Origin of the sequence: Bacillus sp. T33-2, assembly GCF_002860205.1 — a bacterium.
Classification (GTDB): domain Bacteria; phylum Bacillota; class Bacilli; order Bacillales; family Cytobacillaceae; genus T33-2.
In genome coordinates, this window is sequence record NZ_PGVB01000005.1 from 1 (window position 1) to 211,235 (window position 211,235).

General features: G+C 44.5%; 223 protein-coding genes, 1 tRNA gene, 1 rRNA gene, 1 pseudogene, 1 riboswitch and 2 other annotated features. Of the genes and pseudogenes, 69 read left to right on the top strand and 157 right to left on the bottom strand.

Going from position 1 to position 211,235, the window contains the following annotated elements; all coding sequences use genetic code 11:
- The 5 genes from CVD19_RS03555 to CVD19_RS03575 all read right to left on the bottom strand — a co-directional run.
- Window positions 1–61: ribosomal RNA gene (locus CVD19_RS03555) — 16S ribosomal RNA — on the bottom strand; the annotation flags it as partial.
- 573 nt (window positions 62–634) lie between these two features.
- Window positions 635–3,301: a pyruvate, phosphate dikinase gene (gene ppdK / locus CVD19_RS03560; RefSeq protein WP_101580506.1), complete on the bottom strand. Its 2,667-nt coding sequence runs from the start codon at window positions 3,299–3,301 to the stop codon at window positions 635–637.
- Window positions 3,302–4,120, bottom strand: a complete 819-nt coding sequence (locus CVD19_RS03565) for a pyruvate, water dikinase regulatory protein (protein WP_101580507.1) — start codon at window positions 4,118–4,120, stop codon at window positions 3,302–3,304. It abuts the gene before it with no gap.
- Between the two features lie 374 nt (window positions 4,121–4,494).
- Window positions 4,495–5,313, bottom strand: a complete 819-nt coding sequence (nadE, locus tag CVD19_RS03570) for an ammonia-dependent NAD(+) synthetase (RefSeq protein WP_101580508.1) — start codon at window positions 5,311–5,313, stop codon at window positions 4,495–4,497.
- A gap of 94 nt (window positions 5,314–5,407) precedes the next feature.
- A complete protein-coding gene (locus CVD19_RS03575) occupies window positions 5,408–6,307 on the bottom strand; it encodes a DNA polymerase domain-containing protein (RefSeq protein ID WP_101580509.1) in 900 nt (299 codons plus the stop codon).
- 77 nt (window positions 6,308–6,384) lie between these two features.
- On the opposite strand from CVD19_RS03575, the gene ligD reads away from it, so the two are divergent.
- The 5 genes from ligD to CVD19_RS25695 all read left to right on the top strand — a co-directional run bounded on the left by ligD (window position 6,385) and on the right by CVD19_RS25695 (window position 11,230).
- Window positions 6,385–7,329 carry a non-homologous end-joining DNA ligase gene (gene ligD, locus CVD19_RS03580; RefSeq protein ID WP_101580510.1) on the top strand — a complete coding sequence of 315 codons (945 nt, stop codon included), beginning with the start codon at window positions 6,385–6,387 and terminating at the stop codon, window positions 7,327–7,329.
- 62 nt (window positions 7,330–7,391) lie between these two features.
- On the top strand, window positions 7,392–7,865 hold the full coding sequence (locus CVD19_RS03585; protein ID WP_101580511.1) for a hypothetical protein: 474 nt from the start codon (window positions 7,392–7,394) through the stop codon (window positions 7,863–7,865).
- Window positions 7,862–8,116 (top strand): hypothetical protein, encoded by a 255-nt coding sequence (locus CVD19_RS25305; RefSeq protein ID WP_257985014.1) that lies wholly within the window; start codon window positions 7,862–7,864, stop codon window positions 8,114–8,116. The genes CVD19_RS03585 and CVD19_RS25305 overlap by 4 nt, the downstream gene beginning before the upstream one ends.
- Window positions 8,117–8,527: 411 nt before the next feature.
- Complete coding sequence (locus CVD19_RS03595; RefSeq protein ID WP_101580512.1) at window positions 8,528–9,754, top strand: TerD family protein; 1,227 nt, start codon at window positions 8,528–8,530, stop codon at window positions 9,752–9,754.
- Between the two features lie 75 nt (window positions 9,755–9,829).
- A complete protein-coding gene (locus tag CVD19_RS25695) occupies window positions 9,830–11,230 on the top strand; it encodes a TerD family protein (RefSeq protein WP_101580513.1) in 1,401 nt (466 codons plus the stop codon).
- Window positions 11,231–11,333: 103 nt separating this feature from the next.
- On the opposite strand, the gene CVD19_RS03605 is transcribed toward CVD19_RS25695, so the two are convergent.
- The 5 genes from CVD19_RS03605 to CVD19_RS03620 all read right to left on the bottom strand — a co-directional run bounded on the left by CVD19_RS03605 (window position 11,334) and on the right by CVD19_RS03620 (window position 16,674).
- Entirely contained in the window at window positions 11,334–12,167 is an 834-nt protein-coding gene (locus CVD19_RS03605; protein ID WP_101580514.1) for an HAD family hydrolase, read from the bottom strand.
- A gap of 3 nt (window positions 12,168–12,170) precedes the next feature.
- On the bottom strand, window positions 12,171–13,286 hold the full coding sequence (locus CVD19_RS25130) for a cysteine protease StiP family protein (RefSeq protein ID WP_219620079.1): 1,116 nt from the start codon (window positions 13,284–13,286) through the stop codon (window positions 12,171–12,173).
- Between the two features lie 72 nt (window positions 13,287–13,358).
- The gene (locus tag CVD19_RS25135) at window positions 13,359–14,753 is read right to left on the bottom strand and encodes a phosphoribosyltransferase family protein (protein ID WP_219620080.1); all 1,395 of its coding nucleotides are present in this window, start codon (window positions 14,751–14,753) and stop codon (window positions 13,359–13,361) included.
- Window positions 14,698–15,891, bottom strand: a complete 1,194-nt coding sequence (locus CVD19_RS03615) for an HpcH/HpaI aldolase/citrate lyase family protein (protein WP_101580515.1) — start codon at window positions 15,889–15,891, stop codon at window positions 14,698–14,700. The genes CVD19_RS25135 and CVD19_RS03615 overlap by 56 nt, the downstream gene beginning before the upstream one ends.
- A gap of 201 nt (window positions 15,892–16,092) precedes the next feature.
- Window positions 16,093–16,674, bottom strand: coding sequence for a TerD family protein (locus CVD19_RS03620; protein ID WP_101580516.1), 582 nt, complete (start codon window positions 16,672–16,674; stop codon window positions 16,093–16,095).
- Between the two features lie 270 nt (window positions 16,675–16,944).
- On the opposite strand from CVD19_RS03620, the gene CVD19_RS03625 reads away from it, so the two are divergent.
- The 5 genes from CVD19_RS03625 (at window position 16,945) to metH (ending at window position 26,203) form a co-directional block, all read left to right on the top strand.
- Window positions 16,945–18,336 carry a VWA domain-containing protein gene (locus CVD19_RS03625; RefSeq protein ID WP_101580517.1) on the top strand — a complete coding sequence of 464 codons (1,392 nt, stop codon included), beginning with the start codon at window positions 16,945–16,947 and terminating at the stop codon, window positions 18,334–18,336.
- A gap of 57 nt (window positions 18,337–18,393) precedes the next feature.
- Window positions 18,394–18,506: riboswitch (SAM riboswitch) on the top strand.
- Between the two features lie 102 nt (window positions 18,507–18,608).
- Window positions 18,609–19,721, top strand: a complete 1,113-nt coding sequence (locus tag CVD19_RS03630) for a methionine biosynthesis PLP-dependent protein (protein ID WP_101580518.1) — start codon at window positions 18,609–18,611, stop codon at window positions 19,719–19,721.
- A complete protein-coding gene (gene metC, locus CVD19_RS03635) occupies window positions 19,718–20,908 on the top strand; it encodes a cystathionine beta-lyase (RefSeq protein WP_101580519.1) in 1,191 nt (396 codons plus the stop codon). Before CVD19_RS03630 ends, metC begins: the two co-directional genes overlap by 4 nt.
- Entirely contained in the window at window positions 20,905–22,773 is a 1,869-nt protein-coding gene (locus tag CVD19_RS03640; protein ID WP_101580520.1) for a bifunctional homocysteine S-methyltransferase/methylenetetrahydrofolate reductase, read from the top strand. The genes metC and CVD19_RS03640 overlap by 4 nt, the downstream gene beginning before the upstream one ends.
- Window positions 22,751–26,203, top strand: coding sequence for a methionine synthase (gene metH, locus CVD19_RS03645; protein ID WP_101580521.1), 3,453 nt, complete (start codon window positions 22,751–22,753; stop codon window positions 26,201–26,203). Before CVD19_RS03640 ends, metH begins: the two co-directional genes overlap by 23 nt.
- Window positions 26,204–26,484: 281 nt before the next feature.
- Here metH and CVD19_RS03650 read toward each other — a convergent pair whose 3' ends face one another.
- The 4 genes from CVD19_RS03650 to CVD19_RS03665 all read right to left on the bottom strand — a co-directional run bounded on the left by CVD19_RS03650 (window position 26,485) and on the right by CVD19_RS03665 (window position 29,028).
- On the bottom strand, window positions 26,485–26,898 hold the full coding sequence (locus CVD19_RS03650) for a peptidylprolyl isomerase (RefSeq protein ID WP_257985026.1): 414 nt from the start codon (window positions 26,896–26,898) through the stop codon (window positions 26,485–26,487).
- Window positions 26,899–27,273: 375 nt separating this feature from the next.
- A complete protein-coding gene (locus CVD19_RS03655) occupies window positions 27,274–28,425 on the bottom strand; it encodes a zinc-dependent alcohol dehydrogenase (RefSeq protein WP_101580523.1) in 1,152 nt (383 codons plus the stop codon).
- A gap of 17 nt (window positions 28,426–28,442) precedes the next feature.
- Window positions 28,443–28,805 carry a spore coat protein gene (locus CVD19_RS03660; protein ID WP_101580524.1) on the bottom strand — a complete coding sequence of 121 codons (363 nt, stop codon included), beginning with the start codon at window positions 28,803–28,805 and terminating at the stop codon, window positions 28,443–28,445.
- A 16-nt stretch (window positions 28,806–28,821) separates the two neighbouring features.
- Complete coding sequence (locus tag CVD19_RS03665; protein ID WP_101580525.1) at window positions 28,822–29,028, bottom strand: spore coat protein; 207 nt, start codon at window positions 29,026–29,028, stop codon at window positions 28,822–28,824.
- 223 nt (window positions 29,029–29,251) lie between these two features.
- Here CVD19_RS03665 and CVD19_RS03670 point away from each other — a divergent pair, with 223 nt between their 5' ends.
- On the top strand, window positions 29,252–29,458 hold the full coding sequence (locus tag CVD19_RS03670; protein WP_101580526.1) for a hypothetical protein: 207 nt from the start codon (window positions 29,252–29,254) through the stop codon (window positions 29,456–29,458).
- On the top strand, window positions 29,455–29,760 hold the full coding sequence (locus CVD19_RS03675; protein ID WP_101580527.1) for a spore coat protein: 306 nt from the start codon (window positions 29,455–29,457) through the stop codon (window positions 29,758–29,760). The genes CVD19_RS03670 and CVD19_RS03675 overlap by 4 nt, the downstream gene beginning before the upstream one ends.
- Window positions 29,761–29,847: 87 nt before the next feature.
- Here CVD19_RS03675 and CVD19_RS03680 read toward each other — a convergent pair.
- Both CVD19_RS03680 and CVD19_RS03685 read right to left on the bottom strand, forming a co-directional pair.
- A pseudogene (locus CVD19_RS03680) lies at window positions 29,848–30,040 on the bottom strand (YbxH family protein).
- Window positions 30,041–30,079: 39 nt separating this feature from the next.
- On the bottom strand, window positions 30,080–31,546 hold the full coding sequence (locus tag CVD19_RS03685) for an alkaline phosphatase family protein (RefSeq protein ID WP_101580528.1): 1,467 nt from the start codon (window positions 31,544–31,546) through the stop codon (window positions 30,080–30,082).
- Window positions 31,547–31,708: 162 nt separating this feature from the next.
- Between CVD19_RS03685 and CVD19_RS03690 the strand changes: the two genes are divergently transcribed.
- The 3 genes from CVD19_RS03690 to CVD19_RS03700 all read left to right on the top strand — a co-directional run bounded on the left by CVD19_RS03690 (window position 31,709) and on the right by CVD19_RS03700 (window position 34,100).
- Window positions 31,709–32,431, top strand: a complete 723-nt coding sequence (locus CVD19_RS03690; RefSeq protein ID WP_101580529.1) for an endonuclease/exonuclease/phosphatase family protein — start codon at window positions 31,709–31,711, stop codon at window positions 32,429–32,431.
- Between the two features lie 16 nt (window positions 32,432–32,447).
- Window positions 32,448–33,086, top strand: a complete 639-nt coding sequence (locus CVD19_RS03695; protein WP_101580530.1) for a TVP38/TMEM64 family protein — start codon at window positions 32,448–32,450, stop codon at window positions 33,084–33,086.
- 81 nt (window positions 33,087–33,167) lie between these two features.
- Window positions 33,168–34,100, top strand: coding sequence for a 3'-5' exonuclease (locus tag CVD19_RS03700; protein WP_101580531.1), 933 nt, complete (start codon window positions 33,168–33,170; stop codon window positions 34,098–34,100).
- Between the two features lie 99 nt (window positions 34,101–34,199).
- Here the strand turns inward: CVD19_RS03700 and CVD19_RS03705 are convergent, their stop codons facing one another.
- The 3 genes from CVD19_RS03705 to CVD19_RS03715 all read right to left on the bottom strand — a co-directional run bounded on the left by CVD19_RS03705 (window position 34,200) and on the right by CVD19_RS03715 (window position 36,151).
- On the bottom strand, window positions 34,200–34,913 hold the full coding sequence (locus CVD19_RS03705) for a hypothetical protein (RefSeq protein ID WP_101580532.1): 714 nt from the start codon (window positions 34,911–34,913) through the stop codon (window positions 34,200–34,202).
- Window positions 34,914–34,976: 63 nt separating this feature from the next.
- Entirely contained in the window at window positions 34,977–35,501 is a 525-nt protein-coding gene (locus CVD19_RS03710) for a mismatch-specific DNA-glycosylase (protein WP_101580533.1), read from the bottom strand.
- 161 nt (window positions 35,502–35,662) lie between these two features.
- Window positions 35,663–36,151, bottom strand: coding sequence for a DinB family protein (locus CVD19_RS03715; protein WP_101580534.1), 489 nt, complete (start codon window positions 36,149–36,151; stop codon window positions 35,663–35,665).
- Window positions 36,152–36,314: 163 nt separating this feature from the next.
- Here CVD19_RS03715 and CVD19_RS24505 point away from each other — a divergent pair, with 163 nt between their 5' ends.
- The gene (locus CVD19_RS24505; RefSeq protein WP_180953493.1) at window positions 36,315–36,488 is read left to right on the top strand and encodes a hypothetical protein; all 174 of its coding nucleotides are present in this window, start codon (window positions 36,315–36,317) and stop codon (window positions 36,486–36,488) included.
- A gap of 88 nt (window positions 36,489–36,576) precedes the next feature.
- Here the strand turns inward: CVD19_RS24505 and CVD19_RS03720 are convergent, their stop codons facing one another.
- From CVD19_RS03720 to CVD19_RS03730, 3 genes are all read right to left on the bottom strand, one after another.
- A complete protein-coding gene (locus CVD19_RS03720) occupies window positions 36,577–37,185 on the bottom strand; it encodes an alpha/beta hydrolase (RefSeq protein ID WP_101580535.1) in 609 nt (202 codons plus the stop codon).
- 24 nt (window positions 37,186–37,209) lie between these two features.
- Entirely contained in the window at window positions 37,210–38,190 is a 981-nt protein-coding gene (locus CVD19_RS03725; protein WP_101580694.1) for a ring-cleaving dioxygenase, read from the bottom strand.
- 88 nt (window positions 38,191–38,278) lie between these two features.
- A complete protein-coding gene (locus CVD19_RS03730; RefSeq protein WP_101580536.1) occupies window positions 38,279–38,467 on the bottom strand; it encodes a hypothetical protein in 189 nt (62 codons plus the stop codon).
- A 509-nt stretch (window positions 38,468–38,976) separates the two neighbouring features.
- On the opposite strand from CVD19_RS03730, the gene CVD19_RS03735 reads away from it, so the two are divergent.
- Entirely contained in the window at window positions 38,977–39,174 is a 198-nt protein-coding gene (locus CVD19_RS03735) for a cold-shock protein (protein WP_101580537.1), read from the top strand.
- Window positions 39,175–39,292: 118 nt separating this feature from the next.
- Here the strand turns inward: CVD19_RS03735 and CVD19_RS03740 are convergent, their stop codons facing one another.
- A complete protein-coding gene (locus tag CVD19_RS03740) occupies window positions 39,293–40,414 on the bottom strand; it encodes a zinc-dependent alcohol dehydrogenase (RefSeq protein ID WP_101580538.1) in 1,122 nt (373 codons plus the stop codon).
- A 175-nt stretch (window positions 40,415–40,589) separates the two neighbouring features.
- On the opposite strand from CVD19_RS03740, the gene CVD19_RS03745 reads away from it, so the two are divergent.
- The 3 genes from CVD19_RS03745 to CVD19_RS03755 all read left to right on the top strand — a co-directional run bounded on the left by CVD19_RS03745 (window position 40,590) and on the right by CVD19_RS03755 (window position 43,422).
- Window positions 40,590–40,793: a hypothetical protein gene (locus CVD19_RS03745; RefSeq protein ID WP_101580539.1), complete on the top strand. Its 204-nt coding sequence runs from the start codon at window positions 40,590–40,592 to the stop codon at window positions 40,791–40,793.
- Window positions 40,794–40,798: 5 nt separating this feature from the next.
- Window positions 40,799–41,050, top strand: coding sequence for a sigma-G-dependent sporulation-specific acid-soluble spore protein CsgA (locus CVD19_RS03750; RefSeq protein WP_101580540.1), 252 nt, complete (start codon window positions 40,799–40,801; stop codon window positions 41,048–41,050).
- Window positions 41,051–41,259: 209 nt separating this feature from the next.
- Window positions 41,260–43,422, top strand: coding sequence for an MMPL family transporter (locus CVD19_RS03755; protein WP_101580541.1), 2,163 nt, complete (start codon window positions 41,260–41,262; stop codon window positions 43,420–43,422).
- A gap of 45 nt (window positions 43,423–43,467) precedes the next feature.
- On the opposite strand, the gene CVD19_RS03760 is transcribed toward CVD19_RS03755, so the two are convergent.
- The 6 genes from CVD19_RS03760 to CVD19_RS03785 all read right to left on the bottom strand — a co-directional run bounded on the left by CVD19_RS03760 (window position 43,468) and on the right by CVD19_RS03785 (window position 52,573).
- On the bottom strand, window positions 43,468–44,319 hold the full coding sequence (locus CVD19_RS03760; RefSeq protein WP_101580542.1) for a YihY/virulence factor BrkB family protein: 852 nt from the start codon (window positions 44,317–44,319) through the stop codon (window positions 43,468–43,470).
- A gap of 193 nt (window positions 44,320–44,512) precedes the next feature.
- Window positions 44,513–44,665 (bottom strand): hypothetical protein, encoded by a 153-nt coding sequence (locus CVD19_RS24510; RefSeq protein WP_180953494.1) that lies wholly within the window; start codon window positions 44,663–44,665, stop codon window positions 44,513–44,515.
- Window positions 44,666–44,947: 282 nt separating this feature from the next.
- On the bottom strand, window positions 44,948–45,715 hold the full coding sequence (locus CVD19_RS03765; protein WP_101580543.1) for a 3D domain-containing protein: 768 nt from the start codon (window positions 45,713–45,715) through the stop codon (window positions 44,948–44,950).
- 270 nt (window positions 45,716–45,985) lie between these two features.
- Window positions 45,986–47,791 (bottom strand): CocE/NonD family hydrolase, encoded by a 1,806-nt coding sequence (locus CVD19_RS03770; protein ID WP_101580544.1) that lies wholly within the window; start codon window positions 47,789–47,791, stop codon window positions 45,986–45,988.
- Between the two features lie 190 nt (window positions 47,792–47,981).
- Window positions 47,982–50,108, bottom strand: a complete 2,127-nt coding sequence (fdhF, locus tag CVD19_RS03775) for a formate dehydrogenase subunit alpha (protein ID WP_308314850.1) — start codon at window positions 50,106–50,108, stop codon at window positions 47,982–47,984.
- 302 nt (window positions 50,109–50,410) lie between these two features.
- The gene (locus CVD19_RS03785) at window positions 50,411–52,573 is read right to left on the bottom strand and encodes a PAS domain-containing protein (RefSeq protein ID WP_101580547.1); all 2,163 of its coding nucleotides are present in this window, start codon (window positions 52,571–52,573) and stop codon (window positions 50,411–50,413) included.
- Between the two features lie 255 nt (window positions 52,574–52,828).
- Between CVD19_RS03785 and yhfH the strand changes: the two genes are divergently transcribed.
- The gene (yhfH, locus tag CVD19_RS03790; protein ID WP_101580548.1) at window positions 52,829–52,963 is read left to right on the top strand and encodes a protein YhfH; all 135 of its coding nucleotides are present in this window, start codon (window positions 52,829–52,831) and stop codon (window positions 52,961–52,963) included.
- 108 nt (window positions 52,964–53,071) lie between these two features.
- Here the strand turns inward: yhfH and CVD19_RS03795 are convergent, their stop codons facing one another.
- Window positions 53,072–54,343: an erythromycin esterase family protein gene (locus CVD19_RS03795; RefSeq protein ID WP_180953496.1), complete on the bottom strand. Its 1,272-nt coding sequence runs from the start codon at window positions 54,341–54,343 to the stop codon at window positions 53,072–53,074.
- Between the two features lie 145 nt (window positions 54,344–54,488).
- On the opposite strand from CVD19_RS03795, the gene CVD19_RS03800 reads away from it, so the two are divergent.
- Window positions 54,489–54,674: a hypothetical protein gene (locus tag CVD19_RS03800; RefSeq protein ID WP_101580550.1), complete on the top strand. Its 186-nt coding sequence runs from the start codon at window positions 54,489–54,491 to the stop codon at window positions 54,672–54,674.
- A 14-nt stretch (window positions 54,675–54,688) separates the two neighbouring features.
- Window positions 54,689–54,841 carry a hypothetical protein gene (locus CVD19_RS24515; protein ID WP_180953497.1) on the top strand — a complete coding sequence of 51 codons (153 nt, stop codon included), beginning with the start codon at window positions 54,689–54,691 and terminating at the stop codon, window positions 54,839–54,841.
- A 34-nt stretch (window positions 54,842–54,875) separates the two neighbouring features.
- Here the strand turns inward: CVD19_RS24515 and CVD19_RS03805 are convergent, their stop codons facing one another.
- Window positions 54,876–55,691 (bottom strand): metallophosphoesterase, encoded by an 816-nt coding sequence (locus CVD19_RS03805; protein WP_101580551.1) that lies wholly within the window; start codon window positions 55,689–55,691, stop codon window positions 54,876–54,878.
- Between the two features lie 50 nt (window positions 55,692–55,741).
- Window positions 55,742–56,332 carry a YkoP family protein gene (locus CVD19_RS03810; RefSeq protein ID WP_101580552.1) on the bottom strand — a complete coding sequence of 197 codons (591 nt, stop codon included), beginning with the start codon at window positions 56,330–56,332 and terminating at the stop codon, window positions 55,742–55,744.
- Between the two features lie 137 nt (window positions 56,333–56,469).
- Here CVD19_RS03810 and CVD19_RS03815 point away from each other — a divergent pair, with 137 nt between their 5' ends.
- Together CVD19_RS03815 and CVD19_RS03820 are read left to right on the top strand one after the other, a co-directional pair.
- Window positions 56,470–57,579 carry an MGDG synthase family glycosyltransferase gene (locus CVD19_RS03815; protein ID WP_180953498.1) on the top strand — a complete coding sequence of 370 codons (1,110 nt, stop codon included), beginning with the start codon at window positions 56,470–56,472 and terminating at the stop codon, window positions 57,577–57,579.
- Between the two features lie 461 nt (window positions 57,580–58,040).
- Entirely contained in the window at window positions 58,041–59,270 is a 1,230-nt protein-coding gene (locus tag CVD19_RS03820; protein ID WP_101580554.1) for an MFS transporter, read from the top strand.
- Window positions 59,271–59,308: 38 nt separating this feature from the next.
- On the opposite strand, the gene CVD19_RS24520 is transcribed toward CVD19_RS03820, so the two are convergent.
- On the bottom strand, window positions 59,309–59,467 hold the full coding sequence (locus tag CVD19_RS24520; RefSeq protein ID WP_180953499.1) for a hypothetical protein: 159 nt from the start codon (window positions 59,465–59,467) through the stop codon (window positions 59,309–59,311).
- 125 nt (window positions 59,468–59,592) lie between these two features.
- Complete coding sequence (locus CVD19_RS03825) at window positions 59,593–60,774, bottom strand: MFS transporter (protein WP_101580555.1); 1,182 nt, start codon at window positions 60,772–60,774, stop codon at window positions 59,593–59,595.
- Window positions 60,775–61,089: 315 nt separating this feature from the next.
- Between CVD19_RS03825 and CVD19_RS03830 the strand changes: the two genes are divergently transcribed.
- Window positions 61,090–61,257: a XapX domain-containing protein gene (locus CVD19_RS03830; protein ID WP_101580556.1), complete on the top strand. Its 168-nt coding sequence runs from the start codon at window positions 61,090–61,092 to the stop codon at window positions 61,255–61,257.
- A 76-nt stretch (window positions 61,258–61,333) separates the two neighbouring features.
- Here CVD19_RS03830 and CVD19_RS03835 read toward each other — a convergent pair whose 3' ends face one another.
- Complete coding sequence (locus CVD19_RS03835) at window positions 61,334–63,265, bottom strand: endonuclease MutS2 (protein WP_101580557.1); 1,932 nt, start codon at window positions 63,263–63,265, stop codon at window positions 61,334–61,336.
- A gap of 724 nt (window positions 63,266–63,989) precedes the next feature.
- Here CVD19_RS03835 and CVD19_RS03840 point away from each other — a divergent pair.
- The gene (locus CVD19_RS03840) at window positions 63,990–64,691 is read left to right on the top strand and encodes a Crp/Fnr family transcriptional regulator (protein WP_101580558.1); all 702 of its coding nucleotides are present in this window, start codon (window positions 63,990–63,992) and stop codon (window positions 64,689–64,691) included.
- A 178-nt stretch (window positions 64,692–64,869) separates the two neighbouring features.
- The gene (locus CVD19_RS03845) at window positions 64,870–65,469 is read left to right on the top strand and encodes an SCO family protein (RefSeq protein ID WP_101580559.1); all 600 of its coding nucleotides are present in this window, start codon (window positions 64,870–64,872) and stop codon (window positions 65,467–65,469) included.
- Between the two features lie 53 nt (window positions 65,470–65,522).
- Here the strand turns inward: CVD19_RS03845 and CVD19_RS24525 are convergent, their stop codons facing one another.
- Window positions 65,523–65,660, bottom strand: coding sequence for a hypothetical protein (locus CVD19_RS24525; protein ID WP_180953500.1), 138 nt, complete (start codon window positions 65,658–65,660; stop codon window positions 65,523–65,525).
- Window positions 65,661–66,137: 477 nt separating this feature from the next.
- Here CVD19_RS24525 and CVD19_RS03850 point away from each other — a divergent pair, with 477 nt between their 5' ends.
- A complete protein-coding gene (locus CVD19_RS03850) occupies window positions 66,138–67,730 on the top strand; it encodes an ABC-F family ATP-binding cassette domain-containing protein (protein WP_101580560.1) in 1,593 nt (530 codons plus the stop codon).
- Window positions 67,731–67,779: 49 nt separating this feature from the next.
- Here CVD19_RS03850 and CVD19_RS03855 read toward each other — a convergent pair whose 3' ends face one another.
- Window positions 67,780–67,911 (bottom strand): YuzL family protein, encoded by a 132-nt coding sequence (locus tag CVD19_RS03855; RefSeq protein ID WP_101580561.1) that lies wholly within the window; start codon window positions 67,909–67,911, stop codon window positions 67,780–67,782.
- A gap of 112 nt (window positions 67,912–68,023) precedes the next feature.
- Here CVD19_RS03855 and CVD19_RS03860 point away from each other — a divergent pair, with 112 nt between their 5' ends.
- From CVD19_RS03860 to modB, 3 genes are all read left to right on the top strand, one after another.
- Window positions 68,024–68,275, top strand: a complete 252-nt coding sequence (locus CVD19_RS03860) for a YkuS family protein (RefSeq protein ID WP_101580562.1) — start codon at window positions 68,024–68,026, stop codon at window positions 68,273–68,275.
- Between the two features lie 146 nt (window positions 68,276–68,421).
- Complete coding sequence (modA, locus tag CVD19_RS03865; RefSeq protein WP_257985016.1) at window positions 68,422–69,219, top strand: molybdate ABC transporter substrate-binding protein; 798 nt, start codon at window positions 68,422–68,424, stop codon at window positions 69,217–69,219.
- A 5-nt stretch (window positions 69,220–69,224) separates the two neighbouring features.
- Window positions 69,225–69,878: a molybdate ABC transporter permease subunit gene (modB, locus tag CVD19_RS03870; RefSeq protein ID WP_101580563.1), complete on the top strand. Its 654-nt coding sequence runs from the start codon at window positions 69,225–69,227 to the stop codon at window positions 69,876–69,878.
- Between the two features lie 122 nt (window positions 69,879–70,000).
- Here modB and CVD19_RS03875 read toward each other — a convergent pair whose 3' ends face one another.
- Window positions 70,001–71,164: a D-alanyl-D-alanine carboxypeptidase family protein gene (locus CVD19_RS03875; RefSeq protein WP_101580564.1), complete on the bottom strand. Its 1,164-nt coding sequence runs from the start codon at window positions 71,162–71,164 to the stop codon at window positions 70,001–70,003.
- 155 nt (window positions 71,165–71,319) lie between these two features.
- Window positions 71,320–72,531 carry a DHH family phosphoesterase gene (locus CVD19_RS03880; protein WP_101580565.1) on the bottom strand — a complete coding sequence of 404 codons (1,212 nt, stop codon included), beginning with the start codon at window positions 72,529–72,531 and terminating at the stop codon, window positions 71,320–71,322.
- Window positions 72,532–72,702: 171 nt separating this feature from the next.
- On the opposite strand from CVD19_RS03880, the gene CVD19_RS03885 reads away from it, so the two are divergent.
- On the top strand, window positions 72,703–73,152 hold the full coding sequence (locus CVD19_RS03885) for a hypothetical protein (protein ID WP_101580566.1): 450 nt from the start codon (window positions 72,703–72,705) through the stop codon (window positions 73,150–73,152).
- Between the two features lie 135 nt (window positions 73,153–73,287).
- Here the strand turns inward: CVD19_RS03885 and CVD19_RS03890 are convergent, their stop codons facing one another.
- Window positions 73,288–73,473, bottom strand: coding sequence for a hypothetical protein (locus CVD19_RS03890; protein ID WP_219620082.1), 186 nt, complete (start codon window positions 73,471–73,473; stop codon window positions 73,288–73,290).
- A gap of 438 nt (window positions 73,474–73,911) precedes the next feature.
- Here CVD19_RS03890 and pflB point away from each other — a divergent pair, with 438 nt between their 5' ends.
- Window positions 73,912–76,137, top strand: coding sequence for a formate C-acetyltransferase (gene pflB, locus CVD19_RS03895; RefSeq protein WP_101580567.1), 2,226 nt, complete (start codon window positions 73,912–73,914; stop codon window positions 76,135–76,137).
- A gap of 163 nt (window positions 76,138–76,300) precedes the next feature.
- The gene (gene pflA, locus CVD19_RS03900) at window positions 76,301–77,041 is read left to right on the top strand and encodes a pyruvate formate-lyase-activating protein (RefSeq protein ID WP_101580568.1); all 741 of its coding nucleotides are present in this window, start codon (window positions 76,301–76,303) and stop codon (window positions 77,039–77,041) included.
- A 63-nt stretch (window positions 77,042–77,104) separates the two neighbouring features.
- Here the strand turns inward: pflA and CVD19_RS03905 are convergent, their stop codons facing one another.
- Window positions 77,105–77,671, bottom strand: coding sequence for an RrF2 family transcriptional regulator (locus tag CVD19_RS03905; protein WP_308314851.1), 567 nt, complete (start codon window positions 77,669–77,671; stop codon window positions 77,105–77,107).
- Window positions 77,672–77,737: 66 nt separating this feature from the next.
- Between CVD19_RS03905 and CVD19_RS03910 the strand changes: the two genes are divergently transcribed.
- From CVD19_RS03910 to CVD19_RS03920, 3 genes are all read left to right on the top strand, one after another.
- On the top strand, window positions 77,738–78,634 hold the full coding sequence (locus CVD19_RS03910) for a sulfite exporter TauE/SafE family protein (RefSeq protein ID WP_101580569.1): 897 nt from the start codon (window positions 77,738–77,740) through the stop codon (window positions 78,632–78,634).
- A 111-nt stretch (window positions 78,635–78,745) separates the two neighbouring features.
- Window positions 78,746–79,819 carry a hypothetical protein gene (locus CVD19_RS03915; protein WP_180953501.1) on the top strand — a complete coding sequence of 358 codons (1,074 nt, stop codon included), beginning with the start codon at window positions 78,746–78,748 and terminating at the stop codon, window positions 79,817–79,819.
- 131 nt (window positions 79,820–79,950) lie between these two features.
- Complete coding sequence (locus CVD19_RS03920) at window positions 79,951–80,499, top strand: biotin transporter BioY (protein WP_374702866.1); 549 nt, start codon at window positions 79,951–79,953, stop codon at window positions 80,497–80,499.
- An 82-nt stretch (window positions 80,500–80,581) separates the two neighbouring features.
- On the opposite strand, the gene CVD19_RS03925 is transcribed toward CVD19_RS03920, so the two are convergent.
- Window positions 80,582–80,899 carry a hypothetical protein gene (locus CVD19_RS03925; RefSeq protein WP_101580571.1) on the bottom strand — a complete coding sequence of 106 codons (318 nt, stop codon included), beginning with the start codon at window positions 80,897–80,899 and terminating at the stop codon, window positions 80,582–80,584.
- Window positions 80,853–81,026 carry a hypothetical protein gene (locus CVD19_RS24530; protein WP_180953502.1) on the bottom strand — a complete coding sequence of 58 codons (174 nt, stop codon included), beginning with the start codon at window positions 81,024–81,026 and terminating at the stop codon, window positions 80,853–80,855. The genes CVD19_RS03925 and CVD19_RS24530 overlap by 47 nt, the downstream gene beginning before the upstream one ends.
- 121 nt (window positions 81,027–81,147) lie before the next feature.
- Between CVD19_RS24530 and CVD19_RS03930 the strand changes: the two genes are divergently transcribed.
- The 4 genes from CVD19_RS03930 to abc-f all read left to right on the top strand — a co-directional run bounded on the left by CVD19_RS03930 (window position 81,148) and on the right by abc-f (window position 84,368).
- Window positions 81,148–81,435 carry a hypothetical protein gene (locus tag CVD19_RS03930; RefSeq protein ID WP_101580572.1) on the top strand — a complete coding sequence of 96 codons (288 nt, stop codon included), beginning with the start codon at window positions 81,148–81,150 and terminating at the stop codon, window positions 81,433–81,435.
- A gap of 18 nt (window positions 81,436–81,453) precedes the next feature.
- Window positions 81,454–81,687 carry a hypothetical protein gene (locus tag CVD19_RS25810; RefSeq protein WP_374702863.1) on the top strand — a complete coding sequence of 78 codons (234 nt, stop codon included), beginning with the start codon at window positions 81,454–81,456 and terminating at the stop codon, window positions 81,685–81,687.
- A gap of 18 nt (window positions 81,688–81,705) precedes the next feature.
- Window positions 81,706–82,233, top strand: a complete 528-nt coding sequence (gene yidC, locus CVD19_RS03935; protein WP_374702864.1) for a membrane protein insertase YidC — start codon at window positions 81,706–81,708, stop codon at window positions 82,231–82,233.
- A 410-nt stretch (window positions 82,234–82,643) separates the two neighbouring features.
- On the top strand, window positions 82,644–84,368 hold the full coding sequence (gene abc-f / locus CVD19_RS03940; protein ID WP_101580573.1) for a ribosomal protection-like ABC-F family protein: 1,725 nt from the start codon (window positions 82,644–82,646) through the stop codon (window positions 84,366–84,368).
- 57 nt (window positions 84,369–84,425) lie between these two features.
- On the opposite strand, the gene CVD19_RS03945 is transcribed toward abc-f, so the two are convergent.
- The 8 genes from CVD19_RS03945 to CVD19_RS03975 form a co-directional block, all read right to left on the bottom strand.
- Window positions 84,426–84,788 (bottom strand): fluoride efflux transporter FluC, encoded by a 363-nt coding sequence (locus CVD19_RS03945; protein ID WP_101580574.1) that lies wholly within the window; start codon window positions 84,786–84,788, stop codon window positions 84,426–84,428.
- A complete protein-coding gene (gene crcB, locus CVD19_RS03950; protein WP_257985027.1) occupies window positions 84,782–85,180 on the bottom strand; it encodes a fluoride efflux transporter CrcB in 399 nt (132 codons plus the stop codon). Before crcB ends, CVD19_RS03945 begins: the two co-directional genes overlap by 7 nt.
- Window positions 85,181–85,268: 88 nt before the next feature.
- A complete protein-coding gene (locus CVD19_RS03955; protein ID WP_101580576.1) occupies window positions 85,269–85,472 on the bottom strand; it encodes a DUF6501 family protein in 204 nt (67 codons plus the stop codon).
- Between the two features lie 74 nt (window positions 85,473–85,546).
- The gene (locus tag CVD19_RS03960; RefSeq protein ID WP_101580577.1) at window positions 85,547–85,747 is read right to left on the bottom strand and encodes a hypothetical protein; all 201 of its coding nucleotides are present in this window, start codon (window positions 85,745–85,747) and stop codon (window positions 85,547–85,549) included.
- A 117-nt stretch (window positions 85,748–85,864) separates the two neighbouring features.
- Complete coding sequence (locus CVD19_RS03965; protein ID WP_101580578.1) at window positions 85,865–86,533, bottom strand: SOS response-associated peptidase; 669 nt, start codon at window positions 86,531–86,533, stop codon at window positions 85,865–85,867.
- Between the two features lie 314 nt (window positions 86,534–86,847).
- Window positions 86,848–86,976 carry a hypothetical protein gene (locus CVD19_RS25320; RefSeq protein WP_257985017.1) on the bottom strand — a complete coding sequence of 43 codons (129 nt, stop codon included), beginning with the start codon at window positions 86,974–86,976 and terminating at the stop codon, window positions 86,848–86,850.
- Between the two features lie 144 nt (window positions 86,977–87,120).
- The gene (locus CVD19_RS03970; RefSeq protein ID WP_101580697.1) at window positions 87,121–88,716 is read right to left on the bottom strand and encodes an AMP-binding protein; all 1,596 of its coding nucleotides are present in this window, start codon (window positions 88,714–88,716) and stop codon (window positions 87,121–87,123) included.
- Between the two features lie 191 nt (window positions 88,717–88,907).
- A complete protein-coding gene (locus CVD19_RS03975) occupies window positions 88,908–89,648 on the bottom strand; it encodes a class I SAM-dependent DNA methyltransferase (RefSeq protein WP_101580579.1) in 741 nt (246 codons plus the stop codon).
- A gap of 264 nt (window positions 89,649–89,912) precedes the next feature.
- Here CVD19_RS03975 and sda point away from each other — a divergent pair, with 264 nt between their 5' ends.
- A complete protein-coding gene (gene sda, locus CVD19_RS03980; RefSeq protein ID WP_101580580.1) occupies window positions 89,913–90,047 on the top strand; it encodes a sporulation histidine kinase inhibitor Sda in 135 nt (44 codons plus the stop codon).
- 131 nt (window positions 90,048–90,178) lie between these two features.
- Here sda and odhB read toward each other — a convergent pair whose 3' ends face one another.
- From odhB to CVD19_RS04010, 6 genes are all read right to left on the bottom strand, one after another.
- Window positions 90,179–91,489 (bottom strand): 2-oxoglutarate dehydrogenase complex dihydrolipoyllysine-residue succinyltransferase, encoded by a 1,311-nt coding sequence (odhB, locus tag CVD19_RS03985; protein WP_101580581.1) that lies wholly within the window; start codon window positions 91,487–91,489, stop codon window positions 90,179–90,181.
- 1 nt (window position 91,490) lies between these two features.
- A complete protein-coding gene (sucA, locus tag CVD19_RS03990; RefSeq protein WP_101580582.1) occupies window positions 91,491–94,349 on the bottom strand; it encodes a 2-oxoglutarate dehydrogenase E1 component in 2,859 nt (952 codons plus the stop codon).
- A gap of 326 nt (window positions 94,350–94,675) precedes the next feature.
- Window positions 94,676–94,912: a hypothetical protein gene (locus CVD19_RS03995; RefSeq protein WP_101580583.1), complete on the bottom strand. Its 237-nt coding sequence runs from the start codon at window positions 94,910–94,912 to the stop codon at window positions 94,676–94,678.
- Window positions 94,913–95,053: 141 nt separating this feature from the next.
- A complete protein-coding gene (gene mnmH / locus CVD19_RS04000) occupies window positions 95,054–96,118 on the bottom strand; it encodes a tRNA 2-selenouridine(34) synthase MnmH (RefSeq protein ID WP_101580584.1) in 1,065 nt (354 codons plus the stop codon).
- Window positions 96,119–96,634: 516 nt separating this feature from the next.
- On the bottom strand, window positions 96,635–96,982 hold the full coding sequence (locus CVD19_RS04005) for a hypothetical protein (RefSeq protein ID WP_142383500.1): 348 nt from the start codon (window positions 96,980–96,982) through the stop codon (window positions 96,635–96,637).
- Between the two features lie 342 nt (window positions 96,983–97,324).
- Entirely contained in the window at window positions 97,325–97,903 is a 579-nt protein-coding gene (locus CVD19_RS04010; protein ID WP_257985018.1) for a DNA integrity scanning protein DisA nucleotide-binding domain protein, read from the bottom strand.
- Between the two features lie 212 nt (window positions 97,904–98,115).
- On the opposite strand from CVD19_RS04010, the gene CVD19_RS04015 reads away from it, so the two are divergent.
- Complete coding sequence (locus CVD19_RS04015; protein ID WP_101580586.1) at window positions 98,116–98,724, top strand: class I SAM-dependent methyltransferase; 609 nt, start codon at window positions 98,116–98,118, stop codon at window positions 98,722–98,724.
- Between the two features lie 41 nt (window positions 98,725–98,765).
- Here the strand turns inward: CVD19_RS04015 and trpA are convergent, their stop codons facing one another.
- From trpA to trpE, 7 genes are read right to left on the bottom strand one after another with little or no spacing between them, the layout of a single operon-like run.
- A complete protein-coding gene (gene trpA / locus CVD19_RS04020) occupies window positions 98,766–99,542 on the bottom strand; it encodes a tryptophan synthase subunit alpha (RefSeq protein ID WP_180953503.1) in 777 nt (258 codons plus the stop codon).
- Window positions 99,529–100,740: a tryptophan synthase subunit beta gene (trpB, locus tag CVD19_RS04025; protein ID WP_101580588.1), complete on the bottom strand. Its 1,212-nt coding sequence runs from the start codon at window positions 100,738–100,740 to the stop codon at window positions 99,529–99,531. Before trpB ends, trpA begins: the two co-directional genes overlap by 14 nt.
- Window positions 100,737–101,360: a phosphoribosylanthranilate isomerase gene (locus tag CVD19_RS04030; RefSeq protein ID WP_101580589.1), complete on the bottom strand. Its 624-nt coding sequence runs from the start codon at window positions 101,358–101,360 to the stop codon at window positions 100,737–100,739. Before CVD19_RS04030 ends, trpB begins: the two co-directional genes overlap by 4 nt.
- The gene (gene trpC / locus CVD19_RS04035) at window positions 101,357–102,151 is read right to left on the bottom strand and encodes an indole-3-glycerol phosphate synthase TrpC (RefSeq protein ID WP_101580590.1); all 795 of its coding nucleotides are present in this window, start codon (window positions 102,149–102,151) and stop codon (window positions 101,357–101,359) included. Before trpC ends, CVD19_RS04030 begins: the two co-directional genes overlap by 4 nt.
- Entirely contained in the window at window positions 102,152–103,177 is a 1,026-nt protein-coding gene (trpD, locus tag CVD19_RS04040) for an anthranilate phosphoribosyltransferase (protein ID WP_101580591.1), read from the bottom strand.
- Window positions 103,161–103,763 (bottom strand): anthranilate synthase component II, encoded by a 603-nt coding sequence (locus tag CVD19_RS04045; RefSeq protein ID WP_101580592.1) that lies wholly within the window; start codon window positions 103,761–103,763, stop codon window positions 103,161–103,163. The genes trpD and CVD19_RS04045 overlap by 17 nt, the downstream gene beginning before the upstream one ends.
- Complete coding sequence (trpE, locus tag CVD19_RS04050) at window positions 103,744–105,147, bottom strand: anthranilate synthase component I (RefSeq protein ID WP_101580593.1); 1,404 nt, start codon at window positions 105,145–105,147, stop codon at window positions 103,744–103,746. Before trpE ends, CVD19_RS04045 begins: the two co-directional genes overlap by 20 nt.
- 58 nt (window positions 105,148–105,205) lie before the next feature.
- Window positions 105,206–105,425 (bottom strand) — a binding site (T-box leader).
- A gap of 35 nt (window positions 105,426–105,460) precedes the next feature.
- Window positions 105,461–105,711: a binding site (T-box leader), on the bottom strand.
- A gap of 215 nt (window positions 105,712–105,926) precedes the next feature.
- On the opposite strand from trpE, the gene CVD19_RS04055 reads away from it, so the two are divergent.
- The gene (locus CVD19_RS04055; RefSeq protein ID WP_101580594.1) at window positions 105,927–107,195 is read left to right on the top strand and encodes an MFS transporter; all 1,269 of its coding nucleotides are present in this window, start codon (window positions 105,927–105,929) and stop codon (window positions 107,193–107,195) included.
- 204 nt (window positions 107,196–107,399) lie between these two features.
- On the opposite strand, the gene CVD19_RS25815 is transcribed toward CVD19_RS04055, so the two are convergent.
- The 7 genes from CVD19_RS25815 to CVD19_RS04085 all read right to left on the bottom strand — a co-directional run bounded on the left by CVD19_RS25815 (window position 107,400) and on the right by CVD19_RS04085 (window position 113,604).
- On the bottom strand, window positions 107,400–107,492 hold the full coding sequence (locus CVD19_RS25815; protein ID WP_180953504.1) for a putative holin-like toxin: 93 nt from the start codon (window positions 107,490–107,492) through the stop codon (window positions 107,400–107,402).
- A 199-nt stretch (window positions 107,493–107,691) separates the two neighbouring features.
- On the bottom strand, window positions 107,692–108,486 hold the full coding sequence (locus CVD19_RS04060; protein WP_101580698.1) for a DUF2935 domain-containing protein: 795 nt from the start codon (window positions 108,484–108,486) through the stop codon (window positions 107,692–107,694).
- A gap of 119 nt (window positions 108,487–108,605) precedes the next feature.
- The gene (locus CVD19_RS04065) at window positions 108,606–110,468 is read right to left on the bottom strand and encodes a PTS fructose transporter subunit IIABC (RefSeq protein WP_101580595.1); all 1,863 of its coding nucleotides are present in this window, start codon (window positions 110,466–110,468) and stop codon (window positions 108,606–108,608) included.
- 11 nt (window positions 110,469–110,479) lie between these two features.
- Window positions 110,480–111,394: a 1-phosphofructokinase gene (pfkB, locus tag CVD19_RS04070; protein WP_101580596.1), complete on the bottom strand. Its 915-nt coding sequence runs from the start codon at window positions 111,392–111,394 to the stop codon at window positions 110,480–110,482.
- Window positions 111,391–112,143, bottom strand: a complete 753-nt coding sequence (locus CVD19_RS04075) for a DeoR/GlpR family DNA-binding transcription regulator (protein ID WP_101580597.1) — start codon at window positions 112,141–112,143, stop codon at window positions 111,391–111,393. The genes pfkB and CVD19_RS04075 overlap by 4 nt, the downstream gene beginning before the upstream one ends.
- A gap of 269 nt (window positions 112,144–112,412) precedes the next feature.
- Window positions 112,413–112,844 carry a general stress protein gene (locus tag CVD19_RS04080; protein WP_257985020.1) on the bottom strand — a complete coding sequence of 144 codons (432 nt, stop codon included), beginning with the start codon at window positions 112,842–112,844 and terminating at the stop codon, window positions 112,413–112,415.
- A gap of 208 nt (window positions 112,845–113,052) precedes the next feature.
- On the bottom strand, window positions 113,053–113,604 hold the full coding sequence (locus CVD19_RS04085; protein WP_101580599.1) for an NADPH-dependent FMN reductase: 552 nt from the start codon (window positions 113,602–113,604) through the stop codon (window positions 113,053–113,055).
- A 286-nt stretch (window positions 113,605–113,890) separates the two neighbouring features.
- Between CVD19_RS04085 and CVD19_RS04090 the strand changes: the two genes are divergently transcribed.
- The 3 genes from CVD19_RS04090 to CVD19_RS04095 all read left to right on the top strand — a co-directional run bounded on the left by CVD19_RS04090 (window position 113,891) and on the right by CVD19_RS04095 (window position 115,205).
- Window positions 113,891–114,673, top strand: a complete 783-nt coding sequence (locus CVD19_RS04090) for a CotY/CotZ family spore coat protein (RefSeq protein WP_101580600.1) — start codon at window positions 113,891–113,893, stop codon at window positions 114,671–114,673.
- A 179-nt stretch (window positions 114,674–114,852) separates the two neighbouring features.
- Entirely contained in the window at window positions 114,853–115,017 is a 165-nt protein-coding gene (locus CVD19_RS24540; protein ID WP_180953505.1) for a hypothetical protein, read from the top strand.
- Window positions 115,018–115,121: 104 nt separating this feature from the next.
- A tRNA-Leu gene (locus tag CVD19_RS04095) sits at window positions 115,122–115,205 on the top strand.
- Window positions 115,206–115,379: 174 nt separating this feature from the next.
- On the opposite strand, the gene CVD19_RS04100 is transcribed toward CVD19_RS04095, so the two are convergent.
- The 5 genes from CVD19_RS04100 to CVD19_RS04120 form a co-directional block, all read right to left on the bottom strand.
- A complete protein-coding gene (locus CVD19_RS04100; protein ID WP_101580601.1) occupies window positions 115,380–116,453 on the bottom strand; it encodes a GerAB/ArcD/ProY family transporter in 1,074 nt (357 codons plus the stop codon).
- 12 nt (window positions 116,454–116,465) lie between these two features.
- Window positions 116,466–116,684: a hypothetical protein gene (locus CVD19_RS04105; protein WP_101580602.1), complete on the bottom strand. Its 219-nt coding sequence runs from the start codon at window positions 116,682–116,684 to the stop codon at window positions 116,466–116,468.
- Window positions 116,677–117,855, bottom strand: a complete 1,179-nt coding sequence (locus CVD19_RS04110; protein WP_101580603.1) for a Ger(x)C family spore germination protein — start codon at window positions 117,853–117,855, stop codon at window positions 116,677–116,679. The genes CVD19_RS04105 and CVD19_RS04110 overlap by 8 nt, the downstream gene beginning before the upstream one ends.
- A gap of 6 nt (window positions 117,856–117,861) precedes the next feature.
- Window positions 117,862–119,445, bottom strand: a complete 1,584-nt coding sequence (locus tag CVD19_RS04115) for a spore germination protein (RefSeq protein WP_257985021.1) — start codon at window positions 119,443–119,445, stop codon at window positions 117,862–117,864.
- Between the two features lie 234 nt (window positions 119,446–119,679).
- The gene (locus tag CVD19_RS04120) at window positions 119,680–119,883 is read right to left on the bottom strand and encodes a cold-shock protein (protein ID WP_101580604.1); all 204 of its coding nucleotides are present in this window, start codon (window positions 119,881–119,883) and stop codon (window positions 119,680–119,682) included.
- 303 nt (window positions 119,884–120,186) lie between these two features.
- On the opposite strand from CVD19_RS04120, the gene CVD19_RS04125 reads away from it, so the two are divergent.
- Window positions 120,187–120,813, top strand: a complete 627-nt coding sequence (locus tag CVD19_RS04125) for a LysE family transporter (protein ID WP_101580605.1) — start codon at window positions 120,187–120,189, stop codon at window positions 120,811–120,813.
- 53 nt (window positions 120,814–120,866) lie between these two features.
- Here CVD19_RS04125 and CVD19_RS04130 read toward each other — a convergent pair whose 3' ends face one another.
- The 5 genes from CVD19_RS04130 to CVD19_RS04150 all read right to left on the bottom strand — a co-directional run bounded on the left by CVD19_RS04130 (window position 120,867) and on the right by CVD19_RS04150 (window position 127,264).
- The gene (locus CVD19_RS04130; protein WP_101580606.1) at window positions 120,867–122,231 is read right to left on the bottom strand and encodes an amino acid permease; all 1,365 of its coding nucleotides are present in this window, start codon (window positions 122,229–122,231) and stop codon (window positions 120,867–120,869) included.
- 318 nt (window positions 122,232–122,549) lie between these two features.
- Window positions 122,550–123,122 (bottom strand): DMSO/selenate family reductase complex B subunit, encoded by a 573-nt coding sequence (locus CVD19_RS04135; protein WP_101580607.1) that lies wholly within the window; start codon window positions 123,120–123,122, stop codon window positions 122,550–122,552.
- Between the two features lie 24 nt (window positions 123,123–123,146).
- The gene (locus tag CVD19_RS04140) at window positions 123,147–125,537 is read right to left on the bottom strand and encodes a DMSO/selenate family reductase complex A subunit (protein WP_101580608.1); all 2,391 of its coding nucleotides are present in this window, start codon (window positions 125,535–125,537) and stop codon (window positions 123,147–123,149) included.
- The gene (locus CVD19_RS04145) at window positions 125,530–126,195 is read right to left on the bottom strand and encodes a TorD/DmsD family molecular chaperone (protein WP_101580609.1); all 666 of its coding nucleotides are present in this window, start codon (window positions 126,193–126,195) and stop codon (window positions 125,530–125,532) included. Before CVD19_RS04145 ends, CVD19_RS04140 begins: the two co-directional genes overlap by 8 nt.
- A gap of 622 nt (window positions 126,196–126,817) precedes the next feature.
- A complete protein-coding gene (locus CVD19_RS04150; protein ID WP_180953506.1) occupies window positions 126,818–127,264 on the bottom strand; it encodes an NUDIX hydrolase in 447 nt (148 codons plus the stop codon).
- Between the two features lie 198 nt (window positions 127,265–127,462).
- Between CVD19_RS04150 and CVD19_RS04155 the strand changes: the two genes are divergently transcribed.
- Complete coding sequence (locus CVD19_RS04155) at window positions 127,463–127,768, top strand: DUF6509 family protein (protein WP_101580611.1); 306 nt, start codon at window positions 127,463–127,465, stop codon at window positions 127,766–127,768.
- A gap of 14 nt (window positions 127,769–127,782) precedes the next feature.
- Here the strand turns inward: CVD19_RS04155 and CVD19_RS04160 are convergent, their stop codons facing one another.
- The 3 genes from CVD19_RS04160 to CVD19_RS04170 form a co-directional block, all read right to left on the bottom strand.
- Window positions 127,783–128,130: a cytosolic protein gene (locus CVD19_RS04160; RefSeq protein ID WP_180953512.1), complete on the bottom strand. Its 348-nt coding sequence runs from the start codon at window positions 128,128–128,130 to the stop codon at window positions 127,783–127,785.
- Window positions 128,131–128,235: 105 nt separating this feature from the next.
- A complete protein-coding gene (locus tag CVD19_RS04165; protein ID WP_101580613.1) occupies window positions 128,236–128,733 on the bottom strand; it encodes a metallophosphoesterase family protein in 498 nt (165 codons plus the stop codon).
- A 116-nt stretch (window positions 128,734–128,849) separates the two neighbouring features.
- Complete coding sequence (locus CVD19_RS04170) at window positions 128,850–129,389, bottom strand: hypothetical protein (protein WP_101580614.1); 540 nt, start codon at window positions 129,387–129,389, stop codon at window positions 128,850–128,852.
- 205 nt (window positions 129,390–129,594) lie between these two features.
- On the opposite strand from CVD19_RS04170, the gene CVD19_RS04175 reads away from it, so the two are divergent.
- A complete protein-coding gene (locus CVD19_RS04175; RefSeq protein WP_101580615.1) occupies window positions 129,595–130,656 on the top strand; it encodes a sulfite oxidase in 1,062 nt (353 codons plus the stop codon).
- A gap of 215 nt (window positions 130,657–130,871) precedes the next feature.
- Here the strand turns inward: CVD19_RS04175 and CVD19_RS04180 are convergent, their stop codons facing one another.
- Together CVD19_RS04180 and ku are read right to left on the bottom strand one after the other, a co-directional pair.
- Window positions 130,872–131,558 carry a phosphatase PAP2 family protein gene (locus CVD19_RS04180; protein ID WP_101580616.1) on the bottom strand — a complete coding sequence of 229 codons (687 nt, stop codon included), beginning with the start codon at window positions 131,556–131,558 and terminating at the stop codon, window positions 130,872–130,874.
- Window positions 131,559–131,650: 92 nt separating this feature from the next.
- Entirely contained in the window at window positions 131,651–132,478 is an 828-nt protein-coding gene (ku, locus tag CVD19_RS04185) for a non-homologous end joining protein Ku (protein WP_101580617.1), read from the bottom strand.
- A gap of 166 nt (window positions 132,479–132,644) precedes the next feature.
- Here ku and CVD19_RS04190 point away from each other — a divergent pair, with 166 nt between their 5' ends.
- Window positions 132,645–134,486 (top strand): DNA ligase D, encoded by a 1,842-nt coding sequence (locus CVD19_RS04190; RefSeq protein WP_101580618.1) that lies wholly within the window; start codon window positions 132,645–132,647, stop codon window positions 134,484–134,486.
- Window positions 134,487–134,525: 39 nt separating this feature from the next.
- Here CVD19_RS04190 and dapF read toward each other — a convergent pair whose 3' ends face one another.
- Window positions 134,526–135,515 carry a diaminopimelate epimerase gene (gene dapF, locus CVD19_RS04195; protein ID WP_101580619.1) on the bottom strand — a complete coding sequence of 330 codons (990 nt, stop codon included), beginning with the start codon at window positions 135,513–135,515 and terminating at the stop codon, window positions 134,526–134,528.
- Between the two features lie 102 nt (window positions 135,516–135,617).
- On the opposite strand from dapF, the gene CVD19_RS04200 reads away from it, so the two are divergent.
- Window positions 135,618–135,887, top strand: coding sequence for a hypothetical protein (locus tag CVD19_RS04200; RefSeq protein WP_101580620.1), 270 nt, complete (start codon window positions 135,618–135,620; stop codon window positions 135,885–135,887).
- Window positions 135,888–135,930: 43 nt separating this feature from the next.
- Here the strand turns inward: CVD19_RS04200 and CVD19_RS04205 are convergent, their stop codons facing one another.
- The 6 genes from CVD19_RS04205 to CVD19_RS04230 form a co-directional block, all read right to left on the bottom strand.
- A complete protein-coding gene (locus CVD19_RS04205; protein WP_101580621.1) occupies window positions 135,931–136,722 on the bottom strand; it encodes a hypothetical protein in 792 nt (263 codons plus the stop codon).
- A 223-nt stretch (window positions 136,723–136,945) separates the two neighbouring features.
- Window positions 136,946–137,791: a patatin-like phospholipase family protein gene (locus tag CVD19_RS04210; RefSeq protein ID WP_101580622.1), complete on the bottom strand. Its 846-nt coding sequence runs from the start codon at window positions 137,789–137,791 to the stop codon at window positions 136,946–136,948.
- A 122-nt stretch (window positions 137,792–137,913) separates the two neighbouring features.
- Entirely contained in the window at window positions 137,914–138,693 is a 780-nt protein-coding gene (locus tag CVD19_RS04215; RefSeq protein ID WP_101580623.1) for an ABC transporter permease, read from the bottom strand.
- A complete protein-coding gene (locus CVD19_RS04220) occupies window positions 138,690–139,598 on the bottom strand; it encodes an ABC transporter ATP-binding protein (RefSeq protein ID WP_101580624.1) in 909 nt (302 codons plus the stop codon). Before CVD19_RS04220 ends, CVD19_RS04215 begins: the two co-directional genes overlap by 4 nt.
- Entirely contained in the window at window positions 139,598–139,798 is a 201-nt protein-coding gene (locus tag CVD19_RS04225; protein ID WP_101580625.1) for a PLDc N-terminal domain-containing protein, read from the bottom strand. The genes CVD19_RS04220 and CVD19_RS04225 overlap by 1 nt, the downstream gene beginning before the upstream one ends.
- 115 nt (window positions 139,799–139,913) lie before the next feature.
- Window positions 139,914–140,234 (bottom strand): DUF4870 domain-containing protein, encoded by a 321-nt coding sequence (locus CVD19_RS04230; RefSeq protein WP_101580626.1) that lies wholly within the window; start codon window positions 140,232–140,234, stop codon window positions 139,914–139,916.
- A 168-nt stretch (window positions 140,235–140,402) separates the two neighbouring features.
- Here CVD19_RS04230 and CVD19_RS04235 point away from each other — a divergent pair, with 168 nt between their 5' ends.
- Together CVD19_RS04235 and CVD19_RS04240 are read left to right on the top strand one after the other, a co-directional pair.
- Window positions 140,403–141,530: an amidohydrolase gene (locus CVD19_RS04235; RefSeq protein ID WP_101580627.1), complete on the top strand. Its 1,128-nt coding sequence runs from the start codon at window positions 140,403–140,405 to the stop codon at window positions 141,528–141,530.
- A 281-nt stretch (window positions 141,531–141,811) separates the two neighbouring features.
- The gene (locus tag CVD19_RS04240; RefSeq protein ID WP_101580628.1) at window positions 141,812–142,372 is read left to right on the top strand and encodes a GNAT family N-acetyltransferase; all 561 of its coding nucleotides are present in this window, start codon (window positions 141,812–141,814) and stop codon (window positions 142,370–142,372) included.
- 98 nt (window positions 142,373–142,470) lie between these two features.
- Here CVD19_RS04240 and CVD19_RS24545 read toward each other — a convergent pair whose 3' ends face one another.
- Window positions 142,471–142,638, bottom strand: a complete 168-nt coding sequence (locus CVD19_RS24545; RefSeq protein WP_180953507.1) for a hypothetical protein — start codon at window positions 142,636–142,638, stop codon at window positions 142,471–142,473.
- 227 nt (window positions 142,639–142,865) lie between these two features.
- The gene (locus CVD19_RS04245; RefSeq protein ID WP_180953513.1) at window positions 142,866–143,045 is read right to left on the bottom strand and encodes a DUF2639 domain-containing protein; all 180 of its coding nucleotides are present in this window, start codon (window positions 143,043–143,045) and stop codon (window positions 142,866–142,868) included.
- A gap of 176 nt (window positions 143,046–143,221) precedes the next feature.
- Here CVD19_RS04245 and CVD19_RS04250 point away from each other — a divergent pair, with 176 nt between their 5' ends.
- Complete coding sequence (locus tag CVD19_RS04250) at window positions 143,222–144,586, top strand: MATE family efflux transporter (protein ID WP_101580629.1); 1,365 nt, start codon at window positions 143,222–143,224, stop codon at window positions 144,584–144,586.
- Window positions 144,587–144,717: 131 nt separating this feature from the next.
- On the opposite strand, the gene CVD19_RS04255 is transcribed toward CVD19_RS04250, so the two are convergent.
- A complete protein-coding gene (locus CVD19_RS04255; RefSeq protein WP_101580630.1) occupies window positions 144,718–145,497 on the bottom strand; it encodes an SDR family oxidoreductase in 780 nt (259 codons plus the stop codon).
- Between the two features lie 267 nt (window positions 145,498–145,764).
- Between CVD19_RS04255 and CVD19_RS04260 the strand changes: the two genes are divergently transcribed.
- Window positions 145,765–146,250: an Hsp20/alpha crystallin family protein gene (locus CVD19_RS04260; protein ID WP_101580631.1), complete on the top strand. Its 486-nt coding sequence runs from the start codon at window positions 145,765–145,767 to the stop codon at window positions 146,248–146,250.
- Window positions 146,251–146,309: 59 nt separating this feature from the next.
- On the opposite strand, the gene CVD19_RS04265 is transcribed toward CVD19_RS04260, so the two are convergent.
- From CVD19_RS04265 to CVD19_RS04275, 3 genes are all read right to left on the bottom strand, one after another.
- Entirely contained in the window at window positions 146,310–147,023 is a 714-nt protein-coding gene (locus CVD19_RS04265; protein WP_101580632.1) for a CAP domain-containing protein, read from the bottom strand.
- Between the two features lie 424 nt (window positions 147,024–147,447).
- Window positions 147,448–147,738, bottom strand: a complete 291-nt coding sequence (locus tag CVD19_RS04270; RefSeq protein ID WP_101580633.1) for a hypothetical protein — start codon at window positions 147,736–147,738, stop codon at window positions 147,448–147,450.
- A 161-nt stretch (window positions 147,739–147,899) separates the two neighbouring features.
- Window positions 147,900–148,211, bottom strand: a complete 312-nt coding sequence (locus tag CVD19_RS04275; protein ID WP_257985022.1) for a hypothetical protein — start codon at window positions 148,209–148,211, stop codon at window positions 147,900–147,902.
- 82 nt (window positions 148,212–148,293) lie between these two features.
- On the opposite strand from CVD19_RS04275, the gene CVD19_RS04280 reads away from it, so the two are divergent.
- Window positions 148,294–148,530 (top strand): DNA alkylation repair protein, encoded by a 237-nt coding sequence (locus tag CVD19_RS04280; RefSeq protein WP_101580635.1) that lies wholly within the window; start codon window positions 148,294–148,296, stop codon window positions 148,528–148,530.
- Between the two features lie 76 nt (window positions 148,531–148,606).
- On the opposite strand, the gene CVD19_RS04285 is transcribed toward CVD19_RS04280, so the two are convergent.
- The 7 genes from CVD19_RS04285 to deoD form a co-directional block, all read right to left on the bottom strand.
- Window positions 148,607–149,443 carry a hypothetical protein gene (locus tag CVD19_RS04285; RefSeq protein ID WP_101580636.1) on the bottom strand — a complete coding sequence of 279 codons (837 nt, stop codon included), beginning with the start codon at window positions 149,441–149,443 and terminating at the stop codon, window positions 148,607–148,609.
- Window positions 149,444–149,539: 96 nt separating this feature from the next.
- Complete coding sequence (locus CVD19_RS04290) at window positions 149,540–149,719, bottom strand: hypothetical protein (RefSeq protein WP_101580637.1); 180 nt, start codon at window positions 149,717–149,719, stop codon at window positions 149,540–149,542.
- A gap of 156 nt (window positions 149,720–149,875) precedes the next feature.
- Window positions 149,876–150,268: a hypothetical protein gene (locus tag CVD19_RS04295; protein WP_101580638.1), complete on the bottom strand. Its 393-nt coding sequence runs from the start codon at window positions 150,266–150,268 to the stop codon at window positions 149,876–149,878.
- Between the two features lie 161 nt (window positions 150,269–150,429).
- Entirely contained in the window at window positions 150,430–151,878 is a 1,449-nt protein-coding gene (locus CVD19_RS04300) for a S41 family peptidase (protein ID WP_441296224.1), read from the bottom strand.
- Between the two features lie 245 nt (window positions 151,879–152,123).
- Window positions 152,124–152,633: a GNAT family N-acetyltransferase gene (locus tag CVD19_RS04305; protein WP_180953508.1), complete on the bottom strand. Its 510-nt coding sequence runs from the start codon at window positions 152,631–152,633 to the stop codon at window positions 152,124–152,126.
- 861 nt (window positions 152,634–153,494) lie between these two features.
- A complete protein-coding gene (locus tag CVD19_RS04310) occupies window positions 153,495–154,361 on the bottom strand; it encodes a M15 family metallopeptidase (protein WP_101580702.1) in 867 nt (288 codons plus the stop codon).
- Window positions 154,362–154,526: 165 nt separating this feature from the next.
- Complete coding sequence (gene deoD / locus CVD19_RS04315; protein WP_101580640.1) at window positions 154,527–155,231, bottom strand: purine-nucleoside phosphorylase; 705 nt, start codon at window positions 155,229–155,231, stop codon at window positions 154,527–154,529.
- A 171-nt stretch (window positions 155,232–155,402) separates the two neighbouring features.
- On the opposite strand from deoD, the gene CVD19_RS25820 reads away from it, so the two are divergent.
- Entirely contained in the window at window positions 155,403–155,546 is a 144-nt protein-coding gene (locus CVD19_RS25820) for a hypothetical protein (RefSeq protein ID WP_374702867.1), read from the top strand.
- A gap of 35 nt (window positions 155,547–155,581) precedes the next feature.
- On the opposite strand, the gene CVD19_RS04320 is transcribed toward CVD19_RS25820, so the two are convergent.
- Entirely contained in the window at window positions 155,582–156,352 is a 771-nt protein-coding gene (locus CVD19_RS04320; protein WP_101580641.1) for a sporulation protein, read from the bottom strand.
- A 192-nt stretch (window positions 156,353–156,544) separates the two neighbouring features.
- Window positions 156,545–156,718: a YozD family protein gene (locus tag CVD19_RS04325; protein ID WP_101580642.1), complete on the bottom strand. Its 174-nt coding sequence runs from the start codon at window positions 156,716–156,718 to the stop codon at window positions 156,545–156,547.
- Window positions 156,719–156,886: 168 nt separating this feature from the next.
- Between CVD19_RS04325 and CVD19_RS24550 the strand changes: the two genes are divergently transcribed.
- Window positions 156,887–157,051: a hypothetical protein gene (locus tag CVD19_RS24550; RefSeq protein WP_180953509.1), complete on the top strand. Its 165-nt coding sequence runs from the start codon at window positions 156,887–156,889 to the stop codon at window positions 157,049–157,051.
- Window position 157,052: 1 nt separating this feature from the next.
- Here the strand turns inward: CVD19_RS24550 and CVD19_RS04330 are convergent, their stop codons facing one another.
- The 15 genes from CVD19_RS04330 to CVD19_RS25325 all read right to left on the bottom strand — a co-directional run bounded on the left by CVD19_RS04330 (window position 157,053) and on the right by CVD19_RS25325 (window position 172,458).
- Window positions 157,053–157,754, bottom strand: coding sequence for a hypothetical protein (locus CVD19_RS04330; RefSeq protein WP_101580643.1), 702 nt, complete (start codon window positions 157,752–157,754; stop codon window positions 157,053–157,055).
- 205 nt (window positions 157,755–157,959) lie between these two features.
- Window positions 157,960–158,181, bottom strand: coding sequence for a YozE family protein (locus CVD19_RS04335; protein WP_101580703.1), 222 nt, complete (start codon window positions 158,179–158,181; stop codon window positions 157,960–157,962).
- A gap of 128 nt (window positions 158,182–158,309) precedes the next feature.
- The gene (locus CVD19_RS04340) at window positions 158,310–158,594 is read right to left on the bottom strand and encodes a YokU family protein (RefSeq protein ID WP_101580644.1); all 285 of its coding nucleotides are present in this window, start codon (window positions 158,592–158,594) and stop codon (window positions 158,310–158,312) included.
- 11 nt (window positions 158,595–158,605) lie between these two features.
- Entirely contained in the window at window positions 158,606–160,024 is a 1,419-nt protein-coding gene (gene ablA, locus CVD19_RS04345; RefSeq protein ID WP_101580645.1) for a lysine 2,3-aminomutase, read from the bottom strand.
- Between the two features lie 130 nt (window positions 160,025–160,154).
- A complete protein-coding gene (locus tag CVD19_RS04350) occupies window positions 160,155–161,540 on the bottom strand; it encodes a sigma-54 interaction domain-containing protein (RefSeq protein WP_101580646.1) in 1,386 nt (461 codons plus the stop codon).
- A gap of 99 nt (window positions 161,541–161,639) precedes the next feature.
- Window positions 161,640–162,503 (bottom strand): putative beta-lysine N-acetyltransferase, encoded by an 864-nt coding sequence (ablB, locus tag CVD19_RS04355; RefSeq protein WP_101580647.1) that lies wholly within the window; start codon window positions 162,501–162,503, stop codon window positions 161,640–161,642.
- Between the two features lie 99 nt (window positions 162,504–162,602).
- Window positions 162,603–164,024, bottom strand: a complete 1,422-nt coding sequence (locus CVD19_RS04360) for an aldehyde dehydrogenase family protein (RefSeq protein WP_257985023.1) — start codon at window positions 164,022–164,024, stop codon at window positions 162,603–162,605.
- 11 nt (window positions 164,025–164,035) lie between these two features.
- A complete protein-coding gene (gene gabT, locus CVD19_RS04365) occupies window positions 164,036–165,376 on the bottom strand; it encodes a 4-aminobutyrate--2-oxoglutarate transaminase (protein WP_101580648.1) in 1,341 nt (446 codons plus the stop codon).
- Between the two features lie 19 nt (window positions 165,377–165,395).
- Window positions 165,396–166,664 carry a peptidase gene (locus tag CVD19_RS04370; protein WP_101580649.1) on the bottom strand — a complete coding sequence of 423 codons (1,269 nt, stop codon included), beginning with the start codon at window positions 166,662–166,664 and terminating at the stop codon, window positions 165,396–165,398.
- A gap of 24 nt (window positions 166,665–166,688) precedes the next feature.
- Entirely contained in the window at window positions 166,689–167,354 is a 666-nt protein-coding gene (locus CVD19_RS04375) for a 3-oxoacid CoA-transferase subunit B (protein WP_101580650.1), read from the bottom strand.
- On the bottom strand, window positions 167,333–168,031 hold the full coding sequence (locus CVD19_RS04380; RefSeq protein ID WP_101580651.1) for a CoA transferase subunit A: 699 nt from the start codon (window positions 168,029–168,031) through the stop codon (window positions 167,333–167,335). The genes CVD19_RS04375 and CVD19_RS04380 overlap by 22 nt, the downstream gene beginning before the upstream one ends.
- Window position 168,032: 1 nt before the next feature.
- Window positions 168,033–169,391, bottom strand: coding sequence for an aspartate aminotransferase family protein (locus tag CVD19_RS04385; protein ID WP_101580652.1), 1,359 nt, complete (start codon window positions 169,389–169,391; stop codon window positions 168,033–168,035).
- Between the two features lie 146 nt (window positions 169,392–169,537).
- A complete protein-coding gene (locus CVD19_RS04390; protein WP_101580653.1) occupies window positions 169,538–170,518 on the bottom strand; it encodes a S66 family peptidase in 981 nt (326 codons plus the stop codon).
- 150 nt (window positions 170,519–170,668) lie between these two features.
- Complete coding sequence (locus CVD19_RS04395) at window positions 170,669–172,135, bottom strand: NAD(P)/FAD-dependent oxidoreductase (protein ID WP_101580654.1); 1,467 nt, start codon at window positions 172,133–172,135, stop codon at window positions 170,669–170,671.
- Between the two features lie 185 nt (window positions 172,136–172,320).
- Entirely contained in the window at window positions 172,321–172,458 is a 138-nt protein-coding gene (locus CVD19_RS25325; protein WP_374702868.1) for a YjcZ family sporulation protein, read from the bottom strand.
- Window positions 172,459–172,705: 247 nt separating this feature from the next.
- Here CVD19_RS25325 and CVD19_RS04405 point away from each other — a divergent pair, with 247 nt between their 5' ends.
- Both CVD19_RS04405 and CVD19_RS04410 read left to right on the top strand, forming a co-directional pair.
- Complete coding sequence (locus tag CVD19_RS04405; protein ID WP_101580656.1) at window positions 172,706–173,788, top strand: SGNH/GDSL hydrolase family protein; 1,083 nt, start codon at window positions 172,706–172,708, stop codon at window positions 173,786–173,788.
- 97 nt (window positions 173,789–173,885) lie between these two features.
- Window positions 173,886–174,464 (top strand): DUF502 domain-containing protein, encoded by a 579-nt coding sequence (locus CVD19_RS04410; protein ID WP_101580657.1) that lies wholly within the window; start codon window positions 173,886–173,888, stop codon window positions 174,462–174,464.
- A 45-nt stretch (window positions 174,465–174,509) separates the two neighbouring features.
- On the opposite strand, the gene CVD19_RS04415 is transcribed toward CVD19_RS04410, so the two are convergent.
- From CVD19_RS04415 to rsgA, 4 genes are all read right to left on the bottom strand, one after another.
- Window positions 174,510–175,007 (bottom strand): PTS sugar transporter subunit IIA, encoded by a 498-nt coding sequence (locus CVD19_RS04415; RefSeq protein ID WP_101580658.1) that lies wholly within the window; start codon window positions 175,005–175,007, stop codon window positions 174,510–174,512.
- 5 nt (window positions 175,008–175,012) lie between these two features.
- Entirely contained in the window at window positions 175,013–175,420 is a 408-nt protein-coding gene (gene msrB / locus CVD19_RS04420; protein ID WP_101580705.1) for a peptide-methionine (R)-S-oxide reductase MsrB, read from the bottom strand.
- 34 nt (window positions 175,421–175,454) lie between these two features.
- Window positions 175,455–176,000 (bottom strand): peptide-methionine (S)-S-oxide reductase MsrA, encoded by a 546-nt coding sequence (gene msrA, locus CVD19_RS04425; RefSeq protein WP_101580659.1) that lies wholly within the window; start codon window positions 175,998–176,000, stop codon window positions 175,455–175,457.
- A gap of 132 nt (window positions 176,001–176,132) precedes the next feature.
- The gene (gene rsgA, locus CVD19_RS04430; RefSeq protein ID WP_101580706.1) at window positions 176,133–177,146 is read right to left on the bottom strand and encodes a ribosome small subunit-dependent GTPase A; all 1,014 of its coding nucleotides are present in this window, start codon (window positions 177,144–177,146) and stop codon (window positions 176,133–176,135) included.
- A gap of 390 nt (window positions 177,147–177,536) precedes the next feature.
- On the opposite strand from rsgA, the gene CVD19_RS04435 reads away from it, so the two are divergent.
- Window positions 177,537–178,301, top strand: coding sequence for a DUF4397 domain-containing protein (locus tag CVD19_RS04435; RefSeq protein ID WP_101580660.1), 765 nt, complete (start codon window positions 177,537–177,539; stop codon window positions 178,299–178,301).
- Window positions 178,302–178,414: 113 nt separating this feature from the next.
- Entirely contained in the window at window positions 178,415–179,785 is a 1,371-nt protein-coding gene (locus CVD19_RS04440; protein ID WP_101580661.1) for an RsmF rRNA methyltransferase first C-terminal domain-containing protein, read from the top strand.
- Window positions 179,786–179,823: 38 nt separating this feature from the next.
- On the opposite strand, the gene CVD19_RS04445 is transcribed toward CVD19_RS04440, so the two are convergent.
- The 6 genes from CVD19_RS04445 to CVD19_RS04470 all read right to left on the bottom strand — a co-directional run bounded on the left by CVD19_RS04445 (window position 179,824) and on the right by CVD19_RS04470 (window position 185,120).
- Window positions 179,824–180,402 (bottom strand): YpmS family protein, encoded by a 579-nt coding sequence (locus CVD19_RS04445; protein ID WP_101580662.1) that lies wholly within the window; start codon window positions 180,400–180,402, stop codon window positions 179,824–179,826.
- Window positions 180,399–181,241: an SGNH/GDSL hydrolase family protein gene (locus tag CVD19_RS04450; protein ID WP_101580663.1), complete on the bottom strand. Its 843-nt coding sequence runs from the start codon at window positions 181,239–181,241 to the stop codon at window positions 180,399–180,401. Before CVD19_RS04450 ends, CVD19_RS04445 begins: the two co-directional genes overlap by 4 nt.
- 110 nt (window positions 181,242–181,351) lie before the next feature.
- Complete coding sequence (locus CVD19_RS04455) at window positions 181,352–181,921, bottom strand: SCO family protein (protein ID WP_101580664.1); 570 nt, start codon at window positions 181,919–181,921, stop codon at window positions 181,352–181,354.
- Window positions 181,922–182,025: 104 nt separating this feature from the next.
- A complete protein-coding gene (locus CVD19_RS04460; protein WP_101580665.1) occupies window positions 182,026–183,642 on the bottom strand; it encodes an ATP-binding protein in 1,617 nt (538 codons plus the stop codon).
- A 234-nt stretch (window positions 183,643–183,876) separates the two neighbouring features.
- Window positions 183,877–184,719 (bottom strand): DegV family protein, encoded by an 843-nt coding sequence (locus CVD19_RS04465; RefSeq protein WP_101580666.1) that lies wholly within the window; start codon window positions 184,717–184,719, stop codon window positions 183,877–183,879.
- 149 nt (window positions 184,720–184,868) lie between these two features.
- Complete coding sequence (locus CVD19_RS04470) at window positions 184,869–185,120, bottom strand: DUF2535 family protein (RefSeq protein ID WP_101580667.1); 252 nt, start codon at window positions 185,118–185,120, stop codon at window positions 184,869–184,871.
- Between the two features lie 120 nt (window positions 185,121–185,240).
- Here CVD19_RS04470 and CVD19_RS04475 point away from each other — a divergent pair, with 120 nt between their 5' ends.
- Window positions 185,241–185,423, top strand: coding sequence for a hypothetical protein (locus CVD19_RS04475; protein WP_101580668.1), 183 nt, complete (start codon window positions 185,241–185,243; stop codon window positions 185,421–185,423).
- 67 nt (window positions 185,424–185,490) lie between these two features.
- Here CVD19_RS04475 and tatC read toward each other — a convergent pair whose 3' ends face one another.
- The 3 genes from tatC to ilvA form a co-directional block, all read right to left on the bottom strand.
- Window positions 185,491–186,252: a twin-arginine translocase subunit TatC gene (gene tatC, locus CVD19_RS04480; protein ID WP_101580669.1), complete on the bottom strand. Its 762-nt coding sequence runs from the start codon at window positions 186,250–186,252 to the stop codon at window positions 185,491–185,493.
- A 170-nt stretch (window positions 186,253–186,422) separates the two neighbouring features.
- Window positions 186,423–186,626: a twin-arginine translocase TatA/TatE family subunit gene (locus CVD19_RS04485; protein WP_101580670.1), complete on the bottom strand. Its 204-nt coding sequence runs from the start codon at window positions 186,624–186,626 to the stop codon at window positions 186,423–186,425.
- A gap of 167 nt (window positions 186,627–186,793) precedes the next feature.
- Window positions 186,794–188,059 carry a threonine ammonia-lyase IlvA gene (gene ilvA, locus CVD19_RS04490; protein WP_101580671.1) on the bottom strand — a complete coding sequence of 422 codons (1,266 nt, stop codon included), beginning with the start codon at window positions 188,057–188,059 and terminating at the stop codon, window positions 186,794–186,796.
- A gap of 173 nt (window positions 188,060–188,232) precedes the next feature.
- Between ilvA and CVD19_RS04495 the strand changes: the two genes are divergently transcribed.
- Window positions 188,233–188,460 carry a hypothetical protein gene (locus CVD19_RS04495; RefSeq protein ID WP_101580672.1) on the top strand — a complete coding sequence of 76 codons (228 nt, stop codon included), beginning with the start codon at window positions 188,233–188,235 and terminating at the stop codon, window positions 188,458–188,460.
- Between the two features lie 67 nt (window positions 188,461–188,527).
- Here CVD19_RS04495 and CVD19_RS04500 read toward each other — a convergent pair whose 3' ends face one another.
- The 3 genes from CVD19_RS04500 to CVD19_RS04510 all read right to left on the bottom strand — a co-directional run bounded on the left by CVD19_RS04500 (window position 188,528) and on the right by CVD19_RS04510 (window position 191,105).
- Window positions 188,528–189,013, bottom strand: a complete 486-nt coding sequence (locus CVD19_RS04500) for a dihydrofolate reductase (RefSeq protein ID WP_101580673.1) — start codon at window positions 189,011–189,013, stop codon at window positions 188,528–188,530.
- A gap of 70 nt (window positions 189,014–189,083) precedes the next feature.
- Window positions 189,084–190,040 (bottom strand): thymidylate synthase, encoded by a 957-nt coding sequence (locus CVD19_RS04505; RefSeq protein WP_101580674.1) that lies wholly within the window; start codon window positions 190,038–190,040, stop codon window positions 189,084–189,086.
- 363 nt (window positions 190,041–190,403) lie between these two features.
- Window positions 190,404–191,105, bottom strand: coding sequence for an anthrax toxin lethal factor-related metalloendopeptidase (locus tag CVD19_RS04510; protein WP_257985024.1), 702 nt, complete (start codon window positions 191,103–191,105; stop codon window positions 190,404–190,406).
- A gap of 32 nt (window positions 191,106–191,137) precedes the next feature.
- Between CVD19_RS04510 and CVD19_RS04515 the strand changes: the two genes are divergently transcribed.
- Window positions 191,138–191,515, top strand: a complete 378-nt coding sequence (locus tag CVD19_RS04515) for a GIY-YIG nuclease family protein (RefSeq protein ID WP_101580675.1) — start codon at window positions 191,138–191,140, stop codon at window positions 191,513–191,515.
- An 84-nt stretch (window positions 191,516–191,599) separates the two neighbouring features.
- Here the strand turns inward: CVD19_RS04515 and CVD19_RS04520 are convergent, their stop codons facing one another.
- From CVD19_RS04520 to CVD19_RS04535, 4 genes are all read right to left on the bottom strand, one after another.
- The gene (locus tag CVD19_RS04520) at window positions 191,600–192,178 is read right to left on the bottom strand and encodes a TerD family protein (protein ID WP_101580676.1); all 579 of its coding nucleotides are present in this window, start codon (window positions 192,176–192,178) and stop codon (window positions 191,600–191,602) included.
- Between the two features lie 34 nt (window positions 192,179–192,212).
- Complete coding sequence (locus CVD19_RS04525) at window positions 192,213–192,824, bottom strand: TerD family protein (RefSeq protein ID WP_101580677.1); 612 nt, start codon at window positions 192,822–192,824, stop codon at window positions 192,213–192,215.
- A 128-nt stretch (window positions 192,825–192,952) separates the two neighbouring features.
- Window positions 192,953–194,020: a toxic anion resistance protein gene (locus CVD19_RS04530; protein WP_180953515.1), complete on the bottom strand. Its 1,068-nt coding sequence runs from the start codon at window positions 194,018–194,020 to the stop codon at window positions 192,953–192,955.
- A 34-nt stretch (window positions 194,021–194,054) separates the two neighbouring features.
- Window positions 194,055–195,698: a YceG family protein gene (locus CVD19_RS04535; RefSeq protein ID WP_101580678.1), complete on the bottom strand. Its 1,644-nt coding sequence runs from the start codon at window positions 195,696–195,698 to the stop codon at window positions 194,055–194,057.
- Window positions 195,699–195,908: 210 nt separating this feature from the next.
- Between CVD19_RS04535 and CVD19_RS04540 the strand changes: the two genes are divergently transcribed.
- On the top strand, window positions 195,909–196,166 hold the full coding sequence (locus CVD19_RS04540; protein WP_101580679.1) for a hypothetical protein: 258 nt from the start codon (window positions 195,909–195,911) through the stop codon (window positions 196,164–196,166).
- Window positions 196,167–196,175: 9 nt separating this feature from the next.
- Here the strand turns inward: CVD19_RS04540 and CVD19_RS04545 are convergent, their stop codons facing one another.
- From CVD19_RS04545 to CVD19_RS04610, 14 genes are all read right to left on the bottom strand, one after another.
- A complete protein-coding gene (locus tag CVD19_RS04545) occupies window positions 196,176–196,634 on the bottom strand; it encodes a GNAT family N-acetyltransferase (RefSeq protein ID WP_101580680.1) in 459 nt (152 codons plus the stop codon).
- A gap of 142 nt (window positions 196,635–196,776) precedes the next feature.
- A complete protein-coding gene (locus CVD19_RS04550) occupies window positions 196,777–197,562 on the bottom strand; it encodes a TerC family protein (protein ID WP_101580681.1) in 786 nt (261 codons plus the stop codon).
- A gap of 87 nt (window positions 197,563–197,649) precedes the next feature.
- Window positions 197,650–198,228: a TerD family protein gene (locus CVD19_RS04555; RefSeq protein ID WP_101580682.1), complete on the bottom strand. Its 579-nt coding sequence runs from the start codon at window positions 198,226–198,228 to the stop codon at window positions 197,650–197,652.
- A gap of 107 nt (window positions 198,229–198,335) precedes the next feature.
- Complete coding sequence (locus tag CVD19_RS04560; RefSeq protein ID WP_101580683.1) at window positions 198,336–198,917, bottom strand: YpjP family protein; 582 nt, start codon at window positions 198,915–198,917, stop codon at window positions 198,336–198,338.
- Between the two features lie 322 nt (window positions 198,918–199,239).
- Window positions 199,240–200,016 (bottom strand): class I SAM-dependent methyltransferase, encoded by a 777-nt coding sequence (locus tag CVD19_RS04565; protein ID WP_101580684.1) that lies wholly within the window; start codon window positions 200,014–200,016, stop codon window positions 199,240–199,242.
- A 68-nt stretch (window positions 200,017–200,084) separates the two neighbouring features.
- Window positions 200,085–200,519: a BrxA/BrxB family bacilliredoxin gene (locus CVD19_RS04570; RefSeq protein WP_101580685.1), complete on the bottom strand. Its 435-nt coding sequence runs from the start codon at window positions 200,517–200,519 to the stop codon at window positions 200,085–200,087.
- A gap of 84 nt (window positions 200,520–200,603) precedes the next feature.
- Complete coding sequence (ilvD, locus tag CVD19_RS04575) at window positions 200,604–202,316, bottom strand: dihydroxy-acid dehydratase (RefSeq protein WP_101580686.1); 1,713 nt, start codon at window positions 202,314–202,316, stop codon at window positions 200,604–200,606.
- 212 nt (window positions 202,317–202,528) lie between these two features.
- A complete protein-coding gene (locus tag CVD19_RS04580) occupies window positions 202,529–203,659 on the bottom strand; it encodes a conserved virulence factor C family protein (protein WP_101580687.1) in 1,131 nt (376 codons plus the stop codon).
- 96 nt (window positions 203,660–203,755) lie between these two features.
- Complete coding sequence (locus CVD19_RS04585) at window positions 203,756–205,633, bottom strand: ABC-F family ATP-binding cassette domain-containing protein (RefSeq protein ID WP_101580688.1); 1,878 nt, start codon at window positions 205,631–205,633, stop codon at window positions 203,756–203,758.
- Window positions 205,630–206,265: an HD domain-containing protein gene (locus CVD19_RS04590; RefSeq protein WP_101580709.1), complete on the bottom strand. Its 636-nt coding sequence runs from the start codon at window positions 206,263–206,265 to the stop codon at window positions 205,630–205,632. The genes CVD19_RS04585 and CVD19_RS04590 overlap by 4 nt, the downstream gene beginning before the upstream one ends.
- A gap of 116 nt (window positions 206,266–206,381) precedes the next feature.
- Window positions 206,382–207,230 (bottom strand): DegV family protein, encoded by an 849-nt coding sequence (locus tag CVD19_RS04595; protein ID WP_101580689.1) that lies wholly within the window; start codon window positions 207,228–207,230, stop codon window positions 206,382–206,384.
- A gap of 99 nt (window positions 207,231–207,329) precedes the next feature.
- A complete protein-coding gene (locus tag CVD19_RS04600; protein ID WP_101580690.1) occupies window positions 207,330–207,806 on the bottom strand; it encodes a glutathione peroxidase in 477 nt (158 codons plus the stop codon).
- 29 nt (window positions 207,807–207,835) lie between these two features.
- Window positions 207,836–208,357, bottom strand: coding sequence for a hypothetical protein (locus CVD19_RS04605; RefSeq protein ID WP_101580691.1), 522 nt, complete (start codon window positions 208,355–208,357; stop codon window positions 207,836–207,838).
- A 24-nt stretch (window positions 208,358–208,381) separates the two neighbouring features.
- On the bottom strand, window positions 208,382–210,070 hold the full coding sequence (locus tag CVD19_RS04610) for a formate--tetrahydrofolate ligase (RefSeq protein WP_101580692.1): 1,689 nt from the start codon (window positions 210,068–210,070) through the stop codon (window positions 208,382–208,384).
- Window positions 210,071–210,253: 183 nt separating this feature from the next.
- Between CVD19_RS04610 and metA the strand changes: the two genes are divergently transcribed.
- Window positions 210,254–211,162, top strand: coding sequence for a homoserine O-acetyltransferase MetA (metA, locus tag CVD19_RS04615; protein ID WP_101580693.1), 909 nt, complete (start codon window positions 210,254–210,256; stop codon window positions 211,160–211,162).
- The last annotated feature ends 73 nt before the right edge of the window (window positions 211,163–211,235 follow it).

Consider the following 211,235-nt stretch of genomic DNA (forward strand, 5'->3'; position numbering starts at 1 on the left):
CTTGCATGTATTAGGCACGCCGCCAGCGTTCGTCCTGAGCCAGGATCAAACTCTCCAATAAAGAGTGAGTGATTAGCTCATAAGGTAAAACGTTGGCTGATGGCCGAAGCCATCATATTATTGTTTGTTGACGCTTGTTTGTTTAGTTTTCAAAGAGCAATAATGGCTGTTTCAAGTAAAATAGGAACAAATATCAGTTTAACATATCGTTTGGATATTGTCAACATCCTTAAGTATTACAGTTTAGCTTGCGAAGCGACAAAAATTATATTAACATATCATTTTGCCGGTGTCAACTATACCTAAAATAATATTAAAATATTGTTTCATTTTTAGTTAAGCTCACCTGAAAGGCGACAATATTCATCATATCATCTTATTTATGTTGATGTCAAGCCCTTTTATAAAGTAATTATACAGAAAAAGTTCTAATTAACATTAACCATGAATCGCTTCGCGAATTCAGTATCGTAGGCGACAAATGTTATAGTACAATTATTTTTAGTTTAAATCAACAACTATTGTATGGTATTTTATGGTATCACTTCGACTGTTCAACAACTGCATCTGCCAAAAATAAAGAAGCTGTTTCAACCAGATGAAACAGCTTCTAATATATTTATTTATATTTATTCTATTTTTGCAGCTGGGGATGCCCTGCAGGTTCGTGCTGGATCGTTGCCTGAGCTGCCGCGAGTCTTGCTATCGGCACACGATAAGGAGAACAACTCACATAATCCAAACCAGTCTTGAAGCAAAATTCAATCGAACTCTTTTCTCCCCCGTGTTCCCCGCATATGCCGGTTTTGAGTCCGGCTTTCGTCTCCCTGCCCAGCTTCACTCCCAGTTCAACCAGTTTACCTACACCGTCCTGGTCAAGCACCGCAAATGGGTTGTCAGGCAGGACCTTCTCTTCAATGTATGCTTGCAAAAATTTTCCTTCCGCATCGTCCCGGCTAAAACCAAACGTCGTCTGAGTAAGATCGTTGGTGCCAAATGAAAAGAAATCCGCCTCCCTTGCAATTTCATCCGCAGTAAGGGCCGCACGCGGAATTTCTATCATGGTGCCAATAGAATAATCAAATTCTTTCCCGGTTTCTTCTTTAATATATTCTGCAGCGTCGTCCACGACCTGTCGCATTTGTTTTAATTCATTCACATGGCCCACAAGCGGGATCATGATTTCTGGCTTGACGTCAATGCCCTTGTCAGCCAATCTGGCAACAGCATAAAAAATTGCTTTTGCCTGCATTTCATAAATTTCCGGATGAATCATTCCAAGGCGGCAGCCGCGATGTCCAAGCATTGGGTTAAACTCGTCAAGATGGCGGACTTTTTTAAGCAACAGTTCCTTTTTCTTAAGCTCTGGAGATTTAGGGTCCAATATTTGCAGCCTGGTGACCTCGACCAGCAATTCTTCCTTATCAGGCAGGAATTCATGAAGTGGAGGATCCAATAAACGGATTGTGACTGGATATCCCTGCATAGCTTCCAGTATTCCTTCAAAATCACCCTGCTGCATTGGCAATAGCTCATCCAGTGCATCCTTGCGTTGATCATAACTTTCTGCAAGTATCATTTTCTGTACTATCGGGATTCGTTTGGCATCCATGAACATATGTTCCGTCCGGCACAATCCGATTCCTCCTGCACCAAATTCCCTGGCTTTCCCGGCATCTTCAGGATTGTCGGCATTTGCCCGAATACCGAGCTTCCTCACTTCATCTGCCCAGGATAGCAGCTTCAGGAACTCCTTGGAAAGCTCTGGCTCGATCATTGGAATTTCTCCGCGCATAATTTCTCCTGTACCGCCATCAATTGTAATAATATCACCATGGTTGACGACAGTATCCCCAACCTGGAATACCCTGTTGATTAAGTCAATTTTCAGCGGTTCACATCCACAAATACAAGCTTTACCCATACCCCGCGCAACCACTGCGGCATGGCTCGTCATACCGCCACGGCTTGTTACTACTGCCTGGGCGGCAATGATTCCATGGATATCATCCGGGGTCGTTTCAGGGCGTACAAGGATAACTTTTTTCCCCTCTTTGCCCAGGACTTCCGCCTCGTCAGCATCAAACACTACCATTCCCGTCGCAGCTCCAGGAGACGCGGGCAACCCTTTCGCCAACTGCTTCCTTTCGAATTTGTCGTCAATCCGTCGGTGCAGCAGCTGGTTCAACTGGTCTGAATCAACCCGGAGCAAAGCAGTTTTTTTGTCAATAATTCCTTCCTGAACCATTTCGACTGCTATCCGGATAGCAGCCTGGGCTGTCCGTTTCCCTGTCCTGGTCTGAAGAATGAAGAGCTTACCACGTTCTACCGTAAACTCGATATCCTGCATATCCTTATAGTGCTGCTCAAGCTGAAGGCATGTGTCCGCAAACTGCCTGTATACATCAGGCATCTCATCATGAAGGGTCGCGATCGGCTTGGGAGTCCGGATTCCAGCAACAACATCTTCTCCCTGGGCGTTAATCAAATATTCACCATAGAGCCGAGCTTCCCCTGTAGAAGGATTGCGAGTAAACGCCACGCCAGTCCCTGAATCTTCACCCATATTGCCGAAGACCATGCTCTGTATATTTACAGCCGTGCCAAGGTGGTCCGGTATTTTGTTCAGGCGGCGGTAGACGATTGCGCGCTGGTTATTCCACGAATTAAATACAGCATTGATGGCCAGGAATAACTGTTCCTTAGGATCCTGCGGGAATTCTTTCTTCGCATGCTTCCTGACTATGGTTTTATAGCGTGCGATCACTTCCTGCCAGTCCTCGGCTGTCAGTTCAGGATCGGCTGCATAGCCTTTTTGTTCTCTCGTATCTTCCAAAAGCTGCTCGAAATAGTATACATCAACATCCAGAACTACATCACTGAACATTTGAATAAACCGGCGGTATGAGTCATAAGCAAACCGGCGGTTATTCGTCAAACGTGCAACCCCTTCAGCTGTTTCATCATTCATGCCCAAGTTCAGGATGGTATCCATCATGCCGGGCATTGAAAACACGGCCCCTGAACGTACAGAAACAAGCAACGGGTTCTCAGGGTCACCCAGCTTTTTGCCGGTTTTCCTTTCAAGTTCGCTCATGGCTTCAAGTATTTGGGCAGTAACCTCCGTGGGAATCGTCTTGCCGGAATCATAGTAGGAGTTGCATGCGCCAGTAGAAATCGTAAAACCATACGGAACCGGCAGGCCAATGCGGGTCATTTCAGCCAAATTCGCACCTTTCCCGCCCAACTGCTCCTTCATCCCGCTGTCTCCTTCATCAAATAAATACACGTACTTCTCCATCTAACAAGACTCCCTTCTGCTTTTAAATATATCTAATATCAGGCTGGCTGTTTCTTCCACGGCCTTATTTGAAACATTAATGACCGGGCAGCCTACCCGTTTCATAATCTTTTCAGCATAATCAAGTTCGTTTAATATTCGGTCAAAGCTCGCATAGTTTGCCTGGGACTTTAAACCGAGCGCCTTTAGACGCTCCTTCCTGATTGCATTTAGTTTATCTGGTGAAATAATCAGACCTATACAATTGCTTCGCGGTTTTTCAAAAAGTTCAACTGGAGGCGGCACCTCTGGAACCAGAGGGACATTTGCTACTTTAAAACGCTGATGGGCCAGGTACATGGAAAGCGGTGTTTTCGATGTACGCGAAACACCAATCAAGACTATGTCCGCCTTTGCTATCCCACGGGGGTCACGGCCATCGTCATATTTGACTGCAAATTCGATCGCCTCTATCCTCCTGAAATATTCATCATCAAGCATCCGCATCATGCCGGGCTGATGCTTTGGGGTCTTATTAAATTTTTTCGCAAAAGCATCCATAAGTGGATTTAACAAATCGATCGCCAAAATGCCTTCCTGGGATGCCCTCCGGTCAAGGTATTCCTTTAATGAAGGAACGACAATTGTATAGGCGATGATGGAATGGTCTTGTCTTGCAACGGATATCACTTCTTCGATATCCCCAGCATCTTCTACATATGAATTTCGCCGTATTTCTACCTGCCTGCCGTTGAATTGTGAGGCAACTGCCTTTACAACAACTTCAGCTGTTTCACCAACCGAATCAGATACTACGTACACAACTTCAGACCGTTCCAATTAGGTTCGTCCCTTCTTCAAATACTGTGGTTCTCCTGCTGTTAGTTGGTCGACTGGCCCACTTTTTGCAGAATGTGAATGAAAAATGATTTTAAAACTGCTGTTCATCCTTTATTTAGGATTTAATGAGATATACTTTTTAAATAAAATACTAAAAGTGTTATCCTTTATTCTAATTTAGTATATAACATTACATCACATTACGAAAGAAATAAAGACCATATTTTCGAGGAATTGCCAACAAAATCTTTCAGCGCCAAACAAAAAAGCTATGTCCACATGAAAAATGAACATAACTTTTTTGTCTTAGCTGTAATTAACCACTGTCTGAATAATTGTGTTCGTTGGTAAAACCTATGAAACCTCGCTCAGGCTTATTTCCACCAAGTGTCAAACTTGGTAGCGGGAAGCTTCCTCTTATGTTCAGAAACGACATACCGTTTCTCAATTTTGGCAGCTGCCTCTTCAGATACAGTTTTTCCTTCAAGATAGTCATCCAGCACATCATATGAAACTCCAAGCTCCGTTTCATCTGCCTGGCCTGGTTTATGGTCAAGCAGGTCTGCAGTCGGAACCTTTAGATATAGTCGTTCTTCTGCCCCGAGCTCCTTTAGCAGTGCCCGCCCCTGCCGTTTGTTCAGACCTGACAAAGGGAGGATGTCTGCCCCGCCGTCACCGTACTTTGTGAAAAAGCCTGTGACTGCCTCTGCGGCATGGTCCGTCCCAATTACTAAAAGGCCTTCCTGTCCGGCAAAGGCATACTGTGCGATCATTCTCATCCTTGCCTTTACATTGCCTTTTTGAAAATCACTTAGATGCTCAGGTACCAGCGAATCATATTCCTCTTTAACTGCATCAACCGCTTGCTTAATGTTGAAAGCATACTCCTGGTCAGCCTGGATAAAATCCAATGCCTGTTGGGCGTCGTCCTCGTCCTTCTGGACCCCGTAAGGAAGCCGGACTGCAACGAATTTGGCATCATGCCCTTCCTTCCTAAGCTCCTCAACTGCCAGCTGTGCCAGCCTGCCGGCAAGGGTCGAATCCTGCCCGCCGCTTATCCCAAGCACGAAGCCCTTGGTCCGTGATTTAATCAAATATTCCTTTAAGAAATCGATCCTTTCCCTGATTTCTTCCTTCGGGTTGATCTCGGGCTTCACATTTAAATCCTCAATAATCTGATTTTGCAAACTCATACTAGACACCTCTCATAAATAATTTTTTGAGAATATGGGCTTATGTATTTAATTTCTATTCCATTGTAACACTTTTTCTTTGGCCGTCTTAGTTTTACCAATTGTGCTTTTTAATGAAGTTAACGATCTCACCAAGTTGCTGTTGCACTTTATCCGTTGTAATGCTTGAAAATAAATCTCCTTCTTCCCTTATCCTTTCTTTCAGATCAAATATTGTAAAATCATCCGGGTGCAAACCATTTTGCACTTCCTCCCAGCTGAGGGGTGTTGCCACTGTTCCGTTTGGCTTTGCCCTTACAGAATAGGATACCGGCAGGGTACGGCCTTTCCAGAGCTGTAAATAATCAAAATACAGCTTTTTGCCCCGTTTTTGGACGACCCGTTCCAGTGTAATTTTGCCTGGGTTTTTTTCTAAAAAATAATGGGCGATAAAAGTATTTATTTTTCTTGTTTCCTCAAATGAATACTGTGGATCTATTGGAACAAAGATTTGCAGCCCGGTTGCTCCGGATGTTCTTGGCACAGATATTAATCCAAGTGAGTCGAGTGTTTGTTTCAACTGAAGAGCTACTTCCAGGACGAGACCGAAGCTGGCATCATCAGGCGGATCCAGATCAAACGCCAATTCGAGCGGATAATTCTCCCTGCAATAGCGGTCAAAAGGGACATGGAATTCAACGGCACCGTAGTTGGCGGCCCATACAAGAGTGGATATATCATTCACCATCACTCTTTGTTTTCCCTTATAAAAAGCGTGGCAAACCCATTCCGGCGCACTGGCTGGGAGGGACCTCTTCTCGATTTTCCTGCGCGTGATGCCATGCGGATAAATCCACATCATCAATAGCCGGTCTTTTGCATGTGGAATCAACAGAGGTGCTACTTCAAGCAAGTAGTTTATATAGTCCATCTTCGTAATGCCGATGTCCTGGAAAATAAACTGCCCGGGATGCGACACTTGTATCTGTTTCCCTTCTATAGTTAATTCGAACACAGTGCGATCCCTCCTTTGCCTATATTTTCATTGATAATTGCTTAAACTATGTATCATACGTGGAATGAGGTGAGTAAATGGATCCTATTTTCCCGATGGAACCTGCCAGCAGCGAGTCAGTCCCAGAGAGTGATGAGTGGATCGCCCAAATTAAATGGGATGGTGTAAGGATTCTGACGTATTTTGACAACGGAGCAGTACGCCTCTTTAATCGAAAAAAACGTGAAAGGACTCTTCATTACCCTGAAATAGTCAACATCCAAGGATATTGTTCGGCAAAATCTGTGATTTTAGACGGTGAAGTGATTTCCCTGGGTGAAAACGGGAAGCCAGCCTTCAATGAAGTAATGAAACGCGACGGAATCAGGCGTTTGGACCGTATCAACATGGTGCGCAAGATTGTGCCTGTCACCTATATGGTTTTTGACGTCCTTTTTCTTAACGGTGAGTGGATCCATAACAAACCATTACTCGATAGACTGAATCTGCTATCTGAAATCATAATGCCGAACGAGCATATCCAGTGTGTATCTTCTGGAAATGACGGTGGTTCGTTATTCAGAGCCGTTAAAGAGCACGGCATGGAAGGGATTGTTATGAAGCAAATAGACTCCCCTTATCTGCCGGGAAAGAAAAAGGATTACTGGTTAAAAATAAAAAACTACCGCGATATCATCGCGGTCATTGGCGGATTTACGTTGCGCAACAATATCGTGAATGCCATTTTGCTGGGCCTTTACGATGATTCTGGCAGGTTGATCTATGTAGGCCATACGGGTACAGGGAAAATGACCGTTCAGGATTGGAAAGACCTGACTGAAGTTTTAAGACCTAGTATTGTCTCAAATCAGCCTTTTGCCAACCAGCCGGAGCGTCATGCCCAGTCGGTGTTCGTCCGTCCTGAAATAACAGTTAAAATTAAATTCGCCGAGTGGACGGATGCAGGGTATATGAGGCAGCCAAGCATCGAAGGGTTCATTGAGGTGCCGCCGGCAGAATGTATGCTGCCTCACTATCAGTGAAACATCATATCACATTTGTCATCTTCTAATATGAAAAAACTGGGCAAAGGAGTGTCTAATATATGGGTTTAACCTTTATTGCTGTATTTTCCTGGTTCTCAGTCATGATATTGTGTGTATTGCCAAGGAAGCTTCCTTTAATCATAAATTCTGTCCTTTATTTGTTGATTGAGTTTATTTTAATAAATAAGCTATCCTTAATCACTTACAAGTACAAACTGCTCGCTATGTCCCCTGATATATCAAAGTTTATCGGCGTGATCCTGCACAGGGACATCATTTTCCCTTTTTTATTGCTTTTTGCAGCCAATGTCCTGTTTACATCTGTAAACATGAGAAACGTCATTTTGGCCATCATTTGCTCAGTCGTTTATATTTCTTTTACAAGCTATATGCTTCACCGGTTCAGTATGCTTATATATTTGGATTGGCAGTTTGCATATGATGTGGTGATTGTGGTTATCATGCATTTGATTGTGTTCATTTTTGCGTTTGTATTACAGAGGCAGATCAATAAAAGGGCGGCTTCGGCATGAACAATATCTTATATGATAACGCATTTAACTTAAATGAGTGGTTCACTGTCATTCTGATCATTATCGGGTTTTTAGGAGTCGCCCTCACCATCACAAAATTGCCGTTGCTGATCAGTTTGTTTAATTTACTTTTTGGGTTGGTTGCCGGGCTGATGTTTGACCATACCATCGGCATTGAGCCATTTGATTTGTATGATGTCGGCGACCAGGCTTATTATCAGTACTTTGACGTGATTTCTTATCTTATGTAAGCCCCGTTTGGCTACTTCTACATCCTGATATACTACAGGTTAAAAATAAAAGGCATGAATACAGTACTGTATATTTTTCTCTGGACTGGGCTGGGCATCCTCATCGAATGGCTTGCTTTCAAAGCCGGAGTTTTTCATTACAAAAATGGTTATGCCCTGCACTACTCCATTCCGATTTATTTAATCGTTCAAAGCGTTCACATGGCTATTTTTAATAAAATAAAGGAAACCTCGGCCAAAATGTAATACTGCTTTCAAACAATCGGCCTGCATTTTCACAGTTTTTTCACCGATTTTCATTCAACAATCAAATTTTCAATAATCTGTTTTCTCCAATACTTTTTTGTCTTTTTTTAACTTTTAATATGGTAAAGTGGAAGTATGCAATTTCAAGAAGGGAGGAAAGTGTGAATGCCGGTTACGCTTAGCAAAGGACAGAAAACAGACCTCACCAAAGCATACCCGGGCCTGCAGCACATTACTGTCGGGTTGGGCTGGGACATCATGAATAACGGAGCTTCTTATGATCTTGATGCATCCGCATTCCTGCTGGGTCCTGAGGGGAAGGTTATAGACGAAAGGGACTTTGTTTTCTATAATAACCCCTCTGGCGGGAATGGTTCCATACTTTATAGTGGAGATAACCGCACAGGAATCGGGGTTCAGGATGATGAACAAATACAGATTCATTTGGCAGCCGTACCAATGCACATCCATAGAATTGCATTCACCGTAACCATCCATGACGCAGAGTCGAAGGGCCAGCATTTCGGGAACCTGACAAACGCATACATACGAATTATCAATAATGAAACACAGGAAGTACTGCTATATTTTGATTTGGGAAAAGGTTTCAGCGTGGAAACCGCAATTGTCGCCGCCGAGCTATACCGCCATAACGGTGAATGGAAATTTAACGCCGTCGCAAGCGGGTTCCACGGCGGCCTTGCAGCACTATGTACTAATTTTGGAGTCAAAATAGAGGAACAAGCGCCTGTCCAGCAGCTTCCCCCAACTCCAATGCCAGAACCCGCACCCATTCAACCAGTTATTTCACTGACTAAAATAGAACTCAAAAAGAAAGAAACTGTATCCATAAGGAAGTCTTCGAAAATTACAGCGAGCTTGATGTGGGATAAAAGCAATAAAGATCTCGACCTGTACTGCTTCTATATTACAAAAAACGGAAAACAGGGAAAGGTGTATTATAAGGACCTTGGGAGTGCGCAATCAATACCGTTCATAACTCTGGATGGTGATTCAAGGACTAACGGATGTGAAACGATCATCATCCACAAGCCTGATGAAATTCGCTTCTTGTTATTCGCTGCCTATAGTGCCTTGAGCAACGGCATTGGAAGCTTCAAGTCGATGAGAGCAAGAGCCGTTGTTGATAATCACTCAGGCCATACTGTAATCGCTCCTTTACTTGAGGAAAACAAATACGCTTATTGGGTGGCTATCGCCCATGTGGATTTGATAGATTCACAGAATATGAAAATAAGCCATGTAGAGTCCTATTCCAAAAGACATGTAGAAAATTCTCCTGTTTTGTATCCAGATGGTTCTTTCAAGATGGACGTTGGGCCGATAGAATTCAAATCAAGCGGATTTTTCGGATCGTTATTTGGGAAGTAGCTTAAATGGTTTTGTTATTATTTGGTAAATGTGTAAATGCGATTTATAAAAAGAAAGTAAGGGGATGTGACTGTAATGGGCGTAACATTAAGCAAAGGGCAAAAAGTGGATCTTACCAAATCTAATCCAGGGCTTTCGAATGTAGTAGTTGGTTTAGGATGGGATGTAAGCCACCACGGCTCCAATTATGACCTTGATGCATCTGCATTTTTAGTCGGGGCTTCCGGAAAAGTCCAAAGCGATCTCGACTTTGTGTTTTACAATAATCCGTCCGGCGGAAACGGATCGGTCATATACAGCGGGGATAACAGAACTGGCGCCGGCGAGCGGGATGACGAGCAAATCCGGATTGATTTGAACAGAGTCCCCCAAGCGATCCAGCGAATCGCATTTACGATTACGATTCATGATGCCCAAATAAAGCACCAAAGCTTTGGGCAGGTCTCGAATGCTTATGTGCGTATTTTCAATGAACTTACTAACGAAGAATTGATCCGGTTCAATCTTGGCTCCGAATTCACAATTGAAACAGCCATCGTTGCTGCGGAACTGTACCGCCATAATGGCGAATGGAAATTCAATGCGATCGCGAGCGGGTTTCAGGGGGGACTGGCAGCTCTCTGCCGTAATTTCGGGGTAACTGTGGATGATGCTCCAGCTGCAACTGCGCAGCAGCAACCGAATAACCAGCATTCTCCCTACAACCAGCAGCCTCACGGGGCATATGAGCCATATAATTCCCCAATGCAGCAGGCAAGCCCGTCATATCAATCATATAGCCAGCCTGCTCAACAGCCATACCAGTCTTATTCTCCTGGACAGCCTGCAGGCCAAACATATGGCAGCGAGAATATCAGCTGTGTCCGATGCCATTCGACCAACGTCCGCACTGGGGAAAAAGGCTTCGGCCTTGGAAAAGCAGCGGTTGGCGGATTAATTCTTGGGCCGATCGGATTGCTGGGTGGATTTATCGGTAAAAATCAACTGAAGTTCACATGCAACAGCTGCGGTTACTCCTGGTCCCCTTCCCAGACGGATTATGCACAATGGGCAAACAACCAGAAAAATAAAGCGATGGAATTGTTTAACCGCTTCAAGAGCCAGGATGTCCTTGATGCTGTCGTGGCCGCCTGCGCCCTTGTCAGCATGGCCGATGGCCGGCTGGACCCGGCAGAGCGCCAGAAGATGATTGAGTTTGTCCACCAGAGCCAGGAACTCCGGGTTTTTGATACAAATAAAGTAATCCAGCAGTTTAATATGTTTGTCCAAAGGATAGAATTTGACCAGATCATCGGCCGCGCGGAAGCTTTCAGGGCACTTGGCAAAGTAAGGACCAAACCGGAAATTGCCCGCCTTGTCGCCCGCTACTGTATTGCGATTGGTTTTGCTGATGGCCACTTTGACGCAAACGAACAGCGCGTTGTCAGCGAAATCTGCCGTGAGCTAGGGCTCAATCCAGCTGAGTTTTTATCTTAAAGAAAAAAACCTTGTCCACTGCAAAGGAATTCTTTGCAGGTACAAGGTTTTTTTTCTGTGAAATTTCCGGTCCTCACTGCTTCACCAAACTCTACGGGTTTCTTCACCGGCTTTGGCTTTGAAGACCAAACTTCCTTTCATGCACAGCAAGAACCTCGCATAAAATATCCTCTGCTGCCCGGATACCCTTCTGATTTGTCCTCTTCAGTGGCTCCTTCAATGCAACAGCCTGTTCAGTCAGCTCCCCATGGGAAGGGGCAATCGCAAAGTCGGCAACTTCCAGCATGCACAGGTCCAGTAACGAATCCCCGGCTGCCGCCACGAAAGTCTTACCCAGCTTTTCTTTAATATAGGCAACGGCGTCCCACTTGTTCACTGCTTCAGGCACAAAGTAAAGCTTTCTGCCCTGCAATGACATTTTCCAGCCCTGGCGTTCAATCTCTTTCCGGAAATCTGCCAGCTCATCCAGAGGCGCAATATCCCTGTGGATAATGCAGTAATGAAATAAATCATCGGCCGTCCGCTGGGATAACACCCACTCTTCATTTGCAAGTGTATTGAAGTTTTGCAGCAATTCATCTTTCGCCAGCGATGTTTCTGTAATTTTTTTTACAATAAGTCTGTTCCACTCGGAGTCGATTTCACCGTTTTCAATAATGTTTCCTCCGTTGCTTGTGACTGCCAGCGGAGGAATGATCTCATTTTGAAAAATTGAAATTCGCCGAAATTGTTCAACCGTTCTTGTCGTGACCGGGACGAACAAAATTTTATTGTTGAGTTCCTTTAACAAAGCAATCGCCTTATTGGACATAAATGAAATCTCGCGGCCATCCAGTGTTTCTATTAAGGTTATTTCCGGCTGAGCCTCCCCCGCATCCAGCCGGAAGCTTTTTCTAGAGTAAATGAGCGTCTGGTCTAAATCACTTGCAAAAATCATCTGCTATCCCCTTATAGTCTTGATTAAACCACAGCATGTGTACGCCATGCCATGGTATTCCTCAACAGGTACCCCACGGTCTTCAGCCAGCAGGATGATATGCTTTAATCTGGCATCATTTCTGTTTTTAACAAGGATTTTCCACGGCACCCTCCGCAGCAGTACCCTGGTCGTTTCCCCGACACCGGGCTTTATATAATTGATATCATCGATGCCGAATTCTTTTTGGATTTGCCTGACGTTTTCAAGACCCTTCCAATCCGCTTTGCTGTATGAACCTTTAAAACCGGCAAGCTCTGCCGAAATTTCAGCTTTCACTGCCGGATATTCCCTCACGATCCGGTCAATAAAATCATTGGATACATCTTCTTTCTCTAAATGCTTATAGTACTTTGCCCCGTGAAAATCTCCATCTTTAATTAATTCCCTATTATGGACGGTCCGGCTCACCAAACCGGAGACAGTGGAGTTCAAACATGCACTTGGAATGAGGAAGTCCTCCCTTGTGCCATAAATATCTGCACAGTGGCCTGGATCGGCGAGCACAGCCAGGGTGTCATCGATGTGCAAGCCATACTCATCTTTCAGATGGCCACACGCCAATGTCAATTCCTTGGCGATTGCGCCCTTTCCGGTCCACCCGTCGACAAACTGGATGTCCCCTTCTGGATGCTTCGCCGCTATATGGCGCATCGCATTTGCATCAATACCCTTGCCGCGGATGATGGAAACACTATAGTGAGGAGCGTCCATTCCGTAGGCAAAAGACAAGTACCTCTTTATTAAAATCCCGATCGGGGTGCCGGCTCTGGCAAGGGAAACAAGCACGAGCCTGTCCCCTTTCCTTTCAGCAATCTGTTCAGCCACCACGCCGGCGGCAACCGCAAGCTTTGCCGCATACTCATTTAATGATTTATGGTACAGGTTCAAGTATTCAGCAGTTGGCTGATATTCAATCGGCAGCATTTCGGAATAGTGGATGCCTGATTGAATGGCTTCTTCACGATCCTCGGTACCTTTTTCTAGTATCACTTCGCTTAAATCCTTCAACAAAAAAGTTACATCATCTGCTGGATAGCTGCCGATGGAAGAAAACCGGTTTTCAATCGCAGTGCGCATAAACTCTCCCTCCCTGTCTATTAACAAGATATTGTGCTGCGCGGCCGTGCTATTGTATTGGCATTGAGCCTGTCAATTCACAAACACGCAGTAAACATTATTAGAGCCTGTCTTTTTCAGCTGTTCAAGAAACGGCTCGAGGCATTTTTGATCACAGGTTCTCTCAAAGAATACATAAATATCTTCATATTGTCCGTACTCTATATTGTAAAAATAGTTAAGGACAGCATCATCATCAGCGCTGCAGAAAGAAAAGCCGCTTCTCACTCCGTATCCCGGCGCGTACACCCGGTGGATAGGGCTTCTCGTCGTTGATTGATAGGATATATTCTCTCCCATATACGCTGCTATTTTCATAGGAAGATACATAAATTCCCCGGTTCCCAAACAGAGGGCCTTTCCCCCTGTACGGGTTTCAGCGAGAATGCGGCCAATATTTGAGGTGTAATAATCAATATCATCCCTGTTTTCTGAAGACAGGCCGCTGAACCTCCCAGTCATCCCTGAGAAAGGTGTGCGGTTCACTTCACCGCTACTATTGACTGAAATATAGGGAAGGTCTGGAATTCTTTTAAATTCTGCATACTGGCTTAGGCTGATCGTATGGATAACAGGTACAGAAGGATTGGATGGGCATATATAATGCCACTCCTTTTCCTGTTCAATAGGATCACCGTCGACTGCAATTTCCCCTGCCAACAATGTGACTGACGTAATAGAAATGCCAAGCCTTCTTTCAAGCTCCTTGTACCTTTGTTTATCCTCAGGAGATCTCCAGTCCAGGAGCGATGCAACAACATACTGTTCCCGAGGGTACTTCGCATGTAAGGATTCAATAATGTTGACAGCCGTTTTTCCGGTCGTAATTTCATCATCCACGAGAACAACCGGAGCATTTCCCTCAAGGAGCTCCCTGTTTGCAAAGCATGCCTGTGCTGTTGCATGAGAGTGTTCTTCCTCAAAATTAATGCCCGGTTTTAAATCATAAATTTGCTCTCTTGTCGTATGGATATAGCGGGCATTGTTAAATAGGTCAAATACGCTGTGTCCAAGGGCGGTCGCCGTTTCGGCAAACCCGATGAACAGTGTTTCCTCAGGCAGGTCAAACGGAGTGCTGCATAAACACTGGTACACGTGTGCAGCATTCTCACCAGAAAGCAGCGCCTCGATAACCTCGTTCGTGTTTGCTGGTTTTGCCCCGTGAACTTCTTCCATATATCTGATCCCAAGCAGTGCCCCGCCCAGTAAAGATGTGAGCGGCTGAACAGGGATATGCTTGCCGAGTATCCTGCTGACAAAGAGAAAGGCACGCTTCTTGTTTTTGCGGGCGGCCATCTCAAACAAATAATCGAGCGGGATGCCATAGGGGTTATCCGTAACCCGGACATCCACTTTCAGGGAATCGAGGATATTAAACGTAAACGGCTTCTGTTTCGGTGAGTAAGTCGATGTATGAGTTTTGGTCATGGAACACCCCGTAAGATTTTGCCTTCGCCAAGATTTTCTTAGCCCAGTTATAATGCGGTTTTACTTCATTCATTTTATTGGCGTGCATGCTTTTCATCACGCCTGCTTCACCATTTGCATTTTCCACTATGCTTACAGCGTCCATGTATTCCTCAAAGGTTACGACACTGAAGGCATGTACAGGTTTTATATGGGTGGGATGGATGATTGTTTTGCCGGTGAGCCCGTTATTTTTATCCATGATAACTTCTTTAATAAGCCCGTCTAGATTCTGGTTCAGCATCCCCTTGCGGATTGACAGCCCTTCCTGCCCCATGCTGCTTTGGAACGGGGTTTGCCGCAACTGCGGCTTGAACACCCTTTCCCCTTTGTTAAAATATTCCCACACAGGGCCGGACACTGTGTATTCCTTTTGACTGCGCGCAAATACGTTGACAATGTCCGCAATACAATCACGGATGACGGTGATGTCGTAAATGGTTGAGTCACTGCTTCTGCGGATACCAAACAGGCCGCAGAAATCGGTTGCCCCCATCCTGACATTTAGGATATTGCCGTAATTCTCGTCCAGAAGCTGTTTTATTCCCAGCAGCTCATTCATTCTTGATTCTTTATAAATAATTTCAGGGGTTTCAAGAATTGGCATTCCATAAAGGTTCGGGCCGTTCTTCCCATTAATTTCGTTCAGCCGGTCCAGAAATCCAACGCCATTGTTAGATGAAAATTTCGGAAAGACAAAACCGGTAATTACATTCATCGAACTGCCCAGTTGCCCTGAAATCATATCCATTTGGTCTGCGCTGCGGACCCTGATAAAGATTAACGGAAGCTGTTCATATGCAAACAGGCCGTCATCAATTATCGATGATAGCTGCCTCAGTTGTGCGACCACGTTCCATTCAGCTCTTTCTACTTCCCTGTCACTGACTGCATCCTCCAGGCAAAGCACCATCGAGGTCAGGCCATCATGTTTGCCAGAAATGATCTCGTCACAAATGGATATCCGTGTCCCGGGCATATAAAGAACAGCCCCTAATGAATTCGCAAGCATTTCCCGTTCACTGTCCTTTGAGAAATCGTGTGGCATCTGATAAAATATAGCCTCTTTTTCTTTGGATAAATAGTTAAAATGCCTCATAGCCAGTCCTCCTTCCCAAATTTCCATTTTAACATTAATTCTTTGATAGTTTGTGAATCTATCGTTAATTACCATTTACATAGAGGCGGTCGTATAATGAATAAAAAAGTAGCAGGATGCTTTTGGAAGTATCCTGCTATTTTTAACGAAACCTTATAATTATCCTACTGTACCTGGCTGGCAACAAATAAATGGAAGGTATTAGCCGACCTGCAAGCCATAATCAGTTACTAATGAAGCCAGTCCGCCTTGGTATCCGCTTCCGATGGCATTGAACTTCCATTCCCCGTTATGGCGGTAAAGTTCAGCTACAACTACAGCGGTTTCGATAGAGAAATCTTCGCCAAGGTCATAGCGGATCAATTCCTCGTTGCTTTGTTCATTAACGACGCGTACAAACGCATTGGAAACCTGTCCAAAATTCTGGCCGCGGCTATCTGCTTCATGGATGGTGATGGTGAAAGCGATTTTTTCTACTTCAGCGGGAACGGCACTCAAATCAATCTTGATTTGCTCGTCATCTCCATCTCCAGCCCCTGTTAAGTTATCTCCCGTATGTACGACTGAACCATTTCCGCCCTGGAGGTTGTTAAAGAAAACAAAATCTTTCTCAGAGTTGACTTTTCCGGAACCGTTTAAGAGAAACGCGGAAGAATCCAAATCAAAATCGTGCCCGCCATCATATTTGTTAGTATCCCAGCCAAGGCCGATAATGACGTTTTTCAGGCCCGGATTTGTTTTAGTCAAGTCTACCTTTTGCCCTTTGCTTAACGAAATAGCCATGAACGCTTACCTCACTTTGTTTTTTTGAATAATGCAGGAAATTCACAATGACCTAAATTTTCATAACTGCCTTGTGCGTGTTTTTCCGTAATATCACTCCCTTGGAAATCCAGCATGATACTCCTATTCTACCATTTCACCCTTTAAATACCAAACTTTAACACTATGCAGAAAGGAATTTTGTGAACACGTTCAGCTGCGAATTATTTCCACCCCAACCTGCAGTTAAGGTAAAATAAAGAAAAACTGATAGATAAAGGGAGAGATTTGATGACTGTTCTAGTAAAAGGGCAAAGAATAAACCTTGCCCAGAAGTTTCCGCAGTTGCAACAGCTCCGGCTGTCGGTCAGCTGGCAGCTGAAACCGGAATTTGTATCCGCCCTGTACGATGTCGACGTTTCCGTGTTTATGATCAACAATGAAGGAAAGATTCCTGCCGAGGAGTATTTCGTATTCTACAATAATCCCGAGTCTCCAGACAATGCCCTTTCTTTATTAGAAAAGGGACAATCCGTTAACATTCAGGAAATCCTTATTGAACTCGCCGGAATCAATAAAGATGTAACAGAAATTGTGTTTGTGCTCACCATCCATGATGCTTCCTCCCTTAAGCAAAACTTCAGCCATTTTCAACATGTCAAACTTGGTGTTGTTGATACCGGCAACAACCAGCCGCTTTTTACATATGTACAGGATCAATTTGCAGAAGAAACCGCGTGCGAGCTTGCCAGTATTTACCAGAAAGACGCAGCATGGAGGTTCAATCCGGTCGGACAAGGCTATAATGCAGGGCTTCAGGAGTTTCTCGATCAATACCATGGCTCCGGAGCCGCTGAACAGCCAAATACCGCAACATTGGAAGCGGAACCAAATAACTTTGCAGCAACTGGTCCAGTAAAATCGAATGCTATTCCCGCTGCAGCGGACCATGCTGCAGCAGCGTCTCCCCTGCCGGCTGCAAGGGGTCCCGTTACCCTCAGCAAACTGGACTTGCTCAAGAAAAAGGTCGATGTTGTAATCCTGAAGAAATCGTTGCAAAAAACTACAGCTCGTATAGGGGTCGTTCTCGATATTTCCGGCTCCATGCGCAGGCTCTATAATAACGGCACCGTTCAGAATGTCGTTGAAAGGCTGCTAGCGCTAGCCACCCGTTTTGACGATGACGGTGTTTTGGATGTATGGGTGTATGACATGAAATTTTCCAGGCTTCCCTCAGTAACAGAGCTTACACTCCCCGATTATATAAACAGGGAAGTCCTGAATAATAATAAAATTTCAAAATTCAGGGCAAACAATGAACCGCCCGTCATGAGGGATGTCATCCAAAAATATTTAACAGAGGATGACGGCAGCCTGCCGGTTTACCTGATTTTTATCAATGATGGAGGCATTAAGCGGTCTGCACGCGGGCAGGACAGCGTTACAAAGGTGTTAACAGATTCATCGGACAAGCCTATTTTCTGGCAGTTTGTTGGGATTGGTGACGCAAATTTCGATGTCCTGAGGAAGCTCGACGACCTGGAGGGCCGATATATTGATAACGCCAACTTCTTCCATATCCTTGATATAGAAAAAGAGACAGATGAGGATTTATACGACAAGCTGCTGAGTGAATTCCCCAGCTGGCTGCACGAAGCACGGAACAAAAAAATTATCCAATAGGATTGACTTTAATCATTTGGTGTAGTAAAGTTTAGAGAAAATTTGAATAACAGTGATTTCTTATCAAGAGAGGTCGAGGGTCTGGCCCTGTGACGCCTCAGCAACCTTCAATTTTCATTGAAAAGGTGCTAAGTCCAGCAAGTTTTTCTTAAAAACTTGAACGATAAGAAGAATGGCTTAAACCACAAAAGTCTTCTTCTTATAGAAGGCTTTTTTTGTTTTTTCTACGCTAGGCTGATAAGTACAACATGTATGAGGAGTGGAACTCGGGAATGGTCAAAATCGATACTAAACTTGCACAAATAGGAAACCGCAGTGAAGCATTAACAGGAACCGTCAATCCACCTGTTTATTTTTCGACTGCATACCGTCATGAAGGGATCGGGCAATCAAGCGGATTTGATTATGTCCGCACAGGCAATCCGACCCGGCAGATTCTTGAAAAGTCGATAGCGGACCTCGAACAAGGCGACCAAGGCTACGCATGCAGCTCGGGGATGGCAGCCATTTTTACAGTCCTTTCCCTATTTCAAACAGGCGACGAGTGGATCGTATCGAAGGATTTGTATGGCGGGACATACAGGCTTTTGGAGCAGGGATTCCGGAAATGGGGTCTAGGCTGCAGTTACATTGATATGGCCAGCAAGGATGAAGTCATCTCAAGTATCACTTCCCGCACAAAAGCAATTTTCATTGAAACCCCGACAAACCCGTTAATGGAGCAGACAGATATCAGTGATATTGCGTCCATTGCGAAAAAGCACGGCTTGATCCTGATTGTGGACAATACTTTTTATACACCGCTCCTGCAAAAGCCATTGGCACTGGGAGCAGATATCGTCATCCACAGCGCCACCAAATATTTGGGAGGCCATAACGATGTCCTTGCAGGGCTGATCGTTGCCAAAGGCCAACTGTTATGTGAACAGCTGGAGCTTTATCATAATGCTGCAGGGGCTGTATTAAGCCCTTTTGACTCCTGGCTGCTAATCCGTGGCATGAAGACACTCGCCTTAAGGATGGAAAAGCATGAAAGCAATGCCGCAGCCGTCGTTGACTACCTTTCAAACCATTCCGGGGTTACAGACGTCCTTTACCCGGGAAGAGGCGGCATGGTTTCATTCAGGGTGCAGGACGAAGCATGGGTAAATCCGTTTTTGCAAAGCCTCTCCCTCATCACTTTTGCTGAAAGCCTGGGCGGCGTCGAAAGCTTCATTACATACCCTGCCACCCAGACGCATGCAGATATACCTGAAGAGATACGCCTTGAAAATGGCGTCTGTAATCGCCTATTGCGGTTCTCGGTAGGAATCGAAAACCCCGAAGATATCATACATGACCTTGAACAAGCCTTTTCCAGGATCAGACAGGAGGTAAGCCAATGATAGAGGATGGCTGTTATTCTTTTGAGACAAAGCTTCTGCACAATAAATATAAATTTGACCCTTCAACCGGAGCTGTCAGTGTTCCCATCCAGCATGCTTCCACCTACCATCAGCCTGGCATTGACCAGTTCGGGAAATATGACTACAGCCGAAGCCTCAACCCTACAAGGGAAGCGCTTGAGGAAGTGATTGCCTCTTTGGAAGGAGGCTCGAGAGGATTTGCCTTCGCCTCCGGAATGGCTGCAATTTCGACCGCCTTCCTGCTCCTTTCCTCAGGAGACCATGTGGTAATCAGTGAGGATGTTTACGGCGGCACATACAGAATGGTGACAGAGGTACTCTCACGGTACGGGATTGAGCATTCTTTTGTCGATATGACGGACTTGGAAGCTGTAAAAGATGCAATCCGTCCAAACACAAGAGTGCTGTATGTGGAAACTCCTTCCAATCCTTTACTGAAGGTAACGGACATTGCAGCAGTCAGTGCCCTTGCAAAAGAACATAACGCGATGACCTTTGTCGACAATACCTTTTTAACACCTTATTTACAAAAGCCGCTTTTGCTTGGCGCTGATGTTGTGCTTCACAGTGCCACCAAATTTTTGTCAGGCCATAGCGATGTCGTCGCAGGCCTTGCAGTTGTTAAAGATGAGAACATCGCACAACGTCTTGCATTCCTGCAAAATGCCTTTGGCGCAGTCCTTGGGGTCCAGGATGCCTGGCTTGTTTTGAGGGGATTGAAAACTCTTTCTGTACGCCTTCAGCAATCAACGGCGAATGCTGCAAAGTTGGCTGAGTTTCTGGATGAGCACCCATTAGTGAAAAAAGTACACTACCCTGGGCTGCCCGCTCATCCTCAACACTTCATACAGAAACAGCAGGCATGCGGGCCAGGGGCCGTCCTGTCTTTTGAACTGGAGAATGAACAGGTACTACGTACATTTATCGAAAGTGTCACCATACCTGTTTTCGCGGTTAGCCTGGGGGCTGTAGAATCAATCCTGTCCTACCCTGCAAAAATGTCCCACGCAGCCATGCCAACGCAGGAGCGGCAAAAACGGGGCATTAGTGACAGCCTGCTGCGCCTGTCAGCCGGCCTTGAAAATGCCGATGACATCATCCTGGATTTTACGGTAGCTTTGCAAAACAGCTTGATCTATGCCGGCCAGCGAGGAGGGTCTAAATGAGTTTCCTGCAGAAGTTGCAAGATGAGATCTTAATCGCAGATGGTGCGATTGGAACCCTTCTATACTCCTACGGAACAGGAAGCTGCTTTGAGGAATTGAACTTATCCCATCCTGAAGACATTGTGTCGATCCATCAGGCTTACCTTGAAGCCGGGGCTGATGTAATCCAGACTAATACTTATGCTGCAAATTATATTAAGCTGCAAAGATACGGTCTTGAGGATCATGTGAAGGAGATTAACAGCGCTGCAGTAAGGATTGCCAAACAGGCCGCTGAAAATCGCGCATATGTAATGGGGACTATCGGAGGAAACCGCGGCATAAAACCCAACACGATCCCTTTGGAAGAGATTAAGAGAAGCTTTCGCGAACAGCTTTACTGCCTTTTGCTTGAAGGTGTTGATGGAATTATTCTTGAAACCTTTTATGATCTCCATGAGGTCGAAACGGTCCTTGCGATTGCTCGACAAGAAACCGCGCTGCCAATCATCGCCCAGGTTTCCCTGCAGGAGCCGGGAATCATGCAGGACCAGACGCATGTCAATGACGCTTTAAAACGGCTGGCTGGCCTCGGAGCCGACGTGGTTGGTGTAAACTGCCGCCTTGGCCCCCACCATATGCTGAAGACACTCGAGGAGGTTGAGCTGCCGACAAATGCTTTTTTATCAGCATATCCAAATGCCGGCCTTCCCGCCTATACCGACGGGAAGTACCATTACAAAGGTGAGTCCGAATATTTCCGCAAATCAGCCCATGCGTTCATCGAACAGGGGATCAGGCTACTTGGCGGCTGTTGCGGCACTACACCTGAGCATATCCGCGCTCTTGCTGATGAAGTAAAGCGAGACGTCCCAATCACTGAGAAAACTGTAAAGAAAAAAAGCGTGGAAATCACCGCTCAACTCATCCCTGCCAAACGTGATGATCCCCCATTGCATTCGCTTGTCAATGAGCGGCCCTCAGTCATTGTTGAGCTTGATCCACCAAGGAAGCTGGATACGACCAGATTTTTTGAGGGAGCAGCGGCATTGAAGGACGTTGGCATTGACGCCATTACAATGGCAGACAATTCACTGGCCACACCGCGGATTTCAAATACGGCGCTGGGTCATTTAGTGAAAACCAGGATTGGCATACGGCCGCTTGTGCACATTACGTGCCGGGACCGGAATATCATTGGCCTGCAGTCCCACCTGATGGGCCTCCACACCCTGGGGCTGAATGATATACTTGCAGTAACAGGAGACCCTGCAAGGGTCGGCGACTTTCCCGGCGCTTCTTCGGTCTATGACCTGTCATCTTTTGAACTGATCGAGATGATCAGGCAATTCAACAGCGGCCTGTCTGTCTCAGGAAAGGATTTAGGCCAAAAAGGCAATTTTTCAATCGGAGCGGCCTTCAATCCGAATGTGCGCTCGATTGAAAAAGCTGTTTTAAGAATGGAAAAGAAAATTGCTCACGGAGCAGATTACTTTATTTCACAGCCTGTTTTTTCAGAAGAAACGCTGCTGCAGGTTTACGAGTCTACCAGGCATATCAAAGCCCCGCTTTACATTGGGCTGATGCCCTTGACCAGCAGCAAAAACGCGGAGTTTCTGCATAATGAAGTGCCCGGGATTAAAATTACCGAAGATATCCGTGACCGGATGGCTTCGTTAAGCGATGATCCGGTCCGGTCGGCCCGGGAAGGGATTGCGATAACTAAAACGCTAATTGAAGCCGCTTCAGAGCTCTTCAACGGCATTTATCTCATAACCCCTTTCATGAGGTACGAAATGACTGTCGAGTTGGCCCAGTATGCCCAGGAATACAGCGCCCGTCTATCAAGGAGGAAACTACACAATGCCGAACGTGCCATTAACTGAGCAACTAAAGAAAAAAATCCTTATCATGGATGGTGCAATGGGCACGATGCTTCAAAGAGCGGACCTGTCTGCTGACGATTTTGGCGGTGAAGAGTATGATGGCTGCAATGAGCAACTCAATCTGACTGCACCTGATGTAATCGAAAATATCCATCTAGAATATTTGAATGCCGGTGCCGACATTATTGAAACGAATACATTCGGCGCGACAAGCATCGTCCTCGATGAGTACGGCATCGCACACAAGGCGTACGAAATCAATAAAACAGCGGCAGTAATTGCCCGGCGTGCAGCGAACAAAGTAGATTCCCCTTCCTGGCCCCGGTACATCGCCGGCTCGATGGGCCCAACGACAAAAACATTGAGTGTTACAGGCGGCACTACATTTGAAAACCTGGCTGATTCATACGAAGAACAGGCCCTTGGATTGATTAATGGCGGAGTCGACCTGCTGCTTCTCGAAACAAGCCAGGATTTACTGAATGTAAAAGCAGGTTTTATCGGGATTCAGCGCGCTTTCGGAAAAAGGGGCAGTGAACTGCCGATCATCCTGTCAGCAACGATCGAGCCGATGGGGACTACACTGGCCGGGCAGCCCATTGAAGCGTTTTATATTTCTGTTGCCCATATGAACCCCCTTGCAGTCGGCCTGAATTGCGCAACAGGCCCAGAGTTCATGCAGGACCATATCCGCTCGCTGTCAAGCATGGCTTCTTCAGCTGTCAGCTGCTACCCGAATGCCGGCCTGCCTGATGAAGAAGGAAACTACCATGAAACCCCGGATTCGCTTGCCCAAAAGCTTTCCGGGTTCGCGGAACAGGGGTGGCTGAATATCGTCGGGGGGTGCTGCGGCACCACGCCGGACCATATAAAAGCAATTACCGACGAAATGAAAAAATACCACCCCCGACAATCGAAGCAAACGAATATGCATATGGTTTCGGGCATCGAACCGTTTATTTATGATGACCCTACCCTTCGCCCGATCATGGTGGGAGAAAGAACAAATGTCATTGGTTCGCGAAAATTCAAGCGGTTGATCGGGGAAGGAAAATTCGAGGAAGCAGCAGAAGTGGCACGGGCACAGGTGAAAGGCGGCGCCCACGTGATTGACATCTGTCTGGCCGATCCGGACAGAGATGAGCTGCAGGACATGGAGCTTTTCATCAAAGAGGCTGTTAAAAAGATAAAAGTGCCGCTTGTCATCGATTCCACCGACGATGCTGTAATTGAAAAAGCTTTGTCTTATTCACAGGGAAAGGCGATCATTAATTCGATCAATCTTGAGGACGGGGAAAACCGTTTTGAAGCAGTTTCCCGCCTGATCCATCGGTTTGGCGCTGCTGTTGTGGTCGGCACTATCGATGAAAAAGGAATGGGTGTAACGGCAGAACGGAAGCTTCAAATAGCAACGCGTTCCTACAAGCTGCTTGTAGAAAAATACAACGTATCCCCGACAGATATCATTTTTGACCCGCTTGTGTTTCCGGTCGGCACCGGCGATGAACAATATATAGGCTCGGCTCAGGCTACTGTGGACGGCATCCGCCTGATCAAGGAGCATTTCCCTGATACGCAGACGATTCTCGGCATAAGCAATGTGTCTTTTGGCCTGCCGCCTGTTGGAAGGGAAATCCTGAACTCTGTCTTTTTGTTCCATTGCACACAGGCAGGACTGGATTATGCCATTGTAAACACAGAAAAGCTGGAAAGGTTTGCCTCTATCCCACACGCCGAGGTCGAATTGGCTGAACAACTACTGTTCCAGACGAATGACGAAACGTTGGCGCGATTCACCGATTTCTATCGGGACAAAAATAAAGAAACTTTGGCCACCCTGCCTGATATGACGCTTGAAGAACGCCTTGGCTACTATATTGTTGAAGGAACAAAGGAAGGGCTGCTGCCCGACCTTGATGAGGCACTGAACCTCTTCCCTTCCCCGCTTGAAATTATCAATGGCCCATTGATGGACGGAATGAAAGAGGTCGGCCGCCTGTTCAATGACAATCAATTGATCGTCGCTGAAGTGCTGCAGAGTGCCGAGGTAATGAAGGCTGCCGTTGCATTTCTGGAGCCGCATATGGAAAAAAATCAAACGTCCTCCTCCAAGGGCAAGATACTATTGGCCACAGTTAAAGGAGATGTCCACGACATCGGGAAAAACCTGGTCGATATCATTCTAAGCAATAATGGATATAAAGTCGTTGATTTAGGAATTAAAGTAACTTCTACCCGTTTAATTGAGGCTGTAAAACAGGAGAAACCTGATCTCGTCGGCCTGTCCGGACTGCTGGTAAAATCAGCGCAACAAATGGTGCTGACTGCCCAGGACATGAAACAGGCAGGAATTGAAATCCCTATTTTAGTTGGCGGAGCGGCACTGACAAGAAAATTTACTGAAACGAAGATTTCCGGGCAATATGAAGGCATCGTCATGTATGCTAAAGATGCCATGAGTGGTTTGGCGATTGCCAATCAGCTACGCGATGAAAGAGAATACAACAAAATCTACATCGAAAAGAAAAAAATCAAAAAGGAAGATACTGTTTTATTGGACAGACCGACACCTTCCAGATCATCCGTTGCGGTGAAACCGGGACGAAGCATAAAAACAGACGTCCAGGTGTTTGTGCCAAAAGACACGGAGAGGCACCTTCTAAAATCGCTTTCGGTCTCGCATGTGGAGCCATATATAAATATGCAGATGCTCATCGGGCATCATCTTGGTGTTAAAGGAAAGATCGAGAATCTAATTGATGCCGGGGATGACAAGGCAGTAAAAGTCCATGGGATTATTCAGCAGTTATTGACTGCAGCAAAGGATAAGAACTGGATCAGCCCTGCCGCTGTATATCAGTTTTTCCCCGCGCAATCCGATGGGAATAAAGTGGTAATCTATCATCCGAACAAGTCAGGCACGATAAGCGAAGAATTCGACTTTCCCCGCCAGTCATCGGGTGATGGGCTTTGTTTGGCAGATTATTTAAAACCAATCAATAGCGGGCAATTAGATTATGTCGGCTTTTTTGCGGTGACGGCCGGACAAGGAATCCGGAAGGTGGCCGAACAGCTTAAAAAAGAAGGCCGTTTTCTGGAGAGCCACGCCCTTCAGGCGCTGGCCCTTGAAACCGCAGAAGGGCTTGCAGAGCTTGTCCACCGGCAAATGCGTGATAGATGGGGTTTTCCGGATCCAATATCGATGACAATGAAAGACCGGTTCTCCGCCAAATACCAGGGGCAGCGTTTTTCATTTGGATACCCTGCCTGCCCGGACCTTGAGGACCAGGAAAAACTGTTTAACCTGATCAAACCGGAAGACATCGGAATCCAGTTGACAGACGGTTTCATGATGGATCCGGAAGCGTCAGTTTCAGCCATGGTTTTTGCCCATCCAGAAGCCAGGTATTTCAATGTATTGCAAAGGTAGCATATAGAAATAAGAGACAGGGTGCTTAAAAGCTCCCCTGTCTCTTTTACAATTGCCAGTTTGATTTTTTCTGGATATATTTAGTTTTGCTGGATATAGTATAGTTCTCACTCGATATATTATTGTTTTTGCTCGATATAGTATGGTTTTCACTCGATATATTTTATTTCTTGCTCGATAAATTTTAACTCGAGTTACTTAACACTACACTTTATTCATACTGCCGCGAGGGTTATTCAGTTACTCGGCACATGAGATAAAAAGCAGCATCTTTTGCATGATTATTCGTCAAAAACTTCCACTTTTTCCATAACATCGCCATTCCTCATTGATCTGGCTGCTTCCAGGCCTGATGTCACCTTGCCAAAGACAGTGTGGACGCCATTCAGATGTGGCTGAGGCTCATGGACGATGAAGAATTGGCTTCCTCCGGTATCCCGTCCTGCGTGAGCCATGGATAGAGATCCTGCTTCATGCTTGTTAGGATTGCCTTCTGTTTCACATTTAATAGTGTACCCCGGACCACCGGCTCCTGTGCCCGTGGGATCTCCTCCCTGGCTTACAAATCCTGGGATCACCCTGTGAAATGTAACACCATTATAAAATCCTTCATTAGCCAATTTTTCAAAGTTTGCTACTGTTCCAGGTGCTGCTTCAGGATATAGTTCAAACTCGATTTTTTCTCCGTTTTTCATTAGTATGTAGCCTTTTTTAGCCAAGATAATCATCTCCTTTTCATTAAAAACAATATTAATCATACCATCTTTTACACGTCGAATGAAAGCGCGGACTATTATAGGTTTATGTACTGGGAATTACAGGATTACTATCAGTGTTCTTTTTATGGTAAACTATATGCATGCCCCTTCCCGAAAACGCTTGTTGCGGGACACTTAACCAATGTACGGACGGAAGGGGCCGGTGCCTGGCCTTAGGCCGGCACTGAACTATACATACCTGTAGAGCGAAGGACCACCTTCAACTGAACATTGCGCTACTGTTACAAAGTTATCGAAAGTAAGCCTGAACGTCGCATAAAACAACCCAGCCCTCAGGGACTGGGTTGTTTTTTAATGTACCTTTCCGTGCGGCTTCAAAACCACTTTAATACAGTCATCTGTCTTCGTGTCGAACACTTCATATCCGCGCTTTGCGTCATCCAGCGGAATGACGTGGGTAACCACGTCACCAAGATCGACCTTTCCTTCAGAGACCAAATTATATAGATGCGGCATATACGGGATTACAGGCGCCTGTCCCATTTTCAGGTCGACATTTCTATTGAACAGGTCGCCAAGAGGAAACCCGTTATATCTTGTTCCGTAAGCCCCTGTTATTTGAATGACACCGCCTTTTCGTACCGCCTGTGCAGCAATCAGGACCGGGTTAATCGCGCCTCCCTGAAGCTTCATTCCTGTTGCCAGGAATTCCATCGGCGTCATTTTTGCGTCCATGCCGACAGCATCGATGACAATATCCGCCCCGCCTTTAGTCATTTCCTTTAAGTGTGTCCCGATATTTTCCTCGGCTTCAAAGTTGATCGTTTCAACTTTGTTGGTCCGTTTTGCATGTGCTAGCCTGTAATCTACATAATCAACAGCAATGACCCGTTTTGCTCCCTTTAGCCATGCAAACTTCTGTGCCAGCAGTCCAACTGGGCCGCAGCCAAGTACAATGACTGTGTCCCCTTCCTTCACGCCAGCATGGTCAACTGTCCAGTAAGCGGTCGAAGCAGCATCAGCAAGCAATACGAGTTGCTCGTCATCCACTTCACTGTTTTCAGGAATCCGGAACGGGGTGAAATTCCCGTACGGCACCCTCATGAATTCAGCCTGCCCTCCGGCGTAGCCGCCGAATGTTTCGGAATATCCGAAATATGCCCCGGCATCCCCATGCGGGTTGGAGTTGTCACATTGGCTTGTCAGGTCGTGATTACAGAACCAGCACTGGCCGCATGCCACATTAAACGGGATGATTACCCGGTCCCCTTTTTTAACCTTCGTCACCTCTGGGCCAACTTCTTCAACAATTCCCATCGGTTCATGGCCGATGATGAAGTCTTCCGGAAAATTGGCCACCATGCCGTGGATAAGATGCAAATCCGATCCGCAAATTGCCGAGCTTGTCACTTTGACGATGATGTCATCCGCTTTTTGTATTTTCGGGTCGGCGACTTCTTTCACCATCACATTTTTGATGCCTTGGTAAGTAACGGCCTTCATAACTCGTACCTCCTTTTTTATTTGTATGGTGTAGCAAAAGTGCCAAGACGGTCTGTATCACGCGGAAAAAGTGTAAGGTTAGCAATTTTTACAGCCGTGTCGGCAGATTTTAAATCTACTTCTACCTGGTCCCTTACATTGTAGGGATGCAGCCACCCTTTGCTGATCATCAGATTGGCTATTTCTTCGTGAAGGTCAAGAGCTGCCTCCATTTGATTCCGCAAAGCCTGTTTCAACGCAGGCGTTGCTGTCTCGGTAATTGCGTAAGCATAATTCCTCACACCATTTTTTACTGATAATAAAAAGTCGAGTGCGATTGCTGAGTCAGCCTGATCCGGCATATCAACCGAATTGATCGGATCTAAAAAGTCGTTATTCATTTTCTCCCACCTCCAATTAATGTGTTGTCGTCTTCGGATAAAGAGCCAACAGTTCGTTGATGTCTTTTATGGATTGCTGAACGTCTTTTTCCATTAATGCCTTCAGGTCGTTATCAAAGCAAAGCCCTTGCATTAATTTCGATCTCATTAAACAAATGGTCTTAAAATTCAGCACTTCATGAGTATCCATCGTTTCATGGTGCCCGAGTATAACGTTTTCCATCAAATCACCTCTTCCTCAGGTTTTAACAAAAGTATTTTCCCCTAACTCCGGCGTTTTTTATTCAGCCTAAGTACGGATCTCGGCGAGGACATTTTTTTATATTGGTGACTGCATATTTCCGCCGATTAAGCGAAACATTAAAAGTGATTGTTAATGTGCCCAGGGGCAGCATTAATTTGTATTAATCCGCCATATCTCGCTTACAAGAAAAAGGAGTGGAGTCATGACAAAATACTTAGGGTTACATGAGACGCTGGAAACACATGAGATACTTATGTTCAAAAATCTTTGCCTGACTAAATCATCGACGATGGGACCGCTTGCACAAGATCCGGAGCTTAAAGCGATACTTGCACAGGATGTTACGACAAGCCAGCATCAAATCCAGGAGCTGCAACAATTTCTGACAGACAGGAGCGCACAATCATGAACGATTTCGTTAAAAATATAACTGGAATGGGCGGCATGACAGATCAAATGATCGCCACCGATTTCCTCTTTTCAGCAAAAGACGCTGTTCGTAACCTTGCTTTTGCCGTAACGGAAACCGCTACTCCTGATTTGAAAGCTGCGTTAAGGGCACAGTTAAGAACAGCTATTGATACGCATGAAACGATCACTGCCTACATGATGTCGAGAGGATATTATCATCCATACAATTTAGGAGAACAACTTGGTGTAGACGTAACCGCTTCATCGACAGCATTAAACCTTAGTGATGAAAAACAATAAATGTTGAAAAGACAACCCTGCCTATCTTGGGTTGTCTCTTTTATTTATTTCCTTATTGTGTCATTTCTCCCTACACTGTTTGTGCAATTACATTTGGCGCTCATCACAATATTTTTCCACCAGCTGCTCAATCTGATCTATTGCAGGAAACTCTGCTGAGAACTCGAATTTAATTTCTTCAATAAATTCACCGTTCTTATAAACATGAATGGCCCCATCCCGGTTGACTACACTAAATTCAGCGCTCAAATCTAAAACCGCTTCTTTCGATAGCGCCCAATAATATCTACTCCTCATGTTGTTGATGTGTTATTCCGGCTTACTTGATCAGCGACAAGATCCACTCTTTCATGTCCAGTAACCGTAAGTGTTTTGGGGCAGTATCTGTTCCTGTCACAATCATTGAGACCATCGAATCCTGTTTATTAAGCGCACCATGGCTAGCTCCGCCCACATGGGTAGGTGAACCCTCCCCGATAATTTCATATCCCGGTTTTGCAGAAATGATGACAAAATCCCCTTGATGTGAAAAAAATGCGCTGTTTAATCTCGCCAAAGCATCAGGATACTCATCAAACGTGATCCTTTGGCCGTCTATGTGCAGGTCCAAAATTTCAGTGTTCCCTTTAAGCGACCATGTCTGGCCGTATTCATCGGAATAATTTCCTTCCTGGCGAAACACTAGTTTACCGTCCTTTTCGGTAGAAATAACATGAATGTCTTTGCCTTCCCTCCAAGCAATTATATCTATTTTATGATCGCCTTTTAGTGTGTTCGCAATTGTTGGAAGTGCTAATTTTACCACATTTAATGAATAGACGAAGGCCATACGTTCGTTTACGGCTAGCACTATTTCGTCACCTGCTTGGACTCCTTGTCGAAGCTTAACAATTTTATAAGCATCCAGCGTCTTTCGCAAATCAAGCAGCGCTTCTTTTTTGTGTTCCCCAATCCAGGTTTGGCCGTTGTCACCCATAATGATCCAGACATTATTTTTTAATGCTTCCTCCCAGGAAGCGAAGCTGTCTAAAATTTTGCCAAGATGCTGGTCTGACGTTCTTATGCCGTTTGTATCCATTTCACCGTTTTTATGGACAGATTTATCTAGCTCCGATAAATACACGATAGAAAAATCGGGCAGTAGCCCTTTTTGAACTAAATAACCCAATTCATTTACCGTAAAAATATTATGGAAACCATATTTCCTCCAAGCAGATCGGTTCCTCGGATTTATCTTGGATAAAGCTCCATAAGAGAACAGATGTGGACTACTCACTTCCACTGTTTTACCAATATCGGTGAAGGTTGAAAGCAAAAAAGGCATCTTTAAATGATGTCTGACACTTCCTCTGTATATTAGGGCGTTTAAGGACGCGGTTTTCTTGCCTTCTTTGTGCAGGTCCTCATGGATCGTGCTGACCTCCCTGCTTAAATGGACATTATTTAAGTTGTGAAAGATATCCTTCACTGACTGATTTACGCCAAGTTTTATCAATTCTCTATAATGGCTTCCATAGTTTACGAGCCTCATTTCATCCTGTTTGAACCAAACCAGCCCTGGAATTTTATGCTTGTCACAATAAACTCCTGTCAGCAATGTACTATCGATATTTACAGACATTGTCGGAAATGGGCTTACGATTTCGGGATATAGTTTTCCGTTTTGAATAAAATACTCAAAAGCTGTTGCCTGGCCTTGTTCAATTGTGGTCTGTAAAGGGCGAGTCATTAAAGTATCAACGAGGACCAATATTACCGGTTTAGTTTTTGTATGATAAAAAGCCAAATGGTTACACCCCCTTTACGAATTATTGCCTTTAGTATGGACTGGGGGTGCCTGAATATGTAACGGGACCGATCATTTCAGTTTCATTCATCTTTTTATAGTAGAAATGTGTTGATAGAGTCAAAATAATAACATTAAAAGTGAACTAAGCAGGTGGGTACGATGCAAATCAAAGTATTGACATTCAATATACACCATGGAAAAGGATTAGATAACCGGGTTGATTTAAGCCGAATTAGCAAAATCATCCAGTCAACTGGGGCGGATGTTATTGGATTAAATGAGGTAGATAAGCATTTTTCAAAACGGAGCGAATTTCTGGACCAGGCAGAATGGCTCGCGAAAAAGCTGGGGATGGATTTTGTTTTTGGCCCTGCCATCACTTCCAGGGAACGGGGGAGTCATCATGTTCGTCAATATGGCAATGCCATTCTCTCCCGGTTTCCAATCATACGGAGCAATAACCACCCCTTCGACTTTCTGCCGAACATCATCGAGGAAAGAGCTTTGCTGGAGGCGGACATCAGCATAAAAGGCACAGAATTAAGTGTATTTGTCGCCCATCTCAGCTTTGCCCCGTTTCTTCATGGCAAACAGACGAATTTCATTTTAGATCAGGTTCAGAGAAAACAGAATCCCATTGTCGTTATGGGAGATTGGAACATGTACCCGTTTACAAAAAGCTGGAAATTGGCCACCTCTGTTTTAAAGGATCCTGTTGAAGAACAAGCAGCTCTTGTTACATATCCCGCAAAGAAGCCAAGAGTCCGGCTGGATTATATTTTTATAAGAAAAGACATGAACGTCATTGACACTGAAGTGATCATGCACGAGCCAATCGCCTCTGACCACCTGCCCTTATTGGCGACACTTCAACTCATATGAAAAGGCGAGCAAAAAGATGAAAAAATCGTTAATCCTTATTATCTACCTCGCGACCCTGGCTATTGGTTTTCTGAACAAAGATGCTATTTTGCCCTGGATTGAAAACAGTGACCCTGCTCATCTTCCATTCATGTTTCTCGTTTCCGCGGCCTTAGCAACAATCCCGATCATTCCGTTTACTATATTTGCGGGAATTATGGGTGCCAAATATGGAGTGGTGCTCGGTTTCGTCATAAATTGGTTTGGCAGCGTTGTGGCGGCCATGATATATTTTCTGCTTGCACGTTTTTTTTTCCGGAAGTTTTTCCGAAAATATCTGGAAAGGTTCAAAGGGATTAATCATTTTCACGGGATGGTCGAAAAAAATTCATTTATTTCCATTTTATTGGCGAGGTTGATCCCGATCATTCCAACTCCGGTCATTAATATATACTCTGGTGTAATGAACGTTTCTTTCGCAACCTTCACAGCTGCAACAGCTGTCGGTAAGCTTCCTCCTGCTTTCATGGTTGCTTACAGCGGCAGCCAGCTTTTTTCTTCGTTTCAAAACCTCCTTACCGGGTTGGTGGCTTATGCTCTATTTTTAGTACTGGTCCTGGGCATATACCGTTTATGGCATCGAAAAAACATAGCTCTCCTTATGAGGACCAAATGATCGATGTTAAGGAAAAAATTGTTCCTTTCACTATGCTCCTTCCTCCATTATAATAGCGTGTTGGAGAAAGGAGGGATAGGAATGGCGGATATTAAACAATATGTATTCTTTGATTTTGAAATGCTTTGCTCACACAGGGGGATGGAAATGGAAGAAATGGAAGCGATCCGGCTTGGGGCCGTTAAGCATGATTTGGAAACGGGCCAAATTTTTTATTTCGACCGGTTTATTAAACCCCTCAACCGTAAAGCATTGTCTGCTTTTTGTAAAAAATTGACTGGAATAAAAGATTCCGATTTGCGGAGTGCACATAGTTTTGGGCAGGTGTTCGAGGAATTTCTCAACTGGATTGGCGGAGTGAAGCGGACTCGTTTTTTTTCATGGTCAAAAAGTGATTTATCGCGTTTAAAAATGGATGCCAAAAACCATGGCGTCCCTGAGGGTATGATTAAAAAAATCGAAAAACGATATGTCGATTTCCAGGCAATCTTTGCAAAGAGGGTTTCAAAAAATACTCCATCGGTAGAGAATGCGCTTGCCTTGTATGGATTGGATTTCGAAGGCGAAAAGCACAATCCGGTGAGCGATTCATACAATACCTTTCGCATATACCAATGCTTTTCGGAAAAGGTCCTGCAATCCGACCTGATCATGCTTAAGCAATTCATTTTTGATAAAGACATACAGGACGTGAAGCAGGTCGGTTACTTCCTCAAACATAATTTTAAAAAAGACCTTGATGTTTTTGTTTTAGACCTAAGAGATATGTATGTTATGAAAGACGCGAAAAAAATGATCAAACAGACTCAGAGACTCGTTGAAAAATATGAAAATATTATAATTAACCGATCAGGGATTTTTGCTGAGGATATCATAGAATCTGTGCGTCTGCTCGTGCATTTTTTCCATCAGCTTCTCGCTTCCTACGACGAGCACTTTATGCACTCATCCAAAATCATGATATTAGATGAACAATTGATGAAGCAGGTGCAACATTTGTCAAAAACAAGCTGAAGCCGAAATGCTTTCGCATTCGGGCTTCATACATAACAAACGAAGGCCCCTGGAAGAATCCGGTTTAAATATTGTACATACTGTTACTTGTACATACTGTTACTTATTCATTAAAAACAACAGGAATGAATACAGGACAATACCTGAGGCAAATGCCCAGTAATTGCTCTCCCTGTCCACAGGCAATTCTTCTTTGATTACATTCAAAAGGATGCTCCCGGAAAGGAAACCAAATAAAACTCCGATGATTTCAGCATTTATGTGGAAAAATGCGCCAGTAGCCCAACCAATAGCGATTGAAAAAGTAAGAATCCATCTCCCGAATTTGTCATACAGGCGGTTATGCAGATCACTTAACCCGTGATTGACAGAAATAAAATGGATTGCTATTGCAATAATATAAAGTACCAAATCGATAAACCGCTGGTTGTCCCCGCGCACCAGGATATAGCCTATCAGTGAGTTATACACTGAAAAGGAGATTAAATGAATCCAAAATATGCCTTTGCCCCTCAATCTTGAACTCCAGTTGCTCTCTCTCCTCACCACTCTTTCAAGTCCGGAAAAACTCACCAGCCCGATCATCGCGAAATAGTATGTTGTATTCTCAATGAAACCAAATTTCGGCTCTGTGATTTCTTCATATTTATTTAACTTGGGCAGCAGATGGATAAAAATATATGAAACAGATACTCCACTTGCCATGGAAAGGAATTTACTGAGCGTTTTTCTATGAAGTATTGTAAGGTATTTTGAGCATAAATGGACAATGATGAAAATAACTAAAAAGCCGATTCCCTTCACCGACAACACTCCAGCCACTCCTTAAATTTACGCTGTATAACTAAGTATACCCGGACTGGCTTCCCGGTAGTATCACCCTTTCCGTGACAGCGTTGACATAAGTGGAGGAAGTTTACTGTAAATCTCAATGACCTCTTCCAGTTTCATCCTTACCAGACCGCTGGAAGAAGGTGCGACAAAATCGATTGTCCCTAATACAACGGAGTCGGTTTGCGGTCCCCATTGGATGTTCTTTTTTTTCCCACTGTATTGCTGGTATACTCCCTTGCCGACGAAACAAACAATCCCTGGTTGAAATACTCGGATTTTTTCTTTCAAAAGCTGTCTCCCCTGCTTGTATTCCTCCTTTGTTATTTCATCGGCCGTCCTCGATGGCCGGGACACTATATTTGTCAAACCATATCCCAACTCCAATAGTTTGTAATCTTCCTCTGCACCATATTTCCTTGGGGTAAGGCCGGCTTCGAAGAGAATCTTCCAAAATCTATTACTGGGATTCGCGTAGTGATGGCCTGATTCAGAGGATTGTATGCCTGGATTGAAGCCAACAAATAAAATATCCAGGTTTTCTTTTAAATGGTCACTAATCGGTTTCATATTCCACCCCTGTAACCTGCATGGACTTCTACTGAAATTCCTGATCAATGGAACTGGTTGCTGTTGTATAAATGTCTATATTTTTTAAATGGTAAACAAGCAACTTAAAAAAGAAGGGCATAGAAGATTAAGCCCTCCCTTATTGCCGCCGCCTTTGCCGATTAATGGACGCCCTCTGCAGGATTCCATGTTCCCTGGATTTTACGGATCGTTACGATTTGGCCGATATGGTATGCGTTATGTATGGTGAGATTGGCCAGTGTGGATTCCCATTGCTCTTCGTCATTCTCCTGGACGGGGCTATCAAGCTTTCGATCGGACGCTTCCTTCAATGCAACTGACCATCTATCCATAATCGAATAGAAGCGGTTGACTGTAGTATCCCAGTCTGCATCTGCAGGATCATGGAAGGTAGTGTCGTTATTGCCATCCATGCTTTCCTCAGGAATCCTCAGAAAACGATGGAGGTAACGTTCATTCCAAAAATTCAGATGATTTACGATTTCCCTGATTGAATTCGTTCCTTCACCATGTTTTTCGGCAGCCTCTTCAGCTGTAAGCCCCTTAATTGAATTTTCAAACGACACAAACCACCCGTTTACATTATTGCATGCCTGAATCTGATTTAATAAAACATCTTTTCTGCCCATAATTAATCCTCCTTTTAACCATTGGATTAGTAAAAATCAAACAACATCTGTCCATCTTCCTTTACCCGCTGGCAAAATAAAAGAAACAGAGATGAAAAATATTAACAAATGCGTAATTGAGTGAATTGAGGGTAAATATATACAGGACAAAGGAGGTTGAATGATGGAAAAAGATAAATATGGTCTACACAATGGTGTGGGTGCCGATATGTCAACGGAAACAGGAAATACTGCTGGCAGCAATGAATCTGCAGCATCCCACCACCTCGTTTGCAATGAACAACTGTTTTACGCAGACCTTAGGGCGATCGCTGAAGACGGGGCCAGGGACGAATAGTGTCCTCTCAATAATAAAATAAATTATCCCAATTAAAAACAAAAAAGCTGTGCACATATCAAAATGCCACAGCTTTTTTCTCGTTTTCTCACAGAAAATACTTTTCGAACCATTTCTTAGCTTCTTCGACCTCATCCCGTGTCAGCTCATGGCCGCCGTTTCCCCAGTGCTCTGTCACATCAGCATTGGCGTTCTGTAAACTATCTGACAGTTGTTTCGTTTCAGCAGGAGGTATGAGGTGATCCCGCTTACCGGCCCCAATGAATACTGGAATGCCAGTTAAATCAGGAAGTTCAACATTCCTGAGTGGCACCATGGCGTGGAAAAGGATGGCGCCGCGCAGCGATTTTTCGTAGTGATACAGGAGGCTTGCGGCAATATTGGCTCCGTTCGAATAGCCTACTGCTACCACCTTGTCCCGGTTGAAACCGTACTGTTCTGCACTTTCATTAATAAATTGATCCAGTTCACGCGTACGGAAAACAAGGTCCTCCTCATCGAAGACTCCTTCAGACAGCCTTCGAAAAAACCGGGGCATTCCATTTTCGAGTACATTGCCTCTGACTCCGAGAATATTTACATCGGAGGCGATTAAGTTTGCCAGTGGCATGAGGTCCCGCTCGTTGCCTCCGGTGCCGTGCAAAAGCAGCAATGTCGGTGCTTTTTTATCGGGTCCTGAAATATATATATGTTCCATGTTCATGCCCCCATCAGGTTAAAATTAGTATGATTCGTTTGTGTCCAGTGGTTTTAATCTGGCTTCGATTGCGTCCCGCTGGTTCTCAAAATACGGCGGCAATGACAGTCTTTCCCCCAGGCTTTCAAATGGCTCATCGCCTTCAAAGCCGGGACCGTCTGTTGCAAGTTCAAATAAAATGCCGTTAGGCTCTCTAAAATATAATGATTTGAAGTAATAACGTTCCACAAAACCGGAATTGGGCAAGCGCTTTTCTTTAATATATTCGGCCCATTTTCGCAATTCATCCTCATTTTCGACCCGGAAAGCCACATGGTGGACACTGCCTCGGCCAGGCCTTTCAACAGGGAGGTCTGCCCGTTCCTCAAGGTGTACCTCGCCTCCCGTACCGCCTTCTCCTGTTTCAAGAACAAAGACATCATGACCGTCATCTGACTGGTATCTCCTTGTTTCCCTAAATCCCATTATGTCTGTCAAAACGGCAGCTGTGCTTTCCACTCTTGATACTGTAAGCATGACTGGGCCGAGTCCACGAATGCCGTGCTCGACAGGGACCGGGCTTTTATCCCATGGAATTCCTCCCGCCACACCCGCAATCCCTTCATCAGATACAAGTACGAGCCGCTGCCCTTCAAAATCGTGGAATGACAAGGTTGCCCTGCCAGTTTTATGTGAGATTCCATCATGCCTGACACCTTGTTCGGCAAGCCAGTTTTTCCAAAAGCGCAAAGATTCATCATTATGTACCCTAAGTGAGGTTGAAGATATACTGTTAGTGCCGTAGTACGTTCTGCCTGCGTTTGGAATTTCAAAAAAAGTTAAATCTGTTCCTGGATTTCCTCTTTCATCAGCATAAAAAAGGTGATAGACTTTCGTATCGTCCTGGTTGACCGTTTTTTTCACGAGCCTAAGCCCTAATGTCTTAGTGTAGAAATCATAGTTTTTCTTTGCGTCTGCGGTAAGTGCCGATACATGGTGCAGCCCCTTCAGCGGCTTTAAATCCACCGTCTTCACGCCCTTTTCAGAAATTTCGGTCCTATATACTCCTTATTTTGTACAATCGAAAAAAGAAATGCAAATGTACAGTCTTATATTATCTTTTCATCTTTTTCTGTTTTTCCATTACTTCATAAGATTTATTTATGATATCAGTCAGTACATCTCCTTTGTAAATTCGTCCAATCTTAGTATTTTGTTGGTAGTACTCGACTATTTCATCAAGTTTTCTGGACGTTTCGCCAGTGATCCTGACATTTAATTGAATTCTTCCCACTTCACTCAAGTAAATCTCCTCCATATCAATATGCTGCTATCCTGCTAGCACTTTGGTGTGCTTTCGCTATCTTTCTGCTTTAATCATTATTGTACTAAAGAATGTGGTCTCCTGAAAGAAATGTCCTTTAATAATGGTTATTCGCCCAGCTTTGTCCTTTTTTTGCCTTACATCACTTTCGAAACGCACCTTGTGTCAAAAGCTGTTATGTGTTATATTTGAAAAGCGATGAGCTGAATTGTGTAAGCCGACATACATGGCCGTACAGGCCAATGCACGATGTGGCGTGCAGTCTGTCGCCTCAATACGCATAAAAGACGCCTTACCGGGCGTCTTTTTCTATTGAAAAATAAAATATTGCTTTTAATATAAATAGTTGATATGATATATTTAATTATTTTTGTTCGGATAAGCTGATAGAAAGACTCTCTTTAACTAAGTGGTTTCCGTCTTGAAAGATTATTTTTGGGCAAGGATAGTAATACATTCGCGGAACAATCCGCACAGGAGGTACTATAATGGTACAAGGCAAAGTAAAATGGTTTAACTCTGAGAAAGGCTTCGGTTTCATCGAAGTTGACGGCAGCGATGACGTATTCGTACACTTCTCAGCTATTCAGGGTGATGGCTACAAATCACTTGAAGAAGGCCAAACAGTAACTTTTGAAATCGAGCAGGGTGCTCGTGGACCACAGGCTGCCAACGTTCAAAAGTAAACTGATACGTAAAAAAAGGACTCCATCGGGGTCCTTTTTTCTATATAAAAAATTCAGCTACACTATTCCCAAACGGAAAATGCATTGGCAATATGCATTGCCTCCTCGGGGAAATTTATTATGGTTTTAGTACAACTTTTATACAATTATCCTGTCGGTCATTGAATATTTTATAAGCATGCGGTGCTTCCTCCAGCGGGAGACGGTGCGTAATGATTTCAGTTGGATTTATCTCTCCGTTCACAACCATTTCATAGAGCTTTGGCATGTAATGGACCACTGGGGCCTGTCCCATTTTCAAGGTGACATTCCGTTCAAAAAACCTGCCAAGCGGGAACATATTATAATTCATCCCGTAGACACCGGTAATTTGGACAGTCCCAAATTTCCGCACAGCACTTGTGGCAATTTGGATTGCGGAGAGTGTACCGCCCTGAAGTTTTAATTTTTGCTCTACTTTTTCGATTGCTGATTTCTTTCCGTCCATTCCTACACAATCAATGACGACATCTGCACCGCCGTTAGTGAGTTCCTGAAGGAATTTTCCGGTGTCATCATGGCTCGTAAAATCACAAATTTCAACATTGTTTGTCTGCTTTGCATGGTTTAGGCGATAACCGACATGATCGACGGCGATCACCCGTTTTGCCCCCTTCATCCAGGCAAATTTCTGGGTCATCAGGCCTACCGGGCCGCAACCGAGCACAACCACTGTATCATCCGGCTTGACCCCTGCATGTTCGACACTCCAGTAGGCAGTCGGTATGACATCAGACAAAAACAAAAGATGCTCATCCTCAAGCTCACAGGACTCAGGAACGACGAATGAACTGAAATCCCCAAAAGGCACCCTCAAATATTGTGCTTGCCCACCTGGGTGGTTTCCGTATTGTTCGGTATAGCCAAACATTCCTCCTGTATCTTTGTTAGGATTGGCATTGTCACACTGGCTCTCCATTTCATGCTTGCAGAAAAAGCACTCACCGCACGAAACATTGAATGGAATGATAACACGGTCTCCTTTTTTGACTTTCTTCACGTCAGGGCCGACTTCCTCAACAATGCCCATTGGCTCATGGCCGATAACATATCCGGGCCTGAGAGGTAAATTACCCTGATACAAATGCAGGTCAGAGCCGCAAATGGCGGTAGATGTAATCCTGACAATGATATCATCACTCTTTTCAACCCGCGGATCTTCCACATCTTTCACTTGTACTTCTTTGGATCCCTGATACAGCTTTCACTAAAGCACCTCATTTCACGTTGGTTTCACTAAAAAATACCCTTGTTTTGAATAAATTAACGCTCGTATAGAAAAAAATTGCCAATTGATTGCGGATAATGCTACCAATTTACAAAGGATACATATTTTTTATCCAACAAAACCACCTTATGAACAGGAGGTGCTGGATTTGGAGCCAAGAGACCCTGGAAACAAAGATTTGCCTGACTTTGATAATTTGGATGACCGTTTGATAGCGGAGCGGAGTTCTTCCGGACCGATGCTTGTCATAAAAACCAATTTGGATCCAAAGGATTCAACCGAAAATAATCCATACTATAAAAATAAGGAACTGACTGATACTAAGGCTTTCAGGGACTATTTTGAGGAGTAATGAACATGGATCAAACGTTAGGCTACTTGCGTGAAATATTGGCGAACTATACTGAAGAATATCCCGTCAGCAAGCATCTGTACGACAGGATTGATAGGCAAGCCTTTTCATCGGAGGGTGAATTCGTCAGGACTTTATCCTATGAAGAATCACGGTTCTTAAATCACATCCTGCAAGAAGAAATAAGGTATTCCAATGAGGAACGGGATGAAATAAGAGCCCGCCAGCTCAATGAAGTGTACGAACTGCTTATTTAACAATTCAGGACCACTCAATCTCATCATGCATAGAAGCAAAGGACTGAACTTTGTCCTTTGCTTTTTCGTTTTCCTTATGAGCTTTTTCAGTCATAATAAGCAGTGTAGCATCCAAATGGTTTTCATACAGAGAAATGCTTGTGTCTGGCACAGCGATTTTATCGAAAAAGATATCTTGTCTGCATGCATTACCTCAAGGGGAGGCCTTTATGAACAAATTAGGCAGATTTATTTTCAAATACAGAAAAACGGTTATTTTCATATGGCTGGCAATCATCGCCTTTTTCGGATTTTTTGCAATGAAGCTGCCCTCAGTTCTGAGTGGAAATGGTTTTGAATTTAACGGTGAATATAAAAAAACAAGGCAAATCATTGACACACAATTTAATGAACCTAAAACGACAATCATTGTCCTGTTTGAGAAAGAGGCAGACATAAATCAACAGGCATGGGAAAAATTCATAAAGGATTCACTCGATAACGCAAAAGATGTAGATAATGTGAACGGCATCATCTCCCCTTTCGAGCAGGAAGGAATGCTAAAAGACCGTACCGCCTATGGAGTCTTAACATTCGAAAAGGAACCCGACCAGATTGGTGAAACAATCGACGGCCTCCGGGAAGCCCTCCAGGATAAAAAAGGATTGAAAGTCTCCATCACAGGAGAACCGGTTATCGTCAAAGATTTGAACCAGGCGAGCCAGGAGGATCTGGCAAAAGCAGAAATGATCGGCCTTCCGATCGCGATGATCGTGCTAGTCCTGGCGTTTGGAAGCCTGGTAGCATCAGGCATTCCATTGCTCATCGGTGTGGTGACGATCCTGACTACCATGGGTGTTGTTTATTTTTTCAGTTACTCTTTCGACTTAACCATCTTCATTTTAAATATCGTCCCGATGATCGGGCTTGCCCTAAGCATCGATTTCGCCCTATTATTTATCAACCGCTTCAAAGAGGAGATGAATAATAAGCCAGTTGGGGAGGCAGTTGCGGCTACTGTTGAAACTGCCGGCCGATCGATCATTTTTTCAGCACTATGTGTATTTATTGGCCTGCTAGGCCTGATGTTTATTCAGATCGATATATTTCAAAATGTGGCACTTGGTGGCATGACGGTTGTTTTTATTTCTGCAGTTTCCGCAATAACCTTCCTGCCGGCCCTCCTTTCCTTGATTGGGAAAAATATTCACGCTTTTACCGTCATAAAAGTAAACAGTGATAAGCCAGGTGCGTGGAGCAGATTCGCCCACTTTGTCATGAAGCGCCCCGCTGCCATGGCAATCATTGCCCTCATATTCCTTGTGACAGGGCTGATCCCGGTTAAGGATATGAATATGACTGTGCCGGGAATAGACGCGCTGCCACCTTCATACAGTTCAAGAATCGCTTATGAAAAATTTGAGGAGGAATTCGTAGATCGGGACAAGAACAACGACAATAAGGTCCCTGTCATCATTCAAACAGATGGTGACGCGCTCGGTGAAGCAGCACTGGAAACAGCCCAAATCATAATAAAAGACATTCAAGAGGATAATCGTGTACATTCTGTAGAGTCTGTATTCTCCGTTACCGGCATGGACGATACCGCCTCTTTCCGGCAGGCTGCATTGGTACCTGACAGTCCTATCGGCCCTGCTGTTGAGCACTTCATCTCGGGCGACAAAATGCTTGTAAATGTCTATTTAACGGCTGGGCTTTCGGCAGAAAAGAAGCATGATTGGGTCCGCAGCCGGGCTGTTGACCGGGAGGAGGCAGCGATTTTTGTCGGCGGCAATGCCAAATTTGAACAGGAAATTTTCGATGAGATCTTCAAGAAGGCACCAAAGGGACTTGCTTTGATATTAATTTCGACATTCCTGATCCTTATGGCAGCATTCAAGTCGGTCCTGATTCCGTTAAAGGCCATTTTAATGAATATCATGAGCCTCAGCGCCACCTTCGGGATTGTCGTCTGGGTGTTCCAGAAAGGCCATTTAGGAGCGGACCCTTCAAGCATCGCCCTCATCCTTCCTGTATTTGTGTTTAGTTTGGTGTTCGGCCTTTCCATGGACTATGAAGTCTTTTTAATTTCGAGGATCCATGAGGTCTATCTGGAAACAAGGAACAATCACTATGCCACATTGAATGGACTTATTTCCACAAGCAAGATCATTACGTCAGCGGCAGCAATCATGATCGTTGTGACAGGCGCCTTTGCTTTCACAGGAGTCATGCCGGTCAAACAAATGGGAGTCGGAATTGCCCTTGCGATTTTCATTGATGCAACGATAATCCGAATGGTCCTTGTCCCATCGTTGATGAAGCTCCTTGGCGACTGTAACTGGTGGTTCTTTGGCATCAAACAAAGCAGCCCCTTAAAAAGTGAAAAATAGCATCAAAAAAATGGATGAATCAAATTCATCCTTTTTTTGGGCGGTTTATCCTTCTTGAGAAAGTACGGGTTTATTATCATATTCTCGGCTTGTTTTCATTTTTTCATTATGGTACACCGCGTTTATTTCGCCACCCAGCACGAGGGCCAGCCCCGTCAGGAAAAGCCAGAGCATCAGGACGATCACTCCGCCCAGGCTCCCGTAAGTCGCTGAGTAATTGCCGAAATGACTGACATAAAAAGAAAACCCGAGTGAGATAAGCTGCCACACAACCGTTGCAAAAACAGCGCCTGGAATTACATGCTTCAACGGATAATGCTTGTTGGGCGCAATGCGGTATAAAGCCGCAAGCACTGTGATCATGACCATTAGGGCAACAAGCCATCTGAGCACTCTGAATAATATCTCCATCCCGGCAGGGATTGGGATGACCTTCTGGACCGTATCCAGAATAACGTCCCCAAAAACGGGCAGTAAAAGCGCAACAATGAGTGCGAATATTAACACGATTGTCATTAAAATTGATACAAGGCGCGCTTTAATAAAAGATCGCGTCTCTTCCACATCGAACGCAATGTTCATCGCACGCATGAAAGCATTCATTCCATTTGATGCTGACCATATCGTACCGATGATCCCAAATGTAAGTAGGCCTCCATTCCGTTCACTGATAATATTCATTACATTTTCCCTCAACACTGATGCAGTTTCCGGGGGCATTACGCTGTTGATAAACCGGACTGCGCGTTCAGGTTCTATATTTAAGTATGGCACGATCGCCAAGAGAAGGATCAGCAACGGAAAAATCGCCAGCATATAGTAGTAAGCCTGCTGTGCAGCGAGGCCCGTTGCCCTGTCTTCTTTCAATTCGCTGATGATTTTTTTCCCGTAACCCATATATTTCTCCTTCAATACAACCACCTCTAATATAGACTGACTTTATAACTGTCTTTTCCCGCCATTAACAAGAGTTAATCTCTAATACGGAAATTTGGAGAGCTGAAAGAGAAGAAATAAATATTTCGATGGTAATGAGGGTCGGTAGAGATTCGATTCAGGGAATGAAAAAAACCCTTGTCGAAAGGGTTTTTTAGCTCGGTTCAGTTTCATCGAGAAAGAGGCGGGTAACATTTGTAGTGTCGCCCTTTTGGCGGTCCTTTTTTGCTGCATCTTCATTTATACCTTCTGCTCCGTCAATTCCCGGAGCAAGGGAAGGCCCCTTATTGTCCTGCTTTTTTTCCATTATCAATCAGCTCCTCACACTGTCTAAATGTAACTGTCATCAAGTCTGGCATGACAATGCCTCTTTTCAATGAATATATCTTGCACAAACATTCTGCAAAAAATACCTTTTCCCTTTAAACACTGGCAAGGCGCGGTTTACCCTTTGTTAGTCGTTTTAACTTAAAATTTTGGGTTTGAGCCCTGTTTATGACGGGAACGTGGTAAATACACGGGAACGACAGGAAATGTGAAATAGAAAAAGCTGCTTCTATTGGAAGCAGCCAAAAATATATCTGGAATGTTAATTAATGATTGTTACTTTAACTTGTTTTCTTCCCCATTGGAGAGCACTGTTTTGATCAGGAATGAATACATCTATTCGGTTGCCTTTAATTGCCCCGCCTGTATCTGAAGCTGTTGCATAACCATAGCCTTCAACATAAACCTTTGATCCAAGAGGTATGACGGAAGGGTCGACAGCGATCACTTTTGCGTCTGGATTGGACCTTAAATCCACCCCAGTAGCCGTAATGCCCGAGCAGCCTCCACAATAAGCAGTGTACGCAGTCGCCTCTACAGTAAAAGATTGATTCCCGGCAGGCGGTGCAGCTGCCTGCGCGGCAGCTGCAGGCTGAGCCGCAGCAGGAGTGCTCTGTACTGGAGCCTGTCCTTGCGGCTGTGTGCTTGCAGCTTCAACCTTCATTTCGTCTGGCATTGCTGTATATAAAACCAGCTGCATACCAGGTTTGATTAAATCGGTTCCTAATTTATTCCATAGCTTAAGATCTTCCACCGTCACTCCGTAGACCTTCGCAATATTCCAAAGAGTATCTCCTTGGCGGACCTGTACATATTTTACAGGTGAAACTTGCAGGCGGTCATTCGGATGAATCGTATCGTTTGATAGATTATTCCATTCTTTTATTGATTCTACTGATACGCCGTATTGTTTTGATATCCCCCAAAGAGTATCTCCTTTATGTACGACGATCTCCTCTGCCTGCGCATTCGCCCCGGCAGCTCCAGAAATGGCCGCGACAGCAACCAATGATAATATAGATTTTCTCATTTGTTTGCCTCCTATCGGCTTTTTTTATCACGTGGATTATCGTAACATAGATTTCTCCAGGAAAAAGAACAGTAAGATAATAAATAGATTACGAGATTAACAGTAATATAACGAGAATATGTCATGTTGACAGAAAATTCATTATTTCGATATACTTTTACCTTATTATGAGGAAATTCGGCATAAAATTACAGTCGAGAAAAAGTAAAAGTAAATTTTGGAAGAACAGTCAAAAAAAGACCTTTTCCGCTTGGAAAAGGTCTTTTATCCTTATGGTAAGGCCGGGACGACGATTGAAGAAGGATGGTTTGCATCGTGCAATATCGTCACTGTTCCTCCTGCCTGCTTGCCTAATTGAGGAAGCGGCGATATGGCGTGTGGGAAATCACTTGGCCCGACCGCAACCCTCAGCTTGTGTCCTTTCTTAATCACAGCATTTGTCGGGAAGATTTCGATGTTAAGCTTCATTGGCATTCCCGGCACTACTTCCTCAACCGATTCAGCGGTAAATGGATGCCATGGCTGAATAATTTCTCCGTCAAGGTACCTGGTTTTGCTTTTATCCAGCTTTCTGAAAGATGCTGCAAGCCAGCCTGCAGTGAGTTCTGTTGACGTTCCGTCAGGTGCAACGTCTGTAACTCTTACTGACACAACCGCTTCTTTCGCGGTAGTCGAGATAAACAGCTCTGCCCCTATCGGTCCACTGATATGAAAGTCTGTTTCGAATGGTTTCGAGGTATAAGTTACCTCCGTCAGTTCGGTCAGCCGGTTGTCTTTTTTGCAGGGCAATGCATCCATGGCGCCAGCCAGCCACTGGTTGGTGCTCCCTGAGCAGATTCCGTTTACTGGATGCTGGGGCATTAAATCTCCTGGCTCTGTAGATGATGGTTTCTCCTCGCTGAGCTTTCCCTGTCTGTTCAGATACCATTTACTAGCACGCGCGCCAGGCTGCGGATAATCTGCCTGTACTTTAAAATGTCCATCACCAAGTACGTACTGAGTCACTTTCGGAATCTTGTCAACCCTTGTATTCATTCCTTTTAAATAGTGGTCGAACCAGCGAAGCGCTATCTGGTCGAGTGGAGGGACTCCGTCGTGTGGAAGGCCCGAGCCATAATCACCATGCGTCCAGTTGCCCATCAAAAGCTTTGCATTTACGTTCTTTTTTAGCTTTTCGTAAAGCAATGGCTCACCGCGCTGGAAAATGTCATGAAGGCCTCCTGTGATAAAGGCAGGCACTCGGATCCTGTCAGCCGAGAAATACGGGGATCGCGTTTGCCAGCCTTTTCCATCATAAGCCAGGTCTCCCCCTGTCAGCAGAGTTGATAATGTATTAATCGGAAAGCCTGTCGTGGCACCGGCATGGCCCAAGAGCACAGTCGATGCAGTTAACGGCTCGGAAAGGGTATAAGTCGGCGGAAGAAGCCCTGAAGATGTGACAAGGCCGAGCCATGTCGGAATGAAGCCGGTATTCATCATCCCGCCTGACATCAGTATATCCCGGTAAACATCCGCCATCGGAACAATCGGAAATATTGCTTTTAAGGCAGGAGGCTGCTGGGCTGCAGTCAGAAGCTGATTGATGGCCATATATGAGGCTCCCCACAGGCCGACGCTGCCGTCGCTCCATGGCTGGGAGGCTGCCCACGCGACCAGCTCATAGCCATCTTTTTGCTCAGCCTCGCCAAATGAATCCCAGCTCCCTTGCGATCCGCCGGTTCCCCTCACATCAGCCACGACATGAACGTAACCTCTTTTGACAAGGTATTCATTTGGTGCCCCCAGAGACGAATTTTTATTGTATGGCGTCTGAGTCAGGATCACTGGGTATTTGCCCGGAGCATCCGGCCGGTAAACATTCGCCACAAGCTTTGTGCCGTCCCTCATCGTAATAAAGACATCCTCATCCGTCATGACCCCAAATTGTTCGGGACGGTCATATTGGGTCCATTGGGGAAGAGCCGCTGCCTTTGCGCCGCCCTTCTCACCTTCAGTTAAGATACCTCCAAAAAATGTAAGCGGAATCATTAAAATCATCACTAAAGAAAGCGTGAAAGTTTTTAGCCATTTCGACACATTTAGTCACCTCGATTACATATTTACCCCATCCTACCCCACTATGTTTCGGATTTAAATAGAGAAACGGTTGTATTTTTATACTACCAAGGTAATATTTTATGATATTTGTTGCTATCACCAAGACTTTATCCAGAAATAGAAACACCCGCCTTTGTTGGCGGGCTGTTCCTTAGTCATTGTTGACCTCCTAATGCACAGGCTCAATTCTTACTGCACACGCTTTAAATTCTGCAGTGCCGGAAATGGGGTCATATTCATTGATGGTAAGAATATTCGTTGGCACTTCCCTCCAGTGAAAGCTCATGAAAACAAGGCCCGGGACCACCTGTTCAGTTATTTTTGCAGCCACCTCCAACGAACCGCGTCTTGAACTCACCCGTACCTTTTCACCATCTGCAATTCCAAGCTTTATGGCATCATCCGGATGGATATCGACCGTTTCTTCTTTTTGCTTTATTTTCACCCCGTCTGCGTAATGCCGGGTCTGGGTATGGGTATTATAGGATTCGTAACGGCGGCCTGTTGTCAATATAAAAGGATAATGGTCATCAGGTGTTTCAATGGGCGGTGTATAGCTGACAGGCACAAAGGTGGATTTAATTGTTGCTGCCACATCACCATGGAATCTTTCGTGCAATATTTTCGTTCCCGGGTGTGATTCATCGGGGCAGGGGTAATGAATACCATATTCCAGTTCAAGCCTCTCATATGAAATTCCGCCGTACATTTCCCATGCCAGCTTTCGCACCTCATCCCATATATCCTGGCCCGTTTCATAGTGCATGTCATACCCCAGCCTTCCTGACAGCTCACAAAGAATTGCCCAGTCTTCATTCGTATTTGGATGGGGTTCAACAGCTTTACGTACCCGCTGTACCCGCCGGTCGGTATTCGTATAGGTCCCTTCAACCTCTGCCCATGACCTTGCAGGCAGTACAACGTCCGCCATTTCTGCAGTTTCCGTCATAAAAATATCCTGGACTATCAACAAATCAAGATTTGCCAGCAGTTTTTTCGTATCGTTCATATGGACGTCAGCCAAAAGCGGGTTTTCCCCGATCACATAAAGCGCCTTGACGTCCCCTGCCTCCAGCCGTTCAAAGGTTCGTGTCTGTGTATCACCGATTTTACTGTTTAATTCGATCATCCAGGCATCTTCGAAACGCTTCCTGTAACTGGCATCGGCAAGGCTCCCTGCTCCTGTCAATTGATTCGGCAGGCAACCCATGTCACCAGCACCCTGGACATTATTTTGTCCGCGCAGCGGCATGATCCCGCTTCCCTTTTTGCCTATTTGCCCTGTCAGTAAAGCCAAATTGGCAATATCAAACACATTGTTTACACCGCAATGATGCTCAGTAATTCCGAGTGTGTAGGCGATCATCGCTCTTTGTGCACCGGCATATTCCCGTGCTGTCCGGATAATATCCCCGGCCGGGACTCCGGTAATTTGCGCCACGTATTCTGGTGTATATTGATGGACGCGGTGTTTTAACGCAATAAAATCATTTGTATGCTGCAAAATAAAATCTTCCTTGTATAAGCCTTCATCGATGACGACATGAATGATCGCATTGATGAGGGCGATATCTGAGCCGACCTGGATTTGCAGATGGCGGTGTGAAGATTTGACGATGTCGATTTTCCTCGGATCAACCACAATCAGCTTTAAGCCCGATTTGGCCGCTTTCTTGATTTTATTCCCGATAATCGGATGCGCCTCTGTAGTGTTTGAACCCATAAGAAGCAAAACCTCTGCTTCTTCTATATCGTCAAGTGTGTTTGTTGGTGAACCGCTTCCGAAAACAGTTGCCAGACCGGCAACGCTGGGTGCGTGTCAAGTTCGGTTGCAGCCATCTATATTATTGCTGCCGATTGCTGCCCTCATAAATTTTTGGGTAATGTAGTTGGATTCGTTCGTTGTTCTGGCACAGGCAAACATCGAGATGGCATCCGGTCCAAAATTGGATTTAATTTCGCCTAGGCGTCCTGCAATATAGGAAAAAGCTTCTTCCCATGTCGTTTCTATCAGTTTGCCTGCCTTCCTGATCAGAGGAGATTTCAGCCTTTCTTCCGAATGGACATATGTATACGCAAAAGCCCCTTTTACGCAGGTTTGGCCTTTATTGACCGGTGCTCCCTTATCCCCCCTGATTTTAATGATTTTATTGTCTTTTACCTCAAGTATCAATCCGCAGCCCGTTCCGCAATACCCGCAAACGGTCCTTACCTGGCTTACTGCCACCATATTTCTCCCCCCGGAACATAATAATATAAAATAGATAGAGCTTGCTATATTATCATCATAGTCCATTAGATATAAGGGTTTTTCAAAAGTTTATAACAATTATCGGACACTTTTGATTGTGCAAACTATTTGTTAGTAGCATTTTTCCAGCCTGCATTATAGCCTTGATCCAAACATTCCGGTTATAAAGAAAACTCGCCATTGGCGAGCCTTAAGGCTAAGACAAAGGCGTAGTTGCATTATACTTTGTTCCTAAAATTGGCCCCTACATCGAGTTGTCTTCCTTGCTGCCAATTTATACTTTCGTAAAGTATAAAGAAAAGGCCAGGTTCGCATGGGCAAACCTGGCCTTAATAACACAATGATCCTTATGCTGTTTTTGCCGGCAGCAGGATTTTAAAGGTTGTTCCTTTGTTTTGTTCCGATTCTATATAGACTTTGCCATTATGGCTTTCTATTATTTTAAAACTTACCATGAGGCCAAGGCCGTTTCCGTTTTTCTTGGTTGTATAAAAAGGCTCCCCGATTTTCTTCAGCGTCTCCGGAGAGATTCCAACACCGGTGTCCTGTATCGAGATAAGTACATTGTTATCGTTGACAACTGCCCTCACGAATAGGTCACCGCCGTTTGGCATTGCTTCAATTCCATTCTTGATAAAATTCAAGAATACCTGCTTTAGCCTGTTCTCGTCACACTCTATCTGGATGATTTCGGCATCCGCATCAAAATGCAGTTTTACGCTTCTTTTCCTTGCTTCGAATTCGAGAAGAGATACGACATTTTTCATCAACGGAATGATATTTTTTTCTTGCAGCTCGACTGCCTTTGGCTTGGCCAGCAGCATAAATTCTTCTACGATATTGTTGACCCTGTCGATCTCATCAAGAATGATATCGATAAATTCTTTGCGTTGCGGATCTTCTTCATCCAGCTGCAGGAATTCAGCGTATCCTTTCATGGATGTTAGCGGATTGCGGATTTCATGGGCAACACCCGCGGCGAGTTGGCCGACCGCGGCAAGCTTATCCTGGCGGTGGAGGAGCTCCTCCGACTTTTTCCGCTCAGTGATATCATTTCTGATCGCCAAGTACTGGTATGGCTTGCCCCGTTCATTCAGGAATGGAACAATCGTTGTATCAACCCAGTAAAACGTTCCGTCCTTAGCTTTGTTTCGGATTTCCCCTTTCCAGACTATTCCCTGGCCTATTGTTTTCCACAGGTTTTTGAAAAATTCCCTGGAGTGGAATCCGGAGTTAACAATGCTGTGGTCTTTTCCGATCAATTCTTCACGATCATATTTCGAAATCTCGCAAAATTTATCATTCACACTCTTGATAATGCCTTTTTCATCAGTGAAAGCGACAATTGACGACTGATCTAGCGCAAAATTGATGTCACTTACTTCCTTCAATGTTTGCTTCAAACTCGCCTCTGCTGACTTGCGGTTTGTGATATCATTCCGGATGGCAACATATTGATATGGTTTTCCTTTGTTATTCAGGAAAGGAACGATTGTCGTATCCACCCAATATAGGGTACCATCCTTAGCCCTGTTGCAGATTTCACCTTGCCAGACATTTCCCTTCCCGATCGTCCTCCACATAGCCTTGAAAAATTCTTTCGGATGAATACCGGAATTTAAAATCACGTGATTCTGTCCGATCAACTCATGTTCGCCATATTTGGAGATTTCAACAAATTTATCGTTTACGTACGTTATTGTGCCTTTCGGATCCGTTATCGCAACAATCGTGGAGACGTCAAGCGCATCTTTGATGTCTTTTAAATTAGTATCACTAACAGCAAGCCGTTTGCTCACCAGCGCGCTGGATGCTATCAGTCCGGCAAGAATGAGGACAGAAATAAACAGAATGAAATAGCTAATCAATGATTCTGGAATGCTGACCAGTGCCGCCCGTTCTTGTTCAATTAGATATAGCGAGGAAGCCTTTGTCAGGAGAACATGGCCCTCGACGATTGCGCCAGTGACTATGAGGGCGCATAGCGGCTTTAGCCAGGCATGGCTTTCCATAGAGAAGTTTGCGGAGTAAAACATCATCCAGAATGAAAAGAAAAATGACCCAAAAACAAGCAGTAACGTCACCGCCAAAATAAATGGCTGATAGTTAAAGCCTAAGTTCATTGAATACATTCCGATGACATGTACAGACAAAACAGCAAGAGTCATGCATAAGCTGCTTGCTGATAAATTGGCAGTTTTAATCTTTTTGGCTGTCAAAATATAAAAAGCCATGCCGGTAAAAGTAATGCCCAAAATGATAGAGAGCAGTATAATTGGCATCTGATATGATGCTGAAATATTCTCTCTGATGGCGAGCATTCCAAAAAAGTTCATTACCCATATACCGATCCCAAGTGAGAAAATGCCACCCAGGAACAAAAATCTTTTATTTCTATCCGACGTTTTGATAAGTGTAAATAAGTCAAGGGCAGTATAGGATGACATGATGGTTAATATTACAGCAACAAATAGTAAAACTGGGTTGAACGACGGTTCGAAGTTTCCCATGTTTAGCATCATTCTCCCTAAAATAAATGTTTTCAGTATGATTGTAAGTGAGACCCAGAAAGAATGAAAGAAAAAAATATTTAATTTGTAACATTTTTGTCACTTTTATATATTGACAAAATCACCAATTTGAAAGAATCCCAGATTTAAAAATTTATAAAATTTCAAAAAAAGCCTTCACAAAATAAATGTTTACGTTTATACTGTACTATAACAGGTTATATTAAAATAAATTGTATTATAAAAGGAGGAACAATGATGATGAGTCCGGTAGAATTTTTCCGTCGTTTGCCAAACAAGGAGTGCCCCCAGTGTGGTGAAAGGATACATGAGCAAGCTGAATCGTATTTGATGGAATGTGACCGCTGTCTGTCCAAAAAAGAGGAGTAGACATATACAGTTGGCGGTGGAATGTCGGCTGAAGGAGATATTAGGGCACATAACAAAACAGAACCCGGCCGCCTACGGGTTCTGTTTTTGTCCAGAAAAATACGTTATTTATACATCCACAAATTCAGGAAGCTTCGTTAGTGTGAGTGGAGTAAGTGCATTTGTTTCTTCGACATATATGAAGGCATCATACCGATTCGACATCCTCGAAGGAACATAATTGCCCAGATGCTCAATTTCAGGATTATAAACCACTCCAATAGCCCTGTGGCCATAAACAGCTTCAAAGTCCCTCCTGTTTTCATCAGTGAAAAACAGTATTTTATTGAACGGGCCGGACTTGTGCATTAAGTCCTCCCAGCTTCCAGCCTCAGCAGCAGGTACTGTCATTTTCTCAATCCGCTCACCCCATTTACGCGCTGCTATGACAGATCCATGATGTGTTCCAAAACCAACCGCATACACTTCTTTTTCATTGTGTTTTTCACGCAATAATTGACCGACATTCACAAGCCCCTGTTCCCTCATATCCGTCGCCCTCGCATCCCCGACATGGGTATTATGCTCCCACACGATCGCCTTTGCACCACTGCCGTGATGGGCCATTATTTTCTCCAGGGCATCAACCATGTGATGGTCCCGTATGTTCCAGTCGTCAGGCCCTCCCAATACCATTGCTCGATAATATCTTTCTGCATTAAGCATCACCAGGCTGTTAACCTCCACATTCAGCGCAGCTTCTTCTGCATCAGTATATTCGTGCCTGTTCTGCCTGGTTTTGACAAGTAAGTTGACAATCTGTTCTGTGCAATCTTCTCCATAAAAAGAAGCAGAAATGCCGTAATTTTCCGGACGGCGGTGGAACGGCTCGAAACAATCAATAGCTTTCTTCGCCGCTTCTACATCCTCAGGGGATATTTTTTCGAGCTGCTTCACCATTTGTTCCATGCTTTCCCACAGGCTGTATACATCGATTCCGTAGAATCCTGTTCTCCTGCCGGTCTTTTTGTTATGACTTGCGATCCACTCAGTGAATTCCGCAATCTCCTCGTTGGCCCACATCCATGTTGGCCAGCGGTTAAATTGCTGTAAAGCTTCCTTTGCTGTTGTATTGTCATACCCTTTGACAAAACGGTTGACCGCAAAGCAAGAAGGCCAGTCTCCTTCTACAGCGATGAAGGAAAAGCCTTTTTCCTCAATCAATCTTTTTGAGAGTTCTGCCCTCAACGTATAAAATTCGGAAGTACCGTGGGAGGCTTCCCCCAGCAGTACATACTTGGCGCCACCGACAGCGGCAACTATCGCGTCCAGGTCTTCGCTTGTTTCGAGGCGAATGGCCTGCTCTTTAATTTTTGTAATCGTCCTATCTTGAATCAGCATCATGCACCCTCCTTCCTTGTTATATGATACCCACAGCCCATAATAGGACGCTTGGAAATATTTAGTTTTGTGGATACTTACCATGAATTGTTCCGCATATCGCTGTTGTTAATAGCTAAGCATACTGTTAAAAGGAGTTGCTATCATGAAGGAAAAAAACGAATATGTAACATACGCACCTAGGGAGCAAGTTTTGACTGTCCAAAACGGCGGCGTATATCCGAACCTTAAAAATATACCTGGTGATTCAGTATCTGAACATAAAGATATGGAAATGGCCAATGCGATTCTTACTGGCGAAGAAATAAAGCAGCAAAACGAAAATCTTTGACAGGGGGTAAAAGCTTGGAAAATAAACGGAAATTCACCGTTGTCGGAACTGACATTGAAGAAGTAAAGCGGCAAAACGCGGCATCCGGCTTGTCTTATAATGAAGTGAAAGAAATGCTTGCAAGGGATTTCCTCGCCAAGAATGGTGCAGGGAACAAGCAAAATTAAAAAAATACCAGGATGTCTATCCTGGTATTGCGTGCTACGAAATGTGGTGGTAAGTTATCTCCGGACGGCTTCCCACCCTTATATTGACCCCGGTCTGCCCAAGGCCCTCACTGATATAAAAAGGTTTCCCATGATGGCTGTGCAGACCCTTCACCATTTTCATGCGGACCAGTTTTCCCATTTTAATAAGATGATAGGGTTTCGGCCAATGGATCTGGCCGCCATGGAAATGGCCGGACAAAAGATAATCATAATGATGGTCCTTCATATCCAGGACTATATTTGGATCATGTGTCAAAACAAGGTTGTATCCCTCCGGCAGCTGTGCATATGCCTTTTCAATATCACTGCGGTTTGTGCTGTAATCATCAATTCCGATGATGTTAAGCCTGTCCACGCCGTCAATAATGCTGGCATGTTCGTTTTGAAGAGTGCGGCAGCCGTTTTCCTCGAGGGCTTCCTTCAGCCTTTCAAAATTTTTGCCCTTTAAAATATAATCATGGTTGCCAAACACAGCATAAATACCTAAACGGGGGTTGATTTTTTGCAGAACTTTTAAATAGGGTACGAGTTTTGGAATGGTTCTTTTACGGTCAAGATAATCACCTGTCAACGCAATTAAATCTACCGGCCGCTTCGCAGCCATCGTGTATAACTGCTCAGGAGTCACAGAAATGTTTTCCAGGTGCAGGTCAGACAGATGGAGGATATTCAGGTTTACTTTAGATGCCTCTCTGTTACAAGCCAGGCTGATCGTGTTGACCACTACCTCTTTTGTGTTTTTGTTAGCTTTATAGAATAGGAATGCAAAATATAGTGTAAATCCAGCAATAAAAATGATTTTGAACATAAATAAATCCCCTCCCATCTATCGAGTATAGCCGGGATAGGGACAAAGACCTAGTGGGAGTTGCTGGCAAGTTTTCCGGCAGTTAAATACGTAGAAATCAGCTTCTCCTTTGACATCATTAAATATACTGGTTTCTGTTTCTTTATTCTCTCAAACGAGAACGAGGAAGCGGATAGACAGTAGATTGGAATCTGAGTCAAATGTTTCATTGTCCGGTACAAGCTGTTCTTTGGCTCATGGCTTTCAAATCCAAGCTTGCTGTATCCTTTGTTCAACAGCGTTATCCCGACCACTCCTTTGATTCTGTCTTTTTCTGGGTGAGTATTGATATAATCAGCCAGCAGCGGCATCGACTCCACTACTTTCCTAATGATAACCTTCGCTTTCTTTACCTGATTTTCTGTCTTTTGCATTTCCCTTAAAAGCCGGACATTGTGCAAATGAATTTTTAAAAGCACATCATTATGGAAAATGCAGGTACCATCTGAAAGTACGACATCCGCACCTTTGTACTTTGTCAGCCGCACCCTGAAAACCGCTTTCCCGCTTTGCTCAGTTTCAATGTATTTCAGCCGGGTCAAAAAATAATAAACGGGATCCACAACCCGCCAAAAAGACAACAATGATAAACGAAAAAACATCCTATGTTCCCCCTTCGTAATTTTACATGATTAGGATGAACAATCCGCCTGATTTTTAAGTTGGAAATCAAAGGTTTTCTATCACGTGAATGGAAAAGTCCAAACCTTTAAATACTAATGTCAAAAAGGTGTATATCATGAAGAAGGTTCTATTATTACCTTTTCTGCAAATGTCATCCGGCCATCATCAGGTTGCCGACTCTCTCGCAGAAATAATTCAGGAATTAAATGAATCCATAGCGTGTGTAAAAACGGACATCCTTTCTTACAGGTTTGGCCCGGGAGAAAAGTTTGTTACAAATTTATATCTATATTTAATCAGAAATTATCCTTTTTTTTACAGCAGGCTTTATAAAGGAAAAGCATGCAAAGCCCATAAAGATATAAACAGGCATATTTCTTATGACTTTCTGTTTTTGGGAAGTATGGAACACTTGCTGGAAAAAGAAAAACCCGATGTGATCGTGTGTACTCATTCCCTTCCTTCTTATCTCGTTAACAGGATGAAACAGAAGAACAGGCTGGATATCCCCGTAATCAATGCCTATACAGATTATTTTATTAATTCTGTTTGGGGGATCAGCCATGTAGACTATCACTTTACCGCCAGCAACGGGATGAAACAATACTTGATGGAACACGGAATCAGCCCCCAACGTATTTATAATACCGGAATACCCGTCCATCCAAAGTTTGTTGGCGGCAGCAGCAAAAAAGCAGTTAAAGAAGGTTTTAATGTGCTTGTTGCCGGGGGCAATCTTGGAATTGGTGCGGTCGAACAGATTGCTGGGAATAATGATATTTCTGGCAGAATCAATTACTTTGTTTTATGCGGCAGGAATAAAGAACTTTACACGAGATTAAAACTTTTAAATAACCCTTTCATAAGGGCAGTCCGTTATATTTCTTGCCGGAAAGAAATGGAGAGGCTGTACAGGGACATGGATTTAGTGCTTACAAAACCCGGGGGAGTAACGATAAGCGAATGCTTGAAGATGAAGCTTCCGATATATCTTTTGGACCCGCTTCCGGGACAGGAAGAAATGAACCGGCTCTACCTGCATGAAACCGGTTTGGCTGTGAACGCGGCTTACCCTCGCTGCAGGCGGTCCGTGGAAGAATCACTGCTTGCTTTTCTTGATGACATGGAAGCAAAAGATAAGCACCAGAAGAGAATTGATCAATTTTTGGACGAGCAGGAAGATGTAAAGGCAGTTATAAAGAAAATATTGGCTCATAATGAATAAATCGTTTTAAGGGTATCATTAACGGGTATAGGATAATTCAAGCCAATACTATTAAGGAGGGCACTGGGAAGCGATGAAAATCTTAACAGCATCTTCGAATTTTGTATTTGGCTCTGCCTTAGAAGGAGGATTTGTCTTTCTGAGGAAAGGAACGTTGTCACCTAAACGCTGTATTACTTGCGGGAGACTCAAATAAAGAAACTCCTGTTCATTGGTCATATTTATTGGACGAAAACGGTGCAGCCGCCTTAGGCTGCACTTTTTTCATGTGGAGAAAATTGATTAGTAAAAAAAATTGAATAGGAAGACATATGTTCTCACTTGAGAACGCATGATAAAACACCTGTTTTTGCCCGCTACTATTGCCTTTGGATAACCGGCAACGTACAATCCATATCGTTGGTTTTTTTCCGGATGAATGGAATCCTCCGCGTGTGAAAATTGAAAGGAGATACAACTGCTTGAAATATACCGAAAATGAACGGTTAAGTTTTTATAACGGCATGGCGTCCACGGTGTCCAGTACCATGGTGAATGGTTACATTCCTTTGTTTGCTCTTGGTGTATTAGGTGCCAGCAACCAGCAGATGGGGCTGATCACTTCGCTGCCATCAATCATCAGCATGCTTGCTTTAATTCCTGGCGCAATTTGGCTTAACCGTACCCATAGCAAAAGGAATTTCGCAGTACTGTCAACCCTTGCAACAAGGGTGTTATTCATGCTCATATTCTTTATCCCTTTTTTGCCAGCCGGATTGGCCACCTGGACGCTCGTCATTTTGATTGCGGTATTGAATTTCCCGGGAGCCCTCTCCGGCCTGTCATGGCAGTCTATGATTGGCGACCTGGTGCCTGAAAAAAGAAGGGGACAATTTTTCAGTACAAGAAACAGGCTAAACACCATTATGGCAATGGCAGTCACATTTGCTACAGGGTTTTTCCTTCAGCAGTTCGATAAGGAAAGTGCTTTTCCATATCAAATCCTGTTAGCTGCCGGATTAGTGTTCGCCCTGGCCGAAGTCTACTTTTTGATGAAACATAATGAACCGAAACAGGACATTGTAACACCATATGTAGTCTCAAAACCACCGAGAACCTACTCAATGGCGGTATTTAAATATAAACCGTTCCTGGCCTTCTTGATTTGCGGATTACTGTTTAATTTTGCAGCGCAGATGGCCTGGTCGTTATTCAGCATCTACCAAATTAAAGAAGCAGGTGCTACAGCGCTCTGGCTGAGCATGTTTTCAGTAACAAACCAGCTTGCGCAGATTGTCAGCATCAAGTGGTGGGCAAAAACAGCTGACCGGCATGGCAACAGTCTTGTTTTATCCCTCGCTGCAGCAGGAATGGCGACTGCACCATTGTTGACGATTCTTTCAACCAACCTTTTTTACCTTACTGCGATCAACCTGTGGATCGGACTATTTGTATCCGGCACTAACCTGCTGTTGTTCAACCAGTTACTTAAAGCATCACCTGACAGGGACAGGACAGCTTATATCGCAAATTACAATTTCCTGCTGTCTTTCATCGGTTTTATTGCCCCTCAATTCGGGGTGTTCCTGCTTGACAGCTTTGGCATGGGATCTGCCATGGGCATTACGACAATTGTTCGATTTGTCGCTGCACTGTCGTTTTTAGTGGTCGCCCTGAAGTTCGAAAAAAAGCAAATTTACCAGACAGCATAAAAAGTATGAAAAAGTTGTCGTTAGCGACAACTTTTTCATTATAGATCCGTCCGTTTTCCAGGCTCATCTTTTCCATTCGTGTCATTCCCTGTACTTGCCGTATAGCCGGCACGGTACGAGAAATTCCTTTCCCCTCGAAGTGCGTGCGGCATCTTGTATTGCTCCTCATTACTCTGGAATTCACCTTTTTCAGGCATATCATGTCCTCCTTTAACAACTTGCATCATTATTAGTTTCCCGGATGGACATATGCTGATTCACAAAAATAGTTTCCATGATAATTAAATACAAGTAGATGAAAAGCTGCCTCCGGTACATCTTGCTATTTGGAAGGCAGATGAATGGCCGGGGAGGACCTTTTCTCCTGCTGCAACAGCCACACAAGACTCAAAACCCCCAACAATGAGAGTAAGCTGAAAAACAAATAGACAACCGCTATTCCGTATTCTTCGAAAATAATGCCGCCGAAAAAGGTGCTGAACCAGTTCCCCAATCCATTGCCGATTGCTGAGTAAAGGGTTACGGCTGTTGCCGTCATGCGAACGGGGGTTATGTCGCGAACATACTGCAAACCAGCCGGAATAAATAAACCAAGTGAAAATCCCTGAATGACCGCGGACGAATAGATAAGCCAAAGGCCGGGTTCCGTGAAATAAAAGACCCACCGGACCACTGATACCGCTCCGCCTAACAGCGCCACTTGAAGGAGGCCGATTTTATTTATCCATGAGGCGGCAGCCCTCATAAAAGGGATTTCCGATAAAACTGCTATAAGGAACGCAATGCCTATTCCAGTATAGGTTCCTCCCCTGTCTTCTACAAACAGGCCAAAATAAAAATTGTTGGCAAGGTTGGGACCAAAAATCAAAAAAGTCACCAGCAGAAAAACAATGAATTTTTTATGCTTCAAAAGGCCTTTCATTCCTGCCCAAAGCTTTCCCTGGCCGCCAGCCACTTCAACTGGAAGACGGAGCGAAAGAAGTGCAGCTGAAGACAGGGCAAGGAAAAACGCATAAAAAATGACTGCAGGATTGTACTCCGACAATCTCCCCATCATAAACACAGCAATCCCGAACCCCAGTGAACCGAACATCCTTACATTTCCGTAACTGACTTTCATTTTGCTTGTATATTTTAATGAAATGCTGTCCGATAATGGAATGATAGCGCTTTGAAACACAGCGACAAGGATTGAGACCGCAAAAAACCAGTAGTAATTGCTTAACAATATATATCCTAACCCACAAACACCCGCAATGAGAGTTGTCCATGTAAGGAGCTGATTTGGAGATTTCCTTACATCCGCAAGCATTCCCCATACAGGCTGAAAGAAAATCATGATAATTGGGCCAATGGACAGGATCGTGCCAATTTGATAGCCGTTCAATTTTTCAACTTCACTCATGTAAACTCCCAGCAAAGGTGCCAAACTGCCAAATCCTAAAAAAGCAAAAAAATAAAAACCCTGAAATTTATAAATATTCTTGTTGGCTTGCGATGTCACTGAAAGTCCTCCAGTAAAAGTAGATAAAGCTATCTTAACATTGTTTCGTCTTTAAATAAGCAAAAAATTTCAGCCCAAGCCGGCCTTCCAAATTTAATATTTTGTTACAAACATATCCTATATAAGAAAAAATTATAAAAACTCCATAATAGACCTTCTTTTTGAAAAGCCCTTCATGATAAAATAGGTTTTGGTTGGGTCTGTCGTCAGACGTCTGCCCGCAGGGAGTTCTTTTAAGAGATTTCTGCCAGGCAGGCATAAATTAACAGTTTTTGGCTACCATTAAAATGTCACGTATGTTGAAGGCGGTGTATGATGAAAGAACTCATTTTAAGTGTGATTGCAGGTTTAGCTGTAGGCATTGTTTTCAAATTTTTAAAACTTCCGCTTCCTGCTCCTCCGGTGTTGCCTGGAGTGCTTGGAATCGTTGGGGTCTATCTTGGTGGAGTTGTTGGGCAATGGATCATAAACTATTTTAAATAAATTGGATGGTGTGCCCATTTTGCGGGCACACCATTTGATTTGGTTCGTCCAAACGTGCGAGAATGCTTGGGCATTCTCATGCTTCGTGTTCGATCGTCAATCCTTCTACGTGTTTCTTGTTCAGGAGCTTGCTTTTCTTGCGGTTTTCTTTCGTTTCAAAAATAATGTCAAAATCATAATCATCAGGGTAGAGCTCTGATGCAGCAACGATGAGGGTAAGCCGTTTATGGTTTACCGTCATTTTTTCCCCTTTAACCTGGACAATATAGTTTCCGTATGCATCTGGACCCTTGTAGATAATGCCTGAGTCATCGATATTGCTGACTTGGACGCTGTCTCCGATCGAGAACGCCGGTATTGATTTCTTTTCGGCTACCGCTGCCTCACCACGCCTAATGTGCCTGTTAAGGATGATCTGTTTATCCTGTTCGCTCTTTTCGGAAGGCGGTAAATCAGCAGGCTGCTGGAACTCCTTTGATTCCCTATAGGTAATCTGGTGGGCACGTTCAATGATTTTCGGGTGGATGCCCAGCTTCAATGCGATTGCAAAAGCCTGGCTCTCGCCCCCCGTGCCGATCTTCAGCCGGTATGTTGGCCTTAATGTTTCTAAATCGAATTCCATCGATCCGTTAATGAAGCCGCTTTGCCTGTCAGCGAACTCCTTTATTTCACTATAATGAGTTGTTGCCAGCAATGACGCTCCTTTGTTGTGCAGCTGCTCCAGTATCGCTGTCGCAAGGCCCATCCCTTCACCCGGATCTGTACCTGATCCAAGTTCGTCGAGCAAAACAAGTGACCTGTCGTTTGTTTCTTTCAGGATTTCCCTGATATTGACGATCCTGGAGCTGAATGTACTCAGGTTGTGTTCAATACTCTGGCCGTCCCCGATATCTACGAGCACTTTTTGGAACACGGCAATCGTACTCCCTGCGTCAACAGGAATATGCAATCCGCATTGTGCCATGCTTGTCAGCAGGCCAACTGTCTTTATCGCAACCGTTTTGCCGCCCGTATTAGGCCCGGTTATGAGCAGAGCATGATAATCCCTGCCCATTTCAATGTTTAACGGGACGGCATGTTCCCCCAAAAGCGGGTGCCTGGCGTTTTTCAAATCAATATAATGCGCCTCATTCAGGTTAACCGGCTGTCCGTTAATGGCGTTTGAATATTTTGCTTTGGAAAACAAAACATCATAATGCACCATCGTTTCAACCGCAAGGCGGATTTCCCTTTCCTTCTCCTCTGCAAGGCCTGTCAGATAATACAGGACCTTCTCCACCTCCCGCTCCTCATCAGCAATGAGCCAGGCCATTTCCTCCTGGAACAAAGCGATTTCCTCTGGTTCGATATAGCAGGTCGACCCTGATGCAGACATATCTAGCAAGGTCCCCTTGACTTTTGTTTTATATTCTTTTTTTACCGCAATCACGTATCTGCCATTGCGCTGGCTTATGATTGACTCCTGCAGATACGGTTTTATTTTTGAGGATTTCAGCATTTGATTGAGTTTTTCCTTCAAACGTTCTTCCTGGATCGCTAGCTGTTTCCTGATTTTAAGAAGGTCTTTTGTGGCATAATCGTCCACCCTGCCATTACGGATACATCGGACGATTTCAGATGCCAGGAAGGGCAGTTCCTCGATCGATTCAACATATGAAGATACCCTCGGGGCATAGTACCCTTTGTCAGCCATGAACCTCCTGATTTTCATACAGCAGTCTAAAAATTCATTCAGGCTGCTGAGCTGTTCAAGCCTGAGCGGAACCCCCTTATGCAGGCTTTGTAAAAGTTTTTCAATTCCGCTGAGTCCATGTATCGGTACGCTTGAGCTTTTCCTCGTAATCTGCACGGCTTCGGTCACTTCCTCCAGCCATAAGGTTATTTGTTTAATATTTAACGATGGTTTCATATCCAATACCTTTTCCTTGCCGGCATCAGTGATGGCATAATCTGCAACTGCTTCCAAAATCCTTTGGAATTCCAATGATTTCATTGTTTCATTATTCATCTTAATACCTCCCAATAAAATAAAAAAAGCCGCAAAGAACAATGTCTTTGCGGCTTACGGAAACAGTAAGGTTTCCTCCCCGAAAAAAAATAAAAAACTGCGCACAAAGTACACAGCGGCATTCTTCGGGTATCGAGCATGCTTGACTATGATTATTGTTCTTAACATTCACTCCCGGGGCATACTTGAATAAACCTTACAAAAAAGGTTACCTTTTCCCATTCATCAGCTTTGGAGTGACCGTATTAAATTAACGGTTAGTTAAGAACGACACCTAACATAAAACATACTCCTTTTATTAGAGCAATTTTCACACAATTTCATAATAAGGCTGTCAATCAAAAAAGTCAATGATTGACACGTACATTTATGCCACCTCTACAAACCTTGCACACCATATAAACCTGCGGAGGATGGCAGCACCAGTACAGTACAAGGACAAATGCGGCCAGGAAGATTAGCTCTTTCACCCTCATGCTCCACTATGCCGCTTGGCCTGTGGTCCGTTGATTTATAAAAGTCGATGTTGTCATACTTTCCTGCCTTTACAAATTCTTCAACACTATATTGGTCATACCCATCTTCCTGATTTGTTAATTTAATTTATGGCTTGACTTTCAAATGAAAAAAATGTTCACATTTTCTCTATTGACCTAGTGTTTATAATTCTTTTAAATTTGAGTAAGACGCAACAGCCATCCCAACCATAAAAGGCGGGTATACAATGGGACAACAAAAATATCAAAATGCCCTTTCATATGAACTTGGTGAATTATTGCGTACTTCTGAGCGAATCCTCAAGATAAAAAAAGGCACTTTTTTATTTCGCGAGGGGCATGCTGCCAAAGAAATGTATATTATCCTGTCCGGAAAAGTTCAAATTTCAAAAATGAACGCGGAGGGAAAAGAATTATACCTGCGGCTGTGCAAAGGAAATGACATCGTTGGTGAACTTACCCTGTTCACGGTTGACCCAAGATATTTATTTAATGCAAGGGTAGTAGAAGACGGTGAAGCTGCGGCTATCAATATTGATGACCTGGAACGGACGCTTTTCAATAACAGCCAGCTTGCATATGAGTTTTTAAAATGGATGAACGACCATATCAGAAAGACGATCACTAAATTCAGGGATCTTGTCCTGAACGGGAAAAAAGGGGCCCTGTATTCGACGATCATCCGGCTTTGCAACAGCTACGGTATCATAAAGGAAAACGGTATTTTAATTAATGTTCCATTAACCAACCAGGACCTGGCGAACTATTGCGGCACCGCGAGGGAAAGTGTCAGCCGCATGCTTGGCGAACTGAGGGGTGAGGGAATCATTTCGGTCGATCGAAAAAAAATAATTGTCCATAACATACAGCATTTAAAAAGAGAAAATTTCTGCGAAAACTGTCCAATCGAATTTTGTAACATAGAATGACACATAAAAAGCCGTAATGAGTGCGGCTTTTTATCTGATAACCATAAGGCTGCCCCAGTTCTGCATTTTGACAGCCGTCACCAAAGATAAATAGGTTCATCATACAAACCCGTTCACAAAATTTCCATATGATTATTGCCGGTTTTTCTTTATGTTATTAAATGGGGAGGGAAAATGGATGAAAAAAATCTATATTATTTGTTCGGTTATTGTTTTTATAGGGATCGCCTCAGGCATTTCCTACTTCCTCATCAGGGATGCAAACGCCCAGATCCCAGATGATATTGAGCTTGTAACAATGGATGAAGAAGTGTACTCTTTCGGGGATTCTGATAAAAAATTAAAGCTGGTGGAGTTCATTTACACACACTGCCCTGACATTTGCCCGACCACAACCCAGAAAATGAACCTGCTGAGAAAAGATCTTGAAAAAGAAGGGGTATTCGGAAAAGAAATCGAGTTTTTAACGATTACGATTGATCCGTACCGGGACAGACCTGAAGTTTTAAAGGAATATGCTAAAACTTTTGACATTGAGAATGACGGAAACTGGACCTTATTGACCGGTGACCCTGAACAGCATAAGCAGGCTCAACAGAAAATAAAGGAAATAGCCGATACGTTCAAATTTCAATACCGTGATCCTGGAAACGGCTTCTATGTTCACTCAACCTTTACATTTTTAATTGACGAAAATAATAAATTCATTGAAAAGTTCCCCATGGGAGAAGAATTTAATGAAAAAGAGGTCTTCCAGACGATAGTGGACGAAATTTAACAATACGAAAAAGCGGTGAGAGGAAACTCCCACCGCTTTCATGTTATTTTGGCCTAGTGTGAATTTACTGTGCTGGGATGCTTCTCGTTTTGCTGGAGTGAGAAAAATTGAGATTTCGGCTTCGTGAAACTGACTTTTATTCCTGATTCTTTCAAGCGGTTTACAAAATCAACCAGCTGTTGTTTCGCCATATTCATAACTCCTTTACCGAACCTGTTTGTCTTTTATTTTACATGAAAAATATGAAAAAAGTGTGAAAATCAACAAAAAAATGAATGGCGAATTTCGTGTAAGCGAAACCCAATGACCAGTGTGATTTGTTGTAGGTTCTTCTTAAACCTATTCCCATTTCGCAAAGCAGAGAAACTCATTTTTATTTGATATGTAATTTTTTTCGGTTAACCGGCTGAGCGGTACACGCAATTTGACCCTTTTGCAAAGTACTGTGCCAGTTTTTTAGACGGGATCCTTATTATAAGTATTCTCCCTTTGCATTTCCCCTTCCTTCAAAATTATTAATTTTGGAAAACAATATTTTTTCATAAGTAAATTGAATTATTGCGGTTGTGAAAAAATCTGTGCTGGCATGGGACCCTTGAAAAGAATTCGCTCTATTATGGCAAACATGGTATAATTTTTGGGATATTTATTAATGGAGGATGCTTTAAATGATTACAGTAAATAATGTCGGCTTGAGGTATGGCGACCGCAAGCTGTTTGAAGATGTAAATATTAAATTTACTCCGGGCAACTGTTATGGCCTGATTGGGGCAAATGGTGCCGGTAAATCTACCTTTTTGAAAATTTTATCAGGAGAAATTGAGCCACAGACAGGAAATGTTGCCCTTTCACCGGGTGAACGGTTAGCTGTTTTGAAGCAAAATCATTTCGAATATGAGGAACACGAAGTCTTGACTGTGGTGATTATGGGCCATACCCGGCTTTACCAGGTCATGCAGGAAAAAGACGCGATTTACATGAAAGCCGACTTCACCGATGAAGACGGCATGAAAGCCGCTGAACTGGAAGGAGAATTTGCCGAACTGAACGGCTGGGAAGCGGAATCAGAAGCCGCCATCCTGTTAAAAGGTCTTGGCATCAGTGAAGAATTGCATCAAAAGAAAATGGCTGATTTGTCCGGTGGCGAAAAAGTGAAGGTCCTCCTGGCGCAGGCTTTATTCGGCCAGCCGGATGTCCTGCTTCTTGATGAGCCTACGAACCATCTGGACATTAAAGCCATCCAATGGCTCGAGGAGTTTTTAATAAACTTTGATAATACCGTTATCGTTGTTTCCCACGACCGTCACTTCCTGAATAAAGTTTGCACCCATATTGCTGATTTGGATTATGGAAAAATTCAAATCTATGTCGGGAACTATGATTTCTGGTACGAATCCAGCCAGCTTGCCTCTAGAATGGCCTCGGATGCCAACCGGAAAAAGGAAGAAAAAATCAAAGAGCTTCAAGGCTTTATTGCAAGGTTCAGTGCAAATGCTTCTAAATCAAAACAGGCAACTTCCCGGAAAAAGCTGCTGGACAAAATTACGCTTGATGATATCAGGCCTTCGTCCCGACGCTATCCATTTGTCGGTTTTACACCTGAGCGCGAAATCGGCAATGATTTGCTAAGGGTTGAAGGCCTCACCAAGACGATTGACGGTGAAAAGGTCCTGGACAATATAAGCTTCACTATGAATAAAGAGGATAAAATCGCCCTGGTTGGTACGAATGAACTGGCAAAGACGACTCTTTTCAAAATTATCACAGGGGAAATGGAGGCCGACAGCGGGTCATTTAAATGGGGGGTCACAACATCACAGGCATATTTCCCGAAAGACAACTCCAGTTATTTTGAAAATGATGAGCCAACGCTTGTGGACTGGCTGCGTCAGTTCTCTCCGAAGGACCAAAGTGAAAGCTTTCTGAGAGGATTTTTGGGACGGATGCTTTTCTCCGGTGAAGAAGTGCTTAAGAAACCAAGTGTGCTGTCCGGCGGAGAAAAGGTTCGTTGCATGCTGTCTAAAATGATGTTGTCAGGAGCAAATGTACTGCTTCTCGATGAGCCGACCAACCACCTAGACCTTGAATCAATTACGGCCTTGAATAACGGGTTGATCAACTATAAAGGATCGCTCATCTTTGCATCCCATGACCATCAATTTGTCCAGACGGTTGCCAACCGAATTATGGAAATTACGCCAACTGGCCTGGTAGACAAACAAATGACATATGATGAGTATCTCGAATATCAAGCCCAGTAGAAAAAGTGCTATCCCGGATTCCATTTGAAATCCGGGTTTTTTGATTTCATCAGTGCCGTTTTTTCTTTTTACGGGAGGAATCAAGGGCCGCATCCCCTGTTTCCCGGTCTGTCGTCCCCAGCCCTTCCACCTGCGGTGAACCAAGCCCTGCAGTGGATGGGTCCTGTTTTCGCTTAGCCATTCATTCACCTCCCTGCCTGCTTTTTCTTGCTTATGTCCCCATTTATTCTTTCCAGTCAAGAATAAATTATCTCTTCAAAGGACAGCTTACATTTATAGAGGAGGTGTTACATATGGCAAGAGTTGGAGTGGAGCATTCTCTTACTAATATTTCGGAGGCGCTTCGCGATAGAGGCTACGATATCGTTGAGCTGCGCCAGGAATCAGATGCAAGAGGCTGTGATGCATGTGTGATCAGCGGCCTTGATTCAGATGTCATGGGAATAGCGAACACGGTTACGCAAGGATCTGTAATTGAAGCTAACGGCCTCACAGCAGAAGAGGTATGCAGGCATGTCGAAGAAAGAACGAACCTCGCACGATGATTGAGCAAAAAACTGCCGACAGGGCAGTTTTTTTGTTTCAATCGGGCAGCCTGCCACATCACATTCAAATATTTTTATAGAATCATCACGTGATAATTAGTTATAATCATATTATATGAATTTAGCGAAGTTTGCCGGGTGAGGTTATGAAATTAATAAAGGCTGTGACAGCCGTTATGCTTTTGTTGTTGTTCACATCTTGCAATGCAGCGGATAATAAAAATGTTCCGTTAGCTGATCAGTTAAAGAAAACTCAAATTACCGTTTCTGCCGCGGCGAGCATGCAGGATGCCCTGAACGAAATAGCCAATCAGTTTGCTGAAGAGCACCCTGAAATTGATGTAGTATATAATTTTGGCGGCTCAGGTGCGCTGCAGCAGCAAATTGTTCACGGGGCCCCTGTGGATGTGTTCATATCAGCGGATAAGCAAAAATTTATCGAATTAGTGGATGAACAACTTATTAAGGAAGACAACGCTGCACATCTCGCAGGAAATGAGCTGGTAATCGTTGTTAACAGTGCTGCGGGCATAAAGCTTAATGGTTTAGATGATCTTGCAAATGAGGATGTCATGAGGATAGGCATAGGAACCCCGGAAACCGTTCCCGCCGGAAAATACGCCAGGGAATCACTTGAAGCTGCCGGTTTATGGAATGAAATCAAAGGCAAGATGATACCGGCAAAGGATGTCAGACAGGTACTGACTTATGTAGAAACGCAAAGCGTTGATGCTGGCCTGGTATATAATACAGATGCATTGATGTCGGACAAGGTGAATATCGCCGTAACGGCTCCAAGCGGCACACATGAACCGATCGTGTATCCTGCAGGACTGCTTGAATCATCAAAGCACAAGGAACAATCAAGACTGTTTTTGCAATTTCTCCAAGGGCAAAAAGCACTCAAAATATTTCGTAAATACGGATTTAAAGCATTGGACTGATAATTATGCATGTTGATTTTTGGACACCTGTCCAGCTTTCTTTGGAAGTGGCCGCTATTTCTGTATCAGTAGTTGCCATACTGGGAATTATACTCGCCAGACTGATGGCCAGAGCCCGTTTTTTCGGTAAAACAGCGGTCGAGACCTTTTTGACACTGCCGCTTGTTTTGCCTCCGACTGTGGTTGGTTTCCTGTTGATTATCATATTTGGAATTAACAGCCCAATTGGGACATTCATCGAGATAACCTTTAACCATACCATAATGTTCACCTGGTGGGCAGCTGTCATTGCCTCAACGGTGGTGGCCTTCCCGCTTATGTACCAATCTGCCAAAACCGGTTTTCAGTCAATCGATCGAGGTATCGAGGAAGCTGCCCGAGTAGATGGTGCTGGTGAATTCAGGCTATTTTTCACTATCACCCTCCCGCTGTCGTTAAAATCAATCATTAACGGAGCCATTTTAAGCTTCGCCAGGGCTTTGGGCGAATTCGGGGCCACCCTTATGTTTGCAGGGAACCTTCCCGGTAAAACGCAGACAGCGCCAACAGCCATTTATATGGCGATTGAATCAGGAAATCTGGAAATTGCCTGGCTTTGGGTAATCGTCATGATCGGCATTTCATTTTTAATGCTGCTCGCCGCCTCGGTATTAAAATAATTGGAAAAATGAATTGGAAAAATGAATTGGAAAAACGAATTGGAAAAACGAATTGGAAAAACGAATTGGAAAAACGAATTGGAAAAACGAATTGGAAAAACGAATTGGAAAAAGCAGGTGGATCACCACCTGCTTTTTCGCCGTCTAAGGTTGGTATTCAGTTTCCATACGATTGCTGTCATACCCAGCAATATAATGCTTAAGAAAGAATTAAAGGAGAGCATGTCATTTTTGTCCGTCTCCGCCTGACCCTTGTCTTTACTTGCTGCCGAATTTTGCTTAATTTGTTCAAGTTTAACGCTCTGGATAATCTCACCATTACCGCTTCGAACTAATAACATTCCAGCTTCATTGACAGATTTTTCTCCATCTTGCAGCGGTTCTGTTATATAGATTTCTCTTGATATCTCGTAGGAGGCTTTTTCGTTTTTAAAGATTGCCCCCTTCTTCAAAGGAGTTGACCTATAATTCATAAAACCGAAATCCAGCATCTTGATCGTATCCGCATATATATCCCGCTTCAGTTCCGATTTAAGGGCTACGGCTGTCAACTTGATGTTGCCATTTTCCGCAGTAGTGGCAAGTGTCTGTTTCGACTGATCAACAAACCCTGTTTTACCGCCGGTTATACCTTGATAAGGAATTTCGCCCTTGAGGAGCCTGTGATGGCTGTGGACCGTCGTTTCCCATGACTCTCCCTTCCACGCCAGCTCCTTTGTCCCGAAAATTTCTTTAAAGTCGGAATTGCCCATTGCATGGTTCAAAACCAGGGCCAGATCTGTTGCGGTTGTGTAGTGGTTCTCATTGTACAATCCATGGGGATTCTTAAAGTTGGTATTTTTTATGCCGATTTTTTTCCTTAAATAAACGTTTATCTGTTTTGAAAAGTTCTCGACTGAGCCGTCAAGATGTTCGGCTATGGCGACGGCTGCATCATTGCCTGAATTGATCAGCATGCCCTGGACCAGGTTTCTAAGTGGCACCTGTTCGCCTGCGTTTAAATAAACCCTTGTGCCCTCGACATTGACGGCATTTTCACTGACAGTGACAATTTCATTCAGGTCTCCATTTTCAATTGCATAAATGGCAGTGGCGATTTTGGTCAGGCTTGCCGGATACATCCTTAAATTTTCGTTTTTCCCAAATAACATTGCTCCTGATTGAGAATCTACCAGCGCTGCCGCTTCACTTGTTATGTCGGGACTGTTTGGTTGCTGGGCCCTTGCAGGCGTTGATACCTGTAAGCCCAGCATGATAAATAATGTCAAAATAATTATTTTTCTCATGGCACACATCCATCGTCTAGAATTCTTTTATGATTTTAGCAGATGTATGTCGTGTTTTCTGCACAATTCGACAAATGTTATGAAATTGAAAAAGAACATCCGAATATTTCCATGTAAAAAGACCTATGTCTATAGACTCGATAAATAATCCTATTTTACTGAAATTCGCTTCCGAGTTTCGAACTATATAAGGCTTCTCTTAAATAGTCGACATACGCCTCATCCCTTGAGAGCCATGCTGAAAAATGGCGTTTAATAAACCTCTCTGCTTCTTCAAAAGTTGAAAAAGAATCGCCTATTTGTTGTTGATTGTGTTCTATACGCCACAGATTATCTAGATCCGCAAGAATCATCCACCTTTCCTGGTCCCTGTTTTCATATAATACACCATGCACAGAACCCTTGTTGTTGTATATGTTTTTCATGGCATCAGGCCGCATCGGTTCAATCGGGAATACACGCTGTACAAATAATTCATACGCTTCCGCTGTCATCGAACAGCCTGCCGCCTTTGCATGGCCTCCACCCCCAAACTGTCCGGCGATGGCGGATACGTCCACATTATCGTGGATTGTCCGGAAGGAAATCTTTTTGCTTCCAACCAGGAGGATCGCAATATAATCCAGATGCGGATTATCCTTTCCAAGCTCATTTCCCAATTCTGAATGATACGATTCCGCATGTACGATTCCTGCGCAATATTCCCCGATGAATGTTTGTACCAGTTCCCGGCGTTTCCGGCGGATATAACGGTCAATCTTGTCCTCTTCAAGCGCAAGAAGCTTTTGTTCGAACTCATCAAACTGAAAATGAATATTTTCCTTTATCCGCCCTGTCATCCTCTCTTCGAATTCCTCGATCGACCCCATGAAAAATAAGTCATTCAACTGCTTGGCCCGGATATTATCGTTTTGCTCCCATTCCCATGTGTCATACTGCCTGACCAGTTCCACAAATTCACTGAGAGAATCGGATCTTTCAATGAAAGAATTTTTTACAAGGTAGTCATAGAATAACGACGTCGCACATGTCAATCTGCCATCATCATAGTTGATCCTTATGTATCCCCAGCTATAGTCATCAAGATGCAATGCCGTTTTATGATGATCAATAAGCTTGGCCCGGCCGCCAAGTTTCACAAATTCGTTCATCCTGTCCGCGTTCTCGTTATTCACTGTTAAATCGGTGATAAATAAAAAGTCCTCTTTGACTGCTTTGTCATTAGCCCTTTCAAAAAACCGCCCCACCTGGTGATCAAGGCCGGCCACCGAATTGTAACGGACGTCTGCATCGGTGCCGAAAGCCAGTTTGGCAAGTATTCCGCAGCCAACCCCATCCAGGTCATTATGAGTGTATAAACGGTACATATTCATCCCCCGTTCTTTGTCGAAGCTTTATTTTCCCGCCTTTATATTGTGTTTTTTACCCAGGTTTCTATTCAGGTTGCCCGCCTGATGAAAGATTCCGCAAAACAGACAAGTTATCCGGTTCTACTTGCATATAGATAGTAGTGTACACACCTGAAGGAGGTGAGATAGATGCATTTCATCGTTGTAAATAAGCGGTTTCTATTGCTATTCTCAATTTTTTGTTTAGCCGCAGCGGCGGGGGCTCTTTGGATTGTCAACAGGGGGTCTGTGAGTGTTTTAAGCCAGCAAAGCGAAGGAAAAATCAGGGAAATCCATATGGTGACGGGGGAGTTCAAATCCAGGACAGACGGCGGAAAGGAGATCGAGGCCTACCGTTGGGACCCGGGTACAATTTTTCTTAAGGAGGGAGAACATGCACGGTTAATCATTTCCGGCATAAATGGCACAGAGCATCCTTTTATGATTGAAGGTACAAGTATAAAAGGAATTGTTAAAAAAGGGGAAGAAACGGTGGTGCCATTGCAGTTTGAAAAAGAAGGTGTTTACCGGCTCATTTGCATGACACACCAGCATAAAAAAAGCAATGGACCAATGATCGCCTACATTGTTGTTGACTAAAGAAAGCGGGAGCGCCTTCTCGGAACATTCAACAAATGCCTCCGTTCCGGAAGGCGCTGCCAGACATGGCTGTGTGGTTAACATTTATTTCATTGACATTCGTCCTCCCAAACAGTTTCAGCAATGCCATCGACATCACCGAACAAATATGATCGGCCATGGAAGTGAACCCATCCGTAATGCCGCATACATCGAGTTGGTTGTGATAATGACGGAACCTGCCGCCCCGATGGCCAGTCCTCTTGCTGTCAGCTGCTCCTTAAAGCTTTTTGCATATATTACCTGTGTTTGAACCTCATTGCCTGTCTCCTTTTTTTCCATGCACTCATACCTCTCTACACCCCGGATTATTAAACTTGACCTAATATTACCATTATAAAAAATACGACTTAGCCAATTTAATCTTCATTGCTTTGTTTAACACATTAACCAGGGGATTACCCGACCTTGCCCGAATTCACAAAATCTTCAAAACCAGTTCGTCATAGTGATAATTTCGTTTGCTATAATTTTAATTAATCCAGGGTGGCAAACGGGAATCATTTTATATAACAGAACAAAAAATAACCCAGTTAATTATAGTACAGTTTTTTTAGCCGCCCCTAATCTTTTAGTTGTTACCGTTTAAAACAATCGTAAATAAAAGGTTTTTATTTTTGTTCATTGTTTCACAAATTTGTCACACCGAAACTGTTTCAATGGTAGTATGATGAAATTGTGGTAACTGTTGTATTAAATCAATTTTAGAGGTGAACGAAGATGGAACAATGGAAAGGATTCCAGGCTGGAACATGGCAGAAAGAAATCAATGTCCGGGATTTCATTTTAAACAACTTTGCCCAATACAATGGGGATGACAGCTTTCTTGAAGGAGCAACAGAAGCTACAAACGCCCTTTGGAAGCAGGTAATGGACCTGACAAAACAAGAACGCGATAATGGCGGCGTGCTGGATATGGACACAAAAACAGTCTCCACGATTACTTCGCATGGCCCGGGCTACCTGGACAAAGAAAAAGAAACAATCGTCGGTGTCCAGACTGATAAACCATTCAAACGCTCAATGCAGCCGTTTGGCGGAATCCGGATGGCCAAAGCGTCCCTGGAATCATATGGATATGAACTCGACAAAGAAGTAGAAAAAATCTTCACCGAGTTCCGCAAGACCCACAACCAGGGTGTTTTCGACGCTTATACAAAAGAAATGATCCTTGCACGTAAAGCAGGTATCATCACCGGCCTTCCTGATGCATACGGACGCGGCAGGATTATCGGCGACTACCGCCGGGTCGCGCTTTATGGTGTAGATTTCCTGATGGAAGAAAAGAAGAAAGACCATGGCTCAACCAGCAAGGTTATGACTGAAGACACCATTCGCCTGAGGGAAGAAATCTCCGAGCAGTACCGTGCTTTGAATGAATTGAAGAAACTTGCGGAAAGCTATGGATTTGACATTTCAAGACCGGCCGCCAATGCAAGAGAAGCATTCCAGTGGGTGTACATCGCCTACCTCGCTGCCATCAAAGAACAGAACGGCGCAGCGATGAGCCTTGGAAGAGTGTCAACTTTCCTTGATATATACATCGAGCGTGACCTGCAGGACGGCACACTGACTGAAACAGAGGCACAGGAACTGGTTGACCACTTTGTCATGAAGCTCCGCCTTGTCAAGTTTGCAAGAACGCCTGATTACAATGAACTGTTCAGCGGGGATCCTACCTGGGTGACTGAGGCCATTGGCGGTGTGGCACATGACGGCCGTGCCCTTGTAACAAAGAACTCTTTCCGCTTCCTTCATACACTTGACAATCTTGGACCTGCACCTGAACCAAACCTGACTGTGTTATGGTCAACAGCACTTCCGGAAAACTTCAAGAAATACTGTGCGAAAATGTCGATCAAAACCAGCTCCATCCAATACGAAAATGATGACATCATGCGCCCTGAATGGGGAGATGACTATGGCATTGCCTGCTGCGTATCAGCAATGGAAATCGGAAAGCAAATGCAATTCTTCGGTGCGCGTGCGAACCTGGCCAAAGCACTATTGTATGCCATCAACGGAGGCGTCGATGAAAAACTGAAAATCCAGGTTGGGCCTGAATACCGCCCTATAACTTCCGAGATCCTTGACTACGAAGAAGTAATGGCCAGCTTCGACAACATGATGGAATGGCTTTCCGGGCTTTACATCAACACTTTGAACGTTATTCATTACATGCATGACAAATACAGCTACGAACGTATCGAAATGGCACTCCATGATACAGAAATCCTGCGCACAATGGCTACCGGAATTGCCGGACTAAGCGTGGTCGCGGACTCCCTGAGCGCCATTAAATACGGAACTGTGAAAGTAATCCGTTATGAAAATGGCCTGGCCGTTGACTTTGAGACTGAAGGAGATTTCCCTAAATACGGAAACAATGATGACCGTGTGGACAGCATTGCCGTCGATGTAATGCAAAGGTTTATGAAAAAGCTTCGCAAGCATCCGACATACCGCAATTCCCTGCACACCATGTCAATATTGACCATTACTTCAAACGTAGTTTACGGCAAGAAGACAGGAAATACTCCTGACGGACGGCGCGCTGGTGAACCATTTGCCCCAGGCGCCAACCCAATGCACGGCCGTGATACAAAAGGAACGCTTGCTTCCCTTTCATCAGTGGCAAAGCTTCCATACAGCTACGCGTTGGATGGAATTTCCAACACCTTCTCTATCGTTCCAAAGGCCCTTGGAAAAGACGATGGCAGCAGGATCCAGAACCTGGTATCCATACTTGATGGCTATGCGGTCAAAGCCGGACACCATCTAAACGTAAACGTGTTTAACAGGGAAACATTGATGCACGCAATGGAACATCCTGAAGAATATCCACAGCTGACCATCCGCGTTTCCGGATACGCAGTAAACTTTATCAAACTGACCCGCGAACAGCAGATGGATGTAATCAACAGGACATTCCATGAGACTATGTAATTTGAAAAGCGGGCGCATTCATGCCGAAACGCCGGCTAAGTGCTTTGAGACGATGTTATGACTTCTGGTTGTGCAGCCTGAAGTTCACAAATCAAACTTTCTGGAGCTTCTCCCCTTCCCATCTGGCGGGAAGCTCCGTTTCATTTTGAAGGGAGAAATCACCATGACCGGAAACATTCATTCTATCGAAACATTTGGCACAGTTGACGGACCGGGTATCCGCTATGTGGTATTTACCCAGGGGTGCCTGCTCTGCTGCCAGTTCTGCCACAATGCAGACACTTGGGAAATCGGTACCGGAAAGAAAATGGAAGTTTCCGAGATCATCGATGATTTAAAAAGCTATCTTCCTTTCATTGAAGCTTCTGGAGGCGGGATTACTGTGAGCGGCGGCGAACCGCTTTTACAGATTCCATTTTTAATAGAATTATTCAAGGAATGCAAAAAGCTCGGAATCCACACAACAATCGACTCTTCAGGAGGATGCTACTCAACCAATGCCCATTTCCAGGAACAGTTACAAGAATTAATCGAATACACCGATCTTGTCCTGCTTGACTTAAAGCATATCAACCGGAAAAAGCATATCAAGCTGACAGGCATGCCAAATGACCACATCCTTGAATTTGCGAGGTTCCTGTCCGCCCGGGGCGTTCCTGTTTGGGTCCGGCACGTTCTTGTACCAGGTGTGACTGACGAACTCGAAGACTTGACAATGCTTGGTGAATTTATTGGCAGCCTAAAAAATGTGGCCAAAGTGGAGGTGCTCCCCTACCACAAACTAGGTGTGTACAAATGGGAAGCACTCGGCCTTGACTACCCGCTTAAAGATGTCGAGCCGCCCGGCGAACAGCAGGCAGAGTTTGCATTACAGCTGCTGACAGCACAAGATGCATTGATATGACCGTTGAGTGTACAAAAAACTGATTAAAGAAGCAGAGCCGAATTTGTAATGGCTCTGCTTTTTCTATATACTCCCTTGCTTTGACAGATTTCCTTCAATTAAGTCTTCTAAAGTAGTATTATCCAACAAGTCCGCAACAGTGTCCCGGACAAGTGCCCACAAAGGCTTTAACAGGCAATTCTTATTTTCCAGGGGGCACGGTTCATAGGCCCTGATGCTGACACAGCCCATTGGTGCAAGCGGGCCTTCAATATTTCTGATGACTTCGCCTATAACAATATCACCTCTGTTTTTCGCCAGTTTATATCCTCCGTTGACACCCCGTTTACTTTGAACATAGCCATTCCTCTTAAGCAGTAAAAGAATCTGCTCCAGATAATTGACGGGCACAAGTGTACTCTCTGCTATATCAAAGGTTTGCATAATGCTATCTGGATTTCGGCCTAAACAAATCAAGGCCCTCAACGCGTATTCTCCCTTGCTCGAAACCTTCATTCCCTCCACTCCGTTCATTTCCAAAATACTTATCCAAAACCAATTTACCAGGTAACCGCCCATATATGCCCCGGACAAAGAAACAATTCCGCTCATCCCCATATGATGATTTTGAAAGTCGACTAGAACAATCAACTTTCGGCTCTTATGAAAGGGTCTTGTTAAATTATATTCCGGCTGCCTGGAATAAGGAGTGAAATTATGAGAAAGCTTATCGTTTTGGCGATTATCGGCCTTGTGGCCCAGTTGGTTGACGGTTCTTTGGGTATGGCCTATGGCGTTACATCCAGTTCATTATTATTATTGTTCGGTATTGCCCCAGCAGTGGCTTCAGCGTCGGTCCACATGGCTGAAGTCGTCACTACAGCCGCTTCGGGAGTATCACATATAAGGTTTGGAAACGTGGACAAAAGCTTAGTAAAAAAGCTGATCGTGCCGGGCTCAATTGGTGCGTTTATAGGTGCAGTATTTCTGGGAAGCATCCCTGGCGACTTGATTAAGCCTTATGTATCATTTTTCTTGCTTGGACTTGGCTGTTTTGTAATTTATCGTTTTCTCTTTAGAGCAAACAATGTCCAGCCTGACACCAGGAAAGCCAAAATCAATAAAAAATTCTATATTCCACTCGGATTTATCGCCGGCTTTTTTGATGCAACTGGTGGTGGAGGCTGGGGGCCAATCACAACACCAGTCCTTCTTTCAAAGAATAAAATGGAAACACGGAGAGTAATCGGGACAGTGGATACAAGCGAGTTCGCCATTGCTGTTTCTGCAACCGTCGGATTCCTGTTCTCCATAGGATGGGGCCAAATCCACTGGCAGTGGGTTATTGCCCTGATGATTGGCGGGATTATCGCCGCACCAATTGCAGCCTGGCTGGTAAAAATTATCCCGTCGCACATGCTCGGCATATTGGTCGGCGGAATGATCGTCATGACAAATGTAAGAACCCTGTTGAACACTGCGGAATTTTCACCGTCTGCCACCATGATGACATATGCAGCCTTATTCGTTCTATGGGTGATTGGCATCTTTTATACCGCGAGGAATATTAGAAAACTTAAAAACTGTAAACAGGCATCGCAAATTGAACTATGACTATAAAGGAATAAAGCAGGAAAGTTAACAGCTACCTGCTTTTTTTAATAAACTATTTCCAAAATGGTTTACACATTTATAATAAAGATAACTAGATAAGGTGGTGGCACTATGACTATAGCCTTAAAAAATAGGAAACTTTTATGGTTTTTGGGTCTTGTTTGTTTAATAGCCGGCTCCAATTATGCATTATACCGATGGCCTGCGATGCAGCCTTTGCCAGATGGCGTGGTACTGGGATCTTTTGCCGATTTCCTTGTAGTGATTCCTTTGATGGCCTATTTATTGGTGATCCGCAAAAAATATTCTCTTAAATATATGGGTATCGTCATCCTCGCCGGTTACGCTGCGGCCTATTTAATCATTCCAGCAGAGCATTTTCAGCAGTATTCGTTTGTCCCATGGATAATCGCTGCCTCAGAGGGATTATTGTTGCTGGTGGAACTATATATACTTTTCAAATTGCTGGCCGGCTTGCCTAAATTAGTTCGTGACTATCGTACTTTCAGCAATGGCAGTTCCTATTTCATGCTTGACCTGAGGGCTGCCGTTAAGAAACGCTATCCCGGCAACAAGATGCTGATGGTGTTCCTGTCCGAGTTTTCAATGTTCTATTACGCCCTGTTTTCATGGAGGAAAAAGCCGTACCATGCCCTTGGCCAAATGTTTACATACCACCAGAAAACAAGTGCGGTAGCTGTATATGTGATGCTGATACACGCAACCATCCTTGAATCAGTCGGATTGCATTATCTTCTGCACCACTGGAATATATGGATATCCTATATCCTGCTTGGTTTAAATGTGTATGGTGTCATATATTTTGTTGCCGAAATCCAGGCGACGAGGCTTTCCCCGTTCCTTTTCACCGAGGACTCCCTCGTGCTGCAGGTTGGGCTGTCCAAAAGCATGGTGCTCCCTCTGGACAAAATCAAGACTGTGAAATTCTATGATGGAGCTGAAAAATTCTCAAAAGAAGAGCAAAAGACCCTGTTCGATGCGAGGCATATCGATTTTATCCAGGAAAAACCGATGTTTGATATCGAGCTTGTAACCCCTGAAAGCATCCATCTATTATTTGGGATGCAGCAAAGCGCCACACGGATTGTTCTCAGTGTTGACAACCAGCATGATTTTTACGAAGCTCTTACAAACGCACTAAAAAAGGAAAGCAGCAAATCATAGCTGCTTTTTCTTTTTGATTGACAAATATTTCTGTAAATATTACTGTTTAAATGTCAACCATAAATAAATTTAGGTTAACATTAACAAAGGGGAGAAATAATGTGAACAAAGAACAAGTAAAACTTAGAATGATGATTTTGACAGCCCTGTTTGCAGCAGTCATTGGCATTTTGGCCCAGCTAACTATACCGCTGCCGCTTGTGCCGATCACAGGGCAGACATTGGCAATCGGGCTGGCCGCTACGATTCTCGGCTCACGCTATGGAACACTCTCGGTTATTTTGTACATACTGATCGGAGCAGCAGGGGTGCCTGTTTACGCGGAACTCTCTGGGGGCGTTTCCAAATTGGTGGGCCCGACAGGCGGGTACTTGGTTGGATTTATTCCTACTGCATTTTTTATCGGATGGTATATGGAAAAAACTGCTTTTAGTTTCAAAAACGCAATGATTGCCAACACAGTTGGTATGCTGATCACCCTTGTGTTCGGGACAGCCTGGTTAAAAATTGCTGCTGATATGTCATGGACCGCAGCTTTTGCAGGCGGGTTTTACCCGTTCTTGATCGTAGGGCTGATTAAAGCAGCATTGGCATCATGGATTGGAATTTTAGTCCGGGATAGACTGATCAGCGCCAATCTATTGACAGCAGTCCGTACGCAGTTTACCAAATCTGCGTGACAAACAAGAATTGCAAGGATCATGGAAGCCACTCCATGGTCCTTCTTTAAAAACTTGGAAGAGCTCATATCGACAGTTCATCTCATAGACTCGCGATTGATTTCCTGTACTCCGGTTCACAGTAGATGCAGACATCTTCATCATAATCATCGGTGTTAACATCTGCTTCATTATACACAATGCCGCATAGGCTGCAGATTACCATTTCATCACTTTCATCTTCTGCTGCTCCTGGAATCGCGTCATTCACTGTCAGTCCCTCGATCCAAATTCCATTGACATTCGACATTTCTTGTTCAAGGAACGTTTTTGCCGCCTCTTCTGTTTCCCATACACCCATATCCCAGAGCATTTCATTGGCGGTTCCTGAATTTATCATTAACCCATATACTTTCTTCATGGTTGCTTCCCCTTTCAAGGCTGCCTTCGTCCAGCCACATCAGCTTTTTTTCTATTGCGGTGTTTGTACTACTGATAGCCGCTTTTTGTTTTTTTGAAACCATCACTGTCGCATGCGCGACAAACAATAATGAAGCCTTCTTGTTTTTAGCTTCGTATAACAGTCTGTAATTAATCCGCCTGGTTCATTGCTTATTATTCTTGCTTTTAATATACTCTTACTATCGATTTAATTTTGAGGTGGACATATTGCTTGAAATTTACGCTCAATCCTTTGATTTTGCTGCAATCTATACCGTTTATTTCACAATCCTGATAAGCGTCTCCTTACAGGGCATATGGATAATGACTGCTGAGTCGGCGGTCTTGCAATCATATATCGGAAGGATCCCTTTTCACCTTCCCTCATCTGAAACCATCCGTAAATATAACACTGAAATCGGCTTGAAGCTGTTTCTGGTCATCCTCCGAACGGTGAGGAAAAAATTAGATCCAGGCGAGGATGCTTTTTCATTTTCTTCCAACTTTTTAAATTAACTATATTAGGAGGAAAAAATGAAAAAGAGCAGGATTTTTGGATTGGGGATTTTTTTTCTTATAGGAGCTATCCTTCTTTCTGGATGCCAGCAGCAGGGGAATGAACCTTCATTCTTTCAAAGTACTTTTGTAGAGCCATTAGCCGGCCTGATACACTTATTTGCCGAGCTGACCGGAGGAAGCTTTGGGCTGGCCATTATAATGATAACTTTCTTGATCAGGGTAGTGGTCATGCCGTTGATGCTCAAGTAATACAAAAATCAACAGGTAATGAAAGAGAAAATGGATTTGATCAAACCTGAAATGGATGAAATCCAAACAAAGCTTAAGGCCACAAAGGATATTGCCCAGCAGCAAAATCTTCAGCAGGAGATGTTTGCTTTATACAAAAAGCATGGCTTTAACCCTCTATCGATGGGATGCCTACCTGTGCTTATCCAAATGCCCGTTTTAATGGGGCTGTTCTACGCAATAAGGGACTCCGCGGAAATAGCTGCCCACTCCTTCCTTTGGTTTAGTCTGGGGCAGCCTGATTTATTGATCACTGCGGCAGCCGGAATTGTATATTACTTTCAATTTAAAGTCAGCCAGGCCAATCTCCCGGCCGCACAGCAGCAACAAATGAAATTTATGGACTTATTGTCTCCGCTGATGATCGTTATGTTTTCCTTTAACGCTCCTGCGGCCCTTCCTTTATACTGGACAGCAGGCGGATTATTTTTGATTGTCCAGACGATCCTTGCAAGGAAAATATATAAACCCTCAGTCAACGCAGCAACACATAATCAGGAAGCATAACCATTAAAGGCAGGGAAAACTGCCCGGTGTTTTATTTACATTTCCATCCGCGATTAATGTTGACAGGAAATATTACCCTGATATACTGATATTATCTAAATGTGAAGGGAATGGTAAAGGGCCGATGAAGAACTAATCTTATTTTTCTGACCGACTTTTCGAATAGCGAAAAACGAGTTGCCTGGAAAATAGGATTAGTCTGCCCTTTTGTCATCCATTATGATTTATGCGTACAACTAAATTGCGTTGTGCTGGTAACATGCCAGACGACGTCGTTTTGTGATACTTTAAATCTATATGTTTGTGCGTGCAGAACCTCTCCGGGGCAACTTTCGGGGAGGTTTTTTCAATGGATAAAACATGTCATCCTCTAACTTAATAACAACTAACAATCAAGAGGTGATATTTTTATGGCCATCATGAAAATAAGAGATGTTCAGAAAAATTTCGGTGACAAATGCGTGCTCAAGCATGCAACTTTCGAAATAAACCGCCGGAGCCGAATTGGTCTCGTTGGCAACAATGGCACTGGTAAAACCACATTGGCCAGTATTATTTACGGAAGCGTCAGTCCGGATAAAGGATCAGTGGAAGTGTTTGAGGGTCCCGTTAAAATTGGATTTTTAATGCAATCAACAGAGTACACTGTCAATGACTATTACGATATGATCTACTCAGCAGAAAAGGAATTGTTTGAAGAAGCAAGCCAGCTCGGTTTGGCCAGGATTGCCGAGTGGGATGAAGAAAGATTTTCACACTTGAGCGGAGGCGAGAAGTTAAAACTGTCGCTTGCGAAAATCTGGGCATCAAAGCCAGACCTCCTCATTCTAGATGAACCGACGAATCATCTTGATTTAAAAGGCATGGAATGGCTGGTCAACGAGATGGCAAGCTTTTCTGGTGCTATCATAGTCATTTCGCATGACCGCCATTTTTTGGACAGGACAGTCCAGCAAATTGTCGAACTGGAAGATGGTACAACCAGGATTTATAACGGTAACTATACCTTCTACAGGCTGGAAAAAGAACGTCAGTATAACAGCCAGCTTCACAACTATGAAATACAGAAAAAACACAAGGAACGTATTGAACAACAAATAACCAATCTCAAAAATTGGTCTGAAAAAGCCCATATCCAGTCAACAAAGCAAGGTTCGGCATCTGAGCGAAGGCAAATCGGGTTCAAAGAATATCATCGCGTAAAAGCAAAAAAAATGGATAACCAAATAAAGTCAAAATTAAAACGGCTTGACGCAGAATTAGAAAAGAACAGAATAGAGAAACCAAACGAACAACAGAAAGTGAACTTCCAGTTTGAGAAAAACGAAAAACGCGGCCGCAGGATCATCGAGGTACAAAATCTTGATAAATGCTTTGGCAAAAGACAACTGTTTCGAGGCAGCGATTTTTATATTAACCACGGTGAAAGAATCGGCATTGTCGGTGACAACGGAAGTGGAAAAACGACATTGCTGAAGATTTTGCAGGGTGTGGAACCCGTAACAAAAGGCAAGGTTTGGATGAGCGAATCACTGAAAATGGGATATTTAAGCCAGGATGTAACTGACTTGGACTCAAAACAGACCATTCTTGAACACACTGGGCTCATAGAATTAAGCGATATAAACGATGCACGTACTATTTTTGCCGGAATTGGATTGTCCGGGGACAAAGTCAACCAAAAAATCGAAACATTAAGCCTTGGGGAAAGAACTCGGGCAAAGCTGGCGGCCATGCTTCTGCGAAAGGTTGATCTGCTTATTTTGGATGAACCGACCAACCATTTAGATCTTGGCAGCAGGGAAAGCTTCGAGAAAATGCTCACGGATTTTTCCGGATCCATACTGGCAGTATCACATGACCAGTATTTTCTTCAAAAAATCTGTGATAAGCTGTTAGTCCTGCAGGACAAAACAATCCGCCGGGTTGAAATGGGAATAAAAGAGTTTAAAGAACACAACAGTAGTTTGAACAGCAATGATTCAAGCAAAAACCAGCTACTCCTGATCCAGAACGAGATCACCGCATTAATTGGCCAGCTTTGCATGCTCGACAAAAACGATCCGGAGTATAAAAAAATTGACAACCGGCTTGATCAGTTAATGAAACAAAAAAAGCTGTTGACAGTTAATTAAAAATGTTGGTCGCCAAGCAGCCAAAAAGAAACAGTCATCCTGCTTCTTTTTGGCTACCTATTGTATTGCCCTGCCGATACAGATCCCGGTGAAAACAAGCAAAATGCCAAAACAGTATGTAAGCCCCAAATATAATAATGCTATTTTCGCACGTTTGCTCTGGTACATCTTTATTATGTCAACGTTCACTGTTGAAAAAGTAGTGAATGCACCCAAGAATCCCGTTACTGCAAGCAAATATGCATGTGCCTGGACCCCTATCCCGACAAGTACGCCAATCAGGAGCGAACCAAGAAGGTTAACGATCAGGGTCGCATAAGGAAATGAGCTCATACCAGCCTGCAAAAAACGCTTCTGGACATGAAAGCGGCTGACGGCGCCAGCAAACCCACCCAATGAAATCAGGAATACATTTAACATTTGACATTCTCCCCCCTCTTAATAGAGGCCCGCAGACCTGCCTTGTAACCAAGCGCTGCAAGAAAAACTCCCCCACCTGAACTTAACAGTACATAAATCAAGGCTACCGCATATTTCCCGCTTTCAAACAGCAGTACCGATTCGAGGGCAAAGCTGGAAAATGTCGTAAAAGACCCAATCACACCTGTACCAATTCCTGCAACAAGCACCGGGTGTAGCCCCCTGTTTTCAAATAAATTTGAAGTGAGCCAGCCAAGCACATATGAACCTGCTAAATTGGCTGTTAGTGTTCCCATTGGAAATGCAGCAATAAAATATTCACCCGAAATGGCCGATAGAAAATAGCGCAACAGGCTGCCAATAATCCCTCCGAAGCCAACACCGATATACATCAATAGTCTCTACCTTCCCTTGTGCTGATGTTTTAGTCAAAAATGCAAAAAGGCTGTCAGCTCAGCGAGGAGCTTGCAGCCTTTTGCGTTATGCTTCGGTAAAATATTCTTTGTAATAGCCGCCAACTTTGCCGGAGTTATCAATGATAAAGTAAAACTCTTCAGTCTCATTTTTTACTTCGTACTCTTTTCCTGCGGTAAGCTTATTATTGACGATATATTTTTTTGCATCTGTGTGAATGCATTTGACGTTTTTTACGGTCTTCCGCTCGTACCATTGCAGATGGATCAATTCCGGGCCCCTCCATAAACTATTTTTATATAAGTATAATTAAAAGATCACGTGTTAGCAAATTCTATGGGAGGCTACCATGCATTGGCTGCACAGATTTCTTGAACCCCATCGATTTCAGACTGGTCAAAAGTGAACATTTCCCCTGTGAGGACATTTTTTAAAGTGACATAACAAACATCACAGACCATATCCATCCTGATGAACTGCAAGAATGAAAAGCATTTGTTTTTATAAGTAAATTTATAAAACATATTATCTCTAAATATATTCACAATGGTCCCCTCTTTCCCCGAATAATTTGCTGCATCCTGGCTTTTTTATTTACCACATTCAAAGCATGTATTAAACATTCATCCATGCTGTACCAGGAACAAAGGTATTAGGGCAGCCTAAAGGCTGTTCAGCGGTAGAATTAACTCCCGCCCTTCATTTCTTGCGGAATTAATCCTCGGAGACACTTCGAAGCACTTCATCTCTTCCGCATCATATGGCTTTAACAATGATTTCAGGTAATCTGCATCCTGAATTGAATGATCCAGCCAGATTTCTTGTTCTTCGGCAGGAAGAATCACCGGCATTCTTTCATGTACTTTTCGAGTTACATCATTCGCTGTTGTCGTAATGATCGTGCATGAATGAATTGTATTTCCGTTTTTATTCCATGTTTCCCACAGACCGGCAAAAGCGAATGGTTTTTCATTTTTCATCGCAAACCGGAATGGCCTTTTAGAGCTTTCTTCCTTTTTCCATTCATAAAAGCCGTCAGCAGGAATAAGGCATCGACTGCTCTTGAGCGGTTTTTTAAAGCTTGCTTTTTCATCAAGCGTTTCCGCCCTTGCGTTGATAAGCCTGTAGCCAATGTTTTCATCCGTGGCCCAAAAAGGTATCAGGCCCCACCGGAGCATCATGCCCCTCCTGCGGGCATCCCCACCTAAAACAGCCAGGATATTCTGCCCCGGGGCAATGTTGTATCTTGGTTCCAGTTCCCCATCAAAATCAAATCCAAACTCCACTTGAAGTGAATCAACTGTCTCATATAGTGAAAATCGTCCACACATAAATAACACCCTTTTTACAAAACTTGAATGGCTTATTTCATGGTTCCCTTAACACTATATTAGACGTATTTTCGTGGTGATGGTTTCATTATTTTTCCAGTTTTTTTATATTGGAGGAGCCGGCAGTTATTATGAAATAAAAAAATCCTGGCCCGGACTCGCCAGACTTGTTTCATATTATTTTGCTGATTGTTTTTTTGGCTATTTGAATTCTGATCGCCATATTGACAGCAACAAATATAGGAATGAGGGATGCCACACAAAATCCAAGGGCATATGCAGGAATGCTCCCTTTTAAAACAATGTGCGCAATTTCAATTCCGATAAAAATTAACTCCGATTCCATCTTCATCCACATGCGCGGCCAGCAGCCACAGGTCAATTCCTTTCCCCAGGAATAATATACCAATGCCGGAAAGCAGGATAACCAACACCCACCGCATTTTGGCATTCCTCCAAATCAATAAACCACAGACCCTGGAAGAGTGTATCCCTTTCATTATATTGATAGTATAGTTGTAACAAAATGTTCATAATGATTGTTTAAAGAAAAATGACGGATAGAGATCCGCCTTTTCTAAAAATTATCAACGCTTTGTCTGTGCTACTGCCAATCTTGCTTTTTCACGCAAGCGGAACTTCTGTATTTTTCCAGATGCTGTCATTGGATAGTTATCAGTGAACTCCACATATTTTGGGATTTTGTGCCTGGCAATTTTACCTTTGCAATACTCCCTTATTTCCTCAGCTGTTGCCGTTGCACCTTCCTTAAGGATCACCCATGCAACTGCCTCTTCACCATAAAACTCATCTGGAATTCCGACAACCTGTACATCCAGGATCTTTGGATGGGTGTACAAATACTCTTCAATTTCACGGGGATAAATATTTTCACCGCCTCTGATGATCATATCCTTCAATCGTCCAGTGATTTTGCAGTAGCCATTTTCATCCATCACTGCCAGATCACCGGTATGCAGCCAACCTTCCTCGTCAATTGCCTCTTTTGTGGCCTCGGGATTTTTATAGTATCCCTTCATTACATGGTAACCTCTTGTGCAAAGTTCTCCCTGGACTCCGGCTGGAACCGCTTCCGTATTTCCGGGCTTCACTATTTTCACCTCTACGTTTGGAAGCGCGCGCCCCACTGATTCAACTCGCAGTTCGATTGGATCGTCCGTTCTCGTCTGGGTGATAACCGGCGAGGCTTCTGTCTGTCCGTAAGCAATTGTAATCTCACTTGCACCCATTTTTTCGATTACAGCTTTCATGACCTCAATTGGGCAATTTGAGCCCGCCATGATACCGGTTCTCAGGGAACTCAAATCGTATTCTGGAAAGCTCGGGTCGTTCAATTCAGCGATGAACATGGTAGGGACACCATGGAGCCCTGTACACTTTTCGTTCTGGACTGTTTGCAAGACTGCGTTCGGGCTGAACTCCTGGACTGGCACCATAGTGGCACCCACTGTCACACAAGCCATCGTCCCCAAAACACAGCCGAAGCAATGAAAAAACGGAACAGGGATGCAGAGCCTGTCATCCTTAGTCAATTTCATGCAACTGGCGATATTGAAACCATTATTCACGATATTGCTGTGTGTAAGCATAACTCCTTTCGGAAAACCCGTTGTCCCTGACGTATACTGCATATTAATGACATCATCCTTGGACAATTCATTTAATAGTGCTTCAAGCTGCTCTTCGGTTGTATTTATGGCCATGTCGAGGATTTCCTGCCAGCTGAAAGTGCCCGGGTAACTGTTTTCACCAAACACGATGACATTCTTCAAGAATGGAAGCTTCGGACAATCAAACTTGCCTGGTTCAGAGTGTTTTAATTGCGGGGCTATTTCATAAAGCATCTCAATGTAGGATGTATCTCGGAACGACTCGCTTAAAATAATGGTTGTTGAATCTGATTGTTTAAGCAGATATTCCAATTCGGCTGCCTGATAATTTGTGTTTACTGTTACCAGTACGGCGCCCATTTTACCGGTGGCAAACTGGCAGGTGAGCCACTCGGGTGTATTTGTTGACCATATAGCAACATGGCTCCCTTTTTCTATTCCAAGCGACATTAGCCCTCTGGCGGCCGTCCGGCACTGGCGGTTGAATTCATCATAGGTCAACCGCAAGTTTCGATCTGAGTATATGACCGCCAAATGGTCTGGATGAAGCATTGCCTTTTCTTCAAGCAGTGTGCCCACGGTGGCATTTAATAGATTCGCCAATCATGCGTCCCTCCTTCTAAAGCAATTTGAAGCTTTCTCCTAGTGTTTACACTTACTATATCATTGTTATTTGAATATTCAATATTTTATATTTTTTTTTTTTTTAAAAGCATGTGAAGAACATGCCCTGCAGTGGATTACTATTTAATTGATTTTTGGCATGCAAAAAGAAGAAACAGGGGAACTCGTAATCGTCTATTAAATTCTTCCGGATTTGATATGAGGTCACGGGACGGTCCGGGTTCACGGATTGTTTCTATTGTAAAGCCGGCCTTTTGGGCGAATGCAAAGTAGTCCTCAATTGTACGATGATATTTGACAACGAGCGAATTAATCCAGGGCTCTGTCCGTTTGCCTGTTGAAAAATAATCGTCGACGATCCAGTCCTGTCTTTCCCCTCCGGCCTCTTTGCTCCTGAAGCTGGAAGTGATCACTGGATGCTGGACGCTGAACAGGAAACGTCCTCCGGGCTTCAGGCTTTCGTATGCCTTGCTGAACAGACGGTCGAGATGTTCTATGTAGTGTAAAACCATCCGGGAAATGACAAGGTCATACTGATTTTCCGGAAAGTTGAAGCTTTCCAGGGAGGAATGCGTCATTTTCGCATTTAATCCTGATAGCTGTTCCAACGCTTTTTCATACATATTGGCAGATCCCTCGACACCGTGATACTCTCTGCAGCCTTCATTCAGAAGAAATAAGCCGAACCGCGCATCTCCGCAACCGAGGTCAAGAATATTCCCGTTTTGGATTGTTCCCATCATCTGAATGAAAGTGGGTTCCTCCATCACATTATTGGGGCTTTCCGCCCTGTTTCGCCTCTTCAAAAAACTTTCAAAAAACTCGCGATTTTCGTATGCGCCAGAACCTGAGTATTCCATTTTATTCCTCCTCGTCATATGTCCAAAAAAGAGTAACATAGCCAGACAATCTGTGACAACTATAAGATGGTTTTTGTGAAATATTTAAGAAAGCACCGTGTGTTCAAATGAACTTCTTTTTGACTATAATACTCGTCCAATAGTCCTTTTTTTTAAAAAATTGCATTTTAGGGTTTTCAAATCGTTCATAAACCTTTACAATATATTAAAACTTAATAAAGTATTTGAAAATTCAATCCATTCTATACCTTAGGAGGAATGCAAATGAAAATTATGAGCAATGAGCAGCTGGTGGTCTCGTATCGTGATGCATTAAAGTCTGAAGAGGATAAAGAATGGGCAAAGGTATTGAAGGACGAAATTTCCAGGAGAGGGCTAAAACCGATCAAGAACCGCTAAATGGAACAATTACTATTCGAATAATTGTTTGTGGTTGAATTTGAACAGGCATTTGTCCAGTGAAGCTACGATAAAAATGACCGCCGGTACTCGGCGGTCATTTTACTTATGAAACTGACATGTCAACTACACTAACCTTGCAGCAAAAGTGATTCAGGATCTTCAATTAATTCTTTGATTCTCTTTAGGAAGGTTACAGCTTCTTTTCCGTCTACGATCCGGTGGTCATAGGAGAGCGCGATATACATCATCGGCCTGTTTTCCATCCTGTCTTTGTCAATTGCCACAGGTCTCAACTGAATCGAATGCATTCCAAGAATTCCTACTTGCGGACCATTTAAAATTGGAGTGGACAAAAGCGACCCAAACACGCCCCCGTTTGTGATAGTGAAGGTTCCTCCCTGCAGATCTTTTAAGGAAAGCTTATTCGTGCGGGCTTTTTCAGCAAGCTCCATAATGTCCCTTTCTATTTCGGCAAAATTCTTTCTGTCGGCATCCCTGATTACTGGAACAACAAGCCCTTCATCAGCAGCAACAGCAACCCCTATATCATAATATTTTTTCAGAAGGATTTCATCCCCCTGTATTTCAGCATTCAATAATGGAGTCTTTTTTAAAGCGGCGACAACTGCTTTTGCAAAAAAGGACATAAAACCAAGCCTGACCTCATTATCCTCATAAAATTTATCCTTCCACTTTTTCCGCAGCTGCATGACAGCGCTCATATCCACTTCATTAAAGGTGGTCAGCATTGCTGCAGTTTGCTGCACTTCAACAAGACGGTTCGCAATCGTCTGCCTCCGGCGCGACATTCTGATCCTTTCAACACGCTTGTCAGATTGTTCGGCTGCACTGGCCGGGGATTTTGGCGAGGGAGCTGCAGCGCTTGCACTAGCTTGCGGTTGGCCACCTGTGACTTCATATGCGGATACATCCTGCCTGCGAATCCGCCCAAGAGGATCGGCCGCTGGGACACTGTTTAAGTCGATCCCTTTTTCACGGGCGAGTTTTCTCGCCGCTGGGGAAGCGATGATCCAATCGCTGTCCTTTCCTTTGGATGCATCCGCTTCAGGCTCTTGCAATCCTGTTGCATCCCGGCCAGGTAATTCACGCTGTTCCCCGCTGACAGCTCCAGCCTGTTCTTGATTGCCGCTTGCCGGCGGTTCATCGACAGACTCTAATTCACGGCCATTTTCAGGAACATTATCGGCATTTGTGAGCACCGCAATTACTTCCCCCACTTTAACGGTATCGCCCTCCTGTGCCTTAAGCTCGGATAAAACGCCTTCTTGCTCTGATATGATTTCTACATTCACTTTATCAGTCTCCAGCTCCACGACATATTCACCTTTCTGGACAAAGTCACCAGGTTTCTTCAGCCACTGGGCAACCGTCCCCTCAGTGATCGTTTCAGCAAGCTCAGGAACCTTGATTTCGGCCATGTTACATTCCTCCTCTTTCTGGCTTAGATAATGCTTCAATAACGATCCGCGCCTGTTCCAGCTTATGAATATCCGGCTCACCCTCGGCCGGGCTCGAACGGCGGCGCCGCCCAATGTAAGAAACACGGATACTGTTCGGGGCTGCCTCATTGATTCTAGGCTCAACAAACGTCCATGCACCCATATTTTTCGGTTCCTCCTGGACCCATACTACTTCCTTCAGGTTAGGAAATGCTTTCAGCTTTTCCTTCAACAGGTCAAGCGGGAATGGATAAATTTCCTCAATCCTGAAAATATGAAGCCAATCGTGTTGTTCCGGATCCACCTTATCCGCTAAATCGATTGCTATTTTTCCTGTACATAACACAACCCGTTCCACTTTTTCCGGATCGCTGCCAAGCTGAGGCTGTTCAACGATTGCTTTAAATCCGCCAGTGCTGAATTCTCCACTTTCCGCGGCAACAAGCGGGTTCCTTAACAAGCTTTTCGGTGTCATCAGGACAAGAGGACGAACCGTTTGATCCTTAAGAATCTTTGCCTGTCTACGCAATATATGAAAATATTGCGCAGCCGACGTAAGGTTGGCCACCGTCCAGTTATTTTCTGCTGCCAATGTCAAGAACCGCTCGACCTTCCCGCTGGAGTGCTCAGGCCCCTGCCCTTCGTACCCATGGGGCAGAAGCAGGACAAGCCCTGATTTTTGTCCCCATTTTGCCCGTCCGGCAGCGATGAATTGGTCAAACATTACCTGGGCAGCATTGGCGAAGTCCCCGTACTGTGCTTCCCACAGCACAAGCGTTTCAGGGGAAAATACATTATAGCCGTATTCGAACCCGACAACGGCTGCTTCTGAAAGCGGACTGTTGTGGATGGTAAAGGAAGCTCTTGCTGACGGCAGAGTATGCAGTGGTGAAAATTGCTTTCCATTGCTGCTGTCATGCAGAACGATATTTCTTTGGGCGAAAGTTCCCCGCTCTGAATCCTGCCCGGTCAGCCGGATTGGTGTCCCATCTACCAGTATCGATGCAAACGCCAGTGTTTCCGCCAGTGCCCAATCCACTTTTCCTCCTGGTTCAAGGGCATCCTGCCTTCTTGTCAGAATCCTTTCCAATTTATTAAATACCTTGAATCCTTCAGGCCGCTTCAATAACTCCCTGTTTAATTCCCTGAGCTTATTGATTTCGACTGCGGTATTTATTTCAGGAAGGCCGTTTTCGACAAATTCGGGCGGATCCGTCTCTGTGAGTTCATGCTCCACCTTGTCAGGGACTGTTTCATTTGCCTTTTCAAGCCTTGAAATAATATTCTTCTCGGCTTCAGAAGTCTTTTCTTCTGTTAGTACCCCCTCCGAGACCAATTTATTTGCATACAGGTTTTTGACAGTCGGATGCTGCTGAATCACCTTGTACAAAAGCGGATTCGTTGTCATTGGCTCGTCCATTTCATTATGGCCAAATCTGCGGTAGCCAACGAGGTCAATCAGAAAATCCTTCCTGAACAATGCCCTGTATTCCGCAGCGAGACGGGCGGCCATGATGCACGCTTCCGGGTCATCGGCGTTCACGTGGATGATGGGAATTTCATACCCCTTTGCCAGGTCACTCGAATACCGGGTCGACCGGGAATCGCTTGATTCTGTCGTAAATCCGATCGTATTGTTTGCAATGACATGGATTGTTCCGCCCGTTTTATATCCAGGGAGCCTGCTCATGTTCAATGTTTCAGCGACAATGCCTTGGCCGGGAAATGCTGCATCGCCATGAATCAATATGGCGAGCGCTTTTTCAGGATCCTGGACCGCATAGCCCGGTGCTGATTGGTCTTCCTGCGCTGCCCTGGTAAATCCCTCGACAATGGATCCGACGAATTCCAGGTGGCTCGGATTATTGGCTAGCGTCAGCCTTGCGTTTCTTATGTTTTCTGACTTAATCTGCCTGTCAAGTCCGAGATGGTATTTCACATCACCAGTCCAGCCAGAATTAATGCCGATTGATCCCTCAGATGGCACCAAATCCTTGTTTGGCGCATGCTGAAACTCCGCAAAAACCGCTTCATACGGCTTTCCGAGCACATGTACAAGCACATTGAGCCTGCCTCGGTGCGCCATGCCGATGTTCACTGTTTCTGCGCCATCATGGACAGCTTCAGCAATCACCTCATCAAGGAGTGGCACCATTGAATCAAGTCCTTCAATAGAAAACCTCTTTTGGCCCACAAAAGTCCGGTGCAAAAATTTCTCGAATTCCTCCACTTCTGCCAGCCTTGTCCACAATGCCAATTTACGTTTTTGGTTAAAGGAAGGGATCAGGCTTCCTGATTCTACCTTCTGCCGAAGCCAATTTTTCTCTTCAATCGCATGAACATGATGAAACTCATAGGCAATTGAACTAGTGTAAACTCGTTTCAGGTGCTCGACCGCCTGCCAGCCATTTTCGATCGAACGAGGTGCATCCGCGCTGATTAAGTGTGCGGGCATACTTTCTAGATCTTCTCTTGTAAGGCCGTAGTGTTCAGGGTCAATATAGTATGTCAGCGGCTGTTGGTTCTTTAAAGGATAGATGTCTGCTGAAAGATGGCCATAGGCCCTGATATTGTCCGCAAGCTGCAGGGCAGCTACCAGCTTTTCAGTCGGGGATCCAATCCCTGCATCCGCTCTTTTTTCCTTCATGACTTGCCGGCATGTGGGGCTTGTTTTGCCGGGCTTTGCCGTTAAAGCTTCCCGTTCGAAGAATTCTCTCATTTCGGGATCGACCGACTCTGGATTTTCCAAGTACTTTTCGTAAAGCTCAACCACGTATCCTAAGTTGGGTCCGTGAAAGCCTGCCCAGTCATGGCGTTGACCAGGATCTGGTTTAGTCATAAAAGTTTCGCCACCATTTCTGATTTAAATAGATTTTATACGGTTTCCCTCCATCCTATTATTCTGGGAAAAAGAATTTATTGAATAATAGTATAATTCAGAGGATAAAACGTTTTCAGAGCCATTTTATCACTCGAAAAGCATGATTACAAAGGTTTTGAACTCAGACATAGTGAAAACCTGTGATTCCCGGCGTTGCGTGGATTCCTATATTAAAAAAACATAGGCAGGAGCTTAATTAGGATAATGTACCGTTGATTCGACAAAAGAAAAAACCGGGAATTCCCGGCCGCCCTCTTTTTTAAAATTTTGAACAGGCTCTATTTCTATAAATGAATTGAATTGATATACAAATTTTTAGGGATCTGATACTGGTTTCTTTTTTCGGTTAAAGACACTTCGATTATTTCATTTGAGTCAGTTGGAAACTCCATATGCCCGCAGCTGATGCATTTTTGAAATCTGGCCCCAGCTACAAAGACATCTACCCCGTCATCAGATATGAAACCTACATTTTCTTCATGGGCAGAAAAACGATGGTGACAATTTTTAGATTCGCGCATGACCGGTCCCTCCTGCATCAAATATTCTTAATATTATTATATAGCTAATATTCCGAATTTTTATGTGGCAATTTTTCGATAAAAGAAAAACGGGAGAGACTTTTGTGTCTCTCCCTTTTATATATCCATTTGATCCGGCAGTTAAACGAGTGATTTCCCGTTAATCAATTTGTTAATCTCGTTTTCAAGCATGAAGACTGCGTTTTCAATATCATCTCCTGGTATTATTGCAAAAGGCCCGTGATACTCATTCAGCTTGTGGCCGTATCTCGGATCGTAATAATGTTCAAGTAGAATGTGGATCACCAGTTTATAATCATGCATATCGACCGCCTGAGCCAATATCCGGGCCAGCTCAGGGTTTTTCAGACGCTTTTCCAATCTCACGGTTTTTTCCCGGACTTCCTCATGAAACCACGACTCATTTTCATATGGAAGTACATATTCATCATAAATCCTGTCAATTCTTGAGGTTATGGTGCTTTCAATCAAAAAGTGGATTCCATTCGCTTTCCGTTCAAGCAGTTCTTCTTGCTGGACAGCTCGTCCAATCCGTTTGCTTTCAGCCTCAATAATAAAATATTGGGATCCCTTTATTTCGAGAAGCCTCTTAAAAAGAAGTGCATCAAAGGTTTTTTGGTTATTGCCTTCACCAATTCCCATTGCCCCAAAAATTGAACCCCGGTGATTAGCCATTTCTTCAAGGTTCAATACGGGGTAGCCCTTCCACTCCAGCTCTTTTAGCAGCTCTGTTTTACCTGTTCCGGTTAAACCGTGTATCACTACAGCATGCTTTGGGAGAAGCCGTGGGATCTGTTCCAGGATGTATTCCCGATATGCACGGTAACCTCCGCTTAATCTTGTAGCTGGAAGGCCGGCATATTCAAGAAAAGCCGAAACGGACTGGCTCCGCGTTCCGCCTCTCCAGCAATGGATTACTGGTTGTCGCCCATTTTTCCCCAGATCTTTGATCGTTCCCAAAAGCTCAGGCAATTTTGGCGAGACGATCTCCATTGCCCGCCACTTCGCTGCTTCAGGCCCCATATTTTTATAAATAATCCCGATTTCCGCCCGTTCGTCATTACTGAATAAAGGAACGTTGATTGATCCGGGAATATTCGCTTCTTCATGTTCGATTGGTGACCGCACATCAACCGGAATATAATGTCCGGAATTAATAAGTTCTTCTACTGTAATATCCTTCAATTTTGCTCATGCCTCCAATGGAGGAAAACAGACTTTCCTATTTCCCCTTACCCCATTTTACTAAAAATGTTTGCCCTATCACAACATAGCTTGCTTCAACCGGTTAATGTTTAAAGATTTAGAAAATCGGAGTTTCTTTGGCGGCTAAATAAAGAAAACTCGCCGATTGGCGAGCCTTAAGGCGAAGACAGATGCTAGTTGCACATATACTTTGATCCTAAAAATTGGTCCCTACGTCGAGTCTTCTTCCCTGCTGCCAATTTATATTTTCCTAAAGTGCGAAAAAAGAGGCTGCTACCACAGCTCCAGGAATTTATTCTACCGGAACGGCCTGCCAATCATAGCGCAGACCGCCCTGAAACTTTTCCAATTTTCCGGAAAAGCATTGAAACCATGGCTTTCATAAACTACACCTCTTGTTTGCAGCCTGGTCGACCAGCTTGTTCCTTCCCAATGCTGCCCCCCGATTGACAGTCCTTTTTCCAGTCCCATATATTCAAAAAATATAACTGTTTTTTACGTTTCAATACTGCCTGCCCGGATGTTTTTTGCAGGTTGTTTCGGTTTTATATCCAGATGCCATTCAAAGATGACAAAACGTTGTCTGGAAAAGTCTATATGCACCCTTATTTCTGGCCCTGGGTATCTGTTCAGGCCGGCCATTATTGACACTGGTTCCCGGTCAGGAAGAATCGAAACAATATCACCCTGAATGGCAATCAATTCATGCTGCCGGCTGATGGCTGACTTGATGCGCGAGATTTCAATCGGATTATATGTCTCTTTTAATTTGTACGAATACTTATTTACATCCTGGCAAATAGAAGGGAGTGTCGCCATACCCTGTTTTTCTAAAATCTCCAAATAGCTTCGTACATGTTCATCTCACTCAACTGCCTTTAATAGAATTATTCTGTCCGGCAACAATGGTTATGTCCCAGCAACATCGTGGGAAATTGCACGTCAATGCAACATCAGACAACACAGTTTATATAAGTACTAAAACGATTAGCTTAAGCACTGTAACAAAATTCACGGTAATAAAAAATAATCCGGGAAACATACATCTAAAAATTTCTACAAAACCTGTCAAGAGGATGCAATATCCTTCATAATCCTCATCCTTCAAGCTGCGTTATGTCTTATTTTGCGCTTTCCCGAGAAATAATGGGTTAACAGTGTCTACTCCTTATGACTCTTCTTGTTTCATCCGCTTCTGTCTGCATAAAGACTTCCCTCAAGTGCAAAAGATATCCTGCCTGTTTCCTCTGATACAACTATGACAAGGGCATCAACCCGCTCACTCAATCCCAATGCGGCCCGGTGCCTTGTTCCCAGTTTGTCTTCTCCAGTTTCCTGCCTGTTTGACAAGGGCAATATGTTGCCGGCTGACACAATTACATTATTTTTGATTAACATCCCGCCGTCATGAAGAGGATTTTCAGGATAAAATATCGTTTCAATCAGGGTAGCGCTGAGCAGTCCTGAAACCGGGATTCCATTGGACAATACTGTTTCAGCCGGCTGTTCCCTTTCTACTACAATCAGTGCGCCCGTGGCGTCTTTCAGACAGGCGACGTGCCGCCAGAGTGACCTTTGGGAAGTCCGGCAAGTACGGCGACAGATATGTCTCAAGATAAAATGATGATGCAAAATTTGTGTTTCAGCCACCAATCTCTGCAATGACCCGATGGCATTTAAAATACAGCATCCTGACTCAGCCAATTTGTCGTCTATTTCGGAAACCTGTTTTTGGATGCTTTTCAAATATGTATGTATTTCCATCAAAAATCCTGCATCAATTTCGGTGATTTTCTATACACCTTCTACACGATATCTGAAAACCTTATCGGTTCTATTGCTAAAGGGTGTTCATGAAAGTCCCACTGCCTTATTCTTCCCCAATGGTTTTGGAATAAAGTAAAGAAACCCACAGGTTTTAAAAACTCCGTGAACGGGATTATTAATAGTATCTATCAAATCGGGGTGTTCATATTATGCTTGAATCGATGGCTAAACAATTTGAAAGGCCAAAGGGCTTTATGGGAAAAGTTGCCGGCCTTATCATGTTTTTTGAAAACAGGAAAATCAACCATTGGACAATCAGCCAATTGGGTCTTGAGAAAGGGGACCGGATACTCGAGGTCGGATATGGGCCAGGCTATGCAATACGTTCAATCATGAAACAAAATCGCCAAGTATTTTTGGATGGAGTAGATTTATCAAGAGACATGAAAACCGAGGCAACAAAAAGGAATCAACCCTTCATCGAGATGGGACGAATCCAGCTATATACAGGTGATGTTTACGATTTCAGGCCGCGCCATAAATATAACAAGGTATTTTCCGTCAATAATTACCCTCTGTGGGAGCGCCCAGTACAGTCACTGAAACATTTATATGAGATGCTAGAGGACGGCGGGAGAATTGTCCTCACTGTACAGCCTCGGGAAGAAGGTTCCGTTGACCAGACTGCCGTGCTGCTTGGCAAAAAAATCAGCCAGGATCTGTACATTGCTGGCTTTAAAGACATTGTGCAGGGTTTTAAAAAGGTCCGTCCAGTCCTGACTGTGAGTGTCAGCGCCCAAAAAAATAAGCCCGCTTGATATACATCAGGCGCGGGCTTTTTTTCTGGTTTGGCAATCATTTATGCTTCAACACTCACAGCTGCCTGCATCAGGGCTGCGATTCCCTCTAAATCGTTATTTTCAAATAAATCGACGATCTTGCTTCCGACAATCACGCCATCACATAATTGGTTGACTTCCTTCACCTGTTCCGAGGTTGAAATTCCAAAACCCGCAAGCACCGGTATGCTGCTTGCTTTTTTGACCTTGCCCAAAAACTCTCCGAGTCCCCCATCAAATTGTGTCCGCGCACCCGTGATGCCAGTAACTGTCACGGCATACAAATAGCCCTTGCCATTGGCTGCGATCTGGTCCAGCCTGCTTTGCGGGCTCGTCGGGGTGACAAGCCTGATCAGGGGGATGCTATCCTGTTCAAGTTTTGCTGCAATGATATCTTCCTCTTCCATCGGCAAGTCCGGGATTATGCAGCCATCCACTCCTGCTGAAGTGCTGTCAGCCACAAACCTGTCCACACCATAAGCCAGGACCGGATTTAAATATGTCATGACGATCAGCGGGATGGAAATCTCCTTCCTGGAGGCGCGGATTGCGTCAAGGACACCCGTCAATGTTGTGCCCTCCTGCAGTGCCCGTATTCCAGCCCGCTGGATTGTCGGCCCATCGGCAACCGGATCGGAAAATGGGATGCCGATTTCTACAGCGGTGGCACCATTTCTTTCGAGGAACAATATCCTCTCCTTAAGGGCGTCCAGCCCGCCGTCGCCAGCCATGATATATGGAACAAATGCCTTCTTCCCTGGAGTTTTAAATGAATTTTCAATTCTATTCATGCCCATTACCTCCCTGACTTTCCTTTATGGCTTGCACATCCTTGTCTCCCCTTCCTGACAAGCATACGACTATGCCCTGGCCGCCGTCCATCGTTGCCGCAAGCTTTACGGCGTAGGCAATTGCATGCGCGCTTTCTAGCGCAGGAATGATCCCTTCCATCCGGGAAAGCAGCTTAAATGCGTCAAGTGCTTCTTTGTCTGTCACTGCTTCATATTTGATCCTGCCCTGATCATGGAGATAGCTGTGTTCCGGGCCGACACCAGGATAATCAAGCCCGGCGGAAATGGAATGAGCCTCCTGGATTTGGCCGTGTTCATCCTGGAGCAGATACATCATGGTCCCATGCAGCACCCCCGGCTTCCCCTTCGTCAAAGATGCGGCATGCTTATCGGTATCGATTCCCAGGCCTGCAGCTTCCACACCATACATGTTCACTGATTCATCTTCTATGAACGGATAGAACATGCCTATTGAATTGCTTCCGCCTCCTATACATGCAACCAGTGCGTCCGGCAGCTTCCCTTCTTTTGCAGCATACTGCTCTTTTGTTTCACGACCAATGACGCTCTGAAAATCCCTGACCATTTTTGGGAATGGGTGGGGTCCCATTACTGACCCAAGGATATAGTGGGTATCGTTGACATTTGCCACCCAGTAGCGAAGCGCCTCGTTCACAGCATCTTTCAAAGTACCGCTTCCGGACTTGACACTGACCACGGTCGCACCCAAAAGCTCCATTCTGAACACATTGAGCTGCTGCCTTCTGATATCTTCTTCACCCATGAAAATGATGCATTCAAGATTCAGGAGCGCACATACTGTCGCTGTTGCGACGCCGTGCTGGCCGGCACCTGTTTCCGCGACGACCTTCCTTTTCGCCATCCGGGCGGCGAGCAGCGCCTGGCCAATTGTGTTGTTGATTTTATGGGCACCGGTATGGTTAAGATCTTCCCGTTTCAGATATATCTTTGCCCCTCCGGCATGTTTCGTTAAATTCTCCGCAAAATACAGTGGTGTTTCCCTGCCGACATATTCCTTCAGCAGTTTATTGAGCTGCTCATTGAAGCCATCATCCTTCAAAGCAAGTTCATACTCTGCCTCAAGGTCGATGACTGCCTGCATCAATGTTTCAGGAACGAACCTGCCTCCGTATTTGCCGAAATGGCCTTTCGCATCAGGAAGTCCGTATGTTTTCTGTGTCATATTACTGGCTCCTCTCCAATTGTTTTCGCATTGTTAATAAAACGTGCGATCTTTTCTCTGTCTTTTCGTCCATTTGTTTCGACGCCGCTGCTGACATCGACCATGAATGGGGCCACTGTCTCGACCGCTTCCCCGACATTTTCCGGATCGAGGCCGCCTGCGAGGATGATGTTGGGGCGGGCATGGCTGGCACCAGCCGCCAGGGCCCAATCAAACTTGCGCCCGTTGCCTCCCTGGTACTTCCCGGCCGGGCTGTCGAGCAAGATATATTGGGCAGCAATCGTGCCGATGCTCAAAATATCTTCTTTTGAGTGCACACTTACAGATTTAATCACTGGAAAATCAAACTGTTTCATAAATTCGTCTGTTTCATCGCCATGCATCTGGATGTGCGTGAGTCCTGAAATTTGGGCGATTTTTTCGATTGCTTCCTTCGTTTCATTGACAAATACGCCAACCTTCCATATATGGCCGGGCACGCCTTCGATCATTTCTTTTGCCTGTTCCGGGGTGACCCGCCTTTTACTGTCGGCAAAAACAAACCCAAGTGCATCGGCGCCTGCACTCACCGCATGCTCTGCTGTGGCGCGGTCCATGATACCGCATATTTTAACTCTCATTTCAATGCTGCCCCCAGCTTCGGCACCTTCAATTCATTGAATGTTTCCTTAAGATTGCTGCTCGTCATAAACGTCTCCCCTACTAATATTCCGTCAGCGCCTGCGGCAGCTGCCCTACGGACGTCGTCCTGTGTCTTGATGCCACTTTCACTGATCAGGAAAGGCCCCGCTTCTTTTACAAGCGGACCGAGTTTTTCTGTATTTTTCAGGTCAACCCTAAATGTCTTCAGGTCGCGGTTATTGACGCCAATCAGTTTCGGCCCGGCCGCAAGGGCCTTTTCAAGGTCCTCCTCATCGTGGATTTCCACAAGTACTTCAAGTCCGGATTCAATTGCATAACGATGGAGGCCAAATAATTCTTCTCTTTTCAGTGCCGCCGCAATTAATAAAACCAGGCTGGCGCCAGATGCCTGCGCATGGTCAATTTGAACCTTATCGATAATGAAATCTTTGCATAGCACTGGCAGCGGGACAGCGTTTGCCACGCTATTCAAGTCGGTGAAAGAACCTTTAAAAAAATTAGCGTCGGTCAAGACAGAAACCGCATCCGCGCCACAATCCGCATAATGGACGGCTTGCTCCGCCGGGTCTGCCTGTATATTGATGTCCCCTTTAGATGGTGAAGCCCTTTTAAATTCGGATATGATTGAAATTGTAGCTGAATTCTTCATTGTTTCCAATAAGGAACGGGAAGGCAGGCCCTGGTTTTCAGGATGCAGGGTGGCTATTTTCTTCATTTCCGCTACTTCTGCCCGTTTCCTGGCAATGATTCGGTCTAGGATTGTTTCCACTTAGATGGCCGCCTTTCTATACTGTGAACTTTTCTCAATAAGGAATTGCAATTTGTCGAGGGCAGCGCCTGAATCTATGCTTTCAGCGGCGCAGCTGATCCCTTCAACGATGGTTTTCGCCTTGCCGGCGGTAAAAATGCCGATTCCTGCATTTAAGAGCACAGTGTCGCGGTAGGCTCCCTGCTTTCCTTTTAACACCTTTAACAGAATGTCGGCATTTTCCTTGGAGTCTCCGCCCCTGATGCTGGAGTTGTCATACTGTGGCAGCCCTACATGGCTTGGGTGAAGGACTCCCCTGGATGTAGTGCCGTTTTCGATGATCACCAGCTCGTTCTCCCCGGCAAGTGACGCCTCATCCATATACCCGGCACCATTCAATACGACAGCCCGTTTCCTGCCGAGTGTGTTTAAAACCGCGGCAAATTTGTCAAGGAGGTCCCGGCGGTAGATGCCAAGCATCTGGTAATCAAGGTCGACTGGGTTTGTCAACGGCCCGATCAGGTTAAAAATGGTTGGAATCCGCAAATCCTTGCGCACTTTCATGATTTTTTTTACTTTTGGGTGGACGTGCGGCGCGAACAGGAATGCAATCCCATTCTCCTGCAGGATTTCCTCAGATGCTTCCGTCGGCAAATCAAGCGCAACACCGAGATGCTCGAGGACATCGGCGCTCCCTGTTTTGCTGGAAATGCTGCGGTTTCCGTGCTTTGCCACCTTGATGCCGGCTCCGGCAATGACAAATGCGGAAGTAGTGCTGATATTGAAGCTTTTTGCGCCGTCGCCGCCAGTCCCGCAATTGTCCAGTACATCTGCATGCTTGTTTTTAAAAGGGAGGGAATTCTTTCTTAACGCTTTTGCAAGGCCCGCTACCTCTTCGACAGTCTCTCCCTTAGATTTTAAGCCGACTAAAAATGCAGCGATCTCGCTGTCTGATACTTCTTCATTGAACAGGAGGTCTACCGCTTCCTCCATTTCCGTCTCCGTAAGCGACTGGCGGTCTGTCAGCCTTTCAAGATATGTTTTCATGGACATATAACCCCTTTCCTATAGTTGATAAGAAGTTGCTGAGCATTTGTTTCCCGGTTGCTGTCCCGATTGATTCCGGGTGGAACTGCAGGCCATACAATGGGTAAATATCATGCTTGATTGCCATAATTTCATTGTCATCAAGAGAACGCGCGAGGATTGAAAATCCATCCGGGATCGTGCTGCCTTCAATCACAAGTGAGTGGTAGCGCATGACATTAAGAATATCTGGGAGATTCTCGAACAGCCCGGTACCTGTATGTGTTACGCCCGAGATTTTTCCGTGCATTATTCTTTTGGCTTTCACGATAGATGAGCCAAATGCATGCCCGATTGCCTGATGCCCGAGGCATATCCCGAGAATCGGGATCGACTGGTAAAATGCTTTTATAAGCTCAACACAAATGCCGGCGTTTTCAGGACGGCCGGGCCCGGGGGAAATGATGATCGCTTCTGGAGCAAGGCCGTTAACGTCGTCAATGGTGATGCTGTCATTCCGTACGACTTTCAGCTCCGCGCCGAGCTCGCCGAGATATTGGTATAGATTAAATGTAAACGAGTCATAATTATCGATTAACAGAATCATATGAAACCTCCATAAGAGCCTTTAGTTTGTGGACCGTCTCATCAAATTCCATGGCCGGTACGGAATCGTGCACGATGCCGGCTCCTGCCTGGATATATGCCTTGCCATCCTTTACGATCATCGTCCGGATCACAAGCGCAAAATCCATATTTCCTGATGCGGAATAGTAGCCAACTGCACCGGAATACACACCGCGTTTGACGCCTTCGAGCTCATTGATGATTTGCATTGCCCTGATTTTTGGCGCCCCGGAAACCGTGCCTGCCGGTAGGCACGCAACCAGTCCTTCGATCGGTTCGGTGCCCGGCGTCAAATTCCCGCTTACCTCGGAAACAAGATGCATCACATGTTTGTACCGTTCAACCTGCATATGTTTATTTATCCTGACTGAACCTGGCGCGCTGACACGGCCGATGTCATTCCGGCCTAAATCCAGCAGCATCCTGTGTTCAGCCAGTTCCTTATCATCGCTCTTCAGGTCAGCCTCGTTCCGGAGATCCTCCTGCTCGCTTGTCCCCCGGGGCCTCGTTCCGGCGATCGGGTTCGTCGTTATCGTCCGCTGTTTCGACTTGACGAGGCTCTCAGGCGATGCACCGGCAATGACATATTCCTCAAAGTCAAGGTAGTACATATATGGAGATGGGTTCTGGACCCTGAGCTTCCGGTAAAACGAAAACGGGTTGCCAGAGGCTTCGGCACTCAGGCGCCGTGAGAGCACGACTTGAAAAATATCCCCTGCCTCGATATATTCTTTCGCTTTGACAACCATTTGTTCATATTTATCCCTCGCGATCTGGTCGTGAAAGGTGGATAGCCGGAAATCTGCTTCCGCTGGGTTTGTTGCTTCCCCGTTGATCTCGGCTTTTCGTTTTTCAAGCCTGCCGCGCAATGCTTCAGTTGAATGGGTGTCGCCAAACGGGATCCCAATCAGATAAATTTTTTGTTTCACATGGTCAAAAATGATGATTTCCTCGAAGAACATCAGATGGGCATCCGGCATATCTAGATCATCAGGCAGCTCAACACCAATATGTTCAAAGTTCCTGATCATGTCATAGCCCATATACCCGACTGCCCCGCCAATAAAAGGTATATCCAGCTCAGAATCAAGTTTTGGCATCTCGGCAGATAAAACATCTAGAAAATTTCCGGCAAGTTGGCGTTCACCCATACTGTCCTTTTTGAAAGTACACCCGTCCCGGCTTTTCAGCTCGAACACCGGCGAACTTCCGATAAATGAGAAGCGCCCGGAATGCTCATGCTTTAATGAGCTTTCGAGCAGAAATTTCTTCGTCCCCGAAATTTTCTGGTATACCGAAATCGGGGTCAACACATCCCCTTCAATTTCCTCGATCAAAATGCGTGATTCACTGTTGACAGCCATGAAAATGCCCCTTTCCCACTAAATAAAAAAGTCCCCTGCACGCACAAAGATTGTGCGTACAGAGGACGATGATCAAAGACCGCGGTGCCACCTCGTTTGGAACAACTGTGTGTTCCCTCTTGAAGTCCCTGTAACGGAGGAGTCCCGTGCGTCCCTACTTTCGGTTTCAGGAAACAACTCGCAAGCCCATTCACACAGCTGTCCTGTACCGGCTCTCACCTGTTCCGGCTCTCTGTAACGGACGGCACTATGCTACTTTTCTTGCTCTACGTTTTAATTTTATTTTTTTAAAAACAAAAAGGGTTCCCCGCCAAAAAAGGACGAGAAACCCGTGGTGCCACCTTCATGAGCTGATAAACAGCCCGCTCTGATAGGTATCGAAGCGCATGCCTGAATACCCGCCTCTTTTAACGATGAGGCCATTTCGCCAAAGCCTACTGCTTAAAACAAGGTTCGGTTTGGAAGCTCGGAAGTCCATTCACTAAAACATCATCACTGATTCGCACCGGCCATCAGCTCTCTTTGGATTCTGTCATAGCTACTACTCTTCGTCAACGCTTTTCGATTATTGTTTATTATCTTATAAATTCCCGGACTCGTTGTCAACCTGTTTTTAGAAAATTAATAAAAAACCAAATCAATTCAATAATTTAGCGACTTATACACCGGAAATATTCCGGCCAGCTTCATTTCCAGAAATAGTTATGGTGAGCCGCTTGTAGATACTATAAAAAAGGCAAATATTAATGTTAGTTTCTCTTTAAGAAGGTGGTTAACGAATGAACCATGTAGAACGATTATTTGATCGGCTGGGTAAGGAGAATTCCGGGGAAGGAAGCGGAACTGATACAGGCAGCCAGAAATGGGCGATTGTCGCTATCGCATCGATCCCCCTTGTCATGACTCTTGGAAATTCGATGCTGATACCTGTTTTGCCTGTAATGGAAAAAACGATGGGCATTTCCTCCTTTCAATCAAGCCTGATTATAACAGTGTATTCCGTGGTCGCCATCCTTCTCATCCCGATAGCTGGATACCTTTCGGACCATATCGGCAGAAAGAACGTGATCATTCCAAGCCTGGCCATCGCAGCTGCAGGAGGGCTTATTTCAGGCTGGGCTTCGTGGCAGATGGAAAACGGCTACTGGCTGATCCTGATAGGCAGGGCCCTCCAAGGAGTAGGTGCTGCCGGTTCCTTCCCGATAGTTCTCCCTCTGGTGGGCGATATGTTTAAGAAAGAGGTTGAAATCAGCAGTGCACTTGGCCAAATCGAAACGTCGAACACGCTTGGAAAAGTATTAAGCCCTGTGCTAGGTTCCTTTCTTGCCGGGATAGTATGGTTCATTCCATTTTTCTCAATTCCAGTCTTTTGTGCCATTTCTATTTTATTGATGCTATTTCTCGTGAAAAATCCGAAAAGAAAACAGGAAGCATTGCCGTTTTCCGATTTCTTAAAAAAAGTGAAATTAATTTTCACCGAAAATGGCCGCTGGCTTTACGCCACATTTGTAATCGGTGTCATTTTGATGTTCGTTCTCTTCGGTGTCTTGTTTTATCTATCTGATGTCCTTGAAAATAAATATGGGATAAAGGACATTAAAAAAGGGTTGCTCCTGGCACTTCCCTTGGGTGCGCTTTGTTTTGCATCTTACTATACCGGGAAGAAAATCAAGGAAGACAAGGTCCTGATGAAATGGGTCACCTTCAGCGGTTGTCTCTTGCTCGCCATTTCGATAGCGGTCCTGAGTTTTTCAAAGGATTTATGGTTTATCATTTTGATGTTCCTCTTTGGCGGAATAGGAATCGGGGTTTGCCTGCCATCCCTTGACGCTTTAATTACAGAAAGCATTGAAAAGGAAGAGCGCGGCACGATCACATCCATTTACAGTTCGATGAGATTCGTGGGTGTGGCAGCAGGGCCCCCTGTTGTCGCGTTGCTTATGAAAAATTCAGAGAATTTGATTTTTGTTGTACTCACTGTGTTAAGCGCAGGTGCGGCTCTTGCAACATTCATTGCGATAAAACCTGGCAAAAAACAAACACACTAAAAGATCTGTCCGTTAGGTTCCAATTTCATCCAAATCCGTGTATTCAACCGTGACATAAAGCAATTGCTGTGTTATTCTTTATTTGTATAAAGAAGCATAAAAGAGGCCGCAGGTGTTGGCCCACCTGCGGTCTCTGCAATAGCCGCCCCTTAGGGTACCGGCGTTCGTAACAACGACCTTCCAATCGTTCGCGGCAATGGAGGTCTATTTTTTTTGGCTAAAAGTCAGCACTGCAATAATCAAGCTGCCAAACGAAAGCATGATCATGAAGGCTTCGAATACTGTCAACGGCTTCACCCCCTTTCGCGGGGCTTGCGATCACCCAATGAAACAGCTATTGCCATTTTAGTATAACATATACTTGTCCATTTTCTAGAACACTTGTTCGTTATTTTCGAAATTAGGCCGTTGATACTATATTTTCATTCCTATGATTTTCCCGCATCCTTATGTAAATCAATAAAAAAGAAGGATTCGTCATCCTTCTCCCCTCCCGCTATTTTGCTGGTTGTCTTGGCTTTCCTGGGTCACATTCAGGCCCCTGTGTACCAGCTGCTTCCGCCACCTTAGTAAGATAATAGCACTCTTCCCTGAACATATGATCTGCCATTAATGGCGCAAATGGCCCAAGCGCCTGTTCACTCAATTCAAGCTCTTCCAGCTCTTGCAAAAAATTCATGATAAGACTGATTTCCAATGAAACATCCTTGTTCATTCTTTCCAGTGCCGGGAATGAGGATAGGTTGGTCCGCAAATACCCGGTCATTTCGACCGCTTTTAAGTAAAAATCCTCGAACTGCTTCATGTATCGTGCGCTTTTTCTCCGCAAGTCCTTTTCGATTTGGTCCAGATTGCTTTCTATAGCACCGGCATGGCCTGCGGCATCAAGAAGCCATACCAAATGGTGGTGCAATTCATGAAATACGGGCGGGACTTCTCCATTTTGCAAGTACTCAAGAACCCGGAGATATTCTTCCACCTCGTTTACCATATGGTTGACAAATGTCGGTCCGAAGTGAATTACGATGTTGCCTGTTAATTGCTTCTCAATGATGTCCAGTTTGAATTCGCGAATCCTCCTCGCTTGCTCGCCGGAATGTTGGCTTAGCTGGATAAGATCGGCTCCATCAACCGAATCCAGAAGCCTGTCAAAAATATTGATAAAACTTATCGCCATATTGATTTCTTCCGTTTCAAAAGGAGCCAGCGCCTGATGGATGAAACGGGCATGATCCCCCAGCACTTGAAGCCAAAAACGGTGCTCAAACCGGGCCGAGTTTTCAAAATCCATTGCCAATCATATCTCCCCTTTCCGTATCGTTCATAAAAACATATCGAAATAAGAGAGGAAATATGCCTCAAATGCAAAGCAGCCAGACAGTTTGTGCATCTGCTGGCTGCTTTTACTTGTTATTCCTTAACAGTTTTTTTTAAAAACCCCAATAAAAGGGCAGTGACAACTGAACCAATGAGGACGGCCAGCAGGTAAAGAGGCCATCCACCTTCGACAAGCGGCACTACGAATAATCCGCCATGGGGAGCCCTTAAGCCAATTTCAAACATCATTGACAGTGCACCTGCAACCGCTGAACCTGCCATCACAGAAGGAATGACACGGAGCGGGTCAGCGGCCGCAAACGGGATGGCTCCTTCCGTAATGAAGGACAGACCCATGATGTAGTTTGCTTTGCCGGCATCGCGGTCTTGCTGGCTGAACTTGTTTTTAAAAATGGTCGTGGCAATTGCAATTCCAAGCGGAGGCACCATTCCGGCCGCCATAATGGCGGCCATCGGCTCATACACCCCATTTGCAAGCAGGCCGGTACCGAAGACGTATGCAGCCTTATTGACTGGTCCACCCATATCAACTGCCATCATCAGCCCTAATACGATACCAAGCAGGACAGCATTACCAGTCCCCATTCCACTCAACCACTCTGTGATTGCTTTATTCAGAGCGGCGACAGGTTCATTGATCAGGAAGACCATTAGGAATCCAGTCAATGCGATACCAAACAAAGGATAGAGAAGGATGGTCTTTATCCCTTCCAGCGAGCCAGGCAATCCAGCAAATGCCCTTTTCAGTCCATTAACAAGGTAACCAGCAAGGAACCCGGCAACCAGGCCCCCAAGAAACCCGGCACCTCCTGTAGCGGCAAGCAGACCGCCAACCATACCTGCTGCAAACCCAGGCCTGTCAGCAATACTCATTGCGATAAAACCGGCAAGGACAGGGACCAGGAGGCCAAATGCCCCGGCTCCTCCGCCAATGTCCATCAGTGCTTTTGCGATCGGATGATAAGTTGGATCGTCTGGATTTGCAGAATTGATCCCAAACATGAATGAAAGTGCGATCAAAATTCCGCCCCCGACAACGAACGGGAGCATATTGGAAACTCCATTCATAAGGTGCTTGTAGATGCCAGCCGCGCCGGATTTCTTGTATCCGTCCTGGCCGGCTGTGCTTCCGCGGTAGAGCGGCGCATCCTTCCGTACTGCCCTCTCAATTAGTTCCTTAGGTTTGCGGATTCCGTCTGCCACGGCAGCTTCAATGACTGGTTTACCAGCAAAGCGGTCCATCTCGACCTTTGTATCAGCCGCAACAATAACGGCTTCAGCATTCCTGATATCTTCATCACTCAGCACATTTTTTGCCCCGCCAGAGCCATTTGTTTCCACCTTAATGACGACTCCCATTTCAGCAGCTTTTGCTTTTAAAGCGTCTGCGGCCATATAAGTGTGAGCAATTCCCGTCGGGCATGCGGTGACCGCTACGACAAATTTCTTGTTTGCAGGCACAGCAATTTCTTCTTCTTCGTCCCTGTCATATCTGTCGAATACAGCCACAACCTCATCCGGAGTTGACGCAGCTAATAGCTTGCTGCGGACTTCATCCCTCATTAAAAGGCCAGACAGGCGTGCCAATGCTTCCAGATGTGTGTTATTTGCACCCTCAGGGGCTGCGATCATGAAAAACAGATGTGCCGGCTGACCATCAAGGGAATCATAATCAACTCCATTGGCTGAACGGCCAAAAACGATAGCCGCAGCCTTCACTGCCTTCGTTTTCGCGTGCGGTATGGCGATGCCATCCCCAACCCCTGTTGTGCTTTGCTGTTCCCTTTTTAGGATAGCTTCTTTAAACTCCATTTTGTTGTCGATTTTTCCGGCATTTTCCAGTACTTCGACCAGTTCTTCGATTGCATCGAGCTTAGTAGATCCGGCCATGGATAGAAGAATCGTTTCTTTCGTCAACAGCTCCGTGATTCTCATTTGCTCTCCCCCTACTTGATTGATTCGATTTCTACTTCCCGCAACAGGCCTTCCGCCATTTCACCAGTACATAAACCTATTGAAAATGCAGTAGCACTGCCGGAGGCAACACTAAATTTGAATGCTTCCCTGTAATCCTGCAGCTTCAGGAACCGCGCGAGGAAACCGGCCACCATTGAATCACCAGCCCCTACGGAACTCTTCACTTCCCCCTTTGGAACAGACGCGATATAGGATTCCTCACTGTTAACGAAAACTGCACCTTCCCCAGCGAGCGAGACGATGACATTTTTTGCGCCCAAAGCCACTAGCTTTTTCCCATAAACAACAGCTTCTTCTGCGGTAGAAATCGTCGTATCGAAAAATTGACCGAGTTCATGGTGGTTTGGTTTTATCAAAAATGGCTTGTATTCAAGTACTCGTTTTAACAGGTCTCCTTCTGCGTCAACGATGAAATCAGTCCCGGTTTCATTGCAAATCTTTACCAGTTCGTCGTAAGTTGTTTCCGGCATTTTAGCTGGAATGCTTCCTGCCAGGACTAGATAATCTCCCTTTTTTGACTGTCTGATCTTTTCTTTCAATTTAAGGAGATCTTCACTGGTAATGTGAGGCCCCTGGCCATTGATTTCCGTTTCGGTGTCCGTTTTGATTTTTATATTGATTCTTGTATCGCCTGCTACATTGATGAAAGAAGTGATGATACCCTCTACTGCCAGCCTTTCTTGAATATAGCGACCAGTGAAGCCGCCAAGAAAGCCCATAGCGGTGCTCTCCACTCCCATCTTCCGCAAGACGCGCGATACATTGATGCCTTTCCCCCCGGGAAATTTCGCTTCATTTTCGGTACGGTTCAATTTACCGACTTTTATCTGTTCCAAACCGACGATATAATCGAGAGATGGGTTTAAAGTCAGAGTGTATATCATGGTGCCACAACCTTTATCGTAGTTTTTCTCGAATAGCAGAGTTCTGTTTCAGGATCCAGTTTATTTGTAATGATTCGTGCATGGTGGAGTTCAGTAATCTTGGCAAAAGCGATCTCGAAGAATTTGGTCTCGTCTGCAAGCACAAAGGCCTCCCGGGACAGGGAAATCGCTTTTTCCTTTATTACCGCCTCTTCCTGGTCGGGTGTAGTATAACCGTACTCAGGATGTATGCCGTTTACGCCCATGAAGCATTTGTCAAAACGGTAATCATCCAGGCTTGTCAACGCTCCTCGTCCGATTATGGCATTGGTCGTTTCCTTTGCAAATCCTCCAATAATGAAAGTTTTGATACGCCTTTCCAATAAGCCGCTTATGTGCATCAATCCGTTTGTCACGACGACGATATCCTTCTCTGTCAAAAATGGAATCATTTCTGTCACTGTTGAACCAGCGTCAAGATATATGCAGTCGCCCTCTTCCACAAGACTTGCAGCGTATTGAGCGATTTCCCGTTTTTCTTGGAGGTTTTTGGCTGATTTCTCGGACATGCTTGGTTCCTGCAGCTTGCCCTGAAGCCTTGCAGCCCCGCCATGGACCCTTTTTAGGAATTTCTCTTCCTCCAGCTGTGTGAGGTCCCTGCGGATAGTTGACTCAGATGACTCCGTGAGGTCGACAAGCTCCTGTACCTTCACGATTGGTTTTTCTTTGATTGCCTGAAGGATCAAGCGGTGGCGCTCAGGTGTAAGCAATTGGCACACCCCCTGTGGTTCTTTATTTGATACTTTTATTTTATTGTAACCGATTTCAAAAAGCAATCATTTTCTTTCAAATTCCACCAAAAACAATCATAATTATTTTTTAGAGTCTGAGAGATTTTGATTATCTGCGTTTTTTTAAAAAAATCCTCCAGTATCAAGGATTGACAAAGCCTGGCCAATCACAAAGAGTGGCTTTTTCCATAGGAAAAGCGGGAAGAACAATCTCCCCGCTTTTCAATATCACCATAAAATGTGCCAGTTCATTCGGATACAAATACAAGTATGTTCCCTCTTTTTACATCATCTTCAAACCGGCGTGCTTCTTCCTTCTCCAGTCCCAGTTCCTCCAAGGCTCTCCTTAAACCGCCTGCATCGGCAGCGAGACCTGCTACAGCTCCACCCAGGGTCGCAAATATCGGCCCTGCTGCCAAAATAAGACCGATGCCTGGAATTGCCAGCGTACTCATTCCAACAAAGAGGCCAGTTAAGCCGAGTGCTGCCCCAGTTGTGGCCCCGGTAATCAACCCATCTGTTTGTTTAGGTTTTAATTCGTCAGCAGCGGGTCCCAAGCGATCTGTGTTTTTTGCGATAATGGAGATATTCTCACTTCTGTACCCTTCCCTCTTTAAATCTTCGACCGCTGCCAGTGCCTGATCTTCAGTTTGATAAACTCCTATGATTCTCTTATCCAAGATGATTAACTCCTTTGCATGATGTACTGGATAAATACCCTCTTAGAAAGGATTCAATCATGTAATATAAAAAGCGCTCTATCAACGTCAGTTTGCTGCTTACACACTTTAAGAGGCATAAATAAAAGAGAGCCTCAGAGCTCCCTTACATCATCAATTCATGCAAAATTCCTTTTGATTTGTGCCAAACAGCTTTATCAATAGGTCGTTACCTCAGCGTTTTTAACGCGCCGCTCCAGGCGATGACTTGGTCGAACATTGTATTGACCGCACCCTCATGATGTTCTGCAGGCTTGAATTCACTAAAGTTTTCAAAATCGGTGAAGAGGGACAATGATACCTGCTGTCGTACGTCGGCGACCTGAAGTTCGGCCATGATCGTCCTGAGGTTCTCGACCGCGCGGGTTCCGCCTGCGCTTCCAAAGCCAACAAAACCTGCAGCTTTATTGTTCCATTCGTTGTAGAGGTAGTCAATCGCGTTTTTTAGTGCCCCAGTCGTTGCGTGATTGTACTCAGGCGTTACAAAGACATACCCGTCAAATGAAGCAATTTTCTCAGACCATCTTTTCGTATGTTCCTTTGAATACTGTCCCATCGATGGCGGCACAGGCTCATCGAGCAGTGGAAGATTATAGTCTGCGATATCCACGAGTTCAAATTCAGCGTCATTCCTCTTCTGGGCAATTTCGTGGACCCAGCGAGCCACCGCTTCGCTGTTGCGGCCAGGACGTGTGCTACCGATAATGATTGCTATCCTCAATGTTTTTCCCTCCTGGATTACTGGTGTTTGTGAAAGAACATTCGCATTTATTTTTACCCAATAATTGTTAAACCAATCTTAAAATTAGAAATGGCCTCTCTTTACCAGTCAGATGCAGCTGCCCTTGCTGAAAATTTATCTTTGCCAAGGAAATATGAATTGGACCTGCACAAAATCCTATAGGTAAACATACAATTTATAATTTATGTACTTTTTTCCCAAGCGGAAATGGTGAATATACATACATTAGCAATGTAATAAAAATCTATTTAAAGGAGTTGTTTCTATGTTGAGACGAGACCAATTCGATGATCAAACAAATATTGCAGGTGCTGGGTTTCGGAATCGGCGCATTGCAGGAGCTGGTACGGACAACAACCAGGTTCTAAGTGCATTTAATAGATGCAGTGTGCGTGGCGGTTCTAAGAAAAAGGAAGATTGTGTTTGCGAAACCGTTAGAGAAATCGCCAATAACCAGGCAATCGTTGAAGGCCTGGCCAATAATGATTGTTGTGATGTGAGCTGCGGCCGCTCACTTGAAGCCCTAGTAAGTCCGGCAACACAGAACAATATGTTCGATACTGTGCCATTCATGCTTTTTGAAAAAGGGGCAGCAATACCGGGGCTCATTCCTTTCTTTGGCTGGGGTGTAAGCAGAGGTAGATCCAATGGCACCGTCTGCTCCACGCCTTTCACCTCCCCGTTTTTCCGGGTTAAAAAATTCGTTGACGGCTCCGATTGCTGTGCTGTTCTCGAACTGTTATGCCCGGTATTTTGTGATGATAATGATATAGAGAATGTTGGTGCAATAGAAACATTTACGAGGACCGGCGCTTGTTTCGAGGTGGACCTGCGGGATTTCAAGGCCATTACATGCTTCCCTCCGACAAATGCAATAGAAGATTCTTGCGTTTGTGATATTATCACAATCATCGTCGCCCTCCTTCTCGGTCCATTAGGATTTGCAGGGACACCTTGTGAAGTTGAATCTTCTCCACTGATCAATGCCCTAAGAAACCAGCTTGCAAAACGATTTAATCAATTCATACCTCTTTTCAACCAGGAATAATAAAATTATTACTATAGATAATCTTTTTGGGACTGAAGGGAGTAACCATGAGCTGGCGTGTTGAAGCCAGCTCATTTTGGAGATTCAATTTAATAATGCCGTTTCCTCGCAAGCGGGATAATAGGTCATCTCGGAAGTAATACTATACATAGGCAGACGAATGAGGAGTGGTATGGAAAATGATTTCAAAAAAAAGCTATAATAAAGAAACAGAGCAAACAGAGGAAAGCCTCTATGGAATTGACACCGAAATGAACCTGAGATCGGTGAACTTTGCAACAACGGAAAATCAATACTTTAACGAACGTTATCAAGTGGATTCAAAAGAAACAGATGAAGTATGAAAGTCTCAGCTAGAAAGTCTAAAAAATTATTACCAAATTTAAAAAATCGCGTGCATTTTTTTACCCGTCATGTTATATTAATAAAGCCGACGTTTTAATAGCATGCGGGTGTGGCGGAATCGGCAGACGCGCTAGATTCAGGTTCTAGTGGTGGCAACACCGTGGGGGTTCAAGTCCCTTCATCCGCATCAGCCAAAATAAAAGCAATCTACTACAAGTAGGTTGCTTTTTTTATGCTTATTACCCGCTTTAACGCTTTACCCGAGCGGGAGTCATGCCGCCACTAAATTAACGCCTTACCAAGGTGGGGGGCCAGTCCCCCGTCACGGTAATGCTTTACAAGTGTAGCGGAGAGTTTTAAGTTATCCTTTAGCAGATTGGTTCATCCGTGGTTTTAGAATGAAAAATAGGACAACTGGAATGAGAAGTTCCACTATGAGCGCGAATAATGGCCACGTTTTATTCAAATTCACCAGCTGGATCGCATCCTTGAAAAATAAAAAGGCGCAGACATACGCAAGTACCGCACATGGCGTTGTAATGATCCTCGCAGACACATTTGGGATAATCTTTTTAATGCCGAGGCAGACAAGGTATAAGCTATAAGCAATTTTTGCTATTAGGATGGGCATCCATATCCCGACAAGCGGCAGGTCAAAGCGATCGAGAAAATCTGTTACCTTTAGCTGACGGACAAGTTCATAAACCGAATAAAACAATCTAGGCATCATATAAGTTCCCAGGGTTAACTGAGAACACAACACTAAAAGAAAAAGCAGGCCCACTCCAATTAATAGTGAGAGTAACCCGTATCTGAGCCGAAACTTAATATGGGAGAACAGGAAAAACATGCCTATTACTTCACCTACATAAGAAATGAAAAACCAGGCTCCCTTGAGAACACCAGGGAGGTCAACATCCATATAAGGCATTAATAGAGCAACATCAAATTCTCGAAACAAAATAAGTGGCACTAATAACACTGCAATGCCCAATATTGGGAAATAAACCTCCGTAAACCTGCCCATGGGCTCTATGCCACCCCGGGCAATAAACCAGACGGCAATTATCAAAAGGGCTGCAGTTATATAAATAGGTGTACCTGGCAATAAAACAATATGGACAAAATCAACAGCCAGCCTCATATCACGAACAAGTACAAAAAAGAAAAAGATTACGTAAATGCCTATGATTATTTTGCCGATGACGGCCATTCTCTCTGTCAGAACATCGAACAGGTTTTTACCGGGAAACCGTGCGGCTATCCTTGACAGAAGTAATACTGAAGGAAGTATAAACAATGAAGCAACAATAAGCGCAATGAATGTATGCTGCTTTGCATACGCAGCCGCCTGGGAAGGCACCGTAATAATAGTTGAACTCAGAATGAACGTAGCGCCTATAAAGATCACCTGGTGATGGGATATTTTATTCACGAATCAGTCTCCTTACGAAATAGGATCAAACGGTTCTAAAAGGGAATGGAGCCATTCGGACGGGATAAAATGATTCGGCTCACTCTGAATGTACACCCACAAAGCACCAGAAAACATGAGTATTCCAAGAGTAAACCATCTTGTCGATTTCGTAGCTTTTTTTAGGTTTTTCCATTCAAGGAACACGATGAGCGCGATGGCGCAGCCCGAAATCCATATATGTTCAATCATTGACCATATTGCCCTCTTTTCTGCCCAGCGGAGATAGAAGCGAACCAACATGTTCAATTGAAATATTGGCATCAACTACGACTTTTACGTCTGGGTACCTCTTATTCCAATTGCCGCCGATTCTATCCCAGACAGCCGGTTCTATGTCACGGATAGTCCTGCCGAAACCAATAATGTCAGCTCTATGTTTTGTTTGAAGCTTCTCTATCGCTTTGCGTATATCTCCTTCTACTTGACTATTTAGAGTTTTTTCCACAGCCTTGATATTTCTTTCAGTATCTATATCATAATTCGAATCATTTTCGATAACCTCTCCGAGTCCTTTAACAGAAATTTTCATCGTAATATCGTCAGTCTCAATGACTGGCTTCATATCTACTGTGTATTGGTAAATTGCCGTTACCAATTTCCCCTCGCCTTCAGGCGGATCAAGGGTATGTTCTGGCTGTCGCGCCTCCCCCATGGCCAGCAAAGCGCCAGTTGCGAGCTCGTCTTTTAAAAACCCGGCCAATTTATTATCCTTGAACACGGCCAGGCCCTCCAGTTTGATAAGTTTGCTGTCCTGTTTACTCAAACCCAGATATGGAAGTGAAAGGTCGATCCCCTCACCAATCATCAAGTTCACGGCATGCTTGATGGTCCGGGGTTTATTCATGGAATTTACGGCAAGCTCCCGGATAGTCTCAGCAGGAAAATTCTCTGCCGGAACCTGTGCTTCAAGCACTTTTTTGCCTTCACCTTTGGTTATTACCACTAATGCAGACAATCGGTTTTGGGGAATCCGTCCCAATACATCCATAATAGGTTCCACGCCAGCGCGTGCCATTTCCTCCCCAATCAACACCACCCGCCGATGGGAAAAATTAAGCTCACGCGAGTTTGCCTCCTGTTGCCGTCTATTGGCATCTCTGATAGTCTGTCCTTCAGATGATTGCATTAAATAACTTTTCCCGCCGCTTGTGCCTCCTCCCCCCCCTTTGCTGCCTGCTCCTCCAAGCTGCCCCGGCAATGCAATCTGGATGGTCGCCTGATAATTCTTTCCTCTTTTATCAATGGCGTTTCCCAATACGAATCCAACATCATTCACCTCTTTGCGGTCCCAGCACCCGGACAGGGCCAAAACAAGGGCAACCGGCAGCAAAAAGCGGATCTTTTTTATATAAAAACTCATTTGACATCACCCTTCTGATGGGGTAGAAGGATTGTTTTCCTCCTTCAATCGTTTTAAGTTGCGCCTTGCATAAGTAGACGGACGTGAAAACATCCTCCACCATGGAGCCCTTCCGAGAATATCCTTGACTTCGTTCTTCCTAAAAGGGGCTATCCCAGAAAAATAAGGGACTCCGAATGAATTCAGCTGGCACAAATGGGTGATCAGCATAGTGGAAAAAATGATCATGCCATATAACCCGAACGCTGCTGCCATAAACATCATAGGGAATCTCATGAGGCGAACGGCAATGGCAAAATTGAACCTGGGAATCGTAAAAGATGCGATCCCTGTCAACGAAACAATGATAACCATTGGCGCTGATACAATGCCTGCTTCGACAGCTGCCTGCCCGATCACCAGTGCTCCGAGAATACTTACCGCTTGCCCAATTGTTTTCGGAAGCCTCACACTCGCCTCCCTAAGCGCTTCAAAAGCCACCTCCATGATAAGTGCTTCGACAATGGCAGGAAACGGTATCGCTTCCCTTGCAGCCGCAATACTCAGGATTAAAGTAGAGGGAAGCATATCATGATGGTAAGTCGTGACTGCAATATATAGGGCAGGTGTGAAAAGCGCTACCATGAGGAAAAAATACCGAAGCCAGCGGATAAAATTCCCTACGTAAAACCTTTCATAATAATCCTCGCTTGCGTGAAGCATCTGCCAGAATGTAATAGGGCCGACGAGAACAAATGGTGTGCCGTCGACAAAAATAGCAAAGCTCCCTTCAAGCAGCTGGCCTGCAACAGCATCTGGCCGCTCCGTATATTGCATTTGCGGGAAGGGGGAGTATGGATTATCTTCAATCAGTTCCTCTATGTATCCTGATTCGAGGATACTGTCGATTTTTATTCTCTTTAGCCGTTTCCTTACTTCATCGAGAACATTGCCGGATATGATTCCTTCTATGTAACAGAGCGCTATATTGGTCTGGGTCTGTTCCCCAAGTACGAATGGTTCCATTTTTAGTTTTGGGGATTTAAGCCTGAATCTGACCAGCGCGGTATTGGTTCGTAAATTTTCTGTAAAACCTTCCCTTGGCCCCCGTATGGATGCCTCTGTTACAGGTTCCTCCACCCCCCGCCTCGTGCCGCCCCGGGCAGCAATAAGGAGCGCCTCCTGCATATCATCAACAAATAATGCGGCATTGCCGGATAAAACCAATGTTAGAATATCCTTAAATTTATCCTTCTTTTTGACACTTGGATAGGACACATTGTTCTCGATGGAACCCGGTAAGTCTTTGCCAGGCGGAACCTTTGTGTATTTATAAATTAAATGCTCAACCACATTATCAGCTATCGCTTTGGCATCAACCAATCCATCAATATAGATCAAGAACCCCATAATCGACTGGTTTATTGCAATATCCCTGAATACAACATCAGAACAATCTTTAAAAAGCGCCTTCAGTAAATCCACATTATCTTTAAGGGCAGCGGAAACTTGCTTGTCTATTGAATCAGCAGGATTGGCCTGGCTGAGCAGTTCAGTGTAATCCGATTCCTTTTTTTTGCTCTTTTTTCTCATTAGCTGCAGTTTCCTCATTTAACCTTCACATCCCTCAGGTACTGGTCCCACATTAATGTTTCCTTTTCTAGTGAAAATATGTAATTTATCCAGATAAGGCTAAATGTCTTATGATCCGGTCGTTTGCCCGAAAAAAAAAAGAAACCGGTCAGTTGATGATCCGGTTTCTTTGGCGGCCCAGCCTGTTTGGGCGAGTGTATTCAGTTGTTAAATTGAGGAATAAAACATTAAGCAGATTGCCATGCAGCCTTATCAGCTAATATTCTGGCTATGATTATTGACCACTTCCAGAACCTTAGTTGTCTGCTCCATCTCGCTTTTACAGATCGGGCAAGATGGGGTTTCACTGCTTTTAAAATTATCACGGACCCAGCAGTTGCAGTCGTTTGATGTACATACCCATATTTTCGTTTCTGCAGTTACGATTTCTTCCGGAAGTTTTCTGCCAAATGCCATTGCCTCACACTCCTGTCTACATGTTTTTGTTTGTTCAATGAAATTCATTGAAGCCTAATCAAAGCAATCAATACTGAAAAATGACTTCTAGTTAAGTGTACCACACACTGCCAGATTTTTCCCAAAGGAACAACCGGCTTTTGAAGCCCCACCAGTTATTATATTGTCAAAAGGGTGATAAACATGTGTGCTTTTTTAAATTCCCCATTCTGAATTTCGAAACATTACTGTGGTACGCGCCCCCATTGCTGAATACATATAGTACAAGCAGACGACTTTTCGGGGTAAATGGAGGTTAGTATATTGAGTGTTTTTATCAGCTATATTTTTCTTGGATTATCACTTGCAGCTCCCATCGGCCCAATCAACGCAGCCCAGATGGATAAAGGAATTAAAAGCGGGTTTCTCCATGCGTGGTTTCTCGGGCTGGGTGCAGTAACAGCCGATGTTGTCTACATGCTTGCTGTGTACATGGGGGTAGTCCATTTCCTCGAGACTCCGTTTATGCAAACATTCCTGTGGCTTTTCGGATTTTTTGTGCTCGTCTATACGGGAATCGAAACCCTTCAAAGTGCAGGCAGAATAGAATTCAGCACACAGCGGAGTAATGAATCGCTAATCAAATCCTTTCTGTCCGGATTTTTTATGTCGATCTCCAACCCATTGACCATCCTGTTTTGGCTTGGAATTTACGGGTCAGTCCTCGCGAGAACAGCTGCATCCTATGGCACCAGCCAGTTAATTGTATATAGTTCAGCCATCATCCTCGGACTTGTGTTATGGGATGTCGCGATGGCTGGAATCGCAAGCAGCTTCCGTAAATTGCTGACTTCCCGCCTGTTGGCGCTTATATCTGTCATTTCAGGAGTTTCACTTATCGGGTTTGGGGTCTATTTTGGAATCCAGGCCTTAAAGGTGCTGATGGGATAGCAAAACCGGTGATGCGATATCAATAAAAAGAGGCAGGAGAACTTCCTGCCTTCTTACGCTTCCTGGACATCCAGTTTTTTTTTCCTTTTCCCCATGAAATGCCGGACAATCAATACCAATCCTATTACCCCGATAAACAATAAACTGATAAAAAAACCGGGACGGCTGTCATTATGCAGCAATGTACCACTGACGGCGAGTGCAATTAATGCCATGCCCGTAAACCTTTTTATATGATCGAAGTTTTTCAGCTTTAAAAGCCTGTTGTAGGAGATAAGAATGAAAAACCAGTTATACAGCAGCATCAGCCCTGCCGCCGTTGTTAAATACTCAAACAATGTCTCTGGCATGACCAGGGCGAGAATAACGGCTGCAACGAGTCCAGCCGCTGTCAGTGCGAGTGCAAAATGAGGAACCTTCAGTTTTCCTTTATTCGCGAGGAATCTCGGTGCATCCCCGTCTTTCGCAAGTGTAACCACCATGCTCGTTACGGCAAACAGAGAGGCGCACATTGTTGAAAAACCGGCTATGATCATCGCCCCATTGAAAGCATGGGGGACAAACGGCAAATGGTATTTCTCGAGAGCGATGACAAATGGACTTTCCTTTGTGTTAAAAGCATGCCAGGACACCATCAGGACGGCGAGGGAGATCGAAAGCAAGTAAATAGTCGTCAGCACCAGAAGCATTACCTTGCCTGCTTTAGATGCATCTTCTTTGTGTCTCAGACGGGTCGCCATGATGCCCATTATTTCGATTCCGCCAAAAGCATAAAAGGCAAAAATCAGTGCGGACCATAAGCCCATTAAACCTTTTGGCATAAATTCCCCAAACGTGCCTGGAATTCTTGTCGCAGCACCGTCTCCTTTAATGACTCCAAAAATTGCGAGAAATGCAATGACCAGAAACATAATGATGGCGGCTACTTTGATGACTGCAAATATATCCTCCAGCCGTTCAAATCCTTTTGTGCCGGATAGCACAACAAGCAGCCCAAGAACGGCAAAGCATGAAGCAAACACCCACATAGGAACGTTGGGAAACCAGAAACGTGCAAAGATGGACAGTGCAGTCAGCTGGCTGCCCATAATCAACAATTCTGAACCCCAGTAAATCCATCCGCTGCTAAAGCCCGCCCAGCTGCCGAATGCTTTTTTCGCATATGAACGAAATGAACCCTTTTGTGGGTCATCGGCTGACAATTTTCCCAGGGCATCAAAAACGAGGTATGTTCCAGTAGCGGCCAGTAAAAAAGCAATTACCACTGAAGGACCCGTCATTTTGATGGCCAGGCTTGATCCAAGAAAAAAGCCGGTTCCGATGATACATCCGACGCCTATCATTGAAAGCTGCCACCACTTCAGTTTATCTCCTTCATTAGCATTACTTTTTGCCTCAGAAGTATGACAATCACTCATGAAATCACTCCCTTAACTTCTGTCCTATATTGTTCTATTCCAACGGGGGAAATATTCTTTTACATAAAGAAAACTCGCAGATTGTCGAGCCCCTAAGGGCGAGACAGTGGGGTATTCCAACGGAAAAGTTCCACTCTTTCGTCTGCGATGCTGATGCTTACGAAGCATTCCTTTATGCACTGATGCTTAGTTCCTAAAATTGTCCCCTACGTTGAGTTTCTCATTGCTGCCAATTTTTCTTTCCTAACGTATGAAAATGCCTCCCGGGGCTCCGGAAGGCATCTATTTTTTACTTCTTATTCATCAGTAGTTGATCTATTATAAAGCGTGCCGGTGAGGGCGGATCAGCAGATTTGGACCGGTAATTGATGACTTTGGCATGCCCTTTACTTCGCTGACAGTCCCATACTTTTTCCGGAGTTCATCAATGGGGCCAAACTCGATTGCACGCTGCAGACAGGTGGCCACGCACACTGGTTCTTCGCCTTGGTCCCGCAGGTCAAGGCATGTATCACATTTCGCCATTTTAAAGATTTTTTTATCGAACTGGGGACCTCCGTACGGACATGCTTCAATACAGAATCTGCTGCCAATGCATTTATCCTGGTCGACAACAACGACGCCGTCTTTCTCCCGTTTTGTGATTGATTTTGTCGGGCAGCTTGGCAGGCAGGCTGGCGATGCGCAATGATTGCATGAAATCGAAAAATAGTAGGATTTAAGCTCGGGTACGATTGCTGATCCCTGCTGGCTGTACCCGCCTTCTTCATAAGAATACACCCGTCGGAAATTCACTCCCACGTCCAGGTCATTTTTATCCTTGCAGGCGACTGAACAGGCTTTACAACCGGAACAGCGGCTCTGGTCTATGAAAAATCCCATTTGTGCCATTTCAACCACACCTTCCACATTTCATCAAGCTTTTTTCACTTCAACTAAATTGGTCAGCTGGGGATTTGCTTTAGCCAGCGCTGTCGGCCGCTGTGATGTAAGCACATTGACTGCGCCCCTCTGGTCGATCCCGTTTTTATCAGGTGAATACCAGGCGCCCTGTGGAATAGCTGCGACTCCCGGCACAATTTTTTCTGTCACTTTAACATCGATATAGATTTCGCCGCGGCCGTTATATACTTTTGCCCTGTCACCATTTTTAATCCCACGGGCAGCAGCATCCTCCGTATTCAGCCACATCTCCTGCTTAAATGCTTCCTCAAGCCATGGATTATTGTCATGGGTGGAATGGCACCTTCTTTTATAATGCCAGCTGATTAGCTGGAGCGGATACTTTTCTTTTAATGGATCCTCAGGGCCTTCCCATGCAGGAATATACTTGGCAATCGCCGGAATCTCTTCATGCTTGTCCATGTCCCACAAAGCTTTTGAAAAAAGCTCTATTTTACCGGAAGGTGTGTCGAATTTCGTTTTTTCCGGATTTTCTATTTGCTCCTTGAATGCGATAAGGGGTTCTTCGAATTTGAAGTGATGGATTCCGTTTTTGCTGAATTCCTCGAAGGTTGGGAAATCAGGATCCATTTCGGCTATCGTTTTTTCCACACTGGCCTTTACCCAGTCAAGCATCGACTTGCCTTCGGTGAATTTTTCCTTTAGGCCAAGCTTGCCCGCAATTTCTGCAAAAACATCGTATTCATTCCGGCACTCATAAAGAGAATCGATCGCTTTGTTGCCCATAACAACGTAATCACCAAAGCACCAAGGAACACCAATATCCCAGCGTTCAAAGAATGTTGTCCCAGGCATAAGGATGTCAGCGTATTTCGCACTTGGAGTCATAAAGAGATCACTGACGACAATAAATTCCACTTTGCTTTCATCCTGAAGCAGCCTGGTTGTTTTGTTAATATCGGCATGCTGGTTGACAAGCATGTTACCCGCCATATTAAAAATCATCTTTATGTTTGTTTTTAAGCGGTCTGTTCCCTGAAGGCCATCATCGGCTGTTAATTCAGTTCCCCTTTCGACTGCGTCAGTCCATAAAAAGCATGGGATGGATGCTTCAACAGGATTATCAGAACTCAACGGATAAGAAATACCTGCACGGTACCAGTAACCTGTCCCTGCTGCCCAGCCTCCCAAATTGCCAACGTTACCAGTCAGGCAAGCGAGCTGTGCACCGCCACGCATGATTTGTTCTCCGTATGCATGCCGTTGCGGCCCCCAACCCTGAATGAGCGCTGCTGGTTTTGTGGTGGCGTATTGCCAGGCGAGCTTCCGAATTGTATCGGCAGGGACCCGGCAAATTTTTTCCGCCCACTCAGGAGTCTTTGGAATCCCGTCGCTTTCTCCAAGGATATAACTCTTTACGGATTCGATGGCAGGCACTCCTTGCGGCATATTATTTTCATCAAAGCCAATACAATATTTATCAAGAAACTGTTTATCATATAAATGTTCGGTGATCATGACATGGGCCATTGCATCCATCAAGGCATTGTCTGTTGTCGGCAGGATCGGTATCCATTCATCCGCGAAGGCAATGGCAGTATCGGTATAGCGGGGATCAATAACAACAATTTTCGCGCCGCGTTTTTTTGCTTCGCGCAGGTAATGCATGTATGGTGTTGAATTGATCATTTCTGCCGGGTTCTGGCCCCAGAGGATGATAAATTTTGAATGTAAAAGTGAATCGAAGCTGTTCCCTGAATTATTTGTTCCGTATGTGTAAGGTGTCGCGACATTGCCTGCCCCGGAACTGTAATCATTTCGGGAGTTTAAATACCCGCCAGTCATAGAGAGCAGCCGTTTTGCCATGCTTGGCCCGCCGAAAAGGCCCCATGATTGCCCGGAAGCATAATTAACATACCGTGATTCCGGCCCGTATTCCTTGCCAATCCGTTTTGTTTCCTTTGCAATGGTTTCGATTGCTTCTTCCCATGAAATTTTCTTGAATTTCCCTTCTCCGCGCTTCCCGACACGTTTCATCGGATACTTTAACCGGTCTGGATGGTACAGCATTTTCCTGTAACCACGCCCCCTGAGGCAGGCCCTCATTTGCGGCGCCATGATATCATCAGCGTTAGTATCTGTGCTGATCCTGGTAACAACTCCATCCTTGACATGGGCCTTTATGACACACCTGCCACCGCAATTGTTGATGCTGCATGTGGAGATAATCTCTTCCGGGCCGGGTTTTTCTTTCGGCTTGGCTGCCTGCAGGTCCGGGCCGTTTCTGTCGATTATTTGCTTTGTACCGATTCCACCAAGCACAACAGGTATCCCAAGAGCTCCTGACCATTTAAGAAACGTACGTCTGCGCATTTTTTTATTCAGCATTTGATCTTCAGACATACTCTAATGCCTCCTTCATCTCTATTAGCAACTCTATGTCAAAGGATATAAAATCTCGCAGCAATAAAGCGGCTCCCCGGTATAGCCCGCTTTCCGAGCGTGTACAAATCTTTTCACAAAATTTCGGAATCCAGCAGTTCAGATGGTCATGAAGGAATCCAAGCTGCGCATCAATGAGATCCAAGATATCTACCAGATTGTCACCCAAAGCTGATTCTATTAAAAAGATCATAAATTCAAGTTCAATGGCCAGGTGGTCGTCGGGTTCCTTGTTTTCCTTCCTGTATTGAAGGCCAAAACGCCTGTATTTCTCCCTGACAAGGTACATCGTTTCACCGAAGAGGATTTGTTCCTTTGTCCGGTAATACGATTCCCATGGCGGAGCCTCAATGCTACCCGGGCCGAGGAATAATCGGTCGAATTCCTCCTTTGCTTCTTGCAGGTCAAGATGGGATGCGTATTTAATAAAGTCTGAGATTAAACTTCCTCCTTTATTGATTTCTTTCAACTGTGTTAAATTGCCATTCACTTTTAATTGTTCAAGCACTGTTTCATTCATTGGTCCGGAAAAAAGGAGATAAAGGAATTGATAGAAATGGAGCCGGGCTTTATTGAGTTCTGCAATTTGTATTTCGTGCGTTTCTTGTACGTGGTCCATAGTAACGCCTCCTTATGTGAACCATTTCACATATTAATACAAAAAAATAATGTTTTCCCCACCACTTCAACTATATGTAAAGGAATAATATAACAATTTGATTTTAACTTAATTAAAAGAACTCAGTTGCATAAAATGACAATGTTCACATTAAATTCAAAAAAGAATGAACACTTTATGCAGATGCTTTTGTTATCGTTGATTTAAGAGCTCCTATAAAGTAAATGAATTCCAATAATGGAAGCCTGCATATGAACCTTCCATTGGGCATGAAAGACAAATTATCACAGCTTTGAAAGACAAAATCCTCCCATGAGAACCTCAATCTGCCCTTCATATGGTAATAAATGCAAGCATTCCAGATAAAGCACGGAGCCATCTGATAATAACTATGAATTATGATGAAGGATTTCCCTTTACATCCATTATCCCCACAAAAAAAAGATTTTCTTAAGCCGGAGACTGTTGTTCATTATCAGGCAGTATCTCTCGGTGAACATAATGCCTCCAACTAAACTTCCAAGTTACTTTAACATCAACAATAAACAACATGGTTTATCAGAACAATTGTGAAAAAATATATATTAGAATAAATCCAGGTTAAAGTGTATTTCTACAAAATTTATATCACCAGTTCCAAGGCTTGTTTCACTGCCCAGCTTTGGTGCTCATGAAAAAGAAGGCCTGCTGCCTGTTGAGGTTCAACCCAGCATATTTCGTGGTCTTGCTCAATCGGTTCCGTAAAGCCTTCAAGCCTCTGGCAAACATAAAAATCGCCAATACTATGCATGTATTCATACTGGTTCGTAGAATAAAAGTATCGCTGGGCGGTGCCTATGTATTTTTCAATCTTGACATACCATCCAGCCTCTTCGAGAAATTCTCTGCGCAGGCAGTCTTCAGGTGTTTCGCCTTCCTCAACGCCTCCGCCTATCAGAAAATATTTCCCCAAATGTTTGGTAATCGCTATCTTGTTTTTCTCTGTATTAAAAATGATGCCGTATGCCCCTGGCCTGGTGATATATTCCTTGCCAAAATTTTGTTCTCCGAAAGAGATGATTTTTTGCAAGCTTACTTCCTCCCGAATATCGTTATTAGAACTGATTTATCTATCATAACACCCTTTCTGAAAATCGAAAATTCATAACGCCGCTAAAAAAGCGGGCTATGCTACACGCCGGTTTTTACTCTGTTGTGCCATTTGCTGTTTGATTATCGGGCTTTCGTTGTATAATAGGAAAAGACTAATATTCAGAAGGTGATGGAAATGGAAATTACGGGACATACGGTTGAACTTCTTGAGGATCCGTTTGGACTGTTGGAAGGCGACAGGTACGAATTCTTTTTGAATATAGAAGTGGAAGAGGAAGATGAGCTTTATTCTGAAAATGGCCTTTTGTTGAAAGTAATTTTTTCAGGGAACAGCATTTTGCAATACTATTTTATCGAAAAAACCACTGAGAAAGTCCTTGATTTTGCCTTGGAAGAAGACGAGGAGGAAGATGTCAAGGCTTATTGCCTAAACAATCTTCCAAGCGGTGAAAACGATGGCAGTGAAGAAGAGCAGGAGTGATATCCTGCTCTTCTTTAGTCCTCCAATTCGGAACTTGCTTCTGCAATATGGAACAAAAGATGGGCCAAATGGTGAATCGGTCCGTATTCCTCTTCTTCCTCGCTTGTTTCTTCATTAAATTCGAGGTCATTTAAATACAGGGCAGTGAATTCATAAAAATCTTTCAGTTCAAAACTGTAGCAAGCAGCCGGTTCTTCATTATCTTCTTCGTACTGGAGCACAAGATATGAAACCTTTCCTTGATCATCCTCTGCGTCAAAAAAGACAAAAAAGCCGATATTCGTATCCAGGTCGAACAAATGTCTTGTTCCGCCTTGAGTTGCGAGGTTGTAATCCTGCTCATTCAATTTGTGGACAGTCATTGCATCCACCTGGTCTTCAACGTGAAAATTCACTGTAAAGGACTTCACAGCCCCACCTCCTCTTCAATTTCAGTACCTTGTTATTTTTCACAATACATCCCTGGTTTAAACTTTTTCATGATATAAGACATGGCGGGCTTCGAGGCTGTTCCCAAATGTAATGATGCCGTAAGAGTACTTTTCCTGCCGACGTTTATCAGTTGCCGATCCAGGATTGAATAATATCATTCCATTAACGTCTTTTAATAAAGGGATATGTGAATGGCCAAAGACAAGGCAATCAAGCTTTTCCCCGGAAAATGCCTGCAAAGCCCTTTTCTCTGTTGTCAGCCCTTTTCCATGCCCATGCACTACGCCAATTTTATAACCATTTATACTGATTATTTCCCGATCGTTTAGGAGCCGATTCAGCTCCGGGCTGTCCACATTCCCTGTAACGCCAACGACCTTCGCGTATTGGGAAAGCTCGTTAAGTAATTCTATCGTCTGCCAGTCGCCTGCATGTATGATCAGATCAGCTGTTTTCAGATCCTGCTTGAGCTGCCCAGGCAGCTGCTTCGCCCTTTTGGGCATATGTGTATCAGAAACCACAATCACTTTCATAGCGACACTCCATTTGTTACAATCCCTGCCACACTCTTGGCTTGCAAAATGTAGACCAGTGAGTTTTGCTTCTCTGTCCAGTGAAAATCGAAGATTGGTTAGCACTTTGAAGCGTATTATCCCCGTTTATTCTTGTATTCAGTAATATCGTAATAATCCTTTGATTGTTTATATCCATTATACTCAATATCAAGGTCATGAAAAAAGCGGTGCAGCTTCAGCAGCGTTTTTTTATCCTTTTCACCATTTTCAATGTCGCTGGCGTAATTTGATATAGTCTTAAAATCGCTTTGAAGGTCCGTGTTCTTAGTTTCTATTGAGCCAATGATCAGTCTGAGCTCAGCAGCCTTGTCCTTCTGTTCTCCCCATTTAACCGCATCGATCCTGCCCCAGCCAAGCTTCTGGTTATACCATTCATGCATTTGCGATATAAAAGAGCCTACATTTTCATAATCATTAACCGGTGCTGATGAGCCTTCCGCAAATTTTGCAGCTTTAGCGTCTTGGTTCTCTCTCTCCTCTGCCACGGCTGGTTCCTTCTCAGAATCACTGGCTTTATCTGTGTTTAATAATGCGTAACCAAAATAAAATGAAAAGCTCACGAAAAGTATTCCGACGAAGCCAAACAGGGCCTTCCACTTGTTTTTATTTTTCACTGCGGTTTTGAGACCTCCCTTGTCCAATAATTCTAGATCTGATGTATTGAATGTGTATATAGCTGAAATATATTCTTGTAATATATATTTTGACAAGCAGCAGAAAAACCCTTTATCAAAAATACAGGCATCCCGTTTCGTTTTGCTTTCTCTGGTCTTTATTTTAGGCTCAAATAATACATTATGTACCGGGAGGAGGCGAACTATGGGCTATAACGTTACAAATATACGGCCTTATCTGACGACAAAAAGCATGGCACCCGAGAACCAGGAATCCCCGGTCCATTTTATTCCAGTAAAAACAACACCAGTTCAGCTGTTTTTCAGACGGAACCATTTTCCTTATCCATTTTTTTCCGAAGATTATTTTAACCTTCAAGTTTCAGGTGCTGTCGAAACTCCGTTGAATCTGAACTATTGCCAATTAACTCATTCACCCGCAAAAAAAGTAGATTGCCTTTTAGAATGTGCCGGAAACAAGCGGTCCTTTTTTAAAGAAAAAGTTTATGGAGAGCAATGGGACGATGGGGCAATCGGCGAAGGGACATGGAAAGGAGTACCGCTTTCCTATCTGATAAAACTGTGCGGACTAAAGGCTGGCGCCAAAGAAGTTGTTTTTAAAGGAAGAGATGCAGGCATTAAAAAGAACCGGCTCACCCATTTTGAACGAAGCCTTCCTATTTCCAAAGCACTCGATCCAGATGTAATTGTCGCATGGGAGTTTAACGGGAATCCACTGACATTTAAACATGGATTTCCATTCAGGCTGATCGTCCCTGGCTGGTATGCTATGGCTTCCGTAAAATGGCTATCAGAGATTCATGTCATCAAAGATTCGTTCACAGGGCCTTTCCAGGATGAAGACTATATGTATTATCCTGATCCAGCCTCGAATAAGGGCTCGTTTCCCGTAACAGCAAACCATGTAAATTCGATAATCCAGCAGCCGCTTCACATGCAAATCCTGAACGAAGGTGCTCACATCATCAAAGGTATTGCGTGGACAGGTAAAGGAGTGATCACCAAAGTTGAAATCAGCTTTGACAAAGGGCGGTCATGGACGCACATGCCATTTTCCGAAAAACCCCGGCATAACCGTACCGTTGCCTGGCACTTCCCGGTTTATTTAGCGGCAGGGAATGAGTACCATATCTCAATCAGGGCAGCGGATTCAGCCGGAAGAGTTCAGCCGGAACAGCCCTTTTGGAACCGGAAAGGGTATGGATATAATGCTGTTGCGGAAATAGAAGTTATGGTAAATACCTAGTATGAAACCATTGAAAAAGGTACCGATTTGGTACCTTATTATCATAATGTTCCATTAGCTTGCTACATCCTTTGCAGCCTTTTTTATGAAGTATATGATAACGCTGTCAACAGCTTCCCCAATTTTCGTAAATTTGCACCCAAGGCTCATCAGTATTGATGGACCATGATTCCGGCAGTGAATATGGAGAAATATTTTCTGCAGGCCGAAAACCTTTACTGAAAGCTTCGGTGAACTCTTTTTTTGCGTATGCTGCGGATTTCATACAGTCTAAAACCAATGATACATATCATGAGCCAGGCTCCGCCTGCACAAAATCCTCCAATTACATCACTCGGATAGTGCACACCAAGATAAATCCTGCTTATCCCTATCGCAATGATTAATATGGCCATCAACCCGGCACCAAGCACGCTTAATCTTTTGGATTTGGCTGTAAGTACAATAATATAACCTACAGCTCCGTAAAAAATGAATGACCCCATCGAATGTCCGCTGGGAAAGCTGTAACTCGTCTCTTCGACAAGACGTTGAATATCGGGGCGTTCCCTTTTAAAAACCGATTTTAAAAAAACATTAAAAACAGCCCCAAGCGCTGAAGAGCAGGCAATAAACAAAGCAAGTGCTGTTTTCTTGGCCATTAATAGAATAATAAAAATGAAAATGACGCAAAACGCAATGAACCTCACAGATCCAAGAAAGGTTATGGCCGAGACGATTGAAGTTATTTTTGGAGAAATATAGGACTGGACAACATTAATAATGGCATGGTCGAACCGATCTAATTCACCTTCTGATAGTTCACTTACTGTTTCAATAAAACCCCCAATGAAAGAGAAAAGAATTCCAATAATTAAAGCTGCATAAATAAGCTTCATTTTTGTCGGTTTATTCAGAATCATTCTATCAGCCCTTTTAAAATTATATTTCGTTTTCAACAGTTTACCAAAAAAACCGATCTGCGCCAGGCCTGATCGGTTTTCAGATTTGCACTTTATGCTTGTTTTTTCTTGACTGGTGCCCTCTTTCTCTTTGCTGGTTCTTTTTTGGGTTTGGTCTTGTCGATCGATGCCTGGAGAGCTGCCATCAGGTCGGTTACATTGGATACCGGCTCTTTTTCAGCAGGCGTCACCAGCTCCTTTCCAGTTCGTTTTGCTTCGATCAATTCAATTAGTGCCGTCCGGTAATCATCCGTATATTTTGCCGGGTCAAATTTTGTTGTTAGCTGGTCAATGAGCATTACCGCTGTTTGAAGCTCTTTATCAGTCACTTTATCTTCAGCAGGAACATTGGGCACATCCAGCGCTTTCCGGACTTCATCAGGGTAGTGGATGGTTTCCATAACAAGCGTATTCTCAAACACCCTGATGACCGCCAGCTGCTCTTTAGACCGGATGACAATTTTCGCAATGCCGACCCGCCCGGACTCGGCCATTGCTTTTCTAAGCAAGGAATACGCTTTCCCGCCACCCTCATTTGGGGACATATAGTACGCACGGCTAAAATAAATTGGATCAATTTCTTCCATTTTAACAAAGTCAATAATTTCTACTGCCCGGTCTTCATTCTCTTTTTTTAATTTTTCAAGGTCTTCATCCTCCAGTACGACAAATTTTCCAGTTGTGTACTCATAAGCCCTTACAATCTCTTCACTTTTTATTTCCACATCACACACCGGGCAAACCTTTTCATATTTAATCGGTGAATGGCATTTTTTATGGAGGTTCCTTAATTTTATATCCTTATCCTCGGTTGCTGTATGGAGCTTAATGGGTATGTTGACCAGCCCAAAACTGATACTCCCTTTCCACATCGTGTGCATGAACATTCTCCATTCTTTTTTTCTTAATTTGCTTTAAGAAATAACTTGCAATTCGTAAAAACTTTTGCCAGCCGAGTAGATTCTTCCTTGGTAAGGAAAACTATCAGAAAGCGGAATCGTCTTCACCGGTAAGTTTGATGCCAGACATTTGTAAAGGAGGGACAGAATGAAGCCGATGCTGCCTACCCTCACATTCGACCCGCCAAGGGGAAGTGGCTGGAGGTATGAGGTGAAATATGATGGGTTCCGGGCGATTCTGGAGTGGGGATCCTACATCCGCCTTACGAGCAGGAATGGCAAGCCATTGCTCGGCCTGTTTCCTGAAATAGAACAATTTTTGCTTGCAAACGAAGCAAAATTCCATCCCTTGTTGCCGCTCAGCCTTGACGGAGAGCTTGTGGTCCTGGAGAACCCGTATAAGGCTAATTTTGGGACGTTGCAGGTGAGGGGCAGAATGCGTTCGAAGGATAGGATTGCCGAAAAAGCCCGGAATGCCCCGTGCACTCTCCTCATTTTTGACATTCTGCAACTCAAGGGCAAGCCCCAGACTGCTTTCGATTATGAAACACGAAAGCGTACCCTGGAAACTGTTTTCCAGGCAGTTGAATTGCCCCTCCGGCCCGGTAAAGCCCAACAAAGCCTTGTCCAGATGATACCCTCCCATGACTCTCTTGACCCAGTTTGGGAGAAGGTGGTTCTCCATGACGGGGAAGGAATCGTCGCGAAAAGGCTGAGCAGCATCTGGGAGGAGGGAAAACGGGCGGAAACATGGGTTAAGTTGAAAAACTGGAAATATGTATCCTGCTTTGTCACCGCATATGAAAAGCCAAACGGGTATTTTTATGTATCTGTTTTCAAAAATAATGAACCCCATGTAATTGGCTCGGTGCTGTTTGGCTTCAAACCAGATGAAAAGCAGGCATTGTATGAAACGATCAAAGGAAACAATACTGGCGAGGATGACCGCTTCATCCATGTGTCACCTGGCATCTGCCTTGATGTAAAATACCTTGAATTGTACGAGGACCAGCTAAGGGAGCCACATTTTCACCAGTTCCGGTTTGACCTCAAGGCAGAAGAATGTACGTTTGAGCGCTTTGTACAGCAGCAAAAAAACGTACCTGCAGACATTGAAATCACCAACCCGGACAAGCCTTTATGGGAATCTCCTGCTATTAAGAAAATAGACTATATACACTACCTCCGGGAAATTTCACCTTATATGCTGCCTTTTTTAAAGGACCGCTTATTGACAGTGATCCGTTATCCGCATGGGATGTTCGGGGAAGCCTTTTATCAAAAAAACTGCCCGGAATATGCCCCGGAATTTGTTCAAACCGAGGTTTCGGAAGGAATTGAGTATATTGTCTGCAACAATTTGAAGACCTTTATGTGGCTTGGCAACCAGGTTGCAGTTGAATTCCATATTCCGTTTCAATCAATCCAAAGCAAAGGCCCAAGCGAAATCGTCCTTGACCTTGACCCACCGTCCAAAAATGCTTTCAATCTGGCCATAAAAGCAGCACTGCTTATTAAAGATGTGCTCGATCAGCTGAAATTGATTTCTTTCATAAAGACATCGGGCAATAAGGGGCTGCAAGTGTACATACCCTTGCCTGAAAATCGTTACTCCTTTGACGAAACTAGAATGTTCACTTCATTTGTGGCACAGTATTTGGTCTCCAACGATCCAGATTCTTTTACAATCGAGCGGATGAAGAAAAACCGCGGCAACCGGCTTTATGTCGATTATGTACAGCATGCGGAAGGGAAGACGATCATTTCTCCCTACTCTCCAAGGGGAAATAAGAATGCCACCGTTGCTGCACCCCTGTTCTGGGATGAAGTGAATGAACAGCTGACGATGGAGGCATTTCAAATCACAAATATTATTGAGCGTATTAATAAGAAGGGATGCCCGTTTCAACATTTTTTTACCGTAAAGGAAGAACAGAATTTCGATCCTGTCCTTGATTTCTTAAAGGGAAAGACGTCTTCCCTTCTGTAGACAAAAAAATTCCTGAATTGCTTCAGGAATTTTTTCATTTTATCGTTTTAGGGCATCTTCCACTACTTTCTGTGCCTGCTTCTGTAATTGTTCATACTTTTCTTGTTCCTCGTATTGGTCCTTTTCAAGTACTTCAAACAGCCCACTGCCTGGAGAAATGTCCGTTTTGACACGGGCAGCGTATAAATACGTGGCATTGCCGATCAAGTCGATTGTATAACGACCATCATGATTATGCACAACGCATTTGACCATTCCACCAGGGTTGTATACTTCAGTAGCTTCTTCGCCTTTGTTTTCCCCTGTCAGGCATGTCACCAGGCTTGAGGCAGACATCGCGGTTCCGCATGCATTCGTGAAACCGACACCCCGTTCAAACGTCCGGACATAGATTTTCCCTTTGTCCAAAATCTTAATGAAACTTACATTGACTCCATCGGGAAAAAACGGATTAGGCCTGTTTATACCCTCACTCAATTCCTTTTGCAGATCAGACGCAAGCACATCGCTATCAACGATCGCCACAAGATGAGGGTTCGGCACAGCCACCGCCGTAAATAACAGGTCATCTGACAGTGCTGGAATTTTCTCGTTAATAAGTTTTTCCTGATCGAGGTTTAAAGGAACATCCTCAAGCCTGAATGATACAGGCGAAATTTCAACTTTGTATGTCGGGATTCCCGGGTAAATATCATTTTGTTTGCGGACTTGAAGATCAGCCTTCATTGTCTCAATGACAGCTTCCTCGATCCCGAGCTTCTCACACACATATCTGCCTGCACAACGCAGCCCGTTGCCGCACATGGAAGCTTCGGAGCCGTCCGCATTGAACACACGCATTCTTCCGTCTGCTTTCCCACTTTTTAAAATGTATAGAATACCATCAGCCCCTAGAGAGCCGGTCCTGTCACAAAGAGATTTTGCAATGTTCGCGCGGTCGGACTCGGTAAAATTGTAATCGCGGTCCACTTCATCTATCAGCAAAAAATCATTGCCAGACCCATGGCATTTGATCAAATCAATCAACATTATGGCAGCCTCCAAAAAAAGTTCGTTATAATAAAAGATGCCATAACTTTTCATTTTGTTCAATATTCAAGCACGATCATAAAGAGGTTAGGAGAAACCATTTTGTTGAGTGAACAATACCGGTTTAAATTTTTTATTGAGGATGTCGAGAATAATCTGTCTGGTGCCAATGAAAAAACAGCGATTGTGACATCAATATTACTTTTTGAGCGGAAAGAAGTCTTCTCGGGAATCGTCCGGGTCCGCTTGAATGAATTTGGCATTTTCCCTGTAGCCGAGGATATCTCAGCATTTTCTGAACAGCTGTCCATACGGAGGGCCCTTGCTGCGGAAATAAGGAAATATATTAAACCGCAAAAACGGTTTTTATAGTCTTGCTTTGTGATACAGAACTATTAAGTTGCCCATGCGCTGTTCAATGGTTCGAATACATATAATGCACAGCGATCGCTCCTATCACCGCCAGCTTTTCCTGCATGGAGATATTTGGGTCAAATGTGAGTACGGGCATATTGGCATCCTTGAATTTTTTGCCCCATTCTACAGGCATCCATCCCTTTTGCAGGCGGGCTGCCGTTTTTCCATTCTGTTTTGTAAAGTGGATATCAGTATACAAAGACGATTGGTCACACCTGCTTAATTCCACACCTTCACCCAACAATGCGATTCCGTTGTCTCCTTGTGCAGAGGCTCTCATTTGCCGGTAACGGCATATGGTTCTCTTTTTCATGTCCAATACGTTGACGGTTGATCCGTTAATTTTTAATTCTGTCACCAGATTCCCGTCTTTATCGTACAAACCGAATGTTTTGGGAATCAGTTTGTCGATAAAATAAGGCAAAATCCATCTTAAGCCAATGGGTTGTGCTTCTTTTACTTCACCGACAAGGAGCCCGCCCGGTTCAAAAAGCAGCAGCCTTAAAGCAGGAGCCGGTGCAAAAGCAAGCAGCAAGTCATTATTGGCCAATAACTCTTTACTGTCAGTGCCCACATCTATAATCGATTCCTTAAATCGGTTTGAATACAGCAGATAACCGTGAAAATGGATGAAACTGAAGGCCAGGAATGGAATTAACAGCAGGAACAGCGGCGGTTTCTCCGGCAAAAAGAGGCTTACAGCCAAAATCACTGCCAATATAATGACAGCTGCTGTGCATGCATTCAGGAATGTAACAGCTGTTTGCCTATAGTATTGTTGTATGCTCATATTATTTGCTCCTTAATGTGTTCTCTATTAATCACTTCCATTCTATTAATTTAAGCAGTAATTCATTCTTAAATATCAAAGGTTTTGCATGAATTATAGATGGCGTTTGTGTTGTTGCGGGAATATAAAGAATATGAATGGGAAAATGAAATAAGGCCGGATTTCACACAGAATTCCGGACCTTTGTAAGCAAAGTGAATATTAGATTTCGAATCATAGAGTGTTATAATGCTGCGAGTGCCGTTACATACTTCTTTGCGTCCTCATACCCTTGAAGGTACAATTTTTCCAGTTTTTCAGGATTGCGTTCCATCCGGCCGACTTCAAGCGGTTGGGAAGGCCTGATCACTAGCACATCCCCTTTTTCCTCTTGTTCCACAATATACTTGATCGTTTCATTATAGAGTTTATAGCGGGCAGCCAATGCTTTTTGCAGCCCTATATATTGTGGGTATTTTCTTTTTACGAGGAACTGGAGTTTGGAAGGTTTTTTAACATAGCCTTCATTCCTTGTCAGGATGACAACATTTTTCCGGTTCCCGTCCAGTTGCGCCTTTTTGAGCGGAACCGGGTCACTGATGCCTCCATCAAGCAAAATCCTGTCGCGGTAATGGATTTCTGGCGCGATAAACGGCAAAGAACTAGACGCCTTTAAAACGGTCAGCAGGTCGTTACCGTATTCTTTTTTTCCAAAGTAAACAGGATCGCCCGTCTTGCAATCGGTCGTCCCAACAACAAGTTCAGTTGGGTTTTCATTGAATGCATCATAATGATAGGGCACCAGCTTATTGGGAATCTCATCAAAAATAAAATCCATGCCAAAAAACTGGCGGGACTGGAAATAGTTTTTCCATGATATGTAACGGGGATCAGAAACATAATCGATGTTAACCGTGCGGTTTCTCCCTTTTTGTTTTGAAAGATACGACGCAGCATTGCAGGCTCCGGCAGAAACACCTATAACGTATGGAAAAAAAATCTCCTTCTCCAAAAAATACTCCAGGATGCCTGCTGTATAAACCCCGCGCATCCCTCCCCCTTCAAGTACGAGACCAGCATTAACAGTCACACTAAGGTCACCCTCTCCTGGCAGACAGCTTTATCAAAATTATTTTAACATAGGTGTGAAAAAAATCACTGTGTTCTGCTCCGGCTGCCTGGTTCATGGTTTAAACCTGCATGGACACCTGTTCATCCTGCCAATTCTTTTTTGCGGAGAACTGCAGCACATAATCCCAGCAGCAAGACGGTTCCACCAGTAACTGCCATAGCTGATGCCAGCGTATGATCGGGAAGCTCGCCAGAAACCAACAGTTTTCCGGCGTAATTGTTTAACAGCCCAGGGCTCCATTCCATCAAGTGCGGCAATGAACCGCTTATAATGGTTAGAATGACGATAGTGGCAATTGACGTAACTCCTGCTGCGCCAGGCTGTTTAAACAGCCCGCTGAAAAAAACGGTTATTTTGAGGATGAAACAAAACCAGACAGCGATCACAGCCAGAGAACTAAAAAAGTTCTCGGCAGGTATATTTTCAAACAAGACCCCTGTATAATACCAGCTCGAAAGAGAGCTGAGCAGCAGTGATAACAGCAGCAGAACGAGTGATGCAGCCCATTTGGCGGTAATGTAAGAAGCATATGAGACAGGTTTCACCAGGATTAATTCGGCTACGCCGCTTTTCCTTTCACCGGCGATTATACCTGCCGAAGTCAGCACGACAATCAAAATCCCCAACGTATTAAATTGTTCCATGCTCATCAGCATGACTTCGGCGGCCGATGGCTTGGGAATGTCGATGACGGTCCCTTCTGGAAGCCCTCCGAGAGAATCAATGATTTGTGGCATGTAGTAAGTTGACAGCGGATCCATGACGCCAAGGAGAATAAACGTGGCCGGCACCCATATCCATTTGAAATTCCTTGCCTTTTCAAGAACCTCTTTTTGAAAAAGCGTATTCCATTGCCTCATTTTTGCACCACCTTCATAAAGACGTCCTCAAGATTCATAGTGCTGAGTTGAAAGCGGATGAGCGGCCAATTTTTCCTCGCCGCTTCCTGCAGGATGACATGTTTCACCAATTCAACATCTTTCGCAAAGATGCTTGCACTGTTCCCTTCTGCCACTACGTTTTCAATCGCGTCCTGGCAGGGCAAATCATCGATATAGAAGCTCGCATTTTTATGGAAAACAAGATCAATTTTTGAATGCTTATATTTTTCACGAAGCTGGTCCATCGTTCCTTTCTCCACGATCATCCCATTATGAAGGAACAGTATGTCATCACACACTTCTTCCGCATCATTTAAAAAATGGGTCGAAAAAAGGACGGTTGCCTCTTTTTTCAGCAGGTCTATCAAATCAAGGACCTCTCGCCGCCCAAGGGGATCGAGAGCAGATACAGGCTCATCAAGCGTCACCAGTTTAGGGCGGTGGATGATCGCCTGGGCAATACCGAGCCGCTGCTTCATTCCGCCGGAATACTTGCCGATCCTCCTGTTTTGGGCTTCGCCAATCCCGACAAGCTCCAGCAATGCCGCCGTCCTTGATTTTGACTGGCCTCCCGAAAGGCCGGCGAGCTTGCCGACATGCTCCAGGAATTCGCGTCCTGTCATCCAATCATGAAAAACAGGGTGCGGGGGCAGATAACCAATGAATTTGCGTATATCCTCACCTTCCCGTGACCCATCAAAAACAATCTTTCCGGATGTCGGCGCGAACAAGCCGGACAACATTCTTAAAGTGGTTGTCTTTCCCGCCCCGTTCGGACCGATGAGCGCAATGCCTCTGCCTTTTTCAAGTTGAAATGTAATCCCTTTTATGATTTTCGTTTGCTGAAAGCTTTTTTCAAGTCCTTGGACTGTGACAAGTGGCATCACTCACTTCTCCTTCTTACCACGAAATAAAGAATCGGCCCGATAATGTTGATGAAAATGATAATCAGGAACCACAGCCATTTCGGACCGTTCGTATTCCCGTTCCTCACCAGGTCAACTAATGAAAGTACAAGAAGAATGAATTGTATGACGAGGACCGGTGCAATCAAGGCCCAATTGATGCTTTCAAACAAGTCCATTTTACTCTCCCCCTAAACTGTTCGTCTATTTCGATGATAAGACGCACTACTCATTTATTTCGTTTATAAAAAACAAAAAAAATCCCCCAGCCGGGAGATGAGCGGAATTGTCATTTTATAGTAAACGGAAAATAAATGGGATGCGGTATTCTTTTCCCTCATAAGCTTTTATTGCACCAATAACAGTAAACACAATTGCGGCTATGCCAAGGATGCTTAACATGAAAATACCAACCAGGACCAGGACTAAAATCGAGCTTATAATGGCATAAACCGTATAAGAGATTAGGAAGTTAAAATACTCCCTGCCATGATAATCGATATAACTCGACTCATCCTTCTTCACCAGCCAGATGACCAGCGGCCCGATGAATGCCGTAAAAAAGCTGATCCCATAAATCGCTGCGGCAAGCAGTCTTTCTTCATTTTTAACCATGTTTTCTTCCCCCATAATTTTATTTCTATTTATGTTTACGATTAAGGTTATAAAAGGTTTCAATTCCCCTTTCACTCATATGAAAAATGCGTGCACAACAGTGAGACAATCTGAGTCTTATCTGTTTTTTCTCTACTACAATCATACAATACAAGGATAGGTACGAAAATGACCATAATTTTATTAAAAAATGCGAATGTGTATCCTGTTACATCCCCACCTGCCAGCAATTGTGACGTCCTCATCGACTGTGGGAAGATAAGAAAAATCGGAAAAAATATCGCCGTTGAATCAGGTGTTATTATGATCGATTGTACTGACGGTTTCCTGTTCCCAGGATTTATTGATGTCCATACCCACCTGGGATTGTATGACGAAGGAACAGGATGGGCCGGCAATGACGCCAATGAAACGATTGAGCCGATGAGCCCGCACGTACGCGCAATTGATGGCGTATATCCGCTGGATCCTGCGTTTACTGACGCAATAAAATACGGTATTACAACTGTCCACGTAATGCCCGGGAGTGCGAATGTCATAGGGGGAACAACTTCTGTTATAAAGACTGCCGGGAAAAACATCAAAAAGATGATCGTCCAGGAAACAGCGGGTATAAAAATAGCCCTTGGAGAAAACCCGAAGAGAATCCACAGTCTCGGAAACAAAGATTCAATTACCAGGATGGGAATAATGGGAATGCTCCGTGAAGCATTTTATAAAGCAAAACATTCAGACAACCCGGAATCATTAAGGGTCGCCCCTATCATAAAAGCTCTAAAAAGGGAGATACCTGTCAGGATTCATGCCCACAGAGCTGATGACATTATTTCTGCCCTGCGGTTTGCTGAAGAATTTAACCTTGACATAAGGATAGAACATTGTACAGAAGGGCATTTAGTTGCCGGAGAGCTGCAAGGATTGGACCTGAAGGTGTCTGTTGGTCCAACCCTTACACGCCGTTCGAAAGTTGAATTAAAAAACAAGAACTGGAAAACATACCAGGAGCTGACCCGCCACGGGGTCGAAGTGTCGATCACAACGGATCACCCCTATACACCGGTCCAATACCTTAACATTTGTGCTGCCATTGCTGTAAGGGAAGGTCTGCCAGCCCAAAAAGCTCTTGAAGGAATTACAATTTTGCCAGCGAAAAATTTAAGAATCGACAGCCGGGCCGGGAGCATTGAAGAAGGTAAAGATGCCGATCTGGTTTTATGGAGCCACCATCCATTCCATTTTTTAGGAAAGCCAAAATGGACGATGATCGATGGGTTGATTGTATTTCGCGATTCATAAAATTATGATGATTTAATGTTGAGATTTGGCGGAAAACCGCTAAAAAAATTGGCTAAAACCTATTTTCATTTTCTTTTTTTTTTAGTATGATACTATTGCTTGAAAGAAAATTTCATATTGGAATTTAATTAGGGAAGGCAAATGGTGCGCCACCAGTATTCCTGGTCCTAGTGGGTTCGATTCCCACCCCGAAATTTTTTAGCAACTTTACAAAAAATTTCGAGGGTGGGCCAAACATGTTTTGGCATGGGATTGGACTGCCTATTATTGGAGGGATACGAATGCTCAAGAAACGTGATCTTCACGACTCACATGCTTTGTATGAGCTGATGGCGCACCCGGATGTCTTCCCTTTCGTGCGCCAAAAAGCTTATTCATATGATGAGTTCGTTTTTATGACAAAGCAGACAATTGAAGCGGAAGAACGCGGCGAAATGATTTCGCGTACGATTCTTGATGACTGGGGAGCTCCAATTGGGACGATCAATTTATTCGATATTCAGGATGGAGCAGGTTTTTTAGGAACGTGGATCGGGAAACCATTCCATGGCAAAGGATACAACAGTCTTGCGAAGGATGCTTTTTTCCAGGAGCTTTTCTATGAAAAAGGCATTGAAACAATATTCATGCGGATCAGAAAAGTGAATGTCCGTTCCATTAAGGCAGCAGAAAAATTGCCTTATATCGTAAAGGCCAATGAAACGAGACCTGCGATTTATGGTGAGCTGAATGCCTCGGGGGAAATCTATGACTTGTATGAAATTCCAAAGGACCATTATACTCTGCATCTGCGCAGAACTGCACCTCTTCATGAAGAAACGTCCCAATTGCTTGAAGCGTAATGACAATCCAAACACCCTGCTTATGCAGGGTGTTTTTTATTGAACAACAGCTTTCTTGATTGAACACAAAAGAGCTGCACATTATCCATGCAGCTCCTTTAACTGATGAACGTTCCAGAATTCGAATCAGGTGGTGTTTCGTTTCGGACAGCTTCATTTAAAAAATGTTCAAGCTCTGCATCTGTCAGGGTTTCAAATCGGCCATCCTCGAAGTACACCTGAGTCTGATTCGGATTGATCCGGTTTAGATTAAATCCTGATCCCATTATTATCACCCCTTCAATCATTATAAAGCAATAAGAAAACGCATTCAAAAAACAGGGATCGTTCAAGAAGTTTTAGTAATATTTAAATAATTCATCTTCATTTAGTTTTTTATGTATTTTTAACTTGTGCACGTTCATTTATTCAATTGCCATAGTATAAATTATGATATGATGTAAAAACCCGGATTTATAACGGATTGACAAGTTTACATAATATATTTATGGTTTTATATATTTTCTTTTCTCGTGTTATTAACCACGTGTTTAAGATAAAGCTGTCTCACTACAAAAGTTTTATAAAGTTCCAGTTTCTTTTTTTCAACCGGGTGGAAGGCTATTCCTGCTTTTTTTAACTCCTTTATATACCATCCTTTTGAACCAAAATACGCCACCTTCTTTTCCCCCATCCTGTTTAGCCTGTTCCTATAATATTCAGGCGGTATGGGAAAAATGACTTGCATTAAACCAAACCTGTTACAGGCGGTAGTAGTGCCTTCTAGTGCCGAGAGGAATTAAATGATTATCCTTTGTATGCTATAATTCATTTCGGTGCGCGAAAAAGATTAGAAAACGAGGGCTTCCTATGAGACAGACTTTTTCCAGACGTGAAAAACTTAAACAGTTATTCCATATCCTAATACCTATATTAATCACCCAGCTGTCAATGTACGCAATGAATTTTTTTGACACCATGATGTCGGGCCATTATAGCTCTTCAGATCTTGCTGGTGTCGCTATCGGCTCCTCATTATGGGTACCAGTGTTTACAGGATTGAGCGGCATCCTTTTATCCATCACTCCAATTATTGCCCAGCTTGTTGGGGCGAAAAAGCACGACGAAGTAGCATTTGCAGTTGTTCAGGGGGTTTACCTTGCAGTATTTATCTCGATTGCAGTATTACTGGCCGGGACGGTGGTTATACAGCCGATCCTTGGCCAAATGGATTTGGATCCGAATGTCAGGGCTGTCGCCTATGATTTTTTAGTTGGACTCAGCACAGGGATTGTTCCCCTATTTGTCTACAATGTGCTGCGATCCTTTATGGACGCTCTTGGGAAGACAAGAGTGTCCATGATAATTACACTGCTGTCTTTGCCCATTAATGTGCTGTTTAATTATTTACTTATTTACGGGAAATTTGGGATGCCTGAGCTTGGCGGTGCCGGGTCAGGCTATGCATCGGCGATAACATACTGGCTTATAGCATTGATTGCTGCTTTTATCATACAAAGCCAGCGTCCATTTTCCAATTATGGGGTGTTTAAGAGGCTTTATCGAATATCGATAGCGAAGTGGAAAGAAATCATGAAGATTGGAGTCCCAATCGGATTCTCCATATTCTTTGAAACCAGCATTTTCGCAGCCGTGACCCTGTTCATGAGCGGCTACAATACTGTAACAATTGCTTCCCATCAGGCAGCCATGAATTTTTCATCATTCCTTTATATGGTTCCTTTAAGTATTTCAATGGCGCTGACGATTGTTGTCGGCTTTGAAGTGGGTGCCAGGCGCTATAGGGATGCACGCGAATACAGTTGGTTGGGCGTCTCATTCGCCGTATTCATGTCAGGAATATGCGGAGTCATTCTGTTTATGTTAAGAACGGAGATTGCCTCCATATATAGTAACGAAACACAGGTCATTGAGCTAACAGCACAGTTCCTTCTTTATGCATTCTTTTTTCAGCTCTCTGATGCTGTACAGGCCCCGATCCAGGGGGCTCTAAGAGGCTATAAAGACGTTAATATTACGTTTATAATGTCGCTAGTTTCATACTGGGTCATTGGGCTGCCGCTTGGCTATTATCTTGCCAATTTTACCGGACTGAATGCATTTGGCTACTGGATTGGTTTGATAGCAGGCCTCGCTGCAGGCGCCATTTGCCTGTCAACCAGGCTAGTATATATCCAAAAGAAAAAATTCAGGCCGGGACATGCAAGCACATAAATTCAAAACAATAGCACGCGTTCTTGCGTGCTATTGTCCTTGCCGATTTTCAAAAGGGTGAACCCGTCATTTTTGCACTCAGATCAGGTTTGATTCGAACAACCCCTCAAGTTTACGGAAAATAATAAAAGCTATTCCCCGGATTTATAGATCTTGCCCAGAACATCTTTCCCGCCCGTTACCGGTATGATGCTTCCAGTTATAAAACTCGATTTCTCTTCAGCGAGAAAACATATCACCCTCGCGATATCCTCGCCTGTTCCCGGTCTACCTGCCGGAGTTGAGGGATCGGTCTCCCCCATCGCGTCCTGAATGGTCTTTTCCTTCCAGCCACCAGTAATATCGCCAGGACACACCATATTTGCTGTTATTCCATTGCCGCCTTCTTCCAGAGCTATGGTTTTGGTCAAAGAAGCCAACCCGGTTTTTGCTGATGCAAAAGCAGACCGGTATATCCATCCAGGAGCCGTCTCTACCCTGTCAAAACCAATCGTGATGATTCGTCCCCATTTCTGCTCCCTCATACGAGGAATCAGCAGACTTGAAAGGTAAAAGACTGCATTTAAATTTCCATTGATAAGATAATCCCATTCCTCAACCGTATAATCGGCCATTTTCTTCCGTTCCTTTATGTAAGGCCCTGCATTATGTACGAGAATATCGACTGATGAGAAAAAACTCAACGCTGCTGAGACAATTTTTCGGCAGTCTTCATAACGGGTAATATCACCTTGGACAGCGTAATTTTCTGTTCCAAATTGCTCCGTTAACTGCTTCGTCAACACATTGGCATCATCGCCGCTGTTCCGGTAATTAATGATCACATTAATGCCCTGCTGTGCAAGCTGAAATGCAGTCCGTTTCCCTATTCCCGTTGCGCCGCCTGTTATTAACGCTGTCTTGTTTGCCAATTTTGATTACCCCGCTATTTTCACGTTCTTCTTATATAGTAAAAAGAACATGGTAGATATGCAAATTTTTAGGTCGTCATTCCTTTACCGTTATGGCCTTCCCTATAAATTTCCCTTAACGGCTGGCTTTTTATTTGCATACAATGTAAAGAAATTTTTCATTTTGGTAAGGTGTTTTCTTTGGCGTCAGTAAAAACCTCCGAGCGGAAGCCTCGTTAATAAACGGTTATACCTTGATGACCAGAGAGAATAGAAAGGAGTTTTCCCATGTTCCCCTGGAACTTTTTCCCTTTCGATCAGAATATGAAATCAACATTCCAAAATATGAAGCCTGATGAGATAGAAAAATATATACAGGACGTCATGGGGAAAGTTTTTCCTTCGCACATTCTGAAAATGGGAAACCCGCAGGATTGGTTTAAGGATTACAGCCCGCTTGAAAATGAAGCCGAGCCCGAACATACTGTAAGGCTAGAAGCTTCCATATTCGAAACGCATGATTATGTCTATATAAGGGTTCCCGTTAAGGAGAAAGATTGGCTGCGGCAAATGAAAATCCATTATACCCCCAACCAGATGACCATTGAACATATCCCAGCGATGGAAGATAAGCAGGTTTTTATTTTCCCGGCCGCAGTCAAGAAAAAAGGCGGATCAGCTCACTACAAAGAAGGGATATTGGAAGTCAAAATCCCCAAAAGCGTCCACATGGAATGCTCCGAAATAGATGTTACGGATATAGTGCAGGAATAGGCGGAGTGCTAAGGATGGAAAAAAAGAACAGCCGGTAGGCTGTTCTGCAAAGTTACATATTATTTACCAATGAACATTTGTGTCCAGTAGTTTCCCTGCGCAACATGTCCAACGCCGATATGTGTATAGCTGGAATTCAGAATGTTTTTGCGGTGGCCATCACTATTCATCCATGCATTGACAACCTCTTCTGGAGAGCGTTGCCCCTTGGCGATATTCTCACCAGCTGCACGGTATGTGATGCCAAACTTTTTCATCATATCAAAAGGTGATCCATAAGTCGGGCTTGTATGGGAAAAATAACCTTTTCGTTGCATATCAAGAGATTTTTCTTTTGCGACTTTACTTAGCTGAGCATCAAGCTTAAGGGCTGGAAGGCCATGCTTTGCACGCTGTTCGTTTGTCAATTGGACAACCTTTTGTTCATACGCGCTTACCTGTTGGCTTGCAGCAGGAGCACTTTGGGCTGGCTGTTTGACTGGTGCCGGTGCTGGTTTTTGTGCCTGGGCCGGCTGCTGAACTTTTCCTGGTTGTTGCTGGGCAGGTGTTTGTTGCGGTGCTGCTTTCTGTTGTCCCCAAACTAGCTGAGGATTTTGAAAATACTTTTGCATGATACTATTAAATTGTTCATAGGTTACTGTTCCAGTATGATAGTAATATTCTTTTTGTGCATTTGCAGGGGCATTGCCTGCTGCAGCTGCCTTTTCTGCTACAGGATTGGCTGCAAGGATTGCTGCAGCTGCTGCAACTGTATATAAGAATTTTTTCTTCATTCTGCATTTCCTCCCTTAATTAGGTGTATGAAGTCTACCCAACTATAATAGCATGCTATTTTTGTAATATTTAAGGAAGGAAAAGGAATACGATCGAAAAAAGTAATGACAGTAATCACTGTTTTGTATGCCTAGTCTTGGTTGGCATGCTGCTGAAGCTTGGCATCATGACGTTTGAAGTCGAAATTTGGGCATAATAAAATATTTTTATAGAAAAGAGACCTTCTGGAAGTTCTAATCACGCTTACCTTAAACTGCTAATAATGAGGGATTGACAGCCTTCCAGAATCACGGTGGATTTTACATTTATTACGTTGTTATGACATTTTTAAAGAAATCCTGAAGGTCGAAATTTTTGCCGGAAAATAAAAAACTTGCCAGGAAAACTTTCCTGCCAAGTGAACATTTTTCTATGTATAATTGCTTATTTGATACCGGCTACAGGTTGTTTATTTTGACAAATATCTTTTAATTCCTCACAGATCAATTCCATCTCCCAGGGACTGTCCGATTGGATTATCAAATAGGGACCGTTTAAAGTAATTTGAAATTCAGAATCGTATTCACCGCCGGTAAAAATAATCCGGTTGCCATCGAGTATGCTTGTCCTCTGTATTTCATCCACCCAGCAACCGTGTACCAATCTTGAAAAGATTGTTTCAATCGAAGCATTGTTGTCAACAACGGATAATTTAAAACAGGTGTACTCTGACATCGGAAACCCTCCTTTTTTTTGGAAAAACAATTCCTATCATACTCATTTTAGCGGAATGTGCATTCCCCTTCAACCCAATACCTGTCATTATTCTACTGTTATCACTTTTCTTCGTGGTTATTTGTGGTGATTCTGGCACCGAGTATCAATCCCACATTCTGCTAATCTTCATGGTAATTACCTGCTAATTCAATATGCAATCCAATAAGCTCCAGTTTATCGTGATCTGCCAAGCATGATTCCATGATCCTTTTGGTTGCCCAATAATATTTTTCAAATAGCGGCCGTCTGACACGAGGATGGGAATTTTCGTCCTTTAGTTCTCTGAGTATGGCTTGTTTCAAAGTGTCCTCAGCATTGCATTCAACAGCGAGACTGCGATTGTTCCAGATTTTCCTGTATTCCGCTATTAAATGGGTGTAATCAACCATGTATTCCATCCCCCTTATTGAACCTGTAACGGCGACCCTCATTTTGCTTATCCTAATTGTTACATATTTCATCCCCTCTCTGCAAAAAATAGTGAGAAATGCAGAATGAAGGAGATGAATGAGAATGACAAGATACAGATGCCCGAGCTGCAAAACAAACCGGAGCCGATTTAACCTGATTCGACAGGTTCCACAGCCGGTACGACTGGACCCTCAAACCGGTGACATCATTCATGAATATACAAGTGGTGAGGTTGATCCCTTTCACAGGCCTTATACGGGTCCAGAATTAAAGGTTCAATGCGGAATTTGTGGTACCATTGGCGACGAACTGACTTTCATAAAATTTGGAAACTCTTAAACAGCACATAAAAGAAGGGGGAAGCGGGAAAAGTGGTTCCGGCACCGGTTGGCTTAAAAAAATAGCTTGAGAATGCTCAAGCTTTTTTTTCTTGCTTTTTGGACAGGACTGCTTCTTCGAAAAACTTGACCGAGTTTACTTGCCACTGTTCAGCAGGTGAAAATCTGATGAGCATGAGCTCACCTTCAAAATTCGCCCGGCCCGTCCCTTTGAGCTGCATATTTACTTCAACAGGTACGTTTAGGACGAGACTTGCGCCCGCATCCTCGAATGATGAAGGATCCAACTTTCCCGGGCGAATATTTTCGACCAGCGGAAGTGCTTTTTTCCAGTTCAATTGTTGTGCGGAAATCAGAGAAACAATGTGCGGATCCTGTTGCTTAATCCCTGCAAAATAAGCATCGACCAATTCAGAAACATCGGCCTCCTCCAAAAATTTCTCCAGTTTGCCGGCAGACTTTAGGATCATTAGTTGATGGGACAAATCCATTTTACTGGAGCGGTGTGTAGTACTTCCGTAAAAGTGGATGCAGAAATGTCCCGGAAAATTATTTTTCAATGCACCGGCACCATGAGGCATTCCATGCATAGATGCGGCGATTGCAAAATTCTTTGACCTGACAATGATCGCTCTCCTTTTCCAGCTCCATTTTCCATTGTAAATCCGCTTCATGATTTTCGTATCTTTTGCGGTAACTGGCTGCACATCCGCATGGCGGCCTCCTGCTCTTCGCTGGACACGGAATTTAGCTCCTGTTTCAAAATCTTCCACGGTAAATGTACTGTATCTTGGAAGCAGCGAGTTCACTTCATTCCAGGAAAGCATCTCTATTTCCCTTGTTTTTGCTTCAATTCCTGCAGCGTTGCACATAAGCAGAAAGCATGCGATAAAAGCAATCGAAGGAGATTTCATTTTGCATCAACTCGTTTTCATAAAACTTGTCTTTGCAAAGTTTATCCTGTTTGATGCCTGTATATGCAAAAACCGTGCCAGAGAAGCACGGTTCATTCAATCATTTTTATGATTTTTTACATATTCCTTTGCTTTGTCTATGGCGATAGGGATTGCCTTGCCGTCCTCGTATTTCTCATCCTCCACAAGGGCATTGGCAATTTCAATGGCTTTGTTCCTGACTTTCGGATCGAGATTTTTCATTGACACAGGGTAATCATCTTGTGTCCACGGCATAAAAGATCATCCTTTCCATATAATCTCTTATACCTTACCCTGTTTCGCCATAAAAAAACAATTGAAGAAGCCTGGCCAGCGGCACCGTATTGCCCCGTCAGATAAATGTCGCCACAATATTAAATTCGGGTTTGTTTATTGTTTCTTCATACTGTATCACTGTTTCTTTTCTATTTCTTTATACATTTCATCTGCCATATTCGCAATTTTGGCGCAAATCACATCCACACTGTCCATAGTCAGGTACCCTGTTTTCTGGAACAATTCCTCCTTGCACTTCCAGATGGGTATATAGGCATGCGGATAGTATTCTTCACAGTCTTCGATCCCGATGTCGATATATGATTCATACCCTGCTGTAAAAACCTGATGTGCAGGTGCTGTCCTTCCTTTTATCGTCCTAGCCATTTCAATCACTGGTTCCTGTCCAAGCGATTTGAATTTTAAAGAATATATCTTCCGCGCATTTTCGCAAAGACGTTCACAATCAGTTTCCAATCGTACAATTTTTTCCTTCAGGCTGGTATCCAATTTTGTAAATTGCCTCAAGGTATCACTCCTCAAATAGCTTTTTACTTTAAGTCCCATTGACACATTTTAGCTGATTGCGGGTCTCGACACAAACCATTTGGCTGTCGGCCAAAATACAATGCATAGCGGATACTCGCTGCCCAAACAAAAAACTCCCCAAAGTGGAGAGTTTTTCGGCTTCATTTGTTTAGCTGTTCTTTTAGTACTTCTACAGCCTTCTGGATTTGCGGGTCATTTTTTTCTATCTGTTCACGCAGGCGTGTCATCAGTTGGATCGTTGAAGCTCCTTTCAGCGTACCTGTTTGCTCCAGATTTTCGGTTTTTTGGAAAGCCATTACTGCCTGTGCAGTTTTTTCATCGAAGAAGCCGTCTTCCCTTCCAGGATCGTATCCGAGTGCCTTGAGCATTTTCTGTGCAGCTTTAACCTGTTCTGAGGCAGAAGATACTTTCAGTTCAGTTTCCGGGTCAATAAACGGCAATGCAGCATATTCAGGCAAAGCTACCTCATAATCCGGTTTGATCCCCTTTTTATGAATCCAGTTCCCTTTCGGTGTAAGCCATTTTTCCGTTGTGAACTTCATGTTCGAACCGTCTTCAAAATCCTGGGCATGCTGGACAGTTCCCTTACCAAAGCTGGTTTCGCCGACTAACGGCACTCCTGCCGACTCTTTCACGGCAGCGGCCAGTATTTCGGAGGCACTTGCGCTTCCCTTGTCAATCACCACTACGAGAGGCACATCCGGATTTCCATTGCTCTTTGATGGATATTCTTCCTTGTTCCCATGGCGGTCTTCCACAGTAAACAAGATCTCGCCCTTAGGGACGAACAGGCTGGAGATGCTTACTGCCTGTTCCAACAGTCCACCCGGGTTCTGCCTTACATCCAGAACCAAGCCTTGCATACCCTTTTTCTGTAAATCGTTCAGGATGGCTACCAGTTCCTTTGTAGTGTTTTGGGAAAAGTTTGTGATCTGAACCTTGGCAATTTTGTCTTCAATCATTTCCCCATACACAGTCTCAATTGGAATGGTATCACGTACAATAGGCACCTTCACAGGTTCATTGATGCCAGGCCGGGAAATCGATAATTCGACCTTTGTGCCTTTTTTGCCACGTATGAACATAACTGCCTCTGAAGAACTCATGCCCTGCAGGCTTTTTCCATCAACTTCCAGAACTTTATCTTCGGGCTTTAAACCGGCTTTTTCAGCAGGGGAGCCTTTAAGCGGGGTCACGATGACGATATGTCCATCCTTTTCCTGGATTTCGGCCCCAATTCCTTCAAATGATGACTCGATGCTTTGGTGAAAGCTTTTTGCATCTTCTTGATTCATATAGTCGGAGTATGGATCATCAAGGGACTCAAGCATTCCGTTGATTGCCCCGTTAATCACTTTATCTTCATCAATTTCCGTGTAGTAATTATTTTTAAGCACATCATATGCCTCATACAGCTTTGTAAATTCATCCCTCTGCCCGATGACTTTTACCGCTGGTTCATCATCACCAAACGCAAGGGCAAAAGTTGTGATCCCTGCAGTTATAAAAACGATAAAAAACAACAGCATCGCAAAATGGAATTTCTTTATTCGAAGAAAATTGTTTTGTTTCGGCTCATTGCTCTCTATCTGTTCCGGGTTGCCTTGATTTGCTGCAATTTCGTCAGTTCTCTTGTCTTGGTCCAACCGTTTTCACCACTTTCGTTATGCCAGTCGCAATTCTATTAATCTATTAGTTTGATGAACAATGCCCGTTATTTGCATAGCTCGGCGATTGTTTTTTTAAAATCCTTGATGATTAGAATAACATTTTCAGGCCTAAATTGACAGGAAAATAATCAGGCGCAGTCAGGAACAAAAACTTTCCTTGGGATTTAGATTTCTTTTTGAAAAATGTGTGCATCGTGAAGTTGACCATTGAATGGCAAAAGGTTTTTAACTGTTTCAGTCAAAGTAAAATGTCTTTTGACCAGTACCCGGGCTGACGCCATATTTGAAGCAATAGTTTGTGCGGTCAAAATTTTAATGCCGAGCTGGGTGGCCGCATGATGTTCTATCAGTTCTACCGAACGTTCCGCATAACCTTTGCCAGTATGGCTCTCGCCAATCCGGTATCCGATTTCTGCACTTAAATGGTCCCTGTTTATATTGAAAATGTTGATTCTCCCAACGAGATCATCACTTTCGTTCCTGACCAGGTATAGATAGTATTCATCCTGATTCCTCAAGCTGTACATCAGTTCAATTGATCTTGCGATTCCCTCGACTGAATAATAAGACGAATCCCGCGCAGGGATGTAATTTTCAAAGAACCCCTTATTTGCCAGTTCAAATTCCAATAACTGTGAACAATCATCCATGCTGATTTCTTTTATGTAGACCATGGTTTCTCCCCGCTTTCGTGCTTTCCTCTTGTTAATCATCTCTTCATTGTGCAGTTATTAAATTATACAGAAATGCGGCCGGCAAAAACAGCTGTTATTAATAAAAACCGGGCAAAAACCGCCCGGTTCTTTTTGTTCACAGAACATGCAAATTTTGCACTGTTTCCTATGTACTCCTTTATAAATACTCAAGGTATATTTTTTTTTGCCACATTTGTCGCATAAAAACATTGCCGGTGTCATTGCCTCCCCGTCGGACAATCCTAGGATACCGATTCCACCCACTACTACCTGTTTGTGTCACGTAGAACCCGGCTAGTTGGCCAAACCAGCCTGCCGCTAACTGTTTGCGTCACCTAGAATCCGGCTAGGTGACCGAACTAGCTCGCCGATAACTGTTTGCGTCACCTGGAATCCGGCTAGGTGACCGAACCAGCTCGCCGATAACTGTTTGCGTAACCTAGAATCCGGATAGGTTACCGAACTAGCTCGGCGATACCTGTTTGCGTCACCTAGAATCCGGATAGGTTACCGAACTAGCTCGCCGATAACTGTTTGCGTCACCTGGAATCCGGATAGGTTACCGAACCAGCTCGCCGATAACTGTTTGCGTCACCTAGAATCCGGCTAGGTGACCGAATCAGCCTTCCTGGTCAAAATAGCGTTACTTAGGAACGGATTATACCCTGATGGTTTGTCAACGAATAGATGCTAATCATGGATTTCATCGAAAAGATACGTTTTATAATGTTTGGCATGTAAAATAACAATTCCACAGAAACGGGTACTGTGGAATGACGAAAATTTTATACTATCTTATCGTTAAAAAAAGCCCGGCGTACAGTATGCCGGGCTTTTGCGTTAAATTTTCTTCACAGTATCAAAATATTCTTCAAGGGTCCAATTATTTTTATACATTTCGGCAGCCGCTTTCTCGCCAACATACCTAAAATGCCAAGGTTCATACATATATCCAGTTACTTGTTCTTTTCCTTTCGGATAGCGGAGGATAAACCCAAATCTGTGAGCATTTTGCGCAAGCCAGATGCCTTCTTTTGTATCACCGAACTGCTGAGTTAAATTCATTTTGCTGCTGTGGCTTGAAATATCCATGGCAAGGCCTGTCTGGTGCTCACTGTTTCCCGGCAATGCAACAGCCTCAACAGCTTTTTCCTTCCCCTTCCGTTTTACTTCCGCATCAAAAAGCACACTTTGGCGGTTGTAAGAACGGTAGCCGGACACTGCAACAAGTTCAATTCCACTGCTTTTTGCATCGGCAAACATCTTTTCAAGCGCCTGCGCGGCTTCCTTCCTTAGCAGGCTCTTCTCCAGCTTTTGTTCACCAAATGAAAAAGTGACGGCCGGCCGGACTAAATCGGGAGGGATATAGTCGGATGGAAGGCCAAACAGTTTATTAACCATCGACAAAGCATTTTCGGGGTTTTGTATAATATTTTTCCCATCTGTCTGTTTGATCACATTAAAATAGGTTGATTCCAAAGCGGGTTGGCTTCCCTCAACATGTTCATTGGAAATGGCCACATCTGAACCTGACGAGCGTTTTAAACCTTGCTCGTCCTGAATTTCACCGTCTGCTTTTTGATTCTCATTTGTTTCCTGCATCTGGTTGTCCTTTCCAACAAAAGGGATTTTGTCCTTGACGGCATCTAATTTCCCGCAGCCCGTCAATGCAAGCGCAGCTATTATGAGCAGCATTAATTTCTTCATTGTTTTCACCGTTTTTTTCGTCATTTTTCTACAATATATCCATCATATCATGTTTTAAAACCGTTTTGCATGTCCTATTTTACCATAACAAAATAACATGTTTCAGAGGCCTGCTCCTCTATTACATTAATAAAAGCTCTCTCCGCATGGAAAGAGCTTCATTTATTAAATTTGTATTACAGCTTCCAAGGCAACCTCGATCATATCGTTGAAGGTTGTCTGGCGCTCTTCTGCAGTAGTTTCCTCCCCTGTCAAAAGGTGGTCGCTTACCGTGAGGACGGACAACGCTTTCCGGTCAAACTTGGCTGCAAGCGTATAAAGAGCTGCTGTCTCCATTTCAATCGCTAAAATTTGGTGGTTGGCCCACTTCTCGTGCTCTGCGTTATCGTTATAGAACATATCCGCTGTAAACACATTTCCAACCTTTAAATTTAAACCTTTCTCCACGCCTGCGTTGTAAGCCTTTAAGAGCAGATCGAAATTTGCTGTTGGTGCATAATCAACACCGCCAAACGTAATACGGTTCATCTGTGAATCAGTGGAAGCACTCATTGCCAGGATCACGTCCCGTACACGGACGTCCTTTTGCAGGGCACCGCATGTCCCGACCCGTACCAAATTTTGAACATTATAGCTTTGCATTAGTTCGTTTATATAGATAGAAATGGACGGAACTCCCATTCCCGTTCCCTGCACCGAAACTCGCTTGCCTTTATACGTTCCGGTATATCCAAACATATTTCTTACTTCATTATAGCACTGCGCATTTTCCAGGAAAGTTTCAGCTATGTATTTTGCCCTGAGTGGATCGCCAGGAAGCAATACCGTTTCTGCAATCTCATTTTCTTTTGCGCCAATATGTATGCTCATAGTTAAATCCTCCATCCTATTTGATGCCGCTTACGTAAAAACTATACCATATAATGTCCGTGCAGGAAAATGTTGCGTTACTATTCTTTTGGCAAGAGGAAATGCTAAAAATAGCTTGGCCACAAGAGGTACAAACCATCCATTATTTTATAATGACAGGGGGTGGATAACATCGGAAAAAAACACCGTAACCGCATTATTTCACCGAAAAAAAACAACCATATTCCACCTGAAGCAATCATTGCCGAGCATGAAGCACACGCAAAGGAATATTCCGCCAAGAAAAGAAAGAACAGCCCGGGTTCACACCATTAAAAAGCCGATGGAGCAGCAGCTTCATCGGCTTTTATTTAACAGTACCGCTGGATGACGGATTGCAGTTTATGTGCTAACTGAGGAATGTCACCGGAATGTACTTTAAGAGTAACATTAGATTCATCCATTTCCAATGCTTCTGAAAGAAATCCTGCCAGTCCCCTGGCACGGCGGTCAACCTGCAGGACGACCTCTAATTCATTATCATTTACAGGGAAGAAAACAATTTCAAGTTCATCCAGTCTGCCCCGGAATGGGCCTGTTACAGGCACAAATTCGAATTCCTGCACAAATGGCTGGCGGCTGCGCAAGCGGTATGGCGCCTCCTCGCAGTCAGCCTCCCTGAGGCGGAAGCCAAGATCGCCTGCAGAATTCAATACTGCTGCCATGATACGGTTTGGGATTACATTGATAAAGTCTTGATCTGTTGGATCCACCGCATTCTTCACGTCGAGCCCAGTGGAAACCCAGACCTTTGTCCTTCCAATTGAGACCGGCGTGTTGACAGGCAGCCTGAAGGAAAATGGTATTTCTTTCGTTTCAGTCGGATGAATGGTGAATTCATCCGTTACCTTATACCGTCCAATTGTGGCTGTTGCCGTGTATTTTTTGTCATCAGCCTCCTTAATGTATGTAGTGTGCAAGGAAAGATAAAGTTCGTCAACCTTCTGGGCAGTTTTTCCGCCGGTGATATGGACCACTCCCCGTACGTCCTCTCCCGGCATTAAGGTTTCCTTTTCAAGCCTGGTGTCTACCTTTGCCGATCCAATTCCCACACTTGCAAATACTTTATTGAAAAACGACATTCTGATCCTGCCTCCTCTTTAAATTAAAACTTGCCTACAAGGTGAATATACTTCCTGATGTTATACATGTTCATACGAATTTATGCGAATAAGGTTTCATTCTTAAGCAAGTATTTTATGAGTTTTACAGAGGTGACCGATTTTCTGCGTTGCAATTAAAAACGGATCGTGCAATAGATCCGTTTCTACCAATCAGTCTTCTTCCATTTCCTCATCGATAATGCACTTTTCAACCAGATATTCAAATGTGATGTCAGCCATTTCCTCGAGTTCTTCCTCGGTGGGAACGTATCCCCGTTTCAAAAGCTGGTGAAAGAAAAAATCGGCTATTTCGTCGGTATCAATGAAAACTTCAATCTCTTTCAAAGAATCGCCCCCCTTTGTACAAAATGTATGAGCGGACAGCATTTTTCATGCTTCGATCACAGTGAAAACACCATTTCAAGTTCCGCCATTTAAAAATCCTTTGCTTCAGTCATGTTTTTATTGGACAAGCATACTATTAAATATAATTTTCAGAATGGGGGAGATATCATGGAAATATTAAAAACATGGGGAGCGGTGTTCCGGGAAGATGTAAATAAAGAAGACAGCGAAATTATTCGCTATTTTGGCCAGATCACAAACTTTTTATTCAAAATGTTGATGTTGCTGGGTGTTCCGTATATGATTTACCTCTTCAGTGTTGTCATTAAGTAGGTCAGACGTGGCTTTTGCCATCGTTATTAACGATAAGAGCCAGTTTCCTCATGATCACTCTCATCACATGTGCGTATTCATCATCCTGAAAAAGTTTATACAGGATGCGATAGTCATTGTAAATGTCCAGAAGATTATCGATCAACATTTTTTTATTGTTCTTTTTTTTCAGTTCCTGTTTTTCGGCATGCCGATGGGGAGCCTGCTGCGGCTTTTTGTCCAGGTTCACCGGTTTCACCTCTTTATTGACAGTAAACAACAGGCCCAGCTTTTGAATAAATGTTTCTGCACTTTCAGCATCTGCAACCAATGTAAGTTCTTCTTCACCTGCTTCCAGCCATTCACCATCACTGATCCTGGATAGTTCATAAATGACGTCTTCCCAGGCATCTTCCTTGTAACGCCAAATTTCCGTACGGAATCCTACGATTTTAAATAAGTCAGAACCATAGCCTTTAACATGGACAAGGTCTCCGAAAAAATACTTATATTCTATGTCAATATGTTCCTTCTCGAGCAGCTTCCCTTCATATTCAGAGAGCATCTGGAGGCTAGATTCCAGGTACAGTCCCTCACTGTTATTGATTTCATATACATAAAGGCCGTCGAGCCACTTCACATCCGTAACCTTTCCGACCGTTCCATATATTGTGATCACGACTGTATCACCGATTTTATATTTCGGCTTTTTCCGATTCTCCATTTTCTCCTCCCATCCTCTCAATGATTCGTCGTGAATTTATTACCACAGTATATGCTTTTAATCAAAATTCGCCACGATTAAACTGCCCGTCCTCATGCCCCCTACTCCCAGAAAATAATGGAATTCCACAACCCAAAGTATAACCAAACTTTAAAATTTTGTATTTTTTAGAACAGCGATTTACGCAAAAAAAGGATAGATTTCTCTATCCTTCGGAAATTAAATATAAATCCCAGGCTTCATCAAATACAGACATATTATCCAGGTAATGCCCGTTCAGTTCAAGATAAGAACTTAATTCATGGTATTGGGCAGAAGTCTTGGGGAAGGCATGATCCTCATACGCAGCGTTGGCAAACCGGCTTATTTCATCTTTCGGCTCTGGATGCCGGTATTTCATTAAGAAGTGATAAAAGCTTTTTGACATAAACAACCCTTTCCGCCTATTAGTAATTTGCGTCTCGGCAAACATATTTCTATCGTTTACTATAGCGGATAGGTTCATTCACGTCTATTTTGCGTTACTCTTTTAATAACCTGCAGAGGCTTCACTTGTTAAGAAGAAAAGTCAAAATAATTCCGTTTCAACAGGCGGGGCAAGGCCATCAATTCTTCAAACTTAATGGTTTTGTCAATTAACGTAGTATTGACCAGGAATAGCTGGTCCTCGATCTGCTTAACGATTTTTTCTGTCTGGTACGAAATGTGGCAATCCTGGCAAGTTATTGTTGGAGTATGAGTTATTTCAATCGCTCGTGATCCGTCAGGGAGCTCCCAGAATACGCTCTTGCTTCCGTGCATTATTTTTTCACATTCACACCATTCGCATCTGTTTTCCAACCTTAATCCCCCTATTCCTTTGCGGAAAAAGTTTCTCTTTGATCCAGAGATTTTTTCTGCTGGGCCTGGTATTTCTTTTCTTTGAGCTGGTCTCTTTTCTCGCGTTTGTCCTTTAGGGTGCTGTGCCCTGGCTTAGCCTCGTATGTCTGGCGCCGTTCCAATCTCCTCAGCCCCTCAGGAATAAGGTTGAACTGGCTGTCATGCATTAGCGCCGCTATCCCAATGTTGGACCGTTTAGATTCCGCGTCAGGGTAAATCTCTTTAAAATATGCCTCAGCCCGGCCAGGAACATAGTTTTCAGGCTCTGGATAGGAAGTGATTACTCCTTCAAAATTCCTTAGGATTACTTTTTCGGCACTCTGTGAAATCAAGTAATTTGGCTGCAGTGCGATCTTTCCTCCACCACCAGGAGCATCGCAAACGAAGGTCGGCACAGCGTATCCAGAAGTGTGTCCCCGCAATCCTTCAATGATTTCAAGGCCTTTAGAAACTGGTGCCCTGAAATGGCTGATTCCTTCTGAAAGGTCACATTGATAGATGTAATACGGGCGGACCCTGATTTTGACAAGGTCATGCATCAACTTTTTCATGATCGGAACGCTGTCATTGATCCCGGCCAGAATGACTGACTGATTGCCGACCGGGACACCTGCATTTGCGAGCATCTCACAGGCCTGTTTTGATTCTTCTGTAATCTCGATGGATGTATTAAAATGGGTATTTAGCCAGACAGGATGGTATTTCTTCAAAATAGAGCAGAGATTCTCAGTTATCCGCTGCGGGAACACGACAGGAGCCCTCGTTCCGATCCGGATGATTTCCACATGGTCAATGGCTCTCAAGTTCTTCAGGATGTATTCCAGAATATTGTCGTTGATCAACAGGCCGTCCCCCCCGGAAATAAGGACATCCCGTACCTCAGGTGTGTTGGCGATATATTCGATCGCTGCATCGAGCTGTTTTTTCGGAACCCCCATCCCTATCTGCCCGGAAAACCGCCGTCGTGTACAATAACGGCAATACATGGAGCATTGATTGGTCACAAGAAATAAAACCCTGTCCGGATAGCGGTGAGTCAACCCTGGCACAGGTGAATCCTCATCCTCGTACAGCGGATCCTCCAGGTCATATTTCGTCTTGTAAATTTCCTTTGAAATCGGCACTGATTGCATTCTGACTGGGCATCTGGGATCGTCCGGATTCATTAATGAAGCATAATAAGGGGTGATATTCAGCGGGATGGTCTTTGTTGAAATCCTGACACCTTCCTCTTCCTCGGGGGTCAAATTGACAACCTTTTTTAAATCGTCCAGTGTCCGGATTGTATTGGTTAACTGCCACAGCCAATCGTTCCATTGTTCGTCAGTCACATTCTTCCACAATTCTATATCCTTCCAGTGCCGGGCCGGTCTATAAACAAATTGCTTCACACCTATTCCCCCTTAAATCATTTATCTATTCTTGATGCAATTTTTATGCCATTTCATTAAGGCCTTCGCTGTCATGCCTATGGGTAACATCAGGATTGTGCAAATAAAAAAACTGCCGGTTTTTTGGCAGTCACGATTTAAGCTTTTTCATTTTATATTGAAGTGTCTGCCTTGGTATGCCAAGGAGCCCCGCTGCAAGTTGAATGTTTCCCCCTGTGTCTGACAAAGCTTCCATAATCAGCTTCATCTCCACGTTTCTCAGGCTTTCTTTTAACGACAGCGATGCTGGCCTACCGGCTGGCACATGCTTTGAACTTTTGAGCATCACCGGCAAGTCGTTGAAGGTAAGGCAATTCCCTTCGCATACATTCATCATATATTCAATCGTATGTTTTAATTCGCGTACATTACCGGGCCATTCATGCCTGGAAAACAGCTCTTTTACCCGCATGTCGGTACCCGAGATATTTTTTGACAGCATATCGTTGTAATCAGAAATGAACTTTTCTGATAAAAAAACAATATCTTCTTTTCTGTCCCTGAGAGGAAGAAGTTCAAACGTGAGAACATTTAGCCGGTAAAACAAGTCTGCCCTTAGTTTGCCTTGTTCCATCGCCACACTGGGGTGAATATTCATTGCGGAAATGACGCGGACGTCGACAGACAGGCTGTTTGTGCTCCCAACCCTCCTGACTAGGCCGTCCTCAAGCACGCGCAGCAGCTTTGCCTGCAGTTCTATCGGCATCGCATGCAGCTCGTCAAGAAAAAGGGTGCCCCCATTTGCAAGCTCAAATAATCCTGGCCGGTCGACAGCCCCTGTATAGCTCCCCTTCGAGGTGCCAAAGAGGATGCTTTCCAGCAGTGTTTCCGGGATCGCTGCGCAATTCTGGGCAATGAATGGCCCTGCTGCCCGTCCTGAATCATTGTGCATTCCCTGAACGAACAATTCTTTGCCTGTGCCGCTCTCGCCAAATACGAGAATCGGTGAATCAGATTCAGCAAGCCTGCGCGCTTCTGCAATTGTTTTCTTAAAGCCGTGGTGAACCGTTAGTAAGTCAGCAAATGTATAAGCTGTTTGCCTGTTCACATGCCTGCCTGCTTTTCGCTTCATCCCTCTCTGAATATCAACCAGCTTTTCGGCCAGTCCTTTAATCCGGGTATAATCCTTGGCAATTTCGACGGCACCGATAATTTCCCGTTCCACAAAAATAGGCAGGGTAGTGTTCAATGTTTCAATCTTTCTCCCGTGAAGGTTCACAAATGATTGCGACTGGTTATATAAAGGCTTTTTTGTATTAATGACATTCAGTAAAGTGCTTGTTTTCTCATTTAACGAAGGGAATACGTCGAGCAATTTTTTGCCGACTACTTCATCTGTGTCAAGTCCATCATGCCTTGCTGCAACCTCGTTGTAAAAAATGGTAATCCCGTCTGTATTCACAACGTGAATCGCTTCATCAATGCTTTTCAAAATCGCACTCAAAACTTCTTTTGTCATATCAGACATCATGTTCATATTCCCACCCTCTCATGATATCTATATGACAGGATGCCGCTTTTTTGTCATCCTGCTGCCGAAAAATTGGCACTGGCAATATCCTTCACTAAATTACATTTATCCTTTCAAGGCGCTGCTTGCGAGATCCTTCACCCAAACATTCATGTTTTCAAGCTTGTCGTATATAAAACAATTGTTTATAAGCCTTCCCCTGTACGCGTATCCCAATTGAAACAATGCCGCGTTCATCCCAAATGAAAGTGACCGGGCGATAGAATACGCACAATAAATACTGTTTTTCAGTAAATGGTCCTCCAAAAGTGCAAGCAGATGCTTCATCAACCCATGCTTCCGGTGTTCCTTTAATGTGGCACAATCTGTCAGCTCAGCATTTTTGTAAAAATTATTCACCTCAGCCGATGCGGCACTCACGATTTCCCCATTGCAGACGAAACCGTAGTAAATGGTTCCTTGTTCCATCGTTTTTTCGATGTAACCAGCATCGTTAAGTGGCGTTGGGTAGATCTGGAAAACCTGGTTATAAAGAGAGGCAAGCGCTGGAGCATCCCCTCTCTGCAGTTTTACGGGCTGATAATCCTTTGGCGGCATCACAGCCCTGGCAGGCTCCTTCAAATGATATACATTTTTTATGATTTCATCTTCTGTGACCCAATGGAGATTATTTTTCCTTTCAGAGGTGTAAAATTTCGAAAAAAACCACCCGTCTGAGCCAAGAAAATAGCCGTCGACACTGGCTTCAAAACGGAAACCATGTTCCAGTAGCCGGGTAAAATGCTCCCTCCTTGCTTTCACAATCAGCTTCTCTGCTTTTTCAGATACAGCCAATTCTCCAGCCTTTTCCAAAATTTTATCTATGCTTCCCCGGTAATCATCCACCCTTATCCTCCGGTTCCATGGATCATTGTACGCCTCAAGCAAGCAATTTGAATGATTGATTAGAAAAGTTGATCCTTGTTGCATCGCCTTGTCCTCCCCCCGCCCCGGTGATATTTGAAAAAGCCCGGCCCTACAAGGCCAGGCTTCATCTTTAATCATCAACATTCCATATAAAAAAGTTTATTAATCAAGCTTAATGCTTACCAGCTTCAGTTCGGTCATTTCCTCAATGGCGTACTTAATTCCTTCTCTTCCGGTTCCACTCATTTTCACTCCGCCATATGGCATATGGTCAACACGGAAAGTGGGGATATCATTGATCATGACTCCGCCTACATGCAGCTTTTTTGCTGCCCTTAAAGCTTTGTTAAGGTCGTTTGTATAAACCCCTGCCTGAAGCCCGAACTGTGATTTGTTCACTTCTTGCAATGCTTCGTCAAAATCACTGAAACTGTTGATATGGACGACTGGCGCAAAGATTTCTTCACAGGAAACCTTGTCTTCTGGGCTCGCATTCAACAGGATCGTTGGCTTCAGGACAGGCCCCTCTGCTGCTCCCCCGATAATGAGCTCAGCCCCGTTTGCAACGGCGCTGTCAACCCAGGATTTTGCCCGGCTAACGTCACCTGGTGTGATCATCGCTGACACGTCTGTATGTTCATCCAGCGGGTCTCCAATAACCAGCTTTTCCGTTTCTTGCTTCAGGCCGGAAACAAACTGTTCAAACAGGCTTTCATGCACAAAAATCCGCTGCACGGAAATGCAAACCTGGCCCTGGTATGCAAATGCCCCGGCAACAACCCTCGGGATACATTTTGTTAGGTCGGTATCATGGTCAATCACAACCGCTGAATTAGAACCCAGTTCAAGCGTAACCCGTTTCAACCCTGACCGTTCCCGAATATATTTTCCTACAGCTGGGCTGCCCGTAAATGTCACTTTTTTTACCCTGTCGTCGGAAGTAAGCATGTCCCCGATTGTTTTTCCGCTTCCTGTCACCACGTTCAAAGCACCGTCCGGCAGTCCTGCCCTGTGAAAATATTCAGCTATTTTGTAAGCGGAAAGCGGAGTCTGGCTCGCAGGCTTAAGCACGACCGTATTTCCTGCGGCAATGGCTGGGCCCACTTTGTGCGCCACTAGGTTCATAGGGAAATTAAAAGGTGTTATCGCCGCAATGACACCAAGCGGTTCCTTTACAGTATAGGCAACACGCCCTTCACCGCCGGGAGCCGCATCGAGCGGTACTGTTTCCCCATGGATCCTTCTCGCTTCATGGGCAGCGAAGGTGTACGTCATAATCGTTCGCTCCACCTCGGCACGCGCAACTTTTATCGGTTTTGCCGCTTCGGTTGCGATAAGGCGGGCACATGCTTCACGCTCTTCTTTCATAAAGCCGGCGACTCTTTCAAGGATTTCAGCCCTTTTAAAAGCTTCCATTCCTGCCATAATTGGTGCCGCCCTGTGGGCCGCTTCAATCGCCAACAGTACTTCTTCTTCGCCTGCGTCAGCAACTTCCGCAATCGTCTCGCCGCTGTAGGGATTGACAAGAGGGCGGTAATTGCCTGTTTCCATGCTGGTTCCATTTATCCAAAGAGATTGTTTCAACTATATTCCTCCTATTGCTGGTTCTGGCAGCATTGAATGATCACATCTTCAAGAACACCCAGACCTTCGTCAAGCTGGCTGTCAGAAATGACAAGCGGGACGAGCAGGCGGACCACATTGCCGTACAGTCCGGCACTCATGATGACCAGTCCGCGCTGATGAGCGTTTCTCAGTATTTCCTGAACAATCGGCTGGTTGGGCCGTTTACCCGTTTTATCCTGTACAAACTCAATGGCGCACATGGCTCCGAGGGAGCGGATTTGGCCAATCTGCCCAAACCGTGATGACAGTACATCAAAACAGGCCTGGAATGCTTCCCCTATTTTCAATGCCTGTTCAAGCAGCCCATCGTTTTGAATCATTTGAATAACTTCGATCGCGGCTACACAGCCGAGCGGACTTCCGCCATACGTCCCGCCTATTTCGCCGATTCCGGCTGAATCCATGATTTCAGCCCGGCCGGTCACTGCACTGAGCGGCAGCCCCGCAGCAATCGACTTGGACATTGTCATTATATCAGGAACCACCTCAAAATGTTCAACGGCAAACATTTTGCCTGTCCTGCCGAAACCGGTCTGGATTTCATCTGCTATGAATAAAATGCCATGTTGTTCACAAAGCTTTTTAACGCCCTGAACAAAGCCCTTGGAGGGGATGATGAAGCCGCCCTCACCCTGGACAGGCTCCATTATTACAGCCGCTACGTCATCTGGTGAAACCTCGTTCAGGAAGAAAGTTTCAAAACTGCTTAACAGCGCTTCATCAAGTTCCGCCGGATCCAATCCCCCGGACCTGTAATAATCAGGGTAAGGCCACTTGTACGTTTCAGGCGCAAACGGACCGAACCCGTATTTATATGGCCGCACCTTGCTTGTCAGTGACATTGCCATATATGTCCGGCCATGGAATCCCCGCTCAAATGAAATGATTCCTTTCCTCCCTGTGAATTTCCTGGCAATTTTCACTGCATTTTCGACTGCCTCGGCACCGCTGCTCAAGAAAAAAGTCTTTTTTGCGTGGCTCCCCGGAACAAGCCTGTTCAGCGTCTCGGCCAGCTCTATATAGGGTTCATACATCATCACATGGAAGCATGGATGTAAATACGCATGAATTTGCGCCTGCAGCGCTTTGACGACATTCGGCGGACAATGGCCTGCATTCAAGGTACCAATCGCGCCTGCAAAATCAATAAAAGTGTTGCCATCCACATCGGTTAAAAGCGCCCCTTCCCCTTTAGCCGCAAATGTTTTTACCGTATTAAAGGGCCCAGCCGGAACGTTTTTCTCTTTTCTTTCCAGCAACGCCCTCGCTATTGGGCCGGGAATCTCTGTTTTTATGCTAATCTCTCCCATCGGTTCTCTCCCCATCCTTTTATTCGTCGGCCCCGCACCAGTCAATAATTGTAAAAGCAATGATCTCAGCTGCTTCAAATACATCCTCAAGCCGGATATATTCATTTGCCTGGTGCGCAGTCTCTGTTACGCCCGGACCGAATACGACAACCGGTGTATGTCCGATATTTGATAAAATTCCGCCGTCGGTCCCCCATGGTGAGGCTTCAATTTTCGGTGCCTGTTTTTTTACGGACATAAAACTTTTCTCCAGCGCCTTCAGCAGCTCATGTTCCGGGTCAAGATTTCCGGGCAGCCAGTTGCCGCCGAACCATTCCAGCTTTAAAGGGTTTTCCCGGAGCCATGAGTCTGTTTCCTGCAAACCAGTCAGGACGTTCTTCATTTGCTGTCTGGCACTGTCAAGTGTTTCGTCCGGGGCGACACCCATCCTGCCTTCAATGACCGCTGAATCCGGGACAGAAGAAGGCCAGTCGCCGCTGTTTATTTTACCGATATTAATCGGTATGGGAATGGGGATTCCTTCAAAGAGGGGATCATGGATGGTAAGGTTTCTTGTTCTCTCAAACTCTTGCAATCTCCCGATGACCTCGGTCGCCTTTTCAATTGCACTCACTCCTTCATACCTGGTTCCGCCATGCGCGGCTTTCCCCCTGACCGTGATCCTGAACCACATCGAACCCTGCTGCTTCGGGAAAAATTTCATGTTCGTCGGTTCTGGTATAATCGCGCCGTCTGCCCTGTAATCCCGAAGGACAGCCGCAAGAGTGCCCGCACCGCCGCTTTCTTCTTCTATGACACTCTGAAAAATGACATCACCCTTTAATATTATTCCAGTTTTAATAACCGCTTCCATGGCCAGCAGCAGGGCAACCGACCCGCCTTTCATGTCTGTCGAGCCCCGTCCGTACAGCTTTCCGCCTTCTATATATCCACTAAAAGGATCCCGTTCCCATTCATTCAAATCTCCAACAGGCACTACATCTATGTGTCCATTCAGAACGAGTGATTTCCCGCCGCCGCTCCCTTTCAGGACACCGACCACATTAGGGTTTCCGGCAAAGCTTTTGCGGTCGGAGCAGTAGACCGGGTGATTGACCAGTGCTTCCCCTCCAATTTCCCATATATCAAGATCAAGCCCCAATTCTCTGCATTTTTCAATAATCACAGCCTGGGCACCACTCTCATTGCCGCGGCTGCTGCCCTCCTGGACGAGTCTTTGCAGCAGCCGTGCTGCCCTCGCCCTATGTTCCGTGATGTACACTCTTATCCGGGATTTAAGCTGTTCCAATGTATCCTCCCCTTCCCTTGCAGTTTAGTATGCAATCATTCTAATGTTTTCCCCATTATCAAACTGGCAAGCTGTCTTTTCAGCGACTTCTTCAACTGTACGAGGGAAAAACAGCTCTCTAAGCTTCAGGGTACCGCCCGAGATTTCGAACACCGCCAAATCTGTGATGATTAAATCCACACATCTGCCAGAGGTCAAGGGCAGCGTACAGCGTTCCAAAATCTTCGGCTGTCCATTCTTATCGGTATGGCTCATCAGGACAACAAGTTTTTTTGCTTTTTGGGCGAGCTCCATCGCTCCACCCATACCGGGAACTTTTTTGCCGGGAACAATCCAGTTTGCCAGGTCTCCTGTTTGGCTGACCTGGAGTGAACCAAGAATGGAGATGTCAACCCTTCCCCTGCGGATCATTCCGAAGGCCACCGAGCTGTCACAGTATGAGGCGCCAAGAACTGTAGTAACCGGAAATCCTCCGGCATTGCACAGGTTTTCATCCTCTTCCCCTTTGGCCGGCGTCTCTCCCATTCCGACTATTCCATTTTCAGCATGGAACATTACATTCATTCCTGAAGGCAAATGGTCCGGGACGAGTGAGGGAATCCCGATGCCAAGGTTGACGACCATTCCTGGTTTTATTTCCTCCGCAGCCCTTTTTGCCATCCTGTTCCTTATTTCATTTCCCATGCCCATTTCCAATTCACCCCGCTTGTCGGAATCACCATGTCAACAAAAACACCTGGAGTAACTATTTCTTCAGGGTTGAGACTGCCGAGCGGTACGATTTCCTCCACCTCGGCAATCGTAAATTTCCCGGCCATCGCGACAAGCGGATTTGTATTCCTCGCGCTTTTGTCGTAGACAAGATTCCCGTAGGGGTCGGACTTTTTGGCATAAACAATGGAAACATCTGCCGTCAGCGCAGGCTCCACCAGATAATCTTTCCCATTAAGGTTGAGCCGTTGTTTGTTTCTGGAAACTATATCATTTTCGATTCCAATGTCGGTCAAAATGGCTCCAAGCCCCATGCCTCCTGCCCGGATCCTTTCCGCCAGCGTTCCCTGGGGGGAGAACTCGACCTCAAGCGCACCATCCGTCATCAGCTGTCCGGCGACCGGATTGGACCCGATATGGGAGGCAATGACCTTTTTCGCCCTCCCGCGGCTGACGATCTTGCCAATGCCGATGTGCGAGAAACCTGTGTCGTTCCCAATCAATATCAAATTGCTAATCTCTTTTTTAAGCAGTCCATCTATGAGGGCCGGCGGTGTGCCTACACCTCCAAAGCCGCCAAACATCAATGTCATGCCATCAAAAAAGTGTTCCATGGCCAGCTTTAAAGATGACAGCTTTCCAAAAGGGTTCTCCATGTCAATCCCCCTCCCTGTCCGGGTTTTTCATGAACTCATGTTGAAAGACGGAAAATGTTTTCCGCAGGAGTACAATCAATTCATCAATCTCCCTTTTTGTAACGGTCAGCGGAGGGGCAATCAGGACAGCGTCACTGCTTATCCCATCCAGGCCAGAACCTGCCGGGTATAACAGCAGACCATTGTTTCTGCCTGTTTTGACAATGTTATCGGTGAACCTCATCGTCCGCGGAAATGGTGTTTTTTCCTGACGGTTTTTAACAAACTCGATTCCGATTAATAGTCCTTTGCCCCGAATATCGCCAATGAAAGAGAATTCGGCTTTTAACCTGTCAAGGTGGTTTTTCAAGTACACGCCTTTGAATTCGACGTCATTGATGATGTCATTTTTTTCAAGATATTCAATCACTGCAAGCGCTGCGGCACAGGCCTGGGGGTTCGCGCTTAACGTATGTCCGCTCATGATGCTTTTGGAACCATTCATGATGGGTTCCATCACCTGATCACTGACGAGGGCTGCAGCGATCGGTGCGTAACCAGCACCCATCCCTTTTCCAAGCGCGGCAATATCAGGGACGATTCCCCAGTGGTCAAAAGCGAGCATCGTGCCGGTCCGGCCGAATCCTGTCATCACTTCATCTGCAATAAAGAGGATTTCATGCCGCTCGCATATTTCTTTTAAAGTTTTATAATAACCATCCGGCGGAGTGATTGCCCCTCCTGCTGCCCCGATGACTGGCTCAGCAATGAAGGCAGCGATGTACTCCCGGCCTATCCGGTTTATGGCTGCTTCAAGCTCTTTTGCACAAAGATGCCCGCAGGCTGGTGCATTTAGGCTGTAAGGACAGCGGTAGCAGTATGGCGGGTGGATAACCGGCAAATTTTCGAGGAGGGGAGTGAATCTTGCCCTCCGACCTGGATGTCCGGACATGGACAGCGCGCCCATCGTAATTCCGTGGTAGCTGAGCCAGCGGGACAGTACTTTGGTTTTTGTATGGATCCCTTTTTCCTGCCAGTATTGGATTGCAATTTTCATCGCGGTTTCTGTTGCCTCGGAACCGCTGTTGACAAAAAAACACCAATTCAGGTCACCGGAAGCATGTTGGGCAATTTTTAAGGCGAGCTTTTCTGCGGGCTCACTGGTAAACTGGGAACGGTACACGAACGACACCCTTTTTGCCTGCTCATGCATCGCTTCAATTATTTCTTCGACACCATGCCCTATATTCGCGGTAACTGCTCCTGAAGCTGCGTCAAAATATTTCCTGCCTTCCAGGTCAAACAAATATGTCCCTTTTCCATAGTCAATAGTGGGATATGTTTCATCGAGTGCAGGTTTGATTAAATAAGATTGATCCACAGTCTCACTCCATTTCATCCAAACGATTCTACAAATAGGACAGTTCTATAAAGTGTATGAAGTGAAATTTTAAATCTTTCATGAAAAAGAAAATACCTAATAACATGAAAAGGACACCCCGCCAGGCAGGGGTGCCCTTGATATTGTCATTCTTTGTTTTCAATAATGATCTCCGTGTTGCTGCCGGCTGCTTTTACAGATGCTGACACGCCGATCGGTATGGCGGCAAACGGCTGGACATGTCCAAAATTCACATTTGCTATGACTGGAATGCCTTTCAGCTCCTCTTTTGTGGCAATGATATGCCGGATTGCTTCATCAGTGACACCGGAATCTTTTTGGAACCGCCCGATTAACAGTGCTTTGATGTCTTTTGCATCAGGCAAATGAAGAAGTGACTGTAAGTCCCGGTCAAAGGTTCGGCCATGGGATTCATAATCGTCCTCAACAAACAGAATGGCATCCTTTAAGGAAGGCATATACTCAGCACCTTGCAGCAGATTGAGCGTGCATAGGTTGCCGCCTATCAATTTTCCCGATGCGCTGCCTTCCTGTACGACTAAATAACCGTCCTGTTCAATGAACGTACGGTTTTCCTGGTCCAGGAACCATGGATCATCAGACCAGGCCGGTGACGGCTCCACAGTGTATGGCGCGTCATTTGTAACGGCACTCAGGAAGGATTCGAGCGTGTATTCAAATCCATGCTTCACCCCGAAACTGGAGAAATGAGGTCCTGAATAAGTGACCAGCCCGGTTTTTTTATAAATGGCCGACTGAAGGGCTGTTATATCACTATAGCCGCAAAACACTTTTGGATTGTTCAATATTAACTCGTAATCTATGTATTTTAGCAGCTGATTGGAATTATAGCCCCCGATCGCTGTCAAAACACCTTTCACATTACGATCGGCAAAAGCATCATGCAAATCTTCTAATCTTTCAGCAATTGAGGAACTGAAAAATTCATCATGGGCTCCGGTATTTTTTCCAAAGGTCACTTTGAATCCAAGGCTGTTCAACCGGTTTACCGCAATGCCGATTTGCGCTTCCTTAATAATGGCCATGCTTGTAGAGGGCGCGATCACCCTGATTTCATCGCCGGGCACCAATTTTGCCGGAATCATAACTATGCCTCCTTGTTTAAAATAAGATAATTTTACCAGAGAACGATGCGGAGGGATAGGAGAAAAATGTACCTCTGCGGCTCCATTCGCTGTATTTTCACTGAATAACGCAAAAGAGGCCCGCCAGCAATGACAGGCCCCATCATATTCTTATACAGTCACCGGTTCTGCAATTTTTCCTGTTTTAATCTTTTCGATTATATCCCTTGCGATCCATACTCCGCAGGCGCTTGCCTGGGCAAGTCCCCTTGTCACGCCGGCCCCGTCGCCGCCGACATACAGGCCGCTTATCTCTGTTTCAAAACGGGCGTTCAATTTTGGGCGGGCCGAATAAAATTTCGCTTCGACACCATAGAACAGGGTGTGCTCAGAGGAGATGCCAGGTGACACCTTATCCAATGCCTCTGTCATTTCAATCAGGCTTTTCAGAGTATTATACGGAAGGACGAGCCCGAGATCTCCGGGCACTGCTTCTTTTAACGTCGGCTCGAGGAACCCTTCTTTAATCCGTTTTTCTGTCGATCTCCGCCCTTTTAGGATGTCGCCGTATTTCTGAACGATGAGTCCGCCATTGGACAGGCTGTTGGCCAGCCGTGAGATTTCGTGCGCATACTCATTCGGTTTATCAAATGGCTCCGAAAATGTATGGGAAACCAGGAGGGCAAAATTGGTGTTCGGGCTCCCCAAATTCGGGTCCTTATAGGCATGCCCATTCGCAAGCATGATGCCTGAATGGTTTTCAACCACGACATGGCCCGAAGGATTGCTGCAAAACGTCCTGACCCTTGTGCCGACAGAAGTATTAAATACGAACTTTCCTTCATAGAGATGTTCATTTATTTCTTCCATCACAACATTGGATGTTTCGACTCTTACCCCGATATCAACCTGATTGTTGATCATTTTCAATCTTCTTGATTTCAGGAGCTTTGTCATCCATTTCGAACCATCTCGGCCTGGCGCAATCACAACTTTACCGGCCAGAAGCTGCTCTCCATTTTTGAGCAATACGCCTTTTGTTTTGTGGCCTTCTGGTGTTTTTTCAGTAATTAAGTCCTCGATCTCCGTTTTAAATGCCATATCAATTCTGACTTTTAAGTATTCATAAATATCCTTCAGGATTTCCAGGTTCTGTTCTGTCCCCAGATGTCGCACCTGGGCGCGTAGCAGCTTGAGCCCGGCTGCATAGCCCCTCCGTTCAATTTCCCTGACTTTGTCCGTCATCGGATCAGTGATGCTTTCAGTTGCACCGTGTTTCAGATTAATTTTGTCCACGTATTTTATTAAATCAAGCACCGTAGATTCAGGGAGGTAATCGGTCATCCAGCCGCCAAATTCGCTTGTAATATTAAATTTGCCGTCCGAATAGGCGCCAGCGCCGCCGAACCCGTTCGTAATGGAACAGGCTGGAAGACATCCTGCAAAATCCTTTTTTCCGGCAGCAGGCGGACACTTCTCAATCTTCTTTTGCAGAATCGGGCAATTTCTCCGATAAATATCATGGCCTTTATCCACCAATATTACCTTTGCTTCAGGCATCTTCAGTGTCAATTCGTAGCAAGTGAAAATCCCGGCGGGTCCTGCCCCAACAACGATTACATCATAATGTGTATCCATTACCATTCCCCCTGATGCTGCATTTTACTTTTTCCATACGTAAATATATCAAAATACATATAGGGGGTCAATCAAAAAACCGAACTTTTTTTATAAAAATAAATATATCGTTCGTGAATTGACCTATAATCGAATTTTTCCAAAATCAAAAAAAGATTGCCCGACATGCGGACAATCTCTTTATCCTAATAGTTTCCCCAGCAGCAGGCACCAATAATGATCAGTAAAATAAATAACACCACGATTAACGGAAACCAGTTAAGTCCGCCGTATCCACTGGGCACCCCCGCATAAGGATAGTAGCAATATCCGTAGCCGGCCACAGGGCTGGGCTGGCTCAAAGCAGCCGGAAGGTTGGGTTGGCCGTATCCATCCATGTCAAACACTCCTTTTTTACTTATTCCCTTCTACCTTATGAAGTGGGTACTTGACCCGTTTGTGTTTCTGCCTATTTATCGGGCTGCTTCTGTTAGTTATTTGCCTGCAATTTCCGATGCTTTTAAATTCGGAGAAATAGGGTACTAATTGATTTATAATATTCTTATCGGACATCACCAGGAGGATCTAAGCATGACGAGAAGGGTGGCATATATTTTTTCGGGATTTTGTTTGTTTCTCCTTATTTTATATGTGGCGGGGAGCCTGTTCGGGACAGACCACACGAGAAATTACACAGTGTACGACAAAATATCCCGCGGGATGAAGATAAATTATCTTGTGATCGGTGACAGCATCGGAAGGGGTTCGGGGGCGGAAACAAAAGAGATGCGCTGGTATTCTCAGCTTGAAGCCCTGCTAGAGCATTATAACGGAGTTAAGGCCAGCAGACATTCCATAGTACAAAGCGGCGCCACAGCCTTTGAGGGGCTCTATAAGCTCCAGAATTCCCGAAAGCTAAGGAATGTGGACCTTATTTTTATTGTTTTTGGGGAAAATGACCGGAAATATATGAGTCCTGAAGAGTTCTCCTTTTTTTATGAAAAACTGCTGCGCCACGCAAAAACCCTGTACCCCCGTGCAGAAATCGTGACAATTACTGAAAGCTGCCTAAAGCAGGACCCATATGCAGAAAAAATCAAGCAAATCTCGGATCATTATAGGGCAAAAAATGTTGACATGAGAATCCCGTTCAAACAGTCCGGGCTCCTTACAGAAGAACTTACCGCTGATATGGTCCATCCAAATGGGCTCGGGTACCAGCTTTATGCCAATACCATTCATAAATTGCTGAGGAAAAATTCCCAGTTGCTTTTGCCGGTCGCCAGGTTAAAGAAGCCGCTCAGGGACTCACTCGAATTTTCATTGAAGGAACTGCCTGAATTCAGCTTGAAAAAGGGTTTCGACCCTGTGAATGGAATTCTTACTGCCAGCCAGCCAGGGAGCTTCATTGAATATGAGTTCAAGGGGACACTTCTCGGGATCAGGCTTATCAGAAGCGAATCAGGCGGGATGATGAACGTTTACGTGGACGGACTCTATGTCAGGACTATTTCCACATGGTGGCCATTACCGCGCGAACGATTTTTGTATGTAACAAGCGGGATGACGGACAGGAAACACAAAGTAAGATTTGAGATGGTCAAGGACGTTTCCCCGCAAAATGTGTCAGGCAGCTCTATTGTTCAAGTGTCATCTTTAATAGTCAGCAAGTAATAAATCATTTAAAGTTTCAATGTTATGTTTGCAGGGTGCTTCCCATCCACTTATAATTAACTTTTAACAATACAATTTGAATAATCAGGGAGATAAAATGAGAACTTTACTGAAAAACTTTATAAACGGAATTTTGACAATTGTTCCGATTATCCTGGTCGTCTATGTCATCTATAAAATGTTTATGTTTTTGGATGGCCTGCTCGGCAATTTATTAAAGCCGCATTTAAAAGATGACTACATACCGGGGATTGGCCTTTTGGCAACAATCGCTTTGGTCACCGCCCTCGGGTGGCTGTCAACCCGGTTCATTACCGGCAGTGTCATCAAGCTTGTTGACCGTTTGCTTGAAAAAATTCCGGTGGTCAAGACCATTTACTCCGTCATTAAAGACACAGTGCATTCATTTTTAGGCGAAAGAAAATCGTTCTCAAAAGTGGCGCTTATCACAGTTCCTGGTACAGAAATGAAAAGCCTTGGCTTTATCACTGCAAGCGAACTTGAAAGCTTTTACAGCCCGCTGAAGGACTATGTCGCTGTCTATGTGCCGCAGACCTTCCAGGTGGCTGGTTTCACCTTTTTGGTTCCAAAGGAACATATTGAAATCATCGGGGTTAAACCTGAAGACGCGATGAAATTCATCTTGTCAGGCGGCATGACATCCAAAAAGTCATAGCTGGACAGGAATAAAATCAGCCGCCATACGCTGGCGGCTGATTTTTTATTCGAAGGTTACAGTTAAAACCGGTGAATCTCCCCGCTGGACCGGACCTTCCTGCTCATGGGACAGCGACGCGGCACTGTCGGTGTTTGTGATAATAATTGGTGTGACCGTGCTTTTCGCTTTGGTCCTGATGGTTTCCAGATCGAATGAGACGAGCTTGTCCCCGGTCTTGACTTTGTCGCCTTCTTTCACATGGGTTTCAAAGCCTTCCCCATTCAGTGATACTGTTTCCAAGCCGATGTGGATAAGAATTTCCGCGCCATTTTTTGCTTTGATCCCAATGGCATGCTTTGTTGGGAAAACCTGGATAATTTCCCCGTCAACTGGTGATACTGCTACACCCTCTGTAGGTTCGACTGCAATACCGTCCCCCATCATCTTCTGTGCGAAAACTGGGTCAGGCACCTTGTCCAGGGACACCGCATTTCCTGTTATCGGAGACTTCAATTGAACCGTCTTTACTTCTTCCTTGCTTCCAAACCATTTCTTGAACATCTGTTTCATCCTTTCTGAACGTTGTCCTCAAATAATTTAATATACTCTTGATAGCCCTCTTCTGCAAGTTTTTCCTTCGGAATAAATCTTAATGCTGCCGAATTGATGCAGTACCGTAAACCGGAAGGGCCTGGGCCATCATTGAAAACATGGCCCAGATGCGAATCAGCTGTTTTGCTTCTTACCTCCGTGCGCACCATGAAATGGCTGTAATCCATTTTCTCTAATATCTCATCTTCATCAATAGGTTTTGTAAAGCTTGGCCATCCGCAGCCTGCATCGTATTTGTCCCTGGAACTGTAGAGCGGTTTTCCCGACACGATATCCACATACAAGCCCTCCCGTTCTTCATTCCAGTATTCATTCCTGAAAGGCGGTTCAGTGCCGTTGTTTTGCGTCACCTCGTACTGCATTGGCGTCAATTTCTTTTTCAGCTCTTCTTTGTTGTCATTTGCCAACCTGATCACCCCAATGTCTCTCAATAAATGCTTCCCTGCCTGACCCCTTTTGGTAGGCGTTATATCTCTGTGGATTCTTCTTGTAGAAATCCTGATGGTATTCTTCAGCAGGGTAAAATTCTTTTGCAGGAATAATAGGTGTTACTACTGGTTTATTGAACCTGCCGCTTTGCTCAAGCCGCTGCTTTGATTTTTCGGCAAGCTCCTTCTGTTCATTGCTATGATAAAAAATCGCGGTTTTATAGGAGTGGCCACGGTCGTAAAATTGGCCTCCCTCATCAGTAGGGTCGATTTGCTGCCAGAACAATTCCAACAGTTTTTCATATGGAAATACGTCCGGATCAAATTCAATCTGGACGGCCTCATAATGGCCGGTTGTATCTGAACACACCTCTTCATAAGTTGGATTTGCCTTGTGTCCGCCTGTATAGCCTGATACTACCTTGATGATTCCCGGCTGCTCGTCAAAAGGTTTGACCATGCACCAGAAACAGCCTCCGGCAAAGGTTGCAAACTCGGTATTGTTTTGGGACATATTAACACCTCTTTCTTTCACTTTACTTATTCCCTTTTGTGATCATTTTAACGCTAGAATCTAAAACATAGAAATATTAAGTCCTGGAGTGCAGAGTTTTGCCTCATACAAAAACCTCTTCATACGAAGAGGTCAGCGATTTTTGTTTTTGTTAGCCTGCCTGATCTGTTTATTGACTTTTTTCCAGCGCTGTTTTTCTGCTGACTGCGCTTTCTTATCCAGCTTTTTATCTAAATACGCCAGCTCTCTTAACAGTTTTTTATAGCTGTCGAGGCGCTCTTCCGGAAATTCCCCATCCTTTATCGCTTGTTCCACAGCACAGCCTGGTTCATTCTCATGAAGGCAATCACGGAACCGGCAATTGGCGGCGGCTGCTTCAATATCACTGAAGCTTTCAGCCAGTCCCCCGTCTGCTTCCCAGAGCTGCAGTTCCCTCATTCCGGGTGTATCAACCAGAATCGTGCCGTTTTCAAGCAGGACCAGTTCACGGTGGGTGGTTGTATGCCTCCCTTTATGATCAGCTTTGCGGATTCCATGTACCTTTTGGTTGTCGGTTCCTGCAAGATAATTGATCAAGCTCGACTTTCCGACCCCGGACGAACCCATCAGCGCGATTGTATTTCCGGGAACCAAGAACGAAGAGAGTTCCTCTATGCCTGTTTCCTCGAAGACGCTGACAGGAATGACAGGCACTCCAAAGGCTATAGCCTCAACAGCTTGCACACATTCACTCAAGTTAGCGCAGAGGTCCGCCTTGCTTAGGATAATGGCCGGGTTGGCACCACTTTCCCATGCGAGCAATAAATATCTCTCAATCCTCCGCACATTCAAATCATCGTTTAATGAATTCACAATAAAAACTGTATCAATATTGGCAGCTACAATTTGTTCTTCTGCCGCGTTTCCGGCAGTCTTCCGGGAAAACTTGCTAAACCGGGGAAGCACAGCCTGAATGGTGCCGCGCTGTTCGTCCTTTCTCAGTTTTAAAGCGACCCAGTCGCCCACAGCCGGAAGATCGTCTCTTGATTCAGCCCCGAACGACAGTTTCCCAGAAAGCTCGCAAAGCAGCTCTCCGTATTCGCTCCACACCCTGTAAAGCCGTTTATGTTCAAGAGCGACCCTTCCGAGTGCGAATCCATTTTCCATATATGGTTCAAATTCCTTTACAACAACTTCTTTTAATCCGATTGATGCAAAATACTGATTATTTATCAAGTTTTAATTCCTCCATGCTTAATTTTAGAAAACACAAAAAAACCATAGGCATGCCAGCCCATGGTTTTTTAAGCATGAGAGAATTCCAATGCAACTTCTTCAGCTTCGACGGTGGGCTGTGCTGACGTCAAGACAAATATGAGATTGCCTGGAATAGTTCGATTTTGTCATTACACTTCACCCACCTTTCAGTCATTTGTTATAAGTATATGGAAAAATTATCCCCGTGTAAAGGCTAATGAGTATCTATTTATGTTTTACACGAAACCACTGAAATAGTCATAAGTTATCTTAAAACGATCCAGAATAGGAGCGGAGAATATGCCCGGAAATAGAAACGTGCAGGTATATTTTCAAAAAGCATCGATGTACAATCTTCTGGCCGATTATTATAAATATTCAAATCCACAGCTGCATGTCCTGTATTATCAAAAGCATTTGAAGAATTTATATAAAGCCATTCATTTAGTAAGCCCCGATTTTCGGAACACTGAAGGGATGCAACAGCAGCCTGCCGAGTTTCGTCTGTTCCATGCTTCACCTGACGCAGATAAAGTTGATATTTACTTAAACGGGAGCAGGATTTTCAAGGATTTTCCTTATAAAAAAGTGAGCAGCTATATGACCCTTGCGCCAGGGATATACCAGATTGATATTTATCCTGCCGGTGATATGGTTACAACGATTATCAGCACTAAAGTGAACGTGGAACCGGAAAAATGTTATACTTCGGCTGTCGCTGGTCCTGTTACTAAACCGCGCCTGTCGGTGTTTGAGGATGAGCCAGGTGTACCTGTGGGTGAATCAAAAGCCAGGTTCATCCACCTCTCCTATGATGCGCCGGCATGTGATGTAGCAGTTAAGAATGGTGATGTGATATTCCCCGATGCCCCCTACAGCAAAGCAACAAATTATCTTGGCCTGACACCGATGACAGTTGATTTGGAAGTAAGGGTGGCCGGTACGAAAAACGTTGCCCTGGACCTTTCCCAGCTCAAGTTCCGGCCGAACCAGGGCTATACAATCGTTTTAGTTGGAACGGCACAAGGAGAACCAGAGCTCGAGGCAATTATATTGCAGGGATAAGAAAGCGGCCGTTCACGGAATACGGCCGCTTGAATATTTTACGATGACTTGACTCAACAAAAAAAAAAGAAAATAATTTGATTGGCAGACTGTTTTTGAAGGGAGCCATTGCTATGGATTTGCCAACTGAATTTAAACAAAAAATGACTCGCCTGCTTCAGGAGGAAGCCGGCCCATTTTTCTCTACATATGAACAGCCTAAGGCGAGTGGGTTAAGAATCAATCCTCTTAAAATTTCGCAGAAGGAATGGGACAAGTTATCACCATTTCCTCTCAAAAAAATCCCGTTTGTACACGGGGGCTATTATTATGAACCTGACGAGACCCAGCCGGGAAAACATCCATACCACCAGGCAGGCTTATATTATATACAGGAACCAAGTGCAATGTTTGTTGCCGGACAGCTGGCCCCGGCACCAGGGGAACGCGTGCTCGACCTGTGTGCGGCACCAGGAGGGAAAACGACCCAGCTGGCCGGAATGATGGAAAACAAAGGCATGCTCGTTGCAAATGAAATTAATCCAAAACGCGCAAAAGCCCTGTCTGAAAACATAGAGAGACTCGGCGTCACCAATACGATCGTTCTAAATGAGGCACCCGCAAAGCTCGCTGGAATTTTTGCAGGATATTTTGATAAAATTCTTGTCGATGCCCCTTGCTCCGGCGAAGGAATGTTCAGAAAGGACGGGGATGCCGTCCGTTTTTGGTCCGAAGACCATATGATAGATTGTTCTATCCTTCAAAGGGACATTCTTAAATCAGCTTATTCAATGTTAAAAGAGGGTGGAATCCTCGTTTATTCAACTTGCACGTTTTCACCTGAGGAGAACGAACAATCAGTGGAGAGGTTTCTGGCAGATTTACCTGATATCGAGCTTGTGGAAATCAAGAAAGAAAACGGCATTGCACCCGGCAATCCGGACTGGTCAAACACCGGCCTTATGGAGCTGGAGAAAACAGCGCGTCTATGGCCGCATCTTTTGCGTGGGGAAGGTCATTTCACCGCGAAATTCCGAAAAAGTGGAGTTTCCGGCGCTTCAAAAGTAAAATCGTTTACATCCAATGCTCCCAGGAGCCAGATCAAAGATTTTGACCGATTTAAAGAAATGAACCTGTCTGGTGTTTCGTATGATAACTATTTTCTTGCTGGCCAGCAGATTTATTCATTGCCTGGTGATGCTTTTGACCTAAAAGGACTGAAAGTGGTGAGGCCCGGTCTTCATCTGGGGGAGTTTAAGAAAAACCGGTTTGAACCAAACCATTCACTCGCGATTGCATTAAGCGCTGAAAATGCAAAGAATATATATTCCGTTTCGAGCACGGGTGACGATTGGCTCCGTTATTTAAAAGGAAACACCTTTTCTACTGGCCTTGACAGGGGATGGATCCTGATAACAGTCGACGGCTTCCCGATCGGCTGGGGAAAAGAGGCAAAAGGAATTATCAAAAACTTTTACCCTAAAGGTCTGCGGATCTTGGGGTGAAAAACAATAAGAAAAAGGTGCCTGGTTTTCAGGCACCTTTATTTTGTGGGGACGAGCAGTGTAAAGGAGATATTGTCTTCTTTCAGATCGAATTCATTCACTCTCACTTTAATATCGCTCTTTAGTTTTAAGTCCCTCATGGACACATATACCATCTCATCATTCGGCTGTATATTGACCCACTCCGGGAGATTGTAGCTGTTCCGGATAAAGTTTAAAACATAGGAAACGGGTAGCTGCAGCTTTCCGATTGAAATGGTTTTTTGCTTCAGGATCAGGTCGCCATTTTTGAGTGCTTCCGGCTCAAACGTCAGCTTCATCTGAAGGTCCTGGCTGAACACCGGGATGGTACCATAGAGTTCGACCTCATCCCTCAGAACGACCTCGTAATCTACTGATCCAGTTGCTTGTTCATCAAGATAATGATTGATGATTTTGTTTAAATCAGACTTGTTTGTGTTAATTAGGAACTTTACATCATTGGCATCTTCGTTTCTATCAACCTTATTAATAGGTGCATCTTCTGCTGGTGAAGCTGCCATTATAAATAATACCGCCGCTCCTGCCACCAGGATCCCTGCCAAAATGAAAAAAGCGAGCTTCCATTTATTTTTCATTGATCTTGAATCTCCTCTTTTACGGCTGTGAGCGTTCGCTGATGCAGTTCCTTCAGGGCTTGCCCATCCAGTTCCGCATAAACTCTTCCGGCGATCAATTCATAGCCTCTGTCATTTGGGTGGAAGTGATCTTTAAAAAGCAAGTTTTCATCGTCCCCAAGAAAAAGATCATTTATATCCACGAAATAAGCATGATTGTATTGTTCTATCACTGACTGGCTTGTGTCATTCCAGCCTTCTACAATTTCGTCCATTTCCTTCACATCTGCAAACCATTTAACAAATGGGTTATAAAGGCCGATTAATATGACCGTACTGTCGGGATTAGCTGCCCTGATTGATTCGATTGCATCGGTTAAGCGGGTTTTAAACAGCTCCTGTTCGGCTTCGAAATCGTTCAGTTCAAGATTCATGAAATTTTCCCTGACCACTTTCATAATATCGTTCCCGCCGATTGTCATTATAACGATATCCGCTTCCTGTAACGCTGTTTGTACATCAGGGCTTCCGATTGTTTCAAGCAGCTCGTTTGTCCGGTTGCCTTTTACTCCAAAGTTGTTCACTTCAACCTCTTTTATCGATCTTTCCTTCTCCAGCAGGTCAGTCAAATAAGGGACATATCCACCCTGATCAGTGCTGTCACCAACACCCTGGGTAAGCGAATCGCCGACCGCCGCTATTTTTATCTTTTGCGGAAAGAAGCCTGGTGGAACCTGCTCCTTTAAACTGATCCCCGTTTCCTTTCCCTTGTTCCCCTCGCCATGTTGTGATCCAGAGTAAGGACCACAAGAAACCAGCATCAAAATGCTAAGAAAAAATAAGGTCAGTTTTCTCGTCATCATTTTCACCTGCCTTAAAAACTAATAGTATTATAGCACGACATGGATTGTCCGAAACACCCAGGTGAGCCAGGGAGTTGCCCAGCCAAAAAAATAGACCTTTATAAGGTCTACTGCAATGCTTTCATATCATTAATAATCTCATCATAGGGAATCTCATTAAGTCCGCTGTATACTTTCATGATCGTGCCTTTTTGATCCACGAGATAAAATTTTGTTACATGCGTCACCTGGTCTCCCTCAGCCGGTTTTTGAACAATCCCTTTAAAGGATTTCATCGCCAGCTGTTCGATCTCCTGCTGTTCATAGCCAGTAAGAAAATTCCAGTTCTTTAAATCGGCGTGAAAACGTCCGGCATATTCCTTGAGCTTTTCCGGGGTATCCACAGCAGGATCAACGCTGAATGAAACAAATTCTATATTCTTTAGTTCCTCTTCCTTAACCTTTTCCTGCAGCTTTGCCATATTCGCTGTCATTGGCGGACATACATCTGCACAATTAGTAAAGATAAAGTCGGCAACCCATACTTTGCCTTCCAGATCCTTCAACCCAAACGATTGGTTAACTTGATTTGTATAGGAAAAATCACCGACCGGCCAGTTCAGGGGGTTTTCAATTCCCTTTTGCCCGCATGCCCCCAATACCATTGCAATGGCAGCCAGGACCATCAACCTCCGCATTTTCACTCAATCACCTTCATTCTATTTTTCATCCACGAAACTATTCTAGCAAACGTTTATAAAACTAGGAAGAAAAAGGTGCGGAGCCATGTTTTAATATTGTGCTAGCCAGAAAGAGGCAGATAAATCTGAAAGGTTGTTCCCTCGCCTTTTTTGCTTTTCACTTCTATCCTGCCGCGCATTCTTTCGATGATTTGGTAGCACACCATCAGACCCATGCCGGTGCCACGTTCCTTCAAAGAGTAAAAAGCAGTCCCGAGCCGGCTTATCTCATCCTTTGTCATGCCAACTCCAGTATCTTTAATCGAAAATACCGCGAATGACCCTGACTTTTCTATCGCAAGGCTTAACGTCCCGCCATCCTTCATTGCTTCAATTCCATTTTTTAAAATATTGATTAAGACTTGTTTCAATTCATTAACATTTCCTTTTATTGTAATATCGTCGTTTATTTCTATTTTCAGGTTAATATTTTTAGACATCATCGCGTAAGACGACATCAGGTCCATCACGTTTTCAGCAAGGTCAGCGCCATCTATGTCTTCAGACTGGTTCAGGTCCGGTTTGGCCAGAGAAAGATAGTCATTAATGATAGTTTCAGCCCTGTTCAATTCGTCGATCATCAACTTAATATACATGTGTTCTTCGTTGCTCATATGGTCCTTGGCAAGGAATATTTGCAAGAAACCTTTCACTACTGTCATGGGATTTCGGATTTCGTGTGCAACAGAGGCGGCCAGCTGGCCTATCGCATTCATTTTTTCTGCCCGCTGAAGCTCCTGCTGGATTTTCGTCCTTTGAAAAATGTCCTCCATCCGGTCGATTGCTTGTTCAAATAAGTGGACATGCTCTCCATTTCTGCGGGCCGGGCTAAGCTGGCTGGATGCTGCCGAAAGCCGTTCAAACAAAATGGAAAGCTGCGTTGTCATCTCGTTGAACCGTCTTGTTAAATCACCCAGATCGGACTCATCATGAACAGGCAATTGTACATTAAAATTACCAGAGGTGACCTCATTAATACCCACAAATATATCATCCACTGGCTTAAATACTTTTTTCAGCCCCCATTTAAGAATGATGTAAACAAGTGATGTAATAACCAGCAAAAAAATCAATAGCATAAACAGGGTATGAGATTTGTTTCTCTTAATAATTGATGCATCAAGATCAATTCCAAGAACGGCCACAAGTTCCCCGTTTTTATCTTTTATCGGCGCCAGTGCTGTAATCCATGTTCCAAGATCGTCGCTATAAATATCAGTAGAGTTTATTGTCTTTGTTTTAACAGTTTTGTTGAAAGCATTTAAAAACATCGGGCCGGCATCATAAAAATCAGGGGGCATGAACTGTCTGTCGCGGTAATTGCCGGACATGGCGAGCATATAAAGCCTGTCATCACGGTATAACTCCGGAAGCATCAAATACCCGCCAATATGTGAGGAATTTTTTTCATTTAACAGTGTCAGCTGTGCTGTCAGCCTTTCAGCAGCCGGATCGTTATTCTGTTTTATTTCAGCGGTCAGCTTAACATCTTCCGGGTCGATCACGACACTCCAAAGAGATGCCAGACCCCGCACCCGTTCAATCATCTGATCTTTCAGCTGCTTTGACTGGAGCAAATAGCTAACCCCGGCAGCGGATATAACCACAAGCGAGGAAATGAAGAAAGAAAACAACAAAATTTTTTTGAAAAGATTCAGGTTTTTGATGTTCCTGCTCATAATCCCAGTCCCTTTACTGCATCATTAAATAGCTTTTATTTGTACAATATTCGACATTTGGGAGAAAAGTCCTTTTTATCGAATTGTGCAGGGGCCTGGAATTTAAGCAGGCTATATTTAAAGCACTCTCATCAAAAGCTTTGATTTCTGCGAAAAACAAATAGCACATTATTCACCTGAAAATAATGTGCTACTTCCATATCGCGATGTCTTTGTGCGTCTACTCAGCCTGTCTCATTCAAAATAATACATGAAACCGATCGCGCCTTCACCTGTATGGGTGCTGATGATCGGGGTGGTATCTTCAATATCTATTTTGCAGTGCTCGGCAGTTTCCAAAATCGATTCTTTCAGTTTGGCAGCAAGCTCATACCCTTTGGCATGAACGAGGCCAATACCTTTAACCGTTTTGCCCTTGACGTCCTCAGTGAACTGTTTTGACAAATACTTGACAACCTGGGAGTGGCTTCTTGCTTTAGAGACAGGAGTATACTCCCCGCCTTCTAGGGACGCAATCGGCTTGATATTCAGAAGGGAGCCGATCAAGGCCCGTCCTTTTCCAATCCGGCCGCCTTTTACAAGGTTTTCAAGCGTATCAACAACAACAAATAAGCGAGTCTGTTCACGGATCTCATTAAGCCTCTCGACAATTTCCGCCATGCTTTTGCCCTGGGCAGCCATTTCAGCAGCTTCTACAACCTGAAACGCCAATGCTTTGGAAATAAAGCGGGAATCTACAACCGTCACGTTAGCTTTGGTCATTGCTGCGGCGCTTTCAGCAGACCGGACTGTGCCGCTCATGCCACCAGTCATATGTATGGAGAGAACATCAAAGCCTTCATCGGCAAGCTCGTCGTAAATTTTTAAAAATTCTCCGGCTGGTGGCTGTGAGCTTTTTGGAAGCTCTTCAGAAGCTTTCATTTTCTCCATAAATTCGGCGGGAGATATTTCGACCCTGTCTAAATAAGTTTCCCCGTTCATAGATATCGATAATGGAACAACTTTGATACCGTGCTTATTGATTATTTCATCATTAAGGTCAACAGTTGAATCGGTTACAATTTTAATTTTGCTCAAATGATCACATCCCTATAAAACACTCATGTTTGTAATTATAACATTTTACTCTGCTTATTTTAAATGGAAACTACAGAAAACGCTGATAAATTTGCCGATTAACGCGAAAAACGCAGAAAAGCGCCGCGAAATGCGGCCCTCTGGAAAAATCATGCATTATTTTTCAACTCATTTGATTTAAACACCCGCTCGTAATCAGGCCATTTCAGTACTCGTTTTAAATAATCCTTAAATGAGTAAAGCTTGCTCGTATGGGTTTCATTGTAAATCAATGTAATAAAAGTTTGCAAACGGACTTGGATCATAAAATAATAAGGGCTCGCTTCCTCCAATACAGGAATATCCATGATTTTAACCTTCTGTCCAACAACGTTTTTGAACTCCAGGCTTTTGAATAACAAAATATCAATCCTCTTTTTCACCCGTTTATTATATTATAAACCAGAGCTTGTTCGAAATGTGTCTGTTTGCGCCTGACAAGAAAAAATTTTTGTGAATTTTTAAAAAAGAATGTTGTTCGTATGGATTACTTGCTTTTTGGCAAGCCAGTGAGGGCGAAAACAGTGACGCAGTGGGATTTGGCGCCCAAAACACCACTGCATATGAAATGCCCGAACAAGGACTTCCCTCCCAAAAGCTATCGCTTTCAGTCGTACGATGCTAATGCTGCCGATGCAATCCTTGTCCTGTCCGTCATAATTTAGACGTAAACACAATTTACAAATTGTAAAAGTACAAAAACCCCCAGATCTAATCTGAAGGTTGTTAATGTCATGCAGTTTCTCCATTGTCATCGTTTGCGAATTGCTCTTCCCATTCACGTTCTTTTTTGAGCTTGCGCCTGTAAACAATCTTTGAAAGATTTATGCTTATTTCATAAAGGAACAATAAAGGGATTGTCACCAGAATGTCGGACATGAAATCCGGCGGTGAAATCACCACGGAAATGACGATAAGGACAAAGTACGCGTATTTTCGGATTTTCACGAGCACATACGGATTGATCACACCGAGTGAAGTGAGGAACATGACCACAACCGGCAGCTCGAAAAGTACTCCAAAAGGAATCGTCATGTGCATGAGGAACCGGAAATATTTTTCCGCTGTAAAATTCGTCGCCAGCATTTCCCCGCCGAGTTCCACCAGGAAGTTCAGCACGGTCGGAAATATGACAAAATAACCAAAACATAAGCCGACAATAAATAAGATAAATAAAGCCGGAATATATGATAAAGAGATCTTTCTTTCAAACGGTTTTAACGCAGGCTTTACAAACAGCCAAACCTGGGTGGCCAGCACCGGTATCGTTCCGGCAATCGCAATGACTGTAGCCAGCATGAAATAAATCCAGATGATATCGCTTGGACCAAGAACAATCAGTTTTACATCCAGGTCACGCACGAAAAATTTATAAATGTCCTCCACATAGACAAATCCGACGATGAAAAACACTAAAAAAGCCAATGCCGAAATAATCAGCCTTTTCCTTAATTCATCTAAGTGGTCCACCAGGTTTAAGTCTTTATCCTCCATACATCTCCCCTGCCAATTCCCTTTTGTTGCATTAAAAACATTACACGAACCCCCGGCCTGCTATCCGCCCAGATCCCAAATTAAAAGATGGCCTGATCCGCAGCAGGAGTTCAATTGTTTTTGCGCATTCTAATTGAAGAAAAAAGGTGCAAGACCTTTTATCTCACACCTTATTTAATCGCTTTAGTTGCTTCTTTTTTATCTTCTTCGAATTCTTCCATTACATCGCTTGTCAGCTCGCGGGTTGATTTTTTGAATTCACGAAGCGTCTGCCCGAATGCACGGCCAATTTCTGGCAGCTTTTTAGGGCCGAAAATAATTAATGCAAGGACAAGGATTAAAATTAATCCAGGAACTCCGATGTTTGATAACACTGATCAACATCCCCTTTATTTTTTAACTTAATGAATCTACTACGATTATAGTATTTTTATTTGCAGTTTGAAAAGCAATGCGGGAAAAATTCATAAGAAATTCACAATCCGGCCGATTATTTCTACTTTGTGACATTTCTCATTTAATTTTAAAGAATCTTAAATTATTATACCAGCAAATTAAACAGCTGGTTATCCTTATTAAGTTCCAAAAATGAAAAACCTTTTTTTTCCATTCTCCCAATGAGACGAGAATAATCATTTTTGTCTTTTAATTCGATGCCGACAAGGGCAGGCCCGCTGTCCTTGTTGTTTTTCTTCGTATATTCGAACCTCGTGATATCATCGTACGGTCCAAGTACGTCATCCAAAAACTCTCTCAAAGCCCCGGCACGCTGTGGAAAATTGACGATAAAATAATGGAGCAGCCCTTCATACAGAAGGGAGCGTTCTTTAATCTCCTGCATCCGGCTGATGTCGTTATTTCCTCCGCTGACGATGCACACAACTGTCTTTCCTTTAATCTCGTCCTTCATGAACTCCAGGGCTGCTATCGGAAGCGCTCCGGCAGGTTCGGCAACAATAGCGTGTTCATTATATAATTCGAGTATGGATGTGCATACTTTTCCCTCGGGAACTACTACAATATCATCCAGCAATTCCCGGCAGATTTCGAAGGTTTTTTCGCCAACGCATTTGACTGCAGCCCCGTCAATGAAAGTGTCAATCGATTGCAGGGGTGTGACCCTGTTTTGAATGAAGGAAGCTTTCATGGAGGCTGCCCCTGCTGGCTCGACCCCTATCAGCCTTGTCGCTGGAGAAACGCTTGTTATATATGTGGCGACCCCGGCCATCAGCCCTCCTCCGCCAATGCTTCCCAGTATATAATCCACCGGTGCTTCACTGTCATTAATGATTTCGACAGCAACTGTGCCCTGCCCTGAAATGACTGTTTCGTCATCAAATGGATGAATGAAGACGCTGCCTTCTTGTTTCGCACACTCGATCGCCTCTTGGTAGGAATCGTCAAAAGAGTCGCCTACAAGAATGATATCGACAAATTCCCGGCCAAACATTTCAACCTGGCTCACTTTTTGCCTTGGTGTTGTTGCAGGCATAAAAATTTTCCCTTTGATGCAAAGCTGCCTGCAGGCAAAAGCCACCCCCTGGGCGTGGTTCCCGGCGCTGGCACAAACGACGCCATTGCCAAGAGACGCTTCGCGCAGCTTCATGGAATAATAGGCACCTCTCAGCTTAAAGGAACGGACATGCTGCAAATCCTCGCGTTTTAAGTAAACATTACACCCATATTTTTCCGACAGCCGTTCGTTTTTTTGAAGAGGTGTATGGGCCACGATTTCTTTCAGGTGCCTGTGTGCTATTAAAATATCCTCCACCTGCACCCGTCTTTTTTTCATAGTTTTTTGTTCCATACGATCCCCTCACTTTTATCCGTGTTGTTAATTTGTACATTATAACACGAAATCGAAAAAACCCAGCATATATTTTTAAATATTTAAACTTTTCAACTTATACCCCGCATAGATACAGGGAAAATGCACATATACTATCATAAATTCACACAATTGTAACAGGGGGATGGAATATGGAATTTTCATTGTGCAGCTATGATGGCGCACTCCCAGTGGAAGTGACGCTAGATGAAGACAATGGAAGGTACATGATCCGCAAGAGCGACACTAGCGGGGAGTTTTTTAACAGCGCAAAAGAATTGATCCTGTGGATAAGGGCAAACTTCAGCGTCGAAGAATTTTGTGTTCCTGAGGAATTCAATGGGATGATGGAAATGCTGGCTCAATACGAAATCAAATGATGAGTTTCAAAAATATAAACAGGAAAGCAGCCGGACTGGGCTGCTTTCTTGTAGTTCCTGTTGAGTTTTATTTTCTCTCATAAATGCAAAAGTAATAATCATAAGGATTTTTGTCATCTTTCGGGCCTTTTTCCTTGGTCACAAGTTTCCACTCATTTTTGTTTATTTCAGGGAAATATGTATCCCCCTCAAATTCAGCCTCAATTAAAGTAATGTACATTCGGTCAGCTACGGGTAATGTTAACTTGAAGATTTCTGCCCCGCCGATCACAAAAATCTCGTCATCTTTTTTTTCGTCTAATCTTGTAATTTCCTCAACTGAATGGATTACAGTGCACCCTTCTGCAACATAATCTTTATCTCTTGTAATAACGATGTTTTCCCTGCCAGGTAATGGACGTCCAATTGATTCATGCGTTTTTCTGCCCATCACGATAGGATGACCCATCGTCACCTGTTTAAAGAATTTTAGATCCGCTGGCAAGTGCCACGGCAGCTGATTTTCTTTTCCAATAACCAGGTTTTTATCCATGGCAACAATAAATGAAATCATTTAACCATTCCTTTCCCTTTTAAAATAACATCCAGGGAATTTACTGCTCTGGACGCTGAACTTAATGTTATTAAACGGCAATTGGGGCTTTAATTGCCGGATGAGGATCGTAGCCCGTAATTTCAATATCGTCCAGATTGAAATCAAAAACTGATTTTTTCTCGGGATTTAATTTTAATGTTGGAAAAGGACGTGGTTCACGCTCAAGCTGCATCTTAACCTGGTCGCTATGGTTAAGGTAAATATGCGCGTCCCCGAAAGTATGTACAAATTCACCCACTTGTAACCCGCATTCATGCGCTATTAAATGCGTTAGCAGAGCATAGCTGGCTATATTAAAAGGCACACCTAAGAAAATGTCCCCTGAACGTTGATAAAGCTGGCAGCTCAGTTTCCCATCCGCTACATAAAACTGAAATAAACTATGGCAGGGCGGCAGTGCCATCCCGGATACTTCCCCAGGATTATAAGCCACTACTAACAGCCTTCTGCTGTCCGGGTTCCGCTTGATTTCTTCTATTACATTTTTTAACTGGTCAACCGTCTCTCCGCGGGAAGTCGTCCATTCCCTCCATTGTTTTCCATATACTGGACCCAGTTCGCCGTACTCTTTGGCAAATTCGTCATCGTCAAGGACTTGTTTTTTGAATTTATCCATTTCTTCTTCATATATCTTTTTAAATTCAGAATCCGTTTGGCTCCTATGGCCAAAATCTGTCATATCAGGGCCGGTATAGTCCTTGCTTTCCACCCAGTTTTTGAAAGCCCACTCGTTCCAAATGTTGTTGTTGTGCTGCAATAAGTATCTGATATTCGTATCACCTTTAATAAACCATAAAAGCTCACTTGCTACTAATTTGAATGGCACCCGTTTCGTAGTCAATAAGGGGAACCCTTTATTTAAATCAAAACGCATTTGGTAGCCGAACACTGATACAGTCCCTGTCCCTGTCCTGTCGGCTTTTTTCGTTCCGTTTTCCAATGTATAACGGCACATATCAAGATATTTAAATTCCTGATGAACCAATGTTTCTTCCCCTTTCTATGTAGGTAGTTTCAAGAAAAGCACCTGATTTCGTCATAAATGTACAAATTTCATTATAACAATGATGATGTAACTTCGAAATAAAAATAGGGGATATCATTTCTTTTTGAGTAGGCTAAAGCAAACGCTTTGCCAGTCTGATTGTGTCTCTGTTTAGGACAGGTCATGCAGAAAAAAATCGGCATCTGGTCTGAATGGTGGCCTCATTCGGACAGGGCCAGGAGAATAAAACCGGATCCTGTCAGAATCCATGCCCTATTCGGACCAGGTCAGGAGAAACAATTGGATCCTGTCTGAACATTAAACAAAAAACGGCACCCAACAAGGAGTGCCGCACAACATTATTTAATCTAAACTATTAATATATGCATAAGTTTCCGGTGAAGCTTCTTTTAATAGACGGATATTTTCCCCGCCTATATAGAACATCGCAAAGGCTTCAGCAAAATATTCTTCCGGATAATTTAGTAAATACGGGCGACCCGGAAAAAGGTTGACGCTCTCCTGCCTCCAGATCCGCAAAAATTCCTCATCTTTCCGGATTCCGCCATACACATGGCGGTCGATTGAATGTGCCAGTTCATGCAGCTCCAGATTAACAGAGCCATGCCCTTTTCCTGTACCGCTGCTTCCGATTTTCACAAGAACCCTCTGGGAACCGCCCATTCCAGGGACATCATCCCAAGTTGTCTCGGTTTTATAACCTCTTGGAATCACCCCTTTTAAATGGCTCGCAGCAGGATTGTCCGTCAGTTTTCCGTCAAATAAAATGACGCTAATCCCAGCATCAGAAACTTTGAGGAGCATGGATTCGGGCAGCCTTTCCAGACGTGAAATGATTTTCGCGGTTTCTGCCTGGTCAAACGTCCCTTCCGGCAAGACGACTATTTCACCAAGAAGATTGATAGACTTATTAGAGAGAGAATCATATAATGAGGAATTAACTGGGAATTCGATTAACTTGATTCCATCTATATTATTATGGGCACTGCCTAGCAATGGCAATGAGAGAAAAATAATCATGATGAAAAAAAACAGTTTGCGCAACAAAAATTCTCCCTTTCATAGGAGGCATCGGCATGACCGCAGAAATCAGCCAAAACCACACCTTATATACAATATATTTAGATTTGAAGCACAATTCCACTGTATCCGTTGGACGCCTCGGAACCTTCTTTTTCGAAAAAGGGACCTATATATATGTGGGGAGTGCTAAAAAGAATATAAAAGCACGGGTGAACCGCCACCGGAAGCTGGAAAAACCGAAAAGGTGGCATATCGATTACCTTCGCCAGTATGGAGAGGTTACCAAAATTATAACATATGAACATACTGATGGTGAGTCTGCGTTAGCTGAGAAAATCAGGAAAAAAACAGGGGGGATCAATCCTGTAAAAGGGTTTGGGTCATCCGACTGCAAGTGTTTTTCTCATCTTATTTTTAGCCCATGCCAATAAATAGAACAGACTGGAAAAAGCAGTCGTGTGTGTAACGCTTATTAACAAAATAAGGCTGCCAGCGAACAGGCAGCCTCTCTATCATTATACTTGAAGCCCAAAATGCCGGCAGAGGGCGGCCAGGCCTCCGGAAAAACCGCTGCCAACGGCGTTGAATTTCCACTCACCGCCATGGCGGTATAGTTCACAAATGACGACAGCCGTTTCAACCGAGAAATCCTCACCAAGGTCAAATCTTAAAATCTCTTGATTCGTTTCTTCATTTACCACACGCGCAAATGAATTGGACACCTGCCCGAAATTTTGGCGGCGTGCTTCCGCATCATGTATTGTGACACTGATCGCGATCCGGTGAACATTTGACGGCACTTTGCTGAAGTCGATCAGGATCTGCTCGTCATCTCCCTCGCCTTCCCCGGTACGGTTATCCCCAGTATGCTCTACTGCGCCGCTTGGATGCTTCAGGTTATTATAAAAAATGAAATCGGTGTCCTGCTGGCATTTTCCGTTTCCATCAGTAAGAAAGGCGGAAGCATCCAAATCAAAATTATTGCCGCCATCAAAGCTGTTAATGTCCCAGCCGAGCCCGATTACAGCTTTGACCAGCCCGGGATTGGTCTTTGTCAAATCGATGCGCTGACCTTTTGACAGATTAATGCTCATAATCTCTCACCTCTGAAAATAGTATTTTTGCAAATTAAGTATAAGACTTGACAACATCTTGAAGCCCTGCTGCCGATGTCCCAGTCCCGACGGCCGCAAATTTCCACTCATTTCCGTGGCGGTAGATTTCACCTACGATCAGGCTTGTTTTTCCACTGTAATCATCTGTCAGGTTATAGTGGATCAATTCCTGGTTGTTGGCAGGATTAACCACCCGGATAAAAGCGTTCTGGATCATGCCAAAATGCTGCCTGCGTTTTACACAGTCATATATGTTTACAACAAATACAAGCTTTTGGATATTGGAAGGAACCCGGTTCAATTCGACAAAAACCTGCTCGTCATCCCCGTCCCCGTCCCCTGTCAGGTTATCTCCGGAGTGGGATACGCTTCCGTCTTTGCTTCTTAAATTCCCAAAATAAATAACATCCTGGTTGCCTTGCAGCCGGTCGTTCTCGCCTAGCATGATGACAGACGCGTCACAGTCGATGTTTGCTCCACCGCCGCCGCCGAACAGCGACCCAAGCAGACCGCCGCCTCCCTTGCTTTGAACAGGATCCCATCCCAAGCCTACCATTATTTTAGATAGTCCCGGGTTTCCTTTCGTCAAATCCACTCGCTGGCCTTTTTGTAAATTAATTGCCAATTTTCTCACCTCTAAATTTTTATAGAATAATAGACCCGTTATGTTTATTTGGACCGGATGTGCCTGCGGATCTGCCAGACAGTGCCCGGTAAAAAGAAACTATATATTAAAATGAGCAGGATTTATATTTACTGCTTCATTTTTTTAAAGTTATCCTGGAGCTGGACTAATCGCTTTGTGCCTTCTTCGCGCAGGCGTTTATTTTCTTCTTCTATCGCTTTTGTTTCCTGCATGCCCTTCATGATGATATTCCAGCTTTCCTCAATCGTTTCGATTTTAATGCCCGGGCTTCCCGCCAGGCTTGCAATGTCAGTGCTTTGCCGCGAAATATTCTGGGCGTTGCGGAGCAGCATTTCATTTGTGCGGCGGTCGAGCTCACTCATGGAATCAGCTACAAGCTTTTGCCTTTTTGCAGCGACTGCCTGGATTAAACCATTTTTAAAAATCGGGATCGTCGTAACAAAAGCCGAATTGATTTTCCCGATCAGTTTCGTATTGCCCCGCTGGAGAAGCCTGATTTGGGGTGCGGTTTGAAGGGCAACCATTTTAGCCATTTCCAGGTCATAAATGCGCTGTTCAAGGAGTTCAACCGCATTCCTCAGTGAATCGAGCTGCATGGACGCCATTTGGTCTCCAGCGGCAGCCTTCGCTTCGAGCTGGGGAAGCGCCTTTGCCTTCAGCTCACTTACCTTCATCTCCCCTGCAACGATATACTTTTCAAGAGTCATATAATACTGGTAGTTTTGTTCATACATCCGTTCAAGCATGGTGGTAGAATCGACCATCTCACTCTGGTATTTTGAAATTTCAATATAGACCTTATCGATTTCCGCTCCCATCGTCTGGTACTTGCCGAATAATTTTCCTACCAGCTTTTCCCCTCGTTTGAAAAGCTTGCCGAATAAACCGCCAGAAGCTTTTTCAAAATCTTTTTTATCAAATTTATCCATGATTTTGCCGAGCTGCTTAAGCAATTCCCCGGAATCCTCAACCTTTGTTGTCCGCATATTGCTTAAAATTTGGTCAGAAAAGCGGGAAATCTCAACTGCAGGCTCTTTACCGAATTCGAGAATCTGGATCTGGTCACGCTCATCTATGCTCCGTGCCAAGTTTTGGACTTCCGTTTCATTCCGGAGGGCAAGCTTAATGTCGGAGACTTTTTCTTCAGACAGCTTGTCTTCCGTATTCGCCTTCATGAGGCTGACATCAGAGTTTGTTTGGTTTATCAATCTAATCTCCCCTTATATTTTTTAGAAATCTTCGGAACAACGCGTGTTTCAGAACGGATGGCTCCTTATACTCCTGGTCAAATACGATATCGTCGAGCCAGTGCACATCAAAAAAGCTCTCTTCGATGAAGTTCTCGATATCATTTCTGCCTTGCGGGTTATACAGGAGGATGTCAGCTCCAAACTGATTCAGCAGAAGGAGAAGGGCCGCATCTGACCTCCTCATCGTCCCGTTTAATTCGTTGTTGTAAAAAATGAATTTGGGCACATCCTGGGAGTAATCGAATTTTTGGAGCATTTGCAGAAATTTTTCGGGAATCTGCATTCCATGGGTGAATAAATAGATTTTTACTTGCTCCCAGGTTTCATTGTGGACAGTCTTTAATCCAGGATGAGCACATGTACTCCTTATGGCATGTGCAATACCTTTTTGCAGGCCGGCAGGCAAATGTGTATAGCGCCAATAATGGGCCCGCATCATTTTTCCTGGATCTGGCAGCCCGTCAAGGCCAATAGCATTCTGGTAATGGAAGCGGAAATCACTATTCACTCCTGCTGTAAATGGAAATTGATTTATAAGAAGTGAATTGTCTAAATCAACGGTAGAATGCAAACGGTCCCAGTATTCCTTCCGGTTTCTGCTGACGCCCTGGATTTTCGAGAATAAAGATGGTATTTTCACTTCCCCGTTTTTCACTGTAAAATCAGGACGGAACATCGCTTTTTCCTTCGCAATGATAAACAGTTCGTCATATGTAGTCTTCAACGTGACCGCAGTCGGGGTGTAATCCCTCAATTGCCATGGTTTGTATAAACCTGAGCCCTCATGGTTCAGTATTGTCTCTATTTCCCTCGATGCCCTGTAGGCAATTGTCGCTTTCCGTTTCCGTTTTTCAACCGGAAAGGGTTCCGGTTCTTTTTGTTCTGGGTAGTTGTGGACAAAGGTCATCGACTTTTCGGGGTCCACCAGTGCGAAAATATCATCCCCATCCGGGTGGAACGCGACAATATCACAGCCAAGCTTCATCAGGAAATACACAAAATACTGCTGGCTCTTGTTAAAGTCCCCATACCATAGCCATTTCGGCATTGCAATGGATGGATCCGCGTTTCGAATGGGCTCCTGTAAATGGTTGAACGACCACTTTATCAAATCTACGAGTACGCGGCGGAATTCAGGGCTTTTCATGCCATCAGCTTCTTTACTGACGAATAGCAAAATGGTATCAGTAATTGCTTCCCTGATCTTCCTGTGAAGCAACGGGTGCTGTGAATCAACCAGGAGGCGCTCCCCGTCAAGGAAAGCAGCAAAACGGTTGATTGACAAAGACTGTTCCCGGTTGAAATCAAGGAGCCTTTGAATAGACTGGAATTGCTGGTTCGCAATTGATTTATCCAGACTGTCCTGGCTGATAAGGGACAGACCATTCTCCTCTGCATGAACAAGGTCAAACAAATGGTTATAGTATTCATCCTCATCTAAAGGAATCCCGCAAAATCTGGCCAACACTTGTCCAGTATGCAGCTGTGCTCCTTCGGCCTGAAAAAACGGCCTCTCACTATTCGGTTTCTCTAACATCGCAAACCAGTTTTCATAGGACAGCGGGAGTATATGAAGTTCCAGTTGATTGTGAGATAGATACAATGGAATCCCTTCCTCTAAGAGCGAAAAATAGTGTTAGAATTTGTGCTAATATAACTATCATATCATACAAAAACCTAATTTTGCCTTATATCAATTGGTTTACGCACGAATCTACAAAAAGTTTCGTTGCCTTCATTTTGCGGCAGGTTTCACCTTCTGGCATGTCCCAGCATATAGTTGAGTACCAAGACCGAGAAGGTGAAATATAAGATGCGGTTCCTGTATAGAAGAGGGTCATTCGACGACTTGAGGAAAGAACTCCACGACGTCCAGAATGCGATGGCCTCTGAAAAATTTATCATGGTCGATTTATTTTTCTATGCACTTTTATTTGCGCTGTTGACCTATCCGGCCGGTTCCGGTTACTTTCTGTTTGCTGTCATTTTTTCCATTGTATATTTATCCGGAGCGAGCCTATACCTGCTGCTCAGGAAATGGCTGAAAAGCGGGTCAGGATTTAAACAATAACGGCCAGTGTCATATTTCCTTTTCGACAAATTCACGCGCAAGCGTAAATCCTTTCTTTTTGTAAAAATCCCTGGCTGCTGCATTATCAACCCAATAATCCAGTTCTAATGTTTCAGCGCCAATTTCACGGGCAATATGTTCAATCTCGTCCATCAGCGTAGATCCATATCCTTTATGCTTATAAGACTCAATGATGCTTATTTGATGCACATAAACAGACAGGCATTGTTTTTTGAACGCATTCTCAGGATAGGCTTTTTTCTCGATCCATGCATATCCAATTGGCTCGTCTTCTTCTAATAGTAGGAAGATATATTGTGGTTTCCCTACAATGCCTTTGAAAAATTCTGCTACGGCTGGATAATTGTACTCCTTAAAATACTTTGGATAAAGTGATGTATGTATTTCCTGCACATGCTCATTCATTTTTGCGATGGTTTCATAATTGTCTGTTTGGCTGATTTTCATGATCATTCCTCCGTTATGCGAGTAAAAGAATAAAGTCCTTCACCTCAGTGAAGTGTACAAAAAAAGGGAGCCGGACATCCGCCAGTTCCCTTTTTTGATTCATGCATACCGGCACCATTCACTGGGCCGGATGCACTGTTCTTTATTGCTGTACATCCTTTTCAGAAGAAGCTTCATTCTTTTTCTTGACGTAATGGACCACAAACGTCGCAGCAAAAGTCACAAGCAGAAGAAGGAAGAAATAAATGTGATCAATATGGAATCCAAACACACCGGCAAACATCTTGGCGGCAATAATCAAAATTAACACATACGCAGTTGTTTCAAGCTCCGGGACACGGTCAATCAATTTCAGGAACACCCCAGCAACCCCACGCATCATCAATACGCCAAGGATACCGCCCATTAACAGCACCCATACTTCCTCGCTCACGCCAAACGCGGCAAGAACACTGTCGACAGAGAAGGCAATATCCATCAGTTCTACCGCGGCAACAGTACCCCAGAACGTACCGAACAGACGGATCAATAACCCGCCCTGGTTGACTCCCTCAACCTCATCGATGTCCGGATCCTCACCTTTCCTCTTATCCATGAAATACTTGATGGATAACCAAGCCAAATAACCTGCACCAATTACTTTTACCCACCATAGTTCAATTAAATAAACGCCGATTCCGATCGCAATGAAACGGAATACATAAGCACCCAGCAAACCGTAAAAGAGGGCTTTCTTGCGCTGCTTTTCAGGAAGATGCTTTACCATGACAGCCAGAACAAGCGCGTTGTCCGCTGATAAAAGCCCCTCAAGGATAACAAGCGTACCAATCAAACCCCAGCTGACCGGGTCAGTCAACACTCTGGCCCACATGTCCAAATCAAAAAATAGTGCGTAAGTATCAATTATACCTTGTAAAATATCTGGCATTCTAGAAGTTCCTCCCAATTAACATTCGTTTTGTTCGTATTTAAGACCCGGAAAGAACCGGGTCTTAAATCATTATCTATGATTTTATCAAACTTGCAAACCAAAATCTTTTGCCAATGCTGCCAGTCCGCCCTGATAGCCGCTGCCAATCGCACTGAATTTCCACTCACTATTGTGGCGGTACAACTCACCTACTACAATTGCTGTCTCAATCGAAAAATCTTCACCGAGATCGTAACGGATCAATTCTTCGTTGGTGTTTGGATTGTAAATCCTGGCATAGGCATTGGAAACCTGGCCAAAGTTCTGTCGGCGTGCTTCACCGTCATGGATGGTAATTGTAAAAGTAATCCGCTGGACATTTGCAGGTACGGAAGCCAGATCAACACTGACGCCTTCATCATCGCCTTCACCATCCCCGGTGCGGTTGTCTCCGGTATGTACAACTGAGCCATTTCCACCTGTCGTATTGTTATAAAAAACAAAGTCGCTTTCAGATGTCACCTTGCCATTGTCACCCAGCAGAAACACGGATGAATCAAGGTCAAAGTCGTTCCCGCCATCATATTTATTAACATCCCATCCGAGACCTACGACTACTTTTGTCAGCCCTGGATTGGTTTTTGTTAAATCAACCTTCTGGCCTTTTGCTAAACTGATTGCCATTATATCTGCCTCCCTCAAATACTTCTTTACTTTTTACGATATCATTTTAAAAAGGTTTCAAACAGCATAGTAATATTTTTTCATAGATCACCAGTTAATTCAATTGTTTAGCTTTTCCATTGGGGCGGTGTATTTTTGGCCCAAAAGATCGTCCCTAGTTTAAAATGTTCCTGGAATCCGTCATGATGTGTGTGATAATGAAAATTGAACCAGTACCCTTGCTGCGGCGGCTGGTCCCTGCGTACATGGAATCGGATGAGATCCTTGCCGTCTGCACCGGAAATATTGAATATTTTTTCGGAAGTACCGCCTCCAGGAGATTCAGAAATGATCAGGTGATCCAGGCTGTCTTCGGGATGCTGCAGGACAACTGACTGTATTGCCGTTTCGATCCCGGGAAGGATCACCTGGCGAAATTCATTTTCAATCACGGGGCCGATTTTCGATCCAAATTTCTCAAATGACAGATCTTCAGCGTCTTTCATCGCTCTTTCTACAAATTTTTTCCTGGGCTCTTCCTCATCAAGCTGCTGCCCGGCCGGCTCATATTCAAGCGAATTGAATGTGTCTGGTTTATTGTTCTTTTCCTGCCACTGTGTAAATAAATCTGTCGCCTGTGCCGGGGTTACGATCCCAAGAGTTGCGATGGAAATAATTACAACGAGTGATTTCCGCAACCAAATAGGCATTCTTTTTCTCCTTTCTGCAGTAGGCTTAAACAAATCTATCAAGCCTTTTCTGATTCACCGCACTATTCTTTTAAAATATTATACTTGTTTTTACGAAAAAAAGGGGAAAAGGGTTTCAAGATTTTTAAAAAAGGTTAAAATATATGATTAAGAATACAATTGACGCGATAGCATATTAATCGTAAACAAGGGGAAAAAGGAGGAGAAGTAAATGGAATGGTCCACAGTGATCGCGATTCTCAGTTTGTTGTTGATGGGATACTTCGTTTATCTTGCAATAGCGGATTGATGATGTACATAAAAGAGGGCGCCACAGCCCTCTTTAGTGTTTCTCCAATACGCCGTAATGAAATTTTGCGGATTTTCTTAATTGCACCACAAACCCAAACTGCGTAAACCGCGTGCTGCGAAAATGGTCTTTCAGGATGACCCGTTTTTTTGCCACCCTCACCGCTTCCCTGATCAATTCTTCAGAAATGCCCCCAAAATAAGATATCCGGCTTAATCCCCTTATCCCGTCTGATTCAAGGATTGCCTCCTCAAACATTGGATCCAAGTACACGCAATCAGCACTGTCACCCTTCTGGGTTTTTAAAAAATCTAATGCAAAAATATTATGTACAGATATTTTCGTCATGGCCTCATTCATTTCTGTGAGGCCGGAATCCCAATTTGAGAGCCCCTGTTTAACGACATATGCCAGAAAAGGATTCACTTCGAGACCAGTAACCCTTCCTTCCAGTCCGACAGCAAAACTCGCAACAATGCTGTCTGAAGCCAGTCCAAGTGTACAATCAATAACACTCATCCCATGCTGAAGCCGTGCTGCATCAATGAACGGATCGTGCTCCCCCTTTAACAGCCGCTTAATCCGGAACATTGCGGAGTTAGGGTGAAAAAAGAATGGCTCTTTCTCGCCCAAAGGATATAGCTCCAGCCGTTCCTTGCCGGCTACAATGCAGCCATCCTTTTCAATCTCCTGCAACAACGAAATCGAACGCTTTTTTCTCGGTATGTATTTGATTCCCAGATCCTTCGCGACTTGCTTTGCCATGGCAATCATGGCTTCAGTTGTTCTTCCTGCTGTTGTGACAAACATGGTTTTCACCAAATCCTATCATTCAATGTACAACTACGAAAAAAAAGGATGTCCGGAGACATCCTTTTTTAGCAATTGGCCTCAAGGGCGGATAACAGATTTTCCATGACTGATTCCATCGGCATTCCTTCAATGTCATGCCTCGGGATGAAATGCACAACTTCTTTCCCTTTCAACAATGCCATTGATGGTGAAGATGGTTCGATGCCTTCGAAGTATTCGCGCATTTTAGCAGTTGCCTCTTTGTCCTGGCCGGCAAACACTGTTACAAGATGATCCGGTTTTTTTTCAGTATTCAATACTGCCTGGGTTGCCGCAGGACGCGCAAGGCCCGCTGCACAGCCGCATACAGAATTGACGACGACTAGTGTAGTTCCATCAGCTTTACCCATAAAATTTTCTACTTCTTCAGCAGTGGTCAATTCTTCGAAACCCGCACGCACGAGTTCCTCGCGCATTGGTTTTACCATTTGCCTCATATATTCTTCATATGCCATTGACATAAATATGTCCCTCCCATCACTTATTGCAGTGTTAGCATACTATATTTTTCAGCGGCAATGCAATAAAGACGGCAACAGTTTATGTTAAACATTTACAGGATCATTTTTTACAGTTTCTTCAAACAGGTCTGTAACCGCACCTTTTGATGCGCATGAAACCTGGCGGGCATACTTGGCCAACGCACCCCTTGCTGGCAGTTTCGGAGGGTTCCAGGAGCGTTTCCGTTCAGCCAGCTCTTGCTCGCTGACCTCGACTGACAGGACTTGCTCCTCGGTGTCGACCGTAACCATATCCCCGTTTTGAATGAACGCGATTGGCCCGCCTGCCTGGGCCTCAGGGGCGATGTGACCGACAACAAGCCCATGTGTCCCGCCGGAAAAACGGCCATCGGTCAGGAGGGCAACACTTTCCCCAAGCCCTTTGCCAACGAGTATCCCAGAAATGGAGAGCATTTCAGGCATGCCCGGGCCTCCCATCGGACCCTCATAGCGGATGACAAGGACATCGCCCGCGATAATCTCTCCCCTGAGGATGGCGTTGGTTGCCGATTTTTCATCATCAAACACTTTCGCCGGTCCGGTCATCCTTTTTACCTTCAGGCCTGATACTTTGGCGACAGCACCTGAAGGGGCAAGATTCCCTTTAAGCACGACAAGTGGCCCACTTTCACGGAGCGGACTTTCCACTGGAGTGATGACTTGCTGCCCTGGCTTCAGGTCCTCGCTTTCTGCAAGGTTTTCAGCAAGCGTCTTGCCAGTGACCGTGAGGCAATCCCCATTAAGGAGGCCATGTTTCAACAGAAGCTTCATGACTGCCTGGACACCGCCGGCTTCATGCAAGTCCTGCATCACGAATTTGCCGCTCGGTTTTAAATCGGCAATATGCGGAACCTTTTTCTGAATGCGGTTGAAATCGTCGAGTGATAAATCAACCTCAGATGTATGGGCAATCGCCATTAAATGAAGCACCGCATTTGTGGAACCGCCGAGTGCCATTACGACGGTGATCGCATTTTCAAATGCTGCCTTCGTCAAAATGTCACGGGGGCGGATGTCTTGTTCGAGCAGTTTATAAACAGCTTGTCCGGCTGCATAGCAGTCATCACTTTTTTCCGGTGTTTCCGCTGGATTAGAGGAGCTTCCCGGCAGGCTCATGCCGAGCGCCTCAATCGCACTTGCCATCGTGTTGGCGGTGTACATGCCGCCGCACGATCCCGCACCTGGACAGGCATGGCATTCAATCCTGTTCAGTTCTGCGGCATCTATGGACCCTTTATTATATTGGCCTACTCCCTCAAAAGCTGACACAATATCAATATCTTTTCCATTCAGCTTCCCTGGCTTGATTGTCCCCCCGTACACAAAGACAGCGGGCAGGTTCATCCTGGCAATCGCCATCATGCATCCTGGCATGTTCTTGTCACAGCCGCCGATCGCCACAAACCCGTCAAGGCTTTCGCCGCCGACGACAGTCTCAATCGAATCAGCGATTAAATCCCGGCTCGGCAAGGAGTAGCGCATTCCTTCAGTTCCCATTGAGATACCGTCTGATACGGTAATTGTATTAAAAACGAGCGGAGCGCCGCCGGCTTCCCTCGCTCCGTCTTTTGCCCGGAATGCCAGGTCGTTAATATGTATGTTGCAAGGGGTCACCTCACTCCAGGTGCTGGCAATCCCAATCATCGGTTTTTGAAAATCCTCGTTTGTAAAGCCTACTGCGCGCAGCATCGCCCTGTTTGGTGCGCGTGTTGCATCATCACTGAACACATGGCTGCGAATCCGTAAATCTCTTGCCATTCTAAATGCCTCCCAAAATAGTTTCTTTAAAATATAGTCCTTTTTAATAGAATTTGCAACAATTTTCACAAAATTAATTATCGTAATATTTTTCTAATTTAACTGAATTAACCCTCTATTGAAAATTCGGATCATTTACGGATGAATGTTGTAATTAACTTTATATAAATAAAAGAAAAAGCCCTTTAACCAAAGTTAAAGAGCTTGCAGATTCACTGTTTTCTGGCATCTGTCATCTGTTTCCAAACTGATCCTTTTGCTTCTTCTCCTTGCTCGATCCGCTCGATCGCAATCTTGATTTGCATGCTCACTTCAAATTCGGGATCGTCTTCGGCGGCTTTCAAGGCTGGAAGTGCGCGTTCATCGCCGACTTCATATAAAAACATTGCCGCACGCCACCTGACAAGCTTGCTGCTGTCTTTTAGGGCTTCCATCATCTCATCCATCGCCTCAGCAAAACCAAGATCTGACAGGCAGTCTCCGGCTGTCCGGCGAACGGAGACTGTTTTATCCTTTAGTGCTTTATATAGAAGGGGCAGGACTTTAGTATCCTCAATCATTCCTAAATAGACTGTCGCAAGCCTTCTTATGGATGCTTTTTCATCATGCAGCGCCTTTTCCAGGACAGGGAGGTCATCCACAGATGGATCGTCCATTTGCTCCAAGGCCTGGTAACGTGAACGCCAATCCGGATCCTCCAGATCTGAAAGTGTCACTTTTCTCCAGTTTAGGGCAGGCCGTGATTGCCCCGCTTCGTCAGGAGACTTAGCTTGCAAAACAAGGGCATTCAACCTGTCTTCAGGATACGCAGCCATCAGCTCTTCGACGATTTCCTGTCCTGCCTGTTCGAAATCCCCATACCGGACACCATGCTCTTTCCACTTTCTCTGCATCACCACATTGTCTTCTTCCGCCCGAGCGTTTTCCACTGCCTGGACAAACCTCTGGGGTAACCCGAAACGTCTCTCTTCAGTACCGTCCGAGAGCTTTACCTGCATTGGGATTCCTTTGAACATCTGTACCAGTACACGGATTTCGCCGAAATGGTCATTCAATTGGCCTGTGCCGCGGTCCGCCTGGTTCGCATCTTCACCAAAGGCCTCCCTGACCCCTGGCAGGATGTCTTTCCAGTCAAATTTGGCATTTCGCTCTACCGCAAGAAAATCCGCCACATGGTAGACTCCTTTTACACCGCTGACGTCAAGGATTTTCCGGATTACCTCCGGTGCACCTTCTGCAGAACCTTTTTTATAATTGTTGCTCTTCCCCATCGGAAGTTCTTCGTCAAGATTGATTTTCATCGTATTCGGACTCGGGGTAGGTTCAATCGATTTAATCTTCATTGTTCACACCAACTTTTCACTGTTTCGATAATGCTAATTTTAACATACTTGATCCATTTTTCCTGCTTTTTAGCAATGTGGCGGCTAATGACCAACTTAGCCTTCGGCAATCTCGGAAAGATAACTCCATCTCTCGATCAGATTTTCCAGCTGCTCATTCAGGCTCTCCTCTTCCTTCATAAGAAAGGCGGCTTTTTCAAAATCGGAGCCTGTGTTGGCCATTTCTGCTTTCACCGCTTCAAGGCGTTTTTCGGTGCCTGCGATCAACTCATCAATCTGTTCCCACTCTTTTTGCTCGTGGTACGACATTCGTTTTTTCTTTGGCTTATCCACTCTCGTGCTCTCTTGCTTTTGTACCGGGCCTGATACTTCCTTTTCAGTCTGTTTTTCAAGATAGTCTGTATAATTCCCAAAATACAGCTCTGTTTTTCCCCGGCCTTCAAGGACGAGCAGCTGGTCCACAACTTTATCGAGAAAATAACGGTCATGGGAAACTGTGATCACGACACCCGGAAAATCTGCGAGATAATCCTCCAAAACGGTCAGCGTCTGGGTATCAAGGTCATTTGTCGGCTCATCAAGCAAAAGAACATTTGGCTCTGACATCAGTAATTTCAGCAAGTACAGGCGCCGCTTTTCGCCGCCGGACAGCTTCCTGATCAGAGTTCCATGGGTATTCATAGGAAACAGGAACCTTTCAAGCAGCTGGGAGGCTGAGATCGTTTTCCCGTCTGACGTATGGACGACCTGCGCCGTCTCCTTCAGGCACTCAATCATTCGCTTGTTTTCATCCATGTCTTCATTTTCCTGGGTGTAATAAGCTATTTTCACTGTCTGTCCCGTAATTCGTTTCCCAGAATCGAGCGGAATCCGGCCAGCAAGTATATTTAGCAGCGTTGATTTGCCTGTTCCATTCCTGCCAATGATCCCAAGCCTGTCACCCGGCTTGACCAACAGATCAAAATGGTCCAGGATGACTCTGTCGCTGTACGACTTTGACACATCCTTCAGCTCAAAAACTTGCTTGCCGAGGCGGCTGCCGCTCAAAGCCATATCAAGCTTATCCTGCTGCCTTGCTGACGAAAGTTGGTCCTCCAGCTTTTCAAACCGCTGGATCCTCGCTTTTTGCTTCGTCGACCTTGCCTTCGCGCCTCTTCGTATCCATTCAAGCTCAGAACGGAAGAGGTTTTTCTGCTTTTCAAGCGTTGCGGCCTCATTTTCTTCCCTGATCGCTTTTGATTCAAGGAAGCTTGCATAATTCCCTTTGTAGCTGTACAAGGAGCCTCCGTCCAGCTCAAAAATCCGGTTCGTGACCCGGTCAAGGAAATACCGGTCATGGGTGACGAGCAGCAAGGAGCCGGAATACCTGCCAAGATAATCTTCGAGCCATTTCACCGTCTCATAATCAAGATGGTTTGTCGGCTCATCAAGGATCAGCAAGTCAGGTGCCTCGATCAACACTTGCGAAAGCGCGACCCGTTTCTTCTGGCCCCCGGACAATTCCCCGATATTCTTTGAAAAATCATTTATCCCTAGTTTCATTAAAATTGTCTTCGCTGCAGTGCTTGCGTCCCAAGCGTCAAGGCTGTCCATTTTTTGCTGGAGTGTATAAAGCCTTTCTTGGACATCCTGGTTTTCGGGATTGTCATTTAAATCTATTAATGCCTGTTCATACTGTCTCATAAGCGTCAGCACCGGGGCATCACCCTGGAAAACCTGCTCAAGCACTGTCAGTCCAGGCTCCAGTTCCGGCTGCTGCGAAAGATAGGAAATTTGATAGTCTTTGCCGTATGCAACACTGCCGGAGTCAGCCTGGTCAATGCCCGCGACAATCTTCAACAGTGAGCTTTTCCCGGTTCCGTTCACGCCGATCAGGCCAACCCGCTCACGTTCCTCGATTGTAAAGGATATATTGTTAAACAGCTGTTTTTCGCCGTATGTTTTTGTCAAATCATCAATCGTTATCATTTTCAAGAATGACCATTCCATTCACTGTAAAATTGGTCAAGGAAGCTTTCCATGAAGCTGTGCCTTGCTTCAGCAATCTGTTTTGCCGACTGTGTATTCATCAAATCCTTCAAAAGGAGAAGTTTTTCATAAAAGTGCTGGACAGTTGAATTTGTCCCGTTTCTATACTCTTCCACTGTCATATCTGTCCTGACAGTAAAACCCGGCTCATACATGGGACGCCCTTTTTTGCCGCCGAATGCAAAGGCCCGCGCAATGCCGATGGCGCCAATTGCGTCAAGCCGGTCGGCGTCCTGGACAATTTTCGCCTCGATGGTGGCCAGTTCGATCTTTCGGCCGCCTTTGAATGAAACAGACTCGATTACGTCCCTTATATGCTGGACGGCTTTATTTTCCAGGCGAACGGAATTCAAAAAGGCATCAAGCTTACGCCAGCCTGCCTCTTCGGTCGCATTTAACTTTTCATCTGGAATATCATGCAGGAGCGCCGCCATTTCTATAATGAACGGGTCACCCTCCTGTTCACGCGCCAAAATGTGCAAAGCATTTTTTCTGACTCTGTCAATATGGTGCCAGTCATGCCCGGAGGAATCATTCCCTAGCACATCACGCACGAAAGCTTCCGTCTTTGCAATCATCTCGTTCAAATCGTAACCCCCAATACCTGCCGTGTTTATTTTACCATGAACCTGCTGCAAAGCTGAATGATATGTTTTAAATGGTATAGCAGCACAAAAAAAGCGCCGAATGCGCTTTATCCTTGTTCATTAAACCAGCTTACCCCAATTGTATGCTCCCCGGCGTGCACTCCGATTACAGCCGCGAGCGGGTAGGTGGAAAAATGGATTTGCGGAAACTTTTGTTTAAGTTCTGATTTCCATTCATCAGCTACTTGTTCGTGCAGCCCGTAGAGGATGAATGCTTCTTTAAATTTAGCCCTGTCATACCCGGCTGCCACTAAATCAAAGATCTTTTCTTTTGCCTTATTATCGCTTCTAGCCTTTGCTTTCGTACTTAGTTCACCGTTTTGGAGAGTGATGATCGGTTTCACATTCAGCATGCTTCCTAGGAAAAATTGGACACCCGACATCCGGCCGCTGCGGTGGAGCTGCTCCAGGCTGCCAATCAGGACATATGTCTCGCCGGATTGACTGACTTTTTTTAGTTTTTCCTTTACTTGTTCAACGGACAAGCCTTCATCAATCCACGCCATCCCTTTTTTAATCAGCGCAGTCAGCATATAAGTGAGTGTTTTTGAATCAATAGTAGAAACGGGGATCCCAACTAGCTGTGCCGCCTGCTCGCTTGATTGGACAGTACCGCTCAGCTTAGAGGATACAAGCAATGAAATGACCTCATCATACTCCTTCTCCAGTTTTTCATATAAATCCTTAAAGGCCCCCACGGCTGGCTGTGAGGTCTTTGGCGGAGATTTCAGCGTTTTTAGTTTTTCATATAGCTCCCTTGCCGACAAATCAATCCCGTCCAGATATTCCTTGCCATCAAGGACAATGGTCATCGGAAGCTGATAAACATCGGGATTGTTTTTCAGCTCTTCATCCAAAAAGGCTGTACTGTCTGTTACCCATGCAATTTTTTTCAATATGGCGCCCCCTTCGATACGTATAAAATAATTGTATCATAATTCCTAATTTTCTTAATAACAACAAGAAAAAACCTGCCGGCAAAGGCAGGACCATCACTATAGCAGCTTTTCAATATCAGGTATCAACTCCCCGGGTTTAGTGGCCGGCGCATAGCGGCTCACCACTTTGCCGTTTCGGTCGACAAGGAACTTTGTAAAGTTCCACTTGATAGCTTTCGTGCCCATCAAGCCCGGCGCCTGTTCTGCCAGGTATTGAAAAAGCGGGTGGGCATGCTCACCGTTCACATCGACTTTGGCGAACATTGGAAATGACACACCGTAATTCAGTTCACAGAACCCCTGAATTTCCTCTTCTGTTCCGGGTTCCTGGCTGCCGAACTGGTTGCATGGAAAACCAAGGATTTCCAGCCCTCTGTCGTTATACGTATCGTACATGTCCTGCAACTCTTTATATTGTGGCGTAAAGCCGCATTTGCTGGCTGTATTGACGACCAGCAGAACCTTGCCTTCAAATTCATCAAGCTGGACATTTGCCCCATCAATTTTCTTCGCTTCAAAGCTGTAAACGCCCATCCTTTCAAGTCACCTCTCCCTTAAATACTCTAATGTACCACTTTTTGCAGACTGTTGAGGGATATGATCATGTACCCAACCATTTCTGCCAGGTCATCTATCTGTTCCTCAACGATCAGCCGGTTAAACGGAAGCACTGCCTCATTATGTACAAGTTCCGTTTCCGAAAGAGGATTGATCTTCACGGTTTGTTCAATATTTCGTTCAGAGCCCCAAATTTTTTCCAACGTTTGTTGGATTTGATCGTACACATATTGTTTATTTTGATGTTCCATAAAAAAACGGATGGTGACCGTGCAGCCGGCATCATCGCCTGAAACCTTCGGGGCCATAAGCTCCGCCGCGAGATTCAGAAGGCCCGCATCCAGCTTGAGGCACGCGGTCAGGCTGGAATTCGGGAGAGCAAAATAAATCTCATACCTTCTCGACATCGTTGCTGTATTAATCCAGTCGTTTCGGCCGGTGACGACAATTTCCCCGCTTAAATCACGGTCGTAAACTGCACCCTCAACGACAACTTTCATATTTTCAAAGGCTGTAGGGTCAAACACAGGATTCCACCTGCCTTTTTGAGATCAAAACAGGCCGACAGCGTTGCCATGCTCATCTACATCCATCTTTAATGCGGCCGGCATTTTTGGTAGACCCGGCATGGTCATCACTTCTCCAGTGAGTGCGACAATGAACCCGGCTCCGATAGAAGGCTTCAATTCCCTCACCGTAATGGTAAATCCTGTCGGCCTGCCGATTTTTGACGGATCATCCGACAAGGAGTATTGAGTTTTTGCCATGCAGACAGGAAGCACACCCCAGCCATTTTCTTCAAACTCGGCCAGCTGTTTTTTGGCCTTCGGTGAAAAATCAACACCATCAGCCCCATAAACCATTTTTGCAATCGTTTCGATTTTTTCTTCAAGAGCGTCCGACAAATCATATAACGGAGCAAAATTCGATTCCTTTTCATCCAGCACCTTGAGAAGCTGTTCCGCCAGTTCCGTTCCGCCAGCGCCGCCTTTTTCCCACACTTCTGTCAACGCCGCTGGAATTCCTTCGGCTTTGCACAAATCCAGCAATGCATTCGTTTCAGCAGGTGTATCAGTAAGGAAGCGGTTGACGGCAACCACATATGGCAGACCGAAGCTTTCAATCGTCTCCACATGCCTTTTCAGGTTTGTGAACCCTGCCTTGAGCGCATTAAGGTCCTCGGTCGCAAGTTCCGTTTTCTTCATGCCGCCGTGCATCTTTAAAGCACGGATCGTCGCGACGATTACGACAGCTTCCGGCTTAAAACCGGCACTTCTCGCTTTGATGTTAAGGAATTTTTCAGCACCAAGGTCAGCCCCAAATCCTGCTTCTGTCACGACATAGTCAGCCAGCTTTGAAGCTGCGGTCGTCGCAATCACGCTGTTGCAGCCATGGGCGATGTTCGCGAATGGGCCGCCGTGTATAAGTGCAGGAGTGTGCTCGATGGTTTGGACAAGATTCGGCTTCACTGCTTCTTTTAAAAGAAGTGTCAACGCACCTTCAACGCCAAGGTCGCTCACAGTGACGGGCAGCCTGTCATAGTTGTAGGCCACTACCATATTGCCGAGCCGCCTCTTTAAATCATTCAGATCTGAAGCTAAACAGAGCACTGCCATGATTTCTGAAGCAACGGTAATGTCAAAGCCGTCCTCACGCGGGACACCCTGCAATGGCCCGCCGAGTCCGATGACCACTTTCCTCAGGGCACGGTCATTCAGGTCGAGGGCTCTTTTCCAAACAATGCGGCGCTGGTCGATCCTGAGTTCATTTCCCTGTTGCATATGGTTATCTATGAGAGCTGCAAGCGCGTTGTTCGCGGTCGTAATCGCATGCAGGTCTCCAGTGAAATGAAGATTGATATCCTCCATTGGCAGTACCTGGGCATACCCCCCGCCAGTCGCGCCGCCCTTCATGCCCATCGTCGGGCCAAGAGAAGGTTCACGCATCGCAATCATTGCGTTTTTTCCTATCTTGTTCAATGCATCGGCAAGGCCTACGGTAACCGTCGACTTCCCTTCTCCAGCAGTTGTCGGGTTGATTGCGGTCACGAGGATCACTTTTCCGCTTTCCTTTGTTTTGAGCTTTGTTAACGCTTCTGTTGAAATTTTTGCTTTGTACTTCCCGAAAAGCTCAATTTCATCGTTGGTGAGGCCGATCTGTTGAGCGATTTCTGTAATGGGCAGCATTGCGCTGTCCCGGGCGATTTCGATATCCGATTTCACTTTTGTATTTACGTCCATATCCCTATTCCCCCTGCACTGGTGTCAATACTGGTTTTCCTCCCTTATTGTACCACCGCGCAAGTGTTCTTAGTGGGAAAAGTTTATGTGTTTTGAAAATTTTATCGAACACTTAATTGCTTCATCGTGTTACCGGGATTATAATTAAAAATATTGAAAAATTTACATAAGCGGGGTGATCATTTGCCAATAAAAATTCCAAAGCTGCTACCTGCCCGTGAAATTCTTGAGGAAGAAAATATATTTGTCATGGACGAAGACCGTGCCAATCGCCAGGATATCCGGCCTTTAAATATCCTGATCTTTAATTTGATGCCGGAAAAGGAAAAAACGGAGGCACAGCTCCTACGCCTCCTCGGCAATACGCCGCTGCAGGTGAACATATCCTTTTTAAGGACAGCCACATATGAGGCAAAAAATGCAAGCAGGCTGCATTTGGAGCAGTTTTATACGACTTTTTCAAACATAAGGAACCGGAAATTTGATGGAATGATCATTACCGGTGCGCCGGTCGAACTGCTCTCATTTGAACAGGTGGATTATTGGGATGAATTGACCGAAATATTGGAATGGACCAGCAGCAACGTGACCTCGACCCTCCACATTTGCTGGGGCGCGCAGGCGGCATTATACCATCACTATGGGATTGGGAAATTTGAACTTCCAAAAAAATGTTCCGGCATATATGCCCATCGGGTGCATGACAGGTCTGAAAAGCTGCTGAGGGGATTTGACGATGAGTTTTTCGCTCCGCATTCGAGGTATACGGATGTTTCGGCAGAAGCGATCAAAGGCAATGAGCAATTGAAGCTATTATCGTCTTCAGAGGAAGCCGGGCCTTTCATCATATCATCACTTGACGGAAGGCGGATCATGGTGACAGGCCATCTGGAATATGATACAGCCACCCTTTCTGAAGAGTATGCACGGGATTTGAACAGGGGGCTGGACATCCATTTACCAGAATACTATTTTCCAGAAAACAATCCAGAGTTGCGCCCGGTGAACCGCTGGCGTTCACATGCCCATTTGTTTTTCTCGAACTGGCTTAATTATTATGTTTACCAGGAAACTCCTTATAAATGGGAGTGAACGTAAAAACGGAGCAGCCTTAATCATGGCTGCTCCGTTTTTACTATGATTGCTGAGTGTAATAAACTTCCTC

Coding starts and splice junctions, on each gene's coding strand:
- ppdK (WP_101580506.1), bottom strand. CDS start 3,301: ATGGAGAAGTACGTGTATTTATTTGATGAAGGAGACAGCGGGATGAAG.
- nadE (WP_101580508.1), bottom strand. CDS start 5,313: ATGAGTTTGCAAAATCAGATTATTGAGGATTTAAATGTGAAGCCCGAG.
- ligD (WP_101580510.1), top strand. CDS start 6,385: ATGGATCCTATTTTCCCGATGGAACCTGCCAGCAGCGAGTCAGTCCCA.
- CVD19_RS03585 (WP_101580511.1), top strand. CDS start 7,392: ATGGGTTTAACCTTTATTGCTGTATTTTCCTGGTTCTCAGTCATGATA.
- CVD19_RS25305 (WP_257985014.1), top strand. CDS start 7,862: ATGAACAATATCTTATATGATAACGCATTTAACTTAAATGAGTGGTTC.
- CVD19_RS03595 (WP_101580512.1), top strand. CDS start 8,528: ATGCCGGTTACGCTTAGCAAAGGACAGAAAACAGACCTCACCAAAGCA.
- CVD19_RS25695 (WP_101580513.1), top strand. CDS start 9,830: ATGGGCGTAACATTAAGCAAAGGGCAAAAAGTGGATCTTACCAAATCT.
- CVD19_RS03605 (WP_101580514.1), bottom strand. CDS start 12,167: ATGATTTTTGCAAGTGATTTAGACCAGACGCTCATTTACTCTAGAAAA.
- CVD19_RS25130 (WP_219620079.1), bottom strand. CDS start 13,286: ATGCGCACTGCGATTGAAAACCGGTTTTCTTCCATCGGCAGCTATCCA.
- CVD19_RS25135 (WP_219620080.1), bottom strand. CDS start 14,753: ATGACCAAAACTCATACATCGACTTACTCACCGAAACAGAAGCCGTTT.
- CVD19_RS03615 (WP_101580515.1), bottom strand. CDS start 15,891: ATGAGGCATTTTAACTATTTATCCAAAGAAAAAGAGGCTATATTTTAT.
- CVD19_RS03620 (WP_101580516.1), bottom strand. CDS start 16,674: ATGGCTATTTCGTTAAGCAAAGGGCAAAAGGTAGACTTGACTAAAACA.
- CVD19_RS03625 (WP_101580517.1), top strand. CDS start 16,945: ATGACTGTTCTAGTAAAAGGGCAAAGAATAAACCTTGCCCAGAAGTTT.
- CVD19_RS03630 (WP_101580518.1), top strand. CDS start 18,609: ATGGTCAAAATCGATACTAAACTTGCACAAATAGGAAACCGCAGTGAA.
- metC (WP_101580519.1), top strand. CDS start 19,718: ATGATAGAGGATGGCTGTTATTCTTTTGAGACAAAGCTTCTGCACAAT.
- CVD19_RS03640 (WP_101580520.1), top strand. CDS start 20,905: ATGAGTTTCCTGCAGAAGTTGCAAGATGAGATCTTAATCGCAGATGGT.
- metH (WP_101580521.1), top strand. CDS start 22,751: ATGCCGAACGTGCCATTAACTGAGCAACTAAAGAAAAAAATCCTTATC.
- CVD19_RS03650 (WP_257985026.1), bottom strand. CDS start 26,898: ATGAAAAACGGAGAAAAAATCGAGTTTGAACTATATCCTGAAGCAGCA.
- CVD19_RS03655 (WP_101580523.1), bottom strand. CDS start 28,425: ATGAAGGCCGTTACTTACCAAGGCATCAAAAATGTGATGGTGAAAGAA.
- CVD19_RS03660 (WP_101580524.1), bottom strand. CDS start 28,805: ATGAATAACGACTTTTTAGATCCGATCAATTCGGTTGATATGCCGGAT.
- CVD19_RS03665 (WP_101580525.1), bottom strand. CDS start 29,028: ATGGAAAACGTTATACTCGGGCACCATGAAACGATGGATACTCATGAA.
- CVD19_RS03670 (WP_101580526.1), top strand. CDS start 29,252: ATGACAAAATACTTAGGGTTACATGAGACGCTGGAAACACATGAGATA.
- CVD19_RS03675 (WP_101580527.1), top strand. CDS start 29,455: ATGAACGATTTCGTTAAAAATATAACTGGAATGGGCGGCATGACAGAT.
- CVD19_RS03690 (WP_101580529.1), top strand. CDS start 31,709: ATGCAAATCAAAGTATTGACATTCAATATACACCATGGAAAAGGATTA.
- CVD19_RS03695 (WP_101580530.1), top strand. CDS start 32,448: ATGAAAAAATCGTTAATCCTTATTATCTACCTCGCGACCCTGGCTATT.
- CVD19_RS03700 (WP_101580531.1), top strand. CDS start 33,168: ATGGCGGATATTAAACAATATGTATTCTTTGATTTTGAAATGCTTTGC.
- CVD19_RS03710 (WP_101580533.1), bottom strand. CDS start 35,501: ATGAAACCGATTAGTGACCATTTAAAAGAAAACCTGGATATTTTATTT.
- CVD19_RS03715 (WP_101580534.1), bottom strand. CDS start 36,151: ATGGGCAGAAAAGATGTTTTATTAAATCAGATTCAGGCATGCAATAAT.
- CVD19_RS24505 (WP_180953493.1), top strand. CDS start 36,315: ATGGAAAAAGATAAATATGGTCTACACAATGGTGTGGGTGCCGATATG.
- CVD19_RS03720 (WP_101580535.1), bottom strand. CDS start 37,185: ATGGAACATATATATATTTCAGGACCCGATAAAAAAGCACCGACATTG.
- CVD19_RS03735 (WP_101580537.1), top strand. CDS start 38,977: ATGGTACAAGGCAAAGTAAAATGGTTTAACTCTGAGAAAGGCTTCGGT.
- CVD19_RS03750 (WP_101580540.1), top strand. CDS start 40,799: ATGGATCAAACGTTAGGCTACTTGCGTGAAATATTGGCGAACTATACT.
- CVD19_RS03755 (WP_101580541.1), top strand. CDS start 41,260: ATGAACAAATTAGGCAGATTTATTTTCAAATACAGAAAAACGGTTATT.
- CVD19_RS03760 (WP_101580542.1), bottom strand. CDS start 44,319: ATGGGTTACGGGAAAAAAATCATCAGCGAATTGAAAGAAGACAGGGCA.
- CVD19_RS24510 (WP_180953494.1), bottom strand. CDS start 44,665: ATGGAAAAAAAGCAGGACAATAAGGGGCCTTCCCTTGCTCCGGGAATT.
- CVD19_RS03765 (WP_101580543.1), bottom strand. CDS start 45,715: ATGAGAAAATCTATATTATCATTGGTTGCTGTCGCGGCCATTTCTGGA.
- CVD19_RS03785 (WP_101580547.1), bottom strand. CDS start 52,573: ATGGGAAACTTCGAACCGTCGTTCAACCCAGTTTTACTATTTGTTGCT.
- yhfH (WP_101580548.1), top strand. CDS start 52,829: ATGATGATGAGTCCGGTAGAATTTTTCCGTCGTTTGCCAAACAAGGAG.
- CVD19_RS03795 (WP_180953496.1), bottom strand. CDS start 54,343: ATGCTGATTCAAGATAGGACGATTACAAAAATTAAAGAGCAGGCCATT.
- CVD19_RS03800 (WP_101580550.1), top strand. CDS start 54,489: ATGAAGGAAAAAAACGAATATGTAACATACGCACCTAGGGAGCAAGTT.
- CVD19_RS03805 (WP_101580551.1), bottom strand. CDS start 55,691: ATGTTCAAAATCATTTTTATTGCTGGATTTACACTATATTTTGCATTC.
- CVD19_RS03810 (WP_101580552.1), bottom strand. CDS start 56,332: ATGTTTTTTCGTTTATCATTGTTGTCTTTTTGGCGGGTTGTGGATCCC.
- CVD19_RS03815 (WP_180953498.1), top strand. CDS start 56,470: ATGAAGAAGGTTCTATTATTACCTTTTCTGCAAATGTCATCCGGCCAT.
- CVD19_RS24520 (WP_180953499.1), bottom strand. CDS start 59,467: ATGCCTGAAAAAGGTGAATTCCAGAGTAATGAGGAGCAATACAAGATG.
- CVD19_RS03830 (WP_101580556.1), top strand. CDS start 61,090: ATGAAAGAACTCATTTTAAGTGTGATTGCAGGTTTAGCTGTAGGCATT.
- CVD19_RS03835 (WP_101580557.1), bottom strand. CDS start 63,265: ATGAATAATGAAACAATGAAATCATTGGAATTCCAAAGGATTTTGGAA.
- CVD19_RS03840 (WP_101580558.1), top strand. CDS start 63,990: ATGGGACAACAAAAATATCAAAATGCCCTTTCATATGAACTTGGTGAA.
- CVD19_RS03845 (WP_101580559.1), top strand. CDS start 64,870: ATGAAAAAAATCTATATTATTTGTTCGGTTATTGTTTTTATAGGGATC.
- CVD19_RS24525 (WP_180953500.1), bottom strand. CDS start 65,660: ATGGCGAAACAACAGCTGGTTGATTTTGTAAACCGCTTGAAAGAATCA.
- CVD19_RS03850 (WP_101580560.1), top strand. CDS start 66,138: ATGATTACAGTAAATAATGTCGGCTTGAGGTATGGCGACCGCAAGCTG.
- CVD19_RS03855 (WP_101580561.1), bottom strand. CDS start 67,911: ATGGCTAAGCGAAAACAGGACCCATCCACTGCAGGGCTTGGTTCACCG.
- CVD19_RS03860 (WP_101580562.1), top strand. CDS start 68,024: ATGGCAAGAGTTGGAGTGGAGCATTCTCTTACTAATATTTCGGAGGCG.
- modA (WP_257985016.1), top strand. CDS start 68,422: ATGAAATTAATAAAGGCTGTGACAGCCGTTATGCTTTTGTTGTTGTTC.
- modB (WP_101580563.1), top strand. CDS start 69,225: ATGCATGTTGATTTTTGGACACCTGTCCAGCTTTCTTTGGAAGTGGCC.
- CVD19_RS03875 (WP_101580564.1), bottom strand. CDS start 71,164: ATGAGAAAAATAATTATTTTGACATTATTTATCATGCTGGGCTTACAG.
- CVD19_RS03880 (WP_101580565.1), bottom strand. CDS start 72,531: ATGTACCGTTTATACACTCATAATGACCTGGATGGGGTTGGCTGCGGA.
- CVD19_RS03885 (WP_101580566.1), top strand. CDS start 72,703: ATGCATTTCATCGTTGTAAATAAGCGGTTTCTATTGCTATTCTCAATT.
- CVD19_RS03890 (WP_219620082.1), bottom strand. CDS start 73,473: ATGGAAAAAAAGGAGACAGGCAATGAGGTTCAAACACAGGTAATATAT.
- pflB (WP_101580567.1), top strand. CDS start 73,912: ATGGAACAATGGAAAGGATTCCAGGCTGGAACATGGCAGAAAGAAATC.
- pflA (WP_101580568.1), top strand. CDS start 76,301: ATGACCGGAAACATTCATTCTATCGAAACATTTGGCACAGTTGACGGA.
- CVD19_RS03910 (WP_101580569.1), top strand. CDS start 77,738: ATGAGAAAGCTTATCGTTTTGGCGATTATCGGCCTTGTGGCCCAGTTG.
- CVD19_RS03915 (WP_180953501.1), top strand. CDS start 78,746: ATGACTATAGCCTTAAAAAATAGGAAACTTTTATGGTTTTTGGGTCTT.
- CVD19_RS03920 (WP_374702866.1), top strand. CDS start 79,951: ATGATTTTGACAGCCCTGTTTGCAGCAGTCATTGGCATTTTGGCCCAG.
- CVD19_RS03925 (WP_101580571.1), bottom strand. CDS start 80,899: ATGAAGAAAGTATATGGGTTAATGATAAATTCAGGAACCGCCAATGAA.
- CVD19_RS25810 (WP_374702863.1), top strand. CDS start 81,454: ATGAAAAAGAGCAGGATTTTTGGATTGGGGATTTTTTTTCTTATAGGA.
- yidC (WP_374702864.1), top strand. CDS start 81,706: ATGAAAGAGAAAATGGATTTGATCAAACCTGAAATGGATGAAATCCAA.
- abc-f (WP_101580573.1), top strand. CDS start 82,644: ATGGCCATCATGAAAATAAGAGATGTTCAGAAAAATTTCGGTGACAAA.
- CVD19_RS03945 (WP_101580574.1), bottom strand. CDS start 84,788: ATGTTAAATGTATTCCTGATTTCATTGGGTGGGTTTGCTGGCGCCGTC.
- crcB (WP_257985027.1), bottom strand. CDS start 85,180: ATGTATATCGGTGTTGGCTTCGGAGGGATTATTGGCAGCCTGTTGCGC.
- CVD19_RS03965 (WP_101580578.1), bottom strand. CDS start 86,533: ATGTGTGGACGATTTTCACTATATGAGACAGTTGATTCACTTCAAGTG.
- CVD19_RS25320 (WP_257985017.1), bottom strand. CDS start 86,976: ATGCGGTGGGTGTTGGTTATCCTGCTTTCCGGCATTGGTATATTATTC.
- CVD19_RS03970 (WP_101580697.1), bottom strand. CDS start 88,716: ATGCTTCATCCAGACCATTTGGCGGTCATATACTCAGATCGAAACTTG.
- CVD19_RS03975 (WP_101580579.1), bottom strand. CDS start 89,648: ATGGAATACTCAGGTTCTGGCGCATACGAAAATCGCGAGTTTTTTGAA.
- sda (WP_101580580.1), top strand. CDS start 89,913: ATGAAAATTATGAGCAATGAGCAGCTGGTGGTCTCGTATCGTGATGCA.
- odhB (WP_101580581.1), bottom strand. CDS start 91,489: ATGGCCGAAATCAAGGTTCCTGAGCTTGCTGAAACGATCACTGAGGGG.
- sucA (WP_101580582.1), bottom strand. CDS start 94,349: ATGACTAAACCAGATCCTGGTCAACGCCATGACTGGGCAGGCTTTCAC.
- CVD19_RS03995 (WP_101580583.1), bottom strand. CDS start 94,912: ATGCGCGAATCTAAAAATTGTCACCATCGTTTTTCTGCCCATGAAGAA.
- CVD19_RS04010 (WP_257985018.1), bottom strand. CDS start 97,903: ATGGAAATACATACATATTTGAAAAGCATCCAAAAACAGGTTTCCGAA.
- CVD19_RS04015 (WP_101580586.1), top strand. CDS start 98,116: ATGCTTGAATCGATGGCTAAACAATTTGAAAGGCCAAAGGGCTTTATG.
- trpA (WP_180953503.1), bottom strand. CDS start 99,542: ATGGGCATGAATAGAATTGAAAATTCATTTAAAACTCCAGGGAAGAAG.
- trpB (WP_101580588.1), bottom strand. CDS start 100,740: ATGACACAGAAAACATACGGACTTCCTGATGCGAAAGGCCATTTCGGC.
- CVD19_RS04030 (WP_101580589.1), bottom strand. CDS start 101,360: ATGAGAGTTAAAATATGCGGTATCATGGACCGCGCCACAGCAGAGCAT.
- trpD (WP_101580591.1), bottom strand. CDS start 103,177: ATGAAAACATATCTTGAAAGGCTGACAGACCGCCAGTCGCTTACGGAG.
- CVD19_RS04045 (WP_101580592.1), bottom strand. CDS start 103,763: ATGATTCTGTTAATCGATAATTATGACTCGTTTACATTTAATCTATAC.
- trpE (WP_101580593.1), bottom strand. CDS start 105,147: ATGGCTGTCAACAGTGAATCACGCATTTTGATCGAGGAAATTGAAGGG.
- CVD19_RS04055 (WP_101580594.1), top strand. CDS start 105,927: ATGAACCATGTAGAACGATTATTTGATCGGCTGGGTAAGGAGAATTCC.
- CVD19_RS04060 (WP_101580698.1), bottom strand. CDS start 108,486: ATGGATTTTGAAAACTCGGCCCGGTTTGAGCACCGTTTTTGGCTTCAA.
- CVD19_RS04065 (WP_101580595.1), bottom strand. CDS start 110,468: ATGAGAATCACGGAGCTGTTGACGAAAGAAACGATTCTTCTATCCATG.
- pfkB (WP_101580596.1), bottom strand. CDS start 111,394: ATGATATACACTCTGACTTTAAACCCATCTCTCGATTATATCGTCGGT.
- CVD19_RS04090 (WP_101580600.1), top strand. CDS start 113,891: ATGTTGAGACGAGACCAATTCGATGATCAAACAAATATTGCAGGTGCT.
- CVD19_RS24540 (WP_180953505.1), top strand. CDS start 114,853: ATGATTTCAAAAAAAAGCTATAATAAAGAAACAGAGCAAACAGAGGAA.
- CVD19_RS04105 (WP_101580602.1), bottom strand. CDS start 116,684: ATGATTGAACATATATGGATTTCGGGCTGCGCCATCGCGCTCATCGTG.
- CVD19_RS04110 (WP_101580603.1), bottom strand. CDS start 117,855: ATGAGTTTTTATATAAAAAAGATCCGCTTTTTGCTGCCGGTTGCCCTT.
- CVD19_RS04115 (WP_257985021.1), bottom strand. CDS start 119,445: ATGAGGAAACTGCAGCTAATGAGAAAAAAGAGCAAAAAAAAGGAATCG.
- CVD19_RS04120 (WP_101580604.1), bottom strand. CDS start 119,883: ATGGCATTTGGCAGAAAACTTCCGGAAGAAATCGTAACTGCAGAAACG.
- CVD19_RS04130 (WP_101580606.1), bottom strand. CDS start 122,231: ATGAGTGATTGTCATACTTCTGAGGCAAAAAGTAATGCTAATGAAGGA.
- CVD19_RS04135 (WP_101580607.1), bottom strand. CDS start 123,122: ATGGCACAAATGGGATTTTTCATAGACCAGAGCCGCTGTTCCGGTTGT.
- CVD19_RS04140 (WP_101580608.1), bottom strand. CDS start 125,537: ATGTCTGAAGATCAAATGCTGAATAAAAAAATGCGCAGACGTACGTTT.
- CVD19_RS04145 (WP_101580609.1), bottom strand. CDS start 126,195: ATGGACCACGTACAAGAAACGCACGAAATACAAATTGCAGAACTCAAT.
- CVD19_RS04155 (WP_101580611.1), top strand. CDS start 127,463: ATGGAAATTACGGGACATACGGTTGAACTTCTTGAGGATCCGTTTGGA.
- CVD19_RS04160 (WP_180953512.1), bottom strand. CDS start 128,130: ATGACTGTCCACAAATTGAATGAGCAGGATTACAACCTCGCAACTCAA.
- CVD19_RS04165 (WP_101580613.1), bottom strand. CDS start 128,733: ATGAAAGTGATTGTGGTTTCTGATACACATATGCCCAAAAGGGCGAAG.
- CVD19_RS04175 (WP_101580615.1), top strand. CDS start 129,595: ATGGGCTATAACGTTACAAATATACGGCCTTATCTGACGACAAAAAGC.
- CVD19_RS04180 (WP_101580616.1), bottom strand. CDS start 131,558: ATGATTCTGAATAAACCGACAAAAATGAAGCTTATTTATGCAGCTTTA.
- ku (WP_101580617.1), bottom strand. CDS start 132,478: ATGCACACGATGTGGAAAGGGAGTATCAGTTTTGGGCTGGTCAACATA.
- CVD19_RS04190 (WP_101580618.1), top strand. CDS start 132,645: ATGAAGCCGATGCTGCCTACCCTCACATTCGACCCGCCAAGGGGAAGT.
- dapF (WP_101580619.1), bottom strand. CDS start 135,515: ATGTTGATTGATTTGATCAAATGCCATGGGTCTGGCAATGATTTTTTG.
- CVD19_RS04205 (WP_101580621.1), bottom strand. CDS start 136,722: ATGAGCATACAACAATACTATAGGCAAACAGCTGTTACATTCCTGAAT.
- CVD19_RS04215 (WP_101580623.1), bottom strand. CDS start 138,693: ATGAGGCAATGGAATACGCTTTTTCAAAAAGAGGTTCTTGAAAAGGCA.
- CVD19_RS04220 (WP_101580624.1), bottom strand. CDS start 139,598: ATGCCACTTGTCACAGTCCAAGGACTTGAAAAAAGCTTTCAGCAAACG.
- CVD19_RS04225 (WP_101580625.1), bottom strand. CDS start 139,798: ATGGACTTGTTTGAAAGCATCAATTGGGCCTTGATTGCACCGGTCCTC.
- CVD19_RS04230 (WP_101580626.1), bottom strand. CDS start 140,234: ATGGTTAAAAATGAAGAAAGACTGCTTGCCGCAGCGATTTATGGGATC.
- CVD19_RS04235 (WP_101580627.1), top strand. CDS start 140,403: ATGACCATAATTTTATTAAAAAATGCGAATGTGTATCCTGTTACATCC.
- CVD19_RS04240 (WP_101580628.1), top strand. CDS start 141,812: ATGCTCAAGAAACGTGATCTTCACGACTCACATGCTTTGTATGAGCTG.
- CVD19_RS24545 (WP_180953507.1), bottom strand. CDS start 142,638: ATGGGATCAGGATTTAATCTAAACCGGATCAATCCGAATCAGACTCAG.
- CVD19_RS04245 (WP_180953513.1), bottom strand. CDS start 143,045: ATGGGGGAAAAGAAGGTGGCGTATTTTGGTTCAAAAGGATGGTATATA.
- CVD19_RS04250 (WP_101580629.1), top strand. CDS start 143,222: ATGAGACAGACTTTTTCCAGACGTGAAAAACTTAAACAGTTATTCCAT.
- CVD19_RS04260 (WP_101580631.1), top strand. CDS start 145,765: ATGTTCCCCTGGAACTTTTTCCCTTTCGATCAGAATATGAAATCAACA.
- CVD19_RS04265 (WP_101580632.1), bottom strand. CDS start 147,023: ATGAAGAAAAAATTCTTATATACAGTTGCAGCAGCTGCAGCAATCCTT.
- CVD19_RS04270 (WP_101580633.1), bottom strand. CDS start 147,738: ATGTCAGAGTACACCTGTTTTAAATTATCCGTTGTTGACAACAATGCT.
- CVD19_RS04275 (WP_257985022.1), bottom strand. CDS start 148,211: ATGAGGGTCGCCGTTACAGGTTCAATAAGGGGGATGGAATACATGGTT.
- CVD19_RS04280 (WP_101580635.1), top strand. CDS start 148,294: ATGACAAGATACAGATGCCCGAGCTGCAAAACAAACCGGAGCCGATTT.
- CVD19_RS04285 (WP_101580636.1), bottom strand. CDS start 149,443: ATGAAATCTCCTTCGATTGCTTTTATCGCATGCTTTCTGCTTATGTGC.
- CVD19_RS04290 (WP_101580637.1), bottom strand. CDS start 149,719: ATGCCGTGGACACAAGATGATTACCCTGTGTCAATGAAAAATCTCGAT.
- CVD19_RS04305 (WP_180953508.1), bottom strand. CDS start 152,633: ATGGTCTACATAAAAGAAATCAGCATGGATGATTGTTCACAGTTATTG.
- CVD19_RS04310 (WP_101580702.1), bottom strand. CDS start 154,361: ATGAAGAAATTAATGCTGCTCATAATAGCTGCGCTTGCATTGACGGGC.
- deoD (WP_101580640.1), bottom strand. CDS start 155,231: ATGAGCATACATATTGGCGCAAAAGAAAATGAGATTGCAGAAACGGTA.
- CVD19_RS04320 (WP_101580641.1), bottom strand. CDS start 156,352: ATGTCGTTTTTCAATAAAGTATTTGCAAGTGTGGGAATTGGATCGGCA.
- CVD19_RS24550 (WP_180953509.1), top strand. CDS start 156,887: ATGGAAATATTAAAAACATGGGGAGCGGTGTTCCGGGAAGATGTAAAT.
- CVD19_RS04330 (WP_101580643.1), bottom strand. CDS start 157,754: ATGGAGAATCGGAAAAAGCCGAAATATAAAATCGGTGATACAGTCGTG.
- CVD19_RS04335 (WP_101580703.1), bottom strand. CDS start 158,181: ATGTCAAAAAGCTTTTATCACTTCTTAATGAAATACCGGCATCCAGAG.
- CVD19_RS04350 (WP_101580646.1), bottom strand. CDS start 161,540: ATGAACATGATGTCTGATATGACAAAAGAAGTTTTGAGTGCGATTTTG.
- ablB (WP_101580647.1), bottom strand. CDS start 162,503: ATGCAACAAGGATCAACTTTTCTAATCAATCATTCAAATTGCTTGCTT.
- gabT (WP_101580648.1), bottom strand. CDS start 165,376: ATGGGAGAGATTAGCATAAAAACAGAGATTCCCGGCCCAATAGCGAGG.
- CVD19_RS04375 (WP_101580650.1), bottom strand. CDS start 167,354: ATGGGCATGGGAAATGAAATAAGGAACAGGATGGCAAAAAGGGCTGCG.
- CVD19_RS04380 (WP_101580651.1), bottom strand. CDS start 168,031: ATGGAGAACCCTTTTGGAAAGCTGTCATCTTTAAAGCTGGCCATGGAA.
- CVD19_RS04390 (WP_101580653.1), bottom strand. CDS start 170,518: ATGATTCCGGCAAAATTGGTGCCCGGCGATGAAATCAGGGTGATCGCG.
- CVD19_RS04395 (WP_101580654.1), bottom strand. CDS start 172,135: ATGGATACACATTATGATGTAATCGTTGTTGGGGCAGGACCCGCCGGG.
- CVD19_RS04405 (WP_101580656.1), top strand. CDS start 172,706: ATGACGAGAAGGGTGGCATATATTTTTTCGGGATTTTGTTTGTTTCTC.
- CVD19_RS04410 (WP_101580657.1), top strand. CDS start 173,886: ATGAGAACTTTACTGAAAAACTTTATAAACGGAATTTTGACAATTGTT.
- CVD19_RS04415 (WP_101580658.1), bottom strand. CDS start 175,007: ATGTTCAAGAAATGGTTTGGAAGCAAGGAAGAAGTAAAGACGGTTCAA.
- msrB (WP_101580705.1), bottom strand. CDS start 175,420: ATGCAGTACGAGGTGACGCAAAACAACGGCACTGAACCGCCTTTCAGG.
- msrA (WP_101580659.1), bottom strand. CDS start 176,000: ATGTCCCAAAACAATACCGAGTTTGCAACCTTTGCCGGAGGCTGTTTC.
- rsgA (WP_101580706.1), bottom strand. CDS start 177,146: ATGGAAAATGGATTCGCACTCGGAAGGGTCGCTCTTGAACATAAACGG.
- CVD19_RS04435 (WP_101580660.1), top strand. CDS start 177,537: ATGCCCGGAAATAGAAACGTGCAGGTATATTTTCAAAAAGCATCGATG.
- CVD19_RS04440 (WP_101580661.1), top strand. CDS start 178,415: ATGGATTTGCCAACTGAATTTAAACAAAAAATGACTCGCCTGCTTCAG.
- CVD19_RS04445 (WP_101580662.1), bottom strand. CDS start 180,402: ATGAAAAATAAATGGAAGCTCGCTTTTTTCATTTTGGCAGGGATCCTG.
- CVD19_RS04450 (WP_101580663.1), bottom strand. CDS start 181,241: ATGACGAGAAAACTGACCTTATTTTTTCTTAGCATTTTGATGCTGGTT.
- CVD19_RS04455 (WP_101580664.1), bottom strand. CDS start 181,921: ATGCGGAGGTTGATGGTCCTGGCTGCCATTGCAATGGTATTGGGGGCA.
- CVD19_RS04460 (WP_101580665.1), bottom strand. CDS start 183,642: ATGAGCAGGAACATCAAAAACCTGAATCTTTTCAAAAAAATTTTGTTG.
- CVD19_RS04475 (WP_101580668.1), top strand. CDS start 185,241: ATGGATTACTTGCTTTTTGGCAAGCCAGTGAGGGCGAAAACAGTGACG.
- tatC (WP_101580669.1), bottom strand. CDS start 186,252: ATGGAGGATAAAGACTTAAACCTGGTGGACCACTTAGATGAATTAAGG.
- ilvA (WP_101580671.1), bottom strand. CDS start 188,059: ATGGAACAAAAAACTATGAAAAAAAGACGGGTGCAGGTGGAGGATATT.
- CVD19_RS04495 (WP_101580672.1), top strand. CDS start 188,233: ATGGAATTTTCATTGTGCAGCTATGATGGCGCACTCCCAGTGGAAGTG.
- CVD19_RS04500 (WP_101580673.1), bottom strand. CDS start 189,013: ATGATTTCATTTATTGTTGCCATGGATAAAAACCTGGTTATTGGAAAA.
- CVD19_RS04515 (WP_101580675.1), top strand. CDS start 191,138: ATGACCGCAGAAATCAGCCAAAACCACACCTTATATACAATATATTTA.
- CVD19_RS04520 (WP_101580676.1), bottom strand. CDS start 192,178: ATGAGCATTAATCTGTCAAAAGGTCAGCGCATCGATTTGACAAAGACC.
- CVD19_RS04530 (WP_180953515.1), bottom strand. CDS start 194,020: ATGAAGGCGAATACGGAAGACAAGCTGTCTGAAGAAAAAGTCTCCGAC.
- CVD19_RS04540 (WP_101580679.1), top strand. CDS start 195,909: ATGCGGTTCCTGTATAGAAGAGGGTCATTCGACGACTTGAGGAAAGAA.
- CVD19_RS04545 (WP_101580680.1), bottom strand. CDS start 196,634: ATGAAAATCAGCCAAACAGACAATTATGAAACCATCGCAAAAATGAAT.
- CVD19_RS04550 (WP_101580681.1), bottom strand. CDS start 197,562: ATGCCAGATATTTTACAAGGTATAATTGATACTTACGCACTATTTTTT.
- CVD19_RS04555 (WP_101580682.1), bottom strand. CDS start 198,228: ATGGCAATCAGTTTAGCAAAAGGCCAGAAGGTTGATTTAACAAAAACC.
- CVD19_RS04560 (WP_101580683.1), bottom strand. CDS start 198,917: ATGCCTATTTGGTTGCGGAAATCACTCGTTGTAATTATTTCCATCGCA.
- CVD19_RS04565 (WP_101580684.1), bottom strand. CDS start 200,016: ATGTTTGTCACAACAGCAGGAAGAACAACTGAAGCCATGATTGCCATG.
- CVD19_RS04570 (WP_101580685.1), bottom strand. CDS start 200,519: ATGTCAATGGCATATGAAGAATATATGAGGCAAATGGTAAAACCAATG.
- ilvD (WP_101580686.1), bottom strand. CDS start 202,316: ATGGCAAGAGATTTACGGATTCGCAGCCATGTGTTCAGTGATGATGCA.
- CVD19_RS04580 (WP_101580687.1), bottom strand. CDS start 203,659: ATGAAGATTAAATCGATTGAACCTACCCCGAGTCCGAATACGATGAAA.
- CVD19_RS04590 (WP_101580709.1), bottom strand. CDS start 206,265: ATGATTGCAAAGACGGAAGCTTTCGTGCGTGATGTGCTAGGGAATGAT.
- CVD19_RS04600 (WP_101580690.1), bottom strand. CDS start 207,806: ATGGGCGTTTACAGCTTTGAAGCGAAGAAAATTGATGGGGCAAATGTC.
- CVD19_RS04610 (WP_101580692.1), bottom strand. CDS start 210,070: ATGGACGTAAATACAAAAGTGAAATCGGATATCGAAATCGCCCGGGAC.